172 protein-coding genes, 6 tRNA genes, 1 other RNA gene and 1 pseudogene (1 of these 180 cut by a window edge) are annotated in these 203,073 nt (G+C 38.5%); 119 read left to right on the forward strand and 61 right to left on the reverse strand.

Going from position 1 to position 203,073, the window contains the following annotated elements:
* The 6 genes from pepP to gcvP form a co-directional block, all read left to right on the forward strand.
* Nucleotides 1-227, forward strand: partial view of a Xaa-Pro aminopeptidase gene (pepP, locus tag GWI58_RS08685; RefSeq protein ID WP_004244046.1) — the end only. Its footprint begins 1,084 nt before the window's first position; the window shows 227 of its 1,311 coding nt (coding positions 1,085-1,311); its start codon lies off the left edge, out of view; its stop codon occupies nucleotides 225-227.
* Nucleotides 228-240: 13 nt separating this feature from the next.
* Nucleotides 241-1,413 carry a 2-octaprenyl-6-methoxyphenyl hydroxylase gene (ubiH, locus tag GWI58_RS08690; RefSeq protein WP_004250387.1) on the forward strand — a complete coding sequence of 391 codons (1,173 nt, stop codon included), beginning with the start codon at nucleotides 241-243 and terminating at the stop codon, nucleotides 1,411-1,413.
* A gap of 29 nt (nucleotides 1,414-1,442) precedes the next feature.
* Entirely contained in the window at nucleotides 1,443-2,678 is a 1,236-nt protein-coding gene (ubiI, locus tag GWI58_RS08695) for an FAD-dependent 2-octaprenylphenol hydroxylase (protein ID WP_004244044.1), read from the forward strand.
* Between the two features lie 414 nt (nucleotides 2,679-3,092).
* The gene (gene gcvT / locus GWI58_RS08700) at nucleotides 3,093-4,187 is read left to right on the forward strand and encodes a glycine cleavage system aminomethyltransferase GcvT (RefSeq protein WP_094959688.1); all 1,095 of its coding nucleotides are present in this window, start codon (nucleotides 3,093-3,095) and stop codon (nucleotides 4,185-4,187) included.
* A gap of 32 nt (nucleotides 4,188-4,219) precedes the next feature.
* On the forward strand, nucleotides 4,220-4,612 hold the full coding sequence (gene gcvH, locus GWI58_RS08705; protein ID WP_004248528.1) for a glycine cleavage system protein GcvH: 393 nt from the start codon (nucleotides 4,220-4,222) through the stop codon (nucleotides 4,610-4,612).
* Between the two features lie 108 nt (nucleotides 4,613-4,720).
* Nucleotides 4,721-7,597 carry an aminomethyl-transferring glycine dehydrogenase gene (gene gcvP / locus GWI58_RS08710; protein WP_094959689.1) on the forward strand — a complete coding sequence of 959 codons (2,877 nt, stop codon included), beginning with the start codon at nucleotides 4,721-4,723 and terminating at the stop codon, nucleotides 7,595-7,597.
* Between the two features lie 97 nt (nucleotides 7,598-7,694).
* On the opposite strand, the gene GWI58_RS08715 is transcribed toward gcvP, so the two are convergent.
* Nucleotides 7,695-8,297, reverse strand: coding sequence for an HD domain-containing protein (locus GWI58_RS08715; protein WP_004248526.1), 603 nt, complete (start codon nucleotides 8,295-8,297; stop codon nucleotides 7,695-7,697).
* 26 nt (nucleotides 8,298-8,323) lie between these two features.
* Nucleotides 8,324-9,310 carry a tRNA-modifying protein YgfZ gene (gene ygfZ, locus GWI58_RS08720; protein WP_161769089.1) on the reverse strand — a complete coding sequence of 329 codons (987 nt, stop codon included), beginning with the start codon at nucleotides 9,308-9,310 and terminating at the stop codon, nucleotides 8,324-8,326.
* 260 nt (nucleotides 9,311-9,570) lie between these two features.
* Here ygfZ and sdhE point away from each other — a divergent pair, with 260 nt between their 5' ends.
* Together sdhE and GWI58_RS08735 are read left to right on the forward strand one after the other, a co-directional pair.
* Entirely contained in the window at nucleotides 9,571-9,846 is a 276-nt protein-coding gene (gene sdhE / locus GWI58_RS08725) for an FAD assembly factor SdhE (RefSeq protein ID WP_026090407.1), read from the forward strand.
* Nucleotides 9,847-10,153: 307 nt separating this feature from the next.
* Entirely contained in the window at nucleotides 10,154-10,561 is a 408-nt protein-coding gene (locus tag GWI58_RS08735; protein ID WP_004244035.1) for a protein YgfX, read from the forward strand.
* Nucleotides 10,562-10,641: 80 nt separating this feature from the next.
* Here GWI58_RS08735 and fldB read toward each other — a convergent pair whose 3' ends face one another.
* Entirely contained in the window at nucleotides 10,642-11,160 is a 519-nt protein-coding gene (fldB, locus tag GWI58_RS08740; protein ID WP_004244033.1) for a flavodoxin FldB, read from the reverse strand.
* 107 nt (nucleotides 11,161-11,267) lie between these two features.
* On the opposite strand from fldB, the gene xerD reads away from it, so the two are divergent.
* From xerD to GWI58_RS08770, 6 genes are all read left to right on the forward strand, one after another.
* On the forward strand, nucleotides 11,268-12,209 hold the full coding sequence (xerD, locus tag GWI58_RS08745) for a site-specific tyrosine recombinase XerD (RefSeq protein ID WP_161769090.1): 942 nt from the start codon (nucleotides 11,268-11,270) through the stop codon (nucleotides 12,207-12,209).
* Between the two features lie 33 nt (nucleotides 12,210-12,242).
* Nucleotides 12,243-12,950 carry a bifunctional protein-disulfide isomerase/oxidoreductase DsbC gene (dsbC, locus tag GWI58_RS08750; RefSeq protein WP_004244030.1) on the forward strand — a complete coding sequence of 236 codons (708 nt, stop codon included), beginning with the start codon at nucleotides 12,243-12,245 and terminating at the stop codon, nucleotides 12,948-12,950.
* 9 nt (nucleotides 12,951-12,959) lie between these two features.
* Nucleotides 12,960-14,693: a single-stranded-DNA-specific exonuclease RecJ gene (recJ, locus tag GWI58_RS08755; RefSeq protein ID WP_124725096.1), complete on the forward strand. Its 1,734-nt coding sequence runs from the start codon at nucleotides 12,960-12,962 to the stop codon at nucleotides 14,691-14,693.
* Between the two features lie 171 nt (nucleotides 14,694-14,864).
* Nucleotides 14,865-15,963 (forward strand): peptide chain release factor 2 gene (gene prfB, locus GWI58_RS08760; RefSeq protein ID WP_110229404.1). Its coding sequence is split into 2 segments (ribosomal slippage): nucleotides 14,865-14,939 and nucleotides 14,941-15,963, totalling 1,098 coding nucleotides; the frame shifts between segments, so codons are not numbered across the junction.
* 8 nt (nucleotides 15,964-15,971) lie between these two features.
* Nucleotides 15,972-17,486, forward strand: a complete 1,515-nt coding sequence (lysS, locus tag GWI58_RS08765) for a lysine--tRNA ligase (protein ID WP_004244024.1) — start codon at nucleotides 15,972-15,974, stop codon at nucleotides 17,484-17,486.
* Nucleotides 17,487-17,650: 164 nt separating this feature from the next.
* Nucleotides 17,651-17,724: transfer RNA gene (locus GWI58_RS08770), tRNA-Gly, on the forward strand.
* A gap of 71 nt (nucleotides 17,725-17,795) precedes the next feature.
* On the opposite strand, the gene GWI58_RS08775 is transcribed toward GWI58_RS08770, so the two are convergent.
* The 6 genes from GWI58_RS08775 to GWI58_RS08800 form a co-directional block, all read right to left on the reverse strand.
* Nucleotides 17,796-18,155 carry a DUF4156 domain-containing protein gene (locus GWI58_RS08775; RefSeq protein WP_094959851.1) on the reverse strand — a complete coding sequence of 120 codons (360 nt, stop codon included), beginning with the start codon at nucleotides 18,153-18,155 and terminating at the stop codon, nucleotides 17,796-17,798.
* Nucleotides 18,156-18,316: 161 nt separating this feature from the next.
* Nucleotides 18,317-18,865 (reverse strand): Ail/Lom family outer membrane beta-barrel protein, encoded by a 549-nt coding sequence (locus GWI58_RS08780; RefSeq protein ID WP_094959852.1) that lies wholly within the window; start codon nucleotides 18,863-18,865, stop codon nucleotides 18,317-18,319.
* 215 nt (nucleotides 18,866-19,080) lie between these two features.
* A complete protein-coding gene (locus tag GWI58_RS08785) occupies nucleotides 19,081-19,563 on the reverse strand; it encodes a hypothetical protein (protein WP_110229402.1) in 483 nt (160 codons plus the stop codon).
* Nucleotides 19,536-20,276: a winged helix-turn-helix domain-containing protein gene (locus tag GWI58_RS08790; protein WP_036971228.1), complete on the reverse strand. Its 741-nt coding sequence runs from the start codon at nucleotides 20,274-20,276 to the stop codon at nucleotides 19,536-19,538. The genes GWI58_RS08785 and GWI58_RS08790 overlap by 28 nt, the downstream gene beginning before the upstream one ends.
* Nucleotides 20,277-20,501: 225 nt before the next feature.
* Nucleotides 20,502-21,002: a hypothetical protein gene (locus GWI58_RS08795; protein ID WP_004244018.1), complete on the reverse strand. Its 501-nt coding sequence runs from the start codon at nucleotides 21,000-21,002 to the stop codon at nucleotides 20,502-20,504.
* A complete protein-coding gene (locus GWI58_RS08800; protein WP_110229401.1) occupies nucleotides 20,975-21,721 on the reverse strand; it encodes a winged helix-turn-helix domain-containing protein in 747 nt (248 codons plus the stop codon). Before GWI58_RS08800 ends, GWI58_RS08795 begins: the two co-directional genes overlap by 28 nt.
* A gap of 517 nt (nucleotides 21,722-22,238) precedes the next feature.
* Here GWI58_RS08800 and GWI58_RS08805 point away from each other — a divergent pair.
* From GWI58_RS08805 to GWI58_RS08825, 5 genes are read left to right on the forward strand one after another with little or no spacing between them, the layout of a single operon-like run.
* A complete protein-coding gene (locus GWI58_RS08805; protein ID WP_094959854.1) occupies nucleotides 22,239-22,775 on the forward strand; it encodes a fimbrial protein in 537 nt (178 codons plus the stop codon).
* Nucleotides 22,776-22,833: 58 nt separating this feature from the next.
* Nucleotides 22,834-23,592, forward strand: a complete 759-nt coding sequence (locus GWI58_RS08810) for a fimbria/pilus periplasmic chaperone (RefSeq protein WP_017827170.1) — start codon at nucleotides 22,834-22,836, stop codon at nucleotides 23,590-23,592.
* Entirely contained in the window at nucleotides 23,576-26,140 is a 2,565-nt protein-coding gene (locus GWI58_RS08815; protein WP_094959855.1) for a fimbrial outer membrane usher protein, read from the forward strand. The genes GWI58_RS08810 and GWI58_RS08815 overlap by 17 nt, the downstream gene beginning before the upstream one ends.
* A gap of 3 nt (nucleotides 26,141-26,143) precedes the next feature.
* Nucleotides 26,144-27,487 (forward strand): fimbrial usher protein StbD, encoded by a 1,344-nt coding sequence (gene stbD, locus GWI58_RS08820; RefSeq protein WP_124725921.1) that lies wholly within the window; start codon nucleotides 26,144-26,146, stop codon nucleotides 27,485-27,487.
* On the forward strand, nucleotides 27,453-28,181 hold the full coding sequence (locus GWI58_RS08825; RefSeq protein WP_161769091.1) for a fimbrial assembly chaperone: 729 nt from the start codon (nucleotides 27,453-27,455) through the stop codon (nucleotides 28,179-28,181). The genes stbD and GWI58_RS08825 overlap by 35 nt, the downstream gene beginning before the upstream one ends.
* Nucleotides 28,182-28,448: 267 nt before the next feature.
* Here the strand turns inward: GWI58_RS08825 and GWI58_RS08830 are convergent, their stop codons facing one another.
* Nucleotides 28,449-28,658, reverse strand: a complete 210-nt coding sequence (locus GWI58_RS08830) for a sigma-S stabilization anti-adapter protein IraP (RefSeq protein WP_004244007.1) — start codon at nucleotides 28,656-28,658, stop codon at nucleotides 28,449-28,451.
* A 1,018-nt stretch (nucleotides 28,659-29,676) separates the two neighbouring features.
* Nucleotides 29,677-30,225 carry an NADPH-dependent FMN reductase gene (locus tag GWI58_RS08840; protein WP_004244004.1) on the reverse strand — a complete coding sequence of 183 codons (549 nt, stop codon included), beginning with the start codon at nucleotides 30,223-30,225 and terminating at the stop codon, nucleotides 29,677-29,679.
* A gap of 462 nt (nucleotides 30,226-30,687) precedes the next feature.
* On the opposite strand from GWI58_RS08840, the gene GWI58_RS08845 reads away from it, so the two are divergent.
* Both GWI58_RS08845 and GWI58_RS08850 read left to right on the forward strand, forming a co-directional pair.
* Nucleotides 30,688-31,140 carry a hypothetical protein gene (locus tag GWI58_RS08845; protein ID WP_004244003.1) on the forward strand — a complete coding sequence of 151 codons (453 nt, stop codon included), beginning with the start codon at nucleotides 30,688-30,690 and terminating at the stop codon, nucleotides 31,138-31,140.
* Between the two features lie 5 nt (nucleotides 31,141-31,145).
* Nucleotides 31,146-33,803, forward strand: a complete 2,658-nt coding sequence (locus GWI58_RS08850; protein ID WP_161769092.1) for a sugar transporter — start codon at nucleotides 31,146-31,148, stop codon at nucleotides 33,801-33,803.
* 57 nt (nucleotides 33,804-33,860) lie between these two features.
* On the opposite strand, the gene GWI58_RS08855 is transcribed toward GWI58_RS08850, so the two are convergent.
* A complete protein-coding gene (locus tag GWI58_RS08855; RefSeq protein ID WP_161769093.1) occupies nucleotides 33,861-34,721 on the reverse strand; it encodes a T3SS regulon anti-activator ExsD domain-containing protein in 861 nt (286 codons plus the stop codon).
* 67 nt (nucleotides 34,722-34,788) lie between these two features.
* On the reverse strand, nucleotides 34,789-35,625 hold the full coding sequence (locus GWI58_RS08860) for a helix-turn-helix domain-containing protein (protein ID WP_004244000.1): 837 nt from the start codon (nucleotides 35,623-35,625) through the stop codon (nucleotides 34,789-34,791).
* 1,262 nt (nucleotides 35,626-36,887) lie between these two features.
* Between GWI58_RS08860 and GWI58_RS08865 the strand changes: the two genes are divergently transcribed.
* Both GWI58_RS08865 and GWI58_RS08870 read left to right on the forward strand, forming a co-directional pair.
* Complete coding sequence (locus GWI58_RS08865) at nucleotides 36,888-37,400, forward strand: bactofilin family protein (protein WP_004248516.1); 513 nt, start codon at nucleotides 36,888-36,890, stop codon at nucleotides 37,398-37,400.
* Between the two features lie 74 nt (nucleotides 37,401-37,474).
* Complete coding sequence (locus GWI58_RS08870; protein ID WP_108716864.1) at nucleotides 37,475-38,035, forward strand: GNAT family N-acetyltransferase; 561 nt, start codon at nucleotides 37,475-37,477, stop codon at nucleotides 38,033-38,035.
* On the opposite strand, the gene GWI58_RS08875 is transcribed toward GWI58_RS08870, so the two are convergent.
* Nucleotides 38,013-38,360, reverse strand: coding sequence for a nitrous oxide-stimulated promoter family protein (locus GWI58_RS08875; RefSeq protein ID WP_161769094.1), 348 nt, complete (start codon nucleotides 38,358-38,360; stop codon nucleotides 38,013-38,015). The two genes, GWI58_RS08870 and GWI58_RS08875, sit on opposite strands and share 23 nt — an antisense overlap.
* Nucleotides 38,361-38,544: 184 nt before the next feature.
* Here GWI58_RS08875 and GWI58_RS08880 point away from each other — a divergent pair, with 184 nt between their 5' ends.
* Nucleotides 38,545-38,790 carry a DinI-like family protein gene (locus tag GWI58_RS08880; RefSeq protein ID WP_012368173.1) on the forward strand — a complete coding sequence of 82 codons (246 nt, stop codon included), beginning with the start codon at nucleotides 38,545-38,547 and terminating at the stop codon, nucleotides 38,788-38,790.
* A 115-nt stretch (nucleotides 38,791-38,905) separates the two neighbouring features.
* Here GWI58_RS08880 and GWI58_RS08885 read toward each other — a convergent pair whose 3' ends face one another.
* Complete coding sequence (locus tag GWI58_RS08885; protein ID WP_161769095.1) at nucleotides 38,906-39,145, reverse strand: YecH family metal-binding protein; 240 nt, start codon at nucleotides 39,143-39,145, stop codon at nucleotides 38,906-38,908.
* Nucleotides 39,146-39,289: 144 nt separating this feature from the next.
* A complete protein-coding gene (locus GWI58_RS08890; protein WP_060961345.1) occupies nucleotides 39,290-39,505 on the reverse strand; it encodes a DUF465 domain-containing protein in 216 nt (71 codons plus the stop codon).
* Nucleotides 39,506-39,769: 264 nt separating this feature from the next.
* Here GWI58_RS08890 and eco point away from each other — a divergent pair, with 264 nt between their 5' ends.
* Complete coding sequence (eco, locus tag GWI58_RS08895) at nucleotides 39,770-40,249, forward strand: serine protease inhibitor ecotin (protein WP_237611680.1); 480 nt, start codon at nucleotides 39,770-39,772, stop codon at nucleotides 40,247-40,249.
* A gap of 62 nt (nucleotides 40,250-40,311) precedes the next feature.
* On the opposite strand, the gene GWI58_RS08900 is transcribed toward eco, so the two are convergent.
* Complete coding sequence (locus GWI58_RS08900) at nucleotides 40,312-40,749, reverse strand: universal stress protein (RefSeq protein ID WP_004248510.1); 438 nt, start codon at nucleotides 40,747-40,749, stop codon at nucleotides 40,312-40,314.
* Nucleotides 40,750-41,289: 540 nt separating this feature from the next.
* On the opposite strand from GWI58_RS08900, the gene GWI58_RS08905 reads away from it, so the two are divergent.
* Complete coding sequence (locus GWI58_RS08905; protein WP_161769097.1) at nucleotides 41,290-42,207, forward strand: cation diffusion facilitator family transporter; 918 nt, start codon at nucleotides 41,290-41,292, stop codon at nucleotides 42,205-42,207.
* A gap of 75 nt (nucleotides 42,208-42,282) precedes the next feature.
* Here GWI58_RS08905 and ghrB read toward each other — a convergent pair whose 3' ends face one another.
* Entirely contained in the window at nucleotides 42,283-43,242 is a 960-nt protein-coding gene (gene ghrB / locus GWI58_RS08910; protein WP_036895444.1) for a glyoxylate/hydroxypyruvate reductase GhrB, read from the reverse strand.
* A 431-nt stretch (nucleotides 43,243-43,673) separates the two neighbouring features.
* On the opposite strand from ghrB, the gene galE reads away from it, so the two are divergent.
* The 10 genes from galE to GWI58_RS08960 all read left to right on the forward strand — a co-directional run bounded on the left by galE (nucleotide 43,674) and on the right by GWI58_RS08960 (nucleotide 56,857).
* Nucleotides 43,674-44,690 (forward strand): UDP-glucose 4-epimerase GalE, encoded by a 1,017-nt coding sequence (gene galE, locus GWI58_RS08915; protein ID WP_161769098.1) that lies wholly within the window; start codon nucleotides 43,674-43,676, stop codon nucleotides 44,688-44,690.
* Between the two features lie 48 nt (nucleotides 44,691-44,738).
* Entirely contained in the window at nucleotides 44,739-45,797 is a 1,059-nt protein-coding gene (locus GWI58_RS08920; RefSeq protein ID WP_161769099.1) for a UDP-glucose--hexose-1-phosphate uridylyltransferase, read from the forward strand.
* A 111-nt stretch (nucleotides 45,798-45,908) separates the two neighbouring features.
* Nucleotides 45,909-47,081 (forward strand): galactokinase, encoded by a 1,173-nt coding sequence (gene galK / locus GWI58_RS08925; protein WP_004248506.1) that lies wholly within the window; start codon nucleotides 45,909-45,911, stop codon nucleotides 47,079-47,081.
* Nucleotides 47,068-48,138, forward strand: a complete 1,071-nt coding sequence (galM, locus tag GWI58_RS08930; protein ID WP_161769100.1) for a galactose-1-epimerase — start codon at nucleotides 47,068-47,070, stop codon at nucleotides 48,136-48,138. Before galK ends, galM begins: the two co-directional genes overlap by 14 nt.
* A 179-nt stretch (nucleotides 48,139-48,317) precedes the next feature.
* Complete coding sequence (locus GWI58_RS08935; RefSeq protein WP_049198782.1) at nucleotides 48,318-49,328, forward strand: substrate-binding domain-containing protein; 1,011 nt, start codon at nucleotides 48,318-48,320, stop codon at nucleotides 49,326-49,328.
* 376 nt (nucleotides 49,329-49,704) lie between these two features.
* Complete coding sequence (locus GWI58_RS08940; protein ID WP_004243978.1) at nucleotides 49,705-51,339, forward strand: sodium/sugar symporter; 1,635 nt, start codon at nucleotides 49,705-49,707, stop codon at nucleotides 51,337-51,339.
* 237 nt (nucleotides 51,340-51,576) lie between these two features.
* Complete coding sequence (locus tag GWI58_RS08945; RefSeq protein ID WP_004243977.1) at nucleotides 51,577-53,616, forward strand: IreA family TonB-dependent siderophore receptor; 2,040 nt, start codon at nucleotides 51,577-51,579, stop codon at nucleotides 53,614-53,616.
* A 110-nt stretch (nucleotides 53,617-53,726) separates the two neighbouring features.
* A complete protein-coding gene (locus GWI58_RS08950) occupies nucleotides 53,727-54,554 on the forward strand; it encodes an alpha/beta hydrolase (RefSeq protein ID WP_233693294.1) in 828 nt (275 codons plus the stop codon).
* A 358-nt stretch (nucleotides 54,555-54,912) separates the two neighbouring features.
* On the forward strand, nucleotides 54,913-56,079 hold the full coding sequence (locus tag GWI58_RS08955) for an MFS transporter (RefSeq protein WP_004248501.1): 1,167 nt from the start codon (nucleotides 54,913-54,915) through the stop codon (nucleotides 56,077-56,079).
* A gap of 124 nt (nucleotides 56,080-56,203) precedes the next feature.
* On the forward strand, nucleotides 56,204-56,857 hold the full coding sequence (locus GWI58_RS08960) for a DUF1287 domain-containing protein (protein WP_017627947.1): 654 nt from the start codon (nucleotides 56,204-56,206) through the stop codon (nucleotides 56,855-56,857).
* Between the two features lie 467 nt (nucleotides 56,858-57,324).
* Here the strand turns inward: GWI58_RS08960 and GWI58_RS08965 are convergent, their stop codons facing one another.
* Together GWI58_RS08965 and GWI58_RS08970 are read right to left on the reverse strand one after the other, a co-directional pair.
* Nucleotides 57,325-57,708, reverse strand: a complete 384-nt coding sequence (locus tag GWI58_RS08965; RefSeq protein ID WP_004243972.1) for a YkgJ family cysteine cluster protein — start codon at nucleotides 57,706-57,708, stop codon at nucleotides 57,325-57,327.
* 387 nt (nucleotides 57,709-58,095) lie between these two features.
* The gene (locus GWI58_RS08970; protein WP_004248496.1) at nucleotides 58,096-58,440 is read right to left on the reverse strand and encodes a DMT family protein; all 345 of its coding nucleotides are present in this window, start codon (nucleotides 58,438-58,440) and stop codon (nucleotides 58,096-58,098) included.
* Between the two features lie 456 nt (nucleotides 58,441-58,896).
* Here GWI58_RS08970 and umoC point away from each other — a divergent pair, with 456 nt between their 5' ends.
* Nucleotides 58,897-59,310, forward strand: coding sequence for a flagellar biogenesis regulator UmoC (umoC, locus tag GWI58_RS08975; RefSeq protein ID WP_161769101.1), 414 nt, complete (start codon nucleotides 58,897-58,899; stop codon nucleotides 59,308-59,310).
* Nucleotides 59,311-59,416: 106 nt separating this feature from the next.
* Here umoC and GWI58_RS08980 read toward each other — a convergent pair whose 3' ends face one another.
* The 4 genes from GWI58_RS08980 to GWI58_RS08995 form a co-directional block, all read right to left on the reverse strand.
* Nucleotides 59,417-60,121 (reverse strand): LutC/YkgG family protein, encoded by a 705-nt coding sequence (locus tag GWI58_RS08980; RefSeq protein ID WP_161769102.1) that lies wholly within the window; start codon nucleotides 60,119-60,121, stop codon nucleotides 59,417-59,419.
* Between the two features lies 1 nt (nucleotide 60,122).
* A complete protein-coding gene (locus GWI58_RS08985; protein WP_004243964.1) occupies nucleotides 60,123-61,544 on the reverse strand; it encodes a LutB/LldF family L-lactate oxidation iron-sulfur protein in 1,422 nt (473 codons plus the stop codon).
* 10 nt (nucleotides 61,545-61,554) lie between these two features.
* The gene (locus GWI58_RS08990) at nucleotides 61,555-62,274 is read right to left on the reverse strand and encodes a (Fe-S)-binding protein (protein WP_161769103.1); all 720 of its coding nucleotides are present in this window, start codon (nucleotides 62,272-62,274) and stop codon (nucleotides 61,555-61,557) included.
* Between the two features lie 136 nt (nucleotides 62,275-62,410).
* Complete coding sequence (locus GWI58_RS08995; protein WP_004243961.1) at nucleotides 62,411-63,937, reverse strand: L-lactate permease; 1,527 nt, start codon at nucleotides 63,935-63,937, stop codon at nucleotides 62,411-62,413.
* Nucleotides 63,938-65,911: 1,974 nt separating this feature from the next.
* On the opposite strand from GWI58_RS08995, the gene GWI58_RS09000 reads away from it, so the two are divergent.
* The 3 genes from GWI58_RS09000 (at nucleotide 65,912) to GWI58_RS09010 (ending at nucleotide 68,440) form a co-directional block, all read left to right on the forward strand.
* Nucleotides 65,912-66,490: an NAD(P)H-dependent oxidoreductase gene (locus GWI58_RS09000; RefSeq protein WP_004243958.1), complete on the forward strand. Its 579-nt coding sequence runs from the start codon at nucleotides 65,912-65,914 to the stop codon at nucleotides 66,488-66,490.
* Between the two features lie 28 nt (nucleotides 66,491-66,518).
* Nucleotides 66,519-67,097 (forward strand): histidine phosphatase family protein, encoded by a 579-nt coding sequence (locus tag GWI58_RS09005; protein ID WP_094959872.1) that lies wholly within the window; start codon nucleotides 66,519-66,521, stop codon nucleotides 67,095-67,097.
* A 419-nt stretch (nucleotides 67,098-67,516) separates the two neighbouring features.
* A complete protein-coding gene (locus GWI58_RS09010; RefSeq protein ID WP_020945977.1) occupies nucleotides 67,517-68,440 on the forward strand; it encodes an AEC family transporter in 924 nt (307 codons plus the stop codon).
* A gap of 111 nt (nucleotides 68,441-68,551) precedes the next feature.
* Here the strand turns inward: GWI58_RS09010 and mqo are convergent, their stop codons facing one another.
* A complete protein-coding gene (mqo, locus tag GWI58_RS09015; protein ID WP_004250418.1) occupies nucleotides 68,552-70,048 on the reverse strand; it encodes a malate dehydrogenase (quinone) in 1,497 nt (498 codons plus the stop codon).
* Between the two features lie 11 nt (nucleotides 70,049-70,059).
* On the reverse strand, nucleotides 70,060-70,455 hold the full coding sequence (locus GWI58_RS09020; protein WP_004243954.1) for a cupin domain-containing protein: 396 nt from the start codon (nucleotides 70,453-70,455) through the stop codon (nucleotides 70,060-70,062).
* Nucleotides 70,456-70,933: 478 nt separating this feature from the next.
* On the opposite strand from GWI58_RS09020, the gene GWI58_RS09025 reads away from it, so the two are divergent.
* Entirely contained in the window at nucleotides 70,934-71,971 is a 1,038-nt protein-coding gene (locus tag GWI58_RS09025) for a YeeE/YedE family protein (RefSeq protein WP_094959873.1), read from the forward strand.
* A gap of 14 nt (nucleotides 71,972-71,985) precedes the next feature.
* On the forward strand, nucleotides 71,986-72,213 hold the full coding sequence (locus GWI58_RS09030; RefSeq protein ID WP_094959874.1) for a sulfurtransferase TusA family protein: 228 nt from the start codon (nucleotides 71,986-71,988) through the stop codon (nucleotides 72,211-72,213).
* A gap of 406 nt (nucleotides 72,214-72,619) precedes the next feature.
* On the opposite strand, the gene GWI58_RS09035 is transcribed toward GWI58_RS09030, so the two are convergent.
* Nucleotides 72,620-74,329: a LeoA/HP0731 family dynamin-like GTPase gene (locus GWI58_RS09035; RefSeq protein WP_053089895.1), complete on the reverse strand. Its 1,710-nt coding sequence runs from the start codon at nucleotides 74,327-74,329 to the stop codon at nucleotides 72,620-72,622.
* A gap of 16 nt (nucleotides 74,330-74,345) precedes the next feature.
* Nucleotides 74,346-76,724: a hypothetical protein gene (locus GWI58_RS09040; RefSeq protein ID WP_094959875.1), complete on the reverse strand. Its 2,379-nt coding sequence runs from the start codon at nucleotides 76,722-76,724 to the stop codon at nucleotides 74,346-74,348.
* Between the two features lie 290 nt (nucleotides 76,725-77,014).
* Between GWI58_RS09040 and GWI58_RS09045 the strand changes: the two genes are divergently transcribed.
* The 3 genes and pseudogenes from GWI58_RS09045 to GWI58_RS09050 all read left to right on the forward strand — a co-directional run bounded on the left by GWI58_RS09045 (nucleotide 77,015) and on the right by GWI58_RS09050 (nucleotide 78,467).
* Nucleotides 77,015-77,923: an IS481 family transposase gene (locus GWI58_RS09045; protein WP_394851940.1), complete on the forward strand. Its 909-nt coding sequence runs from the start codon at nucleotides 77,015-77,017 to the stop codon at nucleotides 77,921-77,923.
* 33 nt (nucleotides 77,924-77,956) lie between these two features.
* A pseudogene (locus GWI58_RS17960) lies at nucleotides 77,957-78,181 on the forward strand (RstR family transcriptional repressor); the annotation flags it as partial.
* Between the two features lie 151 nt (nucleotides 78,182-78,332).
* Nucleotides 78,333-78,467 (forward strand): SymE family type I addiction module toxin, encoded by a 135-nt coding sequence (locus GWI58_RS09050; protein ID WP_094959877.1) that lies wholly within the window; start codon nucleotides 78,333-78,335, stop codon nucleotides 78,465-78,467.
* Between the two features lie 43 nt (nucleotides 78,468-78,510).
* Here GWI58_RS09050 and GWI58_RS09055 read toward each other — a convergent pair whose 3' ends face one another.
* From GWI58_RS09055 to GWI58_RS09065, 3 genes are all read right to left on the reverse strand, one after another.
* On the reverse strand, nucleotides 78,511-78,816 hold the full coding sequence (locus GWI58_RS09055; protein WP_063108584.1) for a hypothetical protein: 306 nt from the start codon (nucleotides 78,814-78,816) through the stop codon (nucleotides 78,511-78,513).
* A gap of 4 nt (nucleotides 78,817-78,820) precedes the next feature.
* Nucleotides 78,821-89,680: a hemagglutinin repeat-containing protein gene (locus GWI58_RS09060; protein WP_161769104.1), complete on the reverse strand. Its 10,860-nt coding sequence runs from the start codon at nucleotides 89,678-89,680 to the stop codon at nucleotides 78,821-78,823.
* Nucleotides 89,681-89,755: 75 nt separating this feature from the next.
* Entirely contained in the window at nucleotides 89,756-91,483 is a 1,728-nt protein-coding gene (locus GWI58_RS09065; protein ID WP_161769105.1) for a ShlB/FhaC/HecB family hemolysin secretion/activation protein, read from the reverse strand.
* Between the two features lie 728 nt (nucleotides 91,484-92,211).
* Between GWI58_RS09065 and GWI58_RS17855 the strand changes: the two genes are divergently transcribed.
* Nucleotides 92,212-92,694 carry a tetratricopeptide repeat protein gene (locus GWI58_RS17855; RefSeq protein WP_237611681.1) on the forward strand — a complete coding sequence of 161 codons (483 nt, stop codon included), beginning with the start codon at nucleotides 92,212-92,214 and terminating at the stop codon, nucleotides 92,692-92,694.
* Nucleotides 92,648-94,177, forward strand: a complete 1,530-nt coding sequence (locus GWI58_RS09070; protein ID WP_237611682.1) for a hypothetical protein — start codon at nucleotides 92,648-92,650, stop codon at nucleotides 94,175-94,177. The genes GWI58_RS17855 and GWI58_RS09070 overlap by 47 nt, the downstream gene beginning before the upstream one ends.
* A gap of 117 nt (nucleotides 94,178-94,294) precedes the next feature.
* Here GWI58_RS09070 and GWI58_RS09075 read toward each other — a convergent pair whose 3' ends face one another.
* A complete protein-coding gene (locus tag GWI58_RS09075) occupies nucleotides 94,295-94,999 on the reverse strand; it encodes a fimbrial protein (protein ID WP_161769106.1) in 705 nt (234 codons plus the stop codon).
* 504 nt (nucleotides 95,000-95,503) lie between these two features.
* Here GWI58_RS09075 and GWI58_RS09080 point away from each other — a divergent pair.
* Entirely contained in the window at nucleotides 95,504-96,631 is a 1,128-nt protein-coding gene (locus GWI58_RS09080) for a hypothetical protein (RefSeq protein ID WP_161769107.1), read from the forward strand.
* A 117-nt stretch (nucleotides 96,632-96,748) separates the two neighbouring features.
* On the opposite strand, the gene GWI58_RS09085 is transcribed toward GWI58_RS09080, so the two are convergent.
* Nucleotides 96,749-97,441: a fimbrial protein gene (locus GWI58_RS09085; protein ID WP_161769108.1), complete on the reverse strand. Its 693-nt coding sequence runs from the start codon at nucleotides 97,439-97,441 to the stop codon at nucleotides 96,749-96,751.
* 379 nt (nucleotides 97,442-97,820) lie between these two features.
* Nucleotides 97,821-98,201, reverse strand: a complete 381-nt coding sequence (locus GWI58_RS09090) for a hypothetical protein (RefSeq protein WP_094959764.1) — start codon at nucleotides 98,199-98,201, stop codon at nucleotides 97,821-97,823.
* A gap of 167 nt (nucleotides 98,202-98,368) precedes the next feature.
* Here GWI58_RS09090 and GWI58_RS09095 point away from each other — a divergent pair, with 167 nt between their 5' ends.
* From GWI58_RS09095 to GWI58_RS09120, 6 genes are all read left to right on the forward strand, one after another.
* Nucleotides 98,369-98,938: a hypothetical protein gene (locus tag GWI58_RS09095; RefSeq protein WP_036970907.1), complete on the forward strand. Its 570-nt coding sequence runs from the start codon at nucleotides 98,369-98,371 to the stop codon at nucleotides 98,936-98,938.
* A 174-nt stretch (nucleotides 98,939-99,112) separates the two neighbouring features.
* Nucleotides 99,113-100,717 (forward strand): type I restriction-modification system subunit M, encoded by a 1,605-nt coding sequence (locus GWI58_RS09100; protein WP_161769109.1) that lies wholly within the window; start codon nucleotides 99,113-99,115, stop codon nucleotides 100,715-100,717.
* Nucleotides 100,707-102,110 (forward strand): restriction endonuclease subunit S, encoded by a 1,404-nt coding sequence (locus GWI58_RS09105; RefSeq protein WP_161769110.1) that lies wholly within the window; start codon nucleotides 100,707-100,709, stop codon nucleotides 102,108-102,110. The genes GWI58_RS09100 and GWI58_RS09105 overlap by 11 nt, the downstream gene beginning before the upstream one ends.
* 110 nt (nucleotides 102,111-102,220) lie before the next feature.
* Nucleotides 102,221-105,499, forward strand: a complete 3,279-nt coding sequence (locus tag GWI58_RS09110; protein WP_161769111.1) for a type I restriction endonuclease subunit R — start codon at nucleotides 102,221-102,223, stop codon at nucleotides 105,497-105,499.
* A 69-nt stretch (nucleotides 105,500-105,568) separates the two neighbouring features.
* Nucleotides 105,569-107,005, forward strand: a complete 1,437-nt coding sequence (locus GWI58_RS09115; RefSeq protein WP_161769112.1) for a DNA translocase FtsK — start codon at nucleotides 105,569-105,571, stop codon at nucleotides 107,003-107,005.
* Between the two features lie 305 nt (nucleotides 107,006-107,310).
* The gene (locus GWI58_RS09120; RefSeq protein ID WP_017627953.1) at nucleotides 107,311-107,724 is read left to right on the forward strand and encodes a hypothetical protein; all 414 of its coding nucleotides are present in this window, start codon (nucleotides 107,311-107,313) and stop codon (nucleotides 107,722-107,724) included.
* 83 nt (nucleotides 107,725-107,807) lie between these two features.
* Here the strand turns inward: GWI58_RS09120 and GWI58_RS09125 are convergent, their stop codons facing one another.
* The 3 genes from GWI58_RS09125 to smpB form a co-directional block, all read right to left on the reverse strand.
* Nucleotides 107,808-108,167 (reverse strand): hypothetical protein, encoded by a 360-nt coding sequence (locus tag GWI58_RS09125; RefSeq protein WP_046335204.1) that lies wholly within the window; start codon nucleotides 108,165-108,167, stop codon nucleotides 107,808-107,810.
* 178 nt (nucleotides 108,168-108,345) lie between these two features.
* Nucleotides 108,346-108,712: a transfer-messenger RNA gene (ssrA, locus tag GWI58_RS09130) on the reverse strand.
* A gap of 59 nt (nucleotides 108,713-108,771) precedes the next feature.
* Nucleotides 108,772-109,254 carry an SsrA-binding protein SmpB gene (gene smpB / locus GWI58_RS09135; protein WP_004243915.1) on the reverse strand — a complete coding sequence of 161 codons (483 nt, stop codon included), beginning with the start codon at nucleotides 109,252-109,254 and terminating at the stop codon, nucleotides 108,772-108,774.
* A 156-nt stretch (nucleotides 109,255-109,410) separates the two neighbouring features.
* Between smpB and GWI58_RS09140 the strand changes: the two genes are divergently transcribed.
* Complete coding sequence (locus GWI58_RS09140; protein ID WP_004243914.1) at nucleotides 109,411-109,845, forward strand: type II toxin-antitoxin system RatA family toxin; 435 nt, start codon at nucleotides 109,411-109,413, stop codon at nucleotides 109,843-109,845.
* The gene (locus GWI58_RS09145) at nucleotides 109,838-110,131 is read left to right on the forward strand and encodes an RnfH family protein (protein ID WP_004243913.1); all 294 of its coding nucleotides are present in this window, start codon (nucleotides 109,838-109,840) and stop codon (nucleotides 110,129-110,131) included. Before GWI58_RS09140 ends, GWI58_RS09145 begins: the two co-directional genes overlap by 8 nt.
* A gap of 131 nt (nucleotides 110,132-110,262) precedes the next feature.
* Here GWI58_RS09145 and bamE read toward each other — a convergent pair whose 3' ends face one another.
* The 3 genes from bamE to nadK form a co-directional block, all read right to left on the reverse strand.
* On the reverse strand, nucleotides 110,263-110,625 hold the full coding sequence (gene bamE / locus GWI58_RS09150; RefSeq protein ID WP_004243912.1) for an outer membrane protein assembly factor BamE: 363 nt from the start codon (nucleotides 110,623-110,625) through the stop codon (nucleotides 110,263-110,265).
* A 113-nt stretch (nucleotides 110,626-110,738) separates the two neighbouring features.
* Entirely contained in the window at nucleotides 110,739-112,400 is a 1,662-nt protein-coding gene (gene recN, locus GWI58_RS09155; protein WP_161769113.1) for a DNA repair protein RecN, read from the reverse strand.
* Nucleotides 112,401-112,485: 85 nt separating this feature from the next.
* Complete coding sequence (gene nadK, locus GWI58_RS09160) at nucleotides 112,486-113,385, reverse strand: NAD(+) kinase (RefSeq protein WP_161769114.1); 900 nt, start codon at nucleotides 113,383-113,385, stop codon at nucleotides 112,486-112,488.
* A gap of 102 nt (nucleotides 113,386-113,487) precedes the next feature.
* Between nadK and grpE the strand changes: the two genes are divergently transcribed.
* Nucleotides 113,488-114,099, forward strand: a complete 612-nt coding sequence (gene grpE / locus GWI58_RS09165) for a nucleotide exchange factor GrpE (RefSeq protein ID WP_004243909.1) — start codon at nucleotides 113,488-113,490, stop codon at nucleotides 114,097-114,099.
* Nucleotides 114,100-114,179: 80 nt separating this feature from the next.
* Here grpE and ung read toward each other — a convergent pair whose 3' ends face one another.
* Nucleotides 114,180-114,860, reverse strand: coding sequence for a uracil-DNA glycosylase (gene ung, locus GWI58_RS09170; RefSeq protein ID WP_124724749.1), 681 nt, complete (start codon nucleotides 114,858-114,860; stop codon nucleotides 114,180-114,182).
* A 334-nt stretch (nucleotides 114,861-115,194) separates the two neighbouring features.
* Between ung and grcA the strand changes: the two genes are divergently transcribed.
* Nucleotides 115,195-115,578 carry an autonomous glycyl radical cofactor GrcA gene (gene grcA / locus GWI58_RS09180; RefSeq protein ID WP_004248459.1) on the forward strand — a complete coding sequence of 128 codons (384 nt, stop codon included), beginning with the start codon at nucleotides 115,195-115,197 and terminating at the stop codon, nucleotides 115,576-115,578.
* 151 nt (nucleotides 115,579-115,729) lie between these two features.
* On the opposite strand, the gene srmB is transcribed toward grcA, so the two are convergent.
* Entirely contained in the window at nucleotides 115,730-117,085 is a 1,356-nt protein-coding gene (gene srmB / locus GWI58_RS09185) for an ATP-dependent RNA helicase SrmB (RefSeq protein WP_004243902.1), read from the reverse strand.
* Between the two features lie 268 nt (nucleotides 117,086-117,353).
* Between srmB and trmN the strand changes: the two genes are divergently transcribed.
* From trmN to acpS, 12 genes are all read left to right on the forward strand, one after another.
* Entirely contained in the window at nucleotides 117,354-118,112 is a 759-nt protein-coding gene (gene trmN, locus GWI58_RS09190) for a tRNA(1)(Val) (adenine(37)-N(6))-methyltransferase TrmN (RefSeq protein WP_161769115.1), read from the forward strand.
* Between the two features lie 300 nt (nucleotides 118,113-118,412).
* The gene (gene rpoE / locus GWI58_RS09195; protein ID WP_004243899.1) at nucleotides 118,413-118,991 is read left to right on the forward strand and encodes an RNA polymerase sigma factor RpoE; all 579 of its coding nucleotides are present in this window, start codon (nucleotides 118,413-118,415) and stop codon (nucleotides 118,989-118,991) included.
* 37 nt (nucleotides 118,992-119,028) lie between these two features.
* Nucleotides 119,029-119,652 carry an anti-sigma-E factor RseA gene (gene rseA / locus GWI58_RS09200; protein WP_012368140.1) on the forward strand — a complete coding sequence of 208 codons (624 nt, stop codon included), beginning with the start codon at nucleotides 119,029-119,031 and terminating at the stop codon, nucleotides 119,650-119,652.
* A 48-nt stretch (nucleotides 119,653-119,700) separates the two neighbouring features.
* A complete protein-coding gene (gene rseB / locus GWI58_RS09205; protein ID WP_004243896.1) occupies nucleotides 119,701-120,672 on the forward strand; it encodes a sigma-E factor regulatory protein RseB in 972 nt (323 codons plus the stop codon).
* Between the two features lie 12 nt (nucleotides 120,673-120,684).
* Entirely contained in the window at nucleotides 120,685-121,149 is a 465-nt protein-coding gene (rseC, locus tag GWI58_RS09210; protein ID WP_004243895.1) for a SoxR-reducing system protein RseC, read from the forward strand.
* A gap of 321 nt (nucleotides 121,150-121,470) precedes the next feature.
* Nucleotides 121,471-123,267 carry a translation elongation factor 4 gene (gene lepA, locus GWI58_RS09215; RefSeq protein WP_094959776.1) on the forward strand — a complete coding sequence of 599 codons (1,797 nt, stop codon included), beginning with the start codon at nucleotides 121,471-121,473 and terminating at the stop codon, nucleotides 123,265-123,267.
* A 14-nt stretch (nucleotides 123,268-123,281) separates the two neighbouring features.
* Complete coding sequence (gene lepB / locus GWI58_RS09220; RefSeq protein ID WP_004248458.1) at nucleotides 123,282-124,253, forward strand: signal peptidase I; 972 nt, start codon at nucleotides 123,282-123,284, stop codon at nucleotides 124,251-124,253.
* 195 nt (nucleotides 124,254-124,448) lie between these two features.
* Nucleotides 124,449-125,129 (forward strand): ribonuclease III, encoded by a 681-nt coding sequence (rnc, locus tag GWI58_RS09225; RefSeq protein ID WP_004248457.1) that lies wholly within the window; start codon nucleotides 124,449-124,451, stop codon nucleotides 125,127-125,129.
* Nucleotides 125,126-126,034, forward strand: coding sequence for a GTPase Era (gene era, locus GWI58_RS09230; RefSeq protein ID WP_004243892.1), 909 nt, complete (start codon nucleotides 125,126-125,128; stop codon nucleotides 126,032-126,034). The genes rnc and era overlap by 4 nt, the downstream gene beginning before the upstream one ends.
* 12 nt (nucleotides 126,035-126,046) lie before the next feature.
* Nucleotides 126,047-126,787, forward strand: coding sequence for a DNA repair protein RecO (gene recO / locus GWI58_RS09235; protein WP_004248456.1), 741 nt, complete (start codon nucleotides 126,047-126,049; stop codon nucleotides 126,785-126,787).
* Between the two features lie 69 nt (nucleotides 126,788-126,856).
* Nucleotides 126,857-127,588: a pyridoxine 5'-phosphate synthase gene (gene pdxJ, locus GWI58_RS09240; protein ID WP_004243888.1), complete on the forward strand. Its 732-nt coding sequence runs from the start codon at nucleotides 126,857-126,859 to the stop codon at nucleotides 127,586-127,588.
* Nucleotides 127,588-127,968, forward strand: a complete 381-nt coding sequence (gene acpS, locus GWI58_RS09245) for a holo-ACP synthase (RefSeq protein ID WP_004243887.1) — start codon at nucleotides 127,588-127,590, stop codon at nucleotides 127,966-127,968. The genes pdxJ and acpS overlap by 1 nt, the downstream gene beginning before the upstream one ends.
* Nucleotides 127,969-127,997: 29 nt before the next feature.
* Here the strand turns inward: acpS and GWI58_RS09250 are convergent, their stop codons facing one another.
* Nucleotides 127,998-128,258: a YfhL family 4Fe-4S dicluster ferredoxin gene (locus GWI58_RS09250; RefSeq protein ID WP_004243886.1), complete on the reverse strand. Its 261-nt coding sequence runs from the start codon at nucleotides 128,256-128,258 to the stop codon at nucleotides 127,998-128,000.
* 312 nt (nucleotides 128,259-128,570) lie between these two features.
* Between GWI58_RS09250 and tadA the strand changes: the two genes are divergently transcribed.
* Nucleotides 128,571-129,101, forward strand: coding sequence for a tRNA adenosine(34) deaminase TadA (tadA, locus tag GWI58_RS09255; protein WP_004243882.1), 531 nt, complete (start codon nucleotides 128,571-128,573; stop codon nucleotides 129,099-129,101).
* Nucleotides 129,102-129,120: 19 nt separating this feature from the next.
* Here tadA and GWI58_RS09260 read toward each other — a convergent pair whose 3' ends face one another.
* The 6 genes from GWI58_RS09260 to mltF form a co-directional block, all read right to left on the reverse strand.
* Complete coding sequence (locus GWI58_RS09260) at nucleotides 129,121-129,669, reverse strand: fimbrial protein (protein WP_012368137.1); 549 nt, start codon at nucleotides 129,667-129,669, stop codon at nucleotides 129,121-129,123.
* Nucleotides 129,669-130,742: a fimbrial protein gene (locus GWI58_RS09265; protein WP_161769116.1), complete on the reverse strand. Its 1,074-nt coding sequence runs from the start codon at nucleotides 130,740-130,742 to the stop codon at nucleotides 129,669-129,671. The genes GWI58_RS09260 and GWI58_RS09265 overlap by 1 nt, the downstream gene beginning before the upstream one ends.
* 25 nt (nucleotides 130,743-130,767) lie before the next feature.
* Nucleotides 130,768-131,532, reverse strand: coding sequence for a fimbrial biogenesis chaperone (locus GWI58_RS09270; protein ID WP_036970969.1), 765 nt, complete (start codon nucleotides 131,530-131,532; stop codon nucleotides 130,768-130,770).
* Between the two features lie 31 nt (nucleotides 131,533-131,563).
* Entirely contained in the window at nucleotides 131,564-134,050 is a 2,487-nt protein-coding gene (locus tag GWI58_RS09275) for a fimbria/pilus outer membrane usher protein (RefSeq protein ID WP_161769117.1), read from the reverse strand.
* A 120-nt stretch (nucleotides 134,051-134,170) separates the two neighbouring features.
* A complete protein-coding gene (locus GWI58_RS09280) occupies nucleotides 134,171-134,725 on the reverse strand; it encodes a fimbrial protein (protein WP_004243875.1) in 555 nt (184 codons plus the stop codon).
* A gap of 834 nt (nucleotides 134,726-135,559) precedes the next feature.
* Nucleotides 135,560-137,029, reverse strand: coding sequence for a membrane-bound lytic murein transglycosylase MltF (gene mltF / locus GWI58_RS09285; RefSeq protein ID WP_049207644.1), 1,470 nt, complete (start codon nucleotides 137,027-137,029; stop codon nucleotides 135,560-135,562).
* A 264-nt stretch (nucleotides 137,030-137,293) separates the two neighbouring features.
* Between mltF and purL the strand changes: the two genes are divergently transcribed.
* The 7 genes from purL (at nucleotide 137,294) to GWI58_RS09320 (ending at nucleotide 148,749) form a co-directional block, all read left to right on the forward strand.
* Entirely contained in the window at nucleotides 137,294-141,184 is a 3,891-nt protein-coding gene (gene purL, locus GWI58_RS09290; RefSeq protein ID WP_161769118.1) for a phosphoribosylformylglycinamidine synthase, read from the forward strand.
* A gap of 687 nt (nucleotides 141,185-141,871) precedes the next feature.
* Nucleotides 141,872-143,320 carry a sensor histidine kinase gene (locus GWI58_RS09295; RefSeq protein WP_004248446.1) on the forward strand — a complete coding sequence of 483 codons (1,449 nt, stop codon included), beginning with the start codon at nucleotides 141,872-141,874 and terminating at the stop codon, nucleotides 143,318-143,320.
* Nucleotides 143,321-143,403: 83 nt separating this feature from the next.
* Nucleotides 143,404-144,330 (forward strand): two-component system QseEF-associated lipoprotein QseG, encoded by a 927-nt coding sequence (gene qseG / locus GWI58_RS09300; protein WP_161769119.1) that lies wholly within the window; start codon nucleotides 143,404-143,406, stop codon nucleotides 144,328-144,330.
* Between the two features lie 11 nt (nucleotides 144,331-144,341).
* Nucleotides 144,342-145,679 (forward strand): two-component system response regulator GlrR, encoded by a 1,338-nt coding sequence (glrR, locus tag GWI58_RS09305; protein WP_161769120.1) that lies wholly within the window; start codon nucleotides 144,342-144,344, stop codon nucleotides 145,677-145,679.
* Nucleotides 145,680-145,753: 74 nt separating this feature from the next.
* Nucleotides 145,754-147,370, forward strand: coding sequence for an NAD+ synthase (locus GWI58_RS09310; protein WP_004248444.1), 1,617 nt, complete (start codon nucleotides 145,754-145,756; stop codon nucleotides 147,368-147,370).
* A gap of 15 nt (nucleotides 147,371-147,385) precedes the next feature.
* Nucleotides 147,386-147,724, forward strand: coding sequence for a nitrogen regulatory protein P-II (gene glnB, locus GWI58_RS09315; protein WP_004243865.1), 339 nt, complete (start codon nucleotides 147,386-147,388; stop codon nucleotides 147,722-147,724).
* Nucleotides 147,725-148,107: 383 nt separating this feature from the next.
* Entirely contained in the window at nucleotides 148,108-148,749 is a 642-nt protein-coding gene (locus GWI58_RS09320) for a hypothetical protein (protein WP_004243864.1), read from the forward strand.
* Between the two features lie 95 nt (nucleotides 148,750-148,844).
* On the opposite strand, the gene hmpA is transcribed toward GWI58_RS09320, so the two are convergent.
* A complete protein-coding gene (gene hmpA, locus GWI58_RS09325; protein WP_161769121.1) occupies nucleotides 148,845-150,035 on the reverse strand; it encodes an NO-inducible flavohemoprotein in 1,191 nt (396 codons plus the stop codon).
* Between the two features lie 365 nt (nucleotides 150,036-150,400).
* Here hmpA and glyA point away from each other — a divergent pair, with 365 nt between their 5' ends.
* Nucleotides 150,401-151,654 (forward strand): serine hydroxymethyltransferase, encoded by a 1,254-nt coding sequence (glyA, locus tag GWI58_RS09330; protein WP_004243862.1) that lies wholly within the window; start codon nucleotides 150,401-150,403, stop codon nucleotides 151,652-151,654.
* 92 nt (nucleotides 151,655-151,746) lie between these two features.
* A complete protein-coding gene (locus GWI58_RS09335) occupies nucleotides 151,747-152,901 on the forward strand; it encodes a 3-phenylpropionate MFS transporter (protein ID WP_237611683.1) in 1,155 nt (384 codons plus the stop codon).
* Between the two features lie 93 nt (nucleotides 152,902-152,994).
* Here GWI58_RS09335 and suhB read toward each other — a convergent pair whose 3' ends face one another.
* On the reverse strand, nucleotides 152,995-153,798 hold the full coding sequence (gene suhB / locus GWI58_RS09340) for an inositol-1-monophosphatase (RefSeq protein ID WP_060557946.1): 804 nt from the start codon (nucleotides 153,796-153,798) through the stop codon (nucleotides 152,995-152,997).
* Between the two features lie 124 nt (nucleotides 153,799-153,922).
* Here suhB and trmJ point away from each other — a divergent pair, with 124 nt between their 5' ends.
* From trmJ to GWI58_RS09455, 23 genes are all read left to right on the forward strand, one after another.
* Complete coding sequence (gene trmJ / locus GWI58_RS09345) at nucleotides 153,923-154,651, forward strand: tRNA (cytosine(32)/uridine(32)-2'-O)-methyltransferase TrmJ (protein WP_004243854.1); 729 nt, start codon at nucleotides 153,923-153,925, stop codon at nucleotides 154,649-154,651.
* A 129-nt stretch (nucleotides 154,652-154,780) separates the two neighbouring features.
* Nucleotides 154,781-155,275, forward strand: coding sequence for a Fe-S cluster assembly transcriptional regulator IscR (iscR, locus tag GWI58_RS09350; protein WP_004248437.1), 495 nt, complete (start codon nucleotides 154,781-154,783; stop codon nucleotides 155,273-155,275).
* Between the two features lie 67 nt (nucleotides 155,276-155,342).
* Nucleotides 155,343-156,557 (forward strand): IscS subfamily cysteine desulfurase, encoded by a 1,215-nt coding sequence (locus tag GWI58_RS09355; protein ID WP_004243849.1) that lies wholly within the window; start codon nucleotides 155,343-155,345, stop codon nucleotides 156,555-156,557.
* 24 nt (nucleotides 156,558-156,581) lie between these two features.
* On the forward strand, nucleotides 156,582-156,968 hold the full coding sequence (iscU, locus tag GWI58_RS09360; protein ID WP_004243847.1) for a Fe-S cluster assembly scaffold IscU: 387 nt from the start codon (nucleotides 156,582-156,584) through the stop codon (nucleotides 156,966-156,968).
* 90 nt (nucleotides 156,969-157,058) lie between these two features.
* Nucleotides 157,059-157,382, forward strand: a complete 324-nt coding sequence (iscA, locus tag GWI58_RS09365; RefSeq protein WP_004243846.1) for an iron-sulfur cluster assembly protein IscA — start codon at nucleotides 157,059-157,061, stop codon at nucleotides 157,380-157,382.
* A gap of 48 nt (nucleotides 157,383-157,430) precedes the next feature.
* Nucleotides 157,431-157,952, forward strand: a complete 522-nt coding sequence (gene hscB, locus GWI58_RS09370; protein ID WP_004243844.1) for a co-chaperone HscB — start codon at nucleotides 157,431-157,433, stop codon at nucleotides 157,950-157,952.
* Nucleotides 157,953-157,963: 11 nt separating this feature from the next.
* Nucleotides 157,964-159,814 (forward strand): Fe-S protein assembly chaperone HscA, encoded by a 1,851-nt coding sequence (gene hscA, locus GWI58_RS09375; RefSeq protein WP_094959789.1) that lies wholly within the window; start codon nucleotides 157,964-157,966, stop codon nucleotides 159,812-159,814.
* Between the two features lie 2 nt (nucleotides 159,815-159,816).
* Nucleotides 159,817-160,152, forward strand: coding sequence for an ISC system 2Fe-2S type ferredoxin (gene fdx / locus GWI58_RS09380; protein WP_004243842.1), 336 nt, complete (start codon nucleotides 159,817-159,819; stop codon nucleotides 160,150-160,152).
* Nucleotides 160,153-160,167: 15 nt separating this feature from the next.
* On the forward strand, nucleotides 160,168-160,362 hold the full coding sequence (iscX, locus tag GWI58_RS09385; RefSeq protein WP_004243841.1) for a Fe-S cluster assembly protein IscX: 195 nt from the start codon (nucleotides 160,168-160,170) through the stop codon (nucleotides 160,360-160,362).
* Nucleotides 160,363-160,642: 280 nt separating this feature from the next.
* Nucleotides 160,643-161,938 carry an aminopeptidase PepB gene (pepB, locus tag GWI58_RS09390; protein WP_004243837.1) on the forward strand — a complete coding sequence of 432 codons (1,296 nt, stop codon included), beginning with the start codon at nucleotides 160,643-160,645 and terminating at the stop codon, nucleotides 161,936-161,938.
* Between the two features lie 27 nt (nucleotides 161,939-161,965).
* Nucleotides 161,966-162,391, forward strand: a complete 426-nt coding sequence (locus tag GWI58_RS09395) for an enhanced serine sensitivity protein SseB C-terminal domain-containing protein (protein ID WP_004248435.1) — start codon at nucleotides 161,966-161,968, stop codon at nucleotides 162,389-162,391.
* A 261-nt stretch (nucleotides 162,392-162,652) separates the two neighbouring features.
* Nucleotides 162,653-167,743: an alpha-2-macroglobulin family protein gene (locus tag GWI58_RS09400; RefSeq protein WP_161769123.1), complete on the forward strand. Its 5,091-nt coding sequence runs from the start codon at nucleotides 162,653-162,655 to the stop codon at nucleotides 167,741-167,743.
* Between the two features lie 48 nt (nucleotides 167,744-167,791).
* Nucleotides 167,792-170,113 (forward strand): peptidoglycan glycosyltransferase PbpC, encoded by a 2,322-nt coding sequence (gene pbpC / locus GWI58_RS09405; protein ID WP_161769124.1) that lies wholly within the window; start codon nucleotides 167,792-167,794, stop codon nucleotides 170,111-170,113.
* Between the two features lie 234 nt (nucleotides 170,114-170,347).
* Nucleotides 170,348-170,773 carry a nucleoside-diphosphate kinase gene (gene ndk / locus GWI58_RS09410; RefSeq protein WP_004243827.1) on the forward strand — a complete coding sequence of 142 codons (426 nt, stop codon included), beginning with the start codon at nucleotides 170,348-170,350 and terminating at the stop codon, nucleotides 170,771-170,773.
* Between the two features lie 142 nt (nucleotides 170,774-170,915).
* A complete protein-coding gene (locus GWI58_RS09415) occupies nucleotides 170,916-172,097 on the forward strand; it encodes a bifunctional tRNA (adenosine(37)-C2)-methyltransferase TrmG/ribosomal RNA large subunit methyltransferase RlmN (protein ID WP_004243825.1) in 1,182 nt (393 codons plus the stop codon).
* A gap of 94 nt (nucleotides 172,098-172,191) precedes the next feature.
* Entirely contained in the window at nucleotides 172,192-172,617 is a 426-nt protein-coding gene (locus GWI58_RS09420; protein ID WP_237611684.1) for a hypothetical protein, read from the forward strand.
* A 72-nt stretch (nucleotides 172,618-172,689) separates the two neighbouring features.
* Entirely contained in the window at nucleotides 172,690-173,652 is a 963-nt protein-coding gene (gene rodZ, locus GWI58_RS09425; RefSeq protein WP_094959793.1) for a cytoskeleton protein RodZ, read from the forward strand.
* A 47-nt stretch (nucleotides 173,653-173,699) separates the two neighbouring features.
* Nucleotides 173,700-174,821 carry a flavodoxin-dependent (E)-4-hydroxy-3-methylbut-2-enyl-diphosphate synthase gene (gene ispG / locus GWI58_RS09430; RefSeq protein ID WP_004243820.1) on the forward strand — a complete coding sequence of 374 codons (1,122 nt, stop codon included), beginning with the start codon at nucleotides 173,700-173,702 and terminating at the stop codon, nucleotides 174,819-174,821.
* Between the two features lie 122 nt (nucleotides 174,822-174,943).
* Nucleotides 174,944-176,227 carry a histidine--tRNA ligase gene (gene hisS / locus GWI58_RS09435; RefSeq protein WP_004243819.1) on the forward strand — a complete coding sequence of 428 codons (1,284 nt, stop codon included), beginning with the start codon at nucleotides 174,944-174,946 and terminating at the stop codon, nucleotides 176,225-176,227.
* Between the two features lie 10 nt (nucleotides 176,228-176,237).
* Nucleotides 176,238-176,858, forward strand: a complete 621-nt coding sequence (locus GWI58_RS09440; RefSeq protein ID WP_004243818.1) for a YfgM family protein — start codon at nucleotides 176,238-176,240, stop codon at nucleotides 176,856-176,858.
* Between the two features lie 14 nt (nucleotides 176,859-176,872).
* Complete coding sequence (gene bamB / locus GWI58_RS09445; protein WP_004243816.1) at nucleotides 176,873-178,045, forward strand: outer membrane protein assembly factor BamB; 1,173 nt, start codon at nucleotides 176,873-176,875, stop codon at nucleotides 178,043-178,045.
* Between the two features lie 119 nt (nucleotides 178,046-178,164).
* Nucleotides 178,165-179,655, forward strand: a complete 1,491-nt coding sequence (gene der, locus GWI58_RS09450) for a ribosome biogenesis GTPase Der (protein WP_017827098.1) — start codon at nucleotides 178,165-178,167, stop codon at nucleotides 179,653-179,655.
* A gap of 191 nt (nucleotides 179,656-179,846) precedes the next feature.
* Nucleotides 179,847-180,215, forward strand: a complete 369-nt coding sequence (locus GWI58_RS09455) for a hypothetical protein (protein WP_237611685.1) — start codon at nucleotides 179,847-179,849, stop codon at nucleotides 180,213-180,215.
* 79 nt (nucleotides 180,216-180,294) lie between these two features.
* Here the strand turns inward: GWI58_RS09455 and hemF are convergent, their stop codons facing one another.
* Entirely contained in the window at nucleotides 180,295-181,203 is a 909-nt protein-coding gene (hemF, locus tag GWI58_RS09460) for an oxygen-dependent coproporphyrinogen oxidase (protein WP_110229071.1), read from the reverse strand.
* Nucleotides 181,204-181,336: 133 nt separating this feature from the next.
* Between hemF and GWI58_RS09465 the strand changes: the two genes are divergently transcribed.
* From GWI58_RS09465 to cysM, 8 genes are all read left to right on the forward strand, one after another.
* Nucleotides 181,337-181,774: a GNAT family acetyltransferase gene (locus GWI58_RS09465; RefSeq protein ID WP_004243811.1), complete on the forward strand. Its 438-nt coding sequence runs from the start codon at nucleotides 181,337-181,339 to the stop codon at nucleotides 181,772-181,774.
* A gap of 294 nt (nucleotides 181,775-182,068) precedes the next feature.
* Nucleotides 182,069-182,659, forward strand: coding sequence for an RpoE-regulated lipoprotein (locus GWI58_RS09470; protein ID WP_161769125.1), 591 nt, complete (start codon nucleotides 182,069-182,071; stop codon nucleotides 182,657-182,659).
* A gap of 148 nt (nucleotides 182,660-182,807) precedes the next feature.
* Nucleotides 182,808-183,704 carry a Dyp-type peroxidase gene (locus GWI58_RS09475; RefSeq protein ID WP_049203807.1) on the forward strand — a complete coding sequence of 299 codons (897 nt, stop codon included), beginning with the start codon at nucleotides 182,808-182,810 and terminating at the stop codon, nucleotides 183,702-183,704.
* Between the two features lie 251 nt (nucleotides 183,705-183,955).
* Nucleotides 183,956-184,987, forward strand: a complete 1,032-nt coding sequence (cysP, locus tag GWI58_RS09480) for a thiosulfate ABC transporter substrate-binding protein CysP (protein WP_004243806.1) — start codon at nucleotides 183,956-183,958, stop codon at nucleotides 184,985-184,987.
* Complete coding sequence (cysT, locus tag GWI58_RS09485) at nucleotides 184,987-185,820, forward strand: sulfate/thiosulfate ABC transporter permease CysT (protein ID WP_004243805.1); 834 nt, start codon at nucleotides 184,987-184,989, stop codon at nucleotides 185,818-185,820. The genes cysP and cysT overlap by 1 nt, the downstream gene beginning before the upstream one ends.
* The gene (gene cysW, locus GWI58_RS09490; RefSeq protein WP_161769126.1) at nucleotides 185,820-186,662 is read left to right on the forward strand and encodes a sulfate/thiosulfate ABC transporter permease CysW; all 843 of its coding nucleotides are present in this window, start codon (nucleotides 185,820-185,822) and stop codon (nucleotides 186,660-186,662) included. The genes cysT and cysW overlap by 1 nt, the downstream gene beginning before the upstream one ends.
* Nucleotides 186,663-186,681: 19 nt before the next feature.
* Entirely contained in the window at nucleotides 186,682-187,770 is a 1,089-nt protein-coding gene (cysA, locus tag GWI58_RS09495) for a sulfate/thiosulfate ABC transporter ATP-binding protein CysA (protein WP_036970699.1), read from the forward strand.
* 207 nt (nucleotides 187,771-187,977) lie between these two features.
* Entirely contained in the window at nucleotides 187,978-188,859 is an 882-nt protein-coding gene (cysM, locus tag GWI58_RS09500) for a cysteine synthase CysM (RefSeq protein WP_094959799.1), read from the forward strand.
* A gap of 90 nt (nucleotides 188,860-188,949) precedes the next feature.
* Here the strand turns inward: cysM and crr are convergent, their stop codons facing one another.
* From crr to cysZ, 5 genes are all read right to left on the reverse strand, one after another.
* Nucleotides 188,950-189,459: a PTS glucose transporter subunit IIA gene (crr, locus tag GWI58_RS09505; RefSeq protein ID WP_004243800.1), complete on the reverse strand. Its 510-nt coding sequence runs from the start codon at nucleotides 189,457-189,459 to the stop codon at nucleotides 188,950-188,952.
* A gap of 49 nt (nucleotides 189,460-189,508) precedes the next feature.
* On the reverse strand, nucleotides 189,509-191,236 hold the full coding sequence (ptsI, locus tag GWI58_RS09510; RefSeq protein ID WP_004243799.1) for a phosphoenolpyruvate-protein phosphotransferase PtsI: 1,728 nt from the start codon (nucleotides 191,234-191,236) through the stop codon (nucleotides 189,509-189,511).
* A 143-nt stretch (nucleotides 191,237-191,379) separates the two neighbouring features.
* Nucleotides 191,380-191,637: a phosphocarrier protein Hpr gene (gene ptsH / locus GWI58_RS09515; RefSeq protein WP_004243798.1), complete on the reverse strand. Its 258-nt coding sequence runs from the start codon at nucleotides 191,635-191,637 to the stop codon at nucleotides 191,380-191,382.
* A gap of 330 nt (nucleotides 191,638-191,967) precedes the next feature.
* Nucleotides 191,968-192,921 carry a cysteine synthase A gene (gene cysK / locus GWI58_RS09520; protein WP_004248422.1) on the reverse strand — a complete coding sequence of 318 codons (954 nt, stop codon included), beginning with the start codon at nucleotides 192,919-192,921 and terminating at the stop codon, nucleotides 191,968-191,970.
* A 148-nt stretch (nucleotides 192,922-193,069) separates the two neighbouring features.
* Nucleotides 193,070-193,840: a sulfate transporter CysZ gene (gene cysZ / locus GWI58_RS09525; protein WP_004248421.1), complete on the reverse strand. Its 771-nt coding sequence runs from the start codon at nucleotides 193,838-193,840 to the stop codon at nucleotides 193,070-193,072.
* Between the two features lie 222 nt (nucleotides 193,841-194,062).
* Here cysZ and zipA point away from each other — a divergent pair, with 222 nt between their 5' ends.
* From zipA to GWI58_RS09550, 4 genes are all read left to right on the forward strand, one after another.
* A complete protein-coding gene (gene zipA / locus GWI58_RS09530) occupies nucleotides 194,063-195,118 on the forward strand; it encodes a cell division protein ZipA (RefSeq protein WP_094959800.1) in 1,056 nt (351 codons plus the stop codon).
* A 174-nt stretch (nucleotides 195,119-195,292) separates the two neighbouring features.
* Nucleotides 195,293-197,320, forward strand: coding sequence for an NAD-dependent DNA ligase LigA (gene ligA / locus GWI58_RS09540; protein ID WP_094959801.1), 2,028 nt, complete (start codon nucleotides 195,293-195,295; stop codon nucleotides 197,318-197,320).
* Between the two features lie 228 nt (nucleotides 197,321-197,548).
* The gene (locus tag GWI58_RS09545; protein WP_004248418.1) at nucleotides 197,549-198,733 is read left to right on the forward strand and encodes a NupC/NupG family nucleoside CNT transporter; all 1,185 of its coding nucleotides are present in this window, start codon (nucleotides 197,549-197,551) and stop codon (nucleotides 198,731-198,733) included.
* A 163-nt stretch (nucleotides 198,734-198,896) separates the two neighbouring features.
* Nucleotides 198,897-199,118 (forward strand): DUF3820 family protein, encoded by a 222-nt coding sequence (locus tag GWI58_RS09550; protein ID WP_004243788.1) that lies wholly within the window; start codon nucleotides 198,897-198,899, stop codon nucleotides 199,116-199,118.
* Here GWI58_RS09550 and GWI58_RS09555 read toward each other — a convergent pair.
* Entirely contained in the window at nucleotides 199,115-199,555 is a 441-nt protein-coding gene (locus GWI58_RS09555; RefSeq protein ID WP_004248417.1) for a MarR family winged helix-turn-helix transcriptional regulator, read from the reverse strand. The two genes, GWI58_RS09550 and GWI58_RS09555, sit on opposite strands and share 4 nt — an antisense overlap.
* A 156-nt stretch (nucleotides 199,556-199,711) precedes the next feature.
* Here GWI58_RS09555 and GWI58_RS09560 point away from each other — a divergent pair, with 156 nt between their 5' ends.
* Nucleotides 199,712-200,464 (forward strand): SDR family NAD(P)-dependent oxidoreductase, encoded by a 753-nt coding sequence (locus GWI58_RS09560; protein ID WP_161769127.1) that lies wholly within the window; start codon nucleotides 199,712-199,714, stop codon nucleotides 200,462-200,464.
* Nucleotides 200,465-200,558: 94 nt separating this feature from the next.
* Here the strand turns inward: GWI58_RS09560 and GWI58_RS09565 are convergent.
* The 3 genes from GWI58_RS09565 to gltX form a co-directional block, all read right to left on the reverse strand.
* Nucleotides 200,559-200,634, reverse strand: a tRNA-Ala gene (locus GWI58_RS09565).
* Between the two features lie 26 nt (nucleotides 200,635-200,660).
* Nucleotides 200,661-200,736 (reverse strand) — tRNA-Ala (locus GWI58_RS09570).
* A gap of 158 nt (nucleotides 200,737-200,894) precedes the next feature.
* Nucleotides 200,895-202,313 carry a glutamate--tRNA ligase gene (gene gltX, locus GWI58_RS09575; protein ID WP_161769128.1) on the reverse strand — a complete coding sequence of 473 codons (1,419 nt, stop codon included), beginning with the start codon at nucleotides 202,311-202,313 and terminating at the stop codon, nucleotides 200,895-200,897.
* Nucleotides 202,314-202,661: 348 nt separating this feature from the next.
* Between gltX and GWI58_RS09580 the strand changes: the two genes are divergently transcribed.
* From GWI58_RS09580 to GWI58_RS09590, 3 genes are all read left to right on the forward strand, one after another.
* Nucleotides 202,662-202,737 (forward strand) — tRNA-Val (locus GWI58_RS09580).
* Between the two features lie 39 nt (nucleotides 202,738-202,776).
* Nucleotides 202,777-202,852: transfer RNA gene (locus GWI58_RS09585), tRNA-Val, on the forward strand.
* A gap of 43 nt (nucleotides 202,853-202,895) precedes the next feature.
* Nucleotides 202,896-202,971, forward strand: a tRNA-Val gene (locus GWI58_RS09590).
* Nucleotides 202,972-203,073: the final 102 nt, after the last annotated feature.

A 203,073-nucleotide genomic window follows, 5' to 3' on the forward strand; every position in this document is an offset into this window, starting at 1 on the left:
GACACTATGGCACCGATCGTGATCGTATCTTAGAGCCGGGTATGGTGTTGACTATTGAACCAGGACTTTACATTGCGCCAGATGCAGATGTACCACAAGAGTATCGTGGTATTGGTATTCGCATTGAAGATGACATTGTTATTACTGAAACAGGTAATGAAAATTTAACGGCTATGGTTGTTAAAGATCCTGATGAAATTGAAGCTCTGATGGCAGGAAAAATTTAAGGCTAAAATCAGCATGAATGTGATTATTGTGGGTGGTGGAATGGCGGGTGCAACGTTAGCACTAGCACTTTCTGCATTAAATAAGGGTAATATTTCCATTTCGCTTATTGAAGCGCGAGAGCCAGATAATGGGCATCCCGGATTCGATGCCAGAGCGATCGCTTTAGCGCATGGCACAGCAAAGCGATTAGCACAAATCGGATTATGGTCGGTCTTAAAACCCTTTGTGACACCTATTAATCACGTTCATGTTTCTGATAGAGGCCATTGCGGTTTTGTGAACATAAATGCACAGGACTACGATATTGACGCACTCGGTTATGTTATTGAATTACATGATGCGGGGCGTCAACTGTTTGCACAGTTGAAAAAACAACCCAATATTACGCTATATTGTCCCGCTAAAGTGGAGCATGTTCAGCGCCATCTCGATAACGTTGAAGTGACACTTGATGATGGTACGCAACTTAGCGGTGATTTACTGGTTGCCGCAGATGGTACACATTCACCCATTGGTCATCAATGTCATATTCAATGGCAGAAAACGCCTTATCATCAAGTTGCGGTGATCGCCAATGTAAAAACAGAGATTGATCCCAAAGGTTGTGCATTTGAGCGATTTACACAATTTGGTCCATTAGCAATGTTACCCATGAGCGAAGGGCGTAGTTCATTGGTGTGGTGCCATCCTATTGAAAAATTAGAACAAGTTTCACAATGGGATGAGCAAACAACCATTGCACAGTTACAACGGGATTTTGGCTGGCGTTTGGGTAAGATTGAACAAGTAGGGCAACGTCATTGCTATCCATTAGTTCTGCAAAAAGCACAGCAAATGATCAGCCATCGTTTAGCATTGATAGGTAATGCATCTCAAACCTTGCATCCTATTGCAGGGCAAGGTTTTAATCTTGGTTTACGCGATGTAATGACATTAGCCAATACATTAACCTCGGCCATACAATCAGGTCTTGATATCGGCAGTTATCGCGTATTATCACAATATCAACAGCTTCGCGAACAGGATAGAGAAAGTACTATTACGATCACTGATGGCTTAGTGAAAGTGTTTGCGAATCGTTGTATGCCGTTAATTATCTCCCGTAATCTAGGCTTAATGACGATGGAATTAGTGCCTGCACTTCGTAACAAATTAGCACACCAAACATTAGGTTGGACAAACTGAGCATAATTGCTTTTTAGGATACTTTTATTATGAAATCATTTGATGTTGTTATTGCTGGTGGTGGAATGGTCGGGCTTGCATTAGCCTGCGGATTACATGGCTGTGGATTACGTATAGCGATAATAGAAAATCACCCAGTAACCACGCATTTCCATCCGCAAGATGATTTTGCATTACGGGTATCTGCGATTAATACTGCCAGTGAGTTATTACTCAAGAAATTGGGGGTATGGGAAAACTTAACGGCATTACGTACAGCTCCTTATCAAGGTATGGAAGTATGGGATCAAGATAGTTTTGGACGTATTGCGTTTTCAGCGCAACAAGAAGGGTTATCTCATCTTGGCACTATTATTGAAAATCATCTTATTCGTGAAGTGCTGTGGCAAAAGGTCACCAGTCATAGTGATATTACCTGTTATTCCCCTGCTCAAATTGAACGCATTGTGTGGGGAGAAAATGAAGCCTTTATCAGCTTAAATGACGGTGAAATGTTAACCGCTAGGCTGGTTGTTGGCGCCGATGGTGCGAATTCTTGGTTGCGTAAAAATGCTGATATTCCACTGACTTTTTGGGATTATGAACATCACGCTTTAGTCGCAACCATACGCACAGAACAACCCCACGATAATGTGGCGCGCCAAGTGTTTCATGGTGAGGGAATTTTAGCCTTTTTACCTCTTGCAGATCCTCATACTTGTTCTATTGTGTGGTCGCTACCTAGCTCATTGGCTGAAGATTATAAGAGTGCAGATAAAACGCGATTTGAACGTACGCTAGGTGTTACTTTTGATATGTGCTTAGGCCAGTGTGAATTAGTCAGTGAACGTATGACAATTCCATTAACGGGTCGCTATGCACGTCAATTTGCCGCTCCACGGTTAGCGTTATTAGGTGATGCCGCGCATACCATCCACCCCTTAGCTGGACAAGGGGTTAACCTTGGCTTTATGGATGTTGCTGAATTAATTGGTGAAATCCGTCGTTTAAAAGCAGAAGGTAAAGATTTTGGTGAGTATCTCTATTTAAGACGTTTTGAGCGCCGCCGTAAACATGCCGCTGCGGTCATGTTAGCGACTATGCAAGGGTTCCGCGAATTATTTGAAGGTAATAACCCTATTAAAAAGTGGGTGCGTGATATCGGTCTTTCGTTAGCAGATAGTTTACCAGGAGTAAAACCAAAGTTACTTGAACAGGCGATGGGACTTTCTGATTTACCAGAATGGCTAAAGCATAAAAATCCTGTTTCAGCTGAAAAAATCTAATTCAACAGCCATTTCACATTACTTTTCTTTATAACAGACTGGAAAAATAACACTAAAAATAGCTATTTTTTCAGTCTATTCTTTGTATTGCTCCCCTTTTTTTAGTCATTATTCACTAAAAATGAGGGCTGATACGCATAATTACAATCATTCATTCTGCATACTTATTTCTCTACATTATGATTGGTAGAGGTAATACCCTATTTTAACTTATGGTTTATTTTTTCTCTTAGTGATAAGTTCAAAGTAAAGGTATCGTTTGCGTTGTACGTTAATTGCTCATATTTGTTAAAATAATGTTTAAAAATAAACTTAAGCTTGTAATTAACACGCTGATTTTTAATCAAGTTTAATTTTATATTTAACAAATTGCGTTCTCTGGATCATCTAAACTAAAAATAGAAAGAGGGAAGAATGGCAAAACAGACTCCGTTATATGATGAGCACGTCGCCTGTGGTGCTCGTATGGTTGATTTTCATGGTTGGATGATGCCACTGCATTATGGCTCTCAAATTGATGAACACCATAATGTGCGTCAAGATGCAGGTATGTTTGATGTATCTCACATGACGATTGTTGATTTACATGGCCCGCAAGTTAAAGACTTTCTACGTTATCTATTAGCGAATGATGTCGCTAAACTCACCGAAAAAGGCAAAGCACTTTATACTGGTATGCTAAATGCGTCCGGTGGTGTGATTGACGATCTGATTGTTTACTACTTTGATGAGACTTTCTATCGTCTGGTGGTTAACTCCGCAACCCGCGAAAAAGATTTAGCGTGGCTCACTGAGCATGCCAAAGATTATGTCGTCGATATTCAAGTGCGTGATGATTTAGCATTAATTGCAGTACAAGGCCCTCACGCACAAGAAAAGGTACAGCGTTTATTAAGTGAATCGCATCGCCAAATAGTGGCAGCGATGAAGCCTTTCTATGGCGTACAACTTGATGATCTCTTCGTCGCGACGACAGGTTATACCGGTGAAGCAGGTTATGAAATCGCCATGCCAAAAGAGCAAGCTGTTGATTATTGGAAAAAATTATTAGCAGTGGGGGTTAAGCCCGCGGGGTTAGGTGCTCGAGACACTTTACGTTTAGAAGCGGGTATGGATCTTTATGGTCAAGAGATGGATGAAACTATTAATCCTCTTGAGGCTAATATGGGATGGACGATTGCCTGGTTACCCGAAGATCGTCAATTTATTGGTAGAGAAGCATTAGAAAAATTACGCGCAACAGGCACAGATAAACTGGTTGGTCTGGTGATGCGAGAAAAAGGGGTGTTACGTGCAGGTAGTGCCGTGCACTTTACCGATGATTTAGGTGAATTAAGAGAAGGCGTTATTACTAGTGGCACATTTTCACCGACATTGGGCTTTAGTATTGCATTAGCCAGAGTACCCGCAGGTATTAAAGATAGCGCAATTGTTTTATTGCGTAATCGTGAAATACCGGTAGAGGTGGTAAAACCTGGTTTTGTTCGTTCAGGTAAAGCATTGGTATAAAGCATTATTATTTTAAATGGAGAGTACGGTCAATGAGTCAAATACCTAGTGAATTAAAATATGCGCAATCTCATGAGTGGATCCGTTCTGAAGGCAATGGCGAATACACTATCGGCATCACTGAACATGCTCAAGAGTTGTTAGGTGATATGGTGTTTGTTGATCTTCCTGATGTAGGCAGTGAAGTTGATCTGGGGGATGATTGTGCTGTGGCTGAATCAGTAAAAGCTGCATCAGATATTTATGCCCCATTATCTGGCGAAATTATTGCAGTAAATGAGGAGTTGGATGGTTCACCAGAGCTGGTTAATAGTGATCCTTATGGGGATGGATGGTTATTTCGCATAAAAGCAAAAGATGAAAGCGAATTAAACGATCTCCTTGATGCGGCTGGCTACCAAGAGTTAGTTGAAAACGAAGAGTAAAAATAAACGCCTCGTCATTAAAAAGTCGGGGCGTTTTTATTTATCAGCCTATTTTCAAATCAGTAAAAACAGCTTATCCATTTATTGTGAATTCAGGAATTACCCGCAATGACACAAACTTTAACTCAATTAGAATATCGTGATGAATTTATTCGTCGCCATATTGGCTCATCGCCAGAACAGATTAAAGAGATGCTTGATGTTGTTGGCATCTCCTCATTAAATGAATTAACACAAAAGATTGTTCCCGATAATATCCAATTAGCAACGCCGCCTAATGTCGGAGGGGGTGCTACTGAACAAGAAGCATTAGCAGAACTAAAAGCGATAGCCCGTAAAAATAAACGTTTTACCTCTTATATCGGTATGGGATATGCGCCTTCGGTATTGCCTCCTGTTATTTTACGTAATTTGCTAGAAAATCCAGGTTGGTATACTGCTTATACTCCTTATCAGCCAGAAGTTTCTCAAGGGCGTCTTGAATCATTACTTAACTTTCAACAAGTAACCATTGATTATACTGGCATGGATTTAGCCTCTGCTTCGCTATTAGATGAAGCCACTGCTGCCGCTGAAGCTATGGCAATGGCAAAACGTGTTAGTAAACTAAAAAATGCGGAGCGTTTTTTTGTCGCTGATGATATTCATCCCCAAACACTAGACGTAGTAAAAACCCGAGCTAACACCTTTGGTTTTGAAGTGATTGTCGATAAAGCTGAAAAAGTGTTAGAGCTAGAAGGTGTCTTTGGTGTGCTATTACAGCAAGTCGGCACAACCGGTGAAATTCATGATTATAGTCAGCTCATTAGTGAACTAAAAGCACGAAAAATTATTACCAGTGTAGCGGCTGATCTAATGGCATTGGTGTTATTAACGGCTCCAGGGCAACAAGGAGCGGATATTGTATTAGGCTCAGCCCAACGCTTTGGGGTGCCAATGGGATATGGTGGTCCACATGCTGCTTTCTTTGCCTGTCGAGATGAATATAAACGAGCCATGCCAGGACGTATTATCGGTGTCTCGCGTGATGCTGCAGGTAACAGAGCGTTACGTATGGCAATGCAAACTCGTGAACAGCATATTCGCCGTGAAAAAGCTAACTCGAATATTTGTACTTCACAGGTATTACTGGCCAACATTGCTGCCATGTATGCGGTATATCATGGGCCTGAAGGTCTAAAAAATATTGCTCAGCGTATTCATCGCTTAACGGATATTTTAGCCGCGGGTTTAATTCAAAATGGCATGACATTACGCCATCAGACATGGTTTGATACTTTAACCGTTGAAACAGCGGATAAAGCGGGTGTATTACAACGTGCTAAAGATGCTGAAATTAATTTACGAACCGATATTGTTGGCGCAGTAGGTGTCACTTTAAGTGAAGTGACGACTCGCGAAGATGTTGTCAGATTGATTGAGATTATCAGTGGTAAAGCTTTCTCTGATGACATTGATACATTAGATGCATTGGTAGCTTCTTCATCGACCTCAATTCCAACGGCAATGTTGCGTAAAGATGCGGTGTTAACCCATGAAAACTTCCATCTTTATCACAGTGAAACTGAAATGATGCGCTATATGCATCGTTTAGAAAATAAAGATTTAGCGCTTAACCAAGCAATGATCCCGTTAGGCTCATGTACCATGAAGCTTAATGCTGCGGCTGAAATGCTGCCGATCACATGGCCTGAATTTACCGAAATGCACCCATTCTGCCCACCTTATCAAGCGCAAGGCTACCAGATAATGATTGAGCAGCTATCTAATTGGTTGGCTGCCATAACGGGTTATGATGCGATGTGTATGCAACCTAACTCAGGGGCGCAAGGGGAGTATGCTGGCTTGTTAGCTATTCGTCGTTACCATCAAAGCCGAGGAGAAGGAAATCGCCATATCTGTTTAATTCCAAGCTCAGCCCATGGTACAAACCCTGCATCAGCCCATATGGCGGGTATGACGGTGGTTGTCGTGGGATGTGATGAAAATGGTAATATCGACATTGCAGACTTAAAAGCGAAAGCAGAGAAGCACCAAGCTGAGCTTTCTTGTGTGATGGTGACTTATCCTTCAACTCACGGTGTTTATGAAGAGGGTATACGTGAAGTTTGTGAGATCATTCATCAATATGGCGGACAGGTTTATCTTGATGGCGCCAATATGAATGCGCAAGTGGGGATCACGACGCCAGGCTTTATCGGCTCTGATGTATCACACTTAAACTTACATAAAACTTTCTGTATCCCCCATGGCGGTGGTGGCCCAGGTATGGGACCTATTGGCGTAAAAGCACATTTAGCGCCATTTGTACCTGGACATAGTGTCGTGGAAATGGACGGTGTTACGACCCAAGGTGCCGTGTCAGCAGCACAATTTGGTAGTGCCTCAATATTACCTATTAGCTGGATGTACATCCGTATGATGGGCTCAGAAGGGCTTAAACAAGCGAGCCAAGTAGCGATTTTAAATGCTAACTATATTGCTCAACGCTTAAAAGATGACTATGACATCCTCTATTCTGGGGCGGAAGGTTATGTTGCCCATGAATGTATTATTGATATTCGTCCACTCAAAGCTAACTATGGTATCAGTGAAATGGATGTGGCGAAGCGTCTAATTGATTATGGCTTTCATGCGCCAACCATGTCATTCCCTGTTGCGGGGACATTAATGATTGAGCCAACCGAATCTGAAAGCAAAGTTGAAATTGACCGCTTTATTGATGCGTTACTCTCGATTCGTGCTGAAATTGCACAAGTCGATGACGGGGTATGGCCGATTGATGATAATCCGCTAGTGAATGCACCACATACACAGTATGAATTAGTGCAAGAATGGTCACATAGCTATAGCCGTGAATGTGCGGTATTCCCAAGTGAAGCAACGAAACGCAATAAATATTGGCCGGCAGTAAAACGCCTTGATGATGTTTATGGTGATCGTCATTTGCATTGTTCTTGTGCGCCAATAAGTGATTATGAGTAAAGGTTAATTTAGCGCTATTACTAAATAAAATACCGAGGGTAAATTCAAAATCTACCTTCGGTATTTTTTTGGTCAGTATCAAATGAACAGCAAAAAATTATTTTAACCAGCCTTTTTTCTGTGCCTCTAGTAATTGAGGATAGAGGTATTGCCAAAATTCTGGCCACTGTTTTTCGATAAATAGATTTCGTGCAATCACTTGTTCTAAACGGATATTATTTTCAACCCAGCTTTGCCCTTCGTTATGTAGATTCATTAACATTGGCATTGCGCGATCTAAAATATTGGCAAATTGTGACTCAGGGGTTTGTGCTGCATCATATTCAAGCCAGAGATTAAGAAAATATTCACTTTGTGGTGCAGGTAACAACGAAAAAATACGTCTGGCTGCTTTTTGCTCTTGCTCTTTAATCGCTTCACGAGCAGCAACATCATAAACCATCACATCGCCAGCATCGATTTCGACAATATCATGCACTAAAGCTAGCTGGATCGCTCTACCTATATCAATATCACCGGCATAAGGTTGAAAACTCATTGCTGCAACAGCAAAGTGCCAACTATGCTCAGCGGTATTTTCAGCACGGCTATTGTCTAATACATTATTTTTGCGGTAAACGCGTTTGAGTTTATCGAGTTCAATAATAAAATTGATGGTATCTGAAAAGGGGCCAAAAGCCCCATTAGTTTGTTGTGTCATAAAAATCCGTTCATATGGAAGTGCTATCACTCATCTTCTAAAGAGTAAGGCAAAGGTTTAATAGTTAAGCGGCTAGTGGTATCACCTTGGACACGAAATACGCTGTCAGCATCCATATCATTATTCATCACCACTTCGGCGATAATCGTGTTATCAGCCATACGAACCGCACTTAATACCGTGCCTGTTTTGCGCCATTTATCTTCACCTAATTGCCACTCAACGCTACCGCCAATGTCGGGCAATTGTGCTGCGCCACCTGATAACAGATACATAGCACGTTTATTTGCGCCTCTGAATTTGGCACGAGACACCATTTCTTGGCCTGTATAGCAACCTTTTTTAAAGCAAATACTTAATGGTAATGCTTGTAAGTTAGTCGCTTGTGGTAAGAATTGTTCGATATTAGGGGTATCAATAATGGGATAACCCGCCTCGATATCAAGGGCTAACCACTGGTCACTATCACTGGTTTCTGCGGGCAATGTCGTGGCTAGTTTTTTGGCAGTCTCTTCATCTGTAACAATTAAAAAGCGCTCTGTAGGTAACGGGAGTTGCAGTAAGTAGCTATTTTGGTGATTAACCACTTCATTGGCTTTACGGGGGATCTCAGGGAAGAATTCCGCTAAGGCTTGTGCCGCGCCTTGCCCCGCAAGTCCTAATAACACCGCATCTGTATTTTCAGTAAAATTCACTTTTGAAAATACGGCGTATTTTTTAAGCTCAGTAAGTTGTTTTTCAGCAACATTTTTCCGCAATATATAAGCAAATCCTGCTTGTTGATGGAAAATGCGCAATGTACTCCACATTTTCCCTTTAGCTTCACAATGAGCGGCTAAAGTGTGCTCTGTAGTCGGTAATGCGGCAATATCCGCTGTTAGTTGGCCTTGTAAGTATTTTTCACTATCAGCCCCTGTTGCAGTTATCAATGACCAATCATCTAAAGAGATCAAGGTGAGTGGTAAATTGATTGCGGCATGAGGGCGTTTTGTCTGAGTAGAATTTTGAGTCATGACATCACCCGCTATGTAGTTAATCCGATACACTGTTTATGGTAAAAGAGTCACAAGACAATGCAAGTCATTATTATTTTCAGCGCACAGAAAGAATTTTGTGCATAACAATTTATTGATGCTTCAAAGCGTTGCTATTGGACGAAAGCGACAAATTGTGATCATTTTGATGTTAAAAAGGGTGCGATAAGACTATCATCAAGGCAGGAAGAAATAGTGGTATTTCTTGAAGTGAACATATTAAAGAGCAGAATATGACTATCGATATAGAAAATAAAGCACGAATAAATTGGGCATGTCGCCGTGGAATGCGTGAACTAGATATTTCTATCATGCCTTTTTTCGAAAACGAGTACGACACACTCTCTGATGACGACAAAAGGCTCTTTGTTCGTTTACTTGAATGTGCTGATCCTGATTTATTTAATTGGTTGATGAACCACGGCCGCCCCGATGATGAAGATCTTTATTACATGGTAAAGTTAATTCAAGAGCGTAATAGAATTCGTATGGCTGAAATTGTTAATAAGTACTAGTACTAATAAAAATAGAATATAAAATCAAGTGCATTAAATAAAGCCTGAAGTACTAAGTATCACGCCTTTATTCATTAAATGAATAAGGGCGTTTTAGTAAGTAAAAAACGAAGAATAGAAAATTTTAATGAGGTAATATTAAACCCTAGTGACAATAATTTTGCGTGGTATTTCAAAGAAAAAATAGAGGATCGTCATTTTATTTTTTATATTCTCCTTTTTTTACAAAAATCAGTTATGCTATTAAAAAACGACGACGATATCTTGTTGTAATAATAAGATATTAAAGCAGGAGCTAATATCACTCGTGACTTTATGGAAATCACATTTAACAGTTTCTTGGTTTACACAGTTATTTTCAACTAGTGTTTACGTTATTTTTGAAATAGCATTGCTGTTATATCCTTGGCCACCTGGCTTTATTTATATCTGGGTTCCTTTGTTACTTTTACTTATATTAGGTTGGTATTTTAGCCAAAAAAATATCAATAAAAGGAAAGGGGATTTAGTGCTGCTTAATGGCAATCGTATTCAATGGAAATATCATGAATGGCAGATTGCAAAACAACCGTGGATCAGCCGATTTGGTGCAAAAATAACGTTAGATTCTATCTTAAATAATAAGCAAATTACGCTATGGGTTGCTTTTGATAGTATGCCGGAAAATGAGTGGCGAAATTTTTCACAACTGCTGATGCAATACCCAGATATTTAATTCTGGGTATAAACCGTTAGATGCCCACTGATTGACTAAGGTTTGCGGTAGATAACCTGAAGCAATAGATTGATTGCGATTTACAAGTTTTCTTCTATTTCTCGTAAAATTTGCATACACCACTGTGATAAACGTTCATCACTTTCTTCAAATTGATTCACCTCATCTAATGCGAGCCCGACAAAATGTTTACCATCATCAGTAAGTGGTTTAGGACTGGTAAATTCATACCCTTCAATAGGCCAAAAACCGATAAATTTAACACCACTTGGCAGTAAATGGTGGTAGAGCATACCTAATGCATCTAAAAACCATTCACCATAATCAATTTGATCACCCATTCCATACATAGCAACGAGTTTATCTTTGAGATCTAATGTTGGTAGCGTTTCCCAAATAGCGAGCCAATCTTCTTGGATCTCACCAAAGTCCCAGGTTGGAATACCTAAAATAAGAATGTCATACTCTTGCATCAGAGTAATATCACACTCTTGAACATTATGAAGATCAATAAACTCTTCACCGAGAATGTCACGAATTTTCTCTGCCGCCATTTCGGTATAACAGGTGCTGGAACCGTAAAATAGACCAATTTTCATAAAGATTTTTAGGATATTTTTGCTAATAAAGGTCACTATTGTACCAGAAAACTTTTTCTATGAGGCATAATGTACAAGTAACAACGTAAAGAAGAGAGAGTAAACCCGTGACCCAGACCAAGTTATCGACACAAATGACAACAGATAATAACCAAGAAGATAATGACGTTATCATAGAACAATTTCTCGATAGTATTTGGCTAGAGCAAGGGTTATCTGCGAATACACTCAGCGCTTATCGTTTAGATTTACAGGCGTTAAGCCAGTGGTTGGTCACACAAAAACTCAATTGGTTATCGGTGACGACGTTAGATTTACACGCTTTTCTTGCCACTCGTTTGGATGAGGGCTATAAAGCAACCAGTGCGGCACGACTGTTAAGTACCTTACGTCGGTTTTTCCAATATCTTTATCGTGAGAAATTACGCCAAGATGATCCCAGCGCTTTGCTTTCTACACCTAAATTACCCAAACGTTTACCCAAAGACCTAAGTGAACAGCAAGTAGAAAATTTACTTAGTGCTCCTTGTATTGATGAGCCAATAGAATTACGCGACAAAGCGATGCTTGAGGTTCTTTATGCCTGTGGATTGCGGGTTTCTGAGCTAGTAGGATTGTCTTTATCTGATATTAGCTTACGGCAAGGGGTGTTACGTGTGATAGGTAAGGGCGATAAAGAACGATTAGTTCCTTTAGGTGAAGAAGCTATTTACTGGTTAGAACAATATCTGCAATATGGTAGACCAGCCCTTATGCAAGGGAAAACCGATGATATTGTGTTTCCAAGCTTAAGAGGCCAAAAAATGACGCGACAAACATTTTGGCATCGTATAAAACATTACGCGGTGATCGCCGGAATTGATTCAGAGAAATTATCACCCCATGTGTTGCGGCACGCCTTTGCAACACATCTATTAAATCATGGAGCAGACTTGCGTGTTGTACAGATGTTATTGGGGCACAGTGACCTCTCTACAACACAGATTTATACCCATGTTGCTACAGAGCGCTTAAAAGTGCTTCATCAGCAACATCACCCAAGGGGATAACCGCCGAATGGTTGGTGTTAAATAGGAATTCAAATGAAAAAGAAATTACTCTGGTTACCCATTTTATTCAGTATGGTGTCAATGCCAGTGTTTGCAGATAACGCAGCTATTAAAGCGCAACTGGCAAAAATGCAGATAAAAGCAGAGAGCATTCAACCGACACCGATAGTGGGTTTAAATGCAGTGCTTTCTGATAAAGGCATTTTTTATATTACTGATGATGGGAAATACCTTACAGCAGGGCCGATTTATAATATTAATGGTGAGGAGCCTGTCAGTATCGCTAATCAAGTGATCATGAAAAAAATTGATTCACTGAAAAATGAAATGATTGTTTATAAGGCGGCTAATGAAAAATATGTGATCACTGTTTTTACCGATATTAGTTGCCCTTATTGCCAAAAATTGCATCAAGAAGTACCAGAGCTAAATAAACAAGGTGTCACGGTACGTTATTTGGCATTTCCTCGTAACGGGGTGAAAAATAATGTGGTCAGTCAACAGATGAATGCCGTATGGTGTAGCGGTTTTCCTAAAAAATCACTCGATAGTGCGTTTAAAGGTGACAAAATTATTGCGATTGATGACTGTAAAAAAATTAATATCAATGAGCACTTTAAACTTGGCACTATGATGGGCATTCAAGGTACGCCTGCGATTGTATTACCTGATGCGAGTATTTATGGCGGATATATATCGGCGACTAATCTACTTGAATTATTAAATAAAAAAGAGAAGTGATAGCGTTTTATGGTTACTATTGAACCGACATTACGTCGGCGTGTGGCGAAAGCAACAGCATTACCAGAAAGCCTCGATCCCTTATTACGGCAAATTTATGCCAATCGAGGTATTACCTCTGAAACTCAGCTCGAGCGCTCGTTAAAGGGCTTATTGCATTATCAAGATTTAAACGGTATTGATGTTGCTATCTCTTTATTAGTTGAGGCATTAAAGCTGCAATCGCGGATCGTTATTGTAGGGGATTTTGATGCCGACGGGGCAACCAGTACAGCTCTTGCTATTAAAGCGTTACGGCAAATGGGATTTCAGCAAGTAAGTTACCATATTCCTAATCGTTTTGATGACGGTTATGGACTTAGCCCTCAAGTGGTTCATGATGTGGCGAAGAAAGGCGTAGATCTGATTATTACGGTTGATAATGGGATCTCCTCTTTTGAAGGTGTTGATGTTGCTCATGAATATGGTATCCGTGTATTGGTTACTGATCACCATTTGCCGGGTCACTCCCTTCCTCAAGCTGATGCAATTATCAATCCTAATTTAGCGGATTGTGCCTTTTTGTCGAAATCATTAGCGGGTGTCGGTGTCACTTTCTATTTAATGACCGCATTAAGAGCTGAATTAGAAAAACAAGGTTGGTTTACAACACAGGGATTAGCTCGCCCCAATATGGCCGATTACCTTGATTTAGTCGCATTAGGCACGGTTGCTGATGTGGTTCCTCTTGATGAAAATAATCGTATTTTTGTTTATGAGGGATTACGCCGTATTCGTGCAGGGCGTTGCTGCGCAGGGATCAAAGCCTTGACGGAAGTTTCACGTAAAACGTTGTCACAATTAGTCAGCAGTGACTTAGGTTTTGCATTAGGGCCAAGACTTAATGCGGCTGGGCGTCTTGATGATATGTCTGTTGGCGTTGCTTTACTGTTAACTAATGATATTGGTGTCGCCCGTGAAATTGCCAATGAACTGGATGGATTAAATCAGACTCGTCGTGAAATAGAAGCAGGAATGCAAGAAGAAGCGTCGACAATCTTTCGCCAATTTATTACTACCCAAGATGACTTACCGAATGGATTAGCTATTTATCATCCACAGTGGCATCAAGGTGTGGTTGGCATTCTCGCCTCACGAATTAAAGAAAAACTACATCGCCCAGTGATTGCTTTTGCCCCAAGCGGTGATGGTTTACTAAAAGGCTCAGGACGCTCTATTCATGGTGTACACTTGCGAGATGCATTAGAACGTTTGAATACGTTAAATCCGGGATTAATGGTGAAGTTTGGTGGCCATGCGATGGCGGCCGGACTATCTCTGGAAGAAGATAAATTTCCACTTTTTCAGCGTCACTTTTCGGCACTTATGGCGGAATTAGTTTCTGCTGAACAATTACAAGGCGTGATTTTAACAGACGGCGAGTTAAGCGACAGTCAGTTATCTTTACCTATTGCGGAAATGTTAAGAGAAGCAGGGCCTTGGGGACAAGCCTTTCCTGAGCCGCTTTTCGATGGCAAATTCACCTTACTACAGCAACGTATTGTGGGAAGCAAACATTTAAAAATGATGCTTCAACCGATAAATAGCCATGTAATGATTGATGCTATTGCATTTAATGTTGATGTTAATATATGGCCGGATAACAGTATTAAAACGGTTGAGCTTGCTTACCGATTAGACGTCAATGAATTTAGAGGACAGCGCAATGCACAACTGCTGGTGGAGCATATTTGGCCTTGTTAATCGCGATAGATAAGTCATTTTATGGTTGTATTGAGCAGCGCGCTGTTATGAGCACAATAATCCGATAGACAATTGTATATAAATGCTATAAACCCGCGCTGAGATCCGTTACAATATGCGGTTCAAAATTTATTCCAATTGTTTTTAAAAACAACGTTAAGACGAAAAAGTATGTTTGAAATCAATCCAGTAAAACACCAAATAGAAGAAGTCGCTGAGCGGACTCAAGTCCTCAGGGGGTATCTTTGACTATGATGCCAAGAAAGAGCGTTTAGAAGAAGTCAACGCAGAATTAGAGCAACCTGACGTGTGGAATGAGCCTGAAAAGGCGCAGGCGTTAGGAAAAGAACGCTCATCTCTTGAAGCTATTGTAGAAACAATCGACCAACTCGAACAAGGACTAGAAGATGTTTCTGGTTTACTTGACCTTGCTGTTGAAGCCGATGATGAAGAAACATTTAACGAAGCAGTTGCTGAGTTAGAAGGATTAAACAAAAAGCTTGAGCAATTAGAGTTCCGTCGTATGTTCTCTGGTGAATATGACAGTGCTGATTGCTATCTTGATTTACAAGCAGGCTCTGGCGGTACAGAGGCACAAGATTGGGCAAGTATGCTAATGCGTATGTACTTACGTTGGGCTGAATCTAGAGGCTTTAAAACAGAAATTATTGAAGAGTCTGACGGTGATGTTGCAGGTTTAAAATCAGCAACAATCAAAATCATAGGAGATTATGCCTATGGTTGGTTACGTACAGAAACTGGGGTTCACCGTTTAGTGCGTAAAAGCCCATTTGACTCAGGCGGACGCCGCCATACTTCATTTAGCTCTGCTTTTGTTTACCCTGAAGTTGATGACAATATCGATATTGAAATTAACCCAGCCGATCTGCGTATCGACGTTTACCGCGCATCAGGCGCTGGTGGTCAGCACGTTAATAAAACAGAATCTGCGGTACGTATTACTCACGTTCCTACCGGTCTTGTCACACAATGCCAAAATGATCGCTCTCAGCATAAGAACAAAGATCAGGCAATGAAACAGATGAAAGCGAAGCTGTATGAACTGGAAATGCAAAAGAAAAATGCAGATAAGCAAGTGATGGAAGATAATAAGTCAGATATTGGCTGGGGTAGCCAAATCCGCTCTTATGTTTTGGATGATTCACGAATTAAAGATTTACGCACTGGTGTGGAAACGCGTAATACACAAGCAGTGTTAGATGGTGATCTCGATAAATTTATTGAAGCTAGCTTAAAAGCGGGCCTGTGAGGAAAAACATGTCGCAACAGCAACAAGGTGCGGAGCAGGCACCTGATTTAAATAACGAACTGCAAACTCGCCGCGAAAAATTATCAGCTTTACGTGATAATGGTAACGCATTCCCAAATGATTTCCGCAGAGATGCCATGTCTGACGAATTACATCAAAAATATGATGCAATGAGTGCAGAAGAGTTAGACGCTGCTAATGTGGAAGTTGCTATTGCAGGTCGTATGATGACTCGCCGTATTATGGGGAAAGCATCTTTCGCTACATTGCAAGACATGGGCGGCCGTATCCAGCTTTATGTCTCTCGTGATGATCTGCCTGAAGGCGTTTATAACGAGCAGTTTAAAAAATGGGATCTCGGTGATATTTTAGGTGGCCGTGGCCGTGTATTTAAAACCAAAACAGGCGAACTGAGTATTCATTGTACTGAGTTACGTTTACTGACTAAAGCGCTACGTCCGTTACCTGATAAATTCCACGGTCTAGCTGACCAAGAGACACGTTATCGTCAGCGTTATTTAGACCTGATCTCTAATGAAAATTCACGTAATACTTTTAAGATCCGTTCGAAAATCATGTCTGCTATTCGCCAATTTATGGTGAATAAAGGCTTTATGGAAGTAGAAACACCGATGATGCAAACTATCCCAGGTGGAGCAAGTGCACGTCCGTTTATCACTCACCATAACGCACTAGATATTGATATGTATCTACGTATTGCACCTGAATTATATTTAAAACGTTTAGTTGTTGGTGGGTTTGATCGCGTTTTTGAAATCAACCGTAACTTCCGTAATGAAGGTGTATCACCACGTCATAACCCTGAGTTCACAATGATGGAACTCTATATGGCTTATGCTGATTATCGTGATCTTATCGAATTGACTGAAGAGTTATTCCGTACATTAACTCAAGATGTATTAGGTTCGACTATCGTCAAATATGGTGATGAAGAGTTTGATTTCGGTAAACCGTTTGAAAAACTGACCATGAAAGAAGCTATTTGCAAATATCGTCCAGAAACCAATATGGCTGATCTAGATGATATGGATAAAGCCGTTGCCATTGCTCAATCTATTGGTATTAAGATTGAAAAGAGTTGGGGTTTAGGTCGCGTTCAATGTGAAATTTTTGAAGAAGTAGCTGAAAGCCATTTGATCCAGCCAACTTTTATCATTGAATATCCAGCAGAAGTTTCACCACTGGCTCGTCGTAATGATGATAATCCATTTATTACCGATCGCTTTGAGTTCTTTATTGGTGGTCGTGAAATCGGTAATGGTTTCTCCGAGCTTAATGATGCGCAAGATCAAGCGGAGCGTTTTGAAGAGCAAGTGCGTCAAAAAGAAGCAGGTGACGATGAAGCCATGTTCTTTGATCATGACTATATCACTGCATTAGAGCATGGGTTACCACCTACAGCAGGTTTAGGTATTGGTATTGACCGTATGGTAATGCTATTTACCAATAGTCATACTATTCGTGATGTTATTTTATTCCCAGCGATGCGTCCGGGAAAATAATTGTTGAGTCACGATAAATACGCCATATGAAAAAAGCCATCGCAAGATGGCTTTTTTATGTTTAAATTTCAAATAGTTACACCCTGTATTGTCTATTTGATAACCATTTAAATAGGCAGGGGATTGCCGTTCAAATTTGCTGGAGTATAATCAGAAAATCTACTGCGGGCGTAGTTCAATGGTAGAACGAGAGCTTCCCAAGCTCTATACGAGGGTTCGATTCCCTTCGCCCGCTCCATCTATTTACTCAACTCTATCAATCCTGATCAATGAGTTTGATCATGTATCTAAAGCTACATAAGACGACTATTATTGTGGACAGTGATATACAGCACCACTTAATGTAACGTTGGTTTGTTGACTTGAGCCACTTCCACGGTAAGCGCTTCCCGTTTGTCCTGCCCGTTGAGTTAATAATACAACCACATTTCCCCCCATTTTCCATGCTTTATTTTTTAGATCATTGCGGGCGCCTGTTTCTAGGTTGCTATTTGATGTCCAGCCACCAGTGAAGAAGTTTCCCTGACTTCCTGTGACATCACCTAAATAACGGCAAGATACATTTGGCTCATTGTGTGTAATACGTACCATTTGTGCACCAGAGTGAAGTGAGTTGGCACTGCATGCGGTTAATAATAATGTGGTAATAAAAATAAAGATCTTGTTCATATGATTTTCCTGAAAATCAAAAATACAAGGCTAGTCCTTTCTATATTTGAAAGAGTCATATTTTGTTAATATGTTAATAAGAGAGCTCGTTATCTATAGGGTATAGCCAGTAATATCATTGTGATAATTATCGGTGACTCAATTTATCGAGATAATCGGGCTTAAAAACGATAGCCAATACCCATGCCAAAAGTATTTGTATTTGCAAAATCGAACTTACTTGCTTCCCAAGAAAAATCGAGTGAAAGGTTAGTAAATGGCTCCATAATAAAACCTGCACCATAGGCAAATGAAGTTTCTGATTCACTAGCTCGCTCTTTATGTTTTATTTTCATCGCCGCTCCACCAATATTGCCATATAAGCTCAGAAAATTATTAACACGGTAAGTGGGACCCATCATAAAGGATCCATATCTTACGGTATCATTATTCTCTTTATGCAATTTTCCCTCTTCCCAGCGATAGTTGGTTATATCGCGGGTTGTTACTGTATAAGAGGCCAATAATCCCCAATTGGCATTAGATACTGCGCTAGACTCATAACGGAGCCTTACACTTAATCCCCGAAGGTCGTTACTGGCAGAGTTTTTTAATGCTCCCATATGGGTTTGAGCATAGCCGAGTGATACCGTGGTATTTTTTGTCGCAAACGCAAATGGCGTGGCGAATAATAGTGCTGACAGCATGAATAACGACAATATACGCTGCATTTAAAAACCCCTTGTTAGTAGAAAAATGACTATATCTATATCTATGGCAAATCGTAATAAGACATAATTGCGCCAACTATATAACCAGAAATGGTGAGTGAAAGTTATGAAATTAGTCTTACAGATTTTTTACTAACATTTTCAGAAAATTTAATATGCAGTTATTAAGATTGTAAGTGGTATATCAATCTTTATTTTTCAAATAATTAATAGAACTATTGTGCAGTACAAACATTATAAATTTGCTTATTTAATGAATATAAATAAGTATTATTCCCTACTTTTGTGATCCGTATTTCATTCGCTGCACCTGAGTGTAGTAGCCTAAAATGAGATAAAAAATCGCCCGCTGTATCAGTGGCAAAAATTTTCACTGAGTCAACATCGAAAGTATAAACACCCGGTTGTGGAGTATGTAGGTTATTAATGTAGATATCTCGATAGAGTACTTTTTTCACCTGTTCATTTGTGATGATGTCATACTGCAAAGTGATCCTTTTCTTTTTAAAATCAAGAACGATACTACCACTTACATTAAAATTCTTAGGTTGAATATTCGTTACTGTTTTGGCTGTGCATAAAAAGGAATCAGGATTAGGTTGGCGTTGGCGTTGTATTAATAAAATCAGTAACACAATAGCCGCCGCTAAAATAAGCAATGTGCTTCCTCTCAGTATATTTCTTTTATAGTTATGCATTTGGGCTCCTCAACATTCAGCTGATTAAGACACTGAACAAAAATATTCGTATTAGGAACACGAATATAATAAATAAAATTACCATTTTGCTTATACACTTGGCTACTGAGTTCCGTATAAGCTTCTACGGCATTTTCTAAAGTACGATTATCTTTGGTGACACCATAAAATTGATAACCATTGTAGGTTCCAAGTGGAGAAAAATAGTCGGTATTCTGCTTGTTAAATAGAAATAGTAAGCTCACAAGGAACAGGGTAGCACAAACTAAAAAAAACCATTCTTTACGCAGAGAAACTCGCCGAGGTATGAGTTTTGTTACCACAGGTAGTTCTATAATTGGTTCATGTGTATCATTCAACGGAGCTTCTGTTGAATAAGGGGGTTCAATTTCATCAGGAAGTTTTTCAATAGTGACAGAAAGCGTCACACCTACTTTAGGGCGAGTTAAAATAGCGGATGCCGAAAGACCTATTTTTTCAAATGAACCTCGTAATTGATTAAGTAATTTATAATAACTGGCATTAGAAACAACGACACCTTTACGTCCCCATACCCAATCAATCAAATCCTCTTTTTTAAAGAGTCCCTCATGAAAAGCACATAACAAATTACACTCAGATTCAGAAATTTTAATACTTTCATGATCGTGTGATAGTGTCATTCTATCGATATCAAGAATGACCTTATTATCAATTAAATACTTATTACTCATTACTTATACGGCCTTCTGTTAAGATATCATCATCGGACTCAGCCATAATAATCGCTGTGTTGAATATGGCTATATTAAAAGATCACAATATAACTATCATTATTTTTAATCAGTCATATTTGAAGCGAAAAATAAACAAGAGCATCATAATTCTCCTAGCATCTCATTAATCTTCCAAAAGGGATATGGTTGCCATCAAAATCACCTTATATCGTTTTATAAAAACTACAATTTTTCTCTTCCTCCTGTTGTACAGAAATTATATATCTGCCTATTAAGTGAAAAAAGATAGGTGTTTTGACCTATTTTATTTATCGTCAGCTCGTTAATGGTTGTTGGTTGTAAAAGGCGTAACCAAGCAAACATTTCTCCTGTAGTATCTGAATCAAATTTATGCACTGACTTAACGGCGAAAGTATAATTTTGCACTCCTGTACGGCTAAGAGGACTGATAATGATATCTTGAAAAAATAGCTGTTGCTCCTGTTGGTTATGTTGAACGGTATAGTGGATAGCGATTCGATTCGATTGTAAATCAAGAACCAATGTCCCTTTCATTATAAGATGTTTAGGTTTTATATAGATAGTTGATTTTGCTGTACAAATAAGATTTTGTATTTCCAGCGTATCACGTTTATAGCTGCCTAATACCCAAATTACTAGCGCGATACATCCACATAACAAAAGACATAGGATGATTAATAACGTTCTTTTATTGTCATGCATTTAGGTACCGCCGATTCAACAGGATTCAAACATTGTAAAAAAAGATCCATATTTGGCTCTCGGATATAATAAAGATAGTGCCCATTTGCGCGACATATTGGTAGTGTCAGACTATCGTATGCTGCAACCACTTCTTCAAATGTCACTTTATCTGTAGTCATTTTATAAAAATGATAACTATCATAATGACCAAGAAGCTGGAAGTGACTATGGTGTCTATGTGATTCATGACCATGCACTATCAGTAACGCTATCGTAGACAGTAGAATTAGGATCCCCCCCCAAATAATCAATAATTTTTTTCTGGGGATTATGCTATTGCTAGAAATTATTTTTGATTGTTGATCCCTTGTATTCTCTAACTCTTTACTGCTTTCGTATGGTGTAGTTTCTTCCGTTACTATTGGCTCTAGTGTTACCGTTAGTGAGATACCAATTCTTGGACGAGTCACTATGTCATCTGCATTTAAACCTATAAGGGTAAAATTATTACGTATCTGATTAATAAGTTTGTAATAACTCGATTCAGAAACACAACCTGCACGGTTTTTCCAAACAAAATTAATAATATCTTCTTTCTTATATATCCCCTGATAGAAAGCAAGTAATAAATTAGATTCTGATTCCGAGATCTTAATAATTTTATTATTGTTAGCTAATATCATTTTATTGCTGTCAAATATTACTTTTTCATCAATTAAGAATTTTTTCTCATCCATAGTAAGCCTGAATTTAAATTCATCTAATACTACTATCTAGTTTTGTGCGTAGAACACTATATTAACATGGATAAAAGCAATATATTCACATTATTAACATCTCTCATATTAGGATAAAGAGCATGGGTATGATTTTATAAGGTGCATTAAGATATTTATTAATTAATTATCAATGTGTTATGTTTGTCTTGGGCTGTTTCTTTACCTTTGTTTTAACTTCTGAAATTTAACTTAATTAGTGAGTAAGAAAAAATTAAGAGTTATTCAGATGTGTTGTAAGCACTTTTATAAAATTGTTTCTTAATCTTAGCTTAAGGTTAATGTGACAAATTAAATTATTTATAGGGAAAGTTGCGATTAATGTATCAACATATAAACATTAAAGCACCCACCGTGTATAAATATAACGAGAAAATAATGTCATATAAAATGAATAAATATATCTACTTTATCTGTTTTCTTATAGAGAGAAGTAATATTAATTAAAAATAAATATCAATAAAGGAAATATACGAATATGTTAAAAAAAACAACACTAGCTTTATTTGTTGCAACGTTCTTTCTTTCTACTAATGCATTGGCGTTATCTGATAATACTATTACTTTTCAGGGGGAAGTTTCTGATGAAACTTGTTCTGTCTCAATTAATGGTAATCAGGCAAAACCTGTGGTTATTTTACCGACTGTTAGTGCCAAGGAGCTAAAAGATAGTGGAGATACCGCAGGACAGATAACATTTGATATTGGTCTTTCTGGTTGTACAGGTAATACAGATAAACCCACTAAAATATCGACGGTTTTTGTCGGCAATCAAGTTACCAGCAATGGCAACCTTGGCAATACGGGAAACGCTACCAATGTGGAAATTCAACTTCTGGATACTGCTCAGAAAGTTATCAATTTAACTGGTGGTTTTAAAGGTGAGGGAGATCTGCAATTAAAGCCAGGAGAAACGCAAGCCAGCGCAACTTACACTGCACAATACTATGCTACAGGTGCCGCATCAGCGGGTACTGTTGAAGCAACTCTACAATATGCGGTTTCTTATCTGTAACACCGTTATTCGGCCCGATATCACTTGTCGGGCTTTTAATCATCATGGAGTTATTAAGATGAAAAAGGATGCTACTTGCGTTGCAATTCGTTATCTCGTTACGCTAATGCTATTTATTTTTCCCATGACTATATCATGGGCCAGTGTGACTATTATTGGTAGTCGTATTATTTATCCATCAACCGCTCCTTCAGTTGATGTGCAACTAAAAAATAACGATGCATTCCCTTATATTGTGCAAACTTGGTTTGATGATGGCGATATTGATCTTAAACCGGAAAACGCGAGTACTATTCCTTTTATCTCCACCCCACCAGTGTTTCGTATTTTACCGAAATCAGGGCAGATAGTACGCATTGTTTATGGTGCTAATAAATCTTTACCACAAGATCGTGAGTCTTTATTTTGGTTTAATGCGTTACAAGTTCCTCCAGCCAATATAGGCGGGGAAAAACAAAATAAAGTCCTGGTGATGTTACGCACTCGTATTAAACTCTTTTACCGACCAGAACAGATCGGCTCACCAGATAATCTAGTCAAAAAACTCCATGTAACTATGTTTCGTGATACTAAAAAAGGGATTGGCATCACCGTTGATAACCCTAATCCATGGTTTGCATCAATGAGTAACTTAAGCGTTACATTAAATGGTACGACGCATCAACTTGATATTGAAATGATATCCCCTTTTTCTCACCATACTTTTTGGTTACCTCGCAAGCTTAATCTCAAATCACTACGAGGTACTGTTACCGTGACACTCATTAATGATCAAGGTGCAAGGATAAGTGAGCATTATCATGTTAACGAAGGTTAAATTTCACTATAAAAATATGGCCTTTATGATAGCGATTTGCTTTACCTGTCAGGCGGCGGAGGAAGAGTACTATTTTGATCCCACTCTTTTACAAGGTTCTGCTTATAGCAAAAGCATTGCCAGTATTAATGGAGGTGAAATATTGGCAGGTGAGTACATTGTGGATGTTTTTGTGAATGATACTCTCATAAAATCAAGCCTGAAAATTATTTTCAAATCCATTAATAATGGAAAACAAGTGGAACCGTGTTTACCTTTATCTTTAATGCAAGAAGCACAAGTTAAATCGCTATCAGATAAGGCGGTAGATCATGGTAAAAGTTGTCGTTCTCTTAGGCAATGGGTATCACAAGGGGAATGGCATTTTGATCGAGCTACTTTACAATTACGACTTAGCATCCCAATGAATGAATTAATTCATCGGCCACGGGGCTATATATCTCCCTCACAATGGGATAGTGGTGTACTAGCTCTTTTTTTACGTCACAATACCAATTGGACTTATACTGAAAATACAGACCAGCACTTGCACTCACAATATTTATGGAGTGGCATCAATGTTGGTAGCAATTTTGGATTATGGCAGGTGCGGCATCAAGGAAATCTACGCCATACCGATAGTCATAATCAAGGTAGCGACTGGTATTACACGAGTGTTCGTACATGGTTGCAACGGCCAATTTCTGCGATTAACAGTATCATGACACTAGGAGATAATTACACAGATCCTAGTCTATTTGGTAGCTTATTGTTTAGTGGCATAAAGTTCGCAACTGATGAACGTATGTGGCCACAAGGTAAACGTGGCTATGCACCAGAGGTGCATGGTGTAGCGGCTAGCAGTGCTCAAGTCGTGATTAAGCAGTTGGGAAAAGTAATTTATGAAACTCACGTTCCACCAGGTCCATTCTATATTGATGATCTTTATAACACAAAGAATCAAGGGGATTTACAGATTGAGGTAATTGAAGCTAACGGAAAAATTTCACATTTTATTGTTCCTTATTCATCGGTTCCTGATTCGGTACGTCCTGGTAATTGGCACTACTCTTTTTCTTTGGGGAAGGTGAGGCAATATAAGCATGTTGATAACCGTTTTTTTGAAGGTACTGCTCAGTTTGGTATTAATAACAACCTCACCATTAATCTTGGATCGCGATTAGCCAAAGATTATTACGCCTGGTTGGGGGGCGCAGTATGGGCAACTCGCCTTGGCGCTATTGGCATGAATGCAACTTTGTCTCATGCGCGTATACAGCATGATGATCGCAAACAAGGTTGGCGTGCAGAGTTAAGTTATAGTAAAACGTTTTCTTCAGGGACTAACTTAGTTTTAGCCGCTTACCGCTATTCAACGGATGGTTTTCGTGATTTACAAGATGTACTTGGTGTACGTCGCCAACTGAAAACGGGTATTGATTACTATTCCGATATTCTTCACCAAAAAAATCGTCTTTCTGCAACAATCAGCCAGCCATTAGGCCAGTTCGGTACTGTTAATCTTAGTGCCAGTACCGCTGATTATTACCATAATCAATCGCGGATCACTCAGTTACAAATAGGTTATAGCAACCAGTGGCGAAAGTTAAGCTACGGTCTTAACCTTGCAAGACAGCGTACTACTCAGGATTATGGTGATCATTTTTATCACCATATTGATGAATTGCAAGATCAAAGCCAAAAGCAAAAATATACTGAAACAATACTGTCATTGACTCTTTCTATTCCATTTGATTGGAAAGACAACCGTACTTCGGTAGCAATAAATTATAGCCAATCACGAAACAGTCAATCTTCAACGCTATCTATTACTGGCTCTAGTGGAGATCAAAGTGATTTTTCTTGGTCATTATATGGTGGTTATGATCACCATCGTTATGGTAAGGAACATTTATCGACAAACTTTGGTGCTGGCTTTCAACAAAATACTCGCTTGGGAACACTGAGAGCAGGTTTTGATCAGGGTAAAAATTATCGTCAATTATCCCTAGGTACGTCAGGAACCTTAGTTTTGCATTCTGGTGGGATAACTTTAGGCCCTTACACTAGTGATACCTTTGCCTTAATTCATGCTGATGGGGCGCAAGGTGCTGTTGTACAAAATGGGCAAGGAGCCGTCATCGATCATTTTGGTTATGCCATTTTGCCCACTTTATCACCATACCGTCGCAATAATATCTCCCTTGATACCCGCCATATGAACCGTGATACCGAATTGTCAGGGGGAAGCCAGCAAGTTGTTCCATATTCAGGTGCAGTGGCTAAAGTCAATTTTGCAACAATTACAGGTAAGGCGGTACTAATAGACGTGAAAAAGAAAGATGGCAGTATACCACCAATGGGCGCTGAAGTGCTCAGTGATGAAGGGGCGGTAATAGGAATGGTCGGACAAGGAGGGCAAGTTTATGCCCGAATTAATCATAATTCAGGAAGACTACTTATTCGTTGGGGAAAAAGTGTTGATCAATATTGTCGAGTTCCTTACCAGATTGATTTACATTCATCTAAAAAGGTGATTTATCTAACGACAATTTGTGAGGATAAATAAACCATGTTGTATTTTCACCGAATGTTACTATTAGTTATTTGTTTCATTAGTCTGATCTTTAGCGTTGTAAGCAAAGCGGTATGTATTAAGGTAACAGATAATAGTTTTCTATCCGATAGTGCAATTAAGGCAGGCTATACTGCTCGTAACTGGTATGGTGCCTTTGATGATAATATTGGGCATTTAGGCTTACCATCTGTAATTAGTGTGAGTACCAGTAATAAATTTCAACCTGCTGGTACTGTACTAGCGAGCTCTATTGCTAATTTTCTTACATCAGCAACTCGAACACCATATAGTGCGAAACAGATCCTTTTTCGTTGTGAGCTAAAGGATGCAGGGCAACTTTATGAATTGTATTCCACCAATGGTGATAACATATTTGTGGGAGGGCGTCCGGCGAAAGAATTGGAAGGAGCCTATTATGATGTAGAACGTAATGTCGCTGTACGTATGACTAATCTTAGTACAGGAGAGTATTATAGTCGTTATTGGAAACAGCGCCAACTTACGGCAGATAGTTGGTTTCAAGATGATCACGCTATTTATATTCCTGCTAGCGCATTTAGCAATATATTGTATGAGATGATAAAAATCTCAGCCTCAGATCAGTTTATTTATGCGGGTAGAATTAATAAAGATACTTATAACCAACCTCGAGGTTATATTGCTTTTAAAGGGCCTGGCTTAGATACTTTTGCTATCCAAGAAGGAGATGATCATGCCAATAAATATTTGGGATGGCCATATGTATGGCCGGGCGCATGGGGAACTTATAATCAAGTTACTTATATTCGAGGTGCAACTTGTACAATAGAGGATTATCCCTCAATAGTTATCCTGCCTCAAATTACTGTTAGGGCACTATCTTCAGGGCAAAGCAGTCAAGCAACATTTAGTCTTACACTTAATTGCGAATCAGGAGCAATGTCTTCAACTCACCCTACAACTAATATTGCGAATGTAGCAATGGGCTTTTTAGTTAATCAACCTACAGCGGTTGCGGCCGCCCGTCGTTTAGGTCTAACAACATCTGGTGGTGGATTAACATGGCTATTGGATACACATTATGGTGAAAAAGGCGTTGCTTCTGGGGTTGGGATCAAAATCTATGATAAACAAGGTGCTGCAATTAATTTGCTACCGGACAGGATGGTGACGGGAAGTGAAAGTACTCGAGGGTGGTATGCGTATAAAGATCTTACTACGTTTTCTGGTACAAAAGAAAATGGTTCTATAGAAACTTGGCATGGTGATTTTACTGCTTCTTTAGAAGCTCTTAGTGGACAAACCGTAACCGTGGGGAGTGTTAATGCACAATTACAAGCCGTGGTTAGTTTTCAATAAGCTAGTTATATTACTATTTCTATCAATTGGTATTGTCATATCATCATTTGCTGCGATTAATGTTGATCGAACTCGGATAGTTTTTGCAGCAAATGATATAAACCAATCACTAACACTTGCAAATGATAGTGCGATACCTATGTTGGTACAGGTTTGGTCCGATATTGGTGATATTCACTCTTCACCAGATACGAACAGAACACCACTTATTATATTACCACCTATCTTTAAAATGGCTCCTGGTGAGTTGAGGTCACTTCGTTTAGTGCTTAGTTCTCGTGATAATTTACCCACCGATAGAGAAAGTGTATTTTGGCTTAACCTTTATCAGATACCACCAGAAAACCTCGCAACACAAGATGTGTCACGAAAATTAATTTTACCACTACGTTTGCGATTAAAAGTTTTTATTCGCCCCACAGGATTAAAAGTACCGACAGAAAAGGATGAACAGCGTCTACATTTTAGTGCTAGCTCACATGGTGTGATGATAACAAACCCCACACCGTGGTATATGAGTCTAGTGATCATGACTAGCATTGATAAGCGTAGACAGCATAATATTATGCTGGCGCCCTATGAAAAAAACTATCTTGATTTACCACAATCCGTTGTTGAAGGAACTAAGATAGATTATGCCGTGATCAATGATTCAGGAAATTGGCGAGTGTATTCAACAACTTTAACAAACTGATCAATGGGAGAGAAAGGGTAGAGAATATCTAAAAAAATAATATACTAGATTTAATATTTTAACTGTATGTAATTTATTAATAAATTTAATAATTCTTTATGTTGTTGTTTTTTTATAACATGGCAAATAACAGCCATATATTATAACTCAATCAATCATTGATGATGTCATATTAAAATAACTCAGCATTTATAGATATAAAGCTAAAAATAATAAATAACAATATAAATAGTTATAGCTATTTACTGATAGTGATGTTAATCACAACTATTTTTGGAGTATCTTTTTTATGTATTGTTCGGTTTTTTCTATTATATCTTGGTATTGTGGATGTTCAGCATAAGCATTTCTAATGGTTTTGTTTATATCATATATAACAGATTCCTTTTGTTTATTTGTTAATGTAAGTAATAGTGATTTTAAAATCACTTTTAATGCCGCAACTTCATGTTCTATGTTAACTAATTTTTTTTCCATATATTCTTCCGAGGAACTATTACGATAGCAATGCGATAATTTTGCATATTAATTAATTATTTAAGTAAATCCAAGTAAAAAATGTATTAGTACAGAAAGAACGCTTTTACAGATGCGCTTTATCTAAAGTGATCTATTTTATTAACTTAATCACTGGAGGATAAAGATAGAGTGTAAGAGGTTATATTTGACTTAAGTAATAGAAAAGAGTGAACGTTATTTTAGTAAAAAGAAGAGCATAGGATGCAATATTGTGCATCCTATGATGTTAAATTAGTGGGGAAACCATTAAAATCATATAATGAGTTTATGCTTGGATAAGTTTTTTCACATATTGCTCAGTAAGATTTATAACTTCATTGTGATGTGGATATCTGCTTGAAGTATCTTCAATAACTAAAGATATATTGCCTAACATATCGCGTCGTTGCTTATCACTTAGTACACAAAGTAAAGATTTAGTGACTATTTTTAAAGCAGCGAGCTCGCATTCGATTTCTCTTAAGTTGTTATCCATAATTTACCTGTCAGTATTTAATGGATTATTAATATAAGTAAATTTTTTATATATCACAATTATAGAAAGAGATTATTGAGAGATATAACGCACAATATGTTTAATAGGAGCAAGATGTGTGAAATGAGTGATAATAATTATTCACCTCCTTTTTTTGGTAACTTAAGTAATATCTAATTTGTTAGTTTTTATTAGCTAGATAGAAAGAATAACATAATGATTTTATTGGTTTATTTTTTATTACGCTAACTAATAGACTGAAAATACCATACCACTTACTATTTAAAATAGATTATTAAATGTCATTTTTATACATGGGGTACTTGCTATAATAAAGTTAATTATTATTAGATGGTACTATTTAAATATTGCTAATTAATAGTTAATTATATTTTTATCGATTGGTTAGCAAGTTAGTTTTGCTTTCCCTCTCTTTAAAATAAAACAGAGTGTAATTATTATAAACCACACTCTGTGAAATCTATTTAGGACTATTTTAAGCTATTTTTGATTATGCTTTACAAAGTTAATATAGCTATTAACCCAGTTTTGCATAAAACCTGCTGTTTTTTCAGAAAACTGACCGTTTTCTACCATTCCATCATACCATTTTAAAAAACATTCTGGTTGATTTAAGGTTGGCATATTTAAAAATGCTAATGAATTACGCAGGTGCTGTTGTGCAATAGCAGTACTAATATTACCGATTGAAACACCGATGATACCAGCAGGAATACTATCCCATGCATTAGTACCATAAGGGCGAGAGGCTTGATCTAACGCATTTTTTAGCACACCAGGGATTGAGCGGTTGTATTCAGGTGTCACGAAGATAATGCCTTGGCATTGCTTAATTTGTTGCTTAAACTCGACAACGGCTTCAGGTGTTTTGTCGTCATCATCTTGGTTGTAGAGAGGAAGAGTACCGATATCAAGGAACTGAAAAGTAAATTCTTGAGGAAATAGCGAGGTTAATGCTTTTGCTGTTTGTTTATTATAGGAATCTTTTCTTAAGCTTCCGACTACAACACCAATGTTAAAATGACTCATCTTAACTCTCCTATATTGAAGGATAACAATGAATATCAATTACTATTTTGATATTCATATTTTGATTTTATCCTGATAATAGAAAACAGCAACAAAATAAAAGTAATTATAACACATTAAAAGAGTATTATTTTACACCTTATAAAGGTAATTAAATGATAAAATTAGATGTTATTATTTTTCTGATTATCTGCTATTATCTTCATTGTGTAGAAATAACTGCTTCTAACACGACAACATTTTTCCAATTAAAAATACCGATACTCATTTAATGATGATTTTAATGTGACGGATGCAATGTTGTAAGAAAAAATAATGAAATGAAAGGATAGGAGCCGTTATTGTCATTTATGCGCTAGGTTATTGACTTAGTACGCAATAGACAATAGAAAATTATAATAAGATAGCTTAAAATGCGATACTACATACGCTCTTATTTAGACTGATCGGAATTAAGGAAAAATGATGTCCTTATTGAAAAATAAAAACAATGTCTTAGCTCTGTCTATGGCAGTTACTGTTCTCACACTATCGGGATGTAGCATTTTATCTGGTGATAGCCAACCTGTGGAGGTAGTGCCAACACAAGTGCAATCCACGGTAACTTCACCTGCTGATAATAATTATCAACAGATGAACGTAGGGGAGCAAAAACTGGCATCACAAACGGCATGTATCAAGCAACTTGATTCTTTAAAAACATTTTCACCAGCAGAGTATAAATCTATGGTGGATGAATTTAAGGAAATCAGTGAAATTAATGCGTTATACCGTAGTGTTGAAAATACAGCCAGTAAAGATAGCTTAGCATTATTAAAAATGAGTATCGAATCTAAGACCGAAGTACTATGTGCTAAAGTGCGCTATCTTTCGGTTATGTCTGTGAATTCGACACTGAAGAAATTAGGTGAATAATTACTATGAAATTAAAGCAGAGTGCATGTCTTGCTTTTATGATGTTTCCGGCGCTGTCTTTTGCTAATAATGAGTTTAATTTTGTCATTGAAGATTTTGACCGTTATTTAGAAGCACAACAGCCCGTTGATATTAAGCCTGAACCCTCTGCAACCATTTCATCTTCATCTACATCTACTTCCGATCAGCGTAGTGGAACAGTGAGTTCCACTGCGAGATTGCAACAAAAACCACAACAAAAACCACAACAAAAACCACAACAAAAACCACAACAAAAACAGCAACAAACATTTTCGCCTAAACAGCCTGTTGTTCAGGATGAGCGTCAACCTGTAGTACGCAATGATAGTCGACCAGTAGTAACGACTTCATCTGCACCCCAGATGACTTTGTCTGAACAATGCTCGGTCTTATCTGACAATACAGATAAAATAAAGAGTGACTATACCCGTTATTTAACACCTTTGCTTTCATTTGTACCGATTAAACCGCAATTTACCCCTGAGGACTTGAATCGGTATTATCAAAGTAAATCCGTGGTCTATAATCCTCTAATGCTTTATACGCGCAAGCGTTATCCAGGGCAGCCATATCAGTCTACTGATAATACTTTATTAGATTTCATTCCAAATACAGTGTATTCAGTGACTGAAATACCTTTTCATTTTTTATATCAATTTAAACGCTCTTTGCTTGACCATAAGCAACCTCTCTTTAATAAAGAGCTATTAAATCGTTTAGCAAATACTCGCGAAAAATATCAACGTTTGTATCAAAAATTTACTGAACAAACCGCGTTATTAACTGAAAGTTTAACCAAACTACAAACTGCGGAAGAAAAAGTTCAACAATTAACAGCGGAATTGACAAAAACGCAAGAGAAACTGGTTGTAGCGAATAATTTACTTAATGATGATAGCCTAAAAAAGTCTGTGGCTAATTTACAAAATGAATTAGCACAGTCTAAAAAAGAGCAGGATACGTTGCTTGCACAATTAGCTGAAAAAGATCAGTTGCTGTTTGATGCGACAGAAAAAAATAAAGTATTAGCTAAACAGCAAGAAGATTTTGATATTCAAGCACAAAAATTAAATCAATTGACTACCCATGTTGCTCAACTTGAGCAACAAAAACAGCAGCTACAATTACAATATGAGCAGGCTCAACGGTTATTAACAGATAATAGTGCTAAAAAAGAGATTGAGGTACTACAAAACTCTTTAACTAGTTTATCAGCAGCGCGCCAATCTTTAGAAGATCAATTAGCTAAAAACAAAGACTCTTTTGAAGCTACTCTGGCTAAGAATAATCAATTAATTGATACCCAACACCAAGAGATAGCTCAACTAAACAATCACATAAAAAAAATAAACCAAGAGCAACAACAGTTAAATAGTTCATTAGTGGCTCTTCAACAACAAAAAGCACAAGCTGATGATAAATTAACACAGATCCCAGCGTTGAAGCTTGAGTTACAAAATAAGGTTAATGAATTAGCTGAATTGAAAAAAAGTTTATCAACGGGTGAAAAAGCCTTTGATGATTTGATTTCAGAAAAAAATAGTGTAATTGCTAAACTAGAGAAAGCTCAGACCGAACTCGCTAATAAATATCAAGCATTAGATACCCGATTTAAAGAAAACAATACCACCATTGAGCAACTTAAAGAGAGCAAAATAGCGAACGATAACGCTTATGCTCAATTAGAGAAAAAACTAGCAGAAAAACAATCGCTTACTGATAAATTAACGACACAATTAACACAAGCTAAAGATCAGTTAGCAAAACAAAATTCTGAAAGTAACCAACTAATTGCTTCATTAAAACAGCAGCAAGTAGAATCGACGGCTCAATTTAAGCAACAAGAAAGTGTTTTAGCGAATTCTCAAAAAGAGTTTAATGAAGTCTCTAAGCAGCTTGAAGCTCAGCGTGCGCTAACGAAAACACTTGAAGAAAAAGAATTAAAATTAAGTGAGCAACTAAAAGAAAAAGAGAGTGAAATTAAAAAAATAAATAGCGAAAATGCGAATGCTCAAAAAGAGTTTAATGAAGTCTCTAAGCAGCTTGAAGCTCAGCGCACGCTAACGAAAACACTTGAAGAAAAAGAATTAAAATTAAGTGAGCAATTAAAAGAAAAAGAGAGTGAAATTAAAAAAATAAATAGCGAAAGTGCGAGTGTTCAAAAAGAGAATAAAACATTAAAACAGCAATTGGATAAAGCTATGGGAGAAGGGCAAATAATCGCAAGTCAACTTGCATATGCTTATTCAATTATTGGTAAAGATAATGCACAACGAAATAAATCAATTCTGTCAGAAATAAAAAAACAGAACTATGTGCAATATGATGACAATACTTACTTTAAAATTCTAAAACAAGGGAAACCTGTGGATTCAATTGCAGGTAAAACAGTTGTTTTCTCTATGCATGAACAATTAACCGATGGTACGGTAACGCTCAATTATGATAAAACTAAGCCGTTAATTTTACCCTATCGCCAACTTCCATTGCCTCTTAATACTTTTGTTGCCAAAGCAGGCTTAAATGGCAAAGCTAAAATTTATATTAAACCTGGTGGAGGATATGGTAAAGAAGGTATCCCTGGACAAGTACCTCCAGAATCGATGTCTATAGTGACAATTGAAATTTTAGATGTTAAATAATACCCTTTAATAAATCACCATTGTCAGCTCTTCTATAATTAATGAAGAGCTGATATTTTATACATGCCATATAAACTCATCATTAATTAAGCATAAAGAGTGTTCTACTAGCCAATTTTTTAATTTTTTACAATTTTCAGGATGTTGTGGAATAGTGATTAAAATATCCCATAATGGTTGTAATAACTCCGAATGAGGTTGTGTATTTTGTAAGTACTCTAATGTATTATTTATTTTTTTATTGAATACTGGCTCTTTTTCCCAAGCTTCTATAACTAATTTAATATCCTTTTTCAACAAATCATCTATTACAAGGATCCGTACTTTATCAGCTTCTAATTTTGTTTTTATATCTTCTAAAGATAAAAAAGAAGAGGCTATATTTGATGGTTCTTTTTCTTCAAATAATTTAATGTTTTCACATTGATTAATTTGATATTCGAGATCTTTTTTTATTTCATAAAGTGTAAATATATGCGGTGTTATATGCTCAACCCACCAAATAAAAATGGGTTTTATGATAGCTTGAATAAAACGAGCATGATCAGCAATGTTGATTTTTGCATTTAAAGCGTTCCAATTAATATCTGATATATTAGATTGGTATTTATCAGCTAGATTTACTACAGCATTAATATTTTCTTTAGTTAATGGCACTGAGCAATGTTTTTTGCGTAAAAACCAGGTGGATTGCAATAAACTGTCTACAGCTTCACGGCATAATAAACGAGATAATATTTTAATTTGTTTTTCATTTATATCATTATTTGTAATAAGTAAAGAAAACTGAAGATTAAATAAATTATCAACAGTTTTCTTATTTTCATCTGCCATCATTTTTTTTAGCAAATTAAAATAACGATAATATTGGTATTTGCTAGTATTAGTTTGTCGCTTTATCACAATAATTTCACTCATCAGAATAAATTTTGCATATTCTAGCGATGAATTGAATGATGATATTATGATAATAGGTCGGATTTTTTTATAATTTTAATTTAAGATGTCTTGCTTTACTCGGTGTCATATTAAAACGTCGATGATAGCTTTGTGTAAAGTAAGATTGGCTAGAGAATCCGGACTCCATAGAAATGTCAACAATACTCATTTCTGTTGTTAATAATAACTGATGTGCGTAAATAATTCTTCTTTCGCATATCCATGTTCTTGGCGATGTTCCATAAACATGATTAAATAACTCTTTAAATGTGGTGAGTCCCATACCAAACTCGCGAGCAAACTGTTTTAGCTTCCAATTTTTTAGATGGTTTTTTTCCATAAATATTTTCAAGCGATCAACTTGTCTATGACTCAATTGACGTAGTAATGCCATAAGATTGGCACCTTGCTCGGAAGAAAGTAATAGAATGAGCATTTCTTCAATACGTAATTGAGTAAAAGTATCTGGACAATTTTGTGAAGAAAGATAATCAAAACCATTACTACAAAAATGGATCAGAGGTGAATCTTCAAAACAGATAAAAGCTGATGAGAAATTTTCCTCTCTATCGATATTACTGAGAATATCACTATTTTTTGACATGAAATTTCTTAAGAAATCATCAGAAAGAGGAATATAAATTGTTTCACAAGGCTCATTGCCTAGCGTTTTTATGGTATAATTTCCTTGTTGTAAGAAAATAATCTGATCTTTGTTAATAGTTATTGTATTTGTGCAGTTTTGTAATACCAGCGCATTATTTCTGATTATGTATAAAGCTTTTTGGTTATTTTCTAATATTTGATATTGCGGATAAAAATAAGAGAGTTTTTGAATAACGCAATCTTGTTTAGTGTTTTCACCACATTGTATTGTATTCATTTTTCGCCCAAAATTATTATATAAGTATCACTGTATTTAATACCAATAAATAAAAAGAATATAAAGTAGAAGCTTCTTTATTATTTAAAGAGTATTAAAAATAAAAAATAGAATGTTTTCTTTATTATGATGTGGTTTTTTTTTAGATATTAGACATTGAAGTTGCCATTTCTAATTTAAGATAAATCATTTGTTTAATTTAATGTCATTTTTTATAGATTGCAAAAACAATTTAATTAAGCTAGTCATTTAATGAAAAGAATGCGACAAAATTTAGTAGAATTTTGTAATAATATATTGACAGATAATGGAGTGGAGTTATTTATTATATAAATAACAATTAGTTATATTTTGTTTTAAAATTTACACTGTAAAGCATAATAAGGGTGTTTTTTAAACACTATAAAGTTGTTTAATGTGGTTTGTTAATAAATTTTTGTGTGTATGTTTTTATTTTGTATATTAAATGGGTGTTTTTTGCAATGAATTTATTTGATAAAAAAAATAAAATGTAATTTTTATAGGTTATTTTCACTATATGTTATTATCTTTTTTAGTATGGCAAAGAAGCAAATAAACTTGCTATAAATTTTCCCCAAGTATATTTTTTCGTCTTTATATAGTTTTAACATTATGAAAACATAAAAATTAACGTCTATCATAAAAATGGCCAGTAATGTATCAAGGAATTAGTCTTAAAAATAGACGGTAGTTTATTTTTGTGACTAATGTCTCATATTTTATCTGTGATGGTTTTATTGTTGCTTTGTTAGCTCTCCTTCATTTGTTGAAGATTTTTGAATAATCAAGTTGTTATCAATAGATACGATTAGCTATATGTTAATTCGTGTTATAAATTATCCTCATTATAGGATGGAAAAATGTGCATCTTATTCATAAATTAGCGAAAAATTAATTGTTATCTCTTTTTTTATCTACTTATTAATCGACCTTTCCCCTAAAAAGCAAAGCCCAAAATTGGGGATGATATATGGCGTTATTATCGCCATCGACTTAAATAATTATTTATTAAAATAATAAGTAGAGCTGGTGTATTTATTATCAGGGAGGTTCAGATATAGCTAATTATGGATAATAAGCGAACTCAGCGGGATATTATATTTAGCATAATATGGATTATTTGGTCATGTGCATTAATGGCTTTTTGGCGATATCAAATAGCTGGTGAGCTTTTGATCACCCTTATCCTAATTTTTAGCATTATTATTTACTCTATAACTTTGAGGTTAAAAAAAACGGCAATGTTTAGTCGCAAAACAGAAACACCAAAAGCCGCGGAGCCTATTGCTCCAGTTATGGCAGAAGAGAAGAAGCCTATGCCGGAGCAAAAATTGTATACCATTATTGCTAAAGGCACTGTATTTCAAGGTGATATTAACGTTGATGGTGATATTCAAATTTGGGGTAAAATTTCAGGGAATATCAATGTAAAAGATGGCGTGATCCGTGTTATGCATGCGGGCCAAGTTGAAGGGGAATTAACGGCGCCAGACATCATTATTGATGGTTTTGTTAAAGGTATTTGTGCCGCAAACAATCTTGATATTCTAGAGCATGGTGAACTACGTGGCACTAGTCGTTGTGGCAGTATGTCAATTAAACGTGGCGGTGTCTTTACTGGACAATCTGAACAGGTTGAACACCAAGCTAAAGCCGTTGCACAGCAACGTGTTGTATCTATTAAAGAAGGTACAGTTAATACCAATAAAGAGTCGGTAACTGCAGAAAGTAAACTAAAAGAAAATAAAAAATAAAAGCGATTCTCTTTTTATTACTTATGATCTGTTTTATTTTATCATTATTATCCTAACTAATTAGAATGAGAATAATGATGGAATTGGCTACTCCTCGATTACGTTTACGAGAATGGCGTGAAAGTGATAAAGCGCCATTTTTTTTACAAATTAACTCCTCAGCATCGGTGATGCGTTATTTCCCTTCACCACTTACTCGCGCAGAAAGCGATGCAATGGTTGATACATTGCGTGATAAATTTATTCAGCAAAATGGTTGGGGACTTTGGGCCGTTGAATTAAAAGAGACGCAAGAGCTTATTGGCTTTGTTGGATTAAATATTCCTAATGCCCCTTTGCCTTTTAATCCGTGTGTTGAAATAGGTTGGCGTATTGCACAATCTCATTGGCGTAAAGGGTACACTTATGAGGCGGCCTTAACAGTATTAAAATATGCTTTTGAACAGTTGAAACTGGAAGAAGTCGTGGCATTTACCGCCGTGACCAATTTACCCTCAGAAGGGGTGATGAAAAAACTCGGTATGAAGAAGTCTGAATATTTTATGCATCCATCTCTAGATAAAACACACCCTTTAGCACAACATGTATTATACCGATTAAAAAAAGCAGACTTTATTTTCCCGATAAACGTTTAGATTTTTTAGCCGGTAATGCAGGAACGGGTTTCTTATCATCAATAAGATGCCTAATTGCTAAATAGGGATGATAAATTAGCATTCGAGGCCCCGCCCAACGCATGACTTGTTTCATTGCTGCTCTTTTTACTGGCTGATAGCAGTGAATTGGGCATTGTTTGCAGGCGGGTTTTTCCTCACCATAGCGACATTTATCTAGTCTTTTATAAGCATATGTCACTAATTGCTGATAATACTCGGGGTCGGTATTAGGATGCGCTCGTTCATACAGAGCAACCATTTTTTGGATGGTTTGCTTCTCTCGATCAATTCTTTTACCTGACATGGTACTCTCACTTCTTATTATTGCATTTAAAATGCATTTTATCATAACGCATTACTGGGATGATAAATTAATTGGCTATTTTTAAGGCAAAAAAAGAAAAAATTTTGCAAAAATACTTTTCTTTTTTTTGATTATATAATACTGTATTTATATACAGTTTATTTGCCTTGGTATGGTGAAAATAATGCGTGTGGAAATTTTATTTAACAAACAATCTAATGTCACTGACTCACTATTTCCGCTGTTAGAACATGAACTAAGAAAAAAAATTATTCCTATTTATCCTGATATGCAGTTTCGTATCGCTTTTAGTAGCATGAATACGATCCAAGTCACGGGCGTGAAAGACGAAGCTAAGCATGAGCATATTATGGAGTTAATTCAAAGCGTTTGGGAAGATGACAGTTGGCTCCAAACGAATGATGATTAACAACGACCTATTATGTTAAACAGAGATTGCCAGAGCATCTTACTTTTATTGATTAGATAGATAGTTAACAACATGGCAAACATGTTGCTTACTGGCAATCTACTTATTGATATTACTAATGGTGACAAATTTTGTTTTCACTGGTAGTAAAACCGCCATCAGTAGCAATAAATTTTCCTTTTTTTTCTAAAAATGCCACTAACTCAGTCGCTGTCATATTCTCAGCAGAGCAGGTATGAAAGCGCGCCTCTTCACCAAAACGTTGATGAATCGCCTCGATAAGTGATCTTTTCGTAAACGTTACTTTTGATGAAAGGATCATATGTAATACTTCATGACCATGTATAGATGCCATTTGTTAGCCCTTAACTATATAAGATGTATTTATTATGCATCTTTATCAGAGGGAAACATTGTTTTTAATCATAAAAAAGCGATGACAAAAGATCATCGCTTCAGGTTGCTGATAAATAATATTGGAGCCGTAGTAAAGAGCGGTTTATTTCTCAGCTTGTTGAAGTATTTTTTGCATTTCATCTTTTAGATAGAGTTTTTCTTTTTTTAGTTTTGCAACTTCATCATTGTAGCCTGCGCCATTAGGTCCTTCTAATTTAGCAATTTCTTGATCAAGTCGATGGTGTTTATCATAGAGAGCTTGGAAACGAGGATGGGTATCTTTTAACTGAGAAACCAGTGATTGTCTTTCTGAGAACATATAACCTCCTAATGAAAGAAATTGCGATCTCTATTTCAGTATAATCATAGATAGCGGATCTGCACGTTAGTGCATCACAAATTTACATTTCATCAATAAAAGAATGAGTTCTTTAAAAACTTATCAGAATAATCCTCTCACAGAGAGATCTGCTAAGGTGTTAGCATTTATATTATAAAATGCTAGTATTAAGATGATTACTAATAAAAATATCTAAGCAAAATTTGTTAACAGCGATTTGGCGCTGTGAATATGGAGAAAATGATGAATAAAGTAATTTTATCTTTGGTTGCAGCGATGTCTTTGTCTGCTTGCGCACAAGCGGTTGATGGTTTGGAAAAAGTCGCTCCTTATCCGAAAGCAAAGGAAAATCAAATTCGTCATGTTATTGAGTTAGAACAAAAAGAAAATGAAGGCAATTACCAAGTTGAGTTGATCGTGGGTAAAGAGATGATGGTTGATTGTAATCGTCAATGGTTTGGTGCTGAGTTAGATAAAAAAGATCTCGAAGGTTGGGGTTATGATTACTATATCGTAAGCGACTTAAATGGCCCAATGTCTACGATGATGGGTTGTCTTGATAACACTAAAAAACCCGCCTTTGTTCAAGCTAATATGGGGCAAGCGGCATTTATCCGCTATAACAGCAAATTACCTATTGTTGTCTATGCACCAAAAGATGTAGATGTGAAATATCGCGTGTGGTCTACTTCTGACGAGGTTAAAGATTCAACAAAGAAATAATGATTAATCTTTAATTATTATTGAGTGGAAAGCCCTTTGTTTTCAAAGGGCTTTTTTTACAACTAACGGATCACTAATACCGACATTTTTGCATGGCGGACAATAGATGATGCTGTTGAGCCTAATAAGTAGGAAGAAACATTAGGACGATGTGAAGCAATAGCAATTAAATCTGCATCGATTTGACGTGCATACTCTAAAATTTCATCTTTTGCATTACCAACACCGACATTGCAAACAATTTGCTCATCGGGAATTTTCGCATCTTTGATCATATCTTGCAGAGCAATAAAAGCGAGGCGAGTGCGCTCTGAAGAGTCTTTAAATTTTTCAGGAATAGCAGCAAACTCAATACCGAAGAAAAGTTCTGCATTTGGAATAACGGTGAGGAAGTGGATCTCGGGTTTGCCAACTTGAGCAATTTGTTCAATGTGAGTGATCAGTTCCTGAGAAAGCTCATCTTCTAGAATATCGATAGGAACTAGAATTTTTTTGTACATTACAAACCTCACTTAACGTTAGTTTTAAAATATAACTCTATTATCACTGAATATAAAAAATATAGCTGTGATCTACGTTCTAAATAAGAGTGAGAATGATTATTCTATCACTTAATTATTTATATTATAGTAATAATTAGAGTTTTTAAAATAAAAAGCTAAAAAGACAGAATAACACTATATCAATTTTAACTTATTGACAGTAATGAGTTAAATAAGATGATATTTAAAATAAAAGTGTTTTTATTAGTCCTCTAGAGGAAAATGCACAAAAGAATGATTATCAATTATATTATTGTTCTGTATCTATAAGATTTTATTGGTAATTTTTTAGAGACTTAATTAATAAAGTATGGCATATTAGCCGCCAATAGCATCTCAATATGATGTTTGGACAGCAATCTTAGTCCCTAAACAGGATTGTTATTCAGAGTCGTCCTTTATTCTCACCAATGAGTTATGGAACCTGAAATAACCTATGGAACTCTATTCGCTATAAACAAATAGAGTAGGCTATTTATACAGAATAAGATTATTATTATGACACATAATCGCATTGATGATATTGAGTTGAATATGGCTGAGAAAACACAATCTGACAAATTCAAAGCGGCCAAGAAAAGCACGTTGGTCAGTGTTTTTGTTAATATCTTTTTATCCATATTTCAAATCACAATTGGTTTCTTCTCACATTCCCAAGGCTTAATTGCTGATGGTATTCATTCACTGTCTGATTTAATTGCTGACTTCGTGGTGTTAATTGCGAATAAAGGCAGTCAAAAGCAACCCGATGCCGATCATCCTTATGGACATTTTCGCTATGAGAATGCCGCTTCATTAGTGCTAGGGACGATTTTATTGATTGTTGGTTTGGGAATGATATTTTCTGCTATCCATAAAATGTTAGATCCTTCAATCATTCCAGATGTTCATAGCATCGCGCTTTATGTGGCTTTATTGGCATTAGCAGCTAAAGAAGGGTTATTTCGTTATATGTTAGCTGTAGCCAAAAAAGTCGATTCTAGTATGTTAGTGGCCAATGCTTGGCATGCGCGTTCAGATGCCGCCTCTTCTTTAGTGGTTGCAATAGGGATCATTGGTAGCCTTGCTGGATTTAAATTCTTTGACCCACTAGCAGCACTTATTGTCGGGCTATTTGTTGGCCGTATGGGATGGCGTTTTACCTATCAAGCTTTGCAAGATCTCATGGATAGAGGCGCTGATGAAGAAACACTTGAACAGATCACCAATACATTAATCACCACACCAGGAGTACAAGGGGTACATGATTTAAAAACCCGTCGTGCAGGTGATTATTTATTAGTAGATGTCCATTTAGAAATTAAAGGCGAATTAACGGTCAATCAAAGTCATGATATTGTGGTCAATGCCCATGATAGAGTACTTAAACAGCATGCACAGATTTTAAGTGTGATGATACACGTCGATCCTGCTTAATTTAGCGTTAACTATTTGATAGTTTAAAGGTAATAAATTGTATTTATTACCTTTTTGTTTTTATTCTTTGCTTAATTAAAAATTAACACAGTTTTCTTTTACATTATCGGTTAATGCAGCAATCAGATTGTCAACGGCACATTCAGCCATTGCATAGCGAGTCTCTTTAGTCGCAGAGCCAATATGGGGTAAGGCGACAACATTTTTCATGGTTAAAAGTGGTGAAGAGGTTGGCAGTGGCTCTTGCTCAAACACATCTAATCCGGCTCCAGCTATTTGTTGCTGTTCTAATGCGTTAATTAATGCTTTTTCATCAACCACGGCACCGCGTCCGGCATTAATTAAATAGGCGTCAGCTTTCATTAATGCAAACTGTTTTGCGCTTAACAGATGATGAGTTTCTGGCGTTAGCGGTAAAGTAATGCAGACAAAATCGGCTTGTTGTAAAAGCATCTCTAGGGAACAAAATTTAGCATTAAAATGCTGGTTAACATCGTTATATTCAGTACGAGAATGGTAAATAATATCCATATCAAAACCGAAGTGGGCGCGTTGTGCTAATGCTTTACCTATACGCCCCATACCAATAATTCCCATGGTTTTATGGTGAACATCAGTACCATACCAATCCGGCGTAATACTTTTTACCCATAAACCTTGTTTTATATTATCGGCTAGTTCAGGAATACGACGAGAGACGGCAAGAACAAGCGCCATCATTGTATCAGCGACAGTATCAGTTAATACCGTAGGTGTATGCATCAATTTGATATGACGTTCAGTGAGCGCGGCAACATCCACATTATCATAACCGACAGAAATCGTTGATACGGCTTTTAGTTTTGGCGCTTTTTCAATAAAGTGTTTATCGATATTACCGCCGGCGCCTAACAATCCTTCAGCATGAGCGAGGGTGGCTTTAAAATCGGCACAATCGAGAGAGAGCGCGTTAAACTGTTTTACCTCAGCAACAGCAGATAATTTTTGTTGCAGTTTTTCTGGAAGCGGTTGATAAAGTATTACAACGGGTTTCATAGCGTTCTCCTAATTGGTATTAACTAATAGATATAAATCACACTCTCTTCTCTTCAATTCATCTATTGAGGCTACTCTTAATTTCACTGTAAAGCATATTAGCGTGGATGTTAATAAGGTATGATAAAAACCAATTAATATCAGTTTTATCATATAATTAAAGTATTCAGTATAATGTAATCGTTTACTTTTATGGTGAAGAGAGCACTTTTCTCTAAAATAACAATATAACGATTATTAACAATAATTTGCTGTAATACGGTTATATTAGGTCGTTTTTATTAAATAGTTAAGGAATAAGAAAAGCGTGTAAACGTTTACACTAAATGTCGGTTTGATCACGAAATTAGTTTGTTGAACTTGCTAAACTCTGAGGCAATCAACAAAACCGCTTGACGCTTTTCATTTGAAATAAATCAAAAGAGGTGAATGTGGAAATTTTAGTTACGGGTGGAATGGGATATATTGGTAGTCATACATGCGTGCAAATGTTAGAAGCAGGCATGACGCCTATTATTTTGGATAACCTCAGTAATGCAAATGAAGAGGTACTTAACCGAATTGAAGCATTAACAGGAAAACGCCCACTGTTTTATCAGGGGGATATTCGTGACGAAAAACGACTGGCCACAATTTTTACTCAGCACTCTATTCAATCAGTGATCCATTTCGCTGGATTAAAAGCGGTAGGTGAATCTGTTGAAAAGCCCATTGAATACTATGACAACAATGTTAACGGTACTTTGGTGTTAGTTCGTTGTATGCGTGATGCGGGCGTAAAAAGTATTATTTTCAGCTCATCAGCCACGGTTTATGGTGATCCTCAAACTGTGCCTATTACTGAAGAGTCACCTGTTGGTGGCACTACCAATCCTTATGGCACCAGTAAATATATGGTCGAGCGTATTTTGTCTGATCTCTATATTGCAGATGAGAGTTGGTCTATCAGTTTACTGCGCTACTTCAATCCAGTAGGTGCTCATCCATCTGGCACTATGGGGGAAGATCCTAAGGGTATTCCTAATAATTTAACGCCTTATATCTCGCAAGTTGCGATAGGTCGTCGTGAAAAAGTCGCGGTATTTGGTGATGATTACCCAACAAAAGACGGTACTGGTGTACGTGACTATATCCATGTCATGGATTTAGCTGATGGTCATATTGCCGCCTTAAATGCGTTAGGAGAAAAAGCAGGGTTACATCTCTATAACCTAGGCACAGGGAATGGCACCAGTGTGATTGAAATGATTGAAGCATTTCGTAAAGCCAGTGGTAAAGCAATCCCTTATGAAATTCAGCCACGTCGCCCAGGAGATATCGCACAATGTTGGTCAAGCCCTGCCAAAGCAGAGAAAGACTTACACTGGAAAGCCATTCGCTCTATTGATGATATGGCAGCCGATGCTTGGCGTTGGCAATCACAAAATCCTAACGGTTATCTGAAATAGATCATAAAAACGCTATCAGATAATCTTTAATAAATAAGAGAGAAGATTATGTCAAAACTGATTTTTGATCCCGTTGAGCATCCTCATCGTCGTTATAACCCTTTGACTGGGCAATGGATATTAGTTTCACCCCATAGAGCAAAACGACCATGGAATGGCAAAGATGAAAAACCTCAGATAGCGACACTTCCCTCTTATGATCCACATTGTTATTTGTGCCCAGGGAATACCCGAGTTTCGGGTGATAAAAATCCTGATTACACAGGCACTTATGTTTTTAATAACGATCACTCTGCATTATTGACAGACCAATATAGTGTTGAGGCATCCGATAATCCACTCTTCCAGACTCAAGCGGTGAGAGGGATCAGCCGTGTTGTTTGTTTTTCCCCCGATCATAGTAAAACAATTCCCGAATTACCTATTAGTAGCCTACGTAAAATCATTGATACTTGGGATAACCAAATAGAAGAGCTAAGTAAAGAGTATCTATGGGTGCAAGTATTTGAAAATAAAGGTGAAACAATGGGGTGCTCTCAACCTCATCCTCATGGGCAAATATGGGCGAGTGATTTTTTACCTAATGAATTAGCACGCAAAGATAGCCAATTAAAAGACTATTTTAATCAATATGGCCGTAATCTATTAATGGATTATGTTAAAGCTGAATCTGAAGACGGTAGTCGAACCGTGGTTGAAACTAAATACTGGTTAGCTGTCGTGCCTTATTGGGCATCATGGCCTTATGAAACCATGCTATTACCAAAAAGTCATATTCGCAGAATGAGTGAATTAACGGCTGAACAACGTGATGATTTAGCCTTGGCAATAAAAAAATTAACCAGTCGTTACGATAATCTATTTCATTGCTCATTTCCTTATTCAATGGGATGGCATTTTGCACCTTCTTTTAAAGAGGGCGAAAGCATCGAGCATTGGCAATTACATGCCCTGTATTATCCGCCGTTATTACGCTCTGCGACAGTACGTAAATTTATGGTGGGTTATGAAATGTTGGCTGAATCGCAACGCGACTTAACGCCAGAGCAAGCTGCTTATAATTTACGCCAAGTGAGCGATATCCATTATAAAGAGCAAGAAAATTAGCTTAACGGGTTGATGGCGGACGCTTTTTAAATCACTACCTAGCCTAGGATGCATCACTATTATATTGATGTAACAGGTTGTTATTACTTAATTTTAAGTTAAGGATTTATTATGCAGGCACTGATTAATAATGTGACTCATTCTTTTACCTCTATTTTTGGTTATGCCCCAACACATTTTATTCAAGCTCCAGGCAGAGTTAATCTGATTGGTGAGCATACTGATTATAACGATGGTTTTGTTCTTCCTTGTGCCATTGATTATCAAATGGTAGTTGCTGCCGCCAAACGAGATGATAATCTTATTCGTGTGATTGCGGTTGATTATCAGAATGCGCAAGATCAATTCTCTCTCGAACATCCCATTGAGTTTTTACCTAATAAAATGTGGGCTAACTATATTCGTGGCGTTATTCATTTTTTACAACAAGCCAAATATGTATTTCAGGGTATGGATATTGCCATTACAGGTAATGTGCCTCAAGGGGCTGGCTTAAGCTCTTCAGCTGCATTAGAAGTGGCTATAGGACAAACAGTAAAAACACTTTATCAACTTCCTATTAGTCAAAAAGAAATTGCCCTTAACGGTCAAAAAGCAGAAAACCAATTTGTTGGATGCAATTGCGGTATTATGGATCAGCTTATTTCTGCATGTGGTGAAGAGAGCCATGCACTATTAATTGATTGTCGTTCATTAGCCACTACGGCGGTAAAAATGCCAGAAAGTGCGGTAGTGATGATCATTAACTCAAATAAAAAAAGAGGGTTAGTCGATAGCGAATATAATACGCGTCGTCAACAGTGTGAGGAAGCGGCAAAAATATTAAATGTTACTGCATTACGAGATGCGACCTTAGCGCAATTGCAAGCGAAAAAAGCACTGATGAATGATAAAGTATATCGACGTGCTCGTCATGTGATCACCGAAAATGAGCGTACTTTACAAGCGGCTGAGGCGTTAAAACAAGGCGATCTTACTAAACTTAGTGAGTTGATGGCACAATCACATATCTCTATGCGTGATGACTTTGAAATAACCGTTAACGAAGTGGATACACTGGTAGAAATTGTTAAATCAGTGATTGGTTCGCAAGGTGGCGTTAGGATGACTGGCGGAGGTTTTGGCGGCTGTGTGGTGGCGCTGGTGACTCCTGATTTAGTTGCAAAAGTGACACAAGCGGTAGAAGCCCAATATAAAACCCAAACAGGTTTAAAAGAAACTATTTATGTCTGCTCTGCAAGCCAAGGGGCGGGCTATCTGGAGATAACTAATGGCATTAAATGAAAACCGTTTTTTTAAGCCTGAACAGATGACCACACAAGCCGCTTTTGATGGTTTGCCTGCTCAAGTTGTGATTTTGACAAACCGTTTTGGTATGTCTATCTCCATTATGGATATTGGTGCGACATGGTTAAGTTGTATTGTCCCTGTTAATGGCTATCGTCGCGATGTGCTTTTAGGATCTGCAGATATGAAAGCCCATCAACAGCAAACGGCCTATTTTGGCGCAACGGCAGGGCGTTTTGCTAATCGTATTGCAGGGGCTAAATTCACCATCGCCGGAACTGAGTATCGCCTTGTTGCTAATGAAGGCAACAATACGCTACATGGTGGTAAACAAAATTTTAGCCATCGTCGCTGGACTATTGTGGCGCAATCCACACAGTCGGTCACTTTAAGCTTGCTATCTGCAGATGGTGAACAAGGATTTCCCGGTACTGTCGAAGCCAGTGTGACATATACATTAACGGATGATAATGAAGTTCATATTAATTATCAGGCCATTAGTGATAAAACGACAGCGCTGAGTTTAACTAATCATGCCTATTTTAATTTAGCTGGGGAGCATACTCAGCGAACGGCACTTGAACATGATTTAGTTATCCACGCTTCTCACTACTTAAAAAATGGCGCGGGTAATATTCCTACAGGGGAAATTGTCGATGTGACTGGGACGGGATTCGATTTTCGCCAATTAAAACGTATCGGCATCGATTTTATGCGAGATGAATGTCAAAAAGCCGCTAATGGCTATGATCATGCGTTTATTTTAGACAAACAAAAAATAGCAGATAAAGCATCGATTGCCACAGTTATTGCCCCTGAAGGTGAGCTTAAAATGGATGTTTTTACTACCATGCCTTCTATACAGTTTTATACAGGAAATTTTTTGGCACAGAGTAAAGGAAAAACTCGTCGTTATGGTAATTATTCGGGGCTGGCTTTAGAGACACAATATTTTCCTGATGGGCCGAATCATCCTGAATGGGGTGAGAACCAAGGTATTTTAGCTGCAAATACTCCGTGGCATAGCCAAACAATATATAAATTTTATCAGTAATAGATAAAGGAAAGTGTAAACGCTTTCCTTTTTTACTGTTTATTTGATCATTTTACTTTTTAAATTTCTTATCTTCACTGATAATCATGCCACTTGTTTTATAACTTACTCTTTTTCTTAGCCATCGATTAATGACACAAGGTTTTTAATGCAGAATAAGAGTTATTTATGAGGTGGATATGGCAACTATCAAGGATGTGGCAAAAGAAGCGGGTGTTTCTGTTGCTACGGTATCTAGGGTCATTAATAACTCACCAAAAGCGAGCCGAGCATCGATAGAGATTGTCAATTCGGCAATGCAAAAATTAGGTTATCGCCCCAATGCTGCTGCGCGAGCACTGGTCAGTCAAAGTACCCAAACATTAGGTGTTTTGGTGCATGACGTATCCGATCCCTTTTTTGGGACCTTGGTCAAAGCGGTCGATAATATTGCCAGAAAAGCGGGAAAACATATTCTGGTGTGTAATGGTTACCATGATGCGCAAGATGAACGCCAATCTATTGAACTCTTGATCAACAGCCGTTGTGATGGTTTAGTGATCCACTCTAAGGCACTTTCTGATGAAGAGTTGTTAGCTTATGCCAATGAAGTCAATAGCATGGTATTAATTAACCGTTTTATCCCAGAAATTGCGGAACGTTGTGTCGCCTTAGATAACTATAAAGGGGCATGGATTGCTACCGAACACCTTATTCGCCAAGGCCATACTCAAATCGCCTATATCTCATCCACTCACCATATTGAAGATACCAGCCAAAGGCTTGCGGGATATAAAGCTGCTTTAGCAGCTTATAATATTAGTTTGCCTGAAAGCTATGTCGAATATGGCGAGCCAGAAGGCGAAGGGGGAGAGCAAGCGATGATGCGTCTATTAACCAAGTCGATAGATTTTACAGCAGTGGTCACCTATAACGACTTTATGGCTGCTGGGGCATTATCGGTGCTTGATGAAAATGAGATCCCTGTTCCTGAAAAAATTTCAGTGATTGGCTTTGATGATGTACTTATCGCTCGTTATATTCATCCTCGGCTAACAACGGTGCGTTATCCGATACATATGATGGCAGAGCAAGCAGCAACATTGGCGTTAAAGCTTTCTCAAGGGGAAGCTTTAACCCAAAAGCAGCGTATTTACTCACCCACTCTGGTTCAGCGCAACTCCGTTTATAATTTAAGCCACCTTTCTTAATCATCCATTATACTTTAAACATGTTACAAACTTCTGATAATAGGCTCAGAAGTTTGTAACAGTTTGTTTAAGCGCCTTTTTTATCTGTTTTATCGCTTAAAAATATTCTTATTATTATCTGGTTATTTCTTGTAATCGTTATCAAACTCTCTTTATTTTGTTTATTTTTAGCGATGACTTTTTTCTCAATTAAAAGAGCATAAAGTGAAATCAGCGAATTTTGTTGATTTATTAGTTAAGGTAATCGTTTGTTATGTGCTTTATCGATCCGATTTTTAACATAGGCGATAAAATTGTGAACGGAGTAACGGAAAAAGCAAGTGGAAACGTTTACATTAATATTCTCTTCTCTCTATGGGTCTGAAAGGAAAATATTATGCATACAGAAGGTGTTGGATTAAGCACAATAGATTATGCAATCTTTGCCCTCTATGTCATCATTATTATTAGCCTTGGATTATGGGTTTCTCGTTCAAAAGATGGAGCTAAAAAAGGAACAAAGGATTACTTCCTCGCGGGTAAAACACTGCCTTGGTGGGCGATTGGTTCTTCTCTTATTGCTGCTAATATCTCAGCTGAGCAATTCATTGGTATGTCTGGCTCAGGATTTTCGATAGGTCTTGCTATTGCATCTTATGAATGGATGGCAGCATTGACGTTAATCATCGTTGCTAAATACTTTTTGCCTATTTTTATTGAAAAAGGCATTTATACCATTCCTGAATTTGTTGAGAATCGTTTTAAAAGTCGTAATTTAAAGACGATCCTCGCCGTATTCTGGTTAGCACTCTTTATTTTCGTTAACTTAACATCTGTATTGTATTTAGGATCATTGGCGTTAGAAACCATTCTTGGTGTGCCGATGATGTATGCCATTATTGGTTTGGCACTATTTGCGGTTATCTACTCGCTTTACGGTGGACTTTCAGCGGTTGCATGGACGGATGTTGTACAAGTTTTCTTCCTGATCCTCGGTGGACTTTTCACGACCGTACTTGCTGTTAGCTATATCGGTGGTGATGGCGGAATAATGGAAGGCTTAAGTAAGATGACAGCCGCCGCGCCAGATCACTTTAAAATGATCTTAGCAAAAGAAAACCCACAATTTATGAATTTGCCAGGAATTGCTGTGCTAATCGGTGGGCTATGGGTTGCTAACCTCTATTACTGGGGCTTTAACCAATACATTATTCAGCGTGCTTTAGCTGCTAAATCTATTAATGAAGCGCAAAAAGGTTTAGTGTTTGCCGCTTTCTTAAAACTGATTGTGCCTATTTTAGTTGTTGTGCCGGGGATCGCAGCTTTTGTTATCACAACCGATCCTACGCTGATGGCAGGATTAGGAACAATGGCACAGGAGCATATCCCAACCTTAGCGCAAGCGGATAAAGCCTATCCTTGGTTAACACAATTCTTACCTATTGGGGCTAAAGGGGTTGTGTTTGCAGCACTGGCAGCAGCTATCGTTTCTTCTTTAGCTTCCATGCTTAACTCTATCGCGACTATTTTCACGATGGATATTTATAAAGAATATATTGGGCCAAAATCCTCAGAAACCCGCTTAGTTAATGTGGGACGTATTAGTGCGGTGATTGCATTGATTATTGCTTGCTTTATTGCGCCACTGTTAGGGGGCATAGATCAGGCATTCCAATATATCCAAGAGTACACAGGTTTAGTGAGCCCTGGTATCTTAGCTGTATTCCTGTTAGGACTATTTTGGAAGAAAACTAATGCTAAAGGGGCAATTATAGGGGTTGTACTCTCAATTCCTTTTGCTTTATTCCTAAAATTAATGCCACTAGGAATGCCATTCCTTGACCAAATGATGTATACCTTTATTTTCACCGCGGTTGTTATTGGTTTGGTCAGCTTAACCTCAACGAAAAGTGATGATAGCGTAGGGGCGATTGTATTAACTGATGCAACATTTAAAACCCAAAGTGGGTTCAATATTGCTTCTTATATCATTATGATCATCCTCTGTGTGCTTTATGCTGTATTTTGGTAATTAGTAATTAATTTTATTTATCAATGTATTACAAAAAAAAGCAGAGCCAATAGCTCTGCTTTTTTTGTCACTTCAATGCCTATTCAAATCTTCTTATCTTTGTTGCTCTAAATTGCTTTGATGCAGATTAAAAAATATCACTAAATTGCAAAAGAAAATTATTCTCACAGTCAATTGATTAAGATAATATTAATCATTCTCATTACTATAACCATTATTTGACTTCAGGGATTTGTTATGAAATTTAAAATAAGTGCTTTAACAGCCTGTATTTTAATGACTTCTTATTCACTACACGCACAAGAAGATAAAGTAGAACGATTGGTTGTATCAGCCTCAGGGTTTGCACAGCAACAAACAGATGCACCCGCTAGCATTACGGTAATCAACAAAGAACAATTAGAGAAAAAACCGATACACGATCTTGCTGATGCCGTAAAAGGGGTTGAAGGCGTCAGTGTGAATGGTAATGCAAATAAACAAGAAATTACTATTCGTGGCTTACCCGGAGAATACACACTGATTTTGGTTGATGGCAGACGTCAAAATAGTCGTGAATCACGCCCTAATGGGAGTGGTGGATATGAAGGTGGATTTATTCCTCCTGCGGATGCCATTGAACGGATCGAGGTAATACGTGGGCCAATGTCATCACTTTATGGCTCAGATGCGATGGGCGGTGTGATTAATATTATTACTAAGCCTGTTACTAAAGAGTGGCATGGTGCAGTTTCCATGGGGGGAACATTGCAACATAACCGTGACGCGGGAGATTCTATCAATGGTGATTTTTATCTTTCAGGCCCATTAATTGAAGATAAATTAGGTTTACAACTTTATGGTAGTAGTTACTTACGTGCAGAAGATAAAATTACGTATGGGCAAGGGCGTAACGATAATAAAAATATTACGGCCAAATTAGCTTTTACTCCTACAGATAACCAAACCATTTTATTAGAAGCTGGACGCAATTCGCTACAACGCACGACAACACCGGGTAAATCGATGAGCGAATTTACCAATCGTGGTGGACGTCTTGATAAAAACAAAATGCTAGAAACGAACAATGACCGTAACCATTGGGCATTAACTTATAAAAATCAGTTTGATATTTTGCACTCTGAGTTAAGTGTTTATCAAGAACAAACCAAGCGTGTTCAAAAGACGGAAGGTGTAGATAAAGCGACAGGAAATAGCTACAAATATTATGAAGATCGCCGCCCTGAAATCACTAATACTGTTTTCGATGCTAAATTTACCGCATTCCTTCCTGATAATGTGATGACTTTTGGTGGTCAATACCAATATGCACGTTTAAAAGACGAATCTTCAGTCGGCGGTAAAGAGGTCAAACAATCTACGATCACCGCTGATCAAAAAGCGTTATTTTTAGAAGATGAATTTAGTGTCACTGATAATTTAGCCCTAACTGGGGGAATACGTCTTGATGATCATGAATACTATGGTAAGCACTGGAACCCAAGAGCATACGCGGTTTACCATTTAACCGACGAATTTACCATAAAAGGGGGGATTGCTAAGGCCTTTAAAGCCCCGAGTTTACGAGAAATTAGCCCTCAATATGGTACATCAACGGAAAAAGGGCGAGCGATTATGTATGGTAATCGTGACTTAAAACCTGAAACTTCAGTTAGCCAAGAAATTGGTGTTGGTTATGACAATGGTGATGGTTTTACCGCCAATGTGACCTTCTTTAATACAGAATTTAAAGATAAGCTTACCAACTACGATACGGGTGAAATCGATCCTATTACCGGATTAAAACTGTACCAATATGATAATGTGGGTAAAGCTAATATTAAAGGGATTGAAACCGCGGTTGCATTCCCTGTCGCTGATAATTGGCGAGTAAGTGCTAATTACACTTATATCAACTCTAAGCGTAAAAGTGATGACGAAAAATTAGGCTCTGGTGAATCATTAAAAGGTTATCCATTGGATATGACACCAAAACATAGCGCCAATGCGCGTGTTGATTGGCAATACGATGAAGCTACCAGTTTCTATGCCAATACTGCCTATACTGGTAAGCAAATTTGGGCGGCTCAACGAAATGGTTATACTGGCGCTCGTTATCGTAGTGGTTATACAACCTTTGATTTAGGAATGACCTATAACTTTAATAAAAATACCATGCTAAATTTAGCCGTATTGAATATTACCGATGAAACGGGTCCTGCGGTCAACGATAAAGGGGGGAACTGGGTCGTTGATGAAGGCCGTCGCTATTGGGCAAATATCAAATATAGTTTTTAATCTATCTCAATAAAGGTAAGCCTCATTTATTATGGGGCTTACTGCCATCATTTGATAATAACTTACAGAGTATCTGATTGATGAGAATACTAATGTTATGTGGAATGATAATGTTATCTTCTATTGTGCAAGCAAGACCTAATCAACAAGTTCCTCAACTCACACCACAAGTATCAACCTATTATCACATTATGGAAAAAGAGGTTGAGCATCAAGGAAAGCAGTATCGCTTTTTTCTTGCGATCCCCAAAAATACGCCTAAGACAACAGTGCTGTATAGTGTTGATGGAAATGCACAATTTCCACTTATTGTGAATGAAGCACTAGCGCAAGCGAAAAAGCCATTACCTGTTATTGCAAGCCTAGGCTATGTAGGTGAAAAGGCCTATTTTATAGCGGAAAGAACTCACGACTATACCCCAAGAGTACATGGCGAAGCCTTTGCCAAAGGCGGTAATGCTGAACAGTTTTATCAGTTTATGGTAAGCCAATTAAAACCCTATGTACTAGCACAGACGGCGCAAGAAAACATCACTATTACTGAGCAATCACTATTTGGACACTCCTTTGGTGGCGTGTTTACGCTATATGTATTATTTAATCATCCAGACGCTTTTCAACGCTATATTGCTGCTAGCCCATCTCTTTGGTGGGGAAAAGGTGAGTGGATCACTCAAGATAAATGGCAACAGATCCCCAATAATGTTGCGGTGACTATTACATTAGGTGAATTAGAAGAAACCCCTGATTTTTCTCAAATGAGCGAAGAGCAACGCTTGCGCTATCAAACGCGTAGTAGCTGGCTTACTCCTCGACAACTCTGTGATTATCTTACTGATGCCGGCAAAACATGCCAATTTTACCTCTTTACGGGGAAAGGACATGGCAGTTCAATCCCTGATGCAATCAAAACCGCTTTAGAACAAAGTACAGAATAAGCGTTGTTATTAACGGCTGTTTTATTTAATAAAATAGCCGCTATTCTGCCCTGTGCGCTGTTATCACAATCGCTATAGATTATTCTTAATTTAAAAAAATAATTTGCGCCAAGGACTACTTTTTTACCGTGAAAGGACGATAATAACGGATAGGATAAATAAAATTACTCGCTAGCATTAGATTTTATAATTTTATTTATTTTTAGTAACGAGCTATATTCACGCACCCCTAACTTAGGGACGCCACCCACTGTTTTCATCACTATTGCTTTCATCTTTTCTGGATGAAAGGAGTGCCAATGTCTGGCTTCGAGAAAACAGCGCATGATTAACCGTTTTGATTGTGGAGACGAGGGTAGTGAAACAGAACACTACTTTGGTACGCAAAGGTGACAGTACATTAGTACCTGTCGCGGGTTTAACGGTATTTGCTATCGCATCAGGCTATTTAATGAGTTTAATTCCACTATCTATGGATAGTTTTGGTATTGATACTTTTTATGCTAGCTGGTTAGCAAGCATTTACTTTATTGGATTACTTATAGGTTCAGTGATGATCGAACCTATTATTGCAAAAATAGGGCATAGGCTCTCTTTTGTGCTGTTTTTATTGTTGTTAGCATTCACCGTGAGTATTTTGCCACTGTTACCTTATTTATCGGTGTGGCTAGTATCTCGCTTTTTCGGTGGTATGGCGGTTGCGGGTATCTTTGTTGTAGTCGAATCATGGTTATTAATTGGTGATAATCCTAAAGAGCGAGCTAAACGCTTGGGTTTTTATATGACATCACTTTATGGTGGCACAACATTAGGTCAGCTTGCTATTGGTGCCATTGGTACGCAAGGGGCAATTCCTTTTATCGCGGTATTGGCATTGCTATTAATTGCAGTGTTACCTCCTTTGTTTTTTAAACAAGGACAACCCCAATGCCACGAGCATAAAAGTTTGTCACTTAAACAGATTAGCCGGCTGAATAAAGCTTCTTTAGTAGGCTGCATGGTTTCTGGCGTTGTGATGGGGAGTATTTATGGCATGATGCCATTGGCTTTAAATCAAGGGCAATTTAACACCGACCAAATTGGGGTGTTGATGGCAGCAATTATTTTAGGTGGTATGGTTGTTCAGCCTATTATTAGCAAATTGTCGGTGATGATGAGTAAAACCCTATTATTAGCCATGATGTGCTTAGTTGGGGTATTTGCGATGGGCATGACTTATCTGTCTAATGACTATGTGGTGTTAATTATTGCATTAGCTTTATTAGGAATGTCATCTTTTGCACTTTATCCTATTGCTATCACATTAGCTTGTGATCATGTTAATGCGAGCTATATTGTGGCAATTACTCAGGTGATGCTATTAAGTTACAGCGTGGGTTCAGCAATGGGGCCATTAGGCGCAGGTATGTTTATGTCACAAGCAAGTAACGGCATTATGAACTTTTTCTTTGTCGTGTTATTAGCGACAGCTGTATATATGTTATTTGCCAGTTTACGACGCAAAAGCCATATTGTGCTTAACTAATTGCGTTAAACACTTTCATTCTTTGATATCAACCGAGTTGCTTTTAAGAGTAACTCGGTTTTTTTTATTGATGCGTCATAGCTAATTAAGATCCTTCTCATATTTTTACCCCACTATTTAGCAAATGATAAAGTCATTAAATAAAGATGATTTTAATTATCATCGATTGATACAACATGGAAATAATTCTTTGAAAATATTCATATTTAGCTTTCTCTCTCTGATTATCTTACCCATTTCTGTTTCCCAAGCGATAACACCGACACAAAATAAACAGCTGGTGGCTTATGCAACGGATCTACCTAGAGCCGTTATTTATGATCCAGCCTACCGTAAAATTAATTATCCTAATGGTGATGTGCCTGCTCATTATGGGGTGTGTAGTGATGTGATTATTCGTAGTTACCGAGGAATTGGCATTGATTTACAAAAATTGTTACATGAAGATATCAAAGCCAATTTTGCACTTTACCCTAGTAAACGTATCTGGGGACTTAGTCGACCTGATACTAATATTGATCACCGCAGAGTACCCAATTTGGAAGTTTTTTTCTCGCGTAAGGGAAAGGTGAAACCTATTAGCAAAGAGGCGTCAGACTACTTGCCTGGTGATATTGTTAGCTGGCGCTTAGATAATGGGCGTCCTCATATTGGTCTCGTCATAGACAAGAAAAGCAGTGATAATCAGCGCTATTTAGTGATGCATAATATTGGTTTTGGACAAGTCGCTGAAGATGTTTTATTTTCGTGGAAAATAACCGGTCATTACAGTTATTAAAATTAGATTTAAATAGAATATAAAAATATTTACTAATAACGAGTAATAGCAAAATAAAAAGAAAGTTAATTAATATAATATTAATAGACGCCCATACTAAAAATAATTATTTTGGTATGGGCGTCTATTTCTGGGGGAGAATATTTTCATCAGAAATATTCATAATTAGTCCTCTAAGCCACCGAGTAACATACTGACAACGGCAACGGAACAAATAAGGGAAAGGAAAAGAATGAAAAATGAGCTACTGATCATAGTGACCTCCTAATTTATTGCTATTTTTAAATAAAAAACCTCACTAAATACACGTTATTAATTGATTACTCTCTATACTAGATGATTTATAAATAAAGTCAAACTAACCTATTATTTTATAATGCTATTTTTAGTGAAAATTCTTTATTTTGTGCAAAGAAGTGCAAAATTGTGATCAAAGAGACTCAGGAGGGGCTAGCCCCTCTGATGTTCTACGCAGAATGCGGTAGAGAAATATTAGGAAGAGGAGGAAGCCCAAAAGCGGCTCTTGCCCGATCGCAAGCTTCATTTTTTACGCCATTAGCCCAAGATTGTTCAAACTCACGGCAAGGGGAAGGTCTCTGTTCATAAATTGCACAACTCACGCATTCACCAACTTCACCAATCAATTTTTCACAGCGTGGTTGTTTCTCATTAGTTCCTTTCATACATGATAGAAAAGGGGTTAAGGGTTCGGTAAATTCGTCAGGAACAACACCACCACCACTTTTCATTTCAGCCCAATAGAAAGAGACTCTAAAATAGGCGCAACATGCACCACAATGCATACAGGGATTATCCTGCATATAAATAAAATCGTTAGAATGTTTGCTCATACCAGATACCGTTTTATCTGACCTTAAAATAATATAAGAAGTTTTTGAAAATCGTTTTCACTTAAGAGAAGCAACAAAGAAAGAAAGAGAAACAATGCCTCTCTTAGCTAGCTATTATGCGCTGAACGAAAATATTTTTTCAAGAGTAATATTTGCTTTTTGTAGTCAAATTTCCACTAATGCAGTGCATAATATGGGGTGTGGTAATTTATTGAATGATATAACTTAATCTTGCTATGAATTACTGGTTAGTACTTAATAATAGCAATCAATTATTTTGATTGTTTTTTGTTCGACTGATGTGGGGCTCTACAAAACAAAAAACCTCATTTCGAAATGAGGTTTTGAAAATTTTCATTTATTTTATCAGCAGCTATTTTTTATTCTTTAAAATGGCCCCTTAAAAATAAATAGCGCACCCGCACCAATTAAAATAAAACCGATAAAGTGGTTAAGTGTGAAACTTTCACCTAAATAAGTCACCGAAAAAACAGCAAAAATGGTTAGTGTGATGACTTCTTGAATGGTTTTTAATTCGGCTGCGCTGTAATAGTTGTGGCCGATACGGTTTGCAGGAACTGCAAAACAGTATTCAACAAAAGCGATTAACCAACTGAGTAAGATCACTATAATTAACGGCTTGTTACCGTATTTTAAATGGCCATACCAAGCAAAAGTCATAAAGATATTGGAAATTATCAGCAGAATAATGGGGGTAAATTTATACAACATATTTGTCATACCACCAGAGGTTTTAAAGGGAGAAAGTAGCAAAAAATCAGCGATGAGATTACTGCAAAACGCTTTGTTTTGCTATTGACATCAAGTAAAAAAAGTCTATTTTTTTGCTTCTATTGCTAAAAATAGAACTTCAGAGGATCAAAAAAAATTGACTTAAATCGAGAAAAAACACTAAACCTGATTTTTTGTATATTATCCTCTCAATAGATAAATATAACGCTTACTAAGATTATTATTAAAACACCTTTTTTTATAAAAAATACTAATAAAATAGATAGATTTAAAGACTTATTAATTATAGTTTTACTTCTTATTAAGATTTATTTTCTACACTTAATGCGACATATCCTAAATTTGTGTTTTCGCACTAATAGATGTGGTGTTAATTCTTTAATACCTTATATTTGACAGTCAAATTTAGTAAAAAATTTATTATTGGGAGCCAACGTGAAGATAGGTATGCTTTTAATTTCTTACAGTTTACTCACAATGAGTTTGATCTCTTTTTCCTCCTTTGCTCAAGTAAATCACGATCCCCTGACCAAATGTTATGAGTTGTCAACAGATGCAAGCCAAACAACCATTAAAGCTTGTCTATTAGATGAACTAAGATTATCTGAAGAGCAGTTGAATGTTATCTTTAATAAAAGCAAAGGCGACCTTGAAGATAGTGACTCTATCGCGGCTAAAAGTGCTATTGATGCATTAGTCAGTTCACAAGAGCAGTTTATTCTTTTTAGAAGTAGTGAATGCCAACGTCAATCTGCTTTAATGATGGGGGGCAATGGTGCTGATGAAGTACTGCTGGCTTGTGAAATAAAATTAAATCAATGGCGAGCTAAATTATTACTCACTAATTAAGCCATAAATACAAAACACCTGTATAAAAGGTGTTTTGTATTTGGGTCAATCCGTTGACCATGACGTTAAGTTATTTGGTTATCGTTTTTATATTGTTTCGTTTAAACTAACAATCTTCAATAATAAGATAAGCGGCATGAACAGGGCCATGAACTCCCCATACTTTGATTAATTCAATATCAGCCGTTGAACTTGCACCACCAATTAAATTGATACATGAAGGCATTCTGATCCCATCTTGTGACATTTTGTGTAAACGCTCTGCAAGTTGAGCCACTCGCGGTAAAATGTCACTTTTGCGTAAAATAACAATCGAGGTTTCAGGTAACAGGCTGACAGAACGCCCTTTTTCCGGAGAAGAAAACAGCACAATCCCGCCAGATTCTGTTAATCCCGCTTCCGCAAAGACAATCCCTATTTGAGAGCGCTCAGCATGAATAATATTTTCATGACCGAGTTTAGGATCCCAAATATAAGTTTCAAATTTTTCACTAATAGCTTGTGTTACACCAAGTGCATTTAAGCGCTCATCACCACTTATTATCACTGAGCCTTGACAATCATAGCTTTCACAAAGCGCTATTAAGCTATTTATCACTTGTTCTGGTTTAGTGATAACGCATCTTACTTGCTGGGTTTGTGCAAAATCAGTAAATTCTTTGCATAATTCATCTTGGGTTAAATTTGTTAAGCGTGTTTTAGCTAAATTATTAATAGGGGGATCTTGTGGTTTTGGCGTATGCGTCACCTCACGTCCTAATTTTTGAGCAATAGTTTGCAGAAACTCAGCACGATTTTGTTCGTTTAACATATTATTTTTTTCCTTCTGCTTTGTGGCGCTTAAACCAACTACGGAAACTATAACCATCGGGTTTTGGGAGATCACGTGATGCCATCCAATCATTGAGTACACTAATCTTGATTGGAGTTGAGCCATTTTTGATCATCAAGCCCGCCATCTTAGCCCCTACATTCATGCCAACTTTCCAAAGCGTGGGGTGCGCATTAATGTAATTAAACATACCGGTTACACGACGCTCAGCTTTTGGTGTTAAACCACTTTCCGCCATGACTCGACGATGTTTAAGGATCAATTGTGCTAAAGGGATTTTGACCGGACAGACCACATTACATGCATTGCATAATGAGCAGGCATAAGGTAAGTCATGAAAATCTTTATAGCCTCCTAAGAGTGGCGAAATAACCGCACCGATAGGGCCGGGATAAATAGAGCCATATGCATGACCACCGATATTACGATAAGCAGGACAGGTGTTTAGACAGGCTCCACAACGGATACAGCGTAGAATATCTTTAAATTGTGAGCCTAAAATTTCAGAGCGACCATTATCGACAATCACTAAATGAAACTCTTCAGGGCCATCAACATTACCCGCTTCACGAGGTCCAGTTACCCAAGTGTTATAACTGGTTAGGCGTGAGCCAACCGCACTACGACATAACATCGTGATCAGCGGATCGACTTCTTCAAAAGTAGGCGCAACACGCTCCATTCCCATAACGGCAATATGGGTTTTAGGTAATGTGGTCGTCATCCGTGCATTACCTTCGTTAGTTACTAAACAGACAGAGCCCGTTTCTGCAACCGCAAAGTTACAACCTGTGACTCCAATATCAGCAGAAAGAAAATCTTGTCGAATACGTTGCCTGATAAAAAGGGTCATATCTTCAGGGGTTTCACTACCTTGATAACCTAGTTTTTCATTTAGCACTTTACGTATTTGGTAGCGATCTTTATGGATCGCCGGTACAACAATATGAGAAGGGGGATCGTTATCCAGTTGCAGAATATATTCACCAAGGTCGGTTTCGATAATCTCAATACCTTCATTTTGCAAGGCTTTGTTCATACCGATTTCTTCGGTTACCATCGATTTTGATTTAACGATTTTCTTGGCATTTTTCTGTTTGGCAACGTTACAAATATAGCGTGTCGCATCTTCTGCCGTTTTGGCAAAATAGACATGACCGCCGTTTTCAGTCACTTTTTCTGATAATTGATAAAGATAAGCGTCTAAGTTTTCAAGAACATGGTTACGGATTTGTTCTGCGCGATCACGCCACGCTTCCCAATCACCTAACTCTTTTACCATTATTTGGCGATTGGCTCCAATGCGCTCTTGTGCCATAACAACGGCGTTACGCATAATGGTATCATTCATTTCATGCGCTAAGCGTGGTCTAAAATCGATATTACTGGTTTTAATAGACATTGCAGCCCCCTTATTGACTCATTAAAACTTGTGCAATATGCAGCACTTTGACAGGACGCTTTTCACGACTTAAACGGCCTTGAATATTAATTAAACAACTGGTGTCTGCACCAATGACGTAATCAGGGCTGACTTCCATGATATGTTTTACTTTTTCAGTGACCATTTCACCGGAAATTTCTGACATTTTTACTGAGAAGGTGCCGCCAAAACCACAACAAGTTTCTGAATTGGCGAAAGGTAACATTTCGAGTCCTTCAACATGTTTTAATAAGGTTAAAGGTTCACTAACAACCCCTAACTTTCGCGTTAAACTACAAGAGGGATGATAAACCGCTTTACCCGCAAGGCGGGCGCCAACATCAACCACACCTAAGGTGTTGACGATAAAGCTGGTAAGATCAATTAAACGATTGGCCACACCTTGGGCTCGCAGCGCCCATTGAGGCTCATCGGCAAGATAGCTGGGATAGCCTTTAATCGCATAAGTGCAAGAGCCTGCAGGGGAAATAATCGGATAATCATTAACTTCTAATGTCTCAATTAATGATTTCATTGCGGGTTTTGCATCATTAACATAACCGCTATTAAGTGCTGGCTGACCACAGCAACCCTGGCGCTCTTGAAATAATACTTCGCAACCTAATTTTTCGAGCAATAATACGGTATCTCGTGCCGAATCTGCTTTTAGCACATCACCAAGACAGGTTGCATAAAAATTAACTTTCATTCACCGAACTCCAAAACATCGCTCAGATGTTGTCATTTTTATTTAAGATAAAATTCTTATTGGTTATTTTTCTTTATTTTTGTTATGTCAAAGCGATAGGTGATAGCCAAGATAAGCCATCACTTATCTTGTATAGTTAATTCATTAGGTGATAAATAATGCCGATTTTGGCACCTAGGATGATGATATAGGCAATACAATATTTTAATGTTTCTCGCATAATGGCACTGCTTTGCCCATCCATTTTGGTCGCCGAAACGGCGATCGCGATACTTTGTGGTGAAATCATCTTACCGCCAGTCGCCCCAGAGGTATTAGCCGCTGCGAGAATAAAGGGATCAACATGGAGTTTTGCCGCTGCACTGGTTTGAAGCTTGCCAAATAGTACGTTAGAGTTTGTATCGCTTCCGGTTACAAACGTTCCTAGTGCACCAATGACTGGGGCAATAAAGATAAATCCAGCGCCAGTAAAGTTAACTAATGTTTCCGCAATGCTACCAATCATGCCACTGAAATCCATTACCGTTGCCATCGCAACAATAGCCATAATGGCAATAATGGAGTTCTTTAATTGAATTGTGGTTTTTACTAATACAGAAAAGAGCGTTGAAAGGCTTGCACCTTGAATAGTGCCACCAACAAAACTCGCTAAAATAATCAATACCCCAGGCGTACTTAACCAAGCAATAGTTTGATATTCAGTTTGAGTATCACTTAATACAAAAGGAATTTTAGTTGCAATAGTTCCTACTGCGGTTTGGATTGTAGGGAATAGCGGAGAGCAGGCTAAGATAAAAATAAAAGTAAACAGATAGATAGAGCTAGCGACTAATAGCTCTTTAGCTGAGTGTTTTGTTGGTTGTTTACTTTTATCATGGCCTGTTTTCATGCGTTTAGCTAAGAAAATAACCACAATCAGACTGACTAGGCTTCCTGCAAAGGCAGGTAATTCCGCACCTAAATTAGCTGCGACAATATATTGAGGGATTAAGGTGCTGATCCCACACATTAAAGTAATAAAGCCGACACCTTTAATGGCTTTAATACCACCACCAGCAATAGCAACAATGACAAAAGGTAATAGAATATTGAATAAACCAAGTTGGATAATAATGGTTTTACTTAACACCAATACATCAAGGCCGGTATTTTGTGCCAAAATAGACACTGGAATACCAACGGCACCAAATGCGGTAGGTACCGTATTTGCGACTAGTGAAGCGACGGCTGCTTTAAAGGGATCAAAACCTAATGCGATTAAAATACCGATAGGAATAGCAACTGCTGTACCATAACCTGCAACTGCTTCTAAAAAACCGCCAAAACACCAAGAGATAAGTAAAACTTGTACGCGTTTATCATCGCTGATCCCCGCTAATACGTCTTTTAATACCTCCATTCCTCCTGTTTTTAGCATTAGGTTATAGCTGTAAATAGCCGCAAGAATAACGATAATAATCGGCCATAACCCCTTTACCGCACCATAAAGTACAGATACAGAGGCAAATTGTAGGGTATTATTCCAATGAAAAATAGCGAGAGCCACAGTGATAATTAGCGAAACGAGGACAGCGTGATGAACGGCCGATTTCATTTTTAAAATCATAAAAATCAGAACGGCTAAAGGAACAATTCCCAGTAAAAATGATAGATAGTCTGACATAATTATTTTTATCCTTAAGTTTGCAATTTTTTATCGTTTATCACTGCACCGGCAAACCTATTCATTCGTCATTTATGTTTTGTGTAGGGCACTTAGTTTGATGGTTTTCTATTTTGCTGAAACGATAAATCATAAAGAAAAAAAGATAGTTACCTAAAGAAATAATATAAGCATTCGTTACTTAAACTATTGTCAGGTTAGGTTGTGGGCTATTGTAGGAAAAATTTAGAAAGATGTAATAGAATAAAATCAATTGTGTGACAAATATAAAAAAAATCTATTTTTGTTACTAACTAGTTATTATTTGTCTTGTTTTTTGACTTTTATCAATGTAATTAATTTATTGTTATTGTTATCAAGATGATTTTTGATAGTAAAAATAGAGTTTTTTATTACTTATACTGGTAACTTGTTCGATACATTAAAGCCTAACTTAGCTTTTTTTATTGGTATCCGGCTCATTCGACACCTATAAAACATAAATTTTTATAATGTTTTTTATCTGTGTTATAAAAATCAGTTTTATAAACCAAAGTACGTTACCATTTAATATATTCATTATTGATATTAATTATTTTTTATATTTTATCTTTCATTATAATTAATAAATAATAATGTTTTATTTTTAAATTTATATAGAGATTAATTCTTTTTATTTTTAATTTTAAAAGTTTTTTATTTTAAGATTTTTTATTTATTTTTTTGTGGAAAATAAAGAAGATAAAAAATAAACGCTAATTTATTTTATATTGCTTTGTTCCAATAAATAAGAATATGATTAATGTTAGATATATTAGTCATTCAAAATTCATAAAGAAAAGATAATATTATACAAATTGTTTAGTTGACACTTTACTATCAGTGATGAAGTTCTTTTTTATGTTACATTATGATATTACTAGTATAATAGGTAAATTATTTGTATTACAAATCAGTGTGATAATTAATATTTAAACAAGTGATTAGATAAAAATGCTGTAAATATTGAACGGCTAGTAAATATAGCTAAAGTTAAAATAGTGATCGAGATCTGCTTTTTTCTTAATAAAAAATCGTCATATATACCAAAAAGGGGATGTCTTATTATTACTCTCTATTTTTAATTGTGACCAAGACGACTATTGTTAGGGTATTAACAAAGGGGAAATAATACATACACTAGCAAATTGTCAGCATATCATTTTCACTCACTTATCTGTTTTTCCGCTTATTGTTATTTCTTTGTTATCGGGTACAAGTAGCGAAAATTTCTGCTACTTAACTATCAGGTTTATTCTGTTTTTGCTGCTTGTTTTTTCTACAGACTTTGACGCTTGTTTATTTGAAATCGCGTTAAGTACGATCGCTTATAAAGTCTGAGAGTTTGAAAATAACGTCCATAAAAAGCAAGATCAGCTGATAAAAATCTTTATCGTTGATAAATAATTTCATAAGTTATGTTAGCAATGTTTTAGGATTTAACATTTGAGATTATTTTATGCTCAGAGTAAAAAATAGCCATGTTGTTCATAAAAGGCATCTGTATGGTGATTGTGATTAGCAGTGTTGAACAGCGATTAAATCAAAAAGCGATTCATTATGAGTCGCAATTTCATACAATATTGAGATGTTTATGCTGACAAGGATCTTAAACAACAATCAGTAAGAGCATACTTTTTGATTTATAAATAAACTAGGAGTAAGTCACTAGTATCCACCAGCGTTATCGTTAATTAACTCAATTTAGGCAATAAAGTAGACAATAAATAATAGACTTTTGCGATAAAAGCAATAATCCACTTTATTGAAATACACAGTGATTAATGGCTACTTTTTTAGCATTTTTAACTTGTTATTGGTTTATTCTGTTATAATAAAAGTGATTAATACTGCAGTGTGTATTTTTGGTGATTTTTTGCCCTGAAGTGCATCCGTTTATTTTCTGTTAAAATAGCTCATATTAAATATTTAGTAGTAAGAAAATTAGGAGTAAATATGAATATTCTACTTATTAACGGTGGACAAAAATTTGGGCATTCTGCAGGACAATTAAACCGTACATTACATGATATCGCTCTGGCACATTTGGCGACATTAGGGCATCAGGTAAAAGAAACACAAATTGAAGAAGGCTATGATATCAACGAAGAGATAGAGAAATTTATCTGGGCTGATACTATTATTTATCAGATGCCGGGCTGGTGGATGATGATGCCATGGAAAGTGAAAAAGTATATGGATGAAGTTTATACTTATGGTCACGGCAAACTATATGAAAATGATGGACGTACTCGTCATGATCCAAGCAAACAATATGGTAGCGGGGGATTGTTGCAAGGTAAGCAATATATGATCTCCGTGACTTGGAATGCCCCTATTGAAGCTTTCAATGAATTTGGTAATTTCTTTGATGGGCGAGGGGTTGATGGTGTCTATTTTGCTTTTCATAAATCACAACAATTTCTTGGTTTATCTCAGTTGCCTACTTTTATGACCAACAACGTCATTAAAGAGCCTAATATTGAGAAAGATATTGTAGAATATAAAGCACATCTAACCAAAGTCTTTGGCTAAAAATTAAACGGCTCAAAAGGAGTGTTATATGCGCTATATCATTATCTTTTTGAGCCTCATTTTATATGGATTTAATCTTATGGCTTATTCAGAACAAACGCTGGTATTTATCCGTCATGGTGAAAAGCCTAATAATGATAGCGGGCAATTAAGCTGTCAGGGATTAAATCGTGCGTTAGCTTTACCTAATCGATTGATAACACAATTTGGTCAGCCTGATGCGTTATTTGCTGCAGCACCAAAACAAAATAAACTTGGAAATTCATTACGCTCTCTTCAAACTTTAACACCTCTTGCGGTGAAAACATCACTGCCAATCCATTTAAATTACCATGCCAAAGAGATAGACCCATTACGTAATAAACTGCTGAGCGAAGAATATCAGAATTCAGTCATTTTTATTGCTTGGGAGCATGATAATTTAGTTAAAGTAGTAAGAGATATTGTGGCGCAATTTGGTGGTGATCCAAAAGCTATTCCTAAATGGGAAAGTGGTGATTTTGATAGTATCTATATATTAAAAATAATCAAAGAAGCAGATAAGAAAGAAGTGCTCTTTGAGCAACAGCATCAACAGCTAAATGATGTGCCTAAACAGTGTCCTTAGGCTGAAAAACGCAATATATCATTGTCATATATATTAAAACAAGCTCGATTAATTATTTCCATATGGTTTAATTTATTGCTACCTATTTTATTTTTTATTCAAAAACTATTCTTTTATTATCTGTTTATTACCATTGTTAGGTTTATTTTAAGTAAAAACACTTAAAATCCTAATTGTCGTGTTGGTTTACTTCCCTGTTTAGTTTACTCAATAAAGTATCCTGTTGATCATTGTGAAGTAATATTGTTATTTATCATTTGAATGATTTTAAATATATCCGATAATTAAAATGTTCTAATTTTTATTACTAGGTAATAATACGAATATTTTTACTTTATTCATATAATAGATAACTATTTTGTTATCAGTTATAACTATTGAATAAAGTGGGGACACTATATTAAGCAACCAGAGGTAATATGTTACTACAAACCATTTTAGCAGCGCTGGGGCCCATTATCTTAGGGCTTTTAGTTGGCTGGCTTTCCGGTAAATATGGATTTATTAAAAGAGAGTATTCACAAGCCTTTGCTGATTTTGTCGTTAAAATAGCTCTGCCTTTTTCACTCTTTTTAGCGGCAACCCAAGCTTCTCCGTCGGTTTTCTTTAATATCGACTACCTATTAGCTCTCGCGGTAGGATTAGTTGTTTCTTATCTTATTGGTTTTTTAGGCGGCAAGTTCTTTTTTAAACATGATAAAAAGAACTCAGCAATGCAGGCATTATCGGTTTCATTTCCTGATATGGCTTATTGTGGACCACCAGTATTACTGGCAACAGTCGGCTCATCTGGTTTGATTGCTATGGTGGTGGGAAATTTGATCTACACGGTAATTATTTTACCTTTTACTATCATGATCATTAGTGGTGCCAAACAAGGAAAAAGCATTTTACAGTCATTGCTTAATGCTATCTCTCAGCCATTAGTTTTCCTGCCTATTTTGGGGGCTATGCTAGCTATTTTCGGCGTTAAGTTACCAGAGATTTTACAAAACTCAGTGAATGAAATAGGGAAAACATCTGGTGGTGTAGCATTATTTTTCTTAGGACTATTAATTTCAGGGCTCAAACTCAAAGTTAATACTGAAATTGTTTTTAATGTGATAATAAAGAATGTTGTACAAGGGGCATTAATTTTAGGAACGGGATTTGCACTTGGATTAGAAACTGAATTATTAAAAGCCGTCTTTCTAATTGGTGTATTGCCTACTGCAACAGCGGTGCCTGCTTTAGCTATTACAAATAAGGCCTATGCTGATATGGCAACGGGCACTGTATTATTAAGTACGCTATGTTCATTACTTTCTATTATTGGTGGTATCACTATTGTAGAAATGATGTAATTTTTCTAAGTATATTTACTTGGAAAAGGGTAATTAATAATAACGATGCAAATAAAAAATAAAACAGACCTTTAATTTCCGGTCTGTTTTATTTTTATCGGTAAGATATAACTAAGGTGTTTCTAATTTTAATATCTTAGCCGTTGATGCACGAATATTACGACAAGCATCGGCATCTATTTTGAGATCAATACCATAAGTTGGAATAATCGTTTTAAGACGATCTTCCCAACCCTCATTTTCAAGTTGCTGCTTAAAGCAAGATTTAATGATATTGATGGCAATAAATGCTGCTGTAGAAGCGCCAGGTGATGCCCCCAATAACACTGAAAATGATTTATCTGCGCTACTAATTAGCTCAGTACCAAACTCTAATACGCCATGATGTTTAGCTGCGGGTTTAATAATCTGCACTCGTTGACCTGCAACAGCTTCTTGCCAATCCTCATGTTGAGCCTGAGGATAGAACTGTTTAAGCATTTCAAATTGATGTGCTGACGTTTGTAATACTTGACCAATTAAATATTCAGTTAATGACCAGTTATCTTTCGCGACATCTAGCATAGGTTCAATATTGCTGGGGCGAATTGACTCAAATAAATCTAAATAGGAGCCGTGTTTTAAAAATTTACTTGAAAAACCAGCATAGGGGCCAAAGAGTAGGGAGCGTTTACCCGCAATAATACGAGTATCAAGATGGGGGACAGACATCGGTGGTGAGCCTACATCTGCTTTTCCATAAACTTTGGCATGATGGCGAGAGCTGATTTTATCTTCATCACAACGCAGCCAAATACCACTAACAGGGAAACCACCGTAGCCTTTACCTTCTGGAATACCTGATTTTTGGAGTAAATCGATAGCGCGTCCACCGGCTCCAACAAATACATATTTAGCTGTAATGAGGTATTTATCATGGGTGGTGAGATCTTTAACTTCGATATTCCAACCGCCAGTCTCATTTCTTTTGATATCAATAACATCATGTTTATAGTGCAACTCAAAATTATCTTGTTGAGAAAGTTGCTTAACTAATAGATGTGTTAATGCGCCATAATCGACATCAGTACCAGTAGCTACTCGGGTGACAGCAAGCTGTTGATTCGGATCACGCCCTTCCATAATTAATGGTGCCCAATCTTCAATTTGCTGTTTGTCTTCACTGTATTGCATATTTTCATAACAGTGATTGGCAGACATTTGGCGATAGCGTTGATGAAGGAATTTAACGTTATCTGCACCCCAAACAAAACTCATATGAGGGCAAGCATGAATAAAATCACGCGGATCGGCAATTTTTCCTTTTGTTACTAAATAAGACCATAATTGGCGCGATAAATCGAACTCGGTGTTCACTTCTAACGCTTTACTGATATTAACGGTGCCGTCAGGATTTGGTGGCGTATAATTTAGCTCACAGTTAGCAGCATGTCCTGTTCCCGCGTTATTCCATGAGTTAGAGCTCTCTTGACCACAATCATTAAGTCTTTCAAACATTGCGACTTTTAAATTAGGCTCTAGTTCTTTAAGAAGTGTGCCAAGTGTCGCACTCATAATGCCAGCACCAATGAGCGCGACATCTACATGTTCACTAATAGTTTTATTCATACAGACCCCAATTACTTAGTTGTTTTGGTAGGTTTAAAACATAACCCTGCATCTTCTTTGTAAACAACATAAGCTCGTCGCCAAGGTTCATCATCCATAAGACGCCATTTATGACCAGTGCCACTGTTATCTTGCGCTAACAGCACATCACCGGGTTTAATGATAAAAGTTGAGCCATCTTTTGTTTCAAACTCTAATGTTCCTGATAACGTAATAACATAACGAGGAACGGGATCTTGATGCCAATCATAGGAACCACCCGAAGTTGTTTCTCTAAACGATAACTCTGAAACAGCAATTGGCAAACTTTCACTATCGCCTCGTGAACTATCCTTAAATTCGATGATACCTTCTTCAAATAAAGAGTTACCATCTTCTCCGGTCCATAAGCGAACACATCGTATCATTTCGTCAAACTCCTTTAATATTTTGATACTTAAAATTTGATATTAGTTTAGTATAGATAACTTTCTTATTATTTCTTCCAATCACTATCACAATTAGACGTTTTTATTACTAAAATAATCGTAGCAGTAATTAAATAATATAGTTGATTATTATAGCTATTTAGTCTCTAACTTTAAGGGGAAGGTTTATTTTTATTGATGCAATATATAGCTATGTCCGTTTTTTATTGATAAGGGATAGTAAATATATTTATTAGTTAATTAATTTTTTATTTACCGAGTCATAATTTAAGTGTTAATACTTATTTTTTAATATTTGTTTTAATAAAAATATCTAGAGCGGGGGAGAATTCGCCGTGATCGTTGGTATTGTGATAATGGTTGCTATTTAACATGTGATTGCATTTTGTATGATAAAAATCTAGAAAACTTATCGTTTATTATAGTAAAGTCCTCTTTTTTCTTAGGAATGATGATTATGATAAGTTTATCTCATCTATCTGGGCTTTTTCTTGGAGTCCTACTTGGTTTTGTCATGCAACGTGGGCGCTTTTGTATGGCTGGTGGTCTACGTGATCTCTATCTTTTTCGTGATAATAGAATGCTTATCGCTATTTTGATTGCGATATCTATTCAAAGCGTAGGGTTATTTATCTTCTCTTATTTTGAGATAGCGAAGATCCCCAACAGCGCTTTTCCTTGGTTAGCGACGATTATCGGTGGAATTTTATTTGGTATTGGCATGGGATGTGCGGGTTCTTGCTCTACAGGAGCCTATTATCGAGCAGCAGAAGGTTTAATAGGAAGTATATTGGCTGTCATTGGTTTTATTATATCGAGTTGGTTAATTAGGCAACCAATATTAAAAAATTTATTCCAACCTATTACTGCACCTAAGTTTGAAAGTGGGACTATTACCCAGACATTTAATATCCCTCCTTATATTGCCATTATTGTTTTAGTAGTAGTGACAGCCATACTCGTTTCCCGGCATATTAAGAAAAGTGCATCAATAAAAATTCCAAAAATGAAAGCTAAAAAAACAGGTATTGCCCATATACTTTTCGAAGCAAGATGGCATCCTTTTGTTTCTGCTATCGTTATAGGAATTATTGCATTATTGGCATGGCCATCGAGTTTAGCTGATGGAAGGATTGGTGGTTTAGGTATTAGTGGGCCTAGTGCGCAACTCTTTACTTTAGTTACAGAGGGCAATTTAAAATTTTTTAATTGGGCCGGATTTTTATTGATGGGTATTTTTATAGGTGCCTTTATTGCAGCTAAAGGAAGTAATGAATTTAGACTACGTAATCCTGGTATAAAAACTATCTCTAAAAGCTTTGCTGGTGGTTTGCTTATGGGGATTGGGAGTGGTTTAGCTGGGGGCTGTATGTTAGGTAATACATTGGTGAATACCGCTTGGTTTTCTTGGCAAGGATGGGTATTTATTCCATGTATTATTATCGGTAGTTGGATTGTCAGTTATTTTACGATTATTCGATTTCAAAAATATTAATAAGTGAGAAGGTTATGAATACAGTTAAATTAGATACCTGTGGACATTTATGCCCATTTCCTTTAATTGAAGCTAAGAAAGCTATTGCATCAATGAATACGGGTGATGTACTGGTTATTGAATATGATTGTGCTCAAGCAACAGATAATATTCCTCGCTGGGCGGCAGAAGAGGGGCATGAAGTTACTGAGTTTGAACAGATCTCTGATGCACAATGGCGTATGCAGATCAAAAAAGGCTAGGTAATTATTAGAATATTTTTATTTGTGTATATATTGATGACCACAATAAGTGATTGTTAGTTACCATCACTGATTAAATTAAAATAAATACTTGTTACTTACTGACGGTAATGAGTATTTATTTTTCACCATGCGATGGTGAAATAAATAATAATATAATAAATCTAAGTTTTATTATTGCTAGATTGATAGTGGTAATAATTATCTTACCAATATTTGCAATAAAAAATAAATGACACAAATATTGAGAGTTCAATGTTATTACAAATAAAATTTTAGTAGATATAAAAATCATCTAAATAAAAATTAGAAAAAACTATTGTTAACGGAAGTTCAGTTTTTCATAAATAAGGGCAAATAGCGATTTATTTAAATAAGGTATTTGCCCGTTTTTTCTTGTCAGAAACTAAGCATAACTTGCTGTAATGACGCGATATTCTCCCTCAATTATAGCTCCCTCATGTTGCCATTCATCAAAGGATTTTTTACGTTCAAATGATCTTTCATTTGCTTGCACAACAAGGTTAAGATTTTCTTGTAGTGTTTGATAAGCAGGGAAGAGTTGATAGATAAAATCTTTATTATTTAACGCTTCTAATAGGCCTTTACGTTGTGTTTCTAGCATTGAAACAATTTCTTTGACTAAATCTCTAAATTTAGCTTCTTCTTGAGCCTTTTTATAGCTATCCCATACTTCTAAAACAAGACCCGCGACAGCAATGGCCGCATTTGCTTTGGCAGCGAAGTTAACAGCTCCCCAGGGTTTAAATTTCATGTACTTAGCTAAATCCACACCGACCATTTTACCTACAGAGACAATGCCATCGCGAGCAGCTAATATATGAGTATTATTTAGTTTGATATTTTTTAGACTAGAAATACCTTTGACAGCTAAATCAGCACCAACCGAGGTTTCAAATCGATTTATTTCATTATCAAAATCTAGGCTAATACGATGTAATCCACTAGAAATAGATTGGCACTGGCGACTAAATTCGGTTTCTATTTTTGTATTTAATACAATGCCTTCTGCACCAATTTCATTTTCATAAAAATCATTAAATGTGGTTAGATCAGTACCTTTTACTTGGCGAATCAGTGAAGTGAAATGTTCATTAACAAAGTTTATTAATTCTAAACGAGTGCGGTTAATTTTACTTTCTATCGATGTCAATTCATTGTTCAAATGTTGTGCCGTATCTGATAGCTGATTCAATTTATCATCTAATAAACTCTGTTGTTGCCGTACAATTGGCATTTGTTTGCCTAATATGTCTTGAATAATACTTTTTTGAGTTTCTATTACAATAGGAGTGGCTCCTCCATTTTGTTCTATTGTTTGCTGTGTTGCTTTTTGCAAGGTTGCAATTCGAGATATTTCCTTAAATTCATCTAAATGTTCTAACCAATAGGATGTACCTTCACCAAATGGATTGGCTGAAATACCAACAATTTTTATGTTTTCTTCTTCTTGGGCAGTCAAATTAATTAAGTTTTTTAAACGGGTAATTACATTTTGTTGTTTTATTTTTAGATTTTCGTGATAATCCCATTCATCTTCTATATCAGCAACTTCATCGAAGCGACTGAGAACAAAGATTGTACGGGGAAGTAGATTAAGTTCACGGAATAGCCAGGTTAAATCCTCTCCATGGCTTTCTTTTACCGGATTAACTGAATTCATAACATACAGCACTAAATGTGCTTCGCTAACATATTTTTTTGTTATTGCCTTATATTTTTCAATTTCACCAGCACTATTGAGTTGTTCTTTAAAACCGAATAACCCAGGAGTATCAATTAGCTCAATATCGTCATCTAAACGGTATACCTGCACTTCATTAGATGACTCCTGTTGACTAATATTCATATCTTTATCTAAACGTTCTAACCAAGCTGATGCAATGGATGTTTTTCCTTCAGAAAAACCGCCAATCAAAGCTACTTTTAATGTTTTTTCCTCTGCAGTTTTGAGTGCTGTTGTTAATTTGTTGATTAAATTTACATCTGGCTCTAAACCAAAATCGCGTCCTTTTTCAATAAATTCAGCTAATTTTTGTAATATTTGATAGTTCTGTTCTTGCTGATATTTAAATTCAGTTACAGTATTGCTCATAACAATTCCTTTTTATTTAGTATTTTATATGGTTAGCGATAGTCGTTAATTCAGTATTCGCTTGTCTTAATGAGCTATTGATAGCAGTACATTGTTTTACTGGTAGCTCAAGTTCATTCTGGATCTTTTGTATTTCTACCCGCATTTCTTGCTCAATTTCTCCGATGATTTTATTTATCTCTTTTTCGATGGTTCCATTTGCATTACGTAAGATCTTATTAACTTCTTTTCTTTGTTGGGATTTTTTATAACTTGAGTCAAAAAATCCCCAAATAGATTTTGCTATACCAACTAATGAGCTAACTAGGGCGATAGCTCCACCAACAAAGGCTAGCGTCCATCCCACAGGATTGGTTGCTAAAAAAGCAATGCCTATAGCACCACCAATACCACCGGCAATTAACCCACTTATTTGTAGTCCATTATCAACATTAATATTAAGATTAAAATTTTGTTCAAAATTAAGATTATCATTTTGTTTGATAACAATATTTTTTAAATGTTGACTTGAACGGTCAATAATATTTTTAATTTTCTCGCTAAAAATATTAGCTTCATTTTCAATAGCATGTTTAAGATCACTTTGTATCGTGATGGCTTTTTTCTCTAATATATTTTTTAGATCATGTTTAAATTCATCATTGCTTATATCGTTGTCAATTTTTTCATAAATATGTGTTTGTACTTGATCGTGAAAATTACGGCAAATCTTACTCCCTATAGCATTTAATGTGCCAATAAATTCATCTAAAGCAACGTTAATTTTCGATTTTGCATTTGAAACTTCACTTTTTACATTTCTATTCAAATTAGAAAATTCAGTTTGCAATTTTTGTAATTCAGTTAAAGAGTCTTTGAGTGTTTTATAAGCTTTATTTAAATTCGATTGCTTAATTTTATTTCTATAATCGCCAATAATTGTTGTCTTTAAATGAGTGATAAAATCAGTTACACCACTTAATGATAAAATGGTTTTTGGATCACCAAATTTGTCTAAAAACTTTTTTTGTTCTCTGGCTTCTTTGCTACCAGGTACGATACATTCTGTCAGTGCAAGATAAGCGGGGCGAGCACTCACAACTAAGCTTCCGTAGTATTGTTCTTGTAATTCTGATTTTAATTTTTCATCCATTGCCATCAGACTGTTACGGTTATCTTCATTTAATAGTGGTGATGTAAGTTGACGCGGACTGTTAGCAGGGTGGTTGTATATAGACCATACCTCACTTTGTGCGCTAAGATGTTTTTTAATTTTCTCTAATGTTCCTTTTGTCGTTGCATTCTCACCATCACTGGTTTGTGGTGGACGTGCTGTACGAGTGACATAAAATACAGCATGTGCTTTGCGTACGGCTTCTTCAATTGGCGTGCTTACAATCGTTTCATCACCTTCGATACCCGGAACATCAATCAAAGAGAATGTTTGTCCATCGACATTAAAGTCAAAAGAAGTATTATTACGAGTAAAATCAGAACGACCATCCCCAATAATCTGTCCATCAGCAAAATCGGTTAATTTCTTAGCATCATTATCTAAACGTTTTTTTTCTTGCTCAGCTTGTTGTTGTTTTTGTTGTAGCTCTTGTTCCTTTTGGCTTAATAGAGTGAGTTCTTGCTGTTTTTTCTCTTGTATTTGTTCAAGTGCCGTAGCTGCTTGTTGTTTTTCTCGTTGTTGGCATTGCAGGAGTTCTTGCAGCTCAATTTGTTGTTGTTTTTTCACTTGTGAACAGTGATTTTTAAGCTCAATAAGCTGTTTTTCTTCATGGGATTTGAAGAAGCAAGCTATTATTTTTTGTATCCAAGTTTGCTCTGATTTTAGTTTTTCCAACAATTCATTTAAGTTAAAAATCTCAGATTCAATTTCGTTTATTGCATTGTTATGTTGTGTTGCCAATATTTTTGATTCTTGGGTATTTTTCTCTTCTATTTGGCGAATGGTTAACTCTGCTTGTATAATTGGCTCAGCATATTTTTTCGACAACTTGGTTATTTCTTGTTGTATTTCTTCAATCGCTTTTGTCATATCCATAATTATACGACGAACTTTATCAAATGCTTCTTGCGTCAATCCAAGCTGCTGTTGTATTTCTTTAAACTTTGCCTGACTCTCTTTTTTAGTTTCCTCACCGAGATATAAACGTAAAGCTTCAATTAAAGTTGATTTACCTGCATTGGTTTCACCATAAAAAGCAATAGTAAAACGTTTCCATTCACTATTTTCTTTTAATTTTTCTAATTCTTCTTGGATATGGTTATTGAGTAAATTTAAGTTACCCATTGCATCAGAAATATCTTCTGCTAATCGAGCATCAAGTTGTTTTTCCGTTAATTTTTCTGTAACAATGTTTATTTGTTTCTGTATTTGTTCATAAATTTCGTTGGATAGTTCGCTCATGGCTTCCCTTTCATTTATTGATTTTTTATTAATTTTATGGTGATGGTAAATCACTATATTGAAACTATTTTAGTTTAGATAAACACAATATATTTTAAAATGTTTTTTTATACATTCAAATAAAATGATTTTTAATATCTGATAGACAGATTTAGAATGTTTTTATTGATGAATACTAATAGTGATAGTAAGAAGATTATTAAGTATTAGTAAATTTAGAATATATTACATATGAAAGTCTGGACTTCGGCTGACAATTAGTTTTTTCTAGTTGTAGCCGGAGGTCAGATATGATGAATATTAAAGCTAAACGAGATATTGCACATAAAACAAAAATCTTAAATCATGCCCGTGAGAGCAAAAATATTGCTAAAACTTGTCGTCATTTTGGGATTAGTAGAGAAACTTTTTATACTTGGAAAAGAGCTTATGAACGAGATGGCGAGAAAGGATTAATCAACAATAAACCCTGTCCTGAAAATCCAACCAGAAGAGTTGCAAAACATATCGAAGAGCTGGTTATTTATCTGCGTACGACTTACCATTTTGGCCCCCAGCGCATTGCTTGGTATCTTCTGCGGTTTCATAACATCAAAATATCACGCTCTGGCTGCTACTATGTATTACTAAGAAACAAATTAAACCAACTTCCCCAAAATCAGCGAAGTCGCTCTAAACCACTATTTAAACGTTATCAGAAACAAGTGCCTGGGCATCATGTTCAAGTTGATGTGAAGTTCCTATTTTTTAATACGCCAGATGGTCAACGAATTAAACGTTTTCAATATACGGCAATTGATGATGCGACACGGATCAGAGCACTTAAAATTTATGAAAAGCACAATCAGGCTAATGCCATTGATTTTATTAATTATGTTGTAAATAAATTTCCCTTTAGAATCAAAACGATTAGAACGGATAATGGTCACGAATTCCAATCAAAATTTAATTGGCATATTCATGATCTCGGGATGGAGCATGTTTATATCAAGCCAGCTACCCCCAGATTGAATGGAAAGGTAGAGCGTTCTCATTTAACAGATAAACAAGAGTTTTATCAATTAATCGATTATAAGGATGATGTCGATTTACATGAAAAATTAGCTGAATGGGAGGCTTTTTATAATTGTCATCGCCCTCACTCAGCGCATGCTGGTAAAACACCGTATGAAGTGTTAAAAAATAAGCTTGGTCTTTAAGACTAAACGTCAGCCGAGGTTCTGAGTGACACATCGGGCGAAGCACAGGCCTCTTTAGACATACTCAAGCGCATTGCCGTCACATTTAATGTTTCTGCGGATTGGCTGATATTCGAGGAAGGGGAACGCGAGCCACAAGATGAGCTAAAACTGAAGTTTGAAGCCGTAAAACAGATGGATGAGGACGAGTTAAAATCCGTTACGTCGATTTTAGATGCGTTAATTTTAAAACATCAAGCTAAACGGTTGATTGGATAAGCGATTTAATACAACGCCGTGTTGGAGTGCGGGAACACCCCAACACGGCTAACCACAGCAACTAAACGAGGTAGTCCCTATGGCTAAGCGCGATTGTAGTGTAAAAACACCGACAGCTAAAGAAGAAGTGATAAAAACCAGATGATATTCAGTGGGTTACTTGCCGAACCGAGGAAAACCCAACCCTAGTCCACAACTGATAATCAGCGGTAAGTGGTTGAAGGAGTTGGGATTTGAGGTAGGTAAGGAGATCCCAGTTTGGGACTGGGATCTTTTACACAATTAACATATATCTAATTTCGTAAACTATTTGGCACAATGCAAGTTTGTTAAAACGGAGAAAACAAAATCCCTTTATTATTATGATAAGCATCATCTATTAGTGATACCACAGATCGCAAGTAATCATATGCATTTTGATCTAATAACTCATCTTTCATCAGGCTATTAATTTCTTGACGAAGATCTATAAGTTGTCCGTCACTGAAAAGCTCCATATCACAGTTGGATAACTTAGATAACAATGGATATTTGCAGAGATCATCCCTGATTAAAAAATTCTCATTACCTGAAAAGTCATCTAATGATCTAATGCTTTCACCAATAGCTTTATCCCATAAATATATAATAAACATATAATTACCTAACCACAGTCTTACCTGGGAATGTGTTAACTAAATTACCTTTTTTATCAGTGATGACTGTCATAATAGACGTTGGCGTACTATTATTCATTGCATCAACACCGATATTTTTGCCCATATCCACAGTACGAATATAGTTACCAGTGGATGGTGAGTATTGCACTGGTGTCTTCGCTACATTATCTGACTGCAAGACTACCTTTAGTTCATCCTTTGTTATTGTGAAGTGTGATTTATTTGCACCCCATTCACCACCATGTTTCTTCCAAGCATATTCGAGTCCTGAACCAGTAGAGCCATCACCATTTCGGACATTAACACGAGACTGTGTAATTGAATTTTTCCACTCTGTATGAACTTGCTCTTTTGGTAATGTATTTCCAGATGTGTCATTTTTCGGCTGTGATCCCTCTGGTTTAACATTTGGTTTAGCAACATCTTTTCCAAACTGTTTTACTAATGCGCCTGAGTTTGCAACTGCAGACGTACCACCAAGCAAATAAATCGAACCAACATACATTCCCGCACGTGAGCGAGCTTCTTCATCTGTATACCCAAAGTTTTTAAACGCTTTAGTATAAGATTCCAACAGATTATATGCTTGCTGTGCTTCCGGTGAAGTCGAATTCAATAGCCTTTCAATTTCTTGATAACCAGCCTGCGCTGTTTTTGGATTTTGATACGTCAAACTGACGTAGGTATCTATCGTTTTGAATGCATCTTTTCTAGCAGCGGTACATTCAGGTGAAACACCGCCTGCACAGGCATCAAGTAATCTTTGTGTTGTTTCTGTATCTTTAATTCGCAGCTCAGCGAGTTTCTGTTGCTCGACTTCAGTGATCTTACCTTGCTTCTCTTTTAGCTCCAGTGACGTCTTCTGGCGGTGCTCTGAGTCGCTCAGATAGTTATTCTCAACCGCATTCTTTCCAGCTTGCGAGCCAGTAATCGCACCGGCCATATCACCGGTAGTCAATCCACCCGCTAATCCTGAGGCCAATTGGCTCAGTGCACTGAGTTGTTGCTTCTCACTCTCGGTTAAGTCTGAAACCTTCTTGCCCGGGAAGAGGGTGTTTAAGATAACATGAGCGGACAGTTCACCGCTACCAGCACCTAATCCACCTGCAACGGCAGATTGGTTATTTAACTCGGCGACTACAGCACCTAATACCGCATGTGCCATGGCATTGGTTGCTTTGTTAACCTCACCAGTAGCAGGGTCAGTTGTAAGCTCTTTAATCTTAGTTGCTAAGTACGGCGATGAAGCATTCGCCAATGCACCGGCTAAGTTATCACCCGCCAGCCCTTGCAGTAATCCTGTCACCGCTTGGGCCGCTTTTTGGAAATTACTGCCTGTGCCGTACTGTGCCATGGCATTGTTGTAGGCTTGGTCTTTAATAGCTTGTGCGGTAGGTGTTTTACCCGCCGTTTCTAGTTGTTTTTTGGCGATGGCAAGCGCATCGGGGTCTTTTTGGGCTTTATAGCCCGCAATATCCCCTTCAGTGCGAATAATGTCCATCGCCTGATTGCCAATTTCGCCAATTAACTGGGCTTGTTTTAAGCGGTTTTGCTCTTTTTCTTTATCGAATATCGGGTTAATACTGCCGTTATTGGCGTGCTCAGTATCTCGGCTAAGGGTATCAATATCTTGTTTTTGTTTATCGCTATCACGGACAATTAATGTACCGTCACTGACCGCCGATTGCGTGGTGCCTTCGGCGTGGCCACTGTTATTGGCGTTAGAGAGTAACCCGCCTGCGGCATTGGTAAGGAGTTGGCCTCCAATTGGGCCACCGGTGCCCATCGAGCCGCCCGTGTGCTCGGCGGTAAAGTCGGCTTTGTTGTCGATATCTTTCCAGCCTAATGTGCCCGTATCAAGGCGGTTTTTATCTTTGTCCGCAGTGGAGGCAATCACCGCACCATCAAGCTGAGTGTGCTCTTTGACGTTGACATCAAAGCCGCCTTTGCCGGCAAAAATACCGGTTTGTTCTTTCACACTGTCGTAGTTACTGTGTATCTTGTCTTTGCTGGCACTGATATTGATGTTTGGCGTACCACCTATCGTGTAACCGCCACCGACGCTGACCTCTTGCTGTTTGGCATCATAGCGATCACTGTCTTGCTGACTTTGCAGGGTGAGGTCACGACCGACATTGACGGTGACTTGTTCACCACTAACTTGTGCCCCTTTGAGGGTGGTATCTTGTCCACTGTTTAAGGTGAGTTTATTACCTGCATCCAGTGTGGTTTCAGTGTGGGTGAGGCCATTGCCTTTTTCATGGCCTTTACCTTGGTTGACGGAGGCAGAGACATTGACCCCGTAGCCGCCTGCACCCACGCCTACGCCAACCCCGACACTGCTACCTTTGCTGCTGTTTTGGCTGGTGGTTTGCTCGGTATTTTGGGCAGAAACAAGGTTGATATCTTGCGTGGCAGACAGTGATAAGTCTTTACCCGCTTTGAGTTCACTGCCGACGACTGTAATATTACCGCTGTCTGGGGCGCTGTCTTTATTTTTGCCGGTTGCGGTAATCGACAGATTTTGTCCGGCATTTAAGGTGCTGCCTTGGGATTGGCGGCTGTCGGTGTGGGTTTCGCTTTTCGACGATTGGCTACCATAAGACACACTGACACCAACTGTATTGGTGGCGCCTTCTTGATAGTCTTTATCGCCCGGTTTGAGGTTGTGGGCAAGGTTGTGCGCATTGGCTGCATCGGTTTTCAGCCCATCTAACTCAACCGCTTGCTGAGTTTGAACGCCGGATAATACTGCCTTGGTGTTTTGCAGGGCACTTAAACGACCGTCACTTTCTTTGCGAGCTTGTTGTGCGGTGCTGACGGCAGTATTGAGGGCGCTACCTGCACTGCCAGAGAGTGCAACACTAAACCCACTTTGCTTGGTTTCAAAGGTTTCAGTGCGAGTCCGTTCATCATAGCCCGGGTCGATTTGGACGCTATCACCGGTGAGGTTTAGGTCTTTTTGAGCAATCAGGTCAGCGCCACCCACATGCAGTTTGTTGCCAGCGGTGATGTTGATATTACCTTGTGTGCTGCCAATAGTGCTGACACTTTGGCTTTGGGTGGTACCTTTTTCATCCACTTCATGGCGGGAGGATTGTTTACCGACACTAAAGCCAATGCCACCGCTACTCATGAGGCCGCTTTTTTTCTTCTCTTCGAGCAGATAATGTGAATCGGTTTCGGTCGCAGCGGTGATATCGACATTGTTGCCAGCGGTTAAGCTGACATCGTTTTCTGCGACCACCGAGGAGCCTTTGACGGTCAGGTCATTACCTGCATTGATGGTAACTTTTTCGCCACTGAGCAAGCTGCCTTTTTCACGGGTGGTTTCATCGTGTTGGAGGGTGTGTTCACTGCTGGCGCTTAAGAAGCCTTTACTGCTACGTTGCTCTTCGACGGTTTTTTTGTTTTCTTCAGTGGCGGTATTGAGCGTCACATTCTGTTTAGCATCAAGGGTAATTTCTCCTTTTTCACTGTGAATAGAGCTACCCGTAACGGTGATGTCTTTATCACGCGCCGTAATATCGACGCCGTTTTGTCCGCTAAATGTGCTGCCGACCACCTCATGGGATGAGGTCTCATCGACTCGGGAGCCTTTGTTGCTGCCATTGCGAGTATGCTCTTGGTCTAGCGCATAGGTGTCTTGGGTTGCCGCCTTGATAGTGACATCTTGCGCTGAGACGCTGATTTTACCTGCTTGGCTATCGACTTGGGCGCCTTCTGCCACCAAGTTGTTGCCTGCATTGAGGGAAACGCCTTTGTTGCCACTGAGGGTACTGAGCATTAAGCTGTCTTCTTCACGGGTATTGCTGACGGAAGAACCGTTGCCTTGTGCATCAAGTTGACTTTTATTGGTGGTTTTATCCGACAGGATATTGATATCGCCACCCGCGTTGACATCCAACGAGCCGCCAGCTTGGGCTTGGCTGCCTTTGACAGAGATATCTTTTCCAGCATTGAGGCTGAGATTTCCACCCGCGCTCAGTTCGCTACTTTGTGCAAGTTGCCATTCACCGCTAACGTGGGCAAGATTTTCAGATGTATTGATAATATTATTGCGATCCCCCATTGCTCCCGCAATCACATTGATACTGCCGGTATGGGTACTTTTCACTGCCGTAATGGACAAGTTATCGCGCGCGTTAAGCTTAATATCCCCAGTCGCATCCAATTTAGCGCCTTGCAATTGCATATTATGTCCACTAAGAGTGATATCAGTGGCACTCATTGTTGCTTGACGTAAGGCATCTTGTAAGTTGGTGCTTAATGTGAGGTTATCGGCATTAATATTGATGGTATCTGCTTTGATATCCCCATCACGATGCATAAATTGTTTCGCATCGACCTCAAGGCCTTTTTGAGCTAATAGGTTTCCGGCATTATCAATGCTGTCAGCGGATAAATTCAGTGTCTTACCGCTTATCATCGCCCCTTGTTGTGTCAGGCTAAGTGTCGTGTTTGCTAAATAGACTTTCGGAACCCAAACGGTTTGTGGGCCTTGTGATGTATCTATGGTTTCACTGACCAGCCAGACGATGTCTTGTTGTAGGGCGGCGATTTGCGCTGGTGTTAAGGCAACACCGGGGCGTAAGTTGAATTCTTCCGCCACCTTAATTCCATTATTCATCAGGTATTGGTACTGCGCCATGGCATCTTCTTCACGTAGGGAAGGGCGACCTGTGAGCTTTAAAACTTGCTCACGTACTAAACGTTGTTCATAGAAGCCATCTCCTAAACGTTTATGTACATCGGCAGGGGAGTAACCAACCCGCTCTAGCAGATAGTCGCTACTGATAAACTTGTTTCTATCGGTAAAGCGTTGATCGGTGACCACCAAGAAGGGGCTGTCCGGTGTTAAATTCGGACGGAATAAGCCATTATCAGGGATAGAGGTTGCCACATCACCAATATGCTGTTTTTCAGTTAACGCTAGCTCAGCAGGAAGCAAAGGGCGATCGAGTGGTGAGATACCATCGGCTTGATTAAGTTCTGATTTACTGTGCTCGGTGAAGTTAGTATTGAAATCTTGCTTATTTACACCATCAATATCAAATGCCAGTGGGTTAAGTTCCCATTGCGCACGTTCCGCTTTGGCTGCATTTATCGCCGCTTCTAATTCGGTTATTTGTGCTGCATTGACGGTAGTGTTGGTGATATTGGCACTGGTGAGCGAAACATTGCCATTACCTGAAATAATGCCATCAATGGTGGTGAGTGCCGTAGTTTTGTCACTATTAGATTGAGGATACCAGTGGTTTCTGCTGACATCATAATGATCGACATAGAACTCTTTGTGGCGTTCATTCACAGAATAGCCTGTATTTTCAACGCGCCCTTTATCTTTAATATCAAGGCTACCTGCCGACGTAATAGTACTAGCATCATTTTTCAGTAAATCCGTGATATTGAGCGTCATATTCTGGCCCGACAAAATGCGCGCACCAATACCTTCGGCGATCAGTTTGTCACGGGTAACGGTGCCTGTGACCGAACGTTCACGTATCCAACTGAAGTCATCAATTCCCGTTGCGGTCGCAACATCGATATGTTGATTTGGATCCCACACTTCATAGCGATATTGGTTGTGTTCGCGCCATACTGCACCATGGTAAGGTGTTGGTGGGGTTTTGATACGTCCCGGTATACCACGCGACTCATAGAAGGTCATGGCATAACTGCCATTACTATTGGGGGTGAGTGCTAAATAATTCACCCATAATGTGGTGAATTGACCATCTTGTTGTTTCACCTTCATTTGTGCACGTTTATTTTGGGCATCAATATCTAAAATAGTGCCGTATTTGTTATCCAACGCAGCGCTTTCATTTTGAAAAGTGAGTTGCTGCGTCGTAGGTGCCATTGCTGAGGGATCTTTATGGGCTTGGGTTTCAAATGAACGCCAGTAGAAGTTATACAGATGTTTGTTATAACTTTCACTTTCTGCATCACGTTCTATTTCTAACCCTTCGCGTAAATTATTCAGTTGACGCGCGGTAATGGAAACGCCGCCTTCTGCTTCAATAAAACTGGCGTTATTTTCAATCAAATCATCGCTGGTGAGCGTTAAAGTATCACCACTGTAAATCAGTGCTTGATCACGGTTGATTAGGTTTTTTTCTGTTTGCAGGTCAATGTGTTTTGCTGCCGCAATGACAGCCTTTTTCCCCTGATTATCTAAGGTGTTAGCTTTAACGTGGATCACATCACCCATTAAAGTGGCGCTATTGTTTAATTCATCCACATTGAGTGCTATTTTATCGGCTTCTAACCGATCCCTGTTATCCAATTGACCTGTGGAAATCGCGAGATTTTTACTAACCAGTGAGCCTTGGTTGGTGAAGTGTAGGCTCGATAGGGTGAAATCACCCGGTAATAACCAGTCAGTGAGGTTAGTCAAAGCGCCAGCAATATTTAGGGTGAGCGATTGGTTGCTGGTGAGGGTATCACCTGCGTGGTGCGTATAGTCCTGCGTAGCAGTCAGCGAAAGCGCTTTTTGGCTTTTGATTGTCCCGCCCTGATTGTTAATGGACTGGGTATTGATGGCAAGTGCCGAACCACTTTGGATTGTGCCTTGTTGGTTTGCGAGGGAAAGCTGAGCCGAGGTGGACGCTGCATCCGTATTCAGTGCAATATCGCCATTGGCTAATACCTGACCTGATTGGTTATTGAGGGTATTCACCCCTGAAAACGCTAAGTTTTCATTACTTTGCAGTCGGCCTTGGGTATTTTCAATGTTTTTAACAGTCAGCGTAGTTTCTTTACTACCGTGCACCAGCCCATTTTCACGGTTATCTAAAGCATTGAGTAACAGGTTAAAGCGACCTTGGCTACTTAAAATACCCTTGTGTCGATTATCTAAGGTGAGCGCAATTAGTTTCAGTGCATTATTGGAAACCAATTGTCCTTGTTGGTTTTGGATATCGGTAGCTGTTAACGTCAAGGTATCACCGCTGTGAATTTTCCCTTGTGTGTTATTGAGTTGTTTTATGCTATAGGTGCCTGCGTGTTGGCTAATGAGGGCACCTTGAGTGTTATCAAGTTCGGTTGCATTCAGCGCAAGCTTGCAGAGGCTACTCACCGTCCCTTGTTGGTTTTTAAAAGTTTTGGTTTCTAGCAACTGGTTTTGATTACTGAGGATTGCCCCTGCCGTATTATCAATTCGCTCTGTACTTGTGATGTTCAGGGGGTGCTGGCTTTCTATTTTGCCAGACGTATTGTCTAACGTTTTACTGGTTAACGTGAGATTTTCACCGCTTTGCAATTTGCCGTGAGCGTTATTGAGTGCATTTTCAATGGATAACAACAGTTGTTTTTGGCTATACAGTAAACCGCCTTGCGAGTTGTCGACATTCGACGTGCTAAGTTGCAATGTGCCACCGGAGAGTAATTGTCCCTTCTGGTTCTTGACGGATTGCGTTGTGGTGGTGAGGTTTTGACTGGCACTGATTTTACCTTGGGTGTTATTGATTTCGTTGGCAACCAACAGTGATGCAGAGCCACCGGCTTGCAATGTGCCATGCTGGTTTTCCAGTGAGTTCGCCGTGAGTTCGACATTTTTCTGGCTTTGGATTTCACCGCTTTGGTTATTCAATAACTGAGTCTTGGCCTGCCATGAATCTAAGCTACCTATCCAGCCTTGCTGGTTGAGAATATTGTGTGCGTTGAGTGTTTGCGCTTGCTGGCTGAAAATACGCCCATCGTGATTATCAATTAACTGTGTTGCTTGAATATTTAAACGACCAAGGGCGTTGACTACGCCTTGAGCATTGTTGACAAGGTTGGCGTTAATCGAAGTATCACTTTGGCTGTTCAGAATACCCGTTTGGTTATTAAAATCGCCACTGAGGTTGAAGGACAATACATCTTGGCTGAGAATTTGGCCTTTTTGTTGATTACTCAGTTGGTTGCCGATCAACGTTAATATGCCACCACTTTGTAGCAAACCCGCGGTATTATCGAAGTGATAACCTTGCCACTGTAATGCGTTGCCAGCGCTGATTTTGCCTTGGCGGTTATTGAGCTCATTTTGAGTGTTTAAGGTTAACTGGTTACCCGATAATAGTTGGCCTTGGCTATTCTCAATAGTATGTGCGCTCAGATTGGCCTGTTTCCCGGCTTGCAGCGTGCCTTTTTGGTTGTTGATATCCCCTTGGGTATCGAGGGTTAATTGATTGCCTGCTTCCAATAACCCAGACTGATTATTCACATCGCCTTGGCTGGTGAGGTCAAGGTTTTGAGTCGCAATCACTTTACCTATTTGGTTATCCAAGTGAGCAGTATGAATATTGACGTTTTGGCTGCTGATTTCGCCTTTGGTATTACCAATTCGCGCGGTGGTTGTGATATCAAGGGCTTTACCTGATAGCACTTGTCCGTCACTGTTATCCAGTGTTTTAGCAGTGATGCTTGCGTTATGGCCACTTTGCAGTAAACCTACTTGGTTAGTGAGTTGCTGCCCGACAGACGTAGTTAATGTCTCATTGGCAATCACTTTACCTTTGGTGTTGTCTAACGCATTTTTTGCCGTGATATCAATGCTATTTTCACCAATGACTTGCCCTTGCTGGTTTTTAATCTTGTTTGCATTTAGGGCAATATCTTTGCTGTAAAGTGTACCACGTTGGTTATTAAGGTCAGTTGTCGCATTAAGAACGAGTTGCTCACCAGACAGTATTTTCCCTGTTTGGTTATCAATGCGTTGTGCATCAACCGTGAGCTGGGTCTCACTTTGCACCGTCCCTTGTTGGCTGTTTACCAAATTTTGCGTAGCGAGAGTGAGTTTATCACCTGAACCAATAAAACCGTTGGCATTATTCACTTGCTGCTGAGCCACAATATCGAGCGTTGTTTGGCTAATCAGTTTACCCAGTGCATTATTGAGATTGTCCGTGGTGACAGTGACTTGCTGGCTATTAATCGTCCCCGATTGGTTGTTCAGCGATTTGCCTGCTTGCAGGTTGACGGCATTTCCTGCCACAAGGTTACCTGCGCTATTATCAATTTGCTCTTTGGCATTCAAAGCCAGTTTAGTTTGGCTTTGAATGGTGCCCGATTGATTATCAATTGAGTTTGCGGTAAGAGTTAAATCGCCATTTGCCCCGACTTCACCTTGCTGATTATTAATGCTATTTTTTATCTGCCAATCTTGTTGGCTCTTGCTTAACGCAACTAATCGGCCTGCTTGGTTATTCAGTGAATCGGCATTGAGCTTAAGGCGGTGGGTTTCAATCGCACCGCCTTGATTATTTAGTTGCCCTTTGAGGGAAAATTGGCTCTCATTCTGCCCTGTTTGTACCCAAGTTCCATTTTGATTAAACAGGTTATTGGCGTTGATATTCCATTGTTGGGCTTGAATTTGAATTTGCTGAGTATGAATATCACGTACACTACTGAGTTTGGCATCACTCACATCAATTTTTGCTTGAGTAAGGGCGATATCCCCTTGTTTAGATGTCAGCGCCAAGTTTGATGCCGCGATTTGTGTTTGGCTTAAATCCAGTGATTTTGCTGTTGCAGTGATATTTTGCTTACTTAGCAATGTGCCACGAGTATCAATTTTTCCCTCACTGGCTAATATGATATTGGCGTTATTAATAATCTTACTTTTATTATCACTGCCCGCGAGCACGTTACCTTGACTGTGGATATCGCCTTTCGCATTGATATTAACGTCTTTGAGGGCAGCAAGTGTCCCCGAGTTATCCACTGAACCTGTTTGACTTTCTACGTTTAAGACGCCACCACTGTGTAATTTACCTTGATGTATAAGGTTGTCTTTGGCTAATAAGGTAATATCCCCGTTGGCTTGGGTAACGGTTTCTTGTGTTTTTGCTGATTGCCAGACTAACTGCCCATTACTTTTCACCGTTAAGGTTTTATCCGCTTGTATGTGCCCACCTTGATTGCGAACGCCCACACCTTTTTCGGTGCCCACCATGTGAATATAACCGCTGTACATGCCGCCCATTTGGCCCATGTCGATGGCAAATTCAGGTTGTGCAGCTTGGCTCTCTATCGGAGTGGCTTTATTTTGTGTATCGACCTTATTTTTACCCGCAACGATTGCTATTTTTTCTTTCGCCCACACACCAGAATTGATTTCAACGGCACGGGCGAGCAGATCAACATACTGCGTATCGTGGCGACTATCGGCATTTAATCCTCCACCTTCAACACGAATAACCCCGCGTTCTACTTGATATCCTGCAAGGCTACCGTCTTGGTTAAATTGGGGTTTCCCTGTGGTAAGGGTCATACGACCTGCATTGATAGTGCCGCAGCCATTACAAATAATTCCCGATGGGTTAGCGACAATCACTTGCGCTTTACCGCCTGCAACTTCCAGAAAGCCTTTAATTTGGCTTGGGTTATTGCTGTTGACTTCATTCAGAATCACGCGCGCAGGAGCTTTGTTTGGGTCAAGATTCGGGTTACCTTGGATCATCCCTGCGGTTTGTGTTGAAGTCATCACCGCCGAGTTATTGAGAATGGCGCCACGGTTATCGACATCAAATTGTTTATATTGGTTATGAGAAATACCGGAGCCATTCGGTGCCGCAATATTGACTTGTGGAAGTCCATTTTGCGTATTGATCACCTCCGGGCGTTGGTTTTGCGGTGCATTGTTATCGGCAATAATGCTGCTCGCCATGGCTGAGGTACCCCACAAGGCTAACCACAGCAGTAATGAGGTACGGCGTAGAGTGACCCATAGACGATTACCATTTACACCTCGTGTTTGGCCTGAATCGGTGCTACAGCTTTTCGCCAGTTCCGATACAACACGTAATTCCCCATGAGTGCGGCTAAAAATTAAACGGTAACAATGCTTATTCATAATAGAGTTCCTTCAAAAAACAGGGCAAACATGGGTAAAACTAAAAATGTCTATCGGCTATCAAATCAATGGCGATTAAATTTCAAGGTTGAGGCTAAAACCTGCCGTCGCTCCTGACGTATCGAATTTTTTCGGCTTATATAATGGCACGCCAACAAACAGGTCATAGCTCAAACGAGAGAAAAGTGAGCCACGAAGTCCTAATGCGGTACCGGCAAGTTGATGTCCCACAAGGTATTGGGTACTTTGGCCTTCAACACGCCCGTAATCAGCGGCTAAATACAGTTCTTGCCCTTTAGAAAAAACATTCCATGCCAGTTCGTTGCGCCATAACAGGCCTTTTTCACCCGACAGTACTTGCTCTCCGTCAAAACCACGCACGGTATAGCGTCCGCCAATGGACATGCGCTCTTGTGGTGTTAGGGCATGCTGAGTCCATTGACCCCGTAAAGTGGTATTCCAGCGCCAAGGCTGTTCGCCCAACGTGAAGGGTTGATTGAAACTGATGTCCCCAAGAAAAATGCCCACGCGGGCACTGCCGCTGTGGGTATCTTCTTCAGGGGCACGGCGTGCGCCGTAGGCGCCTGTACCGCGACGCCAGTTAATATTGGCATCGAGTGTGGCATTGCCTAAGAAGCTGCGCTGATTAAGGCCGATTTCCCACCCTGCGGTACGGCGGCGTTGTTGTTCAATATCAATGTCATTAACGGCGTTACTGGCGGTTTTTCGGTAAGTACGCAGATTAAGGGTGGTTTTGTGGATTTGGTCGCGAAACAGTAACCGTGATAGGGTAAATTGTGCGGTATCGCTCTTACCGCTATAACGTAACACTTCGTTGGCATTGGGAATATTCTGGTGATAATTATATTCATTGTAATTGGCGGCAAAGCCCCAATTGCCAACAGGAATGAAATAGTTCAGGGTGTAAGAACGGTTACCAAAAGGGCCTTTATCAAACAAGTCTTTACTGATATTGGCGTAAAACATATCGTTTTGGGCAAACGGCGCATCAATGGCTAGCGTCGCAGAGCCTAAATAGCGCCCGGTGCTTTTTGAGCCACTATCATCAAGACTGAAGCTTAATCGCACAGGACGCTTTTCTTGCCAACTGACTACTAAGTCACTGGTACCATCAATTGGGCCGGGTTCGATACGAATATCGGCAGTGACATTGGGTACGCGTTTAAAGTTTTCTAGCCCTTGCTCAATATCACGCAGATTCAGAATATCGCCTGAGGCAGCAGGAATGGCATTCCATAAACGCCCACGCCATGAAGTGCCTTCATCAAAACGAATGGCATTAATCCGTCCCGGTTGAAGCGTGAGAACTAACTCACCTTGGTTCAAATCTTGCTCTTGTGCCATCACGCGGGTGGTGACATAACCTTTTTCTAAAATGGCATTTTGGACTTTATTGAGGACTAACAAAATCCCTTGGCTACCCAAGCACTGGTCTTTGGCGTCGTTAACGGCTTTTAATGCCCATTGAAAATCGGCAGCGGACTCACCGTTAAGACGGATAGTGGAAATGGTAAAGCAGGGTTGTTCATTTTGCGGATAATCAGGCAGCGTTAAATCAGGCTGTTGAATACGCGTATCCACAACGGGGTTGTTCTGCTGTTGTAACATGCGCTCTCGTTCTTGCTGGCGTTGTTGCTCGCGGGCATCGATAGAGAGTGCTTGATTGACGGGATCAGCCAATAAGGGGACAGAGATAAAATATAAGCTGAGTAAGCTCCATTTTAATAAACGATGTTGTTTGTCAGTATGATGTGATGTAAGGGAGAATGGTTTTTCTTGCATATTTTTGCCTAATTCATCAATCAATAATTACATGTGTCTAACTCAATGAATTAAGGCGATGTCAGTAATAAAATATAGATCCGGACATCCTTACTAATGCAGTCACAAATCCGTTGTTACGCAGGTTAAATATAAGTTTAGGGTACGGAATTTAGCGATTAGTTGACTTTCATTGAGAATATTATCTTAAGTCAAATTTGGTGCTGATGTTTACATAAACTGACAAATGAGGCAATAAGTTAAAATCGTATTTTGGATAAATAAGATTTAATACCAATCTGTAAATCATTAATAGACATTTTCTAGTGATTTAAAATGATTTTCTTTATTTTCACGGAATTTAAATTTGATAAAGATTAAGTTAATTATGGTTTGTTATAATTATAAATAATAATCTTTTTAGATCCTCTGATTATTATTCAAAAATGATTAAATATTAATCATATATATTAGTATAGTAAGGTATTTAATTTTGTCAGATGAAAGATTGTAATATTAAAAAGCTTATTTTAGTGATATTTAGACGTGAAGTAGTCAAACTATTTGCTGAATAATACGACACAACGAGGGCTGATTATAGAGTGGAGTGTTGAATGTCAATCAATTTTTATAGCAAATCTAAATAAATTAATATAAAAATATAAATAAAAGAATAGCAATTATATTGATTTTAATTTTTACTATTGTGCTATATTTATATAAAAATAATGAGCTTTAAAAGGAATGTTATGTCTCGTAAAATTAAAAATATACTTATCTCCATTTTTTTAGTATTTATGGCCTTGGGGCTTTATCTCAATAAAAATCAAATCCAACCAGAGTTAAAGCCAAATGGTTATAGTTATTATCAAAAAGGTGACTATAAAGAGGCGTTTAATTATTTTTCACAACATGCGCAAAGTGATCCGCAAGCAGCATTTAGTTTAGCAATGATGTATTGGGATGGCATAGGGGTTGATAAAAATGCCTTAGCTTCACAAAAATGGTTAATAAAATCAGCAAATTTACAAAATAAAAATGCACTTTATAATTTAGGATATTTACGTAACAAAGGATTAATCCAAAGTCCTACTGATGATGCTCAAGGATTAACGTCATTAACTAAAGCTGCTGATTTAGTGCATCATGATGGATTAATTAAAATAATAGAGGAATTAAATAATAGTGATACTTTATCATCAAAGTATTTTAGAAGAAGATGTCGCCAATAATGAAGAATATGCTTTTTCATTATATCAAAAAGCACGAGGTTATGCCTATGAAGCTACTTTTCATCAAGCAATTGCGACTATCAAATATAAAAATATAATAGATGATCAAGCTCTTATTAATATTGTTTCAGAATTGAAAGATGATTTAGAAAGCAGAAGGTTGACAGAAAAAAAACGACAGGAAGGATATAGTATCCTTTTCCGATATGGAATGAATTCACAGTATGTAATTGATTTTATTGTGGAACGTTCGCTATATGATGATAAAATAAGAAAGGCTATTCAACCATTATTAAGTCAAAATACAAATCTTGCATTTCAATATACAATAAAGAATATAATACATGAGAACTCAGCTAACAATATTAATGAAGATAATTTAAAAAAATATTATAAGGATATATTTAAATTAGCTGAAATAGGTTCTATTGATGCAATTAAATTTATTATTACAAAAGAGTATAAAGATAAGAGTGCTGGTGATGAAATTTATCAAGACTATTATTTTGATAAGTTAACTAATATCACTATTAAGGAACGTTTGGCTTGGCGAAAAAAATGTGCAGATTTAGGTGATTTTATTTGCTTAAAAGAATTGGCTATAATTTATCGAGACGGTAAAGAGGGAGTTAGAAAAAACATTGCGAAAGCATCTGAATATGAACGACGTATTAGCATCAATTCGTCTCACTTTGAGCTAGAATCAGAAAAATATGAAATAGATAGAAGATGGAAGGAAAAAAGAGATAATACACTTGATTATTTACTAAACCAAAAAGAGAGTAGTAAACAACAACTAGCATTAGCAAGATTTTATAATATTGAAGATAGTAGAAGAAGTTTAATTTATGCCAAAAAAGCATATGATTTAGGAAATAAAGAAGCGGCTGAGTTAATTTATTGGTACTATATGCAAAATATCTGTGAAGATAAAGATAATATCAATAAAGCAGACTACTATCTTAAAGAATGGCTAACAACAGGAGAAGAACCTAGTAAATACAGCTCTTCTAATGAATACAAATATTCTAGTATTAGTATCATTGCTGATTATTATTTAGAGTCACCGTGTTTAGTTGAACGAAACCTTGATAAGGTTATTGAGTGGTATCAATTATCGTTAGATTATCCATATGAAATAAATGATTTTTTGTATTCTGAATTAAATAATATGTATACTAATGCACCAAAATACATAAGTAAGGATCCTTTCGTGAATGTGTATTTATCTACACTAAAAAATCATAACGATTATATTTTAGATATGAATATTCGATTAGGAAAAATGAATTTTGCAATATCTTCTTTTGACAAACTTTATGAAGCACTTCTACTCAAAGGTGATGTGAAAGAAGCATATTATTATGGTTTACTATTAAATTATGATGTGAATAATGTCGCTATGTTTTATTCTTTATCTGACATTGAGCGTAAAAATATTGAATATCGTGTTGCTGATTATTTAAAAGAAATACAAAAATAATTTTATGTTATATGAGAAGTCCTTAATTATATTAAGTTTTGAGGGGTTCTTATTGATAGCAAAAGATAATCACAATATAAAAGTTAATGATATTGTGATTATCTGTTATTTTAAAAATTAGACACCAAAATTAAAAGTGAGGACGGCTTCACCCATAAAATCTAAACCATTAGATAAATCTATTCCTTTTTTACTTAATTCATTTCTAGATAAAATGAAGGTTTGATTAGAACTACTTTCAGTTCCCTGTCTGAAATTTGATTGGAAAATTTTACCTGAAATTAGAGTCAGGGCGTTTTTATCAACGCTTATTTGTTGTTCTGATGTCCAACCATTAGTTGGCCCTTTGTATAGGACGTTATTGTAGCTTTTCCCTGTAATAGCCACGTCATTTGCTCGTGAAATATATGCAGGTTTGCCATCAATGATCACATTATCCCATACGAAATAAGACGCTCCAACTGCAATTTCAGGATTTGCTTTATCAACTAAATGAAACCAGCCTGATGTATTATTAACACTTAATTCTGTATCAGCATAAGTATCAGATGCAACAAAGGTTAAATATGTTTTTGCATCGCATTCAATCGTAACTGTATTTTGAGCTATACTGGCTGGATAAGAGTAGACAGTCGATTGAGGGATAAGCGTTGGGCTTATGACTCCGTAATCAAAGATAACATCACTTTGTGTCGCCCCATTAATAGTACAAGTTGGTGGTTTAATATCACCATTGATTTTTAAGTTAGCTACAGGAGCTTTAGCCAATACCGGCGTTGATATTACACTCAGCATAGCAAGACTGAGTAATACTTTTTTCATATCATTATTCCTTTTTAGAGGATAAATAACAAAACAATATTATATGATACACCTTTTGTTTATTTATTTAATGATATCTGAATGTATTTTTAATATATCTAATTTAGACTTTCTTAAACTGAGTTATTTTAATATCTAATATTATCTAAAAGAGATAATTAAAAATAGACCTTTTATATCGCTAATAGCTGTTTTATTTTTTTTTAAGTGCATTTGTGTGCAGATTGTTGTCAGAGCAATCAAGCTATAAGGTGAGAATGCGTGAAATGGAAGAAGCACAGAAAGTGAAAAAAGAACGTAGGATAAAAATCTTAAAATGATGCTTGTTAACAATTCTTAAGATATTATTTTGCTAAAAATAACGAGAGTGATTCTTTTTTGGAATGTTTTTCTTTACTTTATTTTTATTTTAATTCTTATGGTTAGAGATAAAAATCACTAATAGTCATATAATAAATAGTATATATAGATGGTTCTATTTGTCATTATGGTCGGTGGTGAAAATTGAAAACGATAACTATTAAAATCAGTCTTTTTGTATTGTCACTGTTTTTCCCTCTCCTAACAAAAGCACTTGTTATTCCAGATAATGGAACGGGGTATATAGGTGAATTAACACCTCCTCAATCATATATGTCACTTAGTAGTAGTGGTAATACCTATGGAGCGGCTGTAGGTGTTAATAATGTTGTAGATTATTGTAGTAAAAACAGTGCACAATGGCAGAGTTTTTTATTCCCATTCCCAGGAAGTCAAGAGGGGGAGTACGGATTAAAATTATATAATAAAAATGCAAGTGAAGCGGAAAATAGGGAAAATTATTTAGTTGCAGCTATCAATGGAATAGTATCTATCGATGCGGTGTATTATCAGAATGGATTACCTTCCCCGACAAAAATTACTCTGCGTCGAGGAAAAGAGGTTTCTAGAACAGCTGAGTATGCGGATCAATTTGTCTATCGTCACCCAATGTGCTGGTATGGTTATATATCACGTGTAAACAATACTAGCTTGAGAATAAGCTCTTATTCTATTTATGCAGTAGGCCATGTTAAACCCGGTATTTACGATTTTGTAGCTCCAATATATTTTACTACAGCTCAAACAGCAACCTCAGGCGGGGCTAATCCAGATCTATCTTCAGTTCCTTTTTCATTTGGTAATGGTCCTATTCACGTCTTAAAAACATGTAATGTTTCTCCTGCTAGCTCAACAAACATACAATTTGCTATTCAACTAGCACAAAATTTTAAGTCAGCCAAGTTACTTGAGCAAAGTGTCGCTAGTATGCTTGTCTCTTGTCCTCATTCAGGAAATATGTATGTGACATTAAAACCCTATAATGAGCTAGTCAATGGGAGTAAAACTGGGATGACAATGTCTCCAAGTATCCCTTTGAAAAATAAAGAAGTTGCACCTTATATCACGGTATCTGATGCAGCTAAAAAAATAACTAATGCAGTATGTAATAACAATTCTGCCGAGGCCTTAGAGTTTTATGCAGGACAATCTTTGGGAAAATATAATGGGGGAACTGTTTATAAGTCATTATCATTCAACCTTTGTGCCAATGGAAATATACCTACGAATACTTATAAAGGAAGTATTGATGTATCGTTCCTGATTGAATGATGTGCTAATTTGATATTCTGAACATTGATAGCGCGCTAAGTACTGTTAAATTTTTAACGTAAAAGATAATCACAATATAAAAGTTAATGATATTGTGATTATCAGTTATTTTAAAAATTAGACACCAAAGTTAAAAGTAAGGACAGCTTCACCCATAAAATCTAAACCATTAGATAAATCTATTCCTTTTTTATTTAATGCATCTTTGGATAAAAGAAAAGAAGGAATTTTATATACATCTTTAAAAACTGCTTGGAAAACTTCACCTGGAATTAATTTTAGAGAGTTTTTATTAACACCTGATTGTTTCTCTGATGTCCAACCATTGGTTGCGCCTTTGTATAGAACGTTATAGTAATTTGTCTCTGTGATAGTAACATCATTTGCTCGTGAAATGTACGCTGGTTTACTATCAACAGTCACATCCTCCCACAAAAAAGAGGCTGCTCCAACTGCGGTTTCAGGATTTTCTTTATCAACTAAATGAAACTGTGCTAGCGTATTATTAGCTAATTCCGCACTGTCATAAGTGTCAGATGCAACAAAGGTTAAATATGTTTTAGCATCACATTCAATCGTAACTGTATTTTGGACTATACCGTTAGGATATTCGTAGTTTTTCGATTGAGGGATAAGCGTTGGGCTTATGACTCCGTAATCAAAAATCATATCACTTTGTGTCGCCCCATTAATAGTACAAGTTGGTGGCTTAATATCACCATTGATTTTTAAGTTAGCTACAGGAGCTTTAGCCAATACCGGCGTTGATATTACACTCAGCATAGCAAGACTTAGTAATACTTTTTTCATATCATTATTCCTTTATTCTTTTTTAGAGGATAAATAACAAAGCAATATTATATAATACACCTTTTGTTTATTTATTTAATGATAACTGAATATATTTTTAATATATCTAATTTAGACTTTCTTAAACTGAATTTATTTTAATATCTAATATTATCTAAAAAAGATAATTTAAAATGGAGTTTTAATTTTTATTTTTAATAGATATGTAATGTTTATATTTAATGGTTTAAGTTCATAATGCGATACTCTTATTTAGAGTGTTTTGTATTTCAATATAAAAACGATAAGATAATAAACGCATTAAAACGCTTCACTCCAATTGCTGGGGGAGTTAGTCGAGTCCAATTATTCGATGGTTTCGATAGATGTCTAAAAATAATTATCTTTCCCTAGCCACCGACACCTTAGCCAGTTCTAGATTACTAGCCAAGCAGTTAGAAAATATTGGGGATGATGCGTTTAAACTAGGATAATTGCTGGCATCCGATAAAACAGCTATAGTAGCAGAACAAGGTCTGTTTGCATTAAAAGATTTAGCTAAATAGATATAAATATATAACCATTTGGGGCATTTAATCTTAAATTTTTTGGCTACATCATCTACAATCTCGACGTATTTAATACCGTTACGAGGGATCGTATTCGCTAATGTTCTACCGCCAACATACTGTAGTTCTCGAACAAGTAGATGTAGAATTTCTTCATCTGATTTATTATAGTTTTTAGCGTTCAGCAACACACTTTTTACTTTATCTGACATTGATAAACCAAACTTTCCAGTATTGGTTATGTAATTAATCAGTAAATCGATGCCATTTTAGAGTTTGAAATAATAGTTCTTATTGTTTTCACAAAAGGTTATGGCAATAAATAGGTCGATAGTTTGAACTATAAATAATTAATTTAGGGAAATAAATTAAGGTTTTTATGGAATACCAATTCAAATCATATAGTAAAGGCAGCAAGAAAAAATCATTACCTTCTTACATCTTTGTTATCCTGTACTGCTCTTGGTTAGCTTATCTATTTTTGTCGCTTTATTTAGGCGATAACATTGTATTATTTGAATGGTTTCCTAAATGGACGATTATTATTATTTTTGCTATTTTTACAGGGATTATTGGGGGAATATGGCACCCTTTCTTTCGCCCATCAAAGTATGTTATCAGTGATTATTATTGGGGGGCTTTTCTTGGCCTTATGATAATTATTCCAACTTTTAATGTGCTTGCTTATTTATCATTAGACCAAACAATTCACTACCAAACACAATATCATATCGTCTCGCCAGGGCCTGAACGTCTTAAAGCCCCTCAATGTGAATATGGTATACGGATAAAAGAAATTTATACCGGGGAATGGGTTTTTTGGTGTATTAGAGATCCAAAATCGAAAACCAAGGAAAATACGGGAACCGTATGGGTTACAGCAAAAACAGGGCCTATTGGTGCAGATATTGTTGATTATCAGTTTTACCCTCCTAACGCTCAGCAATAAATATGGGGTATCTAGGTTGATATAATTTAGCTTTTACCACCCAAAGCAACCTGATTTTATGAGATAATCTTAACCAAACCTATTTTGTATATATTATCGGTAGTTAGCGTAAAAATAACCGACGCTAACTTAGCGCTTGCCGATAATAACTGATAAAAAAGAGAATCTATCGACATGGCTAAATCACCCGCGAAGAAAACAACCAAAGGCTTTGAAGAAACCCTTTGGGATACTGCTAATCAACTGCGTGGCAGTGTTGAATCTTCTGAGTATAAGCATGTGGTACTCAGTTTGGTGTTCCTGAAATTTATCAGTGATAAATTCGAAGCCAAACGCAGCCAATTAATCAAAAATGGTCAGGAAGCATTTGTTGATATGGATGTTTTCTATCAACAAGATAACGTTTTCTTTTTGCCACAAGTATCCCGTTGGTCTTATGTCCAAGAGCGTGCGAAACAAGATGATATCGCGGTGATTATTGACACTGCATTATCCACCATCGAAAAAAGTAACGCATCATTGACGGGTGCATTACCAGATAACTATTTTTCCCGCCAAGGGCTAGAGCCGAAAAAGCTCGCTTCACTTATCGACAGCATTGAAAACATCAATACCCTCGCCACGGAATGTGGGGTAGGGGAAGAAGATCTCGTTGGTCGCGTTTATGAATATTTTTTAGGTCGCTTTGCCGCCAGCGAAGGTAAAGGTGGGGGCGAGTTCTATACACCAAAATCGGTAGTTACATTACTTGCTGAAATGCTCGAACCTTATCAAGGCAAAGTATATGACCCGTGCTGTGGCTCCGGTGGGATGTTTGTGCAGTCACTAAAGTTTGTCGAAAGCCACCAAGGGAAAAGCAAAGATATTGCAATTTACGGGCAGGAACTGACCAGCACCACCTATAAACTGGCGAAAATGAACTTGGCGGTAAGGGGGCTAACAGGCAATTTAGGGGAGCGCCCTGCGGATACCTTTTTTGCCGACCAACACCCTGATCTAAAAGCCGATTTTATTATGGCGAATCCGCCGTTTAACTTAAAAGATTGGCGTAATGAAGCCGAACTGACCAATGACCCGCGTTTTGCTGGCTTTCGCACGCCACCAACAGGGAACGCTAACTATGCGTGGATCTTACATATGCTGTCTAAGCTGAGTGAAGATGGTGTTGCGGGGTTTGTGTTAGCCAATGGTTCGATGAGTTCTAATACCAGCGGTGAGGGTGAGATTCGCCAAAAACTCATCGAAGATGATCGTATTGAGTGCATGATTGCACTACCCGGTCAGCTCTTTTTTACCACGCAAATCCCTGTTTGCTTGTGGTTTATCAGTAAAAGTAAACAAGCCAGCGCCAAATATGGTTATCGTGATCGCCAAGGGGAAACCTTGTTTATCGATGCCCGTCACCTTGGCACTATGATCAGCCGTACCCAAAAAGAGCTTACTGCGCAAGATATCGCCACTATCGCCGATACTTTCCATGCGTGGCGTAGTAGCGAAAGCGAACTGAAACGTCGTATTACTGCCAAAGAAATCGGTATTGAGCAGTATCAAGATAAGGCAGGCTTTTGCAAAGTTGCTACCCTTGATGATATCAAGGCCAATGATTTTGTGTTAACGCCGGGACGCTATGTGGGCGCTGCGGAGGTCGAAGATGATGGTGTGGCCTTTGAAACCAAAATGCAGGAACTGACCCAAACCCTTTATCGCCAGATGAATGAAGCGGCAGAGTTGGATAAGGCTATCCGTAAAAATATGGAGGTGTTGGGTTATGGGGAGTGAGTGGACACAAGCTAAACTAGGTGACTATATTGAGTCTTCACTCGGCAAAATGTTAGATCAAAATAAAAACACTGGTGAGTACCACTGTTATTTAGGTAATAGCAATGTGCGGTGGGGAACATTTGAGCTTGATAACCTTTCAAAAATGAAATTCGAAGCCCATGAGCATACTCGCTATGGAATAAAAAAAGGTGACCTAATCATTTGTGAAGGTGGTGAGCCGGGAAGATGTGCAATTTGGGAAGATGATATACCCAATATGAAAATTCAAAAGGCATTGCATAGAGTTCGTACTCTACCTGGTTTGGATTCAGAATATTTATACTATTGGTTTCTATTTTCGACTCGATCTGGCTGTATTGAACCTTTTTTTACTGGTACGACAATAAAGCACCTTACAGGGAAGGCATTAAAGGAAATACCTATCCGAATCCCTCCAATTGAATATCAACAATATGGTGCGAAATTATTAAGAGGGCTAGATAAAAAAATCACTCACAACCACAAAATAAATCAAACTTTAGAGAAAATGGCTCAGACCTTATTTAAATCATGGTTTGTGGATTTTGATCCTGTGGTTGATAACGCACTAGATGCGGGTTTTTTTGAACAGGATTTAGCTTTCTCTGATGAATTACTGCGTCGGGTTGAAGTGCGCAAAGCAGTACGCGAAAGTGATAATTTTAAACCGTTATCAGAGGATATTCGGCGGTTATTTCCTAATGCGTTTGAAGAATGTGCTGAGCCTGCATTAGGGCTTGGCGGTTGGATGCCGAAAGGGTGGATGAGTAAAAGTATATCTGATGCTATTTTTATTAATCCGAAAGTAAATTTAGCTAAAGATACTGTTGCGAAATTTGTTGATATGAAAGCCCTTCCAACTAGCGGATATTCAATAGAAGAAGTTAGTGAAAAGCCTTTTTCGGGAGGAATGAAATTTCAGAATAACGATATATTATTGGCTCGTATAACACCGTGCTTAGAAAATGGTAAAACTGGAATAGTAGATTTCCTGTCAGAAAATGAAGCTGGTTTTGGTTCAACTGAATTCATTATTCTTCGTGGTAATAAAAACATACATTACTCATATATTGCCTGTTTAGCTCGATATGAATCATTTAGGCAACACGTTATACAAAGTATGGTTGGTTCATCAGGGCGCCAGAGAGTTCAGAATGGGTGCTTTAATGACTATAAAATTGCAGTGCCCTCTGGCGAAGTAATGAATAGATTTGCTGATATAGTTTCACCTTCGTTTAAAAAGTTAACACAGAATACAAATGAAAGCCGTTCATTAACTAAACTCCGAGACACACTCCTCCCAAAACTTATCTCCGGCGAGCTGTCTCTGAGTGATATAAAAATAGATATTCCAGAAGAAACACTCATCTAATTTATGCGACCGCTTCACATTTTTCTTATTGTGAGGCGGTTTTTGTTATCGAATCAATTAAACTATCTTAATTAAAACAATTCGCTAAAAACAAAAAAGAAGCCACTGATATGAGCCATATCTTCACTGAAGCCAAATTGGAACAGGCGATAATAGAACTGTTAGGACAACATGCAAACAATGCTGGACAAACCTGCTATCCGCATTATCTCGGCATTACTATCCCGCGCAAAAACAACAGTGAAGTATTGATAGTGGATGATTTGCGCCAGTATCTTGCTAAACAGTATCAAGCAGATGGTATCACCGACGGTGAGATCACCAGGATTGTACAGCAGTTGCAATCTCTCCCTGCGAGTGATCTCTACCAAAGCAACAAAACCTTCTGCCATTGGCTCAGTAACGGCTTTTTACTCAAGCGTGAAGATCGCAAGCAAAAAGACCTATATATCGAACTTATTGATACTCAAACCTTGCCCGACCAATTAGTAAAATTATTTGCAGGGGAAGAAGTGCTATCCGTGGCAAATAATAATCGCTATCGGCTAGTTAATCAGTTAGAAATAGAAGGGCAGGCGCGAGACGGCGGGGTGCAACTGCGCATCCCTGATGCGATTTTATACGTCAATGGGCTACCGCTGGTGGTCTTTGAATTCAAATCGGCAGTGCGTGAGGAAGAGGCAACGCTATTTGATGCATGGACACAGCTTTGTGTCCGTTATCGTCGCGATATTCCCAAGTTATTTGTCTATAACGCCTTGTGTATCTTGAGCGATGGCGTGAATAATAAAATGGGTAACCTGTTTGCCCCTTATGAATTCTACTACGCATGGCGTAAAATTAACGGCAACGAATCAACGGAAAAGCAGGGCATCAACGGCCTGTACACCTTAATTGAAGGGTTATTCCATCCTGCTCGTTTATTGGACGTACTAAAAAACTTTGTTTTCTTCCCTGATACCAGTAAGCATGAAGTGAAAGTGTGCTGCCGCTACCCACAGTATTACGCGGCTCGTAAGCTCTATTACAACATCGAGAAAGAGCGTAAACAGATCACTGCGGATGGTGAAAATATCGGTGGTAGTGGTAAAGGGGGCACCTACTTTGGCGCCACAGGGTGTGGTAAAAGCTACACCATGCAGTTTTTAGCGCGTCTATTGATGAAAAGCGTCGATTTTGCCAGCCCAACGATTATTTTAATCACTGATCGCACCGATCTTGATGAACAGTTGGCAAAACAGTTTTGCAATGCAAAAGCTTTTATTGGCGATGAAATTATTGTGCCCGTCACCAGTCGCCAAGATTTACGTGATAAGCTTGCAGGACGTGCTAGTGGCGGGGTATTCCTCACCACTATTCATAAATTTACTGAAGATATCCAACTGCTTTCTGAGCGCAGTAATATTATCTGTATCTCAGATGAAGCTCACCGTAGCCAAATCAATCTCGACCAAAAAATTATCATCAACCAAGAAGACGGTACGGTTAAAAAGACCTACGGCTTTGCTAAATATCTACATGATTCACTGCCGAATGCTACTTACGTCGGTTTTACCGGAACGCCTATCGACGCCACCTTAGATGTCTTCGGGGAAACTATCGATAGCTACACCATGACCGAGTCGGTAAATGATGAAATCACCGTGCGCATTGTGTACGAAGGGCGTGCGGCTAAAATTGCCCTTGATAACAGCAAACTAGAAGAGATCGAACGTTATTATCAAGAATGTGAAGCCCAAGGCACTAGCGAATATCAGATAGAAGAAAGCAAAAAAGCCATGGCGAACATGAACTCTATTTTGGGTGATCCTGATCGTATTGACGCGCTAGCAAAAGATTTTGTGCAACATTATGAAAAACGAGTAGAAGAAGGTTCTACCATCAAAGGGAAAGCGATGGTGGTTTGTGCTAGCCGTGATATTGCTTATGCGTTTTATCAGAGCCTAAAATTACAACGGCCAGAGTGGTTTGAAGCGAAACAGGCCATTGACGGTGCGACACTCACCGAACAAGAGAAAAGCGAGTTAATGCCTTTACCAATGGTCAATATGGTGATGACTCGTGGGAAAGATGATCATGAGGCGATGTACAACTTACTGGGAACAAAAGACTACCGCAGAGAGTTAGATAAACAGTTTAAGAACCCGAAATCCAACTTTAAAATCGCCATTGTGGTGGATATGTGGCTGACGGGCTTTGATGTGCCTGAGCTAGATACCATCTATATCGATAAGCCGCTGCAAAAGCATAACCTTATTCAAACCATTTCTCGAGTGAATCGTCGTTTTGAGGGGAAAGAGAAGGGGCTGGTTGTTGACTATATCGGGATTAAAAGCCGTATGAATATGGCGCTGGCGATGTATTCTAAAGCCGATAAATCTAACTTTGAAGATGTTCAGCAATCCATTGTAGAAGTCCGTAATCACCTCAATTTGCTTTCACAGGTATTTCATCAATTCGATAGTCGCGATTACTTTTCAGGCTCGCCAACACGGCAATTAGATTGCCTTAATCGGGCGGCTGAGTTTGTCCTGCAAACCAAGAAAATTGAACTGCGCTTTATGGGCTTAGTAAAGCGGTTGAAAGCCGCTTATGATATTTGCGTGGGCAGTGAAGATATCACCCAAGATGAACGTGAACATATCCATTTTTATTTGGCTGTACGCTCTATAGTCTATAAATTAACCAAAGGTGATGCCCCAGATACGGCGCAGATGAATCAAAAAGTACGTGAGATGATAGCGGAAGCCCTTAAAGCCGAAGGCGTAGAAGAGATCTTCACTTTAGGGGATGAAAAAGCTGAAAATATCGATATTTTTGATGATGAATACATGGCTCGTATCAATAAAATTAAGTTGCCGAATACTAAAATGCAACTGTTGCAAAAGATGCTTCAAAAGGCCATTAGTGATTTCCAAAAGGTCAATCAGCTGCAAGGGATTAACTTCTCCAAACGCTTCCAAGCCTTAGTTGAGCAGTATAACCAACGCAAAGAAAATGATGTGCTCAATGGCGAGGAGTTCGACGATTTCACTGCACAAATGGCGGATATGATTTATGACATCAAGGCAGAAATGATGTCATTTGAGGATATCGGCATCGATATGGAGGAGAAAGCCTTCCTCGATATTTTGCAGCATATGTGCCAGAAATACGATTTCACCTACGATGACGACAAAATGCTGGCACTTGCTAAGGATATGAAACTTATTGTCGATGACAGCACACAATACCCTGATTGGAGCAACAGGGAAGATATTAAAGCGAAGCTGAAAGTCGACCTGATTTTATTATTACATCGTTATGGTTTCCCTCCAGTAGCGAATGATGAAGTATATAAAAGCGTACTGGAGCAAGCCGAGAACTTTAAGAAATATCAGTTGGGATGATTAGTAATCGCTGAAATATCGAAGGTGACTCTAATTTACTGAATTGACACCCCTAGATGGGAGGAATTGATGGCACAACCGTTTATTCATACCTCTGAGCTTTGCTGGTCATCTCAAGAATTGGATTTAATGGCTCAAGCGATCGAGTCTTGCTTTCTGCAATACCAAATAAAAGGTGAGGTTGTCGGTTATGATGAAGGCGCAACATTTACACTCTTTAGAATCGAATTGGGTAGAGGGATAAAAGTCTCTCAAGTGATAGCGTTAGTGCCAGAATTGTGTCGTTCCCTGAGCGTCGTTGATATAAAAGTTATTGATTTTATTGCGGGTACACCTTATATCGGATTAAGAGTGACTAATACCTATCGTCGAGCGGTGCCTTTTGTTGAATGCTTTAATCTATGGAGCGGAATCAATGGGTTATCTACCCTTTCTGTCATGTTAGGTGAAGATATTATAGGAGAACCAATAGGCTGGGATTTGGCTCAAATGCCACATTTACTTATTGCAGGTGTAACGCGCTCAGGCAAGTCCATGTTAATGCATTCCTTGGTAATGAGCATTTTATACAGAAACTCGCCGGATAAAGTTCGCTTTGTGATGTTTGATACAAGCCAGCTTGAACTCAGTTTATACAACGATATACCCCACTTATTGTTTCCTGTTGCCTCTGATTCTATTGAATCAATAAAGCCATTATCGTTTTTAGTCTCTGAATTGCAACGCCGTCAAAAATTATTTAGTGCGTTAAATCAGCGCAATTTGAGTGGTTACAATAAGATAATATCAAATGCAAAAGAGTTAGGTAAGCCTATACCTGATCCTTTCTGGTGCCCTAATAAAAATTATAGTGAGCATCCTTATTTAGACAGTGAGCCTGAAATTGTTGTTTGTGTTGATGATTATGTTCAACTCATTGGCGAGTATAAACAAATAGGAGAGATGTTAGTTCTATTGAGTCAGCAAGGTTATGCGGTTGGCATTCATCTAATACTAACGACTCGTAGCCCTTTATCCACCAGTATCGGTTCACAGCTTCGAATTAATATCGCTACACGTATTGCTCTTTCTGTATCGTCTAGGGCTGATTCTAATTTAATTCTTAGACAGTATGGCGCTGAGTCACTATTTGGTTTGGGTGACATGTTATTTGTATCACCGAGTTTCTCTGGACCTATAAGAATTCAAGGTGCTTATGTGAGTGATTCAGATATTAGGAATGCGGTCGATTATTGTAAACGATGGGGAAGCGTGAGTTATCTTAATCTTTATGATGATGTCCAGAATACAAATATGTCAGCTGAAGAGCTTGACCCATTATTTGCTCAAGTAGTTGAATTTACGGTAGGAAAACAGTGGGTTTCTATTTCAGGTATTCAGAGACAATTTCGAATTGGTTATAACAGAGCAGCAAGGATTATAGAGCAGTTAGAATTACAGGGTATCGTTAGTGAACAAAATTGTAATGGCAATCGAGAGGTATTAGCTCCACGGTTTGATAGCTAGTAATGACTATATCTGTATTGATTCGTCAACCAATCTCTGAGCTTGTTCTAAATTTCTCGGCTTTATTAACTAGTATTCTATTTTTAATATCCTATTGACTCACTCTGCTAATGTATTTTGATAACAGTCATAACTATCTCTCATAGAACATTGAATATTATGTTTTTTATGAATCTCCTGATATTCCGACGAACAATATTGTATCCGTTGATTAGGAAGAAGAACGCAGACAAAAAGAAGAGGAAGTTTAATATAATAAGTAGAGTGTTACACTAAAATATTATCATGTATAAGTTAGGTGTTTTATGAAGATTAGAGAAAATGATTTTTGGGTTTATTTTTCATCTAAAAATGAAAGCAATAGCACAAATAACGACAAAATTGGTAAGTGGATGTATTTTTTTAATGATGCGGAATTCACAGAAAAAATATGTCAAAAAGCAATTTTAAATAGTGTAGTCGAGCATTGTAAATATACGAATAATGCTGAATCTGGAGTTGCGTGTTTTTACTTAAATATTGATGATATTGAAGGACATAAAAAAGTTATTAAGTTTTTTTTAGATAATAAATTAATTCCCATAAATAAATCAGGTAAATTTAAGAATATATCATTCAAATTAGACATGCAGACAATGAATCGGGAATATGGAGACAAGTTTGAAGGTAAGTTATCATTAGAGCATTTTATTGATTTGAGTTCTGGTATTTTTAAGTAATATAAAATCAGGACACGAATAAGACACCAGAAATGGATAACTGATTGATTATATAACTCGGTCGTCTCCGTCGAGCATCGGTGCTACTCTGTTTTTTTCAATAAATTAGCCATTTCTGACATCCGTTTAGATCTGGAATTTAATTCTTTTATTATATCCAAGGCTGTAATTGAAGGGTTGGACTCTATCATTTTTACTACATCATTTATTTCGCTAACTCGCGCTGATAGTTCGACAATAGATGTACGCCTATTATTTTCTTGTAGATCTCCCCACATCTCGTCGGCATCATAGGAGTTGAATTGAATATATGTATTGGGTGGGGCGTGGTAAACATTTTCAACACCACAAGGGAGCCAGTCATCACCAGTAACAATGTCAGCATCAAAAGGTACAGTTTTATCTATTTCTTGTAGCTTCTTAATTAATTCTGATGTTTTCATTTTTCACCCTTGACGATCTTAATAAAAAGGCTCACCGAAGTGAGCCTTTTTGAACTTTAAATAATCCGCGTACGATTTGCGTATGATTTAGAGTCCTATCTGTGTCAGTGTGTAGTCTTAATGATTTCGCTAACTTCTTGTTTTTGAAACCATTGTCCTATCACTGACCCACCAAATTTGGTGGAGCTGGCGGGAGTTGAACCCGCGTCCGAAATTTCTACATCCGCGGCACTACATGCTTAGTCTAGTCTTTAAATTCACTTACTTGCTGCGGACAGACACGCCACAAATAAGCTAGCTTGATTAAATTTAACGCTTCAACCCCAAGCTAGGCATCCACGCGATCTCTTTTGGGTTTGACTCCTCTTTATCCCCGTCTTAAGAGCGGAAGCTAGGGAGAGAAGGCTCTAGGCAGGTTATTAAGCTGCTAGTGCTTTATATTGATTGTCGTTTGCGACTATCTTTTTGCGGCTTTTTACGAGGCCAACCGCCCCTCGGCATGCACCTTGGGTTTCGCAAATCCCGTCGAATCCAGAATCAGCCCCAAGTTGTTGAAAGTGAGTATATCAGAAAAATACCTGCTATTGCTAGTAGTTAACGCAATTTAGCGGTTAGCATTTTTCATGATCCGTGCTTTGTCTAATTTCCACTCACGATCTTTTATTGTGTCACGCTTATCGTGATCTTTTTTACCTTTAGCTACGCCAATTTTGATTTTACACCATGCATTTTTCCAATATAAGGAAAGGGCAACCACGGTGTAACCATCACGATTTATTTGGCCATAGAGATTAGCTAATTCACGTTGTTTTAATAACAGCTTACGCGTACGTGTCGGATCACAAACAACATGAGTAGAGGCAACGTTTAACGGTGTAATGGTGGCACCAAACAGGTATGCCTCACCATCACGCATGATTACATAGCTATCACTGATATTGGCTTTACCCGCACGCAGTGATTTAACTTCCCAGCCCTGTAACGACAGTCCCGCTTCGATTTCATCTTCAATGAAATATTCATGGCGAGCACGTTTATTGAGTGCAATAGTGGCAGAGCCGGGTTTGTGTGATTTTTTCTTTGTCATAATTTCCACATTATACTGTATGAGCAATAGAAAGAAATCATTTAAGCGTCTGTTTTCTTTTCAATTGCGTAAAACTTAAGCTATATTCCATTAGATTTTTATTTAATCACTGTTCAATGATATGATCGCACACAGTGTTGTCGTACAGGAATAACTATGCCTCAGATTAGTCGATCTGCTCTAGTTCCTTTTAGTGCAGAGCAAATGTTTAAACTAGTGAATGATGTTCTTACTTATCCTGATTTTCTACCAGGATGCGTTGGAAGTAAACTGATCAAAAGCACTCCAGAAGAAATGATTGCATCTGTTCAGGTTTCTAAAGCAGGGATCAGTAAAACATTCACTACCCATAATTTTTTAAAAACCAATGAACGTGTTGATATGCGTCTTGTGGATGGCCCTTTTCGTAAACTAACCGGAGGCTGGGTATTTACCGCATTAGATGATAATGCATGTAAGGTTGAGTTTCAGCTAGACTTTGAGTTCACCAATAAATTAATTGAGTTAGCTTTTGGCCGTATTTTTAAAGACTTAACAAATAATATGGTGCAGGCGTTTACTCAAAGAGCGAAAGAGATTTATCGTGACTAAAATATGGGTTGAGGTAGCCTACGCGTTACCAGATAAACAATATGTTATCCCTGTGGAGTTAACACTAGGGGATACTGTTGAACAAGCAATTATTGCCTCAAATATTTTAACGATTTGTAATGATATCGATTTAACTAAAAATAAAGTGGGTATCTATAGTCGGCCAGCAAAATTGAGTGATAATGTGCGTGATGGCGATCGCGTTGAAATCTATCGACCGTTAATCGCTGATCCTAAAGAGATGCGCCGTAAACGCGCTGAAAAAGCACGCCAAAAAACTGAATAGTTAACATTTTCACCACGTCATAATCAAATCATTGTATCTCATTGATTGCGCCGATATGTTGGTCATAAAACACACCCCATTGTTGAATTACAAATGGGGTGCAGTTCGTTTTTGCCAATCGTATAGTGAGATTAGTCTTTACTGGTTTGATTAGAAAAACTCGGCATATCACCTTGTTTGTCAATCTTAGTCAGTATGCCATTATTATCAAATGTCAGTGTCAGAGTTTCTTGACGCACTTTTTGATGGCCTGGCTGTTCACGGAAAACATAATACCAAGTTTGAGTTCCGAAAGGATCTTTCAGCATAGGTGTTCCGAGGGCAAATTGAACTTGCTGCTGTGTCATTCCTTGTTGAACTTTGGCGACTTCGGCTGGTGTTAAATAATTACCCTGATTGATATCTGGGTGATAAACCAGTCTTTCGAACATCGAGCAACCTGAAGTCATTACGACTAAAGATAAGGCGGCAACTTTTAACAGTTTAAAACGCATGGCTATTACATTCCTTTTAGGGTCATAGTGACGATGATAATCGACAATGCAGCAATTGAAAACCTTTCACGCTCTGCCTAAGACCCTAAATATCGATAAAAGTTTGTTAATCGTTAGGCTGCCAGCAGATCTTTTGCATTAGCAAGGGTGTTTTTAGTCACTTCACTTCCCGCTAATAAGCGGGCTAACTCTTGTAAACGCTCTTTTTTAGTTAACAGCTTCATGGTGGTTTCTGTCTCTTCACCATTAATCTCTTTATTAACAAAATAGTGTTGATGACCACAACCTGCTACTTGCGGTAGGTGAGTAACACACATAACTTGTGTCGATTCGCCTAATTCACGTAATAACTTACCGACAATAGCTGCTGTTGGTCCACTAATACCAACATCTACTTCATCAAAAATCAGCGCGGGTGTATCCATTTTTTTTGCGGTGATCACTTGGATAGCAAGTGCGATACGTGATAGCTCACCGCCAGACGCAACTTTAGAGAGAGCTTGATGAGGTTGCCCCGGGTTGGTGGTGACATTGAACTCAACTTTTGTCGCACCATCAATTTGTAAGACATTTTCATCAAACAATGTATCTACAGTAAGATAGCCATGAGGCATTGATAATTGATGCATGCTATTAGTAATCAACTGGCTTAATTCGTGTGCATACTGTTGACGAATTTGATGAAGTTGTTTTGCTACGTTCAATGCAGCTGCATGATCAATTTTAACTTGTTCCATTAATGCATCACAGTCATCATTTTGGCGTAATAGTGCCTCTTTTTCTTCAATTAGTTGTTGATGCAGTTCATATAGCTCTTCAGGGGTGACGCGATGTTTACGAGATAGACTAATATATTTGGAAATACGTTTTTCTAATTCGAATAAACGATTAGGATCCATTTCTAAACGATCACTGTAGTGGCGTAGTTCATCACTCACTTCGCTAATTTGAATACTTGCTTCTTCCAGCATATCTAACAGTGAATTAAATTGGCTCTCCATTGTGGAAAGTTCGCTGATCTCATGTTTGGCCACATTCAGCATACTTAAAATATTTTGTTCTTCGTTATCACTTAAGATCTGCAAACTATTTTGGCTCAAGGTCAGAAATTGACCACAATTAGATAACCTTTTATATTCTTGATCTAATTCAGGGTATTCCCCCGCAACAGGTTGGAACTCGTTAAGCTCTTTTAAGTGATAATCAATCAGTTGCTGCCTTGCTTCTCTTTCTAAAGATTGTTGTTGAAAAGTCGCTAAGGTTTGGCAACTCTGATGCCAGGTTTGATAAGCCGCTTTCATCTTTTTTAATAAAGCAGGTTCATTAGCATAGATATCAAGTAAATGTTTTTGGTAGCGAGGCTCTAATAGTTGTTGATGAGCATGTTGCCCATGAATTTGGATCAGCAATGAGCCAAGCTCTCTTAGTTGAGACAAAGGGACAGAAGTACCATTAATAAAACCACGAGAGCGGCCATCTGCTGCAATGGTTCTTCTTAATAGGCATTCGTTATGATCGTCAAGATGATGTTCTTCTAACCAACGCTGGGCGGAAGGGGTATCAGAGAGTGAAAATCGTGCGCATAAATCCGCTCTAGTGGCACCAGGGCGAACCATATTAGCATCACCACGGTTTCCTAAACACAAGCCTAATGCGTCAATTGCAATGGATTTACCTGCGCCCGTTTCACCGGTAATTGTGGTCATGCCACCAGAAAAGTCGATTTCAAGTTCACGGACTATGGCAAAATGACTAATAGTTAATTGAGTCAGCATAGTGCCTCTCCTGTATAAAAACATATCTGTAATTACATACAGTATAAACTGGTTTTTTATACAGTAAAGTAGCGAGGCACAAAAATCAGAACATTTTTTTTGACCAACCTAATTTTGAGCTGAGTGTATTAAAATAGTTGTAGTCAGTTGGGTGGACTAAGTTAAGTTTTTGTCGACTCCGCTTAATAATTACCTCATCCCCTTCTTTGATAGGTAATACAAGCTGACTATCACAACTGACTTCATAATCAATATTGGTTTGTGAGAATTTTAAGCGAATTTGACTGTCGCTACTAATGACTAAAGGGCGTGAAGAGAGCGTATGGGGAAACATCGGAACCAGCGCAATCGCATCAAGATTAGGTGTAAGAATAGGGCCACCTGCAGAGAGTGAATACGCCGTCGATCCGGTTGGTGTTGTAATAATTAGACCATCAGAACGTTGTGAAAATGCAAAACGATCATCAATATAGACTTCAAACTCAATCATATGCGCCACTTTGCCGGGGTGAAGTACGACTTCATTAATGGCGGTACCAATCCGTGTTCTTTGTCCTTCAGCACAGACACGAGCTTCAAGTAAGAAGCGTTTTTCTTCACGATAATGGCCTGCTAATACATTAGTTAATTGTTGTAATGCGTTATCAGGATCAAGATCGGTCAGAAAACCTAAGTTACCGCGGTTTACACCAATCACTTTGATATTATAGCGCGATAAAACACGGGCGGCGCCTAACATATTGCCATCCCCTCCAACAACAATAACCAGATCAGCGAGTTTGCCGACTTGTGTTAAATCGCCTGTTTGTGCACCGGTGAGTGTTAATTCTTCGGCAACTTGGGTATCGATAATGACGTCATATCCTTTATCAAGGAGCCAATAATAGAGCATTTCATGTGTCGAAAGTGCTTCAGGATGGCGGGGATGACCGACGATGCCAATGCATTTAAATTGTTTTTCTTCCGTTACGGTATTATCTGGCATTTTTTTTTACCCTCGTTTAGCGCCTATTCCTTGAAACCCGTTTATTGATCCCCATAATAAACTAAATATGAAGATGAATACTAAAACTACGCGGAGATATTCATGAGTAGTAAAGAACAAAACGTACATGAAGAGCAAGTCTCAAAAGAAAAAGAAGGAATGGAATCGGTAATGAATGAATCTCAAGAGCAAGTGAAAAGCGAAGACGCTCAGGCGGAGTTTGATGCACAAGCTGAGTTAGTTCAAGCGCTTGCACGCGTTGATGAGCTGGAAAAACAGCTACAGCAATCACAAAAAACGGAACGTGAAGCGATGATCCGTGCTCAAGCCGAAATTGAGAATATTCGCCGTCGTACTCAACAGGATGTTGAAAAAGCACATAAATTTGCGCTTGAGAAATTTTCTAATGAGCTACTACCTGTATTGGATAATTTAGAGCGTGCTTTATCTGCCGCTGATCATGAAAATGAACAAATGAAACCGATGATTGAAGGTTTAGAGTTAACCCTGAAATCATTCTTAGATGCGGTGCGTAAGTTTGGTATCGAAGTCGTTGAAGAAAAAAATGTCGCCTTCAATCCTGAAGTACACCAAGCGATGACATTAATTGATAGCCCTGAGCATGAAGCAAACCATGTCGTTGATGTGATGCAAAAAGGCTATACCTTAAATGGTCGTCTATTACGTCCAGCAATGGTCGTGGTATCGAAATAAGAGCCATAATTCTTATATCAATGCGCCAATAAGTCAGGGCGTGGGATAAGTAAACCGCACTTTTGTGCGGTTTTGTGTTTTTATCCAATAGGATCAAGTTGCCAATTAATGGGCGTGCGTCCTTGTTGCGCTAATAGATTATTGGTTTGTTTAAAATGCCCACAGCCTAAAAAACCACGATGTGCAGAGAGTGGTGAAGGGTGAGGGGCTTTTAAGATAAAGTGTTTATTAGTATCAATAAAACGACCTTTTTTCTGAGCATGAGCGCCCCAAAGTAGGAAAATAACGCCTTCACGACGTTGATTAATTTGTTCGATAACCGCGTCAGTAAAAACTTCCCAACCATAGTTAGCATGAGAGTGAGCTTGGCCTTTCTCTACCGTAAGAACAGTATTAAGTAGTAATACCCCTTGTTGAGCCCAACTCTCAAGATAACCATGATTAGGTCGTTTGAAGTCAGGGTATTCTTGTTCAAGCTCTTTATACATATTAACTAATGAAGGGGGAGCCGGAACACCGGGACGTACAGAAAAGGAAAGCCCATGGGCTTGATTGGGGCCGTGGTAAGGATCTTGACCTAAAATCACAACATTAACATTTTCAAAGGGAGTGAAGCGAAAAGCGTTAAATACATCTTCTTGCGGAGGATAAATTATTTTGCCTGCTTGTCTTTGTTGTGCGACTTGAGACAAAATTTGCTGAAAATAGGGTTTTTCTTTTTCAGCACCTATTACATCATGCCAAGTTAATGGTGTAGTCATAACATAAAATCCTTGTTGATATCTTATGGGGCTAAGCTTACCGATTTCACCCATGGAAAGAAAATGTTCCGTCTCGAAAAAATCGAATTAATTGTTATTTAAAAAATTTTTTGAAAATTTACAAAAAAAATTGCAATTACATGGGTTGTATTTATTGATTTAAAACAAGACTTTGCACCATCACCCGTTATGTCCTTATCAATTTTATTGATATTTATCAAAGAATGACGCCATTTATACTGGTATATAAGTAAACAGAAACATTGGTTAGACCAAATACCCAAATTCTGATATGCCATTAGAATTTGATTTTGTGCCCACATTGGAGGTCGAAATGATTACTGGTATCCAAATTACTAAAGCTGATAACGACGATTTATTACATTCTTTTTGGTTGTTAGATGATGAAAACGGCGAAGCACGTTGCATTTGTGCAAAAAAAGGCTTTGAAGAAGGCCAAGTTGTTAGCCGTGATGCATTAGGCAACATCGAATACCGTGAAGTACCGGTAGAATCTAAACCGGTAGTACGTGTAGAAGGTGGTCAACACCTAAACGTTAACGTATTAAGCCGTGAAACATTAGAAGATGCCGTTAACAATCCTGAGAAATATCCTCAATTGACTATTCGTGTATCCGGCTATGCAGTGCGTTTTAACTCACTGACACCAGAACAACAACGTGATGTAATTACTCGTACTTTCACTGAAAGCCTGTAATTTTCACTAAAAATCACTAAGTAATGATAGAACCTGGTATGTTTATATCAGGTTTTTTTTGTTTATCAATAAAGAAGATAATATAAAAAACCGCCGTTATTAAATAACGACGGTTTTTTATTATGCTTCAAAGTAACGTAAAGAAGACAGATTATTGTTGCTCTGTTTTTATATGATTAGTTTTTTCCGCAGTGATGGTGGTTTTATCAGTAGCGGTTTTACGGCGTTTACCAATATTTTTACGATCGCGTGCGCGTACTTTCTCTTTAACGTTTTTTTTCTCTTCTACTTTTTTCGCTTTGCGTTTTGCTAATACTTTTTTAGAAGGCTTAAATGATGCTTTTTGACTAGGGGCTTTAGTCACTGGACGTAATTGGGCTACAACACGATATTTAATCGGCTCTTGGATATAACGGCTAATTTTACCAAGTAGCGGATAATCGTGTGCTTCAACTAATGAAATGGCAGTCCCTTTACGACCCGCTCGACCTGTACGGCCAATACGGTGCAAATAAACATCAGCTGTGCGCGGTAAGTCAAAGTTAAAGACGTGGGTGATATCTTCTAAATCAAGACCTCGAGACGCCACATCTGTCGCAATCAGCACATGCATTTTGCCAGACTCTACACGTTTAATCGCTTCGTTACGTTGTGTTTGAGCCATTTCGCCTTCAAGGTAGCTGGCTTTGATACCTTGTTTTTCTAATGCTGCGGCTAACTCTCTGACTCGCTCTCTTTTACGTACAAAAACAATCGATTTTTTAACTTCTTCTTGTTTGAGTAAATGTGCAAGTAAGGCAGTTTTATGGTCAAGATTATCTGCATGATAGTAAAATTGTTGAATTTTTTTACGCTCACGACGAGAAGGGTCAGCGTTCAGTTCAACCGGTTCATTAAGAATTCGCTGTGCAAAATCAATCACAGCATTGCCTTCTAATGTGGCTGAAAAGAGTAATGTTTGTTTACGCCAACGAGTTTCCCCAGCAATAGTTTCAATATCGTTAGCAAAACCCATATCTAACATACGATCTGCTTCATCGAGGATCAGCATTTCAACAGCACGACAGTCAAAGTTCTCTTCTTTGATGTACTGCAATAAGCGACCTGTTGTAGCAACAACAATATCTTGGTTCTCACTAAAAACTTCTGCGTGATTCATATAAGCAACACCGCCGGTGATAGTTGCGATGTCTAGATGGGTATGAGCACATAATTCTTTTGCTTGATCTGCGACTTGCATAGCAAGTTCACGGGTTGGAGTTAAGATCAGAACACGAGGTGGCCCTGATTTTTTTCGTGGATAATCAAGTAAATGTTGAATAGCAGGAAGTAAGAATGCCGCTGTTTTCCCTGTACCCGTTGGTGCAGAGCCTAATATATCACGTCCTTCCATTGCGGCAGGGATAGCTTCTGCTTGGATAGCAGTAGGACGTTGATATCCTTTTTCTTCTAATGCGGTCAATAAACTTTCATCAAGTTCAAGACTGGAAAATGTCGTGGCTGTCATTGTATACCTCTATTTAGGGCGCGGATTTTGACATTATCCTCTGTTAAAAGCCAGAGGATTTACCGCTATCACATTATATATCATCGATTGTTTCAGCTATGTGTTGTTTTTTAGGCTTAAAGTCAATAAGCAAGCATCGAATATAAAGCGTTTAATGTTAAGATAGAGGTAGCAAAAAAGTTATCTTACCATATATCGCTTTTTCTATTATATGGATTGCATTCATTCTAAGAATAGAAAGAGTTATACAAATCATTAGAGCGATTCAATGAAGCAAAAGAAAGTAAAGAAAGCAGGTTTACGCAAAGGCGGGTTTACATTTAAACAATTTTTTGTCGCTCATGATAAGTGTGAAATGAAAGTGGGTACTGATGGCGTTTTATTAGGTGCTTGGGCGCCTATCACTAAAGCAAAAACGGTGCTCGATATTGGTACAGGAAGTGGATTAATTGCCTTGATGTTAGCGCAACGTGCCCCGCAGGTTGAGCGTATTGATGGTATTGAACTTGATGAAGATGCCGCATTACAGGCGAGTGAAAATGCGCAACAATCACAGTGGAGTTCGTTAATCCATATTTATCATCATGATATTTATCAATATGCGCAACAAGCGCCAACTCGCTATGATCTTATTGTGAGTAATCCACCCTATTTTGAGCCAGCGGTTGCATGCCGTAACCAAGAGCGCGAGCAAGCCCGTTATACGAAAACATTGACCCATGAAGGTTTGCTTGATAATGCACAACAACTTATTACAGATGAAGGCCTATTTTGTGTGGTGTTACCCTATTTAATCGGTGAACAGTTTATTGAAATCTCACAAAGAAAAGGGTGGAATGTCGTACAGCGAGTCAATATTAAAGACAGTGCAGATAAGCCTTACCATCGCATATTGCTAGCCTTTCAAAGACAGTATCAAGGCGAAACTAAACCATGTAATATTGAAGAGCTGATTATCCGCAATAATGACGGTCATTACACAACCCAGTTCCAATCTTGGGTAACAGATTTTTATTTATATTATTAAAGACTAATGTTGCCGTTAATATTACATTGTTTAAGATTGTATATATTGTTGTAAATAAAGGTATATATTTAAATTATCACATTGTGTTATCGCTTTTTTCTTGGCAAATTGCAGATTGGTTGGTGATTACAACGACAGTTTTTTGTGATTCATCTCTTATTATTATAATTGAATTGAACTTCATTCTATTTTAATGCTCTAACGTAAGTAGCTCATAAAAACGAGAAGGAATAACGAGAGTAATATGACGGAGTCATTGAAAAATAGTTTGAGGCTTGACTTCGGGAGAGTCCATCTCTAATGAGCGAGCAGTTAACGGACCAAATGTTGGTCGAGAAGGTACAACTGGGTGACCAGAAAGCGTTTAACTTGCTAGTTATCCGCTATCAGCACAAGGTAGCAAGTCTGATTTCCCGTTATGTACCTCAGGGTGATGTGCCAGATGTTGCACAAGAAGCCTTTATAAAAGCCTATCGAGCTATTGGATCATTCCGTGGTGATAGTGCATTTTATACATGGCTTTATCGCATCGCTGTGAATACAGCTAAAAATTATCTGGTAGCACAAGGGCGGCGTCCGCCTTCAAATGACTTAGATGCAAGTGATGTTGAAAATTTTGAAACATCAAACGCATTAAAAGAAATTTCGAACCCTGAGAATTTAATGTTGTCTGAAGAGTTACGGAGAGTAGTTTTTCAAACCATAGAGTCGTTACCCGAAGATTTAAGGGTTGCTATTACACTTCGGGAACTTGACGGCTTAAGCTATGAAGAGATAGCCGTTATTATGGATTGCCCTGTAGGTACGGTTCGTTCACGTATTTTTAGGGCGCGAGAAGCTATTGATAATAAGGTTCAACCATTAATACAAGAGTTATAAGATGGCTGAACCCTCATTCACTGAAGGGTACTTTTACATGCAAAAAGAGAAACTTTCTGCATTTATGGATGGCGAAGTTCTTGATAAAGAATTAATGGGATCGATTGCCCGTGATGAATCTATGAAAGAAACATGGCAACGTTACCACTTAGTTCGTGATGCAATGCGTGGTGATGTAGGAGAGGTTATCCACTTTGATATCGCAAGTCGCGTAGCACTCGCTTTAGAAAATGAGCCAGTCCGCATAAGTCCTGAACAACAGCAAGAGCAGCAACCTGCGCCTTCTCAATGGCGTCAGCACTCTTTCTTACAAAAATTACGTCCTTGGGCTAGCCAGTTAACACAAATTGGTGTTGCTGCCTGTGTGTCATTAGCTGTCATTGTGGGTGTTCAGCAATATAATGGCAACAATAGCGCTGAGGATTTCCAAGTTGATACGCCGGTGTTTAATACTCAACCTATTATGGGGAATGGGGCACCAGTCAGCTTAAATTTACAAAGTGATAATTTAGGCCAAAATCAACAAACACGTCTACAAGAGCGTAATCAACGCCTTGGACTTATGTTGCAACAGTATGAGTTAGATCGCCGTATCTACAATGCACCACAAGATGAAGTGCCTGTAGCATCGCAAAACACAACTCAGCAACAGGCTCAGTAATCATTGTGGTATCAATTTATAATTACGTGTAGGAACAATAGAGTCGTAATGAAAAAATCATGGTTATCCGCTTTACTTTTAGCGGGTTACCTATCAATACCAACACAAGCCTTGGCACAACCTCAAATAGGAAATGCCGAGGCTTTGTTGCAAAAGATGGGTAATACAACGCAAACCGCTACTTACGAATTATCTTTTATTAATATCAATTCTCAAGGTATTGTTCCTATTCGTTATCGTCATGCACTTGTCGATGGTAAACCTGTAGCACAATTAATGCAGATGGATAGCACTCGTCGAGAAATCGTGCAACGAGGGAATGAAATCAGTTATTTTGAACCAGGTTTAGATGCGTTTAGTTTGCGTAATGAACATATCGTTGATTATCTCCCTGCAATCATTTATCAAAATTTTGCTGAACTCGCTGAGTATTATAATTTTATTGATGCGGGAAGAACGCATATCGGCGACATTCCAAGTCGTGTTGTTCGTGTGCTATCAAAAAATAATGACCGTTATGAATATGTCTTATTTATTGATGAAGAGAGATATTTGCCATTAAGGGTTGATCTGCTTGATAAAAATAATGACGTTATTGAACAATTTCGGGTGATCACCGCTAATCAAAATAAAGAAATCATCAGTGAGTTAGATTCACTCAATAAAGTGAATATGCCCCCGCTATTGTTGATCCCCAAAGCTACTCAAGCACTGAATTACAATTGGCGTGTGACAACGTTACCTGAAGGATTTAAAGAGGTAAAACGTAGCAATCATCAAATTGCTGAAAATGAATTTAGTCAATCTATTTTATATAGTGACGGCTTATTCGATTTCTCCATTTATGTTAACAAAAGTGGTCAGCAATTAAATTCCCCCGAACGTGATAAAGCATTGAGATATGGTCGTAATACAATTTATACCTATGATAAAGATGGCAATGAAATTACCTTTATTGGACAATTGCCATTTATAACAGCACAGAAAATCGTCAATAGTGTGGTGTTTACCAAAAAGTAAAAGGTATAAGTTATGGTTAAAGAGTGGGCAACAGTCGTACATTGGCAACAAGGGAGGGCTTTACTACGTTATGGCTCATCGTCCGGTTGCGGGAGTTGCCAAGCTCGAGCAGCTTGTGGCTCTTATTTATTAAATAAAATAGGCCCTGAAACTGTTCATCAGTTAGAACTTCCTGTTGAGCAACCTTTAGTGGTGGGGCAAAAAGTGGAAGTTGGTATCCCAGAAAATAGTTTACTTCGCTCCGCTATGTTGGTTTATCTTACTCCTTTGCTGGGATTATTTATCGTTGCAGGGATAGCCAGCCTGTGGCTTTCTAGTGAGTTGGCTATTTTTTGTAGTGGTTTAGTGGGGGGAGTGTTAGGCTTTTTATTAGCTAAAAATATTGCCCGCTGGTGGAGTAAAGATGAAGGATTTGAACCTATTATTTTACAAATAGGACTTCCACCTAATGAATTGCAAGTACAATATCAAGAATAATGATAAAGAATGAATATGATAAAAAATGGGGCATAGGCTCCATTTTTTTGTTATTAAACTTATTTTATGGTTCTGATCTTTTTTATTGATAGATAAAAATCAAATTTCTATCTAGTGAAAGTGCAGTTACGATGCATAAATAAAGGTAAGCTTTATCATAAATGTTTGTGTTTGATGAACGTTTCTTTGAGTATAATGTCTCTAGTGTGTAGAATGCGTCATCAATCATAACTCCTGCAATATAGAGTTTTCGCTTTGTGTCCATGAACGACGCTAAAGCCAGATTTATAGAGCAAAGCAATAGAGAAAAATAATTTCAGAATGAAAAACATACGTAACTTTTCCATTATCGCACATATTGACCACGGTAAATCGACGTTATCAGATCGAATTATTCAAATTTGTGGTGGCTTAACAGATCGTGAAATGGCTGCGCAGGTTCTTGATTCTATGGATCTTGAGCGTGAGCGTGGTATCACCATCAAAGCACAAAGCGTAACACTCAATTATACCGCTGATGACGGTGAAGTTTATCAGCTTAACTTTATCGATACGCCAGGACACGTTGACTTCTCTTATGAGGTTTCTCGCTCTCTTGCCGCTTGTGAAGGTGCTTTACTGGTTGTCGATGCTGGGCAAGGGGTTGAAGCCCAAACATTAGCAAACTGTTATACGGCGATAGATATGGATCTTACTGTCGTTCCGGTATTGAATAAGATTGACTTACCTGCCGCAGAGCCTGAGCGTGTCGCTGAAGAGATTGAAGATATTGTCGGTATTGATGCGACCGATGCAGTGCGTTGTTCAGCTAAAACAGGCGTGGGTGTAAAAGAAGTGATTGAACGTCTGGTGAAAGAAATACCTGCGCCAGAAGGCGATCCTGACGCGCCTCTACAAGCACTTATTATTGACTCTTGGTTTGATAATTACCTTGGTGTTGTTTCACTTATCCGGATCAAAAACGGTAAAGTCAACAAAGGCGATAAAATCAAAGTGATGAGTACAGGGCAAATTTATAATATCGACCGTATTGGTATTTTTACGCCTAAGCAAGTTGATACAACATCGCTAAGTTGTGGTGAAGTAGGCTGGGTAGTTTGCGGTATTAAAGATATTCTTGGTGCCCCTGTTGGGGATACATTAACAGCCGCACAGAAGCCTGCAGACAAACCATTACCGGGCTTTAAAAAAGTCAAACCACAGGTTTATGCGGGGTTATTCCCAGTCAGTTCTGACGATTATGAATCATTCCGTGATGCATTAGGAAAATTAAGCTTAAATGATGCGTCACTCTTTTATGAGCCGGAAAGTTCATCTGCATTAGGATTTGGTTTCCGTTGTGGTTTCTTAGGCCTTCTCCATATGGAGATTATCCAAGAGCGCCTAGAGCGTGAATATGATCTTGACCTGATCACCACCGCACCAACAGTAGTTTATGAAGTGGAAATGACCAATGGTGATATCATCATGGTTGATAGCCCATCAAAACTGCCAGCACTGAACAATATTGAAGAGATCAGAGAGCCTATTGCGGAATGTCATATGTTACTACCGCAAGAATACTTAGGTAATGTGATTACTTTATGTGTCGAAAAACGCGGCGTTCAAACTAATATGGTCTATCATGGTAATCAGGTTTCATTAACTTATGAAATTCCGATGGCTGAGGTGGTATTAGATTTCTTTGACCGTTTAAAATCAACCTCTCGCGGTTATGCTTCGTTAGATTATAACTTCCTGCGTTTTCAAGGCTCCAACATGGTACGTGTTGATGTCTTAATTAATGGTGAGAGAGTCGATGCACTTGCATTAATCACCCATAATGATAACGCACCGTATCGTGGACGTGAGTTGGTGGAAAAAATGAAAGAATTCATTCCACGTCAACAGTTTGATATTGCGATCCAAGCTGCAATTGGCAATCATATTATTGCCCGTTCAACTGTTAAACAGTTACGTAAAAACGTATTAGCTAAATGTTATGGTGGTGACGTTAGTCGTAAGAAAAAACTGTTGCAGAAACAGAAAGAAGGTAAAAAACGTATGAAGCAAATTGGTAATGTCGAGTTACCACAAGAAGCGTTTTTAGCCATACTGCATGTTGGTAAAGATAAATAATTTAAGGAGAAAATATGGCTAGCACGTTTGCCTTGATCCTAACGTTGGCAACGCTAATTACGGGTATTTTTTGGTGTATAGATCGTTTTAAATTAAAGCCAGCCCGTAAAGCGAAGTTAAAACGTTTACAAGAGTTAACGCAGGGAAGTGAGGATCAGCAAGAGTTAGCAAAATCGATTAATAAACCAAGCTGGGCAGAGACATTAGGCTCTCTGTTTCCTGTATTGGCGATTGTATTGATTTTGCGTTCCTTTGTGTATGAGCCGTTTCAGATCCCATCTCGTTCGATGATGCCGACTTTATTAGTCGGTGATTTCATCTTGGTTGAAAAATTTGCTTATGGATTAAAAGATCCTATTACACAAACAACCTTGATTAGTACGGGTAAACCTAAACGTGGTGATATTGCGGTATTTAAATACCCACGTGATCCATCAACTGACTTTATTAAACGGGTGATTGGTTTGCCGGGGGATAAAATAGTGTATGACATGACGTCGAAGAAATTACACATTTACCCAAATTGTAATAAAGCAATATGTGATGATGAAATAGCGGTAACCTATGGTACAGCGTATCCTAGTGAATGGACATTACTGTTACAAAGTGTACCTGGTGGTCAACGTATTAGCGGTATGAAATCGATTCCGATTGAAGAGCCAATTTCTACAGCTACGCAATTTCGCCAAGAAGAGAGAATTGAAACGATTGGTGATGTCTCTCATCGTATTATGACTATTCCGGGAGATGTTACTGTACCTGAATTTATTCAACCGGGATTACCTCAAGGTACGTGGATTGTCCCTGAAGGTCAGTATTTTATGATGGGTGATAACCGTGATGGTAGTTCAGATAGTCGTTTCTGGGGCTTTGTGCCTGAGCAAAACTTAGTCGGTAAAGCGACAACGATTTGGATGAGCTTCGAGAAACAAGAAAATGAATGGCCTACAGGTGTTCGTTTCAGCCGTATTGGTGGCATTAAGTAATTTTTAACAAAATAGCTACAGCATTCCTTTCTATCTCAGTGTAGAATATGCCACTTCTTTAAACATGATTGGCTCCTGTATAAACAGGAGCCAGTGCAAACGCAACAGTTCTGTTATTCAACCCGATAATATCTCGTTGTTTTTAAACAGGTTTGTTGCGTGTGCTTCAAATTAAGTAATGGAAATTGATCGCACATGAATACTCTATTAGTTAACCAGTTACAAAAAAAACTGGGTTATACTTTTAAACAAAACGAATTACTTTTACAGGCACTTACTCACCGTAGTGCAAGTAGTAAACATAATGAACGCTTAGAATTTTTAGGTGATTCAATTCTAAGTTATGTCATTGCTAATGCGCTTTACCATCGTTTCCCTCGTGTCGATGAAGGGGATATGAGCCGGATGCGTGCAACCTTAGTGCGTGGTAATACCCTCGCTGAACTAGCACGTGAATTTGAACTCGGTGAATGTTTACGGTTAGGGCCGGGAGAATTAAAAAGCGGTGGTTTTCGTCGCGAATCTATTTTGGCCGACACAGTAGAAGCGTTAATTGGTGCTATTTTTCTTGATAGTGATATTCAAAATATCGAAAATATCATCTTAAAATGGTATGAGAATCGCTTGGCTGAAATCAGTCCGGGTGATAAGCAAAAAGATCCTAAAACTCGCTTGCAAGAATATTTGCAAGGACGTCATTTACCACTACCTTCTTATGTTGTTGTACAAGTACGTGGTGAAGCTCATGACCAAGAGTTTACGATCCATTGTCAGATAAGCGGTATCGACCAACCTGTTAAAGGGATGGGTACAAGCCGTCGTAAAGCCGAACAAGCCGCTGCTGAACAGGCATTAATACAATTGGAGCTTGAATGAGCGAAGAACAAACCTATTGCGGATTTATTGCGATAGTCGGTCGCCCTAATGTAGGGAAATCAACATTACTGAACCAATTATTGGGGCAGAAAGTTTCTATTACTTCACGTAAGCCACAAACCACCCGTCACCGTATCATGGGTATTGATACTGATGGTGCATATCAGGCTATTTACGTGGATACCCCAGGCTTGCATATTGAAGAAAAGCGAGCCATTAACCGTTTAATGAACCGTGCAGCAAGTAGCTCTATTGGTGATGTTGAACTGGTTATTTTCGTTGTCGAAGGAACCAACTGGACGCCTGATGACGAAATGGTATTAAACAAATTAAAATCACTACGTTGTCCTGTGCTATTAGCGATTAATAAAGTTGATAACGTTACAGATAAAACCAAGTTATTGCCACATATTGGTTTTTTAAGTCAACAAATGGATTTTCTAGATGTAGTGCCGATTAGTGCTGAAAAAGGCATGAATGTCGATACTATTGCTAAAATAGTGCGTAACTGTTTACCTGAAGCCATTCATCATTTCCCAGAAGATTATATTACTGATCGCTCTCAACGTTTTATGGCGTCAGAAATTATTCGTGAAAAATTGATGCGCTTTTTAGGTGAAGAATTACCTTATTCTGTGACGGTTGAAATTGAACAATTTGTTACTAACGATCGCGGTGGATATGATATTCACGGTTTGATTCTGGTTGAACGTGAAGGCCAGAAGAAAATGGTGATTGGTAATAAAGGCGCTAAAATTAAAAAAATCGGTACGGAAGCCCGCATGGATATGGAAGATTTATTTGAAAACAAAGTTCATCTTGAACTTTGGGTGAAAGTAAAAGCGGGTTGGGCGGATGATGAACGTGCTTTACGTAGCCTTGGCTATGTGGACGATTTAAAATAGTAGGTTACTGAAGTGGAAGGCTGGCAACGTGCATTTGTTATCCATGCTCGGCCTTACAGTGAAACGAGTTTATTGCTCGATTTTTTCACTGAGAATGAAGGGCGAGTGCGCATATTGTCAAAAGGTGCGCGCGGCCGTCGCTCTCCTTTAAAAGGAGCTCTTCAACCTTTTACTCCCTTGCTCATTCGTTGGAGTGGGCGAGGTGAGATAAAAACCCTCCGTGATGCTGAGCCTATCTCTTTAGCATTACCATTAACAGGCACAGTACTTTACAGTGGTCTGTATCTCAATGAATTACTTTCTCGTGTTTTGGAAAATGGCACATCATATAGCACGCTTTTTTTCGAATACTTATCTTGTTTGCAAATACTTGCTGCCAGTGAAACAACGCCAGAAGCTGCTCTAAGGCGCTTTGAATTAGCGTTATTAACGCAATTGGGTTATGGCCTAGACTTTTTGCATTGTGCAGGAAGTGGTGAACCTGTTTCTGATACCATGACTTATCGATACCGAGAAGAAAAAGGCTTTATTGCCAGTTTGGTGGTTGATCACTATAGTTTTACTGGATTGGAATTAAAATCGCTGGCAAAACGAGAATTTCCTACGGCTGGCACATTGAAAGCAGCAAAAAGGTTTACACGAATGGCCTTGAAACCTTATTTAGGTGGAAAACCATTAAAAAGTAGAGAGCTGTTTCGGCAATTTGCTATTAAAAAGTGTGCGAAAAAAAGCGTATTGATAGAGGATAAATAATATTGTCTTTTTCTTCTCTATGGAATGTGTAAACTAAGGTAATACAACGTTATTTTTCAGGAGAAGAGCATGTCTGATATTCTACTTGGCGTTAATATTGACCATATTGCAACCCTACGTAATGCCCGTGGCACAACCTATCCCGATCCGGTTCAAGCGGCATTTATTGCGGAACAAGCGGGTGCTGATGGGATCACTATTCATTTACGTGAAGACAGACGTCATATTACCGATCGTGATTTAATGCTGATCAGCCAAACGGTTCAAACAAGATTAAATTTAGAAATGGCGGTAACAGAAGAGATGATTGAGATTGCTTGCCAAACTCAACCTGATTTTTGTTGTTTAGTGCCTGAAAAACGCCAAGAAGTGACCACAGAAGGTGGTTTAGACGTGGTGGGTAATGAAGAGAAAGTGGCTGATGCGATTAAACGTTTATCATTAGCGGGGATTAAAGTCTCTTTATTTATTGATCCTGACCATGAGCAAATTAATGCAGCAGATCGTGTCGGTGCTCCTTTTATTGAAATTCATACCGGTGCTTATGCTGACGCTGAAGATGAACAGGCTCAAGAGAAGGAGTTTGTTCGCATTCGTGATGCGGTAACCTATGCAGCGTCTAAAGGTTTAAAAGTCAATGCAGGTCATGGTTTGCATTATCATAATGTACAACGTATTGCTGCATTACCTGAACTTTATGAACTCAATATTGGTCATGCGATTATTGGTCGAGCAGTATTTAGTGGGCTTGCACCAGCTGTTGAAGAAATGAAACGCCTAATGAGAGAAGCGCGTCGCTAATGGCTATTGTTGGTATAGGTATGGATATCGTTGAGATATCACGTATTGAAGAGATAATAGGGCGTTCAGGAGAACGCCTCGCGCGACGTATTCTTACTGATAATGAATGGATTATATATCAATCACATAAACAACCTGTTCGTTTTTTAGCTAAACGATTTGCGGTAAAAGAAGCCGCAGCCAAAGCATTAGGTACAGGCATTCGCTTAGGATTGGCATTTAACCATTTTGAAGTCGCTAATGATGAATTAGGTAAACCAACATTGCACTTTTTAGCTGTGGCAAAAGAGATGGCGCAAAAAGCGGGAATAAATGCTATTCACGTGACACTGGCTGATGAGCAACGTTACGCCTGTGCAACCGTTATTTTAGAAAAATAACGCTTAAATTTATTCCCGATTGCGTTTGCTTAGATTTTGTCAGCGTGGTGGATCAGTACAAACTTTTCCCATAATTCATCTTGCGATTCAGTATGAGCAGGATCGATGATAATTGTATTCGTGATAGGGCATACCGACTGACAAGTCGGTTTATCATAATGTCCTACACATTCAGTGCAAAGATCAGGATTGATTTCATAAATATCATTCCCCATTGAAATGGCATCGTTAGGACATTCGGGTTCGCACATATCACAGTTGATGCATTTCTTCGTAATTAGTAAAGCCATATCAGTCACTTAATATATAAATTATTAAATTACAGTAACTTATATCTTGCACTTATATGTTACTTTTAGTTTATTGGTTGTATTTTTACTGCAAATTGACAGTGTTACTACAAATAATAGAGCACTGCCACACAAAATAAATACACAATTATATACAAAGGAGTGTGAGATTATCATATACGTGAAAGATTCTAAATATATTGATGTTGCAGAGGGGAATATCTTTTACAACATTTCACACGCTAATATCTTTAGTTATCAATCTAAAACAGGCTACAATACCGCGCTGTATAATAATGAAGAGATGTTCTTGTGAATAAAATTAAAGATGATATTTATTGGATGCATAAAGCGATTGAGCAGGCACATAAAGCACAACAACTCGGTGAAATTCCTGTAGGAGCCGTGTTAGTCGCTGATAATAAAATCATTGCTAAAGGTTGGAATCACTCCATTATTGATAACGATCCTACTGCACATGCGGAAATTATGGCATTGCGTAAAGGTGGGAAACATCTACAGAATTATCGCCTTCTTGACGCCACATTATATATCACGTTAGAGCCTTGCGTTATGTGTGCAGGAGCAATTGTGCATAGCCGTGTAAAAAGAGTGGTCTATGGTGCATCTGATCTAAAAACAGGTGCCGCAGGTTCATTTATTGATATTTTGCAACATCCCGGGATGAACCATAAAGTTGAAATAACATCGGGTGTTTTAGGTGAGGAGTGCGCACAACTCTTGAGCCAGTTTTTTAAGATGAGAAGGGCTGAAAAAAAACTACTGAAACAACAGCAACGTTTAATTACTCAAGGTTTAATCATACAAGAGAAAGCCAAATAGCATCTATTTGGCTTAATTGTTATTGGTAATTGAGTGTATAGGTTGCTTGTGCTTGAAATGGTCCTGTGAGTATCGTTTGATTTTGAATAGCTGATGATGTTGCTTCAACATAGGCCATAAAATTAAATTGTACTCGTTTATTATTAAGCTGTTGAGGAGCACTTGGTTTTTTTAATTCAATAATATTATGTGCCTTGTCGGTAAAAGCGATGCCAATACTTTTCGGATCTTCTGAGCCACTCCCAGTAACGGCTATATGATTGGGCATTGTTGAATGCGCTTGACCATCTAATGTGATAGTGACACTTTTATAAATATCTTGGCTACAATTTTCTAAACTGATACTAAAAGCAACGGGGTTGCTTTTTTGTAGTGAATAGAGATCTTTTGCAGATATTTGTTTGAAATCAATAACTTTATTTTCATCTCCCGCAACAATCGTACAGCCATGTGCAACAACAACACCTTTAAATTCCATCTCTCCACCAATAATATCAGTGGCAGCAAAAGTGCTAGGAGAGAGCAATAACAAGCAAGTTATAGCTGACTTTATTATGCTGTTTTTCATTACATAAACTCCGCAATGAGTGTCGCATGAGCTGAAAATTCACCTTCAGTAATTTTACTGCCTGCTTTGGCGATGGGGGCTGCACTTACTTCCCAATTTCCGTTGAAATTATTGAGTTTGCCAACTGAAAAATATTGGTTAGGTGGGATAATCGTACCTGACTTATCTCTTAATACGATACCTAAGTTACTTCTATCTACAGAGCCTGTTGTACCAAGGTAGTTAGAATCAAAACTCGCAATACCTGAGCTACCAGTCTGAACTTTAAACATTATTCTGCTATTAGGATCAGTAAAGCTTCCCCCTTCGCATTTGATGGGGATGTTGCGAGTAATTTTGTAGTTTTGCCCATTAAGATAATCAGAGGTATTTCCCACATTACCAAAGTCAAAGGTAATTGGTGAACCATTATTAAAGATACATTTATCTTTAGTGGTAATGATCCCCGAGGTGATCACTAATTTAGAAATGGGCTCTGAACCATAGGTTTTTGGCGTACCTCTGTGACTTACCATGGCATACATTTGTGCAAGAGATTGCCCATTAAGACTGACACCATTAATAATGGGTTTTCTTAAACGGAAGGTGAGTTGTCCGCTACTTCCCGAGGAAATATGCGGTTTAGGTGAAGAGGGGACTCTGCAACCTTGTTGGTTATTTCTATTATTAGGTATGTCAGAAAAGGGCACTGTGGGTAAAGGATTAGGCCCCCAAATTGCAAAATTAATTTTGATATCAACATACTCATTTAATTGATAAAAATTATTACCAACAGGGGATAAATCAGTCGTTGCTTTAAAATAGGTTAATGCACGATCATAGATACGTGAGTTAGGACAATATACTGTCCCATCATAGCGATCAGGCAACGAAAACTTTACTGTTGCTAATTCTCCTGCTTTGTTATTAGGAAAGGTGGTGTGATCTAATACTGCATAGAAAATATTAGGGCCACCATTGGTTCTTACTTCACCTTGTAAATAAGCAATTGCGTGCAACGGCATTAAAGAAACAATGCCGGCACAAAATAGCATTACTGATTTGGAATGAATGTTTTTTTTATTGAGGATCATTTTATTCCTACCGGCATCAAGTTTATTAATATTTAGGTTGTTGATCTTTAGGGGCTACTTTGCAGCTATCTTGCTGACATACAAATTTGAGCTCTGGGTGTCCACCGTAATCATTTACATACATCATATAAAACTGATTAACGTTACTGGTTTTTACTGGTATATCCAGTGAAGCTTTTGGCGCAACCATTAATCCTGGGAAGGTGGTTAATTTATCGCTATCCTCACCATTTAATTTATTAGAAAGTGAGATAATCGTGATGTAATAAGGGGTTGGATTATTAACAATAAATTTATTACCTTGTTTTTTAAACACCAGTTGATCTTGCCAAACCATTCCCGGTTTTTCAGGTACTATGGCACTAGGGCGATAGAATAATTTAATGCGTGACTGCATCGCCATCTGTAATACGTTGGCTTGTTTTGGTGCGGGGGGAATTTCACGCACATTTAAATAAAACAGTGATTCTCTATCTTGAGGTAATAGCCCAACTTCAGCTGTTTTTGTAATGCGAACTACGCCTTTTTGAGCACCATCAAGGCGTTGTAACGGTGGAAGAGCCACTAAGGGTGAAGAGATCTTCTGCCCATTTTCATTTTCAACCCAAGATTGCGCTAAAAAAGGAATATCAGGGCTGGTATTTTTTAAATTAACACTGGCTGAGTTTTCATTGCCCGTTAATACAATACGAGTTCTATCCAGTGAAACACCCGCTTGTGTTGGATTCACTAGACTCAGTGCCAGCAAAGAGCCACAAAATAGTGTTTTTAGTGTGCTGAATGAGTTCATGTTAATTATCTCTCATTATTAATTTTATTTGTTAACGATCCTGACAAACGAGCGATTGATGTTTTAAGGGATCTGTTATTTCCGCGGGAATGGTAATTGAACATTGTGTTTTACCGTTCCAAATTACATTTAATGATTCATTAAGGTTAACACCAGCAATATAAACAAGGCCTTCTTCCATCACCATACCAATACTTTCCCCTTTTTGATTGGTGACTTCTGCACCAAAAGGAGGGTATTTATTATCAGTTGTCTGTAAGACAGCCATTAAGCGTTCACCTTGACGAACCGGAAATTGGTAATAACCAATGGCACCTTCTGTTAAGGTTGTTGAAGCAATGGCTTTACGCGTTTCGATATCTTGATCCATCTTATCGACGTCAATACGTGCATCAACATTGTTATAACTTGTTAAGTCGGTTAGTACACCAATGCCGAAGCGGTTCGTAGTCGTGCTTTGACCATTAAAGGGCACCCCTGCAACACCATCAGTATCCACCATTATTCTTGCGGTGCTAGAGGTCATACTGCTACTGTGTAATGCAGCTCCATAACGAGTAGCAGTAAAACCGCCTTTTATCGTTGCGCCCACGGCTAAGTAATTATCTTGTTGATAGCTTGCATTGGCATTGATTTCTGCATACTGGGAACGATGTTGATAATAACCATCGGTATTGGCTTTCTTATCCGAACTTAAGCCTGCTCTTATGCGCCATAAATTATTATAATCACGATTATCAGCATAAGAGGCCATTTGTGTCACTTTGCCATTATTATCTTGCAAGTTATAACCAATATTGCGACCACTTCCTAATGGTAGTGAAATATTAAAAGAGAGCGTATCGTCAGTATTCCCTTTATATTGGGTACGAAATGCTGACAAGTTGGCATTGATTTGCTCAATCCCCATAATGGAAAAATTGCGACTTACTGTGACACCATACTGCTCTTGAGTATTTTTATCCCAATAATTTTGGTGGCGATAAGAGAGATAGAGGGTGGTCGATTTCTCTGCATCATCTGCCCAAAAAGTTTTATTACCGGTAATGGTGTACATTTCTTTTTCATAGCCATTATTATTGATGCCGTTATAACGCTCATCAATATACTGAGAAAAAGAGCGAAATGTTTTTTCTGAGAAACGATAACCTGCAAAAGTAATGGTACTGTGGTACTCATCAAAAGTTTTTGCATAGTTTAGTTTAAAAGACATCCCATTGATTTTTTCATTATCATAGGTTTTGCTATAAGACTGTGTAATATCACCAGAAAGGGTACCAAAACGTCCCATATCATGGCCGATACCTAAAGACCATGCGTTATAATCTTTAGCGGTAAGTAAAGCACCACCATAGAGAGACCATGTATTATTCATTCCCCATGAAAAATCCCCTTGATAGAAAAGAGGGCCTTGCATTTTATGGTTGTTCACGGATGACTGTCCCAGTGAGGTATTAAAACGCACGGATCCTGGGCGAGTCATATAAGGCAAATTAGCGGTTTGCACTTGAAATTCGTTAATCTTACCATTTTGCTCTTCAACTCTAACATCGAGTTGACCCTGTACGGTATTTTGTAGATGGTTAATCACGAAAGGGCCAGCAGGTACGGTTGTCTCATAAATTAAACGTCCATTTTGAGTTACCGTCACTTTTGCATTGGTATTGGCGATGCCATGAATTTCAGGTGCATAGCCTTGGAGAGAAGGGGGTAACATTCTCTCATCGCTTTGTAAATTGGCTCCTGTAAAACGGAAACTATCAAAAATTTGAGAGTTTAAATAAGTTTCCCCAACCGTTAATTTGGCTGCGAGATCAGGTAATGGCTTATAGGCATAAATTTGGTTCCAATCAAAACGATTGTTAGACGAATATTCAGAAGAATAATTGCCTTGATATTCAGCTCGTAAACGCCATTCACCCAAGTTTAATCCCGCTTGACCATAACCAGTTAAAGTATTGTTATTATTGCCTTTATTAGGGCGAGTTGACGTTCCTGTTAATGTATAATCAAAAATAAGCCCAGAGACCCCGCTATCCCAAAGCTCCGGAGGTGTCCAATCAGATTCTTCATATTTCATTAATGAGCGCGGTAACGTGATATCAAGTACACCACCATCATTTTTAATCGAGATACCGGGTAATTGGCTAATATCAAAACAATCTGGTGATATTTGTTTGATATATTTTTGGTTTTCTTGGTTGATTGTTAACTTTTTTAAAAGAGTGGGGTCGATACACGCCACGGAATGATTATCTGCTACTTCAATATAATTAATATTTTGGCGAGGGAAGTCGCGACCATTTAGACGAATATCTAAATAGTACATACCCGGAATGATATAATTTGAGGTAGAAAAACGTGAAAGGTCGACATTATCGCGATCTTCCGCGTCTAGCATATGAATGTTAAATTCCACAGAATCGTCCTGCTCTGCTTGTGAGAAAAACGCCAAGCTTAATAGCAAAGTCGCACAAATGGTCTTCCATATTGTGTGGGGTGAATAAGGAATTAACATGAATAAACGCCTAATTATTATATTAAATTGAAGTGTTTTATTGAATTTAACGCAGAGGAAATCCTCTGCGTTTTCGCAGTAATTACTTATTTATTAATTTAGATATTTAAATCAATATGATTACTGATAATCAACTTGGAAGTTGATAACGGCTTGGAATTCACCTGGCGTTACTTTAGCGTCAGCTGATTCAGCTTGAACATAAGCAACGAATGGGATTTTAGATACACCGTTAATTAATTGTACTGGTGTAGTTGCAGTATTCCATTTAACTGCTTTACTACCCGCATCCATTAAGCCAATACCTGCGCCAGATGCGTTACCAGAAACAAAAGAGGCTAAATCTTTATTTACAGCGTTAACAACACTTGGTGTATAGCTAACTGTGGCAGTTTTCGCTACAGTTGTATCACAGTCTTGTAATTCAATATCTTTTTTGATATTTCCTGCTTTTTGCAGATTTGCTAATGCAGAAGTTGGAATTTCACTGAAATCAACAATTACAGGGCTTGAAGATGCTGCTAATCCACATGCTGAATTAACAATTTCACCTTTTAATTGAATTTCGCCTTTAGTTGAACTTACTTTTGGTGCAGGCGTTTCATTTTCAGCTGTAGCAACAGAATTAATACCAAATACTAAAGCCGCAGCCAAAGCAATTTTACTCAGTTTCATTATAGATGATCCTTTGAAGGTAGTACGTATTATTATTGACTAAAAATAAAAATAGTATTGATGTCCAAATGTAAAAATTGATGTACATTACATTTTTCATCAAGTCGGATAATGACTGGTTTATATGATATCAGTAAAAATACTATCAGTGATATAAGATTTTGTTAGTTTGTACAATTTTCATATTTTAATCTATAAATTCCTTTTTAATAGTTTTTTATATAGAAATATTCTCTTTATTACTCCTAATACGGGTAAAAAAGTTTATATGGCAGAGAAATTTAATAGATATGATGATTAACATTATATTAACGTTATAAACTATGCTGTTATTAACATAACTTTAAAAAAATTAATAAAACTAATAATAAAATATAATAAAGTATATTTTTCAGTTATTTATAATCTTTGTTTGTAACGATAAAGTTAATTTTCATAGATAAATAAGATTTTTGTAAGAAATTAATAACAAAATGAATAGTAAATAGTGAGATAATGATTAAGTATTTATATTAATATTTTCTTATATATAACCTATTCCAATGTACTAAAAATAGCCTTATTGGTTGTTTTTAAGTCAAATTACTCATTCTGTGAGTGGTTTTAGATTAATTTGTTATTTTTTTTAACATGAGTAATTTAACTATTTTTAATAAAAAAAGTATTAAAATAGTAACATTTTTTATCAAGTTCGCAGTAAAACCCGTCCTTCAAGAGGGGGGGAGGATACCAAGTTATGGCACGGTATAGAGAGGATTATGCTGCTAAAATTGTGGTTAGATGAATAAAAAACGAGGGTAGTAAGCCCCTAAAAAGAGGCTATATAATTGACAACTAAGATGAAGAGGGGGAGCCTACGGAGCGAGGCGGTAATAAAGCAGTATTGGCTGAATCGTCTTTTTCGTCTTTCGACAGGATCTTATTTTTACTCTCTTTTGCTTGTAGGTATCCCTCTAAACTGAGTTGATAGCGACGAATATTTTCAACATAACGATAAGCTTCATGTCCTCTCGCATAACCATAGGGAAGATCCAAATAGTATTTCTTTTGGCTGAGCAAAGGTAACCGCGCTTTTACATCTAACCAGCTATTAGGATTGGCGCCTTGCTGTTCGGTTAGCTTTCTTGCATCTAACATATGACCATATCCCATGTTATAAGCGGCAAGTGCAAACCAGATTTTTTCATCATCAGGGATAGTATCTGGTAGGCGAGAAAGAAGATGTTTTAAATATTGTGCACCTCCTTTGATACTTTCTTCAGGATCTAACCTATCTGTTATACCCATACTTGACGCAGTTGGACGTGTTAGCATCATTAAGCCTCTTACACCTGTCGGTGACGTGGCATGGGGATCCCAATGTGATTCTTGCCAAGCCATTGCTGCTAATAAACGCCAATCAAAAGTCTCGGCATATTTTTCAAACAGAGGTTGATAATTAGGTAATATTGAGTCAATGGCGGTAATAAAAGAGAGTGTATCAAAGTAGTCAAATGAACCAACATGACCAAAATACTTCTCTTCTAGTCTTGCGAGCACATCGTCTTGGGAAAGTTGATTGAAGTAATCCAACATGGCTGCATACAGACTATTATCATCTTGATTTGGTAAATACCACGTTAATGGACGACTTTCCGTCACCTCAAAAGCGACTGCAACATTAGGGTGAATGCGTTGTTGTACCGCGACGCTGATTGAATCGGCTAGTACATAAGTTATTTTACCTTCAGATAACTCTTCAAGTAGCTGTGAAGTCGTTTTAGTTTCTGACTCTTCCCATTCGAGTTCAGGATATTGCGTTTCTTTTAATGTTTTTAATAAGCTGGCATGAGCTGAACCGGCTGCGACGACAAGGCGCCCATTGAGCTCATCAAAACGACGAGGCCTCAATGTGCCTTTACGATAGATCAGTTGTTGAGAAACTGAGAAATAGGCTGGTCCACTTCGTGTCGTATCTAGCCTTTCTTTATTATAAATTAATCCAGCGGCAATAAAGTCTGCTTTATTATTCTCCAGATCATCAAAGAGTTGGTTGATATTCGTCCGCATATTAACGACAAGTTTCACGCCAAGATAATCAGCAAAGCGTTTCACTAATTCATAATCGAAACCTACGGGGTCCTTTTTATCATTTATCGTTATCAGTGGTGAAGGGATAGTACTCACTCTAAGCTCACCACGAGATAAAATCTTATTTATCTGCGCTTTTTGCCTGTCAGGCCAAGTAATATTCAGTGCAATAATCGCGGCTGAAAATAGCGCTATGATAACGATAACGAAATAGTTAATCCTTATATTGTTCAATAGGTTGGTTCTCGTTAACGTTGTTTTTTATTGTGTGTAAAGTAGTCATTTAAACATGGATAAATTTCCAGTAATCGACCATTTTGCTCAACATTTTGCTAAGACGCAACTTGATTACACCAATTAATGATGAAAACACGCTAAGTTAAATGCTGTTATTTTGTTCACGCAAACGGTTTCGTCTGAGCAGTTATTCTATTATACTAGGCGCGTTTCCCCTGAATGATTGATCAGGCTAGCTGCTAAAAGAGAGAACTCAATATTATGGAAATCCTGCGTGGCTCCCCCGCTTTATCCGCTTTTCGTATTAATAAACTATTAACTTTATGTCAGGAAAACCAACTTCCTGTCCGTGGTATTTATGCGGAGTTTATCCATTTTGTAAAAGTGGATGGACAGCTATCTGAAGATGAACAAGCTAAATTAAGCAAGTTACTGCATTATGGCCCTTCATTAACAGAGCATGAGCTTGTTGGAGAGATGCGTATTGTTGTACCACGACCGGGAACCATTTCACCATGGTCGACTAAAGCGACAGATATTGCCCATAATTGTGGTTTAGCACAAGTGGTTAGAATTGAACGTGGTATTGCTTATTATATAGATAGCGATACGATGGACGAAGCACAGTGGCAGTTGTTATACGGTTTTATTTATGATCGTATGATGGAAACAATTTTTACCGATTATCAACAAGTTAATGCGCTATTTGCTGAACAGACACCCACCCCATTAAAAACAATTGATGTTCTTGCTCACGGTAAAGATGCGCTAGTTGCTGCCAATATTGAAATGGGGTTAGCGCTGGCTGATGATGAAGTTGATTATCTAGTAGATGCTTTTAAACGTTTGCAACGCAATCCAACTGATGTAGAACTTTATATGTTCGCTCAAGCAAACTCAGAGCATTGCCGTCATAAAATTTTTAATGCAGATTGGATAATCGACGGTAAAGCGCAAGACAAATCATTATTTAAAATGATTAAAAATACTTTTGAGCAAACTCCTGATTATGTCTTGTCGGCTTATAAAGATAATGCTGCTGTAATGGAAGGCTCCGTTGCTGGGCGTTTTTATCCCGATACGGAAAAAGGGCATTACCGTTATCATCAAGAGCCTGTCCATATCTTAATGAAAGTGGAAACGCACAATCACCCAACGGCAATTTCCCCGTGGCCTGGTGCAGCAACCGGCTCTGGCGGTGAAATTCGTGATGAAGGGGCGACAGGCCGTGGGGCAAAACCTAAAGCCGGTTTAGTCGGTTTTTCCGTTTCTAACTTACGTATTCCGGGGTTTGAACAACCTTGGGAAGAAGATTTTGGCAGACCAGAACGTATTGTCAGTGCACTGGACATTATGACAGAAGGCCCTTTAGGTGGAGCCGCATTTAATAATGAATTTGGTCGCCCCGCCTTATTAGGTTATTTCAGAACCTATGAAGAGCAGGTTAATAGTCATAACGGTGTTGAAATTCGAGGCTACCATAAACCTATTATGTTGGCTGGTGGTATTGGTAATATTCGCGAAGATCACGTGCAAAAAGGTGAGATCTCCGTGGGTGCTAAGTTAATTGTACTTGGTGGCCCATCGATGAATATCGGCCTAGGGGGTGGTGCGGCTTCTTCTATGACTTCCGGCCAGTCAGATGCTGATTTAGATTTTGCTTCTGTGCAACGAGATAACCCAGAAATGGAGCGTCGTTGCCAAGAGGTTATCGATCGCTGTTGGCAATTAGGTGATGATAACCCAATTTTATTTATTCATGATGTCGGAGCGGGGGGGCTTTCTAATGCCATGCCTGAGCTTGTCAATGATGGCGGGCGTGGAGGTCGTTTTGAGTTACGTAACGTTTTAAATGATGAACCGGGTATGAGTCCTCTAGAGATCTGGTGTAATGAGTCGCAAGAGCGTTATGTATTAGCGGTATCCCCAGAAAAAATGCCACTATTTGATGCGCTATGCCAACGAGAAAGAGCCCCTTATGCGGTCATTGGCGAGGCAACACAAGAGCGTGAATTAGTGTTAAATGATACACACTTTGATAATAAACCAATAGATATGCCTTTAGATATCTTGTTGGGTAAAGCGCCGAAAATGTTGCGTGATGTCACATCACATCAAACAGCAGGTGAATATCTCGATCGTAAAGATATCGATTTAAAAGAAGCGGTTTATCGCGTACTTCATTTACCCGCCGTTGCTGAGAAGACGTTCTTAATTACTATTGGTGATCGTAGTGTTACGGGAATGGTTGCGCGTGACCAAATGGTTGGACCTTGGCAAATTCCAGTGGCTAACTGTGCGGTAACAACGGCCACATTAGATAGTTATTACGGCGAGGCGATGTCAATAGGGGAAAGAGCCCCTATTGCACTATTAGATTTTGCCGCATCAGCGCGAATGGCGGTAGGTGAAGCCTTAACCAATATGGCTGGTTGCGATGTACAGTCACTTAATCGTATAAAACTTTCCGCAAACTGGATGGCTGCGGCGGGTCACCCTGGTGAAGATGCGGGATTATATGATGCAGTAAAAGCCATTGGTGAAGAGCTATGCCCACAATTAGGTATTACTATTCCGGTGGGTAAGGACTCAATGTCCATGAAAACGCGTTGGCAAGATGAACAAGGGAAAACGAAAGAAGTTATTTCCCCTCTCTCTTTAGTTATCACCGCATTTTCCCGTGTTGAAGATGTACGTAAAACTGTCACCCCTGAGCTTTCTACCCAAGAAGGAAACCGTTTATATCTAATCGATTTAGGTAATGGTCATAATGCATTAGGGGCAACAGCATTAGCTCAGGTTTATCGTCAGCTAGGACAAAAAGCGGCTGATTTACGTGATGTAGAGCAGTTAAAACAGTTTTTTAATGTCATTCAACAACTGGTAAGCGACGGTAAATTACTGGCTTATCATGACCGCTCTGATGGTGGCTTATTTGTGACTTTGGCCGAAATGGCGTTTGCGGGACATTGTGGCCTTAATGTTGATATCAGTGCTTATGACGAAGATATTTTAGCCGGTCTATTTAATGAAGAGCTAGGTGCGGTGTTCCAAATTAAAGGGGAGCATCAAGAAAGCGTTGAAACACTGTTTACTGAACATGGTTTAGCGGATTGTTTACATTACTTAGGGCAAGCAACATCAAGTGATGACATTATTATTCAAAGCCGTGAAACGGAAGTTTACCACGAAAAACGTAGTACATTACGTGTCTGGTGGGCTGAAACGACATGGCAAATGCAACGTTTACGTGATAATCCTGAATGTGCAGATGAAGAACATCGTGCCAAACAAGATAGTCACGATCCGGGATTAAATGTTCACTTAACCTTTGATCCCGCAGAGGATATTGCGGCGCCTTATATTGCTACAGGCAGTCGTCCTCGTATTGCGGTATTAAGAGAGCAAGGTGTTAACTCTCATGTGGAAATGGCAGCAGCTTTTGATCGCGCTGGATTTGATGCTATTGATGTTCATATGAGCGATTTACATTCGGCACAACGCTCATTAAGTGATTTTGATGTACTGGTTGCTTGTGGTGGTTTCTCTTATGGTGATGTACTCGGTGCGGGTGAGGGATGGGCTAAATCTATTTTATTTAATCATCGTTTACGTGATGAGTTTGCCCAATTCTTTGCACGTCAAGATACGTTATCACTTGGGGTTTGTAATGGTTGCCAAATGATGTCAATGTTGGCCGAGCTTATTCCGGGGGCAGATTTATGGCCGCGCTTTGTACGCAATCGCTCAGAGCGTTTTGAAGCCCGCTTTAGCTTAGTAAAAGTGACTGATAGCCCATCGCTATTATTACAAGGTATGGCGGGTTCACAGATGCCAATTGCGGTATCTCATGGTGAAGGTTTTGCTGAATTTCGTGACGCTGCACAATTAGCGCAGTTAGAAGCAAAAAATTTAGTAGGACTGCGTTTTGTTGATCACTATGGTCAACCAACAGAGCAATACCCATTAAACCCTAACGGATCAGTAAAAGGGATCACCGCTGTTACCACAACAGATGGCCGCTCAACAATCATGATGCCTCACCCTGAGCGCGTTTTTAGAACAGTGAGCCATTCTTGGCATCCAGAAAATTGGGGAGAAGATAGCCCTTGGATGCGCTTATTCCGTAATGCCAGAAAGCAATTTGACTAATGATGTAATAAAAAAGAGTCAGTGTTATCCCCCAAAGCCCCTCAAGTTATAGGGGCTTTATTTTGTTGATATAAAAGGGAAAAATTAACAATGTATAAAATCGGCGACATATCATTTTTTCATTGTCGTCAAAAGGTGACATTTAACTTGTTGAATTTTAATAATTTAATATTTTTTAATTAACGGTGTCTGGAAATGGAGACAGCTTGTTGATTTTTTCGCTATCAAAAATTGGGGCTGTTTTTTATTTTAGTAAGATAAAAATACTTTTTCGTTTAAAATTAATGCATTATAATTTTAATCGAAAAGTTGGCACGCCTTGTGCATTATATTAATCAGTTGCTCATTCAACTTTTTATGTCGGTCCACAATATGGGTGGGAACATACCACATAAGCCAAGAATGACGCCAGAGTAAGGTGCCTACCGTCCAACATCATGATACTCGCCTTCGGGCCTTATCAAACACAGGGCGACACGTGGAGTGAGGCACCACCTTCATTCTCTTTTAGAGAGAAAAGAGATGAATATTGACGAGCGGAATATCTCAGTAAGATATTCCGCTCTCCCATTTCTAGAGCCTGTTGCGTGTTCTCGCTTGTGTTCGTTTTCCTATCTGAATTTCAATGTCGGACTTTTTTCTTGTTATTAAGTCATGTAGCATCGCATTACTCTAATAGGTGTTGAGATGATTTCATTGAAAAAGTGGCGTATTTTTCCCCGATCTTTAAGACAATTGGTTATCATGGCATTCTGGATGGTGCTGTTACCGCTTCTCGTCCTTGCCTATCAGGCTTATCAAAGTTTGGATCAGCTTAGTAACCAAGCCGCTATTACCAATAAAAATGCGTTAGCGGATACCGAGCGTAGCGAGGTGATGCGTAATTTAGCTATTGAAATGGAAGGAAATTATCGACGATATTGTGTATTGCGTGATAAAACTGATGAAGAAATGTATCAACAGCGTTATCAACAATACAGCAAAATGTTCTCTACCTTGCAGCAGACCATCATCCCTCTTTCTGAGTCTAAAGAAGCACAAGCCTTGAATACTTCTTTGAAAACGCTCAAATCAATTCAATGCAAAAATAGTGAACCCACTTCTCAAATGCAACAAGCATTAGAGCAATTTTCTTATGCCAATAACCGCATTGTTGTGTTAACTAAAGAGATTATTTTTAGTCGTGGCGAGCAACTACAAATGGCTATTGCTGAAAAAGGGCGTTATTTTGGTTGGCAAAGTTTAATTGTTTTTGTTTTTAGCCTGATTTTAATTGCCTTATTTACCCGTATGATCATCGGTCCGGTTAAAGGTATAGAAAAAATGATTAACCGATTGGGGGAAGGGCGTACATTAAATAATAACTTGAATTCGTTTCAGGGACCACGTGAATTACGCTCTTTAGCTCAACGTATTATTTGGTTAAGTGAACGCCTTGCATGGCTAGAATCGCAACGCCATGAGTTTTTACGTCATATTTCTCATGAGTTAAAAACACCGTTAGCCAGTATGCGCGAAGGAACAGAATTATTAGCGGATGAAGTAGCAGGGCCTTTAACCTTAGATCAAAAAGAAGTCGTAGCTATTCTTGATAATAGTAGTAAACAACTTCAATTATTAATTGAGCAACTACTTGATTATAATCGTAAACTTTCCGAAGTACCTCAGCAAATTGAGGAAGTTGATTTAACCACATTAGTGAATGATGTGGTGTTAGCGCATAGTTTACCCGCCCGAGCGAAAGGCATTAAGACGATAATTTCACTTGATCTGAAAAAATGTCGAGCAGAAACGACGTTATTATCAAGAGTTATTGATAATCTCTACTCGAATGCGGTGCACTATGGCGCTGAATCGGGTAATATCTGGATCTCTAGTTATCAAATTGAACAGAAAATAGTTATTGATATAGCCAATAAAGGCACTCCGATCCCTGAATCAGAACAAAAAATGATTTTTGAGCCCTTTTTTCAAGGTTCTCTATTACGTAAAGGGGCCGTAAAAGGGAGTGGGTTGGGATTAAGTATTGCTCATGACTGTATCAAAAGAATGGATGGCGAGTTAAATATTGTTCATTCTGACTATGCTGATGTCTGTTTTCGTATTGAACTACCGCTACTTTCTGAGAATAAATAATGCATATCAGGTCACAAAAACAGGTGTCTTTTCATCAGTATAAAAAATTAAAGCGAAAGACACTGGCTAATGAGCAATTATCTATGGCCCCTGCATCAATTAAGAGGATCGCTTCACACTGGAAACAGTATCTGTGTTGGATAATGTTGCCTATGTTTCTTGCTGGATGTGCACAAAAATCGCTGACCGAAACCACTAATATTGAGCCTGAAACCCCCGTTGTTAAACAAAAAACTATCGATTATCGTTGGGCAGAATGTAAAACTTTAGCTGCTTTTTATCATGAAGGGCTCAATAATCCGCTATTTTGGTTACGTACCATTGAGTGCACACAGCGTATTATGTCTACAGAAGCACAACGTCAAGCCAGTAGTGTTATCGTTGCCGGATGGGATGGCGCCTTTTATAAAAGTATTTTATTAGAGCGAGCGGGAATGACGGTTGCTGAACGTCGTGCTCAGCTGGTTTTATTAGAAAGCTATCAATTGCAATTTCCAAGCTCTATGCGTGTTCTATTATCTACTTGGATTGAGAATCAAACGCTTACGCTTGCTCTCGCTGATGAGAAAAATCGTAATCGCCGTTTTGTTACAGAAACGGAAAATAAAATGGATTTGCTGAAAAAACAAAATAATGCATTAGAGCATGAGTTAAATACCACACGTAAAAAACTCGAAAGTCTCACACAAATTGAACGTCAATTATCGAGCCGAAAACAAGGGGCTTCTGTTGATGCTATTTCTCAAGAAGAAGCACTATCTGATGTTCAATCTTCAGATGCGAGTAATGCAGAAAAACCAGCCGATAAACCGACAGCGGAGCAATCTAATACGTCAACGGCAAGTGAGCAATCGATAACCAAAGAAAATAATGAGGTTTCACAACCTTCGGTATCAGCAGTTAAACCTGAACCACCAAAAGCAGAACAAGTAAAACCTGATGCGAAAAATACCTCGACAGAAAAAGAGAATAGCGCAACGGTTAAACCTACTGAAACAGGATCTAAATAAGGAGAATGTGCATGGCTGGCCATAAATCAGCGAATCTTTTACTTGTCGATGATGATCCGGGATTATTAAAGCTACTGGGTATGCGATTAACAAGTGAAGGGTTTCATATCGTTACCGCTGAAAGTGGGCAAGAAGCACTTAAACTATTATTAAAAGAAAAAATCGATCTGGTGATCAGCGATTTACGTATGGATGAAATGGATGGTATGGCGCTATTTGCAGAAATACAGCGCCAACAACCCGGAATGCCTGTGATTATTTTAACTGCACATGGATCCATTCCTGATGCTGTCGCGGCAACTCAACAGGGGGTGTTTAGTTTCTTGACTAAACCTGTTGATAGAGATGCGCTTTATAAAGCCATCGATGAAGCATTAGAATTAGTGACGACGGTATCTGATGAAGAGTGGTCAAAAGATATCGTGACCCGTAGCCCCCAAATGTTACGTTTATTAGAGCAAGCCAAGTTAGTTGCACAATCCGATGTTAGCGTACTAATTAATGGGCAAAGCGGTACAGGTAAAGAAGTCCTTGCTCAAGCAATCCACCGCGCCAGCCCACGAGCTAAAAAACCCTTTATTGCTATTAACTGCGGTGCTTTACCTGAACAATTATTAGAATCTGAACTATTTGGGCATACTAAAGGTGCTTTTACTGGCGCGGTAAGTAGTCGTGAAGGACTTTTCCAAGCGGCAGAAGGGGGCACTCTATTTTTGGATGAAATTGGTGATATGCCAATGGCATTGCAAGTGAAATTACTGCGTGTATTACAAGAGCGTAAAGTGCGGCCATTAGGCAGTAATCGTGATATTGATATTGATGTGCGTATTCTTTCTGCAACCCACCGTGACTTACCAAAAGCGATGGAGCGTAATGAATTTCGAGAAGATTTATACTATCGTTTAAATGTGGTGAATTTACGTATCCCCACGTTGAGCGAAAGAGCCGAGGATATTCCTGTTCTTGCTAACCATTTATTGCGCGAATCAGCAAAACGACATAAACCTTTTGTGCGTAGCTTCTCAACGGATGCGATGAAATGTCTAATGACAGCAAGTTGGCCGGGAAATGTGCGTCAGTTAGTTAACGTCATCGAGCAATGTGTCGCTTTAACGACTGCACCTGTGATTAGCGAAGCCCTTGTCACACAAGCATTGCAAGGGGAAAATACCGCATTACCTACTTTTGCTGAAGCAAGAGGCCATTTTGAGATGACCTATTTAAGGAAGTTATTGCAGATGACAAAGGGCAATGTCACTCAAGCTGCAAGGATGGCAGGGCGAAATCGAACAGAATTTTATAAATTGTTGTCACGTCATGGACTTGATGCCAATGATTTCAAAGAATGATCTTTGTAGATAACAAAAATTTTTTTAAACTTGCTTTCTTTAGATAGCAAAGATAGCTGGAGAGACTAATTTTTATGAGTCGTAAATTAAAACTCGCACTTGCTCAGTTAAACTGGGTTGTTGGCGATATTGAAGGCAACTGTGAACGCATGTTAGCCACCGTAAAAGCGCAAGAAGATGCCGATCTGGTTTTGTTTTCTGAGCTTGCGTTATGCGGTTACTCTCCTGAAGATCTACTATTTCGCCCTGATTTCCAACAACGTTGTGAAGAGCAACTGGTTCGTTTAGAACAAGCAAGTAAGAAAACGGCCATTGTGGTTGGGCATCCTTGGTGGCAAAACGGTACTATCTATAATGCACTGTCATTTTTCTATCAAGGTGAGTTACAGGCGCGTTACTTCAAACAACAGCTACCTAATTATGGTGTATTTGATGAAAAACGTTATTTCCAACAAGGAAATGAACGTTGTGTAGTGCCTTTTAAAGGCTATCATTTAGGATTATTAATTTGTGAAGATATTTGGATCAACGAGCCTATTGATGCACTAAAACAAGCGGGTGCTGATCTGGTTCTTTCTATTAATGCTTCACCTTATAGTCGTGAAAAGCCGCATATTCGTACCCAATTAATTAAAGAACATTGCCAAAGAACGCATCTGCCTGTGGTGTATCTCAACCAAATTGGTGGTCAAGATGAATTGGTTTTTGATGGATGTTCTAAAGTCTTTGATGAACGAGGAACAATCACCCATCGTTTAGCGGCTTTTGATGAGCAAGTGGCCGTGGTGGAGTTTGATGAGTTAACTATCGTACCAATGCAAGATGCGGCACCCGAGCTTTCTCCTTTAGCGCAAGTTTATCAAGCACTAGTGCTGGCAACGCGTGATTATGTGACAAAAAATGGTTTTAAAGGCGCTATATTAGGATTATCAGGGGGCATCGACTCAGGCTTAACGGTTGCAATTGCCGTTGATGCGTTAGGTAAAGAGAGCGTTCAAGCGGTAATGATGCCATTTCGCTATACCTCAGAAATGAGTATTCACGATGCGAAAGAGCAAGCTGATTTATTAGGTGTTGAGTTTGATACTGTCTCTATTGAGCCGATGTTTGATGCTTTTATGGATCAACTTTCGCCTATGTTTAAAGGTAGCGCTGTCGATACCACAGAAGAAAACCTACAAGCGCGTTGTCGTGCGGTTATTTTAATGGCGATGTCCAATAAACGTCGTCGGTTAGTGCTCACCACGAGTAATAAAAGTGAATCTGCCGTAGGCTACTCGACCTTATATGGTGATATGGCGGGGGGCTTTGATGTTTTAAAAGATGTTCCTAAAACACTGGTATTTGAACTGGCTAAATATCGTAATACTCTTTCACCCGCTATTCCACAACGTGTGATTGATAGGCCTCCTTCAGCAGAATTAGCACCAGGACAAACAGATCAAGATAATCTGCCACCTTATGATATTTTAGATGCCCTTCTTGAAGGCTATGTTGAGCAAGATAAATCTGTTTCTGACTTGGTTGCGGCTGGATTTGATGAAGCCATTGTTCGTAAAGTGGTAAAATTAGTCGATATTAATGAATATAAGCGTCGTCAAGCACCGGTAGGACCGCGTATTACCAGTCGTAATTTTGGTAAAGATCGTCGCTATCCGATCACAAGCGGTTTTGGTCGCCATAACTGGTAATAGCAGGATAATCCGATGAAAAAAATTGAAGCGATAATTAAGCCGTTTAAATTAGATGATGTAAGAGAAGCACTAGCCGAAGTTGGTATCACGGGTATGACGGTAACAGAGGTAAAAGGCTTTGGTCGTCAGAAAGGGCATACCGAACTTTATCGTGGTGCAGAATATATGGTCGATTTTTTACCTAAAGTAAAAATTGAGATCGTTGTTGCTGATGAAATAGCTGAAACTTGTGTCGATACTATAATGACTACCGCTCAAACGGGGAAGATTGGCGACGGTAAAATTTTTGTTTTTGATGTGAATCGAGTTATCCGTATTCGTACTGGAGAGCAAGACGAAGAAGCTATTTAAAAAATAAATAAGCGTTGTTTATGAAACCTGATGATTATTAGTTTAATTATCGGGTTTTTTTATCTTTATTAATTAATTCTTTTTTATATTATCTCAATAAGTTTATTTATTTACTGATTATCTTTTATAAATTTATAAGTGATAATAAATGATTTGTATTGCTGATAATTATACTCATTAAATAAGTAATATTAATAATTACCTTTCTTTGTTCATAAAATGTTTTTTTATGTTTCACCTATTGTGCTATTTATATCTTATACAAGTCTATTGATGATAATAAACAATTTATTTTACTAAAATTCTCACCTTTTAAGGCACAAAATGTTATTCAATAACTTTTGTAGACAGTTATTATCATCAACTTAAATATTTATTATTCTATGGGTAATATCGTGCTTAGCTATTTATTAAAGCGTTTTGCTTTATTTTTGTTTTCCGCCATGATTGTGGCAATAACAACAGGGTTTATTTTCCTCGATATTTTGGTGCTGAATAATGGTATTTCTGAAACCTCAGCAACCGAACTGGGGCAAGAACTTATTGTGGCTATAATATGTCTTCTTTTCTTTATACCTGCTTATAAACAGCCAGAAATGAGAGGGGGATACACACTGATTATGGGCTTTTTCTTGTGTATCTTAATTCGTGAGTTAGATGGTGTTTTTGACCAATTAGCACATGGTTCATGGGTTTGGTTTGCATTAACGGTAACATTTGTCTGTATAGCGATCGCTATCAGAGAAGGGAAAAAAACATTATATGGCTTAACCCATTTTATAACGCATTCTAGTCAAGGAATGCTTATGGCGGGTTTACTCAGTGTTTTACTGTTCTCTCGCTTATTTGGTATGGGGATTTTGTGGGAGAAATTGTTAGGTGAAGACTATAACCGCACAGTAAAAAATATGGTGGAAGAAGGTAGCGAGTTGTTCGGCTATACACTCTGTTTAATTAGTGTTATTTGGTATCGCTATTCGTCTAAATATCATGTTATACCGACATCAATAAAAGTTACTTATTAAATAGTTAGTTGTTTCCAATATAAAAAGCGCTGAATAGTAAAATAATCAGCGCTTTTTCCTTATTATTTAATTTATTCTCTTACCTATTCTGGCTGTTATTGGCTAATAACAGTATGAGGGCCAAAGCACTCATAATGAAGTTTATCGCTTTCAATACCGAGAGTAATAAGTTGTTTAGCGACAGATTGCATAAAAGGTAATGGTCCACAGAAATAGAACTGCATATTAGGTATTGATAGCCATTCATGTATCTTGGTTAAATCCATCAACCCTTCAAATTGATAGTCTTTATTGATAATGTCTTCAGTACGAGGGATCCGATACCATACGGCTTGTTGATATTGTTCAATTTGCTTTCCTGCTTGTGCGATTTCTTCCCTAAAAGCATGCACGCCACCATGCTCTGCTGCATGTAACCAATTGACTTGTGCTTGGTGAGAAGAGAGAGTGTGCAACATCGCTAACATAGGAGTTAAGCCTACACCTGCTGAAATTAATGTGACAGGCGTTGTTGATGAGATATCTAAATAAAAATCGCCCCCAGGTGCGGCAACTTGTAAGATGTCTCCTTCTTGGATATGGTCATGAAGAAAATTAGATAAAATTCCCTTGTCTTCACGTTTTACCGCAATACGATAGGTTTTATTGTTTGCCGATTGCGTTAAGGAATATTGACGAATTTCTTGATTTGCAAGTTTCTCATCACGAATATAAATACTTAAATATTGGCCTGCACGGTAAGGTGTAACCGCTTGTCCATCTTCAGGCTCTAATTCAAAGCTGGTAATAACCTCACTTTGTTTTACTTTATGCTTAACTTTAAAGTGACGTAATCCTCGCCAGCCTCCAGATGCTTGTTCTTTTTGTTGATAAATTTGCTCTTCCCGATTAATAAAAACATCAGCCAAAACTTGGTAAGCGGCTCCCCAAGCATCAAGCACTTCTTTGCCCGGGTTAAACATTTCATCAATGGTGGCTAATAAGTTTTCTCCAACAATAGGATAATGTTCAGGAAGAATATTCAAACTGGCATGTTTTTGTGCAATTTTTTCTACCGCCGGCAAAATAGCAGGTAAATCCTCAAGGTGCGTTGCATAAGCACATATCGCATTAAATAACGCTTCACGTTGTGCGCCACTGCTTTGGTGGCTCATGGTAAAAATATCTTTTAACTCAGGATGGCGAGAGAACATTCTGTCGTAAAAATGTGCCGTTAACGCGGGGCCTGTTTTAGCAATAAGAGGAATAGTGGATTTAATTGTCGCGATAGTTTGTGCATCTAACATAATTGCTCCTGAAAAATATTCAGTTTAATATGATTTTTATAACATGTATTTTTAATACAACTTATATCTTTTTGCTTTATTTGTAAATCTGAGTTTTTATTTTTTTTAGGAAAATGGGGAAATCTTAGAGAATGATGTTGAGGGTTTACATAAATTAGCGAGATGTGCCTCAAAAAGAACAAAAACAGCAGATAAAATGAGGTTATCAAAAAGTAATAGAACTGTGTTATAGTGGCTTAGCAAACGATTGCGTATTTTTTCTTTTGGGACTATCTCAATGAGGAAAAAGAGTTTACACTGTATGTCATTCTTACTCCCGTAAGGGAGTTCGCCTTTAGTGAAGTTAGCTGAGTCAGGAGATGTGAATGTTAAAACGTGAAATGAATATTGCTGATTACGATCCGGAATTATGGAATGCAATGGAAGGTGAAGTGACTCGTCAAGAAGAGCACATCGAATTAATTGCTTCTGAAAACTATACTAGCCCTCGTGTTATGCAGGCGCAGGGATCTCAGCTGACCAACAAATATGCAGAAGGTTATCCAGGTAAACGCTACTACGGTGGTTGTGAATACGTTGATGTTGTTGAACAATTAGCCATTGATCGTGCCAAAGCACTATTTGGTGCTGATTATGCAAACGTACAACCTCACTCTGGTTCACAAGCGAATGCGGCTGTGTATATGGCATTACTTAAACCGGGCGATACAGTATTAGGGATGAATTTGGCCCAAGGTGGTCACTTAACTCACGGCTCTCCGGTTAACTTCTCTGGTAAACTCTACAATATCGTTCCTTATGGTATTGATGAAGCAGGTAAAATTGATTACCAAGATATCGCTGAGCAAGCTAAAAAGCATAAACCAAAAATGATCATTGGTGGTTTTTCAGCTTATTCAGGTTTGGTTGATTGGGCTAAAATGCGTGAAATCGCAGATAGCGTAGGGGCTTACTTATTTGTCGATATGGCTCACGTTGCAGGTATGATTGCAGCGGGTGTCTATCCAAACCCAGTACCACATGCTCACGTTGTGACTACAACAACACACAAAACATTAGCGGGTCCTCGTGGTGGTCTTATCCTTGCTAAGGGTGGCGATGAAGAGTTTTATAAGAAATTAAACTCTGCCGTATTCCCTGGCTCTCAAGGTGGTCCTTTAATGCATGTGATCGCGGGTAAAGCCGTTGCATTAAAAGAAGCAATGGAACCTGAGTTTAAAGTTTACCAGCAACAAGTTGCAAAAAATGCGAAAGCAATGGTAGACGTTTTCTTAGCGCGCGGTTATAAAGTAGTATCTGGTGGCACAGAGAACCACCTGTTTTTATTAGACTTAGTTGATAAAGATATTACAGGTAAAGATGCTGATGCTGCACTGGGTCGTGCTAATATCACTGTGAACAAAAATAGTGTGCCAAATGATCCTCGCAGTCCATTTGTTACATCTGGTATTCGTATTGGTTCTCCAGCGATTACACGTCGTGGTTTTAAAGAAGCGGAAGCAAAAGATTTAGCCGGTTGGATGTGTGATGTCCTTGATAATATCAATGATGAAGCGAACATTGAAAAAGTGAAACAAAAAGTCTTGGATATCTGCGCTAAATTTCCAGTTTACGCATAAGTTTGTAACGATATAATAAAACCCGTTATACAAGCCCGCTTCGAGAACATGTTCTTGGCGGGTTTTTTTGCATGTTAAAAATGGGGGGTTGGATGGTTATTCCATCAACACTGTGGCTTGCCTTAGATTATTTTACGTATTTTTTCTCATATGGTATTTTCTTGCCTTTTTGGTCTATCTGGTTAAAGGGCGAGGGGGTTGATCCTGCGATGATAGGCTTACTACTTGGGGTGGGCTTAACCGCTCGTTTTGTAGGAAGCTTGATTTTAACGCCGGCTGTAAAAGATCCATCAAAGCTCATTACTGCACTGCGACTTTTTGCTTTTTTATCTCTCCTATTTACCGTTGCATTTATGTTGGGCACTCATTGGGCTTGGCTCTTTTTTGTAATGACCGGATTTAACGTTTTTTTTGCACCCATGGTGCCTTTGGGAGATTCACTTGCGGGAACATGGCAAAAACAATTTCCTTTAGATTATGGAAAAATTCGGGTTTGGGGATCTATTGCATTTATTATTAGTTCCTCATTATTGGGGATATTGATTGATGCTTTTGGACACCCGATTATTCTTTATGGATTGATTGCCAGCACTCTTGCATTATTCCTTACCTCAATGTTACGTCCGAAAATCATGCCCCAAGGTAAGGTCAAAAAAACGGAACACCATCATGTTTCATTTATGAAACTGATTTCAGATGGCCCAGTCTGGCGTTTTCTATTATGTGTTTCTTTACTACAAGGTGCTCATGCTGCTTATTACGGTTTTAGCGCACTCTATTGGGAAAAAGCAGGCTATGATACAGCAACGATTGGTTATCTTTGGTCCTTAGGCGTAGTTGCTGAAGTGGTTGTCTTTATGTTTAGCCGTCGTTTATTCCGCCGTTGGAGTGCTCGAAACTTATTATTACTTTCAGCATTTGCAGGGCTATTGCGCTGGGGAATGATGGGCAGTTTTACAGCATTACCGGCACTTATTATTGTACAAATTTTGCATAGTGGCACATTTACCGTATGCCATTTAGCGGCAATGCGTTTTATTACTGCACGTCAAGAGCATGAAATTATTCGTTTACAAGCGGTTTATTCTGCTCTAGCAATGGGGGGAAGTATCGCTATTATGACGATTGTATCGGGATGGTTATATGAAAAACTCCCTAACCAAGAATACCTCATTTTCTGGTTGATGGCGGCCTTAACTATTCCTGCAATGTTTATTAGACCGAAAGTACAACCGCAAAATAATTAGCCTAGTTTGTATTAAAAAGAGTGATAAAAAAGACCATGGTATTATCTGCCATGGTCTTTTGGGGTATGTTTAATCTGTATTGCGTTAATGAAATTAACGTTTTAAAGCATCAGTTAATTCACTACGAATTTCTGCCAATAATGCTCGGACAACTCGAGGATTACCCGCAACAATATTACCAGTTTGTAGATAGCCGTGATTACCAGTAAAGTCAGATACAATTGCACCCGCTTCACGAGCAATAAGTTCACCTGCTAAGAAATCCCAAGGTTTTAAACCAATTTCAAAGAAGCCATCCACACGACCCGCGGCAACATAAGCTAAATCTAATGCTGCTGAACCTGTGCGACGAAAATCAGCGCATGGTACAAACAGTTTAGTCAGCATATTCATATAAGCTGCTGAATGTTGTTTTGCTTTGAATGGGAAACCAGTTGCTAAAACAGCACCATCTAAATCACGTGCATTAGAGCCACGGAGGCGGTAACCATTTAATTGTGCACCTTGACCACGAACAGCTGAGAAGAGTTCGTTACGCATAGGATCGTAAACCACAGCAACTTCTGTGCGACCTTTGATACGTACAGCGATAGAAATAGAAAAATGTGGTAGGCGTTTAATAAAGTTAGTGGTGCCATCAAGTGGATCTATAACCCATTGGATATCGTGATCTTCACCGAGTAACTCGCCACTTTCTTCCGTAATAATGGTGTGTTTTGGATAAGATTTACGAATGATTTCAATGATTGCCTGTTCCGCTTCGCGATCAACATTAGTGACAAAATCATTGGTACCTTTCTGGCTCGTTTCTACAGATTCAGGATTTTCGTAATTTTTGGCGATTAAATTACCAGCCTTACGTGCAGCACGTATGGCAATATTCAGCATCGGATGCATGGTTATCTTCCACAAGATGTTAAAGAACGGGGATAAAAAACGAGGCGAAGTATAACAGGCGTTCGCGTTTTTGGCTACATTTGTGATAAAATAGATGGATCATAAAACAATTAGTTAGAAATCAATGTTAGAAAATATTCGCATTATCCTTGTCGAAACTTCACATACAGGCAATATGGGCTCGACAGCTCGTGCTATGAAAACCATGGGATTAACGAATCTTTATTTTGTTAATCCTAAAGAAAAACCCGATTCTCACTCTATAGCCTTATCAGCAGGGGCAAGCGATGTTATTGGCAATGCTCATATTGTTGATACTATTGATGATGCCATTGAAGGCTGTGGGTTAGTGATTGGAACAAGTGCGCGTAATCGTACGCTCTCTTGGCCAATGCTAGCACCTCGTGAATGTGGTGAACGTTGCGTAAAAGAGGCAGCAAATAAGCCCGTGGCGGTGATCTTTGGCCGTGAACGCACAGGCTTAACTAATGAAGAATTACAAAAATGTGATTACCACCTCTATATTCCTACCAACCCTGAATATGGCTCTTTAAACTTAGCGATGGCGGTGCAACTTGTTTGTTATGAAATTCGCATGGCTGCACTTGCTCAACAGGAAAAACAAGAGGAAAATGCTTCATCAGAGATTGATTATCCACCCGCTGAAGATATTGAACGCTTTTATGTTCACTTAGAGCAGGTACTTAATGAGTCTGGTTTTATTCGTCCTAAACATCCAGGACAAGTGATGAGTCGTTTACGACGTTTGTTTACACGCGCACGTCCAGAAACACAAGAGCTTCATATCTTACGTGGTATTTTAACATCCGTTGAAAAATGGGCTAAGAAATAAAGGATTAAGTTGATTAACATGCGTCATTGTTGCTGAGCTTAATACCTGACTAAAACACTCAGATAAATAGTTGACTAAATTACTCAGGAATGACACAATTTGACTATTGTTCACCACGGAGTATTTGTTATGAGACTGACATCAAAAGGGCGTTATGCAGTTACTGCTATGCTTGATGTTGCATTGCATTCGCAGCAAGGCCCTGTCCCCCTCGCTGATATTTCTGAGCGTCAAGGGATTTCCCTTTCTTACCTTGAGCAGCTTTTTTCACGTTTACGTAAAAATGAATTAGTCGCAAGTGTGCGTGGCCCGGGTGGTGGTTATTTACTCGGTCGTGAAGCGGGGCAAATTTTTGTTGCTCAAGTCATTTCAGCAGTTGATGAATCTGTTGATGCTACCCGTTGTCAGGGTAATAAAGAAGGATGTCAAGGTGGCGATCGTTGCCTGACTCATACTTTGTGGCGTGATTTAAGTGATCGTATTACCAGTTTCCTTAGCAGCATTAGCCTTGAAGAGTTAGTTAATAACGAAGAGGTTATGGATGTCGCTGATCGTCAAGACAATGAAAAACGTCATGCTATCAATGGTCGTTTACAAGAAACCATTGTTAATATGCGAGTTTAACGGCGATCTCTAGGCAAACAAAACAAAATTATTAAAGAAGATCTGTCGTCTTTGGAGTTAGTGAGCAATGAAATTACCCATTTATCTAGATTATTCAGCAACCACACCCGTTGATCCTCGAGTTGCTGAAAAAATGATGCAATGCCTGACTATTGACGGCATTTTTGGTAACCCAGCCTCTCGTTCGCACCGTTTTGGATGGCAAGCTGAAGAAGCGATCGATATCGCTCGTAATCAGATTGCTGATCTTATTGGTGCTGATCCTCGTGAAATTGTTTTCACCTCAGGGGCAACTGAAGCAGATAACTTGGCACTAAAAGGTGTTGCAAACTTTTATCAGAAAAAAGGTAAGCACATCATCACATCAAAAACTGAGCATAAAGCGATTTTAGATACTTGTCGTCAGCTTGAGCGTGAAGGTTTTGAAGTGACCTACTTAGCACCAAAAAGCGATGGCTTAATTGATTTGAAAGAACTCGAAGCCGCTATGCGTGATGACACTATTTTAGTTTCTATCATGCACGTGAATAATGAAATTGGTGTGGTGCAAGATATTGCTGCTATTGGTGAGTTATGCCGTAGCAAAGGCATTATTTACCACGTTGATGCAACGCAAAGCGTTGGTAAATTACCAATCGATCTCTCCAAATTAAAAGTCGATTTACTTTCTCTTTCTGCACATAAAGTTTACGGACCTATGGGTATTGGTGCGCTTTATGTTCGCCGTAAACCACGCATTCGCTTAGAAGCTCAAATGCATGGTGGTGGGCATGAGCGTGGTATGCGTTCAGGTACATTAGCCGTTCACCAAATTGTGGGTATGGGTGAAGCTTACCGTATATTGAAAGAAGAAATGGCTGATGAAACTAAACGTTTAAATGAATTACGTTTACGTTTATGGAATGGCATCAAAGATATTGAAGAAGTGTATATCAATGGTTCTTTAGAACATACAGCGCCAAATATTCTTAATGTCAGCTTCAACTATGTTGAAGGTGAATCATTAATGATGGCACTGAAAGATCTTGCTGTATCTTCAGGTTCAGCCTGTACATCAGCAAGTTTAGAGCCTTCTTATGTACTACGTGCTTTAGGATTAACCGATGAATTAGCACATAGTTCTATTCGTTTCTCTTTAGGTCGTTTCACCACTGAAGAAGAAATCGATTATGCAATTGAACAAATTCACAGTGCAATTGGTCGCTTACGTGATCTTTCTCCACTTTGGGAAATGCATAAACAAGGCGTTGATATCAACAGTATCGAATGGTCTCACCATTAATCAGACGTTTTCAGGAGTTAAATCATGGCTTATAGCGATAAAGTAATTGATCATTATGAAAATCCTCGTAATGTGGGTTCATTTGATAACAACGACCCTACAGTGGGGAGCGGTATGGTAGGCGCACCAGCTTGTGGTGACGTCATGAAGCTACAAATCAAAGTTGATGATAACGGTGTAATTGAAGATGCACGTTTTAAAACTTATGGTTGTGGCTCAGCGATTGCATCAAGCTCTTTGGTTACCGAATGGATGAAAGGTAAAACCTTAGATGAAGCAGAAGCGATTAAAAATACCGCAATTGCTGAAGAGTTAGAATTACCACCAGTGAAAATTCACTGTTCAATTCTGGCTGAAGATGCAATAAAAGCCGCGATTGCAGACTATAAAAGCAAACGCCAAGGCAAATAATTGCCTGTTATAATAAAAAAATAAAATATTGGCGGATGCTGAAGGTTATGTTTCAGTGTCCGCTTTCGTTCTTTATGAGTGAGGTGTGCCATGTCAATTTCCCTTACAGAAGCCGCTGCTAACCGTGTTCGCTCTTTTCTTGCTAATCGTGGCAAAGGCGAAGGTTTGCGTTTAGGCGTAAGAACATCAGGCTGTTCTGGGATGGCTTATGTTCTTGAGTTTGCTGATGTCATCAATGACGAAGATACCGTTTTTGAAGATAAAGGTGTGAAAGTTATTATTGACGGTAAAAGCATGGTCTATTTAGATGGAACAGAGCTTGATTTCGTTAAAGAAGGATTAAACGAGGGCTTTAAGTTTAACAACCCAAACGTGGCTAACGAATGTGGTTGTGGAGAAAGCTTTACCGTGTAATCAATATTTATACACGGTATTAATATCAATTAATCCAAGAGCAGAAGTATGGACTATTTCACCCTATTAGGCATGCCTAATCGTTTTGATATTGATAAACAACAGCTTGCTTCTCGTTATCAAGAGATGCAACGTCAATATCACCCCGATCGTTTTGCGGGTAAATCTGACAAAGAGCAAGTACAAGCTATTTCGTTTGCTTCGACTATCAATCAGGCTTATCAAACCTTAAAAAATCCACTTTCAAGAGCTGAATATATGCTCTCTTTACAGGGCATCGATATTGCTAATGAGCAACAAACGATGCACGATACGGCTTTTCTTATGGAGCAGCTTACGCTTCGTGAAGAGCTGGATGATATAGAGCATAGTACTGATGCTGAAAATTTACTGGCTGATTTTTCTGCGCGCTTAGAGAAAATGTACACTGTACGCTATGATGAAATGGTGAAAACACTGGACAGTCAGACTTGGGACATTGCCGCAGACAATGTGAGAAAATTACGTTTTCTCGCGAAATTAAAAGAGCAAGTCGAGCATCTTGAAGAACGCTTGTTTGATGGTTTTTAAGGAAAATTGTTATGTCATTATTACAAATTAGCGAGCCAGGACAAACACCTGCGCCACATCAGCGTCGATTAGCTGCGGGTATTGACTTAGGAACAACACACTCACTTGTTGCCACTGTACGTAGTGGGCAAGCCGAAGCGCTTTCTGATAGTGAAGGTCGCTATTTATTGCCATCTGTTGTGCAGTATCAAGTTGATAATATTAATGTTGGCTGGCAGGCGAAACAAGAAGCTGAAAAAGATCCCGCCAATACCATCAGCTCAATAAAACGAATGCTGGGGCGCTCGCTAAATGATATAACCAGTCGTTATCCTAACCTCCCTTACCATTTTCATGACAATGATAGTGGACTGCCATTAATTAAAACACCTGCTGGCATTGTCGATCCTATTCAAGTTTCTGCGGATATTTTAAAAGCCTTAGCAGAGCGTGCAATACAATCATTAGGTGGTGAACTTGATGGTGTGGTTGTCACTGTACCTGCTTATTTTGATGATGCACAGCGTCAAGGCACTAAAGAAGCAGCACGTCGTGCAGGTTTACATGTATTACGTTTATTAAATGAACCTACTGCTGCCGCGATTGCTTATGGATTAGATTCCGGAAAAGAAGGCACTATTGTCGTTTACGACTTAGGGGGCGGAACTTTTGATATCTCTGTCTTACGTTTAACTAAAGGGGTGTTTGAAGTCTTAGCAACTGGTGGTGATACTGCGTTAGGCGGTGATGACTTTGATATGATGTTAGCCGACTGGATCAGAGAGCGTGCGGGATTTGGCTATCAAAATGATGTTATTTTACAACGTCAATTACTTGATATTGCCTCAGAAACTAAAATCGCTTTAAGTGATAATGATGTGGCTGATATCAATATCAATGGTTGGAAAGGGGAAATTACCCGCGCTGAATTTGAATCATTAATTCAACCTTTAGTTAAACGTACGTTGTTATCCGTTCGTCGAGCATTAAAAGATGCTGATATTGACGTGGATGAAGTGCTCGAAGTGGTTATGGTGGGCGGATCAACTCGCGTGCCGCTGGTGCGCCAAATGGTAGGCGATTATTTTAAACGTGAACCATTAACTTCGATTGACCCTGATAAAGTTGTTGCTATTGGTGCCTCTATTCAAGCAGATATTCTGGTGGGTAATAAACCTGATAGCGAAATGCTCTTGTTGGATGTTATTCCGCTCTCATTAGGTTTAGAAACCATGGGCGGGCTGGTTGAAAAAGTGATCCCACGAAATACCACTATCCCTGTTGCGAGAGCACAAGAATTTACCACTTTTAAAGATGGTCAAACTGCCATGAGTGTTCATGTGGTACAGGGTGAACGTGAAATGGTGAGTGATTGTCGCTCATTAGCTCGTTTTACTTTGCGGGGTATTCCACCAATGGCGGCGGGGGGAGCACATATACGTGTTACCTTCCAAGTGGATGCTGATGGTTTATTAAGCGTTAGTGCGATGGAAAAATCCACTGGTGTTGAAGCCTCAGTACAGGTAAAACCTTCTTATGGTCTTAGTGATACAGAAATCGCTAATATGATCCAATCTTCAATGGAAAATGCCAAAGAAGATTTACAAGCTCGTCGTCTTGCCGAGCAAAAAGTCGAAGCCGCTCGCGTGTTAGAAAGTTTAACCGCAGCATTACAAGAAGATGCTCATCTCTTAACTGAAGATGAGAAAACGGCTATCGATAATGTTGTAGATACTTTAATAGAAAGCGTTGAGGGAACAGATCCTGTTGCCATTGAAAACGCCATTAAACAACTGGATAAGCAAACTCAGGAATTTGCTGCGCGTCGTATGGATACTTCCATTCGTCAAGCGTTGGCAGGTCATTCTGTGGATGAGATATAACTATGCCTAAAATTGTATTTTTACCCCATAGCACACTTTGCCCGGAAGGTGCTGTTGTTGATGCCACTGAAGGTGAGTCTATTCTTGATGTTGCATTACGTAATGGCATTGAGATTGAACATGCGTGTGAAATGTCGTGTGCGTGTACCACTTGTCACTGTATCGTTCGTGAAGGTTTTGATTCTCTTGATGAAAGTACAGAGCTGGAAGACGATATGTTAGATAAAGCGTGGGGATTAGAGCCAGAAAGTCGTTTAAGTTGCCAAGCGAAGGTAACTGATGAAGATTTAGTCGTTGAAATACCTAAATATTCTATCAACCATGCGAGAGAACACTGATTTTAGGAGTTTAAAATGAAATGGAGTGATACACGTGAAATAGGGGAAGCGCTTTATGATCTCTACCCCGATACAGATCCAAAAACCGTTCGTTTTACCGATATGCATCAGTGGATTTGCCAATTAGACGATTTTGATGATGATCCACAAAAATCGAATGAAAAAATTCTTGAAGCAATTTTATTAGTTTGGCTTGATGAATTTGAATAATCGAGTAAATGATTAATGCGAAAGACTGGTTAATTGCCAGTCTTTTTGTTTTTATTGCTCAGTATGATTTAACTTTAAAAGAGGAATAAATACCTCAAAAGACTGAGTAACCAGCGTTTGTTTATGGGATATTGCTCGTAAAGTAACATGCAATTAGCTAAAAGGCTTTAATGAGAATGGTCGTGACTGATTTTTTGCAGTAAATTGATCACGCTAAAAGGTAAATATCTGGTAGTCTGAATAGGTTAACTGCCATCAGTAATAATAAGTGAGATAATAAATGAATAAACAAATTATGCCTATCATGCTGTCTAATGAACCTGCAGCAGCATGTTGGGGAGAAAAAGCACTAATTAGCACTAACGAAACTGGCATGACCGTTCACTTAACGGAAGAAAACCGCTTAGGGGCCATTCAGCGTGGTGGACGCAAAATTGATGGTCAAGGTATTCGTAATGTTGCTCTAGTTGGTGACGGCTGGGATTTAGAACGTAGTTGGGCGTTTTGGTTAGGTTTTAGAGCACCTAAAGGCGCACGTTCAATCGAATGGCCACAATTAAGTGAAGCGGACAAAAAAGAATTAGAGTCGCGTATCCGCATTGTTGATTGGGTGCGTGACACAATAAATACCCCAGCAGAAGAGTTAGGGCCAGAACAACTGGCACAGCGTACTGTTGATCTGTTTTGTGGTTTAGATAAAGAAGATATCAGCTATAAAATCACCAAAGGGGCTGATCTTCGAGATCAGAACTATGCGGGAATTTATACTGTAGGTCGAGGCTCTTCACGTGATCCCGTCTATTTAGCATTAGATTTTAATCCAACTAAAGATGCCGAAGCCCCTATCTTTGCCTGTCTTGTTGGTAAAGGGATCACCTTTGATTCAGGCGGATATAGCATCAAACCTTCTTCTTCCATGAATTCTATGAAAGCGGATATGGGCGGTGCTGCAACCTTAGCAGGTGCTTTGGCTTTAGCTATTACACGAGGTTTAAATAAACGCGTAAAACTATTGCTATGTATTGCTGATAATATGGTTAGCGGTAATGCCTTTAAGTTGGGAGACATTATCCGTTATCGTAATGGTAAATCCGTTGAAATCATGAACACGGATGCAGAAGGTCGTTTAGTTTTAGCAGATGGTTTAATTGATGCTAGCAACTTTGCCCCTGAATTGATTATCGATGCGGCAACATTGACAGGTGCAGCTAAAGTGGCCGTAGGTAATGATTATCACTCTGTATTAAGTTTTGATGATAAATTAGCGAATGAATTATTAGCAAGTGCAGATCAAGAAAATGAACTGTTCTGGCGCTTACCATTAGCTGATTTCCATCGTAGCCAGTTACCATCAAGTTTTGCTGATCTCAATAATATTGCCGCACCTTCACATACCGCAGGCGCAAGTACAGCAGCCGCTTTCCTTTCTCACTTTGTGAAAGATTATAAAAAAGGCTGGGTACATATCGACTGTTCAGCAACTTACAGAAAATCATCTGTAGAGCAATGGGCAGCTGGGGCAACAGGATATGGTGTTCGTTCTATCGCTAATTTATTATTAACAAAAGCAAAATAATAAACATTATGTGATTTGGAGTTTGTAATGGATGTATCTGAACAATTTGAAGTACAAGAAATTGTTGCTGTTGAAGGTTCTTCTCTACAACTGAGTGTGCTTGAGCCACAGCCTGAAAAATTAACACAAGCATTGAGCGAATTTTTTGGTCAACATAAGCCTATTCGTCGTGCATTTATTGTTAATGCTTTGGAGCAAGGTGATGATGAGTCATTTTATTTGATTGGGCTAGAAATCACTGGAGAAGAAAATATTATTGCTCAGATACTCCCACAAGCTGCTGAAGCCGCTTTTGAGCATCTAGAAGAAGGACAATCTCTGGATTTCTGTTTTGTGAATAAAGATGAGCAAGGTGTAAGTCATTTTATGACTCACCATGTAACACCTTTTTATCAACGCAAATTAGGGGGCTTTCTTCGTAAGGGTATTCCAATCGTTAATTTGAATACCTAACCTAGTTTTTTGCAGTTTAGGCGATATCTCATCAGATATCGCTTTTTTTTACCCTATAATAAGAAAATGATTAAAATAGCAAATGGTTTGCATTTATATGTAACTCTTTGTTTTACTATTATTTTGCTTAAAAACGCACAAACAAATAATTAGTAAAGCCTAAATAAGGCTGTAGTATTAGATAATTAATTTACTTAATACGTTGTATATTATTATAGCCTGCATAAAACATCATATAATTCAGGGGTTGAATTAAAGGAAATGGATATGAATCGAGATCAATTTAGACAGTACACGGAAAAAAGAGGGTACCGTTGGTGTACACTTGCAGTGGTACTGGCTTCAGCATTAGCTTTAACAGGCTGTGATGATAACAAAACAGAAGATGAGCAATCTTCGACGAGTGATAACTCACAACCAACACAAGTTGCGGAACAAAAAAGCACATCGCAACAAACGACAACACAACTTGGTGATAAAACCGCAGTTACAACCAAAACGAATAATCAAACTGCATTAACTAGCCAAGAAGTGCGCAATGAACTTGCTCGTCGTTATGCAGGTAAAGAGGTGACTGTATTAGATGCCTCTGAATTACAACGCGATGGCGCAAGTACGATGGTAGTGACTTTTTCAGTACCACTCGATCCTGACCAGAAATTTGATGATGTTATCCGTCTTGTTGATACTAAAAAAGGTAAATTAGAAGGGGCTTGGGAGCTATCTGATAATCTGATGGAGTTACGATTCCGCCATTTGCCACCTTCAACAGAGTTAAACCTGACTATTGATGCTCAAATTAAAGGAATTAACGAACGTAAATTAGTAGAGCCATTTAGCCAAAAATTTACTACAGAAGAGATTTTTCCATCGGTTGGCTTTACCAGTAAAGGCTCATTATTACCGTTAGAAGCAACGGAAGGTTTGCCAATTAGCGCATTAAATGTCGAACAAGTCGATGTTAACTTTTTTCGAGTTAAAGATGATCGGTTAACACAATTTTTAACTCAATGGGAAAGCCGCTCTAATATTAACTATTGGGAATCAGACGATTTTCTGTCACAAGCGGATTTGGTGTATAGCGGGCGCTTTGAACTTGATACAGAAAAAAACACCCGTGAAAATGTCTTATTACCACTCAAATCTATTGAAGCCCTGAAAAAAGAGGGTGTCTATATCGCTGTAATGCAGCAGGCAGGTAAATACTCCTATACCATGCCGGCAACGGTATTTACTTTTAGTGATATCGGTTTATCAGTACATAGCTACCTTAATACGCTAGATATTTTTACTCAATCCCTGAAAAATGGCGCAGCATTAGACAATATTGAAATTCGTCTTTTAGATGAAAAAGGTAATTTAATATCTAAAACAAAAACTGATAATCAAGGGCATGCCACATTAGAAAAGAGTGATAAAGCACGTTTATTACTCGCTATTCGTAATGGGCAAACCAGTATGATTGATTTGCGTAAACCAGCCCTTGATTTATCCGAATTTGATATCGGCGGGCCACAAGGTTATAGCAAACAATTTTTTGTTTTTGGTCCACGCGATCTGTACCGCCCCGGCGAAACCTTAATCGTTAATGGTTTATTGCGAGATGGTGATGGAAACCCGATTAAAGAGCAACCTGTTAAAGTTGACTTATTAAAAACGGATGGTCAGGTTTCCCGTAGTTTTGTTTGGCAACCTGAAAATGGTTTTTATCAGTTGAAACTGATGATCCCTGAAAATGAGAGTACAGGTATTCGGAAATTACGTTTTGATTTAGGCGATGGCACTCCACGCTTCTACCAATTCCAAGTTGAAGATTTTATGCCTGAGCGTATGGCATTAGAGATCACCGGTAAAAAAGGCATTTTACTCAGTGGTAATAATGCTTATTTTGATATTAAAGGTCGTTATCTTTATGGTGCACCGGCAGCAGATAATCGCTTACAAGGGCAGGTTTTTTTAAAAGCTTCGCGAGAAGCCGTCAGTCAACTGCCGGGTTATGAATTTGGTGCCGTAAAAGATGAAAATTTAAGTCGTTTATTAGATGAATTTGAACTTAATCTTGATACGGATGGTGAAGGGGCATTAACGGTTGATAAAGACCGTTATGCTGAAGTGAAATCACCGATTAATATTATCTTACAAGCAAGCTTACTTGAAGCCGGAGGGCGTCCTGTTACTCGCCGTTATCAACAAGCGGTATGGCCAGCGACACATCTTGCGGGAATTCGCCCTGTTTTTGCTAAAAAAGAGGTGTATGACTACCGTAATGATAAATATAAATCAGGCTATAGTGTTGATGAAAACTCAATGGCGGAGTTTGAAATCGTTTATACCGATCAAGAGGGTAAAAAATTACCTGCTGATGACCTAAAAGTAAGATTTATTTACGAACGTTATGATTATTATTGGCGTTGGTCTAATTCAAATGGTTGGGAGTCTGGCTACAATCAAAAAGATCTGCAAATGGATGAGCAGACTATCAAAATTGCTAAAGATGGTACCGCAAAAGTGGCTTTCCCTGTTGAATGGGGCTCTTATCGTATAGAAGTGGTCGATCCTAAAACAGAACTTGTCAGTAGCTTACGTTTTTGGGCGGGCTATTCTTGGATGGATAATACAGGCGGAACCGGGGCAGTAAGACCTGATCAAGTTAAATTAAAATTAGATAAAGAGAGTTACTTACCGGGTGAAAAAGTCAAACTCAATATTGCAGCCCCTCATCCTGGTAAAGGTTATGTGCTATTAGAATCGAGTGATGGGCCGCTATGGTGGCAAGAGATTGATGTACCTGAAAAAGGGCTTGATGTTGAAGTACCTATTAATAAAGAGTGGGCAAGACACGATTTATATTTGACTTCGATGGTGGTAAGACCGGGGGATACATCCAAACAAGCGACGGTAAAACGTGCAGTAGGTATTTTGCATTTACCACTACAAGATAACAATCGCCGTATAGATATTGCACTGGATGCACCTGAAAAAATTCGTCCAAATCAAGATCTAAAAATTCGGATTAAAGCTAAGCCCGTTGCAGGCCAGCCATTGCCGGAAAACATCAATGTATTAGTGTCTGCAGTTGATACAGGTGTCTTAAATATTACCGACTATAAAACGCCTGATCCGTACGAAGCTTTCTTTGGTCGTAAGCGCTATAGCGTTGATCAATACGATGTTTATGGTCAGTTAATTGAAGGTGAAGGGCGTTTAGCTAACCTACGTTTTGGTGGTGATGGAAGCGAAGAAAGCGCATTATCTCGTGGTGGTAAAAAGCCATTAACAGATGTGCAAATTATTGCTCAACAAGCCACACCTGTAAAATTAAATGCACAAGGTGAAGGTGAGGTTTCTTTACCTATACCTGAGTTTAATGGTGAAGTCCGCCTTATGGCTCAAGCATGGACTGCGGATAAATTTGGTAGCCAAGAAGGTAAAGTTGTTGTTGCCGCGCCATTAGTTACTCAACTCTCATTACCACGCTTTATGGCTGGGGGAGATGATGCGTTACTGTCATTAGATTTAACTAACTTAACGGATGCACCACAATCTATTACGTTAAATTATACGGCATCAGGATTAGTTGATTTAGCGGGTGTCGACAGTAAAACTGTTTCATTATCGAAAGGTGAACGAACTCAAGTTCAAATCCCTATTACGGCAAAACATGGATTTGGCCAAGGAGAATTTTCCCTGTCTATTTATGGTATTAAAGTACCTAATGAAGAGATAAAACCTTATCAAAATACTTGGAAAATAGGTGTACGCCCTGCGTATCCTGCTGAGACAATACATTACGCCAATACATTAGCAGATGGTGAGTCTTGGCGCCTACCAAACGAAGCATTAAATCAATTTAATCGCTCAACGCTTGAGGGGGAATTATTACTTACCAGTCGCCCTCCGTTACAGGTAGCGCGTTATGTTAGAGAGTTATTTGCATATCCTTATGGATGTCTTGAGCAAACTGTTAGTGGATTATATCCATCCTTGTATTCAACAGAGAAAGAGTTGAAGCAATTGGGGATCAAAACACAAACAGATATGCAAAGAAAAGAAGCCATAGAAAAAGGGATTGCTCATATCCTAACAATGCAAAAATCCGAAGGAGGATTTGCCTTGTGGGATCAAGGTGGGCGTGAAGAGTTTTGGTTAACGGCGTATGCAACAGATTTCTTATTTAGAGCGTCTCAACAAGGTTACGAAGTTCCTACTGAGGCATTAAAACGGGCAAATGATCGTCTACTACGTTATTTACAAGATAAAAACATTGTTAATGAAGAGTATGTGGTTAACCAAGATGCGGCTCGATTCTCAGCAAGAGCATATGCGGCTTTAGTTCTGGCTAATCAGCAAAAAGCCCCTTTGGGAGAATTGCGCCGTTTATATCTAGAACGTAATCAAGCAGGTAGTGGTTTAGCGCTTGTGCAGTTAGGTGTTGCTTTGAAATTGATGGGAGATAACTCTCGTGCTGAAAGCCTAATTGCTGAAGGGGTCACCATGCCACGTAAATATAATTACGGTTTAGGTGATTACGGCAGTACTATTCGTGACCAAGCGTTGATTATTGCGTTACTCAGTGAAAACAATTTGGAAACTCAAACTCGTGATGCCAGTGTTATTACATTATCTGATAACTTAACAGGGCGTGAATGGTTCTCTACACAAGAGAGTAACTCACTATACCTTGCTGGGCGTTTCTTTATTGATATGGCAGAGAAGCCTTGGGAAGTAACCATTAATCGTCAAGTGCCAGCAATGAGTAGTGATCGCGCAGTTAATGAAGCATTGACAGCAACGCAATTGCAAGAAGGTTTAGAGCTAAATAACCAAGGTGGTACAACCATTTACTCTCGAATGAATGTTGTCGGATATCCAAAAGTTGCCCCAGCGCCTTATAGCAATGTATTGAAGATCAATCGTAGTTATTACGATCTAAAAGGCAATCGAGTCGATCCTAATCGCTTACAAAGTGGTGAAATGCTGGTGGTAAAATTAGAGGTTTCAGCTAATAGAGATGTACCTGATGCCTTAGTGGTTGATCTATTACCAGCGGGGCTTGAAATTGAAAATCAAAACTTAGCATCAAGTAGCGCAAGCTTAAGCGATAGCGCTGCTGATTTGCAGGAGTTTATTGATGATATGGGACAAGCCAATATTAAACATCTTGAATATCGTGATGATCGTTTTGTTGCTGCAATAGCGGTTGATAAATATCGTCCTACGACATTACTTTACTTAGCAAGAGCGGTAACTCCGGGGAGTTATCAAGTACCGCCACCGCAAGTTGAGTCAATGTATGTGCCTTATTGGCGTGCCGTAGGGGCAACAAAAAATAAAATTGATGTTGTGCCTTAAGCTAGACAGCCCTTTCTTCGGAAAGGGCTTTTTCCTTTGAGTGATTGAATGAAACTAGGATATAAGCGGTTAATCGCCGCGAGCGTTATTTTTCTATTAGTAACACTATTATTGCTATGGATAGCAGATAAGATCTGGCCACTGCCAGATCCCGAGCCTCAAATCGCCACCATAGTAACGGCTGAAGATGGAACACCACTTTGGCGTTTTGCTGATAAAGAAGGAATATGGCGTTATCACGTTACCCTTTCTGATGTTTCCCCTGAATATTTGCAGGCCTTGATAGCTTATGAAGATCGCTGGTTTTATCAGCACCCCGGCGTTAACCCTATAGCTATTTTACGTGCCGCATGGCAAGACTTAAGCTCGGGAAAAATTATTTCTGGAGGTAGTACGCTTTCAATGCAAGTCGCGCGTTTGATTGACCCCCACTCACGGACTTTAGGGGGAAAATTAAAACAATTATGGCGGACATTACAGCTTGAATGGTATTACTCGAAAGATGAGATTTTAGAAATTTATCTTAACCGTGCACCTTTTGGTGGCACTTTAGAAGGGATTGGCGCTGCAAGTTGGGCCTATTTAGGTAAATCTCCCGCTGATTTATCAGCAGGTGAAGCAACATTAATGGCGGTATTACCTCAAGCACCCAGTCGTTTAAGGCCAGACCGGTATCCAGAGCGTGCTCAAGCTGCACGGGATAAAGTATTAGATAGATTAGCGGAATATCAAATTTGGCCCAAAGAGAAAGTGGCTGAAATAAAGCAAGAGCAAGTGCTACTTGCACCAAGACAAACGCCACAACTCGCGCCATTATTGGCTCGGCGTATGTATAACGAGCAAAAAGCGCCGGTGATCACAACCACGATTGATATTAATCTTCAGCGACAACTAGAAGAGCTAGCCAAACAGTGGAAATATCAGCTAGCCGATAAAACTTCTCTGGCAATACTTGTGGTCGATCACACGGATATGAGTGTTAAAGGCTATGTTGGATCGGCAGACTTTAATGATAATCAACGCTTTGGGCATGTTGATATGATAAGTGCATGGCGTTCGCCGGGATCAACTTTAAAGCCTTTTATTTATGGTCTTGCTTTGGATGAAGGATTGATCCATGCAGAATCACTATTACAAGATGTTCCGCGCCGTTTTGAAGATTACCGTCCTGGTAATTTTGATACTGGATTTAACGGTGCCGTGAGTGCCAGTGAAGCCCTTAGTCGTTCATTAAATTTACCTGCAGTACAATTAATAGAAGCTTACGGCGCAAAAAAATTTGCAGCTAAGTTGCGACATAATCACCTTGAAATGCGTTTTCCTTATGGCTCTGAACCTAATTTAGCGCTTATTTTAGGAGGAACAGCAACACGAATGGATCAATTAGTGGCGACTTTTAGTGCGCTTGCAAGGCATGGAAAGACCGCGCCGTTACGTTTTACGCCAGAGCAAACCATCAATGAACGTATGTTAATGTCACCCGGTGCTGCGTGGATCATTCGGCGAATTTTAGCGGGAGAGGCACGGCCTCGTCCTGATAGTGCTATTTCAGCGGTTGTTCCTTTGGCTTGGAAAACAGGAACAAGTTATGGTTATCGTGATGCATGGTCGATAGGCGTTAATGCGCGTTATACCATTGGTGTTTGGGTGGGGAGACCTGATGGCACACCTGTTGCGGGGCAGTTTGGATTTGCAACTGCTGTACCGATAATGAATCAAGTTAATAATTTATTGACGAGTTATTTTTATCAAAATAAACAGCGGCCTCCTGTTGATCCTAGGCCAAATAGTGTCTCAGCCGCAGCTATTTGTTGGCCAACGGGAAAAGCTTTGCCTAAAGAAGATAGTAACTGCCGAGTCAGCCGACGAAGCTGGATCCTTGATAATACTATTCCCCCAACACTATTGAATGAAAGCCAAGAGGGCATTTTAGGCATCAATGAAAAAGTATGGATAGATAAAGAAGGAAAACGTACAGGGTCTAATTGTCCTGGTGCTCAATTAAAGGATATTGCTTTATGGCCGATAGCATTAGATGCTTGGTTGCCTGAAAAAGAGCGTAGAGCAAAACGATTACCACCAATTTCATTAACATGTCCACCGATTAAAGAAGATATGATCCCATTGTATATCTCTGGGATAAGAAAAGGGGATTTATTGCGTCCATTGCCTGGTGAAACTCAGCTTGAAATAACGGTTTCTACACAAGGGGGAAGTGGTATGCAGTGGTGGTTTTTAAATGGTGAACAAATCGGTAAAACTGAAAATGGGGCAACGTTCTCTTATTTATTAGAAAAACGTGGCAAATACCAACTTTCGGTGCTTGATCTTAGCGGGCAAACGGATATGGTGAATTTCAGTTTTCGTTAAATAAGTGCAGAGTTTAATCAAATGAAGGCAAAAAATGTGATTAAATCGATAAATTATAACTTTTTTGCCACAGTTTTTTAAAAAAAGCGGGATTTCATCTGTGCAATTTATTGTTATCCCCCTATAATCAATCCCTTATTTTTGCAGGGGATACGGTTTTGAGCTGTTTTTCCATGATCTGCGATAAAAACAGGCAACATAAGTTGTTATTAATACAATATTTTGAGGTAATACATGGCTATTCAGCGCACTTTTTCTATTATCAAACCAAACGCAGTGAAAAAAAATGTTATTGGTGCAATCTATAACCGCTTTGAAAGTGCGGGTTTCAGCATCGTAGCAGCCAAAATGTTGCATTTAACTCGTGAACAAGCAGAAGGTTTTTATGAAGAGCATAAAGGCCGTCCTTTCTTTGATGGTTTAGTTGAGTTTATGACTTCTGGCCCTATCATGGTACAAGTATTAGAAGGCGAAAATGCTATCCAACGTCATCGTGACTTAATGGGTGCAACTAATCCTGATAACGCTTTAGCGGGTACTTTACGTGCTGATTACGCGGATAGCTTTACAGAAAATGCAGTGCATGGTTCAGATTCAGAAGCTTCAGCTGCGCGTGAAATTGCTTATTTCTTTACTGAAAACGAAATTTGCCCACGCTAATTTATTAGCATCTGTATACGAAAAAATGTACAATGCGACGCCCTGTTAATCTTTAATAGGGCGTCTTTTTATTAATTAATAAGTATCCCGTTAATAGATTTTTATTAACGTAGGCCGCATAGTGTAACAACGAGGCAATGTCATGACCCAATCTACCACTCCAGCGCCAAGCGCTTCTGTCGCTGTTTCTAAAGAAAATACTGTGAATCAAAAAACAAAAATCAATCTGTTAGATTTAAATCGTAAACAGATGCGTGAGCTTTTTGTCTCTATGGGCGAAAAGCCTTTCCGCGCTGATCAAATCATGAAATGGATATACCATTATTGCTATGATGATTTTGATCAGATGACAGATATCAACAAAGTGCTGCGTGCGAAGTTAAAAGAGATTGCCGAAATCAAGGCACCTGAAGTGTCTGAAGAACAACGCTCTGCGGATGGCACTATTAAGTGGGCGATTAAAGTAGGCTCTCAACAAGTTGAAACAGTCTATATTCCTGAAGATGATCGTGCGACGTTATGTGTTTCGTCACAAGTGGGTTGCGCGTTAGAGTGTAAATTCTGTTCAACGGCACAACAAGGTTTTAACCGTAACCTTAAAGTTTCTGAAATTATCGGCCAAGTGTGGCGTGCTGCTAAAATTATTGGTGCTTTAAAAGAGACAGGCCGTCGTCCAATCACTAATGTTGTTATGATGGGAATGGGTGAACCATTACTTAACCTTAACAATGTTATTCCGGCTCTTGAAATTATGATGGATGACTTTGGCTTTGGGTTATCTAAACGTCGAGTCACCGTGTCTACATCCGGTGTCGTACCTGCATTAGATAAATTAGCTGATGCGGTTGATGTTGCTTTAGCGATTTCATTGCATGCACCAACAGATGATATTCGTGATGAAATTGTCCCTATTAACAAGAAATATAATATTGAAATGTTTCTTGATGGTGTGCGTCGTTATATTGCTAAATCTAATGCAAACCAAGGTCGAGTTACTGTTGAGTATGTCATGCTTGATCATATTAATGACAGCACTGAACAAGCACATCAATTAGCAGAGTGCTTAAAAGATACACCTTGTAAAATCAACTTAATTCCATGGAACCCGTTCCCAGGCGCACCTTATGGACGCAGTTCTAATAGTCGCATTGATCGTTTCTCTAAAGTGTTAATGGAATATGGTTTCACCACTATTGTACGTAAAACTCGTGGTGATGATATTGACGCTGCCTGTGGTCAACTTGCTGGTGATGTGATTGACCGAACTAAGCGTACTCTGAAAAAACGTCTGCAAGGTGAACCAATTTCAGTAAAAGCAGTCTGATAGAGGTGGGTAACTCTCGCTTTGTGCTGTGGTTTTAAAACAAAGTAGAGAGTTGCAAGAATGGATTAATTTAAGGAAGATAACGATGATAAGGATGTCATCAAAGGTTGTTGCTATCTGCTTGGTGTTATTGACAATAGGCTGCCAATCAACAGCAAATAAAAAACATGTTGCAGTGCCTCTTCGTCTTCAATTAGGGGAAGCTTATCTGGCTGAGCAACAATATCAGATAGCCCAATATCATTTTCAAAAAGTGCTGTCAGTGATGCCTGAGCATCCTGAAGCAAATTTAGGAATGGCATTAACATCCCAGTTATTGGGAAATCCTATTCAGGCGCTAGATTATTACAAATTAGCGATGAAGTCGAAGCCAGTAAATGTTAATGTATTAAGGTTTTATGGTAATTTCCTTTGTGAACAAAATTTATTAAACAACAATAATGTGTTAATTGAGGATATACCGTCAGATTATTTGGTTTGTCAGCATGCTGAACACCAAAAATCACCAAATTCGCGATGAGGACGTTAAAAACTGTATTTTCTCGTGTTCATCAATGTTAAACATCCAATAGCCACAGTGCCTAGATTGCTAATGAATACTGAAAACAAAACCGAAGAAGTGAAATTAACAGCGGGTCAACTTTTACGTCAGGCACGTGAAAAAGCGGGGCTAACTCAGCAGACTGTTGCTGATCGACTTTGTTTGAAGTTAACAACAGTATGTGAAATTGAAGCTGATACTATCTCTTCTGGTATTGCACCGACATTTTTACGTGGTTATATGCGCTCTTATGCAAAACTTGTCGGTGTTCCTGAAAGCGCAATTCTAGGTCTAATTGATCAACAAGCCCCAATAAAACAAGTCAAAGTCACAACAACACAAAATTACTCATTGGGTAAGCGTCATAAAAAGCGTGAAGGCTGGTTGATGAAATTGACTTGGGTTATTGTAATAGCAATGATAGCTTTAGTCGGTTTATGGTGGTGGCAGGGGCATCAAGCCGATCAACAAGAATTAGTCTCTATGGCTTCGCAAGACATAGGACAAAATAGTCCGCAAGAAAACACCAATACGATAGAATCTCCTTTATCAACCTTAGATAATAATAGCCCATCATCTGAGGGTGAAAATGTACAAGTGCCTGCTTCTCCATTAGTAGATAATCAGGCTAATAAGGTTGCCGAGCCATCAGTAACAAATGCCACACCTGAGGCAGAAGTTAAAACAGTTCCATTACCGGTGTCACCATTAACCACATCAACGACTTCTCGTGCTGATTCTGCTGAAGGCAATTCAACACCCGCACCAATTGTGGAAAATCAACTGGTCTTGATGTTTGATGGTGAATGCTGGTTAGAAATTCGTAATGCTCAAAATAAAGTTTTATTTAATGGTATTAAGAAAGCCGGTGACCGTTTGGAATTTAATGGTGAGCAACCTTATAAACTAAAAATAGGCGCACCTTCTGTTACTCGTTTACAGTTTAATGGTGAAGCTGTTGACTTAAGCCGTTTTACTGGAAAAATAGCAAAAATAACAGTACCGAGCGCTTAATCTGACTATACATTTGAGCAAGCATGGAAGCATGGGAGAATTAATCAATGCATAAAGAATCACCTATTATTCGTCGTAAATCGACGCGAATTTATGTTGGTAATGTACCTATTGGCGATGGGGCTCCTATCGCGGTACAGTCGATGACGAACACACGAACAACAGACGTTGAAGCGACTGTAAACCAGATTAAGTCTCTGGAACGTGTTGGGGTGGATATTGTACGTGTTTCTGTACCAACTATGGATGCGGCTGAAGCATTCAAACTAATTAAGCAACAAGTGAAAGTACCTTTGGTCGCTGATATTCATTTTGATTATCGTATTGCACTTAAAGTTGCTGAATATGGTGTCGATTGTTTACGTATTAATCCTGGTAATATTGGTAATGAAGAGCGTATTCGTCAAGTTGTCGATTGTGCCCGGGATCGTAATATTCCCATTCGTATTGGTGTGAATGGGGGGTCACTAGAGAAAGATATTCAAGAAAAGTATGGTGAGCCAACCCCTGAAGCGCTAGTTGAATCGGCTATGCGCCACGTTGATATCTTAGATAAATTGAACTTTGATCAGTTTAAAGTCAGTGTAAAAGCTTCTGACGTTTTCCTTGCTGTTGATTCTTATCGTTTATTAGCGAAGAAAATTGATCAGCCTTTACATTTAGGGATCACCGAAGCTGGTGGTGCAAGAGCCGGATCAGTGAAATCAGCTATTGGCCTTGGGATCCTTCTATCAGAAGGTATCGGTGATACTTTACGTATCTCTTTAGCCGCAGATCCGGTTGAAGAAGTAAAAGTTGGCTTTGATATCTTAAAATCATTACGTATTCGCTCTCGTGGTATCAATTTTATTGCTTGCCCAACATGCTCTCGTCAAGAGTTTGATGTTATTGGTACAGTTAATGAATTAGAACAACGTCTTGAAGATATCATTACACCAATGGATGTTTCTATTATTGGCTGTGTGGTTAATGGTCCTGGTGAAGCGGAGGTTTCTACACTAGGTGTAACCGGAGCTAAAACACGCAGTGGTTTTTATGAAGACGGTGTAAGACAAAAAGAGCGTCTTGATAATAGTAATATGATTGATTTATTAGAGGCGAAAATCCGTACAAAAGCGGCAATGCTTGACGGCAACCTCCGAATTAATATAAATCAATTGGATAAATAACACGCAATTAACAGGCTCATTAACTAATGAGCCTGTATTACTATTGATTTCACATTGAATACTGATTGTTTTCGCTTCTATAATCAGTTTATTGATCAATTAATAACTATTAGAGAAAAAAAGTGGCACAAAAAATCCAAGCCATTCGTGGTATGAATGACTACCTACCTGCTGATACGCGGGTATGGCAGAAAATCGAAAATACGCTAAAACAAATTTTAGCCGGTTATGGTTTTAGTGAAATTAGAACACCTATCGTAGAGCATACCCCTCTATTTCAGCGAGCAATTGGTGAAGTGACCGATGTTGTTGAAAAAGAAATGTATACTTTTACCGATCGAGGTGAAGACGCACAAAGCTTAACCTTACGTCCTGAAAATACCGCAGGTTGTGTCCGCGCAGGAATTGAACATGGTTTACTTTATAACCAAGAGCAACGCTTATGGTATTTAGGGCCAATGTTCCGTTATGAACGCCCTCAAAAAGGTCGTTATCGCCAATTTCACCAATTAGGTGCAGAAGTATTTGGCCTACAAGGGCCTGATATTGATGCTGAACTGATTATGTTAACGGCACGCTGGTGGAAGGCTTTAGGTATTGCAGAGCACGTGACTTTAGAACTGAACTCTATTGGTTCACTCGAAGCGCGGGCAAAATACCGTGAAGCATTAGTCGCATTTTTAGAGCAACACGTTGATCAATTAGATGAAGATTGCAAACGTCGTATGTATTCTAACCCATTACGTGTTTTAGACTCTAAAAATCCTGAAATTCAGACTTTATTGAATGATGCGCCTGAACTTTTCGATTATCTTGATGACGAATCAAGAGAACACTTTGATGGTTTATGTGCATTACTTGATGCTGTAGGTATTACTTATCGTGTTAATCAGCGTTTAGTCCGAGGCTTAGATTATTATAACCGTACTGTTTTTGAATGGGTAACCAGTGCATTAGGTTCACAAGGAACGGTATGTGCGGGTGGTCGCTATGATGGATTAGTGAAACAATTAGGTGGACACCCAACGCCCGCGGTCGGTTTTGCCATGGGGATGGAGCGCATGATCTTATTAGTTCAAGCGGTTAATCCTGAGTTTGTTGCTGATACTCATGTCGCTGATGTTTACCTTGCGTCTTTTGGTGATAATAGCCAAAGTGCAGCATTAATGCTGGCAGAAGAAATCCGTGATCAATTACCTACATTGCGCTTAATGACCAATCACGGTAAAGGCAATTTTAAAAAGCAATTAGGACGTGCTGATAAACATGGTGCTAAAATCGCGTTAATTTTAGGTGAAGATGAAATTAACGCTGGCACAGTAGCCGTGAAAGATTTACGTTCAGGTGAACAGACCATTGTATCGCGTAGCGAACTGGCCCAACAATTGACGCTGTTATTAGGTTAAGGAGAGACTTGTGGAAGTTTATAGCACCGAAAACGAACAAGTTGATGCAATTAAACAGTTTTTAAAAAATTATGGTTTAACGATCATTCTCGCTATTGTCATTGGCGTGGGTGGAATTTGGGGTTGGAAATATTGGCAATCACATCAAGCCAACCGTCTACAAGAAAGTGCGGGTGAATTTGCAACAATAAATGAAGCATTAACGAAACCAACGCCTGAAAATATCGCATTAGCCGAAAAATTTGTTTCTGAAACTAACGATATTTATGGTGCTTTAGCCTCTTTAGAGTTAGCTCAATTAGCGATTGATGCCAACGATTTAGCCAAAGGTGAAACTCACCTGACTAAAGCAATATCTATGGTAAAGAATGAAGCATTTGCAGATATGCTTAACCTTCGCTTAGCACGTGTGCAACTGGCATTAGATAAAACTGATGCTGCGTTAATTTCATTAGAGCAAGTGAAAAGTAAAGCATGGGATGGAATGAAAAATTATATCCGTGGTGATGTATTAGCGAAAAAAGGCGATAATGCAGGTGCAGCCGCCGCTTATCGTAATGCATTGAATGATGAAAATGCAGGCGCTATTCGCTCATTGGTTGAACTTAAACTCAATAATTTATCCAATTAAAGGGATCTTCAGACATGCAACTGCGTAAAACTCTCCTGATCGGTCTACTAGCATCAGCATTATTAGCTGGGTGTTCTAGTGAGCAGGATAATGTGACAATGTCTCCATTGCCTGAGGTGCAGAGCCAATTTACCCCTTATGTGGTGTGGGACAAATCGGTTGGCAATGGTATTGGAAAATACTATTCCCACTTGTCACCAGCATGGGATGGTTCAGTTGTGTATGTCGCTGATCGCCATGGGGTAGTTAAAGCATTAGAATTAGAAACGGGTAAAGAGATTTGGTCTCAAGATCTCTCAACTAAAAAAGGTTTCTTCTCCTCTAATGAATCAGCATTACTTTCCGGTGGTTTAACCGTCTCTGGTACTCGTGTTTTTGTCGGCACAGAAAAAGCAAAAGTGTATGCTTTAAATACAGATGATGGCTCTATTGATTGGGAGACAGATGTTGCCGGAGAAGCGATTTCCAAACCTGTTGTTAGTGATGGTTTAGTGCTTATTCATACCAGTAACGGTATGTTGCAAGGGCTTGATTTGCTGACAGGTGAAGTATCATGGACGGTCAACTTAGATACACCATCATTATCCGTACGTGGTGAATCAGCACCGGCTGTTGCTTATGGTGCAGCGATTGTGGGCGCTGATAATGGCCGTGTTAGTGCGGTGGTGTTATCTCAAGGGCAATTAGTTTGGCAGCAAAATATTTCACAAGTGAAAGGCTCTACTGAGATCAGCCGCTTAAATGATGTCGATATTACGCCGATTATTGATGAAAATACTGTTTATGCCATGGCTTACAACGGTAATTTAGTCAGTCTAGATATGCGTTCAGGGCAGATCATCTGGAAACGTGATTTAGGTTCAGTTAATGACATGGTACTTTTGGGTGACAATCTATACCTTGTTGACCAAAATGACCGAGTTTTAGCTGTGCGCAAATCTGATGGTGTGACATTATGGACACAAGAAGATCTACTGCACCGTAATTTAACCGCCCCGGCTATCGTTGATGGTTATTTAGTGGTGGGAGATGCAGAAGGCTATCTCCATTGGATTGATACCAGTACAGGCAAATTTATTGCTCAAAATAAAGTAAATAGCTCAGGTTTATTAAGCCGTCCACAGGCTGTTCAAGATAAACTGATGATCCAAGCACGTGACGGTAAACTTTATCTATATCGTCGGTAATTAAGCACTGACAAATATAATTATTTTACGGCTCCTTTAAAGGAGCCGTTTCGTCTTTTTAGTATTTACATGTAAAATACCATCAGATTTATGATTGTATTTTTATGAGGCATCAAAAAATGATACCCGTTATTGCCTTAGTAGGGCGCCCTAATGTGGGAAAATCCACATTATTTAACCGACTAACACGCACAAGAGACGCATTAGTTGCGGATTTTCCTGGACTTACCCGTGACCGTAAATATGGTCGTGCAGAATTAGACGGTGAAGAATTTATTATCATTGATACTGGTGGTATTGATGGTGCAGAAGAGGGGGTAGAAACCCATATGGCATCACAATCACTGCAAGCCATTCAAGAAGCCGATATTGTGCTATTTTTAGTCGATGCGCGAGCAGGATTAATGCCAGCCGACCAAGGTATTGCTAAACACTTGCGTGGTGTTGAGAAAAAAACCTATTTAGTGGCGAATAAAACAGATGGTATCGATATTGATACCGCCTTGGCTGATTTCTACTCTTTAGGATTAGGGGAAATATTCCCTATTGCTGCCTCACATGGTCGTGGTGTTTCTCAACTGATTGAGCAAGCGCTGCTACCTATTGTGGGCAAAGTTGTCGAAGAAGAGAAAGAATTAACAGAAGAAGAAGAGAATGCCGCTTATTGGGCTGCTTTAGAAGCAGAGCAGAAAGAGCAAGAAGAAGAGGAAGAAGAGGATGATTTCGATCCGACAACACTTCCTGTTAAATTAGCTATTGTAGGCCGCCCTAATGTAGGTAAATCAACTCTGACTAACCGTATGTTAGGTGAAGAGCGTGTTGTAGTTTACGATATGCCAGGCACTACCCGTGATAGTATTTACATACCGATGGAGCGTGATGATAAGGAGTATATCCTTATTGATACCGCTGGCGTTCGTAAACGCGGAAAAGTAAAAGAAACGGTAGAAAAATTCTCAGTGATCAAAACATTACAAGCGATTGAAGATTGTAATGTTGCACTACTTGTTATTGATGCTCGTGAGGGTATTTCAGATCAAGACCTCTCTTTATTAGGTTATATTCTTAATTCTGGACGCTCTTTAGTTATTGCTGTCAATAAATGGGATGGTATGACCCAAGAAGATCGCGAACAAGTTAAAGATATGCTTGATCTCAAATTAGGTTTTGTTGATTTTGCCCGCGTTCATTTTATCTCGGCATTACATGGTAGTGGTGTTGGTAATCTATTTGAGTCGATTCAAGAAGCCTATACTTGCGCGACACGTCGTGTTGGTACATCAATGTTGACGCGCATAATGAAGATGGCAGAGGATGATCACCAACCCCCTCTTATTCGTGGACGCCGTGTAAAAATGAAATATGCCCATGCTGGGGGATATAATCCACCTGTCGTGGTTATTCATGGTAACCAAGTGTCTGATTTACCTGATAGCTATAAACGCTATTTAATGAATTATTTCCGTCGCACACTACAAGTGATGGGAACTCCTATCCGTATTCAATTTAAAGAAGGGGAAAACCCTTATGCGGATAAGAAAAATAAATTAACAGCTTCGCAAATACGTAAACGTAAGCGTTTAATGGCTCATTTAAAGAAATCAAAATAAATTAAATAGCCAGTTAAATGTAGAATAAAAACTGAGTTCGTTTCACCGGACTCAGTTTTTTTATTGATTATTGATGAACTTTTCATACTTTCATAAAAGAAACCGAAACAATTTAAGCAAAAATTAATTATTTTTTTCAAAAAACAGTTAAATTGTAACTGATTACTATTCGTATTAATGAGTTTTTTACTTTGAAAAAAATAACTATGGGTTTTGCTATTTTTTTACTTTCTGGCTGTGCCACCCCAGAAAAATGGCAAGTAAATATGAAAAATCCCACACCTTTAGATATCGCTAAAAATCTATGCATGCAAGAAGCAAAACAACGCTACCCTGAGCATTATTTGAGTTCAACGCCAAATTATAGCTATCCTTCTTCTTCAACGATAACAATAGATGGTAAAGAAGTTACTATTCCTAATTCAAATTATCATTCCTATTCTCGTTATGATGCCAATGAAGCAGAGCGTAAACAGTATTTTGATATTTGTATGAGAGGAGAGGGGTGGGAAAATAAAAATAAAGTGACTGGATTACTCGCCTTTTTATTTAATGACTAATTAATAAAGCAGTAATTTTTACCAAACTAAAGCCAATTATAATAAATAAATGGCTTTAGTTTTAATGCGTGAGCAACTGCTATACCCACTCTTTGTGAATTAAAAAATCAGTATACAGCTTAGCTTCGGGAGTATTAGGTTCAGGGTGATAATCATATGCAAAGCGAACTAATGGTGGCATTGACATTAAAATGGATTCAGTACGTCCGCCACTTTGTAAACCAAATAGCGTGCCTCTATCCCAAACCAAATTAAACTCGACATAACGGCCACGGCGATAAAGTTGGAATTGGCGTTCACGCTCTCCCCAGGGTATAGATTTGCGTTTTTCGACAATCGGTAAGTAGGCATCTAGGTAGCCCTGCCCGACATGTTGTACAAATTCAAAACAGTGATCGAAATCAGGTGTATTTAAGTCATCAAAAAATAGGCCACCAACACCACGCGGCTCGTTACGATGTTTTAAATAAAAATAGTCATCACACCATTTTTTATATTGAGCATAATAATCTTGGCTAAAGGGATCACACACAGATTTAGCCACTTTATGCCAATGGATAACATCTTCTTCAAATCCATAATAAGGCGTTAAGTCAAAGCCTCCACCAAACCACCATACAGGAGCTTCTCCCTCTTTTTCAGCAATAAAAAAACGAACATTTGCATGTGAAGTAGGAATATAGGGATTAAGAGGGTGAATAACTAATGAAACGCCCATTGCTTGAAAACGACGACCGCTTAATTCAGGGCGATGAGCCGTGGCTGATGCAGGCAAGGCATCTCCATAAACATGGGAAAAATTAACACCCGCTTGTTCAAAAATAGCACCTTGGGTGAGCACTCGAGTACGACCACCACCGCCAGCTTCTCTTTGCCAATTATCTTGCTGAAAGGTTGCTTTTTGGTCTATATTTTCAATAGCATGGCAAATACTATCTTGCAACGACAAAAAAAATGATTGCACACGATGAATATCAGGTAAACTCATAATAACCTACAGTTTTTATCATATTTATTAAAAATGGAACGCGATATGACCTATGCTCTCATTTTGAAGTTGATTGATAAAGTAAACAAGGGATAATAAATTTAGTAACTTGTGAAAGATAACAGGCAAAACAATGGAAATACGTGTATTCCGTCAAGATGATTTTGAGGCAATCATTACACTTTGGGAACGTTGCGACTTGATCTCACCAGAAAATGATCCTGAAATTGATATTGAACGAAAGATTAACCACTCCCCCGATCTCTTTTTAATCGCAGAGGTTGCTGGCGAAATAGTCGGTAGTGTAATGGGAGGCTATGATGGTCATCGTGGCTCGCTTTACTATTTGGGCGTTCATCCTGAGTTTCGCGGTAGAGGAATTGCCAATGCACTAATCTCTCGGCTAGAGAAAAAACTCATTGCAAAAGGGTGTCCACAAATTACTTTAATGATCCCCGAAGAGAACGATGCCACTATTTGTATGTTTGAAAAGCTTCTCTATGAAGATCAAAATCAAGAGAATACGGCTTACACTAAACGCCTAATTATCGATCAGGACTTCGATCTTTAATTCTTCGCTAAATCCTCTTTTATTGACTGTTAAGATAATTTTAATCGGTTAATAGAGAGGATTTTCTTTTTTTGTACTTTCTTTCCTATCATGATGTTGCCTCGATAAAAAAGAACTTAACCTTGCTTATTTACTGGATAAAATCTGATATTGTCGATTTAAGGGAACAAACTTGGTTGAGTTATGGTCGTAACTAGTCTGAAGTATTCAGTTATTTTAGTTTAACGCGAGTAAAAACTTGTAGCCTTAGCATCAATTGAATTTATAACGAAAAAGTGAAATGGAGTATTTATAATGCCTAAATTTTGGTTACCCTTGTGTTTAAGCACAAGTGTCTTGCTATTAAGTGGCTGTTCATCCATGGGGGGAATGTCTTTTTCTGCACTTAATCCAATGAATTGGTTCTCAAATGAGACGTTAACGGTTTCTGCAAATGGATTAGGTAATATCACCGTTTCAACGGCAGTGACAGAGCAAGCGATCGAAAAAGAGCTGGGTAGCCGTTTCCATTACCGACAAGGAATGGAAATGCAACAAGGCAATATTATGGTTATTGTGCAAGCACTTGAAGATGAAAAAGTACAAGTGGCTTTTTATGGACAAGAAAAGGGCACAGTAGATAAAATCACGGTATCTGATCCTAATGCGAAAACAGCGTGGGGAACAACAATAGGTACACCATTTAAAGATATTTATAAAAAAGCATTTGGTATGTGCAGTAACGGGCCGAAAGTTGATAAGCAAAAAACCATTCAATGCCAATCAGAACAAGCAAAATCAGTGAGCTATGTTTTTGCTGGGCAATGGGATGGCCCTGATGGTCTAATGCCACCCGATGAAACATTAGCAAATTGGCAGGTAACACAAATTGTTTGGCAAAAATAGGTTATTTTTAAGTGTTATTAATAAAATAATTTTATATTTACCTTTTCTGCTAACAAAAATTTGTTAAATAGCAAAACCTAAAAATAAATGTTGGATATAATAAACCACATTAATTTATATGTTTTTTATTATTTATTAGGGAAGCAATATGTCTCATGCACAAAGCGGTATTTTAGTCGCACATAGTAAATTCGGTCTATTTATTGAAGCAATGGTGGTGGGGGAAATTGATCAACTACGTCAAGGCTGCCAACAATTTATACAATCCCTTAGCGAATTACAAAAACAGTATCCTGATGCTTCATTAGGTGCCGTGGTAGCTTTTGGTTCAGATCTTTGGAAAAAATTATCAGATAACAATAGTGCGCCAGAGTTAAAGCCATTTCGTCCATTAGGCAAAGGGTTAGCTCCTGCGACTCAGCGCGATATGCTTATCCATATCCAATCCATGCGTCATGATGTGAATTTCTCATTAGCGCAAGCTGCAATAGCTGCTTTTGGTAACGTGCTCCAAATAGAAGAAGAGATCCACGGTTTCCGCTGGATAGAAGAGCGTGATCTTAGTGGTTTTATTGACGGCTCAGAAAATCCAGTTGGTGATGAGCGCTATGGTGTTGCTTTAATTAATGAAGGTATTGATGCTGGTGGTAGCTATGTTTTAGTTCAACGCTATGAGCATAACCTAAAAAAATGGGCGCGTTTTAGTGAATCAGATCAAGAAAAAATGATTGGTCGTACTAAAAAAGAGAGCATTGAGTTGGATGAATCAGAACGCAATATTACCTCTCATGTATCCCGTGTTGCTATTGAAGAAAATGGTGAAGAGTTAGCGATTTTGCGTCATAGCTTACCTTATGGAACTGCTAGTGGTAAACATGGCCTCTATTTCTTAGCTTACTGTGGTCGTTTATATAATATTGAACAGCAATTACTCAGTATGTTTGGTGAAGTTGATGGTAAATATGATGATTTACTGCGTATGAGTAAACCTGTGACAGGTAGCTACTATTTCGCTCCTTCTTATGAAGTATTAGCCGCTCTGTAAGTCTTAGCGTTACACTACTATTTTGCCACGCCAGTATCATTTACTATGCTGGCGTTTTTATTTTGACGAGGTCGTTTCTCGATATCTCAATGTTGAATTATTTTCAGTTAAATCATTATGATGCTTATTTATTTGGGCAATCTCACTCTTTATCCATTTATAATAGCTATTAGTTATATCAAATAACAAAAGCTAACTACACTGTTATAAATAAAGCCGATAGAGTAACCATTAGAATAAGACTTACGCTGATGGGTACTATAATGAAGAACAAAACAATCCGAACTTTTGCATTACAGGCAACCGTTGCACTGTCTTTGGTTGCGAGTAGTTATGCAAATGCAGCTCAATTACTTAATAGCTCTTACGATATTGCTCGCGAGTTATTTACACAGCTTAATAGTGATTTTAAAACCCAATGGGATGCTCAACATCCTGATGACAAAGTCACTATCAAACAGTCGCATGCTGGCTCTTCTAAGCAAGCATTAGCCATATTACAAGGTTTACCTGCGGATGTTGTCACTTATAACCAGGTGACGGATGTACAAATTTTGCATGATAAAGGCAAGCTTATTCCTGCTGATTGGCAACAACGTCTACCTAATAATAGCTCACCTTATTATTCCACAATGGCCTATTTGGTTCGTAAAGGAAATCCTAAAAATATCACTTCTTGGCAAGATTTGACCCGTGAAGATGTCAAAGTGGTTTTCCCTAACCCAAAAACATCAGGTAACGGTCGTTATACCTATTTAGCCGCATGGGGAGCGTTTGAAAAAGCTTATGGAAATGAAGCGCAAACCCGTGATGCTATGACAAAGTTACTTAAAAATGTTGCGGTATTTGATACTGGGGGACGGGGGGCAACGACCTCATTTATTGAACGTGGACTTGGTGATGTTTTAATTAGTTTTGAGTCTGAAGTAAATAATATTCGCCAGCAATATGGTGAAGATGATTATCAAGTTATTGTCCCTCCTGTAGATATTTTAGCGGAGTTTCCTGTGGCATGGATTGATAAAAATGTGCAACGCAATAAAACAGAAACCCTCGCCAAAGCTTACCTAAATTATTTATATAGCCCGAGAGCGCAGGAGATCATCACACAATTTAACTATCGCGTAAATGATAAAGCGGTGATGGCGAAAAAAGCAGATCAATTTCCAGCTACTTCATTATTTACCATTGAAGATGTGTTTGGTGATTGGAACCAAGTGATGAAAACGCATTTTGCTACAGATGGCACGCTAGATAAATTATTATTAGAAGGACGCCAATAATGTTTGCCACAGCCAGCAAGCGAGTATTACCCGGATTTGGGCTTAGTTTAGGTAGTACGCTTTTTTATACTTGTTTGATCTTATTACTACCTATGAGTGCGCTGGTTGTGCAGTTATCTGAAATGAGTTGGGCACAATATTGGGCGGTGATAACCCACCCTCAAATCGTGGCAGCGTATAAAGTCACTTTGTTGTCAGCCGGTGTTGCAAGTATTTTTAATGCTATTTTTGGCATGTTATTAGCGTGGATCATTACGCGCTATCGTTTCCCCGGCAGAAAGTTTCTTGATGGATTAATGGATTTACCTTTTGCCTTACCTACAGCGGTAGCGGGATTAACCTTAGCAACGTTGTTTTCTACACAAGGATGGTATGGCTTGGTGTTAGATAAGTTTGATATCAAGGTGATCAATACATGGATTGGTATTGCTGTGGCGATGTCTTTTACTAGTTTGCCGTTTGTGGTCAGAACGGTGCAACCTGTTTTAGAAGAGTTAGGCCCTGAATATGAAGAAGCGGCTGAAACATTAGGGGCAAACCGTTGGCAAACGTTCCGTAAAGTTGTGTTACCTGAATTGTCTCCGGCGTTATTAGCCGGTACGGCGCTCTCTTTTACGCGTAGTTTAGGGGAATTTGGTGCTGTTATTTTTATTGCTGGCAATATTGCATGGCAGACCGAAGTGGTTTCTTTGATGATATTTATTCGATTACAGGAGTTTGATTATCCTGCAGCCAGCGCGGTCGCTTCTGTTATTTTATTGGTTTCATTAGTCTTACTGTTTTCAATTAATGGATTACAAAGCCGCTTTGGCAAGCGATTAAGGGGGCATTAATGTCGGATATAGCGCAACAACGCTCTTTTTATCGTCGCCAAATTGATTGGGTAAAATGGGGATTGATCCTTACAGGCGTTGTGTTATCCATTTTATTTTTAGTGGTGCCTATTGCGTGGATCTTTATGACTGCGTTTTCAAAAGGCATAGAAATATTTACCGACAACTTGCTAGATAGCGATATGTTACATGCTGTTTGGCTTACGCTACTTATCGCTTTAATTACTGTACCGATAAATATGTTGTTTGGTATTAGTATGGCATGGCTTGTTACGCGTTTTCGTTTTCCGGGGCGTCAGTGGTTAATGACGCTGATTGATATCCCATTTGCGGTATCTCCTGTCGTTGCGGGACTGCTCTATCTGCTTTTTTATGGTAGCAATGGTTGGGCAGGGCAGTGGTTGGAACAATTCGATATTCAGTTAATGTTCTCTTGGCCCGGTATGGTATTAGTGACGGTATTTGTCACTTGTCCTTTTGTTGTGAGAGAGCTTGTCCCGGTGATGATGAGCCAAGGAAGCCAAGAGGATGAAGCTGCTGTGTTATTAGGTGCCAGTAGTTGGAAAATGTTTTGGCGAGTGACATTACCTAATATTCGTTGGGCATTGCTCTACGGTGTGGTTTTAACAAATGCACGCGCTATAGGGGAATTTGGTGCCGTCTCTGTTGTCTCGGGTGCTATTCGTGGTGAAACCTATTCACTGCCTTTACAGGTCGAACTTTTGCACCAAGACTACAACACTGTGGGGGCTTTTACGGCAGCAGCATTACTTGCCATGATGGCAATTATTACATTAATGGTTAAAAGTGCGTTGCAATGGCATTTAGAACGTCAGCAATAACGCAAAACAGGGGCAAAATATGAGTATTGAAATTAATCATGTCACAAAATATTTTGATCGCACTGAAGTGTTGCATGACGTGAATTTAACGGTCAATTCCGGTGAGATGATGGCGCTATTGGGGCCATCAGGCTCAGGTAAAACTACTCTATTACGTATCATTGCAGGACTTGAGCATCAAACGGAAGGTAAAATCTGTTTTGCAGGGCAAGATGTCAGTCGCTTACATGCCCGCGAGCGCAAAGTTGGGTTTGTTTTCCAACACTATGCACTGTTTCGCCATATGACGGTATTTGAAAATATTGCCTTTGGCTTAAGCGTATTACCACGTCGCGAACGTCCTAACAAAGCCGCGATTGATAAAAAAGTCACGCAATTATTAGAGATGATCCAACTGCCTCATTTAGCACAGCGTTATCCTGCACAACTTTCAGGGGGGCAAAAACAGCGCGTAGCTTTAGCGAGAGCATTGGCTGTAGAGCCGCAAATTTTATTACTCGATGAGCCTTTTGGTGCGTTAGATGCCAAAGTGAGAACTGAATTACGCAGTTGGCTACGGGAATTACATAGTGAGCTTAAATTTACCAGTGTTTTTGTCACCCATGATCAACAAGAAGCAATGGAAGTCGCTGATCGCATCGTTATTATGGGAAATGGCAAAATCGAACAAGTGGGTACACCGCAACAAGTTTGGCACACGCCTGAAAGTCGCTTTGTTTTAGAATTTCTCGGTGATGTTAATCATCTCCAAGGTGAAATTAATGGTGCGCAATTACAAATTGCTGGCTATCACTTACCTTTATCGGTTACGCCGCTCTATCAAGGCAAAGTTGATGTTTTTTTGCGCCCTTGGGAAATTTCACTTAACCCGCATAGTGATAGCTTATGTAAACTTCCCGTCAAAGTAATAGAAGTGACTCCTAAAGGACACTATTGGCAATTGGTTTTACAGCCTATTGAGTGGGGAAATACGCCAATTAGCGCGGTATGGAATGATATGACATCAATACCCCATAAAGGTGATATTTACTATATGGGTGGTGCAAAAGCGCGGTTATATGCACAAGATCGTCCCTTAACAACAGTTTCACTGGCATACACAGCTTAAAAAAATAGCATTATTCTTTTATTACAGTTAATGACTGCCCATGCAGATTTTTTTTGCATGGGTATTTTGGCTATTGAGTAAAACTAACTATACAGGCTATAACACGAAAAAGAATAAAATCTATTAAAAAATGTTAATTTTATTGCGTTAATAAGTTAAATATGATTTCTTCATTAATACAAACAAATAAATGATCAGGGATTTATTGTGGCAGGCTTAGTACAATTTATTGGTAATACACCATTGGTCAAATTACAACGACTTTCACAAGGATTAGATGCAGAAATATGGGTTAAGCTTGAAGGCAATAATCCGGCGGGTTCTGTGAAAGATAGAGCCGCGTTATCGATGATTGAGCAAGCTGAATTACGCGGTGAAATTAAACCTGGCGATACATTAATTGAGGCAACCAGTGGTAATACAGGGATTGCTTTAGCGATGATAGCGGCAGTAAAAGGTTATCGACTAAAATTATTAATGCCGGAAAATATGAGTAAAGAGCGTCAAGCATCCATGCAAGCGTATGGCGCCGAGCTTATTTTGGTTAGCCGTGAAATTGGTATGGAAGGGGCGAGAGATTTAGCGCAAGAAATGGAGCGTAAAGGTGAAGGGAAGGTATTAGATCAGTTTAATAACCCCGATAACCCTCGAGCGCATTTTACTTCAACTGGCCCTGAAATTTGGCAACAGACTCAAGGGCGTATTACCCATTTTGTTTCTAGCATGGGAACAACAGGTACGATAACTGGGGTGGGGAGTTACCTAAAAACGCAATCGGACACAGTAAAAATTGTCGGTTTACAACCGGAAGAAAAAAGTCAAATTCCGGGTATTCGTCGTTGGTCTCCAGCCTATTTACCCGGTATTTTTCGAAAAGAGTTGGTTGATAGTGTTATAGATATGTCCCAAACAGAAGCAGAACAAACCATGCGCCTATTAGCGAGTAAAGAAGGTATATTCTGTGGCGTTAGTTCTGGGGGAGCCGTAGCTGGTGCAATACGCGTTGCTAAAGAGAACCCAGGGGCTGTGATTGTGGCTATTATTTGTGATAGAGGCGATCGCTATTTATCAACTGGGGTGTTTGGTTGAGTTTTCTGCGCTCGTTAAAGCTTATTCGTTTGCATATAAAAACCGCCACAGAGGAAATGTGGCGGTTTAAAAGTGAGAACAGATTAAAAATTATTTTTTGATCTGCATTACAACGGTTTCACCAACAGTTACTGGGCCTGTCATTTTAGTTAAACCTTGGATTTCATCCATATTAGAAATCACAACCGGTGTTAATACCGATTTTGCTTTTTCTTCTAATACCGCTAAATCAAATTCTAAAACAGTATCACCGACTTTAACTTGTTGACCTTCTTCAGCGATACGTTTAAATCCTTCACCTTTTAGTTCAACTGTGTCGATACCGAAGTGGACAAATAATTCGATACCGTTGTCAGACTCAATAGAGAAAGCATGGTTAGTCTCGAAAATTTTACCGATAGTACCATCAACTGGTGCAACAATTTTATGACCAGCAGGTTTGATAGCAATACCGTCACCTACAATTTTTTCAGCGAAAACAACATCAGGAACATCTTCGATATTGACGATTTCACCAGAAAGTGGTGCAACAATATCAATCGTGCCACTGCCTTTCTTTTCCTCTGAAACCAGTGATTTTAATTTATCAAACAGACCCATGAATCTTCTCCTAATTATTTTAGTTGGGACCGGGCTCTGGCTAACGTTATTAGCACAGTGTTTTTTCTTTAGTAAAAGTTTCTACTAAGTCCATTAATTCCTTTGCAGTCGGCTGAGCAAGTGCTTGCTCTGCCAGTGCTTTTGCATCATCAAAATTTGCGTTACGAATAATTTTTTTGATGCGAGGAATTGATATAGCACTCATACTAAACTCATCTAATCCCATGCCCAGAAGCAACATTGTTGCCCGTTCATCCCCGGCAAGCTCACCACACATTCCAGTCCATTTACCTTCAGCGTGTGATGCATCAATCACCTGTTTAATCAGATTAAGTACAGCAGGTGACATTGGATTATATAGATGAGATATCAGCTCATTTCCACGGTCTACAGCCAGAGTATATTGTGTTAGATCGTTAGTCCCAATACTGAAAAAGTCAACTTCTTTTGCCATATGGCGAGCCATAACAGCCGCTGCTGGCGTTTCAACCATAACACCGACTTCGATAGATTCATCAAAAGGCTTATTTTCTTCACGAAGCTGGCTTTTCAGTATTTCAAGTTCCGCTTTCAATGCTCGGATCTCTTCAACAGAGATAATCATTGGAAACATAATACGTAGTTTACCAAAAGCAGACGCTCTTAAGATAGCACGTAATTGTGGATGAAGGATCTCTTTGCGGTCAAGACAAATACGAATTGCACGCCAACCTAAGAATGGATTCTCTTCTTTCGGTAAATTCATGTAAGGTAAGTCTTTATCGCCACCAATATCCATAGTACGGATAATGACCGCAGGACTGCCTACAGCTTCAGCCACAGCTTTATAAGCTTGGAATTGCTCTTCTTCTGTTGGTAAGGAATCTCTATCCATAAATAGGAATTCAGTACGATAGAGTCCAACACCTTCCGCACCATTACGCTCAGCACCTGCGACATCACGTACAGTACCTATATTAGCGCAAACTTCAACTTGATGCCCATCAAGGGTAATTGCTGGTAAATCTTTTAGTTTTGCCAGCTCTTCTTTTTCATGTAGGTACTCTTCTTTGATAGCCTTTAATGCTTCGAGCTCTTCATCAGAAGGATTAATAATGATTTTATTGTTAATCGCATCAAGAACCAGATAATCTTCTTTTTTAATGGTTTCTGTTGCATTAGATGTGCCAACAATCGCTGGGATCTCTAAAGAGCGTGCCATGATAGAGGTGTGCGATGTTCTGCCCCCTAAGTCAGTGATAAAGCCTAACACATTGTCTAAGCTAAGCTGCGCTGTTTCTGATGGCGTTAAATCTGTAGCAACTAAAATCACTTTTTCAGAAATAGCACTTAAATCGATAATTGGCATCTCTAAGATATTACGCATTAAGCGCTTACCAATATCACGAACGTCAGCCGCACGCTCTTTTAAGTACTCATCATCTAAGGCTTCTAATGCGGTTGCCTGATCTTCAATAACAGATTGAACCGCTGCTTCTGCGGTTTTCTTGTCACTTTTGATGAGGGATATGATCTCTTGTTCGAGTTCCTCATCTTCTAATAACATAATATGGCCTTCAAAAATCTCAGCTTTATCGGCACCAAGATTTTTTTCAGCACGGGCTTTAATGATTTCTAGTTGTTGCGCTGATTTATTACGACCATCTTTAAAACGTTCGATTTGGGTGTCAACTTCGTCACTTTGGATTTTACGTTGGCTAATAATAATAGGTTCTTCTTTAAGTAGAAGAGCTTGACCAAATGCGATACCCGGTGAAGCTAAAATTCCTGAAATCATAATTTATCCTACGACTTGCTGGTGATAATTTTAAAAAAATAGGATCAAGAGACACTGCTGTTTTAAAATCATCGAGTTATAAATTCCCCTGAGCGATTTTCAGGGGAAAATAGGACGTTAATGAATAGCGAAAGGTAACTGGATTACTCTAACTCAGCCATTAACTTAACTAAATGTTCTACTGCTTGTTTTTCATCTTCGCCTTCAGCAGAAATAGTGACTACAGTACCTTGGGTTAATCCTAAAGTTTGTAATTTGAATAAGCTCTTCGCGCTGGCTGATTTACCACCAGAAATAAGACTAATATCAGAAGAGAAAGTTTTAGCCTCTTTTACTAACTGTGCTGCAGGACGAGTATGTAAGCCGTTTGGTGCTGTAATAGTAACTTCTTGCTGGTACATAGGATTTTTTCCTTTTATAACTCAATTATTCACATTAAGTCAGGACTTAGTAAGTGTAGATGAAATTGTCCTGCTTTGCGTAGCAATATCAGATAATATAAGCCATGTTACGTTATCCGATAAAAATAGTCCCCAGAAATTGAAAGCAGTGCTGTTTTTATCACTTGCCTATTTTCTGATTAATTTCGACCTTCGAAATAATTACTTGATTAAATACTAAACTCGACAGAATAAATCACCTATCTGGATAACAAAGTTTGATCTCTACCACAAAAAAAGCACCCTGAAGGTGCTTTTTTAATAAATATTTTACATTTTAGGTGACGCGATTTAGCTGTCAGAGATATCAGCAAAAAGTGGGGTGCTGAGATAACGTTCACCTGAAGAAGGTAAAATCACTACGATTTCTTTATTAGCAAATTCTGGCTCTTTAGCTAATTTCACTGCAGCCGCAATTGCCGCACCGGATGAAATACCCGCTAAAATACCTTCTTTGGTCATAACGTCACGAGCTGTTTCAAATGCTTCTTCGTTAGTAATTTGGATCACGCGATCTAATAGTGATAACTCTAAGTTTTCAGGGATAAAACCTGCACCAATACCTTGGATTTTATGTGGACCAGGCTTAATTTCTTCACCTGCTAATGCTTGGCTAATAACAGGAGAATCTTTAGGTTCTACCGCAACCATAGTGACAGCTTTACCTTGAGTATTTTTCAAATAGCGACCAATACCCGTGATGGTACCACCCGTTCCGACACCTGCGATAACTACATCAACTTTGCCATCAGTGTCATTCCAAATTTCAGGGCCTGTGGTTTTCTCATGAATTTCTGGGTTTGCTGGATTACTAAATTGTTGTAGTAGAAGGTAACGGCTAGGATCGCTATCACGAATTTCGTTCGCTTTATCAATCGCTCCCTTCATACCTTTAGCGCCTTCAGTTAACACAAGGTTAGCGCCTAATGCTTTTAATAACTTACGGCGCTCAATACTCATGGTATCAGGCATAGTCAGTGTCAGTTTGTAGCCACGTGCGGCAGCTACATAAGCCAAGGCAATCCCAGTATTACCACTGGTTGGCTCAACTAGCTCTACGCCGGGTTTCAGGATACCTTTTTTTTCTGCATCCCAAATCATATTTGCACCGATACGGCATTTTACACTAAAGCTTGGATTACGAGATTCTACTTTAGCTAAGATATTGCCATTACCGAAATGTTTTAAACGAACTAGGGGGGTATGGCCAATAGTTTGCGAGTTATCTTCGAAAATTTTGCTCATTTTTATCCTCGGTACATGATTTTTTATAAGGTCAGATGAAATTACCATACGCTATCAAGCAAAAGATGGAAATAAGCTTTATGAATATCCTTATAACTTTTTTTACTTTTTATTCCAAAAGATTCTAATCACAATGAAACCCGTGGTATTACCACTGGCCTGCTTGTACATGTTGATGACGATATCGATCACACCACATGGCAGTGGCACCACAAATTGCAACCGGCATAATGACTAGGTTTAAGATTGGGATCATAGTGAAGATATTAATTACCATACCAAATTGTAAATTGTTCCATTTGTCTTTTTTCAGCGTTGATTTCATATTGGCGAAAGAGACTTTATGGTTATCGAACGGAAAGTCGTTATATTGGATTGCCATCATCCAAGCGCCAAATATAAACCAAAGAATTGGGGCGACAGTTTGTCCAACAACGGGAACAAAATAGAGCAATAACAATACAATGGCTCTTGGCAAATAATAAACAACCTTGATGATTTCTCGTTTTAAAATACGTGGAATATCTTTTGTAATACCTAATAAGCCGGTATCCGGAGGATTAATACCCGTTATTTGACCTTCTAATTTTTCCGCTAATAATCCATTAAAAGGCGAAGCGATAATATTGGCTATGGTGCTAAAGAAATAGGTAAAGACCAGCAAAATAAAAATAACTGACAGTGGCCAGATAACATAGCTTAACCACTGCAGCCAATCAGGGACTTTTTCCATCATCCAATTGACCATTTCACCAATCTGGCCATATAACCACCAAAAGGCACTACCGAGAATAATAATATTGGCAAGTAAGGGTAAAATAACAAAACGTTTTAGACCCGGGCGAGTAATTAATCGCCACCCAAGTGCAAAATAGTGAAATCCATTTAAATTTTTGGTCGATTCTGTCAAATTTGTCATACTTCCTATTCTCTCCTATAAGGGCAAGCTAGTATCATATAGAGAGATAATCAGCCTTACTAGTGATAAATTGTCTAAAAAATGCGCATAAGGTATTGAAGAGTGTATCTTTGTGACAAGAAAATTAAGTATTGGCTTGCACTTATAAGCATTGGCAAATACTCTTAGTAAAAGTAATATTCGCCATTGTGGCTATTAAACCTCAAGACAACAGAGATAGAAATGATGCAGCAAAATTTGCGTCTGATATTAATCGTTGTTGGTGCGATTTTAATCATAGCTTTGTTATTACACGGCTTATGGATTGGTCGAAAAGAGCGTTCTAAGCTTTTCCGTAATCGCCCAGTAAAACGTCAGAAACAGAATTATCAGTCAGATGAGAACGATGATGAACCCCAGTATACTGAGGCAAATCATCAGATGTCGTCTTTAACTTCAACGCAGGAGGCTCAAAGTGTGCCACCGGTTAAATCGGAGCCAACACTTGCGCCACAATCCTCAGTTGCAGATAAAGATCCACTTATGTCTGGAACACCAGCACAGGGACATTCTAACGATACTTCATTACAACGAGAGCCTAGTCTTGGTGTTTTTGATGTTATTGAACAAAATAATGACTCTGCGCCTCAGCAAAAAGAACCGATACCCGAAGTAGAGGTAAACCATGCTGATGTAAAAGAAGGTGATATTAGTGAGACAAAACTTGCCGATGTAGAGCCGATACCAGTATCGTCGAACTCTGTTGCTAGTGATGAAATACATACCACTGATACAGATAGGCCATTGGATGCTGAAACCTCATCTGATGTGAAACAAGCTGAGCAAGCTTTATCCGGAACAGAAGAGCCAAAAGCAGAAGAAGAGCTGGTATTAGTATTAAATGTCAGCGCTCATCATGGTCAAATGCTTGACGGTGAGGTGTTAATGCAGAGCATTATTCAAGCGGGTTTCCAGTTTGGTGCGATGAATATTTTCCATCGACATCTTAACCCGACGGGTAATGGCCCTGTATTGTTTAGTCTTGCCAATATGGTAAAACCGGGTACTTTCAATATTGATACGATGGCTGAATTAACCACGCCTGGCGTATCCATGTTTATGATGGTGCCATCTTATGGTGATGCTAATCAAAACTTTAAATTGATGTTGCAAGCAGCTCAGCGTATTGCCTCTGATGTGGGCGGTGTTGTGCTTGATGAAGAGCGCAAACTGTTAACACCACAAAAAATTGAACTTTATAAATCTAGAATTCGTAGAACGCTAGATTTACATCAATAGTCTTTTTATCAAAAGCTCGCTTGCGGTGCTAGGTTGGATAGATTTAAAGAAATCAGGAAAATTAATGACTTGATTTTCGGCTGATAATACAAAGTGGGGAAACTTGGTTTTTCTCACATTGCCAACAACCTCAGCCCCCGCTTGCGGGGGCTTTTCTTTCTTTGGTGATACCTCATGAATCAAAATATTCAACAACAAATTGATGAACTTCGCGTTACACTACGTCACCATGAATATCTCTATCATGTCATGGACGCACCTGAAATTCCTGATGCTGAATACGATCGCTTAATGAATAAGCTAAAAGCATTAGAAGCCGAACATCCTGAACTCATTACCCCAGATTCTCCTACTCAACGGGTAGGGGCATTACCTTTAACTACTTTTGAGCAAGTTAGACATGAAATTCCAATGCTCTCTTTAGATAATGCTTTTGATGAAACAACCTATTTAGCATTTGATAAGCGTTTACGTGATCGTCTGAAAAATAACGAAGAGATCACTTTTTGTTGCGAATTAAAATTAGATGGACTTGCGGTAAGTCTACTGTATGAAAATGGTCGCTTAGTCCAAGCTGCAACCCGTGGTGATGGTACCACTGGAGAAAATATTACTGAGAATGTCAGAACCATTAAAGCCATCCCTTTACGTTTATATGGCGATAATATCCCCGCACGAATTGAAATTCGTGGAGAAGTCTTTATGACTGAAAAAGGGTTTGAGCATTTAAATGAAGAAGCTCGACGCACCGGGGGAAAAGTATTTGCTAATCCTCGTAATGCAGCAGCGGGTTCATTACGTCAGTTAGATCCTCGTATTACAGCCAAGCGCCCTTTGACTTTCTTTTGTTATGGTGTTGGCGTGCTTGAAGGCGGTGAATTACCGACTAGCCATTATGCGCGTTTACAGCAATTTAAAAAATGGGGATTACCTGTTAGTGATGCTGTTAAATTATGCACTGGAACTAAAGCCGTACTTGATTTTTACCATCATGTAGCAGAAATTCGTCCTAACCTAGGCTTTGATATTGATGGTGTGGTTATCAAAGTGGATGATATTGCACTACAAGAAGAGTTAGGATTTGTATCTCGAGCTCCCCGTTGGGCGATTGCTTACAAATTCCAAGCCCAAGAGCAGATGACGGTAATTAAAGATGTTGAATTTCAAGTGGGGCGTACAGGGGCGATTACGCCTGTTGCTCGTTTAGATCCCGTACAAGTGGCAGGGGTAATAGTCAGTAATGCCACACTTCATAATGCTGATGAAATTGAACGTTTAGGATTACGCATTGGTGATACGGTGGTTATTCGCCGTGCAGGCGATGTTATTCCTCAGGTTGTGAGTGTGATTGAAGAAAAACGCCCTGAGAATGCACAAGAAATTGTTTTTCCAACCCAATGCCCCATTTGTCAATCTGATATTGAGCGTATAGAAGGTGAGGCTGTTGCCCGCTGCACGGGGGGATTAATTTGCGCAGCGCAACGTAAAGAGGCGCTTAAACATTTCGTTTCTCGTCGTGCGATGGATGTTGACGGCATGGGAGATAAAATTATCGACCAATTGGTTGAAAAAGAGTATGTCAAAACACCGGCTGATTTATTCCGTTTAGATGAAAAGATCTTATCTGGTTTAGAACGTATGGGGGAGAAATCAGCCAAAAAACTGCTTAATGCATTAGAAAAAGCAAAATCAACCACTTTTGCCCGTTTTATCTATGCCCTTGGTATTCGTGAAGTAGGAGAAGCAACGGCCAATGGATTAACCGCTCATTTTGTTTCATTAGAGGCATTACGTGAAGCAAATATTGAAGCCTTAAAGGCAGTTCCTGATGTGGGTGATATTGTTGCAAAGCATGTGGTTAATTTTTTCCAAGAAGAACATAATAAAAATGTGATTGATCAACTTGTTAATGACATTGGCATTACTTGGCCGGCACCGGTTGTGGCTACTCATGAAGCAGGTGATAATCCTTTTGCTGGTAAAACAGTCGTGCTGACAGGCTCTCTTTCTCAATTAACGCGAGATGAAGCAAAAGATAGATTAGTTGCACTTGGTGCAAAAGTGAGTGGTAGCGTTTCGAAAAAGACAGATATGGTCATTGCTGGTGAAGCGGCGGGTTCTAAATTAGCCAAAGCAAATGAATTAGGTATTACTGTTATTGATGAAGACGAAATGATCCGCTTGCTTGATCAATCTAAATAATCGTTTACAATAATCTTAGATGCTATTGAGAGCAGTTCTCAGTAGCATCTTTAACTTAAGCTAAATTCACATTTTGTGTTACTTAAGTTACTCCTAAAGTGTGATCAACCTATCTTATTTAATAAATAGTGTGTATATGGTTTCACTGTATTGTGACAATAATCACATCGTAATGTTACGCGTTACATAAAATGCTCCCCAAGATTTATTTTTATTTTTGGAGCATGCATGTCTTCTATCATTCACTTTGTTTTGGCTCTCGCAGTTATTGGTGCATTAGCATTTATTGCAAGTAATAACCGCAAAGGGATCCGTCTGCGTTATATTGTGCAGTTATTAATTATTGAAATCGCATTGGCATGGTTCTTCCTCAATTCTGATATTGGTGAAGGCTTTGTCCGTGGTTTCGCTGGGCTATTTGATCACTTATTAGGTTATGCCGCACAAGGTACTGAGTTCGTCTTCGGTGGTATGATGAAAGGTGGTCTAGCATTCTTCTTCTTGAATGTATTATGTCCTATCATCTTTATTTCTGCATTAATTGGTATTTTGCAACATATCAAAGTATTGCCTTTCGTGATCCGCATTATCGGTACAGTGCTGTCCAAAGTGAACGGTATGGGGAAACTAGAATCGTTTAATGCGGTTAGCTCCTTAGTACTTGGCCAATCTGAGAACTTTATCGCTTATAAAGATGTATTGGGCAAAATGTCTCAGCGCCGTATGTACACTATGGCGGCGACAGCGATGTCTACGGTATCAATGTCAATTGTTGGTGCTTATATGACTATGCTTGATCCTAAATACGTTGTTGCTGCACTGGTTCTGAATATGTTCAGTACTTTCGTTATCCTATCAGTGATTAACCCATATTCTGTTGAAAATGAAGAAGATATCCAGATGGGTAATCTGCATGAAGGTCAAAGCTTCTTCGAAATGTTAGGTGAATATATCTTAGCTGGTTTCAAAGTTGCTTTAATCGTTGCGGCAATGTTGATTGGTTTTATCGCATTAATTGCTGCGGTAAACGCTATCTTTAGTATGATTTTCGGTATTAGTTTCCAAGATTGCTTAGGTTATGTGTTCTATCCATTAGCATGGGTGATTGGTATACCTGAACAAGATGCATTACGTGTAGGTAGTGTGATGGCAACTAAATTAGTCTCTAATGAATTCGTCGCGATGGGAAGCTTGCAAGATCTGGCTGCTGAATTAACACCTCGCTCTGTTGGGATCTTATCTGTCTTCTTAGTCTCATTTGCTAACTTCTCTTCTATCGGTATTGTTGCAGGGGCTATTAAAGGTCTGAACGAAATGCAAGGTAATGTGGTTTCTCGTTTTGGTCTTAAATTACTATTTGGTTCTACGCTAGTTAGCTTCTTATCTGCTGCTATCACAGGCCTGTTTGTTTAATCATTGAGATAAGACAGATAGCATGTGAAATAAATAACAATGTAAGATGGATAACTTAGTTATCATGTAACATAAATCAAGCAGTACCCGTCGGTACTGCTTTTTTTATCGTTAAATTACCTTATAATCCTTATCATTCCTTCTCGATAAAGCGATAGAAATCATGCTAGAAAAACAGCATCTTATTGATATAGCCAACACACAAATGCCATTTGGCAAATATAAAGGGCGAATGCTGGTGGATTTACCTGAAGAGTATTTATTGTGGTTTGCCAAGAAAGGCACTTTCCCTGAAGGAAAGCTAGGGCAACTAATGGAAATGACCCTAGCAATTAAAATTGATGGCTTAGAAGGGTTACTAAAACCATTAAAGCAGTCGCGTTAATCAGGCTCTGTAGGTAACTTATCCGCTATTAGTGCGTTAATAACTTTATGACTCAATTCAATAAACATAGCTTGTTCTGCAGGTGTTAATTGCGCTTGTAGCTTCTGTGCGTTCTGTTTTCGGCCTAAAGCGGCCCTTGCTAAAAAAGCTTTACCTTCATCTGTTAAATGCGTAATTAATTCACGTTTATCTTTCTTAGAACGATCCTGAGCAATAAAACCTAATGATTTTAATCCTCGCATAAACTTAGATAAATTTTGGCGTGAGATAGCTAAAATTTCACAAAGTTGAGAGGGCGTTAAATCACCGCGTAAACGCAATAATTCTAAAATATCATATTGTCCCCAAGTTACTTGCTCTGGTGTATAACGGGTGCGCTGTGCAACCAGAGTACACTGTAAAAGCGATAGGGCGTTTTCTAGCTCAAGTTGCTCCATTAGTACCTACATTTTTCTATCAAATTAATTGAAGTTAATAATAACAGCTCATTTTAACTGAAGAAAATTTATATTGATTAACTTTAGTTAATCAAATATCCTGTTCAATATGATTAACTAAAGTTAATTACTTGGGCTCAGTGAACTGAGGTGAATATGAGTTATTTTGACGGCAAAACGGTGTTAGTCACTGGGGCTGCAACAGGAGTAGGGGAAGGCGTTGCCCAACGATTATATCAAGCGGGTGCAACAGTCTTTATAAGTGGACGACAATTAGAACAGGTGAAAAAAACTGCTTACACAATCGATCCTACAGGTGAAAAAGTCATAGCATTACAAGCAGATATGACATCACCTGAGCAAGTTAAAAGCATGTTTGAAACAATATTAGCACAAACTGGCGCATTACATGGATTAGTGAATAATGCAGGTATTACAGGTCCGCATAATACATCGATTGTTGATTATAATATTGATGATTGGAAAGCGGTTATGGATACCGATATTAACGGCGTATTTTACGGATTGAAATATGGTATTCCAGCCTTACTAAGAAGTGGTGGAGGGAGTATCGTTAATTTATCTTCGACAAATGGTATTGTCGGTATTGCCGGAATTTCTGCTTATACTGCAGCCAAACATGCTGTGTTAGGGATCACCCGTTCAGCCGCCTTGGAATTTGCACAGCAAGGTATACGTGTGAATGCAATAGGGCCTGGGTATGTAGACACACCGCGAATGCAACAGTTACCGAATGAAGTCCGTCAATGGATGGCATCAACACATCCCATGAAGCGAATGGCAACGCGAAAAGAAGTGGCTAATATGGTGGCCTTTTTACTTTCAGATGAGAGTAGTTTTTCAACAGGCGCTTTTTATGCGGTAGATGGGGGATATACTGCGCAGTAGTTTTATCTTTGCGGAGAGTGTGAATTACTAATTAAGTGAATACATTGGTGAAAATAAAAAATCCTGAAGATTTCTCTTCAGGATCTTAAGATTCTGGTGGAGCTAAGCGGGATCGAACCGCTGACCTCTTGCATGCCATGCAAGCGCTCTCCCAACTGAGCTATAACCCCACATAATGGATTGTTCAAAAGTATATTGGTGGAGCTAAGCGGGATCGAACCGCTGACCTCTTGCATGCCATGCAAGCGCTCTCCCAGCTGAGCTATAGCCCCAACATACTGGAACGGGCTTGATAATAGGCAACAAGCACAATGCTGTCAATCACTTAATCTCACATTATTTATTGATTGATGAAAAAGAATACAAAAAAAGAGTCGCCGCTTAAAAATAAGTGACGACTCTTCGTTGTGAAATAAGATAATCAGCTCAATTAAGCTTGATTTTCTCTGTCAGTAATAAAATCTAATGCTTTATTAATACGAGCGATGCTACGAGCTTTACCAATAGCATGAACAGTAACATCTAGTGCAGGAGATTGACCCGCACCTGTGACAGCAACACGTAGAGGCATACCGACTTTACCCATACCAACTTCTAATTCTTCAGCGGTTTCTTGGATTGCTTTATGTACATTTTCCGCTGTCCAATCAGTAATTGCTGATAATTTATCACGAACTACTTCTAATGGTTGACGAGCGACAGGACGTAAGTGTTTTTTCGCCGCGGTTTCTTCGAAACTATCAAAGTCAACATAAAAGTAGTGACAACTTTCCGCCATCTCTTTTAATGTTTTGCAACGCTCGCCGAGTAATTTAATCAATTCAACCAGTGATGGGCCATTACTAGTATCAATATTTTGTTGTTTGATATGCCAATCTAGGTGTACGGCTACTTGTTCAGCAGGTAAGGTATTAATATAGTGATGGTTTAACCAAAGTAATTTGTCAGTATTAAACGCACTTGCTGATTTACTAATAGCTTCTAAAGTGAAATCTTTAATCATTTCATCGATGCTAAAGATCTCTTGGTCGCCATGAGACCAACCTAAACGTACTAAGTAGTTTAATAACGCTTCTGGTAAATAACCGTCATCACGATATTGCATTACACTTACTGCGTTATAGCGTTTAGATAATTTTTTACCATCATCACCTAAGATCATGGATACGTGTGCATATTCAGGTACTGGAGCACCAAGTGCTTTTAATATATTGATCTGACGTGGGGTATTATTGATATGATCTTCACCACGAATAACGTGTGTAATTTCCATATCCCAGTCATCAATCACTACACAGAAATTATAGGTAGGTGAACCATCAGTACGACGGATAATTAAGTCATCAAGCTCTTGGTTGCTAAACTCAATCGGGCCACGAATTTTGTCATCAAAAATCACAGACCCTTCTTGAGGATTTAAAAAACGAACTACATGGGGTTCATCTGGGGTATGGTTGTGATCACCGTGACGGCAACAACCATCGTAGCGAGGTTTCTCACCTTTCGCCATTTGATCTTCACGTAGTTTCTCTAAACGCTCTTTAGAACAATAACAACGATAAGCAGTACCTGCTTCTAACATTTGATCGATAACTTGATTATAACGATCAAAGCGTTTGGTTTGATAGTAAGGACCTTCATCCCAGTTTAGATTTAACCAATTCATACCGTCCATAATTGCATCAATGGCAGGTTGAGTAGAACGTTCTAAATCGGTGTCTTCAATACGAAGTACAAACTCACCCTTGTTGTGACGGCTAAATAACCAGGAATACAGTGCAGTACGAGCACCACCAACATGTAGATAGCCTGTAGGACTTGGTGCAAAACGGGTTTTTATTTTACTCATTGAGATTGCCTTAGTACGTTTTACTTATATTCTTTCTTATATAAGGAGCCAAAAATAGAAGATAAGTAACCGTGATTATCAAAAAAACGAAATTGTTGCTTTATTTTATCACTGGATGCTAATTCCTCAATGGCATTAAGCTTTTAACCTGCAGAAAAATTTCAAATAGGTTATTTTTTGTTTGACGAAGTAACAACAACGGATTATTTTGGTTAATTGCTGTGTCAGTTATGGTGCTAAAAAAAGCATCTTGACTAAAAATAAAACGAACGATCATTTTTACGATAAAAAACCGATAAAAATCGTTGACTCATAGCGCAGTATCCCTATAATGCACCCCATCACGACGGGCGGTTAGCTCAGTTGGTAGAGCATCTCCCTTACAAGGAGGAGGTCGTTGGTTCGAGCCCAATACCGCCCACCATTATTATTTGTTGTGATAGTTGTATTATTTAATGTAATTGGGCGGTTAGCTCAGTTGGTAGAGCATCTCCCTTACAAGGAGGAGGTCGTTGGTTCGAGCCCAATACCGCCCACCAATTACATTAAAGCGTGGTAATGAGAATTTAGTCATTATGAAGTGGGCGGTTAGCTCAGTTGGTAGAGCATCTCCCTTACAAGGAGGAGGTCGTTGGTTCGAGCCCAATACCGCCCACCACTTCATCCGGTTATTTTACGCAATATCACACAGTTAGGTATGGGTCGTTAGCTCAGTCGGTAGAGCAGTTGACTTTTAATCAATTGGTCGGGCGTTCGAGTC

The organism is Proteus sp. G2674, assembly GCF_009915195.1.
GTDB classification, from domain to species: domain Bacteria; phylum Pseudomonadota; class Gammaproteobacteria; order Enterobacterales; family Enterobacteriaceae; genus Proteus; species Proteus mirabilis.

Excerpts from the sequence above, each read along its gene's own strand:
- ubiH (WP_004250387.1), top strand. The coding sequence starts at position 241 with ATGAATGTGATTATTGTGGGTGGTGGAATGGCGGGTGCAACGTTAGCA.
- ubiI (WP_004244044.1), top strand. The coding sequence starts at position 1,443 with ATGAAATCATTTGATGTTGTTATTGCTGGTGGTGGAATGGTCGGGCTT.
- gcvT (WP_094959688.1), top strand. The coding sequence starts at position 3,093 with ATGGCAAAACAGACTCCGTTATATGATGAGCACGTCGCCTGTGGTGCT.
- gcvH (WP_004248528.1), top strand. The coding sequence starts at position 4,220 with ATGAGTCAAATACCTAGTGAATTAAAATATGCGCAATCTCATGAGTGG.
- gcvP (WP_094959689.1), top strand. The coding sequence starts at position 4,721 with ATGACACAAACTTTAACTCAATTAGAATATCGTGATGAATTTATTCGT.
- GWI58_RS08715 (WP_004248526.1), bottom strand. The coding sequence starts at position 8,297 with ATGACACAACAAACTAATGGGGCTTTTGGCCCCTTTTCAGATACCATC.
- ygfZ (WP_161769089.1), bottom strand. The coding sequence starts at position 9,310 with ATGACTCAAAATTCTACTCAGACAAAACGCCCTCATGCCGCAATCAAT.
- fldB (WP_004244033.1), bottom strand. The coding sequence starts at position 11,160 with ATGAAAATTGGTCTATTTTACGGTTCCAGCACCTGTTATACCGAAATG.
- dsbC (WP_004244030.1), top strand. The coding sequence starts at position 12,243 with ATGAAAAAGAAATTACTCTGGTTACCCATTTTATTCAGTATGGTGTCA.
- recJ (WP_124725096.1), top strand. The coding sequence starts at position 12,960 with ATGGTTACTATTGAACCGACATTACGTCGGCGTGTGGCGAAAGCAACA.
- lysS (WP_004244024.1), top strand. The coding sequence starts at position 15,972 with ATGTCGCAACAGCAACAAGGTGCGGAGCAGGCACCTGATTTAAATAAC.
- GWI58_RS08775 (WP_094959851.1), bottom strand. The coding sequence starts at position 18,155 with ATGAACAAGATCTTTATTTTTATTACCACATTATTATTAACCGCATGC.
- GWI58_RS08780 (WP_094959852.1), bottom strand. The coding sequence starts at position 18,865 with ATGCAGCGTATATTGTCGTTATTCATGCTGTCAGCACTATTATTCGCC.
- GWI58_RS08785 (WP_110229402.1), bottom strand. The coding sequence starts at position 19,563 with ATGCATAACTATAAAAGAAATATACTGAGAGGAAGCACATTGCTTATT.
- GWI58_RS08790 (WP_036971228.1), bottom strand. The coding sequence starts at position 20,276 with ATGAGTAATAAGTATTTAATTGATAATAAGGTCATTCTTGATATCGAT.
- GWI58_RS08795 (WP_004244018.1), bottom strand. The coding sequence starts at position 21,002 with ATGCATGACAATAAAAGAACGTTATTAATCATCCTATGTCTTTTGTTA.
- GWI58_RS08800 (WP_110229401.1), bottom strand. The coding sequence starts at position 21,721 with ATGGATGAGAAAAAATTCTTAATTGATGAAAAAGTAATATTTGACAGC.
- GWI58_RS08805 (WP_094959854.1), top strand. The coding sequence starts at position 22,239 with ATGTTAAAAAAAACAACACTAGCTTTATTTGTTGCAACGTTCTTTCTT.
- GWI58_RS08810 (WP_017827170.1), top strand. The coding sequence starts at position 22,834 with ATGAAAAAGGATGCTACTTGCGTTGCAATTCGTTATCTCGTTACGCTA.
- GWI58_RS08815 (WP_094959855.1), top strand. The coding sequence starts at position 23,576 with ATGTTAACGAAGGTTAAATTTCACTATAAAAATATGGCCTTTATGATA.
- stbD (WP_124725921.1), top strand. The coding sequence starts at position 26,144 with ATGTTGTATTTTCACCGAATGTTACTATTAGTTATTTGTTTCATTAGT.
- GWI58_RS08825 (WP_161769091.1), top strand. The coding sequence starts at position 27,453 with ATGCACAATTACAAGCCGTGGTTAGTTTTCAATAAGCTAGTTATATTA.
- GWI58_RS08830 (WP_004244007.1), bottom strand. The coding sequence starts at position 28,658 with ATGGAAAAAAAATTAGTTAACATAGAACATGAAGTTGCGGCATTAAAA.
- GWI58_RS08840 (WP_004244004.1), bottom strand. The coding sequence starts at position 30,225 with ATGAGTCATTTTAACATTGGTGTTGTAGTCGGAAGCTTAAGAAAAGAT.
- GWI58_RS08845 (WP_004244003.1), top strand. The coding sequence starts at position 30,688 with ATGATGTCCTTATTGAAAAATAAAAACAATGTCTTAGCTCTGTCTATG.
- GWI58_RS08850 (WP_161769092.1), top strand. The coding sequence starts at position 31,146 with ATGAAATTAAAGCAGAGTGCATGTCTTGCTTTTATGATGTTTCCGGCG.
- GWI58_RS08855 (WP_161769093.1), bottom strand. The coding sequence starts at position 34,721 with ATGAGTGAAATTATTGTGATAAAGCGACAAACTAATACTAGCAAATAC.
- GWI58_RS08860 (WP_004244000.1), bottom strand. The coding sequence starts at position 35,625 with ATGAATACAATACAATGTGGTGAAAACACTAAACAAGATTGCGTTATT.
- GWI58_RS08865 (WP_004248516.1), top strand. The coding sequence starts at position 36,888 with ATGTTTAGTCGCAAAACAGAAACACCAAAAGCCGCGGAGCCTATTGCT.
- GWI58_RS08870 (WP_108716864.1), top strand. The coding sequence starts at position 37,475 with ATGATGGAATTGGCTACTCCTCGATTACGTTTACGAGAATGGCGTGAA.
- GWI58_RS08875 (WP_161769094.1), bottom strand. The coding sequence starts at position 38,360 with ATGTCAGGTAAAAGAATTGATCGAGAGAAGCAAACCATCCAAAAAATG.
- GWI58_RS08880 (WP_012368173.1), top strand. The coding sequence starts at position 38,545 with ATGCGTGTGGAAATTTTATTTAACAAACAATCTAATGTCACTGACTCA.
- GWI58_RS08885 (WP_161769095.1), bottom strand. The coding sequence starts at position 39,145 with ATGGCATCTATACATGGTCATGAAGTATTACATATGATCCTTTCATCA.
- GWI58_RS08890 (WP_060961345.1), bottom strand. The coding sequence starts at position 39,505 with ATGTTCTCAGAAAGACAATCACTGGTTTCTCAGTTAAAAGATACCCAT.
- eco (WP_237611680.1), top strand. The coding sequence starts at position 39,770 with ATGAATAAAGTAATTTTATCTTTGGTTGCAGCGATGTCTTTGTCTGCT.
- GWI58_RS08900 (WP_004248510.1), bottom strand. The coding sequence starts at position 40,749 with ATGTACAAAAAAATTCTAGTTCCTATCGATATTCTAGAAGATGAGCTT.
- GWI58_RS08905 (WP_161769097.1), top strand. The coding sequence starts at position 41,290 with ATGACACATAATCGCATTGATGATATTGAGTTGAATATGGCTGAGAAA.
- ghrB (WP_036895444.1), bottom strand. The coding sequence starts at position 43,242 with ATGAAACCCGTTGTAATACTTTATCAACCGCTTCCAGAAAAACTGCAA.
- GWI58_RS08920 (WP_161769099.1), top strand. The coding sequence starts at position 44,739 with ATGTCAAAACTGATTTTTGATCCCGTTGAGCATCCTCATCGTCGTTAT.
- galK (WP_004248506.1), top strand. The coding sequence starts at position 45,909 with ATGCAGGCACTGATTAATAATGTGACTCATTCTTTTACCTCTATTTTT.
- galM (WP_161769100.1), top strand. The coding sequence starts at position 47,068 with ATGGCATTAAATGAAAACCGTTTTTTTAAGCCTGAACAGATGACCACA.
- GWI58_RS08935 (WP_049198782.1), top strand. The coding sequence starts at position 48,318 with ATGGCAACTATCAAGGATGTGGCAAAAGAAGCGGGTGTTTCTGTTGCT.
- GWI58_RS08940 (WP_004243978.1), top strand. The coding sequence starts at position 49,705 with ATGCATACAGAAGGTGTTGGATTAAGCACAATAGATTATGCAATCTTT.
- GWI58_RS08945 (WP_004243977.1), top strand. The coding sequence starts at position 51,577 with ATGAAATTTAAAATAAGTGCTTTAACAGCCTGTATTTTAATGACTTCT.
- GWI58_RS08950 (WP_233693294.1), top strand. The coding sequence starts at position 53,727 with ATGTTATCTTCTATTGTGCAAGCAAGACCTAATCAACAAGTTCCTCAA.
- GWI58_RS08960 (WP_017627947.1), top strand. The coding sequence starts at position 56,204 with ATGATAAAGTCATTAAATAAAGATGATTTTAATTATCATCGATTGATA.
- GWI58_RS08965 (WP_004243972.1), bottom strand. The coding sequence starts at position 57,708 with ATGAGCAAACATTCTAACGATTTTATTTATATGCAGGATAATCCCTGT.
- GWI58_RS08970 (WP_004248496.1), bottom strand. The coding sequence starts at position 58,440 with ATGTTGTATAAATTTACCCCCATTATTCTGCTGATAATTTCCAATATC.
- GWI58_RS08980 (WP_161769102.1), bottom strand. The coding sequence starts at position 60,121 with ATGTTAAACGAACAAAATCGTGCTGAGTTTCTGCAAACTATTGCTCAA.
- GWI58_RS08985 (WP_004243964.1), bottom strand. The coding sequence starts at position 61,544 with ATGTCTATTAAAACCAGTAATATCGATTTTAGACCACGCTTAGCGCAT.
- GWI58_RS08990 (WP_161769103.1), bottom strand. The coding sequence starts at position 62,274 with ATGAAAGTTAATTTTTATGCAACCTGTCTTGGTGATGTGCTAAAAGCA.
- GWI58_RS08995 (WP_004243961.1), bottom strand. The coding sequence starts at position 63,937 with ATGTCAGACTATCTATCATTTTTACTGGGAATTGTTCCTTTAGCCGTT.
- GWI58_RS09000 (WP_004243958.1), top strand. The coding sequence starts at position 65,912 with ATGAATATTCTACTTATTAACGGTGGACAAAAATTTGGGCATTCTGCA.
- GWI58_RS09005 (WP_094959872.1), top strand. The coding sequence starts at position 66,519 with ATGCGCTATATCATTATCTTTTTGAGCCTCATTTTATATGGATTTAAT.
- GWI58_RS09010 (WP_020945977.1), top strand. The coding sequence starts at position 67,517 with ATGTTACTACAAACCATTTTAGCAGCGCTGGGGCCCATTATCTTAGGG.
- mqo (WP_004250418.1), bottom strand. The coding sequence starts at position 70,048 with ATGAATAAAACTATTAGTGAACATGTAGATGTCGCGCTCATTGGTGCT.
- GWI58_RS09020 (WP_004243954.1), bottom strand. The coding sequence starts at position 70,455 with ATGATACGATGTGTTCGCTTATGGACCGGAGAAGATGGTAACTCTTTA.
- GWI58_RS09025 (WP_094959873.1), top strand. The coding sequence starts at position 70,934 with ATGATAAGTTTATCTCATCTATCTGGGCTTTTTCTTGGAGTCCTACTT.
- GWI58_RS09030 (WP_094959874.1), top strand. The coding sequence starts at position 71,986 with ATGAATACAGTTAAATTAGATACCTGTGGACATTTATGCCCATTTCCT.
- GWI58_RS09035 (WP_053089895.1), bottom strand. The coding sequence starts at position 74,329 with ATGAGCAATACTGTAACTGAATTTAAATATCAGCAAGAACAGAACTAT.
- GWI58_RS09040 (WP_094959875.1), bottom strand. The coding sequence starts at position 76,724 with ATGAGCGAACTATCCAACGAAATTTATGAACAAATACAGAAACAAATA.
- GWI58_RS09045 (WP_394851940.1), top strand. The coding sequence starts at position 77,015 with ATGATGAATATTAAAGCTAAACGAGATATTGCACATAAAACAAAAATC.
- GWI58_RS09055 (WP_063108584.1), bottom strand. The coding sequence starts at position 78,816 with ATGTTTATTATATATTTATGGGATAAAGCTATTGGTGAAAGCATTAGA.
- GWI58_RS09060 (WP_161769104.1), bottom strand. The coding sequence starts at position 89,680 with ATGAATAAGCATTGTTACCGTTTAATTTTTAGCCGCACTCATGGGGAA.
- GWI58_RS09065 (WP_161769105.1), bottom strand. The coding sequence starts at position 91,483 with ATGCAAGAAAAACCATTCTCCCTTACATCACATCATACTGACAAACAA.
- GWI58_RS17855 (WP_237611681.1), top strand. The coding sequence starts at position 92,212 with ATGTCTCGTAAAATTAAAAATATACTTATCTCCATTTTTTTAGTATTT.
- GWI58_RS09075 (WP_161769106.1), bottom strand. The coding sequence starts at position 94,999 with ATGAAAAAAGTATTACTCAGTCTTGCTATGCTGAGTGTAATATCAACG.
- GWI58_RS09085 (WP_161769108.1), bottom strand. The coding sequence starts at position 97,441 with ATGAAAAAAGTATTACTAAGTCTTGCTATGCTGAGTGTAATATCAACG.
- GWI58_RS09090 (WP_094959764.1), bottom strand. The coding sequence starts at position 98,201 with ATGTCAGATAAAGTAAAAAGTGTGTTGCTGAACGCTAAAAACTATAAT.
- GWI58_RS09095 (WP_036970907.1), top strand. The coding sequence starts at position 98,369 with ATGGAATACCAATTCAAATCATATAGTAAAGGCAGCAAGAAAAAATCA.
- GWI58_RS09100 (WP_161769109.1), top strand. The coding sequence starts at position 99,113 with ATGGCTAAATCACCCGCGAAGAAAACAACCAAAGGCTTTGAAGAAACC.
- GWI58_RS09105 (WP_161769110.1), top strand. The coding sequence starts at position 100,707 with ATGGGGAGTGAGTGGACACAAGCTAAACTAGGTGACTATATTGAGTCT.
- GWI58_RS09110 (WP_161769111.1), top strand. The coding sequence starts at position 102,221 with ATGAGCCATATCTTCACTGAAGCCAAATTGGAACAGGCGATAATAGAA.
- GWI58_RS09115 (WP_161769112.1), top strand. The coding sequence starts at position 105,569 with ATGGCACAACCGTTTATTCATACCTCTGAGCTTTGCTGGTCATCTCAA.
- GWI58_RS09120 (WP_017627953.1), top strand. The coding sequence starts at position 107,311 with ATGAAGATTAGAGAAAATGATTTTTGGGTTTATTTTTCATCTAAAAAT.
- GWI58_RS09125 (WP_046335204.1), bottom strand. The coding sequence starts at position 108,167 with ATGAAAACATCAGAATTAATTAAGAAGCTACAAGAAATAGATAAAACT.
- smpB (WP_004243915.1), bottom strand. The coding sequence starts at position 109,254 with ATGACAAAGAAAAAATCACACAAACCCGGCTCTGCCACTATTGCACTC.
- GWI58_RS09140 (WP_004243914.1), top strand. The coding sequence starts at position 109,411 with ATGCCTCAGATTAGTCGATCTGCTCTAGTTCCTTTTAGTGCAGAGCAA.
- bamE (WP_004243912.1), bottom strand. The coding sequence starts at position 110,625 with ATGCGTTTTAAACTGTTAAAAGTTGCCGCCTTATCTTTAGTCGTAATG.
- recN (WP_161769113.1), bottom strand. The coding sequence starts at position 112,400 with ATGCTGACTCAATTAACTATTAGTCATTTTGCCATAGTCCGTGAACTT.
- nadK (WP_161769114.1), bottom strand. The coding sequence starts at position 113,385 with ATGCCAGATAATACCGTAACGGAAGAAAAACAATTTAAATGCATTGGC.
- grpE (WP_004243909.1), top strand. The coding sequence starts at position 113,488 with ATGAGTAGTAAAGAACAAAACGTACATGAAGAGCAAGTCTCAAAAGAA.
- ung (WP_124724749.1), bottom strand. The coding sequence starts at position 114,860 with ATGACTACACCATTAACTTGGCATGATGTAATAGGTGCTGAAAAAGAA.
- grcA (WP_004248459.1), top strand. The coding sequence starts at position 115,195 with ATGATTACTGGTATCCAAATTACTAAAGCTGATAACGACGATTTATTA.
- srmB (WP_004243902.1), bottom strand. The coding sequence starts at position 117,085 with ATGACAGCCACGACATTTTCCAGTCTTGAACTTGATGAAAGTTTATTG.
- trmN (WP_161769115.1), top strand. The coding sequence starts at position 117,354 with ATGAAGCAAAAGAAAGTAAAGAAAGCAGGTTTACGCAAAGGCGGGTTT.
- rpoE (WP_004243899.1), top strand. The coding sequence starts at position 118,413 with ATGAGCGAGCAGTTAACGGACCAAATGTTGGTCGAGAAGGTACAACTG.
- rseA (WP_012368140.1), top strand. The coding sequence starts at position 119,029 with ATGCAAAAAGAGAAACTTTCTGCATTTATGGATGGCGAAGTTCTTGAT.
- rseB (WP_004243896.1), top strand. The coding sequence starts at position 119,701 with ATGAAAAAATCATGGTTATCCGCTTTACTTTTAGCGGGTTACCTATCA.
- rseC (WP_004243895.1), top strand. The coding sequence starts at position 120,685 with ATGGTTAAAGAGTGGGCAACAGTCGTACATTGGCAACAAGGGAGGGCT.
- lepA (WP_094959776.1), top strand. The coding sequence starts at position 121,471 with ATGAAAAACATACGTAACTTTTCCATTATCGCACATATTGACCACGGT.
- lepB (WP_004248458.1), top strand. The coding sequence starts at position 123,282 with ATGGCTAGCACGTTTGCCTTGATCCTAACGTTGGCAACGCTAATTACG.
- rnc (WP_004248457.1), top strand. The coding sequence starts at position 124,449 with ATGAATACTCTATTAGTTAACCAGTTACAAAAAAAACTGGGTTATACT.
- era (WP_004243892.1), top strand. The coding sequence starts at position 125,126 with ATGAGCGAAGAACAAACCTATTGCGGATTTATTGCGATAGTCGGTCGC.
- pdxJ (WP_004243888.1), top strand. The coding sequence starts at position 126,857 with ATGTCTGATATTCTACTTGGCGTTAATATTGACCATATTGCAACCCTA.
- acpS (WP_004243887.1), top strand. The coding sequence starts at position 127,588 with ATGGCTATTGTTGGTATAGGTATGGATATCGTTGAGATATCACGTATT.
- GWI58_RS09250 (WP_004243886.1), bottom strand. The coding sequence starts at position 128,258 with ATGGCTTTACTAATTACGAAGAAATGCATCAACTGTGATATGTGCGAA.
- GWI58_RS09260 (WP_012368137.1), bottom strand. The coding sequence starts at position 129,669 with ATGAAAAACAGCATAATAAAGTCAGCTATAACTTGCTTGTTATTGCTC.
- GWI58_RS09265 (WP_161769116.1), bottom strand. The coding sequence starts at position 130,742 with ATGATCCTCAATAAAAAAAACATTCATTCCAAATCAGTAATGCTATTT.
- GWI58_RS09270 (WP_036970969.1), bottom strand. The coding sequence starts at position 131,532 with ATGAACTCATTCAGCACACTAAAAACACTATTTTGTGGCTCTTTGCTG.
- GWI58_RS09275 (WP_161769117.1), bottom strand. The coding sequence starts at position 134,050 with ATGTTAATTCCTTATTCACCCCACACAATATGGAAGACCATTTGTGCG.
- GWI58_RS09280 (WP_004243875.1), bottom strand. The coding sequence starts at position 134,725 with ATGAAACTGAGTAAAATTGCTTTGGCTGCGGCTTTAGTATTTGGTATT.
- purL (WP_161769118.1), top strand. The coding sequence starts at position 137,294 with ATGGAAATCCTGCGTGGCTCCCCCGCTTTATCCGCTTTTCGTATTAAT.
- GWI58_RS09295 (WP_004248446.1), top strand. The coding sequence starts at position 141,872 with ATGATTTCATTGAAAAAGTGGCGTATTTTTCCCCGATCTTTAAGACAA.
- qseG (WP_161769119.1), top strand. The coding sequence starts at position 143,404 with ATGGCCCCTGCATCAATTAAGAGGATCGCTTCACACTGGAAACAGTAT.
- glrR (WP_161769120.1), top strand. The coding sequence starts at position 144,342 with ATGGCTGGCCATAAATCAGCGAATCTTTTACTTGTCGATGATGATCCG.
- GWI58_RS09310 (WP_004248444.1), top strand. The coding sequence starts at position 145,754 with ATGAGTCGTAAATTAAAACTCGCACTTGCTCAGTTAAACTGGGTTGTT.
- glnB (WP_004243865.1), top strand. The coding sequence starts at position 147,386 with ATGAAAAAAATTGAAGCGATAATTAAGCCGTTTAAATTAGATGATGTA.
- GWI58_RS09320 (WP_004243864.1), top strand. The coding sequence starts at position 148,108 with ATGGGTAATATCGTGCTTAGCTATTTATTAAAGCGTTTTGCTTTATTT.
- hmpA (WP_161769121.1), bottom strand. The coding sequence starts at position 150,035 with ATGTTAGATGCACAAACTATCGCGACAATTAAATCCACTATTCCTCTT.
- glyA (WP_004243862.1), top strand. The coding sequence starts at position 150,401 with ATGTTAAAACGTGAAATGAATATTGCTGATTACGATCCGGAATTATGG.
- GWI58_RS09335 (WP_237611683.1), top strand. The coding sequence starts at position 151,747 with ATGGTTATTCCATCAACACTGTGGCTTGCCTTAGATTATTTTACGTAT.
- suhB (WP_060557946.1), bottom strand. The coding sequence starts at position 153,798 with ATGCATCCGATGCTGAATATTGCCATACGTGCTGCACGTAAGGCTGGT.
- trmJ (WP_004243854.1), top strand. The coding sequence starts at position 153,923 with ATGTTAGAAAATATTCGCATTATCCTTGTCGAAACTTCACATACAGGC.
- iscR (WP_004248437.1), top strand. The coding sequence starts at position 154,781 with ATGAGACTGACATCAAAAGGGCGTTATGCAGTTACTGCTATGCTTGAT.
- GWI58_RS09355 (WP_004243849.1), top strand. The coding sequence starts at position 155,343 with ATGAAATTACCCATTTATCTAGATTATTCAGCAACCACACCCGTTGAT.
- iscU (WP_004243847.1), top strand. The coding sequence starts at position 156,582 with ATGGCTTATAGCGATAAAGTAATTGATCATTATGAAAATCCTCGTAAT.
- iscA (WP_004243846.1), top strand. The coding sequence starts at position 157,059 with ATGTCAATTTCCCTTACAGAAGCCGCTGCTAACCGTGTTCGCTCTTTT.
- hscB (WP_004243844.1), top strand. The coding sequence starts at position 157,431 with ATGGACTATTTCACCCTATTAGGCATGCCTAATCGTTTTGATATTGAT.
- hscA (WP_094959789.1), top strand. The coding sequence starts at position 157,964 with ATGTCATTATTACAAATTAGCGAGCCAGGACAAACACCTGCGCCACAT.
- fdx (WP_004243842.1), top strand. The coding sequence starts at position 159,817 with ATGCCTAAAATTGTATTTTTACCCCATAGCACACTTTGCCCGGAAGGT.
- iscX (WP_004243841.1), top strand. The coding sequence starts at position 160,168 with ATGAAATGGAGTGATACACGTGAAATAGGGGAAGCGCTTTATGATCTC.
- pepB (WP_004243837.1), top strand. The coding sequence starts at position 160,643 with ATGAATAAACAAATTATGCCTATCATGCTGTCTAATGAACCTGCAGCA.
- GWI58_RS09395 (WP_004248435.1), top strand. The coding sequence starts at position 161,966 with ATGGATGTATCTGAACAATTTGAAGTACAAGAAATTGTTGCTGTTGAA.
- GWI58_RS09400 (WP_161769123.1), top strand. The coding sequence starts at position 162,653 with ATGGATATGAATCGAGATCAATTTAGACAGTACACGGAAAAAAGAGGG.
- pbpC (WP_161769124.1), top strand. The coding sequence starts at position 167,792 with ATGAAACTAGGATATAAGCGGTTAATCGCCGCGAGCGTTATTTTTCTA.
- ndk (WP_004243827.1), top strand. The coding sequence starts at position 170,348 with ATGGCTATTCAGCGCACTTTTTCTATTATCAAACCAAACGCAGTGAAA.
- GWI58_RS09415 (WP_004243825.1), top strand. The coding sequence starts at position 170,916 with ATGACCCAATCTACCACTCCAGCGCCAAGCGCTTCTGTCGCTGTTTCT.
- GWI58_RS09420 (WP_237611684.1), top strand. The coding sequence starts at position 172,192 with ATGTCATCAAAGGTTGTTGCTATCTGCTTGGTGTTATTGACAATAGGC.
- rodZ (WP_094959793.1), top strand. The coding sequence starts at position 172,690 with ATGAATACTGAAAACAAAACCGAAGAAGTGAAATTAACAGCGGGTCAA.
- ispG (WP_004243820.1), top strand. The coding sequence starts at position 173,700 with ATGCATAAAGAATCACCTATTATTCGTCGTAAATCGACGCGAATTTAT.
- bamB (WP_004243816.1), top strand. The coding sequence starts at position 176,873 with ATGCAACTGCGTAAAACTCTCCTGATCGGTCTACTAGCATCAGCATTA.
- der (WP_017827098.1), top strand. The coding sequence starts at position 178,165 with ATGATACCCGTTATTGCCTTAGTAGGGCGCCCTAATGTGGGAAAATCC.
- hemF (WP_110229071.1), bottom strand. The coding sequence starts at position 181,203 with ATGAGTTTACCTGATATTCATCGTGTGCAATCATTTTTTTTGTCGTTG.
- GWI58_RS09465 (WP_004243811.1), top strand. The coding sequence starts at position 181,337 with ATGGAAATACGTGTATTCCGTCAAGATGATTTTGAGGCAATCATTACA.
- GWI58_RS09470 (WP_161769125.1), top strand. The coding sequence starts at position 182,069 with ATGCCTAAATTTTGGTTACCCTTGTGTTTAAGCACAAGTGTCTTGCTA.
- GWI58_RS09475 (WP_049203807.1), top strand. The coding sequence starts at position 182,808 with ATGTCTCATGCACAAAGCGGTATTTTAGTCGCACATAGTAAATTCGGT.
- cysP (WP_004243806.1), top strand. The coding sequence starts at position 183,956 with ATGGGTACTATAATGAAGAACAAAACAATCCGAACTTTTGCATTACAG.
- cysT (WP_004243805.1), top strand. The coding sequence starts at position 184,987 with ATGTTTGCCACAGCCAGCAAGCGAGTATTACCCGGATTTGGGCTTAGT.
- cysW (WP_161769126.1), top strand. The coding sequence starts at position 185,820 with ATGTCGGATATAGCGCAACAACGCTCTTTTTATCGTCGCCAAATTGAT.
- cysA (WP_036970699.1), top strand. The coding sequence starts at position 186,682 with ATGAGTATTGAAATTAATCATGTCACAAAATATTTTGATCGCACTGAA.
- crr (WP_004243800.1), bottom strand. The coding sequence starts at position 189,459 with ATGGGTCTGTTTGATAAATTAAAATCACTGGTTTCAGAGGAAAAGAAA.
- ptsI (WP_004243799.1), bottom strand. The coding sequence starts at position 191,236 with ATGATTTCAGGAATTTTAGCTTCACCGGGTATCGCATTTGGTCAAGCT.
- ptsH (WP_004243798.1), bottom strand. The coding sequence starts at position 191,637 with ATGTACCAGCAAGAAGTTACTATTACAGCACCAAACGGCTTACATACT.
- cysK (WP_004248422.1), bottom strand. The coding sequence starts at position 192,921 with ATGAGCAAAATTTTCGAAGATAACTCGCAAACTATTGGCCATACCCCC.
- cysZ (WP_004248421.1), bottom strand. The coding sequence starts at position 193,840 with ATGACAAATTTGACAGAATCGACCAAAAATTTAAATGGATTTCACTAT.
- zipA (WP_094959800.1), top strand. The coding sequence starts at position 194,063 with ATGATGCAGCAAAATTTGCGTCTGATATTAATCGTTGTTGGTGCGATT.
- ligA (WP_094959801.1), top strand. The coding sequence starts at position 195,293 with ATGAATCAAAATATTCAACAACAAATTGATGAACTTCGCGTTACACTA.
- GWI58_RS09545 (WP_004248418.1), top strand. The coding sequence starts at position 197,549 with ATGTCTTCTATCATTCACTTTGTTTTGGCTCTCGCAGTTATTGGTGCA.
- GWI58_RS09550 (WP_004243788.1), top strand. The coding sequence starts at position 198,897 with ATGCTAGAAAAACAGCATCTTATTGATATAGCCAACACACAAATGCCA.
- GWI58_RS09555 (WP_004248417.1), bottom strand. The coding sequence starts at position 199,555 with ATGGAGCAACTTGAGCTAGAAAACGCCCTATCGCTTTTACAGTGTACT.
- GWI58_RS09560 (WP_161769127.1), top strand. The coding sequence starts at position 199,712 with ATGAGTTATTTTGACGGCAAAACGGTGTTAGTCACTGGGGCTGCAACA.
- gltX (WP_161769128.1), bottom strand. The coding sequence starts at position 202,313 with ATGAGTAAAATAAAAACCCGTTTTGCACCAAGTCCTACAGGCTATCTA.